Origin of the sequence: Kitasatospora sp. NPDC001603 (assembly GCF_040298365.1) — a bacterium.
Lineage (GTDB): Bacteria > Actinomycetota > Actinomycetes > Streptomycetales > Streptomycetaceae > Kitasatospora.
Genome location: NZ_JBEPAA010000004.1, coordinates 1 through 230686, shown reverse-complemented (window position 1 = coordinate 230686; position 230686 = coordinate 1). Strand labels below are relative to the sequence as shown.

Genomic DNA, 230686 nt, shown 5'->3' with positions numbered 1-230686 from the left:
CCGGGACCTTGTTGCCGCTGCCGTTGGTCACCGTAGTCGGCACCAGGTCGGGCGCCGGGCTCGAACCCTGGGCGTAGGCCACCGCCATCCGCGCGGCCGCGTCGGTCTCCGGCTTGAACGGCTTGTAGATCGACATGGTCTGGGTGTTGACCAGGATCCGCTGCACCGCGTCCAGCTGGGCGTCCTGGCCGGTCAGCGGCACGCTGAGGTTCGCCGCCTTCAGTGCGGTCGCGATACCGGCGGCCATGCCGTCGTTGGCCGAGTAGACGCCGACGACGTTGGGCGCGCCGATCGCGGTGATCGCGGCGGCGGCCTCCTGGTTGGCGTTGTTCGGGTCCCAGTTCGGCGTGTCGTACTCCTTGCCGATCTTGAGCTTCCCGTCGATCGCGCTGTGCGCGCCGGCCTTGAAGTCGGCCGCGTTGGGGTCGGTCGGCGAGCCGTTGATCATGATGATCGACCCGGCGTTCGCCTTGTCGCCGACGGCCGCCACCAGGGCCTGGCCCTGCAGCTCGCCGACCTTCTTGTTGTCGAAGGACACGTACGCGTCGACCGGACCCTGCGCCAGGCGGTCGTACGCGACGACCTTCACGCCCGCGTCGTGCGCCTTCTGGACGGAGGACTGGATCGACTTGGAGTCCACCGCGTCCAGGATCAGCACCTGGTCGCCCTTGGTCAGCGCGGTGTCCACCTGGGTCTGCTGGGTGGTCGCGTTCTCGTTGGCGTTGTAGTAGTCGATCTGCGCGTTCGGCGCGAGTTCCTTGATCTTCTGCTCGATCAGCGGGCGGTCGAACTGCTCGTACCGGGTCGTCTTGGTCTCCGGCAGCAGTAGCCCGATCTTGATCGCTCCTCCTGCGGTGCCGCTCGCGCTGCCCGAGGACGTGGTGCCGGTCGACTGCTTGGCGCTGCCGCACGACGCCAGGCCCATGCCGACGGTTACCACTGCGGTCACCGCGACGATGCGGCGAAGCCCGATGTACATGAGGATGCCTCTCCGGTTGAGTCCACCCCCGCCTCCGAGTCTGGGAACACCGGGGCGCCGGCACGATCCGGACTGCGCCGAACGAGTGCGACGCACCGCCGATCGGGGGAGGGGGCGGCCGCCCGGCCCGGGGGAGCGAGGGGTCGGGAGGGGGAGGAGTGGCGCCCGAGGTGACGGGCGGGTGGCCGGCGGTGGGCGATCAGGGGTCGCGACGGGGTCGGCGCGCAGTCGCGCAGGCGTCGGGGCGGGGGAGCGGCGAGGGCCCGGAGGCGTCCTGGCGGGGAGCGGACGGCTGCGTCCGACGGGCCCCCGGTGCGGGCGGGGCGCTGCCGTCACCGCTGTGACCTGCCGCTTTCCTGCGCATCCGGCCGGGGTGGCCGGGCGATCGCGGCCCGGGGCGGGCGCCGCCGGCGGGCGTCCCAGCTCTCGGACGGCTGCCCGAATGGTCTATACCAATGAGGTACTGTGACCGCGGAGCTGTCAGAAACGCGGCTGTGGGGGCCTCATGACTGTCCAACACCTTCCTCAACCTCCTTCCGATCAGGAGCTGTACTGGTATTTCGGACCACAACGCCGCTGGGTGCTGGTGCTGACCTCGCTGGCCTTCGTCTTCACCGCGGCGACCATGTTCACCTTCTCGCTGCGGACCCCGGCCCTCTGGGGCTTCCTCGCCGTCCTCGCGCTCAACGTCGTCGCGCTCGGGCTCTCCTCGGTCAACAGCCTCCGCCAGCGGCGGCTGACCAGGCAGTCGCACGAAGTCCTGGTGCACGCCTGGAACCCCGGTGAGCTGCCGACCGTCGACCTCTACCTGCCGACCTGCGGCGAACCGCTCGACGTCCTGGAGAACGCCTACCGCGCGGTGCGGCGGCTCGACTGGCCGGGTGCGCTGACCGTCTGGGTGCTCGACGACGCCGACCGCGCCGAGGTCGCCGACCTGGCGGCCGCGCACGGCTACGAGTACGTCGTGCGGCCCGACCGCGGGCACCTCAAGAAGGCCGGCAACCTCAACCACGCGCTCACCCTGAGCCGCGCCGAGTACATCGCCATCCTGGACGCCGACTTCGCGCCCAGGCCGGACTTCCTGCGCCACCTCGTGCCGTACTTCGCGGACGCACGGATCGGCATCGTGCAGAGCCCGCAGTGCTTCGACACCGACGAGACGATGGACTGGATCCAGCGTGCCGCCGGCTCGGCGCAGGAGTGGTTCTTCCGCTGGATCCAGCCCTCCCGGGACGCCAGCGACGCGGCGATCTGCTGCGGCAGCAACGCGGTCTACCGGCGCACGGCGATCGACGCGGCCGGCGGCTTCGCCCGGCTCGACCACAGCGAGGACCTCTTCACCGGCCTCGGCCTGTACGAGCAGGGGTACCGGACGCTGTACGTCCCGGTGCTGGTCGCCAAGGGCACCTCGCCCGACAACCTCGCCTCCTACGTCAACCAGCAGTACCGCTGGGCGATGGGCAACCTGCACCTGCTCGGCTCGCCCGTGCTCAAGCGGATCCGGGCGCCCTGGCGGATGCGGCTCTGCTTCTACGAGGGCGTCGTCGGCTACCTGGCCGCCGCCGTGAACCTCTTCGTGGCACCGCTGCCGCCGCTGGTGATGATGTTCTGGTACCCGGACCAGATCCGGCCCTGGCACGTCCTGCCGCTGCTCGCGCCGCTCTGGCTCTGGCACGTCCTGCTGCCCCGGATCAGCCGGACCCGCTGGCGGATCGAGGTGATCCGCTCCAACGTGCTGATGAGCGTGGCCGCCGGCGCCGCCTTCTGGCACACCCTGCGCGGCCGCAGCGCGGCCTGGGTGCCCACCGGCGCCGGCCGGGCGAAGCCGGGCGGCCTGGCCCGCCAGGTGGTCCTGGTCTCGCTCGGGTGGCTCTGCGCCTCCGTCGGCGCTGCCGCCGCGGGCCTCTCGCTCGCGGTCGCCCGCAACGGCTGGGAGCCCAACTGGGGCCTCGGCCTCTACCTGGCCGTGCAGTGCCAGATCGGCCTCCCGCTGATCCGCGACCTGGTCGGCGAGCTGCGTCCGGCCGGCGGGCAGCGCGCGGCCGGCCCGGACCGCCCCGGCGCCCCGCGCCGGCTGCTGTCCCGGCGCGCGGCCCGGACGGGCATGCTGCCGCGGCGCTGGCCCGAAGCGCTGGCCGCCACCGCCACCCTCGTGCTCACCGCCCTGCTCGCCTCCGGCTGGGTACGCCCGATGCTGCCCTGGCTGGGTTGAAAGGTCGTCACACCGATATCCCCGACCACACCGATGTCACCGACCCCGACCACACCGACCACACCGACCACACCGATGTCACCGACCCCGACCGCACCGACCACCTCAATGTCACCGGACACACCTGTGCCACCGACCGCGGACCCGGAGCTCCTGCCGGGTACCTACACCATCCCCGGCCCGCCGCGCGGCGGCTCCGGCTCCCGGGGCTCCGGCGCGCGGGCGTCCGGCAGCCCGGGGGCGGCGCCCCGCCCGGCCGGCTTCCGCCCCGACATCGAGGGCCTGCGCGCGGTGGCGGTCCTCGCGGTGCTCGCCTTCCACGCCTCCGTACCCGGCCTGGCCGGCGGGTTCGTCGGCGTCGACGTCTTCCTCGTCGTCTCCGGCTACCTGATCACCGGACTGCTGGTGCGCGAGGCCGTCACCACCGGCCGGGTCCGGCTGGGGGAGTTCTTCTCCCGCCGGGCGCGCCGGCTGCTGCCCTCGGCCGCCGTGGTGCTCGGCGCGGTCGCGCTGGCGGGCGCCTGGCTGACCGTCCCGCTGCGCCGTGCCGACCTGGAGCACGACGTGCTGGCCGCGGCGCTCTCCGTCGCCAACTGGCGCTTCGTCTCCCAGCAGACCGACTACCTCGCGGCCGGGCGCGACCAGAGCCCGCTGCTGCACTTCTGGTCGCTCGCGGTGGAGGAGCAGTTCTACCTGTTCTGGGCGCCACTGGTCGCGCTGATCGTGTTCCTGGCGGCCCGGGCGGTCCGCCGCGGCCGGGCCGTCCGCACGGTGGCGGCCGCGGTCGCGGGGGCGCTGACGCTGGGCTCCTTCGCGCTCTCGCTGCACTGGACGCAGAGCTCGGTCTCGCTCGCCTACCTCGGCACGCCCTCGCGGGTCTGGCAGTTCGGGGTCGGGGCGCTGCTCGCCCTGCTCCCCTGGCACCGGCTGCGCGGACCGCGCCCGCTGCGGCTGCTCACCGGCTGGGCCGGCCTGCTGGCCATCGGCTGGTGCGTCCTCGCCTACGACGCCGGCACCCCCTACCCGGGGTACGCCGCACTGGTCCCGACCCTCGCCACCGCCGCGATCATCCTGGCCGGGACGCCGGACCGGCGGGACGGCGGCGCCGCCGTCGCCACCGGGTACGGCGCGGACCGGCTGCTCGGCCTGCGGGCCCCGCGCGCGATCGGCCGGCTCTCCTACAACCTGTACCTGTGGCACTGGCCGGTCCTGGTGCTCACCGAGGCCCGGTTCGGGACGCTCGGCTGGCCGGTCAAGGTGGCGCTGAGCGCGGCGGCCGCGCTGCCCGCCATGGCGGTGCTGCGCTGGATCGAACAGCCGCTGCGCCGCAACCGCACCGTGGCCGAACTCCCCAGGCGCGGGCTCTCGTTGGGGCTCACCGCAGTGATCGTCCCGGTGGTGCTGGCGCTGGTCGTCGGCACCGGCACGCTGCGGCTGCTCGGACCGGCCGGGCCGGTGGACCTGCTCGGCCTGCCGCCGGGCTCGCCCGACGGCACCTCCCTGCTGGTGCGCACCGCCACCCCGCCGAAGACCGCGGCGGTCGTCCCGGCCGCCGCGCAGGCGCGCAAGGACTTCCCGCCGGACGGCGAGTGCGAGGTGGCGCCGAGCGCCGTCACCAGCCCCGCCTGCCTGTTCGGCGACACCAGCGGTGCGGACCGGATCGTCCTGCTCGGCGACTCGCACGCCGGCCAGTGGTTCTCCTCGCTGCTCGCCATCGCGGCGGCGCGCCACTGGGCCCTGGAGGAACTGGTCAAGCAGGGCTGCCCGCTGCCCGAACTCGACGTGGTCAACCCGCAGTTGGGGCGGGCGTACTGGGAGTGCGACAGCTGGCGGACGGCCAGCCTGGAGCGGTTGCGCAGCGGGCCGAAGCCCAAGCTGATCGTGGTCTCCGCGCTCAACCGCTACACCGACGACCGACGGCTGCTGCTCGACGGCTGGGAGCGGACGCTGGCGCCGCTGCGCGCGCTCGGGGTGCCGATCGTCTACATCCAGGACACCCCGATCCCCGGGACGGACGTTCCGGCCTGCGTCTCCGGGCACACCGAGGACCCGGCCGCCTGCGAGTTCCCGCGCGCCCGTGCGCAGTGGCCCGACCCGCTCGCCGAGGAGATCGCGGCCGGCCGGGTGCCGGGCGTCCGGTCGGTCGAGCTGAACTCCGTCCTCTGCCCGGGTGCGGGGCGCAGCTGCCCCGCCGTCCTGGAGCGCATCCTGCTCTACCGGGACGACGCGCACCTGACCAACGTCGCGGCCGTCGTCCTGACGCCCCGGCTCGAACGGCTGCTGACCGAGGCCGGGCTGGTGCCCGCCGCCGGCGCTGCCGGGGGTGTCGCCCCCGGACCGGGGAAGCCCGGCGCCGACGGCTGGACACCGGTGCTGCGGGACGACTTCGAGGGCCCGGCGGGCAGCCGCCCCTCCGCCGAGCACTGGCAGTACGACCTGGGGACCTGCTACCCGGGCTGCCCGGCTCCGCAGTGGGGCACCGGGGAGATCGAGACGATGACCGACTCGACCGCCAACGTCCGTCTCGACGGCCGGGGCGCGCTGGAGATCGTCCCCACCCTGGAGAACGGCCGGTGGAGCTCGGGCCGGATCGAGTCCCGCCGCTCCGACCTCGCCCCGCCGCCCGGCGGAGTGCTGCGGATCGAGGCCTCGATCGCGCTGCCCGACGTCACCGGACCGGCCGCCGCCGGGTACTGGCCGGCCTTCTGGACGCTCGGCGGTGAGCTGCGCGACGGCTTCACCGGCTGGCCCGCGATCGGTGAGCTCGATGTGATGGAGCAGGTCAACGGCCGCGGCTCGATCTTCGGCACGATGCACTGCGGCACCCTGGAGGGTGGCCCCTGCCAGGAGCCGAAGGGCCTCGGCTCGGGCGACCAGCCGTGCCCGGACTGCCGCACGGGCTTCCACGGCTACGCGGTGGAGGTCGACCTCACGCCCGGGGCCGAGCAGGTCCGCTGGTACCTCGACGGGCGCGAGCACCACCGGGTCACGGCCGCGGGGATGGACCGCGCGACCTGGGACCGGGCCGTCGGCCACGGGCTCTTCCTGATCCTGAACGTCGCGGTCGGCGGCAACCTGCCCGCCGCGCTCGGCGGCGTGCCCGGCCCGGCCACCGAGCCCGGGCACCCGATGCGGGTGGACTACGTCGCCGTCTCGACCCGGGGAGGCGCCCGCCCCTGATCCGGACCGGCCGAGGGCCGTCCCCGCCCCGCCGGCGAGGACGGCCCCCGGCGCGTTCCGGGCCCCGGCACGGTCGGCCGGCGGGGCGGTTCGGGCGACCGGCGGCGGTGGCCGCCGCGCGGAGGTGGCAGTCTGGGTACAGGTGGCAGCCGGGTCCGACCCCGCACCGACCGCTTCTCCGGGAGGACGGCCATGACATACGCGCACGCCAGGCCCGCGCGGAGCCTCGACGAGGTCGTCGGGCGGATGCGGGCGGTGGAGGCCCGGCTGGACCCGCGGGACGGTGTGGCCTGCTTCAACCGGATGTACCTGAGGGTCGCCGAACTGATCGGCGGCCACCTGGCCGCGGGCTCCTTCCAGGACGGGGCGTTCACCGAGGACCTGGAGGTGGTCCTCGCCGGTGCCTACCTCGACGCGGTCGAGGACGCCGAAGCGGGCCGCCCGGTCAACGAGGCCTGGCAGCCGCTGTTCGAGGCCCGGGGAGACCGGTCGGTCCGGCCGATCCAGTTCGCCTTCGCGGGGATGAGCGCGCACCTCAGCCACGACCTCCCGCTGGCCCTGGTGGAGACCTGCATCGAGCGCCGCACCACGCCGGACACCCCGCCCGTGCACGCCGACCACCTCCGGGCCGCCGCACTGCTGGGGCAGGCCGAGGCCGAGGCCCGGGCCTCCTTCGAGGCGCGGCTCGGCACGCCGGACGCCCAGGCCGCCGAGTCCCTGCGGCACCTCGTCGCCAGCTTCTCCGTCGCCCGCGCGCTGGACGCCGCCTGGGCCACCACCCAGACGCTCTGGCACGAGCGCAACCTGCGCCCCTTCCACGACGCCACGCTGGCCGCCGTCACCGGTGGCGCGATACTGGCCGCCCGGCTGCTGGTCACCCCGGTCCTGCCGCCGGCCGGCCCGCCCACCGACGAGGTCTGACACCGCCGCCGCTCCCGCGCCGGGCCGAGTCGAGCTCAGTGCCCGAGGGCGGCTTTGGCGGCCACGATGATCAGGCCCAGGACGAGGTTGACGAACCCCTCCAGCGCCGCCTGCCGCCGGCTCGCCCCGGCCCGGACGGCTCCCACGAACGCCCACCCGACCTGCTGGGCGACGGCGACGCCCAGCGCCAGCCAGGCCGTCCCGGGGAGGCCCAGCCCGAGCAGCGGGCTGATCAGCACCGCCACCGCGGGGGCCACCGCCGCCTCCACGATGGGCCGCTCGTGGCGGGCGATCCGGCGGGCCTGCCGCCAGGTGAGCCGCTGTCCGACCTGGCGCTCACCGGCGAGCCGGGCGTACACATGGGCGCCCCAGAACACCAGGCCGGTGACGATCAGCAGGACGCCTAGCTGGAAGCGCGGGTAGTCGCCGACGGCACCCGCGGTCGCCACCACCGAGGCGGCGAGCATGGAGCCGTAGACCGCTCCGGCGTAGTCCGTGCGCTCGGCCGCCGGACGGTCGCTGCGGTGCCCGCCCTCGGGCCGGCTGACTGGGCTGCTCATCCTTCGCACCCTACGAGGGGGCGGGCGGCCCGGCCCGGCGGCTACGCCGTACGGGCGCCGGCGTCTCCGGTACCGGCCCCCGGGGGCCCGGAGTGGCGGGCGGCGGCAGGCGTGGCACGCTGGAGATCGCCGACGGCGTGCTGCCCGCGGCGCCCCGCTGAGCGGGCCGGGCCCGTTCCCGGACCGGCGTCCGCCCGGCGTCCGCGCGGGCGGCCCAGTCCGACGGGCGGCGGCCCGGCAGTGCGGCTGGACTGGTGGGCGAACGCCTCCTCCGGAAAGGGCCCGCCGATGTCCACCTCGCCCCGCGGCTACGACGACCTGCGCGCGCTGGTCCTCAACTGCACCCTCAAGCGCTCGCCCGAGCGCAGCCACACCCAGGGCCTGATCGACCTCAGCACCGGCATCATGCAGCGCCAGGGCGTCCAGGTCGACGTGATCCGGGCGGTCGACCACGACATCGCCACCGGCGTCTGGCCGGACATGACCGAGCACGGCTGGGAGACCGACGACTGGCCGGTGCTCTACAGCCAGGTGATGGCCGCCGACATCCCCGTCCTGGCCGGTCCGGTCTGGCTGGGTGACAACTCCTCGGTGATGAAGCAGGTGATCGAGCGGCTCTACGCCTGCTCGTCGATCCTCAACTCCGAGGGCCAGTACGCCTACTACGGCCGGGTGGGCGGCTGTCTGATCACCGGGAACGAGGACGGCGCGAAGCACTGCGCGATGAACGTCCTCTACAGCCTGCAGCACCTGGGGTACGTGATCCCGCCGCAGGCCGACGCCGGCTGGGTGGGGGAGGCGGGGCCGGGGCCGTCCTACCTCGACCCGGGGTCGGGCGGGCCGGAGAACGACTTCACCAACCGCAACGCCACCTTCATGACCTGGAACCTGCTCCACCTCGCCCGGATGCTCAAGGACGCCGGCGGCGTCCCCGCCCACGGCAACCAACGCTCCGAGTGGGACGCCGGCTGCCGCTTCGACTTCGAGAACCCCGAGCACCGCTGAACCCAGCAAGCCTTCCACGGCCCGTCGGGCACGGCGGAACGATCACGGAGCGTGAGCGTCCAGGATCGAGAATGCGGACGGTAGGAATCCAAGGAGCAAGACGGCGGATACGGCCTGGCGGAAAAATGCCGGTGCGGTGTTAGAAATGAGCATGGTCGAACACGCCGACCGATCGCGGATCGTATTCAGAAAGCCACTGATCGCGAGAAACCGACGGAGCGTAGCCGCTCAGGTCTTCGCTCTGGAACTCGTGGTCGTGGTGCTCCTCGTGCTCGGGGCGATCCTGGCGCAGGTCCTCGAGTCACGGCGGAGCAGCGATTCCGAGGCGAAGAACAGGTCGGTCGCGGTCGCGGAAACCTTCGCGCATTCCCCTGGTTTGCTCGCCGCGCTCAAGTCGCCCAATCCGTCAGCGATTCTCCAGCCGATCACCGAGGCAACCCGCGAGGTGTCCGGCGTCGACTTCATCGTCGTCATGAACGACCAGGGAATCCGCTACACACACCCGATGCCGGACCGGATCGGCCAGCGGTTCGTCGGCACCATCGGCCCCTCCCTGGCCGGCCAGATCTATACCGAGAGTGTGCACGGTCCGCTCGGCCACGAGGTCCAGGCGATCGTGCCGGTCACCGCTCCGGACGGATCGGTCGCAGGGCTGGTGTCGGCCGGGCTCAAGGTCCAGAACGTCACCGCCGCCGACGACCGGCAACTGCCGCTGATCCTCGGCACCGGGGCAGCCGCCGTCATGGTCGCCACTGCCGGTACCGCGCTGATCGCCCGCCGGGTGAGGCGCCAGACCCGCGGCATGGACCCGGGCGAGCTGGCCCGGATGTACGAGCACCACGACGCCGTCCTGCACGCGGTCCGGGAGGGCGTGGTCATCGTCGGACACGGCGGGCAGCTGCTGCTGGCCAACGACGAGGCGCGCGAACTGCTGGGCCTGCCCGACCACGTCGAGGGTCGGCACCTGGGCGACATCGAAGGCCTCACCCCGGAGACTGCCGACTTGCTGTTGTCGGGCCGGGCGGTTACCGACGAACTGCTCCGCGTCGGGGGCCGGCTCGTCGTGGTCAACCAGCGGCCGACCGACCCGCACAGCCTCGCCATGGGGACGGTCGCGACCATCCGGGACTCCACGGAGCTGCTCGCCCTCTCCGGCAAGGCCGAGATGGCCGGCCGGCGTCTGGCCCTGCTGTACGAGGCCGGCGTCGGCATCGGGACCACGCTCGACGTCGAGCGCACCGCCGAGGAGCTGGCCCGGGTCGCGGTGCCCGGCTTCGCGGACTTCGTCACCGTGGACCTCGCGGACCCGGTGCTGCAGGGCGACGAGCCCACCGGTGGCGCCGTCAACCTGCGCCGGACCGCCGTCCACGGCATCCGCGACGACCACCCGTTCTACCCGTGCGGCCGGCTGACCGCCTTCATCCCGTCCTCCCCGATGGCCCGCGGCTTCGACAGCGGCCGCTCGCAGGTCGTCCCCGATCTGGCGGTCGCGCACGGCTGGCAGGCCCAGGACCCGGAGTGGACCGGGCACATCCTGGACTACGGCGTGCACACGCTGATCACCACCCCGTTGAAGGCCCGCGGCATCATCCTGGGCGTCGTCAACTTCTGGCGGTCGCGGAAGCCCGAGCCGTTCGACGACGACGACCGCTCATTGGCCGAGGAACTGGTCGCGCGGGCCGCCGTCAGCATCGACAACGCCCGCCGTTACACGCGCGAGCACGCCATGGCCGTGACCCTGCAGCGCAGTTTGCTGCCGCGCGTCCTGCCCGGCCAGAGCGCGCTGGAGGTCGCCCACCGTTACCTGCCCGCGCAGTCCGGCGTGAGCGGCGACTGGTTCGACGTGATCCCGCTGCCCGGCAGCCGGGTGGCCATGGTGGTGGGCGACGTGGTCGGCCACGGGCTGCACGCCGCCGCCACCATGGGCCGGCTACGCACCGCCGTGCACAACTTCTCCGCCCTCGACCTGGCGCCCGACGAGTTGCTCGGCCACCTCGACGAGCTGGTCAACCGGATTGACCAGGAGGAGGCCGACGCCGGCACCGGCACCGGCGTCACCGGTGCCACCTGCCTGTACGCGATCTACGACCCGACTTCCCGGCTCTGCACCATCGCGACCGCTGGCCATCTGCCGCCTGCGCTGGTCGATCCCGCCGGCGAGGTCGTCTTCCCGGACCTGCCGACCGGACCGCCGCTCGGCGCGGGCGGGATGCCCTACGAGACCGCCCAGGTGCGGCTGGCCGAGGGCACCCAGATCGTGCTGTACACCGACGGCCTGATCGAGGAGCGCACCCGGGACCTCGACGTCGGCATGGACCTGCTGCGCCTGGCGCTGTCGCAGCGCGACCGGGGGCCGGAGGAGAACTGCCGGGCGGTGCTGGAAGCGCTGCTACCGGAGCACCCGCAGGACGACGTGGCACTGCTGATCGCCAGGACCGGGGTGCTCGGCCCGGAGCGGGTCGTCGAGCGCGACGTGCTGTCCGATCCGGCCGCCGTTGCCGACATCCGGGAATGGAGCACGGCGACGCTGGAGGAATGGGGCCTGGGCGAGCTGTCCTTCGCCACCGAGCTCGCCCTGAGCGAGCTGGTCACCAACGCCATCCGCTACGGCTCGGAGCCGGTGCGGGTCCGACTGTTGCGCGACCGCAGCCTGATCCTGGAGGTCTCCGACGGGAGCAACACCTCTCCGCGCCTGACGTACGCGGCGAGCACCGACGAGGGCGGCCGGGGCCTGTTCCTGGTGGCCCAGCTCACCGAGCGCTGGGGTACCCGCTACACGCCTCACGGCAAGATCATCTGGGCCGAACAGGCCTTCCCCGCCTCCGTCCATGCCGTGACCCCGCAACGCCCCGACGAGACCCAGCACGTCGTCTCCAGAGCTTGACGGCCTGGCGGTCACACCCCGGTGAACCGGGATTATGGCGTCGCCGGTGCGGGACCCCCGGCCGCCTCCCGCGTGCGGTCACCCGCGTGGACGGTACGTCACACCGCCGCGGGTCCGGCCGCCGATCGTCGCTCCGGTTCTTGCTGACGAAGAGTCAGCAAGTTCGGTGCAGTGTCTTGACGGTGCACGGACACCGCTCTACAACGTAGTCAGCTCCCCGAATCCCCCACCGACGGGGGGCCACGAAAGTTCACCTTCTCGATTCCCCCTCACCGAGGAAGAGGCTTTCCCATGCGCCTTCACCGTCCTGTCCCGCTGGTCGCCGCCGCCCTCGCCGCCACCGCGGCGTTCGCGCTGGGGGCCGTCCCCGCGTCGGCGGCGCCCGGCTCCGTCACCGCCACCGCGGTGCTGACCGCCGGCGGCGGCGCCGTCGCGGCGGGCGACACGCTCGCCGCGCCGCTCGCCGCGAACACCCGCGCCACCTTCTACTCGACCGCGACCAGTACGACCGGGGTCACCTGCGCCACCTCCCAGCTCGCCGCCAGGGTGCTGAGCAACCCGGCGGCCCCCGGTACGGCCACGGAGTCCCTCACCGGGCTGACCTTCGGCTCGTGCACCAGCAACGTCACCGGGGTCACCTCGGTCCGGAGCCTGACCGTCGGCAACTTCCCGCACGTCATCGCCGTCGACGACGGCCCGGGGCTGCCGATCACCCTCACCCCGGGGACCGCCGGGCCGATCCAAGCCACCGCCGTGCTCAACAGCTGGTTCGGCACCCTCACCTGCAGCTACCAGCTCAGCGGTGCGTTCACCGGCGCCGCGGACAACGCCGGCCACAGCATGGTGTTCCGCACCGAGCACTTCGCCAAGAGCGGCGGCTCCTCGCTCTGCCCGGCCGACGGCTACTTCTCGGCCACCTACGGCCCGGTCACCGACACCAGCCAGGCCGGCAGCCCGGCGGTCGTCGTCAACTGATCCGGCGCGAAGCGAGCGGCCCCGCGGGCGTGCCCGCGGGGCCGCTGCCCTGCCGGTCGGCGTCGTGGCTGGTGGGCGGGGGTGAAGCCGGCCTGACGGGAGGTCAGGGGCGTTCCCCCGACCGCTGTCCGCTGGTCGGGAGGGGATTGACACTGGCGGGTAACAACGAGCAATCTGATCAGGCCCACCGGCGTGTGCGGGGGGTCGAGTGCGGTCTGTGCCGTTGCCGGATGCGGCGTGCGCGACGGATCGTGGCGTCGCGCGCTCGGCTCACATGCGGGGGGAACGCCAGTTCCGCGTGCCCGTACACGCTCCTGGGGTGTGCGGTGGGGCGTGCCGGTGAGGCGTGCCCCGTGGGGGAGAGACGCGGGCGGGGGCCGGCGGCTCGACGGCGGTGTGCGGACCGGTCCGGGAGGACGGGCCGCTGCGGCGCGGTGCCCCGACGGCGCACCGACCGCCCGATCCCGTCGCCCAGGAAGGACGCCCGCATGGCCGAATCGCCCGTCGCACCCGTCAAGGGCCCCGCCGTCGTGGCCGGCCCGGCCGCCGGGCCGCCGCTCGGGCCGGTGCTGCTCTGCTGCCTGGGAGCCTTCGTGGCCTTCCTGGACAGCACCATCGTGAACGTGGCGTTCCCCAACATCGCCAAGACCTTCTCCGGCTCCGACCTGCCGACCCTCTCCTGGGTGCTCAACGGCTACAACGTGGTGATCGCGGCCTTCCTGATGCCGGCCGGCCGGGCCGCCGACCGGCTCGGCTGCCGGCGGTCGTTCGCGGTCGGCCTCTCGCTCTTCACCCTGGCCTCGGTGGTCTGCGGGCTCGCCGGGTCGGCGACGGTGCTGATCGCGGCGCGGCTGGTGCAGGCGGTGGGCGCGGCGATCCTGGTGCCGACCTCGCTCGCGCTGCTGATGCCGATGTTCCCGATGGCCCGGCGGCTGATCGCGATCACCATCTGGGGCGCGGCGGCGGCGCTGGCCGCCGGCATCGGCCCCGGTCTCGGCGGGCTGCTGGCCGAGCACTGGTCGTGGCGGGCGGTCTTCCTGGTGAACATCCCGATCGGGGTGGCGGCCGTCTGGGCCTCCCGCTCGCTCACCGAGCAGCGCGAGCGCGGCGGTCCGACTCCGGACGTGCTGGGCGCGGCGCTGCTCGGCGGCGCGCTCGGCCTGCTCGCCCTGGGCCTGGTCAAGGGCCCGGACTGGGAGTGGACGAGCCCCGGCACCCTCGGAGCGCTGGCCGGTGGCGCGCTGCTGGCGGTGGCGGCGGTGCTGCGCAGCGCGCGCCACCCCGCGCCGGTCATCGCGTTGGACCTGCTCCGCTCGCGCAGCGCCATCGGCGGCAACCTCGGCTCGATGCTGTTCTCGGTGACCTTCTACATGGTCATCCTCAACAACATCCTGTTCCTGACCGGACACTGGCACTGGTCGCTGATCACGGCCGGACTCGCCACCACGCCGCCGCCGATCGCCACCGCGCTGGTCGCCCGCCCGGCGAGCCGGTTCGCGGAGCGGTTCGGGGACCGCCCGGTGGTGATCGCCGGCTGCCTGATCTACGCCTGCGGCACGCTGCTGCTGCTCTGGGGCGGCGGCCGGGGGCCCGACTTCCTCACCCACTGGCTGCCCGGGGCGGTGGTGATGGGCACCGGGGCCGGACTGGTCTGGCCGGTGCTGGGCGCGGTCGCGCTGGCCGGGGTCGAACCGGCCCGGCTGGCCACCGCGAGTGCGGCGAACGCGGCCTTCCGTCAGCTCGGCGCCGTCCTCGGGACGGCCCTCGCGGTCTCCGTGGTGACCGCCTCGGCGGCCGACGCGCTCGGCGCCGCGCGTGACACCTGGTACCTGGCGATCGGTTTCGCGCTCGCCGTCGCCCTGCTCGCCGCGGTGACGATCCGCCGGATCCCGGCGGTCGACGCGCCTGCCGATCTACCGGGCCTCCGGTGATTTCGGCCGAATTCGCCGACCAATACCGCGACTCGTCCCCCGGTTCCGACCGGGGGTCCAGCGGTGTTTGTGCGAAGCAGATCTGATGACGCATCAACTTCCGTGTAACAGGCATCACTTGGCCTGCACAATCGCCAACTTGTATGATTCTGAGCCATGGTGACGCCCGAAGTTGAGTCCTACATCCGGCAGAAATTCGGCGAGCACGCCGGCCTCGCCGACGAGGAAGTTTTCGCCGACGACGTGACGCTGGCCGATGTGATCGGCCGGAGTCCCAAAATGACCAACAGCATTGACCTGATGGAAGCCTTCGCCCGGACCGCCAACGGTCTCCGCAAGGACTACGGCGTGCGGGTGCGGCTGCCCGCGCTGCCCCTCGACACCGCGACCCCGGTGGTGCTGAAGGTGTTCCTGGAGGAGTTCGAGAAGCAGAAGGCCAAGGAGGCGGCCGCATGAGCGTCATCGAGACGGAGCCGGTGATCCGGAAGGCGGTCGTCCCCGCCGAGCCGCCGGCCATCATCACCGACCTCTGGGACGCGGTGACGGTGCGCGGGATGTCCCTCGTCGACGTGACCTGGGAGCAGCAGCGGCTGCACGAGTCGCGCCGGTGGAGCGTCGTCGAGATGCTGTCCGCCGTCGACCTGGACAGCCTCACCCCGCTCGACCGCAACCTGGTGTGGAACGCCGGCCGGGCCGAGCTGACCACCAAGCCGGGCGCCGACCGCCTGGAGCGGCAGGCCGAGGCCGAGGTGCGCCGCTGGGAGAAGACCAACCCGGCGCTCGCGGCGGTCATGGAGGCGTGCGGCACCTGGAGCCGCTACTGGAACGAGGAGGAGGCCCACCACGAGACGGTCTTCAACCGGCTGGCGGACGTCAGCGGGATGGAGCCGATCGACGACGAGACCTTCCTCGCGTTCCGCAAGGTCTTCCCGGACGACGACATGCTGCGCACCCTGGTGCTGCTCGCGATCTCCGAGATCACCGCCGCCGTCAACTACGGCCAGTGCCAGCACGTGATCCAGGACGAGGGCCTGCGCCGGATCTTCAAGCAGGTCGCGGCCGACGAGATCCAGCACCGCAACTACTTCGTGTCGTTCGCGAAGGCCCTGGTGGACAGCGGCGAGTACCACGCCAAGGACGCCTTCGCGGTGGCCCACCTCTTCCTCCGCGAGGACGGCGAACTCCTGGGCAGCGCCCGGGACCAGAAGGAGGACCGGGGGACCCACGTCAACTGGTGGGACCACCTGGACACCGCCGAGACCGGCTACCGGCCCGAGGCGATGGAGAAGAAGGAGCAGCTGGTCTGCGGCGCTCTGAAGAAGATCACCGGGATCGAGGTGCACTCCCGGGAGGAGGTCGAGGACACCTGGATGGACCTCCTCGACAGCTGACGCCGGGCTCCGCGGCCGCCCGGGCCGGCACCCCGCGCGTTCACCGCGGGGCGCCGGCCCGGCGGCCGCGCACCCGGGGACCCGGCCGCCCGGGCAGGACACCCCGCCCGGACGGCTCCCGGCACCACGGCTCCCGGGCACCACGGCTCCCGCTGCTACGGCTCCCGGTACACCGGCTCCCGGCTCCTCGGCCGGGGCCCTTCGGCACGATCGAAAACGGACGGTCCGACGTGTTCTTCGGCGAATCACGCCTCATGCTCCCGGTGCGCCCCAACGACCTCGACGCGCTGGGGCACGTCAACAACGCGGTCGCGCTGGAGTACCTGGAGGCCGGGCGGTGGGACTGGCTCGGCCTCCAGGGGCTCGTGCACGGTGACCGGCTGATCGCGGTGGTCGCCCGCACCGAGATCGACTACCTGGCCGAGATCCCGCGCGGCCGGGTCGAGGTGCGGACCGAGCTCGTCTCCCCCTCGGAGGAGGAGTGGGACGAGGAGGGCCTGACCTTCCGGGCCCGCTTCCGGCAGCGGATCCACCTTCCGGAGGCCGACCGGCCGGCGGTGGACGCGCTGGTGACGGTGGCCTTCCTGGACGCGGAGCAGCGCTGCCTGGTCTCCCTCCAGGACTTCCTGGCCGCCTCCACCCCGGCCTGACGGCCCGTCGGGACGCCGCCGATACGGAACGCGGCGACCGAACCATGAACGAGCGGTAACCGAACGAGTAGGAGGGGTCCGGTGCTCGAACACATCCAGCGCAACCAGGAGTGCCCGCCCGAGCGGGGGCTCCACCTGTACGAGAAGTACGGCGACCCGGCGGAGTTCACGCCGTACCGGGACTTCCCCGAGCGGATCGCCGCCAGTGCGGACTTCTTCCGGGAGCAGGGGATCGGACCGGGGACCAGGGTGGTCTTCCCGTTCGAGACCTCCGTTCCGGTGATCTTCGCGTTCCTGGCGCTGATGGAGATCGGCGCGGTGCCGCTCTCCGTCAAGCCCTTCGTGCTGAACACGCCGAGGGAGGGCTACCAGGAGTTCCTGGCCCGGGTCGCGGCGGACTTCGGCGCCGCCCGGATCCTCGGCGTCCCCACGCTGGCCGCCGTCGACCTGCCGGTCGAGGCGCTGCCGCTGCCGCCGGCGGGCCTGCGCCGGGCCGGCGCCCGGCTGCGGACGCCCGGGGACGACGAACTGGCCTTCGTGCAGTTCTCCTCCGGGTCGACCTCCTTCCCCAAGGGCGTCCCGGTGACCCACGGCCGGCTCCGGGCCAACCTGGCCATGATCACCCGGACCGACGGCCGCGAGCCCGGGGAGCGGGTCAGCAGCTGGCTGCCGCTCTACCACGACATGGGGCTGGTCGGCGGCATGCTGTCCTGCTTCACCGTCGGCTGCGACCTGCTGCTCGCCGAGCCGGTGACCTTCCTGTTCGACGCGCGCGGCTGGTGGGAGCACATGGGCCGGGAGCGGGCCATCGGCACCGTCATCCCGAACTTCGCCGTCGACTACTCGCTCAAGCTGATGCAGGACCTCGACCCGGAGGAGATCGCCGAACTCGACCTCTCCGGGATGCGGTCGATCTACCTCGGCAGCGAGCCGATCAACCTGCCGAACCTGGAGGCGTTCCTCGACCTGATGGCGCCCGCCGGTCTGCGGCGCGACGTCTTCATGCCCTGCTACGGCATGGCCGAGGCCGTCCTGCTGGTGGCCAGCCGCCCGGTGGGCGGCGAGATCCGGGTGGTGACCTCACCGTCCGGCGTCCCGGCGATCTCGGTCGGCCGGCCGATGGCGGAGTTCGCCGTCCGGCTGCGCGGCGAGGACGGGCGGGTCTGCGGCGAGCACGAGCTGGGCGAGATCGAGCTGGCCGGCGGCAGCCTCGCCGAGGCCTACTTCGACCGCCCCGGGTCGATCGAGGGGCCGGACGGCTACTACGCCACCGGGGACATCGGCTTCCTGGACGCCGGGGAGCTGTTCATCACCGGCCGGATCAGCGACCGGATCAAGGTGGGCGGGCGCAGCCTGTTCGCCGCCGACTTCGAGCAGGCGGTCGAGCAGCTCCCGTTCGTCCGCGAGGGCCGCACCGCGGTGGCGCAGATCGGCACCGACATCGTGGTCCTGACCGAGGTGGACCGCGAGGCCCGGGACGACGTGCCGGGCAGCCGGGCGCGGATCGTCGAGCACCTGGTGCGGGCGATCGGCGTCACCGTGCGGGCGGAGGACGTGCACTACCTGAAGCCCGGACAGCTGCCGCGCACCAGCAGCGGCAAGCTCCAGCGGCGCGCGATCGTGGCCGCGTACGAGCAGGGGCAGCTCGAAGGGCTGACGCTGGCCGGGCCCGGGAGCTGAGCGGGCGGCCGGACCGGGTGGCCGCCCGCCGGCGGCCACCCGGTCCGGCGCGGCCGTCGGAGCCCCGCCCGCACCCGCGGGCGGGGACGCCACTACGCGAAGGAGCGACGCATGCCGAAGCTGGAACAGGACGGCGAGGTCTTCGTCCTGCGGCTCGACCCCGACGACGAGAACCTCTTCCACCCCGACCGACTCGCCGCTCTGGAGGCGGCGTTCGACGAGGTGGAGGGCGCGGAGGGGCCGCGCGCGCTGGTCACGGTGGGCAGCGGCAAGTACTGGTCGAACGGTCTGGACCTGGCCTGGCTGCTCGACCACGGCGACCAGTACGCCGGCTACCTGGACCGGGTGCACGCGCTGCTCGCCCGGACGCTGGCCTCGCCGGTGGTCACCGTCGCGGCGCTCAACGGGCACACCTTCGCGGCCGGGGCGATGTGGGCGCTGGCCCACGACGTCCGGGTGATGCGGGCCGACCGGGGGTACTTCTGCCTGCCGGAGGTGGATCTCGACCTGCCCTTCCAGCGCGGCATGTCGGACCTGATCCGGGCCCGGCTGGCGCCGGGGACGGCCCACGAGGCGATGACCACCGGACGCCGCTACGGCGGCGGCGAGGCGCTCGCGGCCGGGATCGTCGACGAGGTCGCGGACCTCGACGCGCTGCTCGGGACCGCGGTCGAGCGGGCCCGCGCGCTGGCCGGCAAGACCCGGCCGGTCCGGGGGCAGATCAAGGAGATGCTGTACTCCGAGACGCTCGCCTCGCTCCGCACGCCGACGGTGGCCTGAGCGCCTGAGCGCCTGAGCGCGTGAGCGCGTGACAGGTGGCCGGGCGGCCGGCCCCCGTGTGCGCGGAGTGCCGGTGCCCCGGGCCCGGGCTCGGGTCCGGTCGGCCCGGGGCCCGGGCTCAGCGGTACGTCGGCTGCTCGTGCAGGCCGAGCGCCAGCCAGGAGTCGGCCTCGCAGTGCCGTAGCAGCCAGCCTGCCAACGGGCCCTGGGCATGGGACAGTTCCACGCAGGCGGCGCGCAGCCCGGCCTCGGCGGCCAGCAGGCCGGGGGCCGAGACGAACGCCACGGCGTCCAGGGCTCCCGGCGTCGTCCGGATCCGGGCGTGGTCGAGCCGGGCCGGCTCCCGGAGCACGCGCTCCAGTGCGTCCCGCACGGTCGCCGCCGCCACCGGTCGGGCGGGCGGGGGGCCACCCGCCGTCTCCAGCCGGACGCGAATCACGTACATCTACGACAGCGTGACTGATCGACGGTTCCCGTGGTCCGAAGCGCCGGTGGCACACTTCTGACTGGCAGCAACATGTCACCGTCGTGCGACGACAACTCCGGTGCGCCCGCGTTCCGTTGCCGTGGTCGCGCGGCCGGTCGGACCGACCCCCTTCGCCGTTCACGCACCGGACCGCCCTGTTCGTCCGCAGGAGCGGGTCCAACTCGCCCCGGCCACGCCATTGCCGAGGCGCCGGCCTTCGCCCCTGGCGGCCCGCCGCCCCCGCGGGTCATGGAGGCCGGCCGGGCCCTGGCGCAGGAGCCCCTGGAGCGCGGGGCGCGGATGCGCACCGTCGAGCAGCAGCGCGTCCGCACCAACCCGCCGGCCGTGCAGGACGCGCGCCGGCCGCACGCACCGTGCCACCGCGCCGGATCGCCGGTCCTCGAACGGTCCCGTCGGCCGGTACCCGGGCTCCGGGCACCGGCCGGCCCGCCGCGCCCCGCGCGCGATGCTGCGTCCCCATACCAGGCTGGGGTATGCCACCACGGTCGTGACCTGGGCTTCGAGGTCGGCCCGGCGGACGGGATGTCGTCCGCCCGTGATATGTACTGCGTCTGGGGCGGCCAGTGCGCAGCCGTACGAAAGAAGCCGATGCTGTTCGAGGGGGCCACACCATGTCGTTCTTCCGACGCCGTTCCGGCGAGGGCGCTGCCGGAGGCGGGGCCGACGGCCGTCGGGGGTTCGGCTTCGCCCGGCGCCCCGCCGCGCGCCCGGCGGCGGTGCCGGCGCTCGACCCGGCCCACGGTGACGAGGAGCTGCGGCTGATGCTGGCCCAGGCGGCCGCGGGGGACTGGGCGTCGCTGCGCCCGGCGCTGGCCGCCGTCACGGACGGGGCCGAACTCACCTGGCTGCTGGTCGCCCTCTCCGACGTCGCCGGGGTGGAGGAGTGGACGGCCCGGGCCGTCGCCGACCGGCCCGAGGACACGCCGGCGCTGCTGCTCTCCGGCGCCCGGCACGTCTCCTGGGCCTGGGAGGCGCGCACCGGTGCGCGAGCCCAGTACGTCACCGAGGAGCAGTGGCGGCTGTTCCACGAGCGGCTGGACACCGCCGAGGAGCAGCTGTTCGAGGTGGCCGAGCGGGAGCCCCGGTGGCTCGCCCCCTGGTACTTCCTGCAGATCAGCGGCCGCGGCGCCTCGCTCGGCCCGGACGTCGCCCGGTACCGGTTCGAGGCCGCGCTGCGCCGCGACCCCGGCCATCTCGGCTCGCACAAGCAGCGCCTCCAGCAGCTCTGCGCCAAGTGGGGCGGCTCGCACGAGGAGATGCACGCCTTCGCCCGCGCCGCGATGCTGGCCGCTCCCGAGGGCAGTCCGCTGGGTGAACTGGTCGCGCTCGCGCACCTGGAGCACTGGCTGGACCTCCCGGACGGCGAGGACCACGCCTACCTCACCGGGCCCGCCGTCCTGGCCTCGCTCCAGGAGGCGCTGCGGCGGTCCGTGCTGCACGCCGACTACCCGCGCCCGCGCGGCTGGCAGGCCGCCTTCAACACCTTCGCGATGGCCTTCTCGTTGGCCGACCAGCCGAGGACGGCGCACCTCCTGTTCGAGGCGCTCGACGGCGCCGTCACCGAGTCCCCGTGGAACTACCTGTCCGGCGACCCCGCCGAGATCTTCCGCGCCCACCGGGACCGCTGCGCCCGCTAGCCCACCGGTCCGGCCCGACGGCCCGGTCCGCCGGTCCCGCCCCACACCCGATGCGATCGAAAGAGCCTGCGGTGTCCCCTTCCGAGAACCCGACGAGCGCGCACACCTTCCAGGTGGACCTGCGCGGCCTGGTGGACCTGCTCTCCCACCACCTCTACTCCAGCCCCCGGGTCTACCTGCGCGAGCTGCTGCAGAACGCGGTCGACGCGATCTCCGCCCGCCAGGCGCTCGACCCGGCCTCGCCGGCCCGGATCACCGTCCACGCCGACCAGGACCTCACCGTCACCGACACCGGGATCGGGCTCACCGAGGCCGACGTCCACACCTTCCTCGCCACCATCGGCCGCAGCTCCAAGCGCGACGCCGACGGCCGCCTCGACGGCGCCGGCCTGGCCCGCGCCCGCGGGGACTTCATCGGCCAGTTCGGCATCGGGCTGCTGGCCTGCTTCGTGGTCGCCGACGAGATCACCGTCGTCACCCGCTCCGCCGCCACCCCGGACGCGCCGGTCATCGAGTGGCGCGGCGGCTCCGACGGCCGCTACACCATCCGCATCCTGCCGCCGGAGGCCAAGCCCGAGCCCGGTACCACCGTCCGGCTGGCGCCGCGCGCCGACGCCGCCGAGTGGACCCGCTCCGACCGCGTCCTGGCGCTCGCCCGGGACTTCGGCGGCCTGCTGCGCCACGAGGTGACGGTGGTCGACGGCCGCGGCACCGCCACCCGGGTCAACCGCACCCCGCCGTGGGCCGAGCGGCACGGCTCCCCGCTGGCCCGCCGCGAGGCGCTGGCCACCTACTGCCGCACCACCTTCGACTTCACCCCGCTGGACACCATCGAGCTGGACCTGCCGCTGGTCGGCCTGCGCGGCGTCGCCTACGTCCTGCCGGACGCGGTGCCGCCGTCCCGCCGCTCCGGCCACCGGGTCCACCTCAAGGGCATGCTGCTGTCCGAGCAGGCCGACGAACTCCTGCCCGACTGGGCGTTCTTCGTCCGCTGCGTGGTCGACACCGACAGCCTGCGCCCCACCGCCTCGCGCGAGGGCCTGTACGCGGACGAGACGCTCGCCGCCGTCCGGGACGCCCTCGGCGCGCGCATCCGGGACTGGCTCACCGGGCTCTCCGCCAGCGATCCGGCCCTGCTGCACCGCTTCATCTCGGTGCACCACCTCGCCGTCAAGGAACTCGCGCGCTACGACGACGAGTTGCTGCGCATGCTGCTGCCCTGGCTGCCGTTCGAGACGACCGACGGCAATGTCACCCTGGACGAGTTCGCCCGCGCCCACCCGGTCGTCCTGGTGACGCGCACGGTCGAGGAGTTCCGCCAGGTCGCCCCGATCGCGGCCGCGGCCGGCCTCGGCGTGGTCAACGGCGGCTACACCTACGACCGGGACCTCGTCCACCGGCTGCCCGAGATCCGCCCCGGCACGTCGGTGGCCGACCTCGACCCGGGCACCGTCACCGCCCACCTGGACACCGTCGACCCGGCGGCCGAGCTGGCCGCGGCGGCGTTCCTCACCGTCGCCCGCGAGGTGGTCGGCCGGTTCGACTGCGACGTCGCGCTGCGCAGCTTCCACCCGACCAGCGCGCCCGCGCTGCTGCTGGACAACCGGGAGGCGCGGCACGAGCGCACCCGCGCCCAGCTCGCGGACGAGGCCGACGGCCTGTGGGCCGACATCCTCGGCTCGCTGCGCGCCGAGGCGCCGCGCGCCCAACTGGTGCTCAACCACCTCAACCCGCTGGTGCGACGGGCCGCCTCGATCGGCGACCGCGAACTGACCGTCACCGCCGTCGAGGCGCTGTACGGGCAGGCCGTGCTGCTCACCCGCCGCCCGCTGAAGTCCAGCGAGAGCGCCCTGCTCAACCGGTCGTTCATCAGCCTGCTCGACCACGCGATGCTCGGCCACGAGTCGGCCGGTCGCGCCGCCGCCGACCGTGACGCCGCCGACCCGCAGAAGGAGTCCTGACCGTGGACGTACTGGACAGCGTCGACGCGGTGATGGCCGCGCTGCGCGAGAACGACGCCCGCCCGTACGGCCGGCTGCGGACCGTGACGGCGGAGGAACTGGTCGACGCCGCCGAGCAGTTCGACGACACCGCGGTCCGGGCGATGGCGCTGCTCGAACTGATGGAGGCCTACGAGTACGACGGCGAGCGGAGCAAGACCCCGGTGGTCTTCGCCCGGGTGCTGAAGCTCTGGGACACCGACCGCGACGGCTTCGGCGAGTGGGCCGGCCAGCAGGTGTTCTGGCGGTTCAAGTGGGTGGCCACCGCGCTGCTCGGCACCCCCGACGTCCCGCTGGACGCGGTGCGCCGCTGGCAGACCGAGATGCGCGACCGCTACCGCGCCGCCGGCCACGGCCTCCAGCCGTACTACGCGCAGCGGTACCACCTGGCCGCGCACACCGGGATCGACACCGAGCAGGCCTTCGAGCTGTGGGCGGCTCGGCCGCGCAGCGAACTGAGCGACTGCCGGGCCTGCGAGATCCGCGCCCAGGCGGGCCACCACGTGCGGTCCGGGGACGACCGGCGGGCGCTGGACGCCTGGCGGCCGGTCTTCGAGGGCGAGAGCACCTGCGCCGAGGAGCCCTACCTCAGCCACGCCTACGCGCTGCTGCCGCTGCTGCGCGAGGGCCGGCTGGACGACGCGCGCTCCAGCCACCTGGTCGGCTACCGGTTCGCCCGCGGCAAGTCCGGGATGGCCCGGGCGGTCGGCCTGCACGTGGAGTTCTGCGCGCTGTCCGGGAACGAGCCGCGCGGCCTGGAGATCCTGGCCGAGAACCGCGACCTGTTCGGCGTCACCGGGGACCAGGCTAGCCGGCTCGACTTCCTGACCGGCGTCGAGGTGCTGATCGCCGGGCTGGCCCGGGGCGGCCACGGCGGGCTCGCCGTCAGCGGACCGCCCGGCGCCGCCTGGACGGTGGACTCGCTCCTCGCTCACCTGCGCACCGAGGCGGACGCGCTGGCGGCCCGCTTCGACGCCCGCAACGGCACCGACGCGGTCGGCGCGCGCCGGCGGGCCCGGCTGGAGCGGCGCCCGCTGCTCGCCGAGCCGCTCGCGCTCGGGGTGCGGGCCGCGAGCGCCCCGGAGCTGTCGGCCGCGCCGGCCACCCCGGCGGCGCCGCCGCGGGCCGCCGAGCCGGAGCCGGCGGACTTCGCCGACCTGGTCGTCCGGGCCCGCGAGCTGCACCTGCTGGGCCACCCGGACGGGGACCGCCTCTGGGAGCGGGTCGCCGAGCGCTTCGGCGCCGCGGGCTACCGGCACACCGAGGGCACGGCGGCCGGCAGCGCCGCCCGGCTGCGGGCCGAACTCGCCGAGCAGCGGGCCCATACCGCGATCGAGCGGGACGACTGGACGGGCGGCCGGGCGGCGCTGCTGGAGGCGGCCGACCTCTTCGAGCGGGCGGGACTGGCCGGGCGGGCGCTGGTGGTCCGCACCCGGGCCCTGGTGGTCGAACTCGGCGACGTCGAGGGTGCGACCTCCGACTGGCCCGCCCTGGACGCGGCGCTGGCCGAGGCCGAGGCGCTGCTCGCCGCGCCGCCGGCTGCGGACGAGGCAGCCGCCGGGCCGGCGATCACGAGCGACGACTACCTGATCGTGCTGCAGTGCCGGGCCTTCGCGGCCCACCACGACCTCGTCCGGGCGCTGCCCGAGCCCCCGGCCGGGACGCTGGAGCGCTTCGAGGACGCCGTCGCCGCGTACCGGCGGGAGAGCACCGAGCGGGGCTCGCTCCGGCGCACGGCCACCGCCCGCCAGTACGGCGCCGATGTGGCCGCCCGGCAGGGCCGGATCGCCGAGGCGGTGGCCGAACTGCGCGGCGCCCTGGAGCAGTTGGACGCAGCCGAACTGCCCTGGCACACGCCGCGGGTGCTCGGCCTGCTCGGCCAGGTGCTGCTGCAGAACGGCGAGCGGGCCGAGGCGGTCGAGGTCTTCCACCGGGCGCTGGCCGAGGCCACCCGCTGGGCGGACGACTCGTACCCGTTCGGGGCGACGTACATGATGCTCGGCCACGCCTGCGCCCACCTCGGGGACAACGGCGCGGCCGTCCGGGCGCTCTCGCAGGCCGCCGCGCGCTTCGACCGCAAGGGTCCGGCGGGCGCCGAGGAGGCCGCCCAGGTGCGGCTCCAGCTCGCCGACCTGCTGCGGGACGCGGGCCGGGCGGCCGACGCGGTCGCCGTCCTGGAGTCGGTGCTGCTCGACCCGGCCGCGCCCGACCTGGACGAGCGGATGCTCGCGCAGGCCCGGCTGGACCTCGCGCGCGGACTGTTCGCGCTGGAGGAGTTCCGCGACTCGGCGGAGGAGTACCTGCGGCTCGCCGACGAGGTGGCCGGCTGGGAGGAGCAGCACACCCACACCGTGGTCGCCGGCGAGGCCGTCCTCGCGCTGGCCGAGGCGGGCCGCTGGGAGGCCGCCCGGACGGCCCGCGAGCGGGCCCTCGCCTCGCACGCGAAGGCGCCGAGGCCGGACCAGATCGCCGGCATGCTCCGGGACCTCGCCCGGATCACCATGCAGCGGCAGGGCCCCGAGGGGCTGGCCGAGGCGCTGGAGCGGCTGGCCGAGGCGGACGCCGTCCGGGAGGCCGCCGAGCGTGACGGCGAGCCGCACACCCCCTGGTACCTGCGCGGCGCCGTCCACTACGAGCGGGCCCGGGTGTACGCGGTGGCCGGGCGGCACGAGGAGGCACTGGCCGAGGCCGAGTCGGCGGTCACCGCCTACGAGGCGGGCGGCGAGCCGGCCGAGACGCCGCGCGCCGAGGCCGTCCGGCTGGCCGGGCTGATCGAGGGCACCGACCTCGGCCGGACGGAGCAGGCCCGGGCCCGTCTCGCCGCCGCCGCCGAGCGCTGCCGGGGCTTCGGACTGCACGAGGCGGCCGGCATCCTGACCGGCCTGCGCGAGCGGATCGGCGCGCAGGAGCGGTGAGGTGACGGTGGGCCCGCCACCGCGGGAGCGGCGGCGGGCCCACCGGGCGGCCCCGCGTCAGCAGGGGCCGTCGTCGGACCAGACGCCCCACTGTCCACTGGCCGACGGGTTCTCGTTCAGCGTCCACCACTTGGCGTGGTACTTGTGGCCGCTGTAGGACACCTTGCTGCCGTTGGTGTACGTCGTGGTGGCGCTCCAGGCCGGGTCGGCGCAGGCCCCCGGCGGGTTGCTGGTCGGGGGCGTGGTCGGCGGGGTGGTGGGCGGCGTGGTCGGGGGCGTCGAGGTCGGCGGGGTGGTGGGCGGCGTGGCGCCGGCGAACCGCACGGTGAACTTGGTGAAGTCCCAGTCGCTCTGCGCCACGCTGGAGCACGAGCCGGACAGCCCCGGGTCGACCGTGCCCGGGCACTGGCGGTCGCGGTTGACGGACCAGTAGGTGTACCGGGCCAGTTTGTGGGCGAGGGCGAAGTCCAGCACGGTCTGGAAGTCCGCCTGCCGGAAGTACTCGGCGGCGTCCGTGCGCCCGTTCATCAGCGAGACGCCCTCGTGCGCGTAGGCCTGGGCCTCGGTCCAGCCGAAGGTGGTCCGGAGGATCCCGTTAAAGGCGACCAGGGCGGCGGTCTGGGCGGCCGCGCCGTTGAAGCCGCCGTCGAACGGCATGATCGAGTAGTTGTCGGGGGTGAAGCCCTGCGCCTTCGCCTCGTTGAGCATCTGCTGCCCGAACCACCCGGTGCCCGCCCCGGTCCCGGCGGTGGTGATCGAGATGTAGAGCCCGGGGTTGTTCTGCTGGAGGATCCGGGCCGCGCCGATCTCGTTGTGGATGGCCGCCGTGTTCTCGTACTCCGGCTCCTCCAGGTCGAAGTCGATCGCCTTCAGCTGGTACTTGGTGATCACCTTCTGGTAGCCGGCGGCGGTGGCCTCCGGGGTTCCGCAGCCCTGGCCGAGCTTGTTGCCGCCGTAGCCGCCGACCGAGACCGAGACGTCCCCGCCCTTGGCCCGGACGGTCTGGATCACCGCCGGCATGGTGGTGTCGGTGTCGATCGAGGAGGTGCCGCCCCAGGCCGGGGAACAGCCGCCCTTGTCCAGGATGAACGCCAGCTGGAACGCCTTCTGGCCGGTCGCGTCCATCACCGCCGCGGCGTCCGGCGGGCTGTTGTCCTCGGGCATCAGATAGGGCGCCGAGGCGTACCAGTTGCTGCCGATCCCGGCGGCCGGGGCCGTGACGTCGGCCGCGGCGGCGCCGCCGCCGGCCAGCGCGGCCGCGGCGCCGGCCACCAGGCCGAGCACCCCGGCCACCGCCACCGCGGCCCGGCGGGCCCGGGGGGTGCGGTGCGAGGGCCGGGCCCGCGGTCCGGTCGGTGGGGTGAACTGCTGTGGGGGAAGAGCGCGTTCCATCGGGAACCTCTCCAGGAAACGGCGGGGGAAGGCCCGCCCGCGTCGACGTGGGGGAGACGCGGTGGGCGCGACAGCCGTGCCACGGGGGGAGCGTGCGGACGGCCTCCACTGGTATAGACCTGTCCGGAAACCGCCGTCAACCAATGGGACGGTCAAGCCTTCGGTCGGGCCCCGGGGGTGCTCTCCGGTGTGTCGGTCACGTTTCCCGACACGAGATCTCGTCCGTAAGCGCGAGGCCGCGCCGTCCGGCTATCGCAGCCTGGAGGAACGAACGCCCGCGGAGCACGCGCACGCGTCCGCGGCCGGCAGCACCGTCGTCCCCGGCGGTCAGGTGGCCCTGCTCGGCGACAACTCCGCCTTCAGCACCGACTTCCGCCTCCGGGGCGCCTCCCGGCCACCAGCATCGTCGGCGTGGTCCTGGACGGCGTCCCCCTGCGCGGCTGACGGGCCCCGGGGGCCGCGTCAGGTGGGCGGTTCGGGGGCCTGGCCGGGGGTGCGGGGGTGGACGGGCAGGTCGGGGCGGGTGCGGGGTGGTCGGTTAGGGTGGCCGGATGGGGGTGGACCGGGGGGTGGCGGAGGGGCGGCAGGCCGTCGCGGTCCTGGCGGCGCTGCGGGCGAGCCCGCTGCGTTTCCCGTTCACCTCCACCCCGTGGCGCTGCTGGGGGCACGTGCTCGGGGGTGCGGTGTTCGGGCCGCTGCTGCTGGCCCTGCTCGCCGCCCTGCTGCTGATCGGCACCGGGCTGTCCGTCGTCGGGGTCGGCCTGGTGGTCCTGCTGGGCGTCGCGCTCGCCGGGATCCCGGTCGGCGCGCTGGAGCGCCGCCGGCTGCGGCTGGTGGAGCCGGTGCCCGTGCCCGACCCGCACCGCGCGCTGCCCGGGGTCGGCGGGCGGGCCCGGCTGCGGACCAGGCTGCGTGAGCGCGCCACCTGGCGCGAACTCGGCTACACCGCCCTGTTCGCCCTGGTCCTGAGCGTCGTCGACCTGGCCTTCACGGCCCTGCTGGTGTTCTGCGGCGCGCTGGTCGTCAGCCCGCTGGTGGTCTGGGCGCTGGCCCCCGAGACCGTGATGCTGATCCCCGGCCGGGCCGTCCCCGGTCCCGGCGCCGCGCTCCCCGCGACCGCCGTCGGACTGGCCGGCCTGCTGTTCTGCGGGTACGCGGGCGCGCTGCTGACCGCCGGCCGGGTCCGGCTGGTCCGGTTCCTGCTCGGACCCCGGCCGGAGGGCCTCGGCCGGCAGGTCCTCGAACTCACCCGCTCGCGGGCCCGCCTGGTCGACGCCTTCGAGGCCGAACGCCGGCGGATCGAACGCGATCTGCACGACGGCGCCCAGCAACAGCTCGTCGCCCTCAGCATGACCCTCGGGCTGGCCGCGTACGAGCTGCGCGGGCGGGCGGACGACGACCCGGCGCTCGCGCTGGTCGACCGGGCGCGCGGCGAGGCCCGTCAGGCGCTCGAACAGCTGCGGGACCTCGTCCGGGGCATCCACCCGCAGGTGCTCACCGACCACGGGCTGGCCGCCGCCGTCGCCGAGGTCGCGCTGCGCCACCCGGTCCCGGTCGCGGTGGACATCGACCTGCCGGACCGGCTGCCCGGACCGGTCGAGACGACGGCCTACTTCACCGTCACCGAGGCGCTCACCAACGCGGCCAAGCACAGCGGGGCCACCGCGGTCACCGTCCACGGCCGGGTCGACGACGGCCGGTTGGTGCTCCAGGTGACGGACGACGGCCGCGGCGGGGCCGACCCGGCCGCCGGGGCGGGGCTGCAGGGCCTCGCCGACCGGATCGCGATTCTGAGAGGGAGGCTGATGGTGACCAGTCCGATCGGCGGGCCGACGCGGCTCCGGGTGGAGGTGCCGTGCTCCGGATCGTGATCGCCGAGGACGCGGTGCTGCTCCGGGCCGGGCTGGTCGAGCTGCTGGCCCGCGGCGGCCACCAGGTGGTGGCCGCCGTCGGCGACGCGGCCGCGCTGGCCGCCGCCGTGGACGCGGACCGCCCCGACCTCGTGCTCACCGACGTCCGGATGCCGCCGGACTTCCACGACGAGGGCCTGCGGGCCGCCCTGGAGCTGCGCGAACGCCACCCGGGCCTGCCCGTGCTGGTGCTCTCCCAGTACGTGGCCACCCCGTACGCCACCCGGTTGCTCGGCGCCGCTGGCGCGCAGCCCGCCGGGCTCGGATACCTGCTGAAGGATCGGGTCGGCGAGGTGGCGGACTTCCTGGACGCGCTGCGCCGGGTGGCGGCCGGTCAGACGGTGATCGATCCCGAGGTGGTCCGGGTCCTGCTCCGCCAGCAGGCGGCGGACCGGCCACTGGCCCGGCTGACCCCGCGCGAGCGGGAGGTGCTGGCGCTGATGGCGGAGGGGCTGAACAACCAGACCGTCGCCGGGCGGCTGGGCATCACCGAGGCCTCGGTGGTCAAGCACTGCGGGAACATCTTCATGAAGCTCGACCTCGACCCGGCGGAGGGCAACCGCCGGGTGCTGGCGGTGTTGGCGCACCTGCGGGGGGAGTAGGCCCGGGGCGGGCCCTTCCCGGAAGCGGGCGCGGAGCCGCCCGACCCGGCGGGCGGTGCCGCCTCACCCGTGGCGGACGGACCCCTCCGGGGCGGCGGCGTCCGTGCCCGCCGGGTCGGGGCCCGCCGGGTCGAGCAGCTCCGCGAGGCGGCGGGCGGAGGCCTCCCAGGACCACTGCGCCCGGACCCAGCGCCGTCCCGCCGCCCCCATCCGGGCGCGGTCGGCCGCCGGGGCGCCGAGGATCCGGCCGACCGCCTCCGCGACGGCGGCCGGACTCCGGCCGTCGACGACGGCGCCGGTGACCCCGTCGAGGACGGCGTCGGGCGCGCCGCCGGACCGGCCCGCGACCACCGGCAGCCCGGCGGCCGCCGCCTCCAGGAACACGATGCCCAGGCCCTCCGCCTCCAGACCGGCCCGCCGGGTGCGGCACGGCATCGCGAAGACGTCCGCCGCCGCGTAGTAGGCGGGTGTCGCGGCGTGCTCCCGGCCGCCGGCGAAGACCACCGAGCCGGGCTCGGTGTGGTGCCGGGCGAGGGCGCGCAGCCGCCGTTCGTCCGGGCCCCGGCCGACCAGGACCAGGACCGCTCCCGGCACCGTCCGCCGGATCAGCGGGAGGGCCCGGATCAGGGCGTCCTGACCCTTGCGGGGGACCAGTCGGGCCACGCAGAGGATCATCGGCGCGCCGGTGTCCGGGGCGCCCGCCGCGCCCGCGCCCGCCGGCCGGAAGCGCTCCGCGTCCACACCCGGTACGAGCCGTTCCAGCCGGGCCCGGCGCCCGAGCGCGGGGGCGATCCGCGCCCGGGTGTACTCGCCGAGGTAGGTGACCACGTCGACGTGGTCGCCGATCCGCCGGAGCAGTCGGCGGGCCCCGGGGGTGCGGGCCCACCAGATCTCGTGGCCGTGCGTGGTGGCGACCGTCCGGGCGATCCCGGGGGCCTGCCGCCGGAGCCCGGGCGTCATCGCGGCGAGCGGGGCGGCGGCGCCGAACCAGACGCGGTCGCACCCGTGCGCGCGGGCGATCTCGGCGGCCCGCCGGGTGACCCTGGCGGTCGGCAGCAGCGTCCGGGACCGGTCGCGGATCACCGGGAAGGGGAGGGCCGCGTCGTGCGCGGCGGCGCCGGGCTCGTCCGAGGTGAGGACGACGACCTCGTCGGCGGGCAGACGGGTGGCCAGGGCGTGGACGAAGGTTTCGATGCCGCCCTGCCGGGGCGGGAAGTCATTGGTGACGATGAGTGTGCCGGCCATGGGGTCGGTGCAACCTCGGTTCGGGGATCGGTGAGCGGATCGGTTCGGGGATCGGTGAGCGCGTCGGCGAGGGCGCCGGTGCGGGGAGCGGTGCGGGCCTGCGAGCGGGCCCAGAGGGTGAGCAGGAGCGGTAGCGCCAGGTAGCCGAACCGCCCGGCGGGTGCGAGCAGGAAGGCCACGCAGAGCCCGAGGGCGAGCCGGTCGGCGGCGCCGACGGCGTCCCGGGGCGGGCGCAGCACCAGCGAGGCGGCGACGGCCAGCCCGGCGAGCAGCAGCAGCGTCACCGCGGCGTACCAGCCGGCCGGGCCGAGGTCCGCGAGCAGCCGGCCGGGCAGCGGGCTGCCCGCCGGGGTGGGCAGCGGGCCGCGTCCGGTGGGGAAGGCGAACACCTGGTGGAACATCGGGCCGGGCGAGCGCAGCGCCCCCGGCAGGACGAGGACGGCCGTGCCCGCCAGCGCGACCGCCGTGGCGCGCAGCGCCGCCCGCCGGCCGGCCGTGGCGGCGAGCAGGGCCGCGACGACCGCGACCGCGGGCCAGGCCGTCCACTTGAGCGCGCAGGCCGCGGCGAGCGCCGCCCCGGCGGCGCCGGGGCGGCCCCGGGCGGCCAGGGCGAGGGCCAGGCAGCAGAGGCCGGTCATCGGCAGGTCCACGCCGCTCACACAGAGCGGCAGCGCGACCAGGGGCGAGGCGGTGAGCGCCGCGAGCGCGGGCCGGTGCCGGCGGCCGGCCGCGAACAGGCAGCCCAGGAACGCGGCGGCGCACCAGAGCCGGGCGTCCCCGAGTAGCCGGGCCGGCCACTCCTGTGCGCCCAGCACCGCGCGGGGCAGCCCGAACAGCGCCATGCCGGGCAGGTACGGCGTGTACTCGGAGACCGTGTGCGGATCGGCCAGGTAGGGGGTGCCGTGCCGGAGCAGCAGTTCCGCGGACCGCTCGATGACGGCGACCTCGCTCTGCCCCTGACCGGTCAGCACCAGCCGCAGCAGCGGCAGGGCCAGGGCCCCGAGCAGGGCCACCGCCACGGACCAGGATCGGGCCCGCCGCCACGGCAGCACGAGTACGGCAACGGCCGCCGCCAGATAGCCCGTTGCGGCGATGGCGCCCCAACTGCGGTGCGGCCCGAGCCCGGAGACGAGCGGGAAGGCCGCCGCCCAGCCGGCTGCGGTCAGCCAGCCGGCGCACCACGGTGCCCGCCGGTAGAACCACCCGGCCCGGTAGGTGAGTTGGGCTCTCCCGGGGCGATGGTGGTCCCGGTCGCGGTGGTCGCGTCTGCCTCGGTGATTCAGCACCCCTTCATTCCAGCGGCGCAGTACGGCCGGGTCATGACGGCCAGGTCGAGACCTGGGGTCGGGTTTCCCCTACCTTCGTCGCCCGCCCCCCTTCGTCCTGACGTTCGGTGACGACGGAAGCACGTTCGGTGGCGAAGCTCGCTATCGTGGTCCCGTGGTGAGGTCGTGGGATGCCGCGGTGGAGCGGGCGCAGGAGCGGTTGGCGGCGGTGCCCCGGCTGCGGACGGTGGACGGCGGGGACGGGCGGCGGTTCGAGCTCTGGGACGTGGCGTCCCGCGCCGAGGGCGAGCTGGGCGAGCGGGTGGACCCGGACGCCCTGACCCCGGAGGCCGAGCGCGGGCTGCGCGAGCGGCTCGGCGAGAGCGGCCGGGAGTGGCCCGACGGCGGGCTCTACCGCCGCCGCTACTGGGTGCACGGCCCGGACGGCCGGGGCGGTCCGCCGGTCGGCACGGTGGCGGTCGACAACTGGACCAGGGGGCCGGGCCAACTGGCCGTCTCCTCGCTCTACCTGCGCCCCGGCGCGCGCGGCCGCGGCCACGCCGCCGCCGTGCTCGACGAGGTGTACCGGGCGGCCGCGGCCGAGGGGATGCCCGGCTACCGCCTGGACGCGCACTGGACCTGGCAGCACGCCGTCCGCTACTACCTGCGGCGCGGACTCTGGGTGGTCTCCTGGAAGCACGCCCTCGGCCTCGCCCGGATGCCGCAGCTGCCGTCCTACCGGGTGCGCGAGGAGGACGACCGGCTGCTCCTGCTGGTCTCCGACGCCCGCCACGGCTGGGTGCCGCTGCTCGCCGCCGGGCGGGAGGGCCGGTGGCTGCGCCTGGACGAGACGGCCGCCTACCGGCAGAGCGACGGGTGGGTGCACGACTTCGCCCGCTCGACGCTCGCCCTGCACCTCGCGCTGGCGGGCCGGCCGCTGGTGCGCGGTCCGCAGTGGTGGGCGGAGGCCTGGCGCTGGTCCGACACCGGCGAGCCGGAGGGCCTCGCGTACAAGATCGAGCACTTCGAGCGGCTCGCGCGCGACGCCGGCCGGCGCGTCGTCTCCCCCCACCGGCCGGAGGGCGCCGGGCCGGAGCGGCCAGTCCTACGGGAGTCGGACCGGGCCCCGCAGGTGCCCGGCCCGGCCGGCCGGCTGCCGAGCACCGCCCCGCAAGGGCCGTGACGGCGCCGCCACCACCGTTCGCGGACAGCCGCGCACACCCGCGGCCGGACGGCTGGGAGACTCGGGGGATGGCTGAGATCGAGATCGACGGCGCGCCTGCCGACCCCGGGCAGCTCGCCGCCCTGGGGCTGCTGAACTACGGGCACTTCACCACCCTGCGGGTGGAGTCCGGCCGGGTGCGCGGACTGGCCCTGCACCTGGACCGCCTGGTCCGGGACTGCCGGACGGTGTTCGGCGCCGAGCTGGACCGGGAGCTGGTCCGGCAGCGGATCCGCCGGGTGCTCCCGGCGGATCGCGCTCCGGTGATCGTCCGGGTCACCGTGTTCGATCCGGCCCTCGGGCTGGAGCGCCCGGCCGCGCCCGCCCTGCCCCGGCTGCTGGTGACCACCCGCCCGGCCCCGGCCGCGGCCCCCGGGCCGCTGCGGGTGCGCACCGCCGCGTACCGGCGCGAGCTGCCCGAGGTGAAGCACGTCGGCCTGTTCGGTCTGGTCGGGCTGCGCCGGCAGGCCCAACTCGACGGCTACGACGATGCCTTGCTGACCGGGGAGGACGGCCGGATCACCGAGGGGGCCACCTGGAACGTCGGCTTCCACGACGGCCGGCAGGTGGTCTGGCCGGAGGGCCCCGCGCTGCCCGGCGTCACCGCCGCGCTGCTCGCCGCCGCGCACCCCGGCCCGCAGCGGCGCGAGCGCGTCGACCCGGCCGGCCTGGAACGGTTCGTGGCGGCCTTCGCGGTCAACGCGGGTGTCGGCGTCCGGCCGATCGCCGCGATCGACGGGACGGCGTTCGACCCCGCCCACCCCGTCCTCGCGCCGCTGTGCGCGGCGTACCGGCGGATCGAGGGCGACCTGCTCTGAGCCGGCCCCCACCGGTCCGGTCGAGGCGCTCCCCCGGTCCCGAGAGTTCCGTCGGTCCGTAGGACTCCGACGAGCCCCGAAAGAACTCCGGGGCTCCGGGCCGGGGGCAAGGCGGAGGAACGGGGTGGGGATAACCCCCCGGTCCGTCCGCCAGCGGCCTCCATGGTTCGGAACACCCGCCCTTCCTAGGCTGGAACACGTCGACGACCAGCGACGATTCCCGAAGGAAGGCCCCTCCATGGCACGCCGCCAGCACCCCCAGACCGAGCCGTACGGCCGCCCCGGCGCCCACGCAGCGATCGAGCTGCGGGCGGTACGGCGCAGCTACGGCCGCGGCGGCGACGTCGTGCACGCCCTGCGCGGGATCGACCTGTCGCTGGACCGGGGCAGCTTCACCGCGGTGATGGGGCCGTCCGGCTCCGGCAAGAGCACCTTCCTGCAGTGCGCGGCCGGCCTGGACCGCCCGGACGGCGGCGAGGTCTACCTCGGCGGCGAGGAGATCACCCGGCTGAGCGAGAACCGGCTCACCAAGCTGCGCCGCAGCCGGATCGGCTTCATCTTCCAGTCCTTCAACCTGCTGCCCTCGCTGACGGTCCAGCAGAACGTGCTGCTCCCGCAGCGCCTCGCCGGTGAGCGCCAGGACCGCGCCCGGGCGCGGGAGTTGCTCGCCCAGGTCGGTCTCGGTGAGCACGCCGGCCGGCGGCCCGGCCAGCTCTCCGGCGGCCAGCAGCAGCGGGTGGCGATCGCCCGCGCGCTGATCACCGACCCGGACGTGGTCTTCGCCGACGAGCCGACCGGCGCGCTGGACACCCGCACCGCGCACGAGGTGCTCGGCCTGCTGCGCCGCGCCGTGGACACCATGGGCGCGACCGTGGTCATGGTCACCCACGACCCGGTGGCGGCCTCCTTCGCGGACCGCGCCGTGTTCCTCGCCGACGGCGCGTTCGCCGGCGAGCTGTACCACCCGGACCCGAACGCCGTCGCCGACCGCATGGTCACGCTGGCGGCGCGCCCGGTCGGAGCGGCGGCATGAGCAACGGACTCGCGCGCGCCTCGGTGCGCTTCCGGCCGGCCTCCTTCGTCGGCACCTTCCTGGCCCTGCTGCTCGGCGCGGCCATCGTGACGGCCTGCGGCACGCTGCTGCAGACCGGCCTCACCGCGAGCGTGCCGCCGAGCCGCTACGCCGCCGCCCCGGTGCTGGTCGCGCCGGACGCGGCCGTCGAGATCACCGTCAAGACCGGCGGGGACGAGGACGTCGAGAGCCTGCCCGTCCCCGAGCGGGCCCGGGTCGACGCGGCGCTGGCCGGGCGGATCGCGGCCCAGCCCGGTGTCGCGGCCGCCCGGCCGGACACCGCCTTCCCGATCCCGGCCGGCTCCGCCCCCGGCGTGCCCGGTCTGACCGGCCGGGGCATCGCCGCCCTCGGCATCGCCGGAGCGGGCGAGAAGCTGGTCGAGGGCCGTGCGCCCGGCGCGGGCGAGGTCGTCCTGGACGTCGACACCGCGCACGCCGCCCACCTCGCGCCGGGCGCCACCCTCGCGCTGACCGGGCCCGGTGGCGCCGGCACCTACCGGATCTCCGGCCTCGCCGCCTCCCCGGGGGCGGGCCCGCAGCATCCGGCCGCCACCGCGTGGTTCGCCGACCAGGTCGCCGACCGGATCTCCGGCCACCCGGGCCGGGTCGACGCGATCGCCGTCGTCCCCCGCGACGGCGTCACCGTCAAGGCCCTCGCCGCCCAGGTCCGCCAGGCCGTCGGCGGCGACGCCGAGGTGCTCACCGGCGACGCCCGCGGCGCCGTCGAGCAGCCGCTGCTCGCCGAGAGCCGGACCATGCTCACCGCCCTCGGCGGCTCCTTCGGCGGCATCGCCACCATGACCGCGGTGTTCGTCGTGATGAGCACCGTCGCCCTGGCGACCGGCCAGCGGGCCCGGGAGTTCGCCCTGCTGCGCGCCATCGGCGCCACCCCGCGCCAGATCCGCCGCACCATCGCCACCGAGGCGGTGCTGGTGGCACCGATCGCCGGCGCCCTCGGCATCCTCCCCGGCCTCGCGCTGGCCCGCTGGTGGTTCGGCGAGCTGGCCGACCGCGGCGCCGTCCCGGCGGCCGTGCCGCTGGACGTCGGGCCGATCCCGATGCTCGCCGCCGTGGCGACCTGCACGATCGCCGCGCTGACCGCCGGCTTCTTCGCCTCCCGCCGCCCGTCCCGGCTGCGGCCCAGCCAGGCCCTCGGCGCGGCGGCGGTCGAGGCCGGCCGCCCCGGCACGGTCCGGACCGTGGTCGGGCTGCTCTTCGCCGCCGGGGGTGTCTCGCTCGCCGCCGTCGCGGCCGGCCTGGACGGCTCGAAGGCCGCCAACACCGCCCTGGGCGTGGTGATGTGCTTCCTGATGGCCGTCGCCCTGCTCGGTCCCTGGGTGGCCGGGGTCGCCGCCGGGGTGTTCGGTCTCCCGCTGCGGGCCGGGGCCGGCGCGCCAGGTTCCCTCGCCGTCGACAACACCCGGGCCAACGCCCGCCGGCTGGCCTCCGCGATCACGCCGATCGTGATGGTCACCGCCTTCTGCGGCACCCTGCTCTTCATGCAGAGCACCATCACCCACGTCACCGGCGAGCAGGTGCGCACCGGCATCACCGCCGACCACGTGGTCGGCTCGACCGGCCCCGGCCTGCCCGCCGGCAGCGCCGACCGCGCCGCCAAGGTGCCCGGCGTGGACGCCGCCGTCGGCGTGCTGCGCACCAGCACGGTGTACCGCGACGGCAGCATGCTCGGCACTGCCAACACGCTCGGCATCAGCGGCGACCCGGCGAAGCTCCCCGCGGTGCTCGACCTCGGGGTGAAGAGCGGCTCGCTGGCCGAGCTCGCCCGTTCGGCCGACACCGTCGCCCTGGACGCCGGTCTGGCCGACGCCCTCGGCGTCACGGTCGGCGACCGCGCCCCGCTCTGGCTCGGCGACGGCACCCCGGTCAAGCCCACCGTGGTCGCCACCTACGAGCGCGGCCTCGGCTTCGGCCAGGTGCTGCTGCCCCGGGCGGCCGTCGCGGAGCACGTCACCGCCGGCTACGACAGCCAGCTGCTGGTCGCGGACGCCCCCGGTGCCGACCGGGCCGCCGTGGCCGCCGCACTGGGCAACCTCTCCGGCGCCGGCGCGACCACCGTCGCCGACCGGGCCGGCTTCGTCGCCGAGGCCGACAAGGCGCAGGAGATCGGCGCCTGGGCGAACACGGTGATGGCCGGTGTGCTGGGCGGCTTCGCCGCCGTCACCGCCGCCAACACCCTGGCGATGACGGTGCTGGACCGCCGCCGGGAGGTGGCGCTGCTCCGCCTGGCCGGGACGACCCGCCGTCAGGTGCGCGGCATGATGCGCTGGGAGGCGCTGCTGGTCGCCGCGACCGGGCTGGCGGTCGGTGCGGTGATCGCCTGGGTCACCCTGCTGCCGATCACCCGGGGCATCACCGGCTCGGCGCCGCACATCCCGGTCGGCCTCGCGCTGCCGCTGGCCGCCGGAGCGGTGCTGCTCTGCCTCGGCTCGACCGGCCTGCCGGCCCGCCTCCTGCTGCGGGCCCACCCGGTCGCGGCGGGCGGCGGCCGGCAGTAGCGGGGACCCCTGGGGGCTCCTGACGGCGCGACGGGCGGTGCGCGAGGGCGGCGCACCGCCCGTTCGGGTGGGCCGGGGGGTGGGGGTGTGGGCCTCGGGGCGGCCTCGGGGTGGCGGGACGGGCGGTGCGCGCGGGTGGCGTACCGCCCGTTCGGGTGAGGGCTCCGGCCCAGGCGGGCGCAACGGGGTGGTGATCGACCTGCCCCCGGTTCGGCGCCACGGATCCGGGAGCCCGGTCGGTTACGGTGTCGGCCGCGCCGTCCGGGGCCGAGCCGCCTCCGGAGGCGTTTCCCGTTCCCCCTCCGTCCAGGCCCGCCGGGCCGCTTCCCGTACCGGTTCCGCAGCCGTTCCCTCCGCAGCCGTTCCCGCCGTCGTCTCCTTCCGCAGTCAATCCTCCCGCCGTCGTTCCGCAGCCCCTTCGCACCCTTCCGCACCGGTTCCCGCCTCACGGCCGAGCAGAGAGAAGCCCACCCATGAGCAGTCCTCCCGTGGCCCCCGCGCCCCGTCGGCCGCTGATCCTGCTGCGGGCGAGCGCCACCGCGCTGGCCGCGCTGGCCGTCCTGCAGACCGCGCTGGCCGGCAGCTACCTCAACGGCCACTACGAGTCGCTCGCGCTGCACGAGGCTGCCGCGCGGGCGGTGCTCGTCGCGGCGTGCTGCCAGCTCGTGGCCGGGGCGCTGGTCCGCCGGCCCGGCCGTGACCGGCGCGGCCCGCGCGGGCCGTTGTGGCTCGCGGTGCTCCTGGTGGCAACGGTGACCCTGCAGACCGCCGTCGGCTACAACCGCGCGATCGGGGTGCACGTGGTGCTCGGGGTGCTGCTGGTCGGCGGCATCCTGGCCGGCCTGGCCGGCGCCTGGCGGCTGCCGCTGCCGGCCCGCGCCGGCGCCACCGCGGCCGACCCCGAGGGCGCCGGCCGGCTGCCCCGCCCGGGCGGACCGGTGGAGGTCGCCCAGTGAACCGCCGCCGGTTCCTGGGCATCGGCGCGGCCGTGGTCGGCACCGGCGGGATCGGCGCGTTCGCCCTCCCCTCGGCCACCCGGCTGCTGGCCGAGGCCCGGCCGGGCCGGCTGCTGCTCAGCGCGATGGAGCCGCCCGCCCCGTTCCAGGTGCCGCTCCCGGTGCCGCCCGTACTGAAACCGGTCCGCACCGACGGCACCACCGACTACTACGAGATCACCCAGCGGAGCGCGCGGCTGGAGATCCTGCCCGGCCTGCGGACCGAGGCCTGGACGTACGGCGGCAGCTTCCCCGGCCCGACCTTCGCCGTGCGGGCCGGGCGGCAGAGCGTGGTCCGCCACCGCAACGAGCTGCCGGTGCCCTCGGTGGTCCACCTGCACGGCGGCCACACCCCGGCGGACAGCGACGGCTACCCGACCGACCTGCTGCTGCCGGTCGGGGGCGGCGGTGCCCGGGGCGCCCAGGACATGGCCGGGATGGCGGGCATGCCGGGGATGGCGCACCACCCGGCCGACCCGGCCGCCGCCCGGACCGCCGACGGAGAGCGCACCTACACCTATCCGAACCACCAGCGCGCGGCCACGCTCTGGTACCACGACCACCGGATGGGCTTCACCGGCCCCGCCGTCTGGCGCGGCCTGGCCGGCTTCCACCTCGTCCACGACGACGAGGAGGACGCGCTGCCGCTGCCGCGCGGCGAACGCGACGTGCCGCTGATGCTCGCCGACCGCTCCTTCGCCGAGGACGGCTCCTTCCAGTACCCGGCCACCGATGCCGCGCTGGCCGTCCCCGGCGTCACCGACGACTACATGAACGGTGTCCTCGGCGACGTCATCCTGGTCAACGGCGCCCCCTGGCCCCGGCTCGCGGTGGACCGCGCCCGCTACCGGCTGCGCGTGCTGAACGCCTCCAACGCCCGCCTCTACCGCCTCGAACTCGATCCGCAGCCTTCCGGCGGCGACGCGCTGGTGCAGATCGGCGGCGACGGCGGCCTGCTGGAGGCCCCGCTGGCGCACGACGCGCTGGAGATCGCCCCGGCCGAACGCTTCGACCTGGTGGTCGACTTCGCCCGCTACCCGCCGGGGACGTCGGTCCGCCTGATGAACCGGTTCGGCACCGACCGGGACGCCGAGGTGATGGTGTTCGACGTGTCCTCGCGGACCGTCACCGACGACTCGGCCGTGCCCGAGCGGCTCTGCACCCTCGAACGGCTCGATCCGGCCGCCGCCGTGACCACCCGGACCTTCGGCTTCCGCCGCAGCCGCAACGACGGCTGGACGATCAACAACCAGCCCTACCAGCCGGGCCGTTCGCTGGCCCGGCCCGCCCTCGGCACCGTCGAGAAGTGGCGCTTCTTCACCGACGTCCACCACCCCGTCCACCTGCACCTGGACCCCTTCCAGGTGCTCTCGCGCAACGGCGCCGAACCCGGCCGCTACGACGCCGGCTGGAAGGACACCGTGGACCTGCGGCCGGCCGAGTCGGTGGAGATCCTGGTCCGCTTCACGGACTACCCGGGGACGTACATGCTGCACTGCCACAACCTGGAGCACGAGGACATGGCGATGATGGCGGACTTCGTCGTGGAGTAGCGCGCCGGCCGGGCCGGTGGCCACCGCTCCGTCCCCTCACCCGTTCGGCCGCGCGCCGGCGGGCGGCCGTCCCGCCCGCCGGCGCCTCGACGTGCCGGGCCCCCGCGGTTGACCTAGCGTCGCGGGAGGGGCACCGGCCCTGCCGTCCGACCGAGGAGCGCGCGCATGACCAGTCCCGCCGAACGCCGCCGGCGCGGCCGGGCCGCCCGCGAACGGGTCTCGCGCTCGGCCCACGGCCGCTGGATCCCCGCGGCCGACCGGCCCGACCCGATCGCCGTGCTGGAGCGGCAGGGGGCGGACCGGGTCGCCGAGCTGCTGCCGATCCGCTACGGCCGGATGGCCGATTCGGCCTTCGCCTTCCTGCGCGGCGCGGCCGCCGTGCTGGCCGCCGACCTCGCGGCCGTCCCCGACACAGGCATCACCGTCCAGCTCTGCGGTGACGCCCACCTGGCGAACTTCGGCATGTACGCCTCGCCGGAGCGGGCGCTGCTCTTCGGCCTGAACGACTTCGACGAGACCTACCCCGGCCCGTTCGAGTGGGACGTCAAACGGCTCGCCGCGAGCGCCGCCGTCGCGGCCCGCGACAACGGCAACGACGAGGCGCACGTCCGCCGGGCCGCGCTGACCGCCGCGCTCGGCTACGCCACCGCGATGCGGCGGCTGGCGGCGATGGGCGAACTCGACGTCTGGTACGCCCGGATCGACACCGAGGACCTCCTCCCGCTGATCAGCAGGTCCAAGCGCCGCAAGCGGGTCGAGGCCGGTATGGCGCACGCCCGGCGCCGCACCAGCCTGCAGGCCTTCGGCAAGCTCACCGAGGAACGGGACGGCCAGCGCCACATCATCAGCGAGCCGCCCCTGATCCAGCCGCTGACGAAGAACGAGTTCGGTGCCGTCGGGCAGATCTTCAGCGACTACCGGGCCACCCTCAGCGAGGACCGCCGCGTCCTGCTCGACCGGTTCCAGTTCGTCGACGCGGCGCGCAAGGTGGTCGGCGTCGGCAGTGTCGGGACCCGCTGCTACATCATCCTGCTGGAGGGGCGCGACGCCCGGGACCCGCTCTTCCTCCAGGTCAAGGAGGCCACCCGGTCGGTCCTGGAGGACCACCTGCCCGCCGGCAGCCGGGTCGGCGCCGAGGTGACCGGTACCCACGGCGGCCGCCGGGTGGTGGTCGGCCAGCACCTGATGCAGGCCGTCAGCGACATCTTCCTCGGCTGGACCACCGGCCCGGCCGGCCGCCACTACTACGGGCGCCAACTGCGGGACATGAAGGGCTCGGTGGAGATCGCCGACATGACGAGGTCCGGTCTGCGGGACTACGCGGACCTCTGCGGCCGCGCGCTGGCCCGCGCCCACGCCCGCTCCGGCGACCGGCTCGCCATCGCGGGCTACCTGGGCTCGTCGGACACCTTCGCGGAGGCGATCGCCGACTTCGCCGTCAGCTACGCCGACCGGACCGAGGCCGACCACGCCGCCCTGCTGTCCGCGATCGACGACCGGGTGATCACCGCGAAGCGGGGGATCTGACCCGGGCCGCCCGGGCCTCCGGGCAGGACTGTCAGGCCAGTTCGGGCAGCAGTGCGGTGAGCCGTCGCAGCTGGTCGCGCTGGTCGCGCTGGTCGGCGACGTCGAGCGCGCCCGGGCGGACGACGACATGGCGGGCCCCCGCGTCCCGGTACCGGGCGAGGCCGGCCACGATGTCCTCCGGCGGGCCGGTCACGACCGCCGCAGTGGGCGCCGGCGGCCGGGCGACGGGCTCGGGCGCCACCCGGTCGGCGGGGGTGCGGACCCCGCCGGTCGACGGGTTGGCGGGGGGCCGAGGCCCGTCGAAGGTCGGGGTCGGCGTCTCTCCGTGGCATCAACTCGTTTCTCCAGCAGCTGAGTTGGTGGCCAATCCGGGCGCCGGTGGGGCATGTGCATGACTTCGACAAGGTGATTCCTCGTCAGTAACATGGCGGCGCGGCCGTGCGAGCCGCCTCCCTGCCTCCACTGATCACGGGCGGTCGTGTCCTCGTCCGCCGCTCCGAAAGAGTCCTGTTGAAGAGTTCCCTCGGCATGGCGGTCCGCCCTGCCCTCGTCTCACTGGTGCTGCTCGGTGTCGCCGCGTGCGGGCCGACCTCGGGTGACCGGCCGGGCTCCGCGACGGCCGCCGCGACCGGCGGTGCCCCGGTCGCCGCCCCGGCCTCCGGTGCCGGCCACCCGGTCGCCGCCGTCACCCCGACCGGTTCGCCGCAGGCCCGGGCCGCCACCCCGGCCAGCGCGCCCACCGCCTCCGGGCGTCCCGCCGCCACCACCCTGCCGGTGGCGGCGGCGCAACCGGGCGCGCAGCAGGCCGCCGTCGGTGTGCCCGGTGCGGACGGCGCGGCCGTCTCCCCGGCGGCCCGGAACCTCCAGCTCACCGCGTACGACCCGGCCGCCGGTACGGCGGTCCTGGCGGCCGCGGGGCCGTCGGCACCCTCGGCGGGTCCGTCGGCGAGCGCGTCCGCCGGTTCGTCCGCGAGCCCGTCGCCGGGGTCGACGGCCGCGGTCGAGGCCGTCCGGCCCGGTCAGCTGATCGCCAGCCCGCCGACCGCCGCCGCGCCGCAGGGCGCCCTTGTCGCCGTCACGGCCGTCCGTTCGGCGAGCGGCGGGTCGGTCTCCCTGGCGACCCGGCCCGCGACACTGACCGAACTGCTCGGTGGGGCCGAGGCGGACGGCAAGGTGGCCGTCGACCCCCAGGCGATCAAGGTGACGCCCCTGGTCAAGGACGTCAAGGCGACCGTCGGCCGGGAGAACGGCACCACCACGGCCGACGCGTCCGGCACGCTGGAGGTCGACGTCAAGGCGCCGATCCCGCTCCCGGAGGGGCTGAGCGCCGACGCCTCCGGCTCCCTCCAGCTCCACCCCGCCGTGCACTTCGCGTACCACGGTGCCGGCGTGGGCAGTCCGCGCACCGCGTCGATCGGCTTCGACCTGGGCGCCCACGCCCAGTGGAAGGTCACCGGTGACTTCGCCCGAGACACCGGCGCCGCTCCGATCCGGGTGCCCTTCGCCAAGCTCCAGGCCAGCCCGGTCATCACGGTGGCCGGCCTGCCGGTCGTGGTGAACCTCGGGCTCACCTGCTACCTGGAGGTCAGCGCCGACGGCCAGGTCCACCTGGAGGCCGAACAGGAGGTCACCGGTACCTGGGCGGTGCACGCCGACTACGCCGGCGGGCGCGGCTGGACCTCGTCCACCGACGCCGCCGACACCAAGGTCTCCCCGGTCCACGTGCGGCTGACCGGCAAGGCGGCCGCCCGGGCCGCGCTGGGCGCCGAGGTGAGCGTCGGCCTGTACGACACCGTCGGCGTCGAGGCCACCGTGGCCCCGTACCTGCGGGCCCGGGCCGACGGCTCGCTCACCGTGGACGTCCCGGGCGGCGCGCCCCAACTCCAGGGCAGCTGGGCCCTGCTGGGCGGGGTCGACCTGAACGGCGCGCTGCTCGCCCATCTGAAGGTCTTCGGCACCCCGATCATCGAGGGCAAGCTCCCGCTGCCGCCGTTCCACCGCGAGTGGCCGCTGGTGTCCGGTGCGCTCCCCTCGCCGGCCCCGAAGGGCTGACTCGTCGTCCGTACCGCGGACCCCGGGCCGAATCGGCCCGGGGTCCGCGGCGTGCGAGGGGTCAGGCGCCGTCGTCGTCCTCCGTCGCGGCCTCCTTCCCGGCGCCCGCGGGCGCGACGCCGCTGAAGTTGTTGGCGGGCAGGAGGTAGTCGAAGCTGCCCGAGGAGGTGTGCGCACCGCCGGCGGGGCAGACGCCGTTGGTCGGGTTCCCGTTGAACCAGAGGCCGAAGCACTTGCCGCAGTACCGCCAGTTGGACTGTCCGAGGATGGCCACGGAGCTTCCTTTCCGGACGACTTCCCCGGGTCGGGGGAGGAGCGTCCCGTGGGGGGCATGCGTCCATGGTTCGGTGCCCGGAGTCCCGGACACATGAGGCAGGTGTCCCCTGTGCGGCAGGGACCTCCCGGACGACGTGTCAGTGGGCTGTGCGACAGTGGCCCGCATGCTGGCGATCGAGGTGCAGACGGAGAACGGGGAGCGGCACCTTCGGGTGACCGCCGAGGCGCTGGCCGCGCTGGTGCGCCGGATCGGCGGGCCGGGCGACCGCTTCCTGGTGGTGGAGCGGATTGCCGGCCCCGCCGAGGTGTTCGTCCAGGTCTGGCACGAGGCCGGTGGCGACTACACCCTGGAGCACCGCGAGGGCTCGAACGACCGCCATTTCCGGGTGCTGCTCGACGACCCCGGTCCGGTGATCGCCGCGATGACGGGCTGGGCCCGCCGGGCGGACGGCTGGGACACCGGCCTGGCCTGGCGGCGGCTCGACCTGACACCGGCGCCCGAGACGCCGGCGCCGCCGCTGGAGCTGCCCGACGACGACCGCAGGCAGCTGGAGGACCGCCTCCGTCAGAGCCTGGCCGGCGGTTACGCGACCCGGGCCGAACTCGCCGAACTGGCGGAGGACTACCTGGTCAAGGGTGACCGGCGACCGGTCTCGCCCGCGCAGGCCCGGGCGCTGGTCGACCGGATGTGGCGCGAGCGGGCCGAGGAGCAGGCCGGCTGGGAGGGCGAGACGGACGCCGACCGGCTCACCCGTGCCTTCGCGGCACTGGAGGCGGCCGGCATCACGGCCCGCGAGAACTTCACCTGCTGCCACTCCTGCGGACAGGCCGAGATCGCCGGCGCGGGCTCGCCGGACGCCCGGGGCTTCGTCTACTTCCACTCCCAGAGCACCGACGCGGCCGCCGCCGGCCACGGGCTGTCGCTGTACTACGGGGGCTTCGACGACTCGGCGGAGACCACCGCCGCCGTCGGCCGTGAGGTGGTGGCCGCCCTGGCGGTGGCCGGCCTGCCGGCGGACTGGGACGGCGACCCGGCCAGTGCCGTCGAGGTGCGGCCGCTGGACTGGCGCCGGCGGCTCGTCGGCTGAGCGCGCGCACCCGTTCCTCGGGACCGGCCGGATGACGCCCGTCCCCGGGCCCGGCACGTGGACATCCGGGCGGGGTGACGGGAGGATCGGCGCATGACAGCTGACGGACCGTTGACCGAGGAAGACCTCAGCGCAATGGAACGGCGCGCCGCCGCGGCGGCGCCGGGCCCGTGGACCGCCTGGCTGGAGGGTCGCCACGGCGTCGGCGGCGACAGCTTCATCCAGGTCCGCCCCGAGGCGGAGCCGGACGACGAGATCTACGTCAGCCGCTTCGTCGAGGGCGCCCGACTGCCCGGACAGGACCCGAGGCTCGACGCGGACATCGACTTCATCGCGGCCGCCCGCCAGGACGTCCCCCGCCTGATCGCCGAGGTGAGGCGGCTGCGGGCGGCAGCGGCGGACCGGTCCCGCGGCTGGTGACCGCTGGGAGGTAGGGCCCCGGCATCCTCCGTCCGGCACCTCCGCACAGGAAGTCGGCCGGTCCGACTCCCTGCGCGGAGGCCGGGGAGGCTCAGCTCATCGACCTGAGGTGGCGGCGGGTTCCACTGACGTCGGGGCGTGCGGTGTCCGGAAAAGGGCCGGGACTCTTCGAGGACACCGGCCTGGGGGTCGAGGCCGCGACCGCCGCCGGTACGGCGTCCGTGCGGGTGCCCGGCCCCGGGGGTCGGTGACCGGGCAGCCCCGCCCGGCGGACGGGGCAGCCCGCGGCCGGTCCTCAGCCCGTCTCAGACCGGTCTCAGGCCGGTCTCAGGCCGGTCTTCAGGCCGGGGTGAGCAGGTGCAGGGCGTCGGGGACGGCCTCGACGTCGACCGGCAGGGCGGCCATGAACTCGCCGTCGGCGTAGGCGGTGATGCCGGGGGAGTCGATCCGCAGCGAGGGCGTGCGGTGGGTGGTGACCTCCGGGTGATCGACGTGGGTGCCCTTGAAGAGGGTGGGGAAGAAGCGGGCGATGCGGTGGCGGGGCATGGCGTCGACCAGGGTGATGTCGAGCAGGCCGTCGGTGGGGTCGGCGGTGGGGCAGATGAGCATGCCGCCGCCGTAGCTGCTGGTGTTGCCGACGGCCGCGAGGGTGAGGTCGCGCGCGATGACGGTGCCGTCGGCGAGGGTGAGGCGGAAGGGGAGCGGGCGGAGGTTGGCGAACTCGACCAGGATGGCGAGGTTGTAGCGCATCCTGCCGTGCGGCCAGCGCAGCCGGTTGGTGCGGTCGCTGACCAGCGAGTCGAAGCCGCTGGCGAGGACGGAGCCGAACCAGCGCCGCGTGCCGTCCGCCGAGGTGATCCGGCCGAGGTCCACCGTGCGGGTGTGGCCGGCGGCGATGACGTCGGCCGCCGCCTCCGGCTCGCCGCGCGGCAGCCCGTACGCGCGGGCGTGGTCGTTGCCGGTGCCCGCCGGGACGACGCCCAGGGGGACGTCCGTCCCCGCGGCGGCCTGGAGGCCGAGGTTGATCATGCCGTCGCCGCCGACGACCACCAGGGCGTCGCAGGAGCCGGCGGAGACGGCCGCGCGGGCCAGGTCGAGCGACTCCTGGGCCGACGAGCCCGACTGGGCGTCGACCTCGACGCCCAGGGCGCGCAGCCGGTCGGTGGCGCGGCGGGCCGCCGGCTCGGCGTGGCCGGCGGCCGCGGCCGGGTTGGTGAGGAGAACGACCCGGGTGATGGTTCTCCGGTCGGTCATGGGATCAGCTTGCCGGGGTTGAGGATGCCCGCCGGGTCCAGCTCGGCCTTGACCGCGCGCAGGATGCGGACGCCCAGCTCGCCGATCTCCTCGGCCATCCAGGGCCGGTGGTCGGCGCCGACGGCGTGGTGGTGGGTGATGGTGCCGCCGTTGGCGAGGATGGCGTCCCCGGCGGCGCGCTTGGCGACGGCCCAGCGGGCGAGCGGCTCCTCGCCGAGCGCGGCGACGACGGTGAAGTAGAGCGAGGCGCCGGTCGGGTAGACGTGCGAGATGTGGCAGAGCACGAGGGCGCCGGGCAGGGCGCCGGTCAGCGCGGTGGTGACCGCCAGGCGGAGGTCGGCGAGCCGGCGCCAGTCGGTCGCGGTCTCCAGGGTCTCGCAGAGCGCCCCCGCGCTCAGCAGCGAGTCCCGCAGGTACGGCGCGTTGAACCGGCCGTGCTCCCAGGCCCGGGCCGGTGCCTCGCCGAGCGAGGTGGCGCCGGCGGCGAGCAGGACGTCCCGGGTGAGCCGGTGACGGGTCGCGACCTGGTCGGCGGAGCCCTCGAAGACGGTGACCGCCAGGCAGCCGGTGACGGCGGGCTCGCCGCCGATCTTCTCCGTCATCGCGAGGTTGACCATGGTCTCGGCCTCGTCGGAGAGCCGGATCACCGTCGGACCGGTGTCCTGCTGCTCGACCGCGCGCAGTGCGGCCGCGCCGGTGGCGAAGTCCGGGAAGGACCACGCCTCGTAGGCCTTCACGGCGGGCACCGGGTGGATCCGGACGCGGACGGCGGTGATCACGCCCAGCGTGCCCTCCGAGCCGAGGAAGAGTTCACGCAGGTCGGGGCCGGCGGCGGAGGCGGGGGCGCGGCCGAGGTCCAGCACGCCCGCCGGGGTGACGACCCGCAGGCCGCGCACCATCTCGTCGAAGCGCCCGTACCCGGCGGAGTCCTGGCCGGAGGAGCGGGTGGCCGCGAAGCCGCCGATGGTGGCGAAGCGGAAGCTCTGCGGGTAGTGGCCGAGTTCGAAGCCGTGCTCGGCGAGCAGCGCCTCGGCCGCCGGGCCGGTCAGGCCCGCGCCCAGGACGGCCTCGCCGGAGGTGGCGTCCAGGTCGAGCAGCCCGTCGAGGCGGCGCAGGTCGAGCGAGACGACGGCGGTGAGGCCGCCGCGCTCCGGGTCGAGCCCGCCGACCACGCTGGTGCCGCCGCCGAACGGGACCACGGCGATCCGGCGCTCGGCGCAGAGCGCGAGCAGGGCGGCGATCTCGTCCTCGCCGCCCGGCAGCACGACGGCGTCCGGCGCGTCCTGCGGCTCGCGGCTGCGGCGGCGCAGCAGGTCGGGGGTGGACTTGCCGCCCGCGCGGGGGAGGCGGTCCGCGGAGGCCGCGCTGACGTGGGTCTCGCCGACCACGGCGGCCAGCGCCTTCAGGTCCGCCTCGGTCAGCCGCGAGGGCCGCAGGGTGACCTCCTCGGCGGCGGGCCCGGGGGCCGCGTCGCCGGTGACGCCGAGGGCGGCGGCCAGCAGGGCTTTGATGTCGGCCGACAGCTCCTTGGCGAGGGCCGGGTCGCCCCAGGCGTCCCACTTCATCGGGGGGAGCGGCAGCGCGGCGTGGGCCGGTCCCGCTTGCGTCTCAGGTGCCATGCGTTACAGTTTCACACATCATGTCAAGTAGTAACGATGATCACGACGGCCGTCCGGTCGGCCCCGGGGCGGGCACCGAGTCCCACGGCGCGGAGTCCCGTGGCGTGGAGTCCCATGGCGCGGAGGCCCGTGGCGCGGAGTCGCGCGGCCCTGCGCAGCGTGGAGCCGAGCCGCGTGCGGCCGAGCCGTCGGGAGCCGAGCCGCGTGCGGCCGAGCCGCGCAGTACCGATGACGCCATTCTCGACGCCGCCGCCGAACTGATCGTCCACCTCGGCGTGCGCCGCACGCAGTTGGCCGAGATCGCCCGGCGCGCGGGGGTCAGCCGGCCGACCGTCTACCGGCGCTGGCCGGACGTCCGGGCGGTGATCGGGGCCCTGCTCACCCGGGAGATCCTGGCGACCCAGGCCACCGTCCCGCTGGTGGGCGAGGACCGCGCCGCCTTCGTCGAGGGCGTCGTCGAGGTCGCCGTCCGGCTGCGCGACCACCCGGTGCTCGCCGCCCTGCTGCGCTCGGCCGACTCCGACGCGCTCTTCGAGTACGTCGTCGAGCGGCTCGGCACCAGCCAGCTCGGGCTGCTGGAGGCGTTGCGCACGGGCATCGAACAGGGCCAGGCGCACGGCTCGATCCGCGCCGGCGAGCCTGTCGAGCTGGCCGCGATGGTGCTGCTGATCGCCCAGTCCACCGTCCAGTCGCACCGCATGGTGGCGCAGCTGCTGCCGGAGGCGGCCTGGCGGCGCGAGCTGGCCCGGGCGCTGAACGGATACCTCGCGCCGTGACCGCTCGCGGGGTTCGGGCCGGGGCGGCGGCCCGTCGCGCGGCCGCCTGCCCTGCGGCCGCCCGCCCCGCGGTCGAACGCCCCCTGACCGCTCGCGTCCTACCCTGCACGCCGTGACGAACGGATACCTCGCGCCATGACGATCAACGCCGGGCCTTTCGCCGGAACCACTCGACTCAGCTCCCGCCGGCGGGAGGTGGAGCTGGACGCGCTCGCCGCCACCCCGGCCGTCGACCTGCTGGTCGTCGGTGGCGGAGTGACCGGCGTCGGCGTGGCGCTGGACGCGGCCGCGCGCGGGCTCCGCGTCGTCCTCGTCGAGGCCCGCGACCTGGCCTTCGGCACCAGCCGGTGGAGCTCCAAGCTGGTCCACGGCGGCCTGCGCTACCTCGCCTCCGGGCGGATCGGCGTGGCCCGGGAGAGCGCCGTCGAGCGCGGCGTGCTGATGACCCGCACCGCCCCGCACCTGGTTCGCCCGCTGCCGCAACTCGTCCCGCTGCTCCCGGGGTTGCTGCGCCCCGGGCAGGCGTCGCTGGTCCGGGCCGGTTTCCTCGCGGGCGACGCGCTGCGGGTGAGCGCGCGCACGCCCGGGGCGGTGCTGCCCCGGATGCGCCGGGTGGACGCCGCCCGGGCCCGCCAACTGGTGCCCGGCGTACGGTCGGTGGGCCTGGCGGGTGCGCTGGTCGCGCACGATGGCCAACTGGTCGACGACGCACGGCTGGTGGTGGCACTGGCCAGGACGGCCGCGCAGTACGGCGCCACCGTGCTGACCCGGGTCCGGGCGGAGGAGGTCACCGGCAGCTCGGTCCGGCTGGTCGACAGCCTGACCGGGCAGTCCCTGGTCGTCACCGCCGGCGCGGTCGTCAACGCCACCGGCGTCTGGGCGGGCGAGGTCGACCCGTCGATCCGGCTGCGGCCCAGCCGGGGCACCCATCTGCTGGTCGACGCGGCCGCGCTCGGCCACCCCGTCGCCGCGCTCACCGTGCCGGTGCCGGGCTCGACCAGCCGGTTCGTCTTCGCACTGCCGCAGCAGCTCGGCCGGGTGGCGATCGGGCTGACCGACGAGGACGCGCCGGGACCGGTCCCGGACGAGCCGCAGCCGACCGAGGCCGAGCTCGACTTCCTCCTCGACACCGTCAACGCGGCCCTGGCCACCGAGTTGACCAGGGCGGACGTGCGCGGCGCCTACGCCGGGCTGCGGCCGCTGATCGACACCGGCGGCGGCAGCACGGCGGACATCTCCCGCCGGCACGCGGTGCTGGAGTCCCCGTCCGGGGTGATCACGGTGGTCGGCGGCAAGCTCACCACCTACCGGCGGATGGCCGAGGACGCGGTGGCCACCGCCGTCCGCCTGCGCGGCCTGTCGGCCCGCGACTGCTGGACGGCCCGGCTGCCCCTGGTCGGCGCGCCCGGGCACCGGGACAGCCGGCCGGCGCCGGAGGGCGGCGTGCCCGCCTCGCTGCTCGCCCGGCACGGCGGCGCGGCCCGTGAGGTCCTGGCGGCGGGCGGCGCCGAGCCGATCGCCGAGGGCATCGACGTGACCCGTGCCGAGATCGCCTACGCGGTGACGCACGAGGGCGCCCTGGACGCCGGGGACGTGCTCGACCGGCGGACCCGGATCGGGCTGGTCGCGGCGGACGCCGCCCGGGCCCGGGCAGCGGTGGAGGAGATCGTGGAGCAGTCCCTGGCGGGGTAGCGGCTCGGCACGGGTCCTCATCGCCGGGCCCTCGCCGCTGGGCGGCGGAACGCCGGTCCTCACCGCCGGGCTCTCGCCGTTGGGCGCCGGACGCCCGACCCTCAACGCCGGGCTCTCGCCGCCCGGCCTGCAACGCCCGGTGCCGGAAACGCCTCACTGCTCGACGCGTTCCGGCACCGGGTGGACGGTGCCGTCCAGGTCGACCGTGCAGGTGAGCGGGTGCTCCGCCGAGCCGGTCCGTTCCAGTCGGACCGAGACCGGCAGAGGGGGCTCCTCGGGCAGCCGGACGGCCAGGGTGAGCGGGTAGAGGCCGTGGCCGTGGACGCGGTGGAAGGCACACTCCCGGCCGTCCACCAGCAGTTCGGTCTCGGTGATCCAGCCCGAGCGGACGTTCACGGTGACGGAACGGCCCGCCCGGTCGAGGTGGAAGCTGTACCGGCGGCGCATGGCACCTCCCGCGCGGGGGTCCTGGCCCGCACGGCCAGTCTAGGCCGGACCTCGCGGCGTGGCCGGGCTGCGTGCTCCGCCACCTGGGCGGGGCACGGGCCCCGCCCACGGCCTTCGCGGTCAGACCAGGCGGCCGCCGCCGTCGACGTGCAGGACCGTTCCGGTGACGAACGGGCTGGCCATCGAGAAGAGGACGGCGCGGACCAGGTCGTCCGGGCTGCCGACCCGGCGGGCGGGGTTGCGCTCGGCGACCGCGCGCAGGAACGGCTCCTTGTCGGTGCCCATCCGGTCCCAGGCGCCGCTGTCCACGATGCCGGGGGAGACGGCGTTGACCCGGACCGGGGCGATCTCCACCGCGAGGGCCTGCACCAGGAAGGCCAGCGCGCCGTTGGTGGCGGCCATCACCGTGCGGGCGGGCGCCGGGCGCCAGGCGGCGACGCCGGAGAAGAAGGTGAACGAGGCGCCGTCCGGCCCGTCGGTCGCGGCCTGGCCGGCCAGGTGCTTCGCGAGCAGCAGCGGGCCGACCACCTTGGCCGCGAACGCGCGCTGGACGTCGGCGAGTTCGAGATCGGCGAGCGGGCCGTTGGCGGGCATCGCGGCGGTCGAGACCAGGTGGTCGAACCGGCCGGTCGCGGCGGCGAGGGCGGCGATCGACGCCTCGTCGGTGAGGTCCACGGGGACGACCCGGGACGGGCCGGACAGCTCGCCGGCGGTCCACTCCAGCTTGCGCGGGTCGGGGCCGGCCAGGACCAGTTCGGCGCCGGCCGCGGAGGCGGTGCGGGCGAGCGCGCGACCGGTGTTCGAGCCGGCGCCGACGACCACGACGCGGCGCCCTTCGAGGGCGGCGGGGGCGAGGGCGGGCGCGGTGGCAGGGGAGGTGGCGGTCATGATCGATACTCCGGGAGCAGGGGGCGGTTTCGTGTTCCACCCTGCGCCGAGCTGCACCGATGCGTCCAAGGCTTGTCTTTTCGCCGAGCCATAAACTCTGTGCATGGCCACTCTCCGACAGCTCGAATACCTGGTGACCGTCGTCGACACCGGCTCGTTCACCCGGGCCGCCGAGCTGCTGCACGTCACCCAGCCCGCGCTCTCCCACCAGGTACGGGCACTGGAGCGGGCCGTCGGCGGGACGCTGCTGGAGCGCCTGCCGCGTGCCGTCCGGTTGACGCCGATGGGCCGGGCGGTGCTCCCGCACGCCCGCGCCGCGCTCGCCGACGCCGAGCGCCTGCGCACCGCGGCCCGTCTCGCGGCCGGTCTGGACACCGGTGAGCTCGAACTCGCCACCGTCTACTCGATCAGCCTCGGCATCCTGCCGCCGGTGCTGCGGGCCTGGCACCGGCTCCACCCGAAGGTGCGGATCCGGCTGCGCGAGTACGCCCACAACGACGAGCTGCGCGCGGCGATGGCGGCCGGTCAGGCCGACGTCGCGGTCGGTACGCCGCCGCCGGACTGGGAGGGGCCGATCCGGGAGCTGGGCGTCGAGGAGTTCGTGCTGGCGCTGCCGGCCGAACCGGACGCGGTGCCGGCGGGCCGGGTGGTCCGGCTGGCGGACCTGTCCGGGCGCGACTGGGTGCACTACGCGCCGGGCAACGGCCTCGCCGACCTGCTCGACGGGGCGTGCGCGGAGGCCGGGTTCCGGCCGAGGGCCGCGGTGCGGACCGAGCAGACGGCCGCCGCGCCGCTGCTGGCCGCGGCCGGGCTGGGGCCGGCCCTGGTGCCCGCCAACCTCGTCCCGCCGGGCTTCGACGGCCTGGTCCGCCTGCCCGAGCCGCCCGTGCGGCGCCCGCTCGCGGCGTACACCCGGACCCGGCCGGATCCGCTGACGGCGGCCTTCGTCGACCTGCTGGCGCGGCAGGCCTGCCTGCTGCCGCCGCACGTCGCCGAGCTGCTCGCGGGGGCGGGGGCGGTCGAGGCGGCGGCGGTCGAGGCGGGGGCGGCGGCGGAGCCCGGTGAGTAGGTCGGTGACGTGCGGGGAGCGGGTCGGACGGCCGGCGCGCGCGGGTGGGTGCTGCCGGGGGCGCACGACGGGGGCGCATCAGGTCGGATGGATTCTCGTGATCTCTACAGTGTTGTAGATTCTTTCGGAGGGAGAGCAACCGAGGAGGGCATCGTGGGAGTTTCGCTGGCCAAGGGTGGCAATGTCTCGCTGACCAAGGAGGCGCCGGGCCTGACCGCCGTCATCGTCGGTCTGGGCTGGGACGTGCGGACCACCACCGGGGCCGACTACGACCTGGACGCGAGCGCACTGCTCTGCAACGCGCTCGGCAAGGTGGTCTCGGACCAGCACTTCGTCTTCTTCAACAACCTGCGCAGCCCCGAGGGTTCGGTCGAGCACAGCGGCGACAACCTGACCGGTGGCGGCGACGGCGACGACGAGCAGATCAGGGTCGACCTCGACGCGGTGCCGGCCGGGGTGGCCAAGGTGGTCTTCCCCGTGTCGATCTACGACGCCGACGCCCGCCTGCAGAGCTTCGGCCAGGTCCGCAACGCGTTCATCCGGATCGTCAACCAGGCCAACGGCCAGGAGATCGCCCGGTACGACCTCTCCGAGGACGCCTCGACCGAGACCGCGATGGTCTTCGGTGAGCTGTACCGCAACGGCGCCGAGTGGAAGTTCCGCGCCATCGGCCAGGGGTACGCCTCCGGCCTGCGCGGCATCGCCACCGACTACGGCGTCAACGTCTGAGACGCCGGCGCCACCCCCGGACCGTCGACGCGGCGGTCCGGGGGTGAATCACCCTGACATTCAGGGGTTCTGACGCCCCGTCGGTGGACGGCCGAGCGCGTGGCCGCCGAACCCGCCCGTGCCGGCGACCTGTTGGCGCCACCAGGCGGTCATCGCGCCCTCGTCCATGGTCGCCCAGTCGGGCGCCCCGGTCACCTGGGCCCGCCCGAGCCGCCGGCCGACCTCGACCATCTCCCGCCCCACCGTGCCGCGTTCGCGGTCGTACGCGGGCAGCAGCTCCGCCCAGGAGTCCGCCGCCCGCCAGGCGTCCTCGAAGGCGCAGGCGTCCTGCACGGCCTTGACCGCGCCGCTGGTGTTGTGCGGGCGGACGACGGTGGCCGCGTCCCCGGCGAGCAGCAGGCGCCCGGCGGTCCGGCGCGGCGCCGCGAGGTCGTAGATCGGCTGGATGAAGGTCCGCTCGCGGGGGGAGAGCGCGACGACCCCCGCCCAGTAGGAGGGCAGGTGCCGCTCGGCCAGCTCGGCCAGTTCCTCGAACTGCCCGCCGGTGAGCGCGCCGGCCGGGACGCTGGTCGGGTCACCCGGCCGAAGCCAGGCCGGGGTCGGCGCGTAGAAGACGAAGTTGACCTGGGTGGAGCCCGGGATCAGGCCGGGTATGCGGTAGAGCACCACCTGGCCGCCGGGGTAGCAGACCGTGATCACCTCGTGCTCCGGCCAGAGTGCCGCGCCGCCGGGCAGCCCGTCCAGCAGCCGGGCGTCGAAGCTGCCGCGCCAGCAGACGTAGCCCGCGTACTCGGGCCGGGCCTCGGGGCAGACGGCCTCGCGGACCACCGAGCGGTACCCGTCGGCGCCGATCACCAGGTCGTACGGCTCGCGTCCGCCGGCCGCGCCGGTCACCCAGGCGTGGTCGGCGCCGGTGCCCGGGGCGCCGGCACCGGAGGTGCCGTTCCCGACGGCGGGGACGGCCTCGCCGAGCCGGAACTCCACACTGTCCGGGGTGCGTTCGCGCAGCGACTGCCAGAGCACGCCCCAGTGGTAGGAGCGGAACGGCATCCCCTGCGCCCAGAGCAGCCGCCCGCGCGGTCCGCCCCCGCCGTCGGGATCGCGCGCCAGCCAGTGCCGTTCGGTCAGCCGGTGCCACCGCATGCCGTCGTCGAGGTGGCCGGCGCCCGCCAGTTCGGCGAAGCGGTCCTCCAGGACGCAGAGGCCGACGCCGCGGTCCTCCAGCCGGCCCGGGCTGCGCTCCAGCACGACCACCCGCTCCGCCCCGCCCCGGGCGGCCGCCCGTGCGAACGCGCACCCCGCGATGCTGCCGCCGACCACGGCTATCGATCCGCCTCGCACAGTCGTCCCCTCCCCGGGGTTCCTCCGAACCCCCGCCGGTCCCGGGGTTCCTCCGAACCCCCGCCGAGGAGGAACCCTACGCACATCCCGCCCCGAGCTGACGGGCGGTCAGGCAATTTCGGACGCGGCCGGGCGGGCCGGCCGTCGTCCCGCGCAGGGTGCCTTTATGCAACTAGTTGCATACTCGGCTCCACGTCCCCTACCGTGTGGTAACAACGAGCCGCCGCACGCCGCACAGGAGACGCCGATGAGCACCGACCCCCACCGGGCCCGGAAGCCGTACCCGCACCTGCTGAGCCCGCTCGACCTCGGCTTCACCACCCTCCCCAACCGCGTGATCATGGGATCGATGCACGTCGGCCTGGAAGAGGCGCCGAACGGCTTCGAGCGGATGGCCGCGTTCTACGCCGAGCGCGCCTGCGGCGGCGTCGGCCTGATCGTCACCGGCGGCATCGCCCCCAACGAGGCCGGCCGGCCCTGGGGCGGCGGCGCCATGCTCACCACCGAGGCGGAGGCCGACCGGCACCGCGTCGTCACCGACGCCGTGCACGCCGCCGGCGGCCGCATCGCGATGCAGATCCTGCACTTCGGCCGTTACGCCTACCACCCCGACCTGGTCGCGCCCAGCGCCCTCCAGGCCCCGATCAGCCCGTACGTGCCGAACGCCCTCACCGCCGAGCAGGTCGAGCAGACGATCGAGGACTTCGTCCGCTGCGCCGCCCTCGCGCAGCGGGCCGGCTACGACGGCGTCGAGATCATGGGCTCCGAGGGCTACCTGATCAACGAGTTCACCGCCGCCGCCACCAACCACCGCGAGGACGAGTGGGGCGGCGCCTACGAGAACCGGATGCGCTTCCCGGTCGAGATCGTCCGCCGGGTCCGCGAGCGGGTCGGCCCCGACTTCATCCTGGTCTACCGCCTCTCCATGCTCGACCTCGTCCCCGGCGGCTCCACCCTCGCCGAGGTCGTCCGGCTCGCCCAGGCCGTCGAGGCGGCCGGCGCGACCATCATCAACTCCGGCATCGGCTGGCACGAGGCGCGGATCCCCACCATCGCCACCTCCGTCCCGCGCGGCGCCTACGCCTGGGTGACGAAGAAGGTGATGGGCTCGGTCGGCATCCCGCTCGTCACCAGCAACCGCATCAACACCCCCGAGATCGCCGAGCAGTTGCTCGCCGACGGCTGCGCCGACCTCGTCTCGCTGGCCCGCCCGCTGCTCGCCGACCCAGACTTCGTCGCCAAGGCGCAGGGCGACCGCTCCGCCGCCATCAACACCTGCATCGGCTGCAACCAGGCCTGCCTGGACCACACCTTCAGCGGGCAGATCACCTCCTGCCTGGTCAACCCGCGCGCCTGCCACGAGACCGAACTCGTCCTCGCACCCACCAAGCGGCGCAAGCGGATCGGCGTCGTCGGCGCCGGGCCGGCCGGGCTCGCCTTCGCCGTCTCCGCCGCCGAACGCGGCCACGGCGTCACCCTGTTCGACGCCGCCGACACCGTCGGCGGGCAGCTGAACGTGGCCCGGCGGATCCCCGGCAAGGAGGAGTTCGACGAGACGCTGCGCTACTACCGCACCCGGCTGACCGAGTTGGCGGTCGAGCTGCGCCTCGGCGCACTGGTCGACGCGGAGCAGCTCGCCGCCGAGGGCTTCGACGAGATCGTCCTCGCCACCGGCGTCACCCCGCGCACCCCGGCCGACCTCCCGGGCGTCGACCACCCCAGCGTGGTCGGCTACCTGGACGTGCTGCGCGACGGCGCGCCCGTCGGCGAGCGGGTCGCCGTCCTCGGCGCGGGCGGCATCGGCTTCGACGTCGCCGAGTACCTCACCGACCAGGGCGACGCCGCCAGCCTCAACCCGCCGGTGTTCCACCGCAAGTGGGGCATCGACCCGGAGTACCGCGAGCGCGGCGGCCTCACCCGCCCCGAGCCGCCCCGCCCCCCGCGCAGCGTCCACCTGATGCAGCGCAAGGCCACCAAGGTCGGCGCCGGCCTCGGCAAGACCACCGGCTGGATCCACCGCACCGAGCTCAAGCACCGCGGCGTCACCATGGTCGCCGGCGCGAGCTACGAACTGATCGACGACGCCGGCCTGCACTTCGTCGTGGACGGCGAACGGCAGCTCCTGCCCGTGGACACCGTCGTCCTCTGCACCGGCCAGGAACCCCGCCGCGACCTGGACGCCGCCCTGCGCGAACTCGGCATCACCCCCCACCTGATCGGCGGCGCCGACGTGGCCGCCGAACTCGACGCCAAACGCGCCGTGAAGCAGGGCACCGAACTGGCCGCCACGATCTGACGGGGGCGGTTGCTCCGGTGGGATCTAGGATCGGGGCATGTCCCTGCCGCACGCCATCCTGACCGCCCTGCTGGAGAAGCCGTCCTCGGGGCTGGAGCTGACCAGGCGGTTCGACAGGTCGATCGGGTTCTTCTGGTCCGCCACCCATCAGCAGATCTACCGGGAGCTGGGCCGGCTGGAGACCGCCGGACTGATCCGGGCGCTCCCGCAGGACGGGCCGGTGCGGGGGCAGAAGAAGGAGTACGACGTCCTGCCCGCCGGCCGCGCCGAGCTCGAACGGTGGACGGCCGGCGGGGACGACCCGAAGGCCGTCCGCGAGCCGCTGTTGCTGCGGCTGCGCGCGGCGGCGGTGGTCGGCACGACCGGGCTCGACGCCGAGCTGGCCCGCCACCTCGCGCTGCACCGTGCGCAGTTGGCCGACTACCGGGAGATCGAGCGCCGCGACTTCCCGTCGGGCCGGGCGGCGGAGGGTGGCCGGCCCGCCGAGGGCAGCGAGCCGGCCGACGGGGACCGGCTGCGGCACGCCGTACTGCGGGCCGGAATCGGGCTGGAGTCCTTCTGGGTGGAGTGGCTCACCGAGACCCGGGCCGCCCTGCCCGCCGACCCCTCCCGACCTGACCTCCCTACAGCCTGACCTGCGACGATGCCGCGTGGCGGGCGCGGCCGCAGGCCCGGTGGGACACTGAGTGCCTGTCCCTGCCCGACTCCCGATCGGGGGCCGTATGTCTCACCCGAGGCCTCTCCTCGCCCTCACCGCCGCAGCCGTGGTCACCGTGCTCACCCTCGGGGCGGCCGGTATCGCCACCGGCTCCGCGGCCCCGTCGACCGTGACGATCCGGGCGGCCGCGCCGGTCGGCCAGCTCCCCACGGCCGACCAGCTGAAGGCGGCCCTGCTGAGCAACACCGAACTCGGCCCGAACTTCTCCGAAGTCCCGGTCGCCGACAGCCCGACGGCGGCGGGCGGCGCCTCCCCGGTCGCCGGCTGCGACGCGCTCCGCGCGCTGCTGAACGGGAACGAATCCGGGCCGTCCTCTCAACTGCCGCACCAGGAGATCGAGTTCGACGGCCCCGACGGCAACCCGATGCTGACCGAGTCGCTCACCGCCGAGGACGCCACCCAACTCACCAGCGACCTCACCGTGGTGTCCGACGCGTTCACCGACTGCCACAGCCTCACCTTCAACGACGGGACCGACGCCTCCGTGACCTTCACCGTCACCCCCGTCACCCTGGGCGACCGCAAGGACGCCCCCGCCGTCCGCCTCGACGGCACCCTCGCCGGCGTCCCGCTCAGCGGCTACCTCGCGGTCGAACGCTTCGGCACCGTCGCCCTCTCCTACGGCTTCTACCAGCGCGACGACCCCTCCTCCCAACTCGCCTCCCTCTACTACCGCGCCGCCGTCGCCAAGGCCGAACGCACCCTCGGCACCCCCGCCGGCACCGCCACGGCCCCACCCGCCTCCGTCTGACCCCCTCGACAACGCCGCACGGCCCCCTCCCGAGCACCACTCGGAAGGGGGCCGCAGGCGTGCGCAGCGGCGCTCAGCGCGTCTGGGCCTCGAAGTACCAGCGCTGGTTCGGAGCGCCGTTGCACTGCCAGACCCCGAGCGCGCTCCAGAAATGTTTGCGGAGCTCGCCGACCGGCCGTTGACCCTCAACCGGAGAACAGCCGCCACGCGGCATTCACCAGGTCCACCTGTGGTCGGCGTTGTCGGCGCACGGCCATTGGACGGCCTTCTGGCCCTGGTCCGTGCTGGCCTGCCAGATGGCGAGGCATTGGCCTGATCCGCGGTTGACGAGTGTGTAGACGGCCTCACCGTCCTGGTAACGATCCACCTGCTTGGTCCAGTGCTGGTCCGTGTTGCCGTTGCATTCCCACTGGATTGCCGACTCGCCGGCGACCTGGCTTCCGCCGTTGATGCTGAGGCAGAGATGGGAGTTGGCATTGACGATCTCTACATACGGAGTGCCCGGCACCGGGCGAGCGGACCACCGCTGGTCGGCCAGACCGAGGCAGCCCCACTGAATGGACGTCTCGCCGGGAACCGTGCTCCCGGCCGGAATGGCGAGACATTGCCGGGAATTCTGGTTGACGATCGGGATGGCGGGCTGGCGGACATCCGTGGACAAGGAGTAGGCATTGGTCTTCGTGAAGAGGGTGTACTGGCCGGGCTCGCCGCATCCAACGCCGTACGAGGTGATGCCGATCAGCATGTTCTTCGCAACGAGCGGGGCGCCCGTATCGCCGAAGCACGCGTCTACCCCACCCTTGGCGTCGCCGGCGCAGAAGTTCTTGCCGGCGACGTAACCGGCCTGGCCCTCGCACACCGTGCTCGAGACGACCGGCAGGATCGCGCTGTTGAGTTTGGAGGAGTACGTGGAGCCCTCACGGGTGGTGCTTCCCCATCCTGCGAGAGTCGCGGGGTTGCCTGCGGTGTAGGGCGAGCCTCCAATGAAGATGGACGGGGCGAGCTTGATCGGGGTTTGTGGCAGATCGCGGGCGAGCGTCAGCACGGCGATGTCGTTCTTCGGGATGACGTCGTCGTCGGAGTAGCCGGGGTGAACCCAAACTGTTCGGATTTTGGCCTCGGTACCCCCGCCGGCGCCCCGGTCGCCCTGGCCGGCGACAACACGAATGGTGGCGAGGTCGAAGCCCGAGACGCACCGGGCGGCTGTCATGACCTGCGCCGGCGCGATGAGCGCACCGGCGCAGTTCCACTCGAAGCCGTCCTGGTCGATTCGAATGCTCACCACCCACGGGGTCTCACCGATATCGGCGACAGAACCACCCACAACGGAACTGGCCGGGGTGGCGGTGAGGAGAAGCGTCGCAGCGGCTGTGCTGACGATGAGAGCACGGTTTCGATATCTGCGCCACGAATTGAACAGACGCTTCACGTTGGATCCTCATTTGTCGGTTGAGTCAGACTGTGTTCGCTGTGGCTCTAGGTGTTCATCGATCGCTGTGCGACGGTCCGGTCCTTGGACGGAGAGGATCCGGCGACAAAGACTGCCCCGAGCAGCAGAAGGGCGGTGGCGGCCGGCCAGAATCCGCGAACGGCGGCCACCACCGTGCCCAAGGCATGAGCCGCCGCGATGGCTGCCAGGAGACGATCGGGCCTCGGGCTCGGGCTCTGGACGTCGGAACGGACCCGGCGTACGACCGAGGTGACGGCCCATCCGCAGAGCGCCGACCAGGCTAGGGCGAGAAGCACCCCGGCGTATCGCGCGAAGCTCGTTTCGGAGTCGTCGGCAGGGCCGACGCTTCCCAGAGTGGCGAGGGCGAAGGCGATCCAGAGGCCGGCCATGAACTCGGCAGCCAGAACGGCCAGGGACACGATCAGGATGCTACGGGCGGCGCGGTGCCGGGGGGGATTCATCTGGCGATTCTCCGTCTGCCTGACTGCTACTTCTCGATGGTGTGTAGGTCGCCCACGCCGGCGCTGACCGCACAGTCGTGGTTGGCGGCCTGGTACCGCTCTTCCTTGGGAAGGTGGCTGTAGCCATTGTTGTAGTACGCGCCGAACCATCGGCCTTCGGCATTGTTGTAGAGATCCATCCGCTTCTCGTTCTCCGGTCCGTCGCCATCCTCATGGCGGTCCCCGAAGCCCTTTGCGGTGTTGACGCCCATGTCTATGGCCATTCGGGCGTTCCAGTAGCAATGGCGGAATGCATCGCCCTTGCCGTTGTGCAACGAGTCGGCGAAGTCGCGCTTTGCTGCGTTCTCCGCGACGGTCGCATGATCACTGGCCTTGTCGCAGATGTTGTAGTGCGACGGCTGAAGAACACAGAACGTGAACTCGCTTCCATTCATCCCGCCGTAGTAGCCCGAGGAACCCGAGGAAGAGGGTGCGGCTCGGCCGTCGCGGGCGAGAGGCGATGCCGCAGCCTTCGTTGTCGGCGGCGTCCAGTCGTCGAGGGCGGAGCTGAGCTGGAGCTGGGCGACGAGCTCGGCCGCATTGGCCGGATCCTGGTCGAGGGTCGGTGCCTTGTCCGTCTCGTTTCCGGTCGCCGCCTGTGCCATCTGCTGGGCGACCGTGTCGCTCACGGTGGTCGTTCCACCGACAACCTTGACCTCTGTCACCGACCGCTGGGTGTCGCTCGCATGCCACTGCGCGGGAACGGGCAACGAGGCCGCCTCGCTCACCACTAGCGAACCGCCCCGAGAGGACGCGTCGGCGGCACCAAGCAGGCCCTCTGTCACGTTGGACTGGCTGGCCAGTGTGATCCGCGTCGGATTGCGGGTGAACTCGGCTGCCGCCAGGGCGCTGGTCTCGAAGTCATCGCGGCCCACGACCGGGCCGTAGGTGTTGGCATAGACGTTCTGGACCGAGATGCCCACGGTTGTCTTGACGACAGTGGGAGGAAGTCCGTCCAGGTACTCCTTGACTTCCGGGGACAGCGACTGGTCGCGGGTCAGCACAAGGGCACCGTGAACGTTCCCAGCTCCGGCGGCGGCGCTGATCAGGTCCGTCGGGTTGAATCCGTTGGCGATTACCACTTCCCGGGTGTTCTGGATGCCGTCTCGAGCGACGGCCACGGACGTCTGCTCGAACGTCGCGCCGCGCAGCACCTTGGGTGTGAAACCCGCCCGCGCCACCAGGTCCACTGCGAGGTTGTTGAACCCGCCGACCAGGTACACCGTGCCCCGCTTGGGCAGGATGCGCCGGATCTCGGCGATGGTGTCCGATGCGAGCACGCCAGATGGGGCGGCGTAGAGCAGGGGACCCTTGTTCGCGGCGGCCAGCGGAACCGCCAACGCGGCTTCCTGGTCCTGGCCCTGCCGTACCAGGACGACGCTCTGGGCAACCTGCGTCTCCGCCAACGAAGGTGACGCTGCTTTAGCTGCAGTGGTGAGGGTCGGCCAGCGCTCCTGAGACGCCCTGACCGCCGTCTCGGCTGGGCTGGTACCCGCGACTCGGCCGACCGTCACCGGTTGTTGAGTAGAGTCGGCGGCGTGGGCGACGCCGGCTGGGCCTAGGAGGCCGCCGAACAGCGTCGCGCCGACGGCCAGCGTCGCGCCGACCAGAAGCTCGTTTTGACGTGCAGAAATCATGAGATGTCGCCCCCCAATACGGCATGAAATGCCGAACTGATCACTGTCGAAATTCCCCTTAAGCTTTCGACGCGTACGACCATATCCGATGTCCAAGCGCAGGCAAAGAGCCCACAAAATTCACTAGGTGCTATATTTCGTATAATATGCGGACCAAGTGGACAGGAGTTCTGTGAGAGCAAGGTCATCCGTGGGGGGATTCTCGGTGGTGCCCTTATCGGGCGATCTGCGTTTCGGAGCACGTCTAGTGCCTCATGGGGTGGCTCCGCCCACCCTGTGGGTGAACAGCTCCGAGAATGGCACTGTGTTTGGCTCAAGGCTGGTTTGAGTCGAAGCCCAGGAAGGGGAGTGTATTTCTCTTGAAAAGCATCGAAAGCTTGGAGCGATTGCAGTGTCGATAGCAGATATTCTTCGCTCGAAGAGCCCCGAAATGCCGAGGATCGACCGGCTGAGGTGTCTCGGCCCCTTGATCGGTGACGAAGAAGGGGTGGGGCTTCAGGGCTGTTCGATGCCGAGGGGTGCTGCTCCGGAGAAGTCGCTTGAGCGGGTCGGACAGTGGTACCGGCAGTGCGGTCCCTCCCGGCCTTGCGTTGCTGGTCGATCCGGGTGCCGCCGGGCTGCACAGTGACGGATCACGCGCGGCCAGTACTCCGGCAGCTTCCTCTTCGAGAAGGGCCGGGAGTCGGTGTACTTCTGTGCCGGCAATCCGGCGGTCAGGGAGGGCTGACGCGCGGGTGATCTGAGTGTCGGTCACATGGGGCTGACGTAGGCGGTGGTTCGGTGGTCATCCTGATGTTTCTGGTTCCGCTGGCGCTGGGCATAGCCGTCGTCACGGACTTCCGGGGATGAGCAGGTTCTTCATGCAGCCGCCCAAGCGGGCCCCCGCGGTGAAGGGGCCGGCCGGGCCGCATCTGTTGGCGGGGTGGTTCTTCATCGTGCTGTCGGCGTACGCGCTGGTGTTCTCGCTGGTCAAGGCTGTCGTGCGGTGACAGGTCGTCCACCGCCCCCGTGCCTCGCGAGGCGGGTGGATACCGCTTCGAGGAGGAGGTCGAGGGCGAAGGGGTAGCCGCTGCGGTCCATGTCGGTGATGAGGAGGGGGGCGGTGGCGGCGATGTTGGGGTGGGTGGCGGGGGTGAGGCGGCCGTAGCGGACGCGCCAGACGGCGAGGTCGGCGGCGCGGGCCGGGGGTGGGAGGGCGAGGGCGGCGGCGTCCTGGGCGGCGAAGGCGAGGGCCTGGTCGATGAAGGCGTGGTAGATCGGGACGGCCTCGTGGTCGGGGAAGCCGGCTGAGCGGAGCACGCCGAGGATGGTCTCGACGGCCCGGGTCTCGTGGTCGCGCCCGGTGGTGCGGTGGGCGGCGAGCTGGGCGGCCTGGGGGTGGGCCAGGTAGGCGGCGTGGACGCGCATGCCGATCGCGTGGAGGTCGGTGCGCCAGTCGCCGGTGAGGGCGAGGCCGTGCTGGGCGCGGCCGATGAGTTCGTCGGCGACGGCCAGCAGCAGGTCGTCGGTGTTGTGGAAGTACCGGTAGACCGCGCTGGGGTCGGCGCCGAGTGCGGCGCCGAGGCGGCGGACGGTGAGGGCGGCCGCGCCGTGCTGGCCGATCAGCCGCAGGGCGGTGGCCACGATGACCTGTTCGGACAGCACCGTGCCCTGCTTGGTCGGTTTCCGGCGCCGCCGTTGCGGTTCGGGGACCACGCGTTCCGTCATGGCGGGGAGCCTAGGGCATCGCGCCTTATGACAACAGCATTGACGTGTGACCGGGGCGAGGCTTTCATGGCCGCCACGGCCAGGACAGCTACCGGCCGCCACCCCTTCCCCCCACGATCAAGGCGGTGATCCGTTGGCAACGACGGTCAAGGACTCCGGCGACACCCCGAGAGCCGGCGCGCCCACCCCCGAGGGCCCGCTGCCCAAGTCCGTCGGCGTGGTCGGCGGCATCGTCCTCGCCGCCTCCAGTACCGCGGCGACCAGCAGCATCGGCATCGGGCTCGGTCTGATGGCGGGCGTCGTCGGCCTGCACCTGCCGGCGATCATGCTGCTGGCCTTCCTCCCGGTGCTCGGCATCGCCGGCGCGTACGGGCGGCTCAACCGCGTCGACCCGGACTCCGGCAGCAGTTACACCTGGGTCGGCCGGGTGCTCAACCCCTGGCTCGGTTTCCTCACGGGCTGGGTGAACACCGTCGGTACCGTGGTGTTCATGGCCTACACCACGACGGTGACCGGCTCGGCACTGATCCAGCTGCTCGGCCAGGCGCGGGTCCGCTCGGTCGCCGGCCTGCGGCTGGACGCGGACTCCACCCTCCAGGCCACCCTGCTGGGCATGGTCGTCCTGGTGGCCGCCGCGCTGGTCGCGGTGCGCGGCCTGGAGCTCGCCGCCCGGCTGCAGAAGTACCTGCTGGTCTTCGAGTACGTCGTGCTGCTGGCCTTCTGCGGCTACGGCCTGTTCGCCGGGGACCAGCCGTTCTCGCTCGACTGGTACAACCCCTTCGCGATCCCGTCCGTGGACGCCCTCGCGCAGGGCATGGTGCTGGCGGTGTTCTGCTACTGGGGCTTCGAGTCGGTGTTCAGCATCGGCGAGGAGGTCCGCGAACCGGGTGACGCCTCCCGCGGCGGCTTCATCGCGCTGGCGGTGATGCTGCTGCTCTTCCTGCTCGCCGGGACGGCCTTCCAACGAGTTCTGCCGATGGAGGAGTTGGCGGACAACGGCGCACACGGGCTGACGTACCTCGGCGAGAAGCTGGCCCGCCAGCCGCTGGCCGCGCTGCCGCTGATCGCGCTCACCTTCTCCGCCGTGGCCTCGTTGCAGGCCTCCGTCATCCCCACCGCCCGGGGCATGTACGCGATGGGCCGGGACGGCACGCTCGGCCCGGTCTGGACCCGGATCCACCCCCGCTACGGCACCCCCGCCGCCGGCACCCTGCTGATCTCGGGCGCCGCCATCCTGCTCGCGGTGCTCTCGCTGGTCATCCCGACCGTGAACGACCTGATCTCGGCGACGGTCAACGCGATCGGCATCGTGGTGGCGCTCTACTACGCGCTGACCGCGGTGGCGGCGGCGGTCCGGTTCCGGCACCTGCTGCGCACCTCACCGCTGGAGGGCCTGCGCGCGGTCGTCGCCCCACTGCTCGGCGCGGCGGTGCTGCTGGCGGTGGGCGGGTATCTCTGCTGGATGCTGTACGACTCCGCGGACCACTTCGAACTCTCGGCCGACAACGGCTGGTTCGGCCTGTCCGTACCGGTGCTGATGATCGGCTCCGGGCTGGTGGCCGCCGCGTGGTCCCGCTTCCACCGCAAGTCCGCCTACTTCGACCGGCCGGAACCGGCCGACCCGGCCCCCGCCGATCCGACGGCCGCCGACCCGGCCCCCGCCGATCCGACGGCCGCCCCCGCAGCCTGACCCCCGACTACTGGCCCGACCCCGGCCGCGCCCCGGCCGCCGAACTCCCAGGAGCACCACCGATGTCCAAGGCCGACCTGGTCTTCACCAACGGTCCCGTCCACACCGGCGACCCGGCCCGCACCCGCGCCACCTCGCTCGCCGTCACCGGCGAGCGGATCACCGCCGTCGGCCACGACGAGGTCCGCGAGCTGATCGGCCCCGGCACCGAAGTCGTCGACCTCGAAGGCCGGTTGCTGATCCCCGGCTTCCAGGACTCGCACATCCACGCCGTCTTCGGCGGGACCGAACTCGCCGAGTGCGACCTCACCGGGACGGTCGGCGCCGACGAGTACCTGCGCCGCGTCGCCGCGTTCGCCGCCGCCCACCCCGACCGGACGTGGATCACCGGCGGCGGCTGGTCGATGGAGAGCTTCGCGGGCGGACTGCCCACCCGGCAGCTGCTCGACTCCGTCGTGCCCGACCGCCCGGTCTACCTGGTCAACCGCGACCACCACGGCGCCTGGGCCAACACCCGGGCGCTGGAGCTCGCCGGGCTCTCCCGGGACACCCCCGACCCGGCCGACGGCCGGATCGAGCGCGAGCCGGACGGCACCCCGAGCGGGATGCTCCAGGAGGGCGCCACCGGCCTGGTCGCCCGGCTCGTCCCGCCGACCGACGCGGCGGGGCGGGTGGCCGGACTGCACCGGGCGCAGGAACTCCTGCACTCGCTCGGCATCACCGGCTGGCAGGACGCCCTGCTCGGCATCTTCAACGGCCAGCCGGACCCGTCCGACGCCTACGCGGCCGCCGCCGAGGCCGGCACGCTGACCGCGCGGGTCACCGGCGCGCTCTGGTGGGACCGCAACCGGGGCGCCGACCAGATCCCCGAACTGGTCGCCCGCCGTGAGCAGTTGACCGTAGGCCGGTTCCGGGCCGGCTCGGTGAAGATCATGCAGGACGGCATCGCCGAGAACTTCACGGCCGCGCTCTCCACCCCCTACCTGGACGGCTGCGGCTGCGCCACCGCCAACTCCGGTCTCAGCTTCGTCGACCCCGCCGCCCTGTGCGGCTACGTCACCGCCCTGGACGCGCTCGACTTCCAGGTGCACTTCCACGCCCTCGGCGACCGCGCGGTCCGCGAGGCGCTCGACGCCATCGAGGTCGCCCGGGCCGCCAACGGCCGGCGCGGCACCCGGCACCACCTCGCCCACCTCCAGGTGGTCCACCCGAGCGACCTCCCGCGCTTCGCCGCACTCGGCGCGATCGCGAACATCCAGCCGCTCTGGGCCGCCCACGAGCCCCAGATGGACGAGCTCACCATCCCGTTCCTCGGCCCCGAACGGGCCGCCTGGCAGTACCCGTTCGGCGGACTGCTGCGGGCCGGTGCCACCCTCGCCGCCGGCAGCGACTGGCCGGTCAGCAGCCCGGACCCGATCGCCGGCATCCACGTCGCCGTCAACCGGATGGAACCCGACGCGACCGACGGCCGGGTCTTCCTCCCCGAGCAGCGGCTGGACCTCGCCACCGCCCTCGCCGCCTACACGGCCGGATCCGCCCATGTGAACGGCCACGACGACGCGGGCAGCCTGCGGACCGGCCACCTCGCGGACCTGGTGGTGCTCGACCGCGACTTCTTCGCCGCCCCGCCCGAGGAGATCGCCGCCACCCGGGTCGAGCGGACGTACGTGGGCGGTCGGCTGGTCTACGCGAAGGGCTGATGAGACGCGCGAATCGGTGCCGCACAGGAAGTCGGCCGGTCCGACTTCCTGTGCGGCACCGGTCTCAGGGGCGGGTGGGGGCAGCGGTCGGGGCGCTCGGGGCCGGGCGCGGCCGGGCCGGGTGATGATGCCGCGCAGTGGCAGTGAGGGGGAGCAACCACACGAGGAGGGCGAGCAGCAGGGCCAGAGGGAGCACGGTCAGGACCGTGGCCTGGGCGGTGCCGGGGCGTTCAGGCGGCATGGGGGAGGTCGAGTTCGGCCCAGACGGTCTTGGCGTTGGGGTGGCGGGGGATGCTGCCCCAACGGTCGGCGAGCGCGCCGACGAGGGTGAGCCCGCGCCCGGACTGCGCGTGGGCGGCGCAGGCGGCGGGGACGGTGGGGTGACGGTCCCCCCGGCAGTCCGACACCTCGATGCGGAGGGTGGCGCCGCCCGGGGACCTCTCGACGAGGCGGAGCGCGAGCTCGAACCCGCGGCCCGGCACGCGTCCATGGGTGCTGGCGTTGGCCGCCAGCTCGGCGATCACGAGCAGCGCGGAGTGGAAGGTCTCGGTGGCGATGGAGTTGAGCCCCCAGGCCGTGAGTTGTTGTCTCGCGATCCGGCGCCCGATCGAGGCTCCCTTGGGGGAGGCGGTGAGCTGCGCGGTGTGGGTGCGGGGGGTCGCTGTGTCGAGGGGAATTTCGGACTTCATGTGACAAAGCCTGGTCCCTCGAAAGTACCCTGACCATGGATCGGGCGAGTACGGAGAGTGCTTGTCCGGGCGCGGTGTGTCGGCTTGTCGGTTGGCTGAGGATTAACCGATCGAAACGACGGGGTGGTTGCTGTGGGCGGCGATGAGCGCGTGGTGTTCGAGGACGGCGAACTGCCGGAGGGTTCCGAGGGGGTCGCGGAGTTCTTCAGCGCGGTGGGGAAGCAGATCAAGATCTTCAGGGAGCGGGCCGGCCTGACGCAGCGCGAGATGGCCGAAAGGATCGGCTACGGCGAGGACATGGTCGGTGCGGTCGAGCGGGGGCGGCGGACTCCGAGGATCGAGTACCTGACGGCGGCTGACGAACTTCTCGGAGCAGGAGGAGTGTTGAAGGCGGTCGCGGACGATGTCATGAAGGCGAAGATCAGGGTGAGCACGAGGCACCCTGCCTGGTCCAAGGCATTCACCACCGAGGAAGCACAGGCCGTAGAGATCCATGGCTACAGCACGCTCGACATCCCTGGCTTGTTGCAGACCGAGGCGCACGCGCGGGCACTGTACGAGATGCGAAAGCCGGTGCTGCCGGATGACATGGTCGAGAAGTGGGTAGCGGCACGATTGGCGCGACAGGAAGTTCTGGCCCGTACACCGCTGCCGATGATGAGTTGGGTGCTTGACGAGAGCGTTCTTCGGCGGCCGATGGGTGGCTGGGAGGTTCACGAGGAGCAGCTTCGGCACCTGCTCAAGATCGGGCGGATCCGAGGTCCTGAGATCCAGGTGATGCCGTTGGACCGGACCGAGCATGCCGGTATGGGGGGATCCTTCAGCCTCCTGATGCCGAAAGGCAAGGCGCAGATCGCCTTCGTAGAGGTGCAGCATGTCAATCGGCTGATCACGGATCCGGAGGAAGTCCGTATCATGGCCGCACGGTACAGCAGCATCAGGGCTCAGGCGCTGGGCCTGAGAGAATCCCTGGCCTTGATCGAGAAGATGCTGGGAGAGCGGTGAGCATGGCCGAACTGGAGTGGTTCAAGAGCAGCTACAGCGGCAACGAGGGCGCGAACTGCGTAGAGATCGCCTGGCGTAAGAGTAGCTATAGCGGCAATGAGGGCACCGAGTGCATCGAGGTGGCCTGGTACAAGAGCAGCCACAGCACCAACGAGGGCGCGGCCTGCGTGGAGGTCGCCTCCATGCCCGGCACCGTCCACGTCCGTGACTCCAAGGACAAGAGCGGCCCGCAGCTGGCCTTCGAGCCCGCCGCCTGGCAGGCGTTCGTCGAGTTCGCCGCCGCCTCCTCCCTCTGACTCCGTAGCTCCGACGTCCCTCTCCGACTACCCGTCACAGACCCCCGGTCGTCCGCCAATCGGCGGACGGCCGTCTTCTGTACGGGTGGCCTCCCCCTTCTGTACGGGTGCCGCTGGTAGCAACGGAGCCGACAGCCAGGGGGGAACGCAGAGACGAGGTAGCGCAGCCATGTCCCACCACCTCAGCGGTCCCGACCTGCGGTCGCCCCGGGGCGACGCCCGGCTGGACCTCACCGACCTGTTCGCGTTCCCGGCGGCCGACGCCTCGGGGCGGACGGTGCTCATCATGGACGTGAACCCGTACGCGCCGACCCGGGCCAACGCCTTCCACCCGGACGCGGTCTACCGGATCAACATCGACAACGACGGGGACGACCAGGCGGACGTCGCCTACTCCTTCACCTTCTCCGACCCCGAGGCCGGCGCCCAGACCGTCACCGTCCACCGGGCCACCGGTGACGCCGCGCGCCAGCACGAGGCAACCGGCGACGTCCTCTTCGCCGGCGTCCCGGTCGCCTTCGGCGACGCCCCCGATGTGGTCGAGGCGCACGGCTACAAGCTCTCCGTCGGCCTGCGCAGCGATCCCTTCTTCGCCGACCTCGAAGGGATCGTCAACAACTTCACCTGGACCGGCAAGGACGCGATGGCCGAGGCGAACGTCTTCGGCATCGCCCTCGAAGCGCCGGACGCCGAGCTGGGGCCGGAGGCGACGATCGGCGTCTGGGCGCGGGTCAGCCTCCACGAGGACGGCCGGCTGGTCTCCGTCGACCGGGGCGCGCACCCCTCCCTGACCGCCTACTTCAACGCCGAGGACGTGAAGGACGCGTACAACGCGGGCGAACCGGCCGACGACTGGGCGAAGTACCGCGAGCCCTGGACGGCGGTCCTCCAGCACACCGGTGACTACACCACGGACGCGGCCACCGAGACGCTGAAGCTCGTCCTCCCCGACATCCTTCGCTACGACCGCTCGCGCCCGGCGATCTACCCCAACGGGCGGACCCTGGTCGACGACGTGACCTCGGCCCGGCTGTCCATGGTCTCCGGCGGCAAGATCACCGGCGACCACATCCCCCCGCACGTCGACCTGCTCCCCGTCTTCCCCCACCTGGGCCACCCGCACCCGGCCGTCTGACGCCCGGGCCGCCCGCCCGTCCCACCGCTCGCCCGCACGCGTGTCCGACGGTCTGCCGGGCAGACGCCCCGGCAGACCGGGCGCGCACGGCGCCCGCTGCCGAGAGGGGGCCGTCGTGGCCGCAGGAGCGCACGGAAGACCGGCCGGCCGGGGAGCGGCCGCCGACGACACGGCGGACAGCGCGCTGCGCTGGGCCGGACGCGCCGGGTTCACGGCCCGGGGCGTCGTCTACGTCCTGGTCGGCTACCTCGCCCTGCGGATCGCCTTCGGCAAGGGCTCGGACGAGGCCGACCGCCAGGGCGCGCTGCGCACGGTGGCCGACCAGCCGCTGGGCCGGGCGGTGCTCTGGCTGCTGGTGGCCGGCTTCGCGGGCATGGCGCTGTGGCGGGCCGCCACGGCCGCCTTCGGCCGTGGCAAGGACGGCAAGCCGGGCAAGCGCGCCCTCAACGCCGGCCGCGCGCTCTTCTACGCTGCGGTCTGCTGGGGAACGGCCGCCTTCGCGCTGGGCAGCGGCGGACGGTCGAGCAGCGACGACACCTCCAAGGACTGGACGGCCTCCGCCCTCGACCTGCCGGCCGGGCGGTACCTGGTCGGCGCGGCGGGCCTGGTGCTGGCCGGGGTCGGGGTCGGCACCGCCGTCCGGGCCCTGCGGCGCCGCTTCCTCGAACGGTTGGACACGGCGGCGATGGGACCGCGCGTCCGAACGGCCGTCACCGCCTGCGGGGTCGCGGGCAACACCGCGCGCGGCATCGTCTTCGCTGCGGCCGGCGCCTTCGCCGTCACCGCCGCGGTCCGCTTCGACCCGCAGCGGGCCAAGGGCCTCGACGACACCCTCCGCAGCCTCGCCACCACCCCGGTCGGCCCCTGGCTGCTGGTGCTCACCGCCGTCGGTCTGCTGCTCTTCGGCGCCTTCTCCTTCGCCTCCGCGCGCTGGCGCCGCCTCTCCTGAGGGCGCCTGGCGGTGCCACCGGTCCGACCCTACGGTCGGACCGGTGGTTCTTCGGGCCGTGCGGGTCGAGTCCGGCGCCGGGCGGCGTGAGCCGGATCCTGCCCTCAGGCCGGGGGAGAAGCGGACGGGCAGCCACCGCGAGCCCTGGTCGTGATGGTCACGTGCCCGGCCCCGTCAGGGCCGGGCACCTCCGCACCCCGCGGTCGCGCGACCTCCCGACCGGTCACCCGGACCGTGCGGGCGCCCGATGCCTGGCTAGCTCGTACGATCGGGTGCTTTCCGATCGTACGAGGAGTCCTTCTTTGGAGATGTTCCGCTTCGACCGCGCCGAGAAGGTCGTCGACCGCTACGACAGCCTCGGTGCCACCGCGACACCGGTCGCCGCAGGCGGGGAAACCGTCAACCTGACCTGCCTGGTCATCGAACCGGGCGGGACCATCGGCGCCCATCCGGCTCCGGTGGGTCAGCTCTTCCTGGTGATCGCGGGCGATGGCTGGGTGGCGGGCGCCGACGGGCAACGGGTGCCGGTGTCGGCCGGTGACGGCGTCCGCTGGGAGCCGGGCGAGGAGCACGCCTCCGGCACGGCCACCGGCCTCACGGCCCTTGCCGTGGAGGGCCCGTCGCTGCTCCTCCTCGCCACTCCCGGCCCGCGCGCGGCCTCCTGAGGCGGCTCCGGCTCCGGCCTTCGCCGCGAACGCCCTTCCGCCGCCGGCCCGTAGAGGACGGGCCGGCGGCGGAAGGGCGTTCGTGAAGGTCTGCGGACGGTGCCGGTTCAGGCGCCGTCGTAGTAGCGGCGCTCCTCCACCACCGGGTCGACCCCGCCGACGACCGGTCGGCGGCGGCGCAGGGCGCGGGCGTAGACGACCAGGCCGAGCAGGCCGGCCACCATCAGGACGATGCCGACGACATCGACGTTGACGCCTGAGAGGTGCCAGTCGACGGCGAAGGTGAGGATGGCGCCCAAGGCGAAGACGATGATGCAACCGCCGATACCCATGGCGGTCTCCTTCCCGTTCTCGGAAGGGCCGGCCGGGGCCGGCGGGGCGGGTGTGGGGTCAGGCGAGCAGTCGGTCGAGGACGGCGCGGTAGTCGCGCATCGCCAGTCGTAGCTGCTCGGTGCGGGCGCCGGGCTCCTCGTCGGGGGTCCGGCAGCCTTCGCGCAGGTCCTCCAGGCGTCGGCGGGCGGCCTCGGCGACCAGGTCGGCGGTTCGGCTGACCAGGCTGTCGGCGGCGGCCGCCGAACCGGCGGGGTCGTCCACGAAGGCGATCTGGGCGCGTTCCCACTCGGCCCGTGCCTCCTGGACGGCGGTGGTGTCCAGCCAGGGGCCCAGGCCGGCGGCCGGTCGGCCGGGGGCGGCGGGCGCGGTCGGAGCGACCGTCTCGCCGGTGGGCGCGGTCGGGGCGGCCGCGCCCGGCGCCGGCGGTGCGGTCGGGGCGGCGGGGACGGCGTCCGGGGCGGGCGCCGCGTCCGGCTCCGCGGGCCGGACCGCCGGGAACTTCTGGAGCGAGGCGACGTCCGGCCGGTCCTCGGACCGCTCGGCCGTGCCGTCGGTGGCCGGTGCGGGGCCGTGCCCGGCGGCGTGCCGGGGGTGGCCGGACCGGCCGCCGGCGTGGGTGCCGGCGTGGCGCGGGTCGGCGGCGTGGTGGACCCGGCCGTGACCGGTCCGGTCGTCGTTGCCCTGGCCGTTCTCGCTGCGGTGCTGCTCGATGCGGGTCATCGTCTCCTCCTCGGACTGACGTCGTACGGATGCGTCCGGACCGGCCCGGATACGTACGGCGGCCGTACGGGCCGGTGGCGTACGGGCCGGTGGTGTACAGGTCGGCGCTGTACAAGTGCTGTGCGGATGCGGATGCGGGTGCGCTGTGCGGGTGGGGTACGGACGGGGCGGGTCAGTGGCGGGCGAGCGCGCCGGTGCGCTCCTCGTGGAGCAGTTCCACGATCAGGTCGCGGACGGCGATCACGGAGCAGCGCAGTTCCTCGCTGTCCGCGCCCGGGTTGTCCAGGGCCCGGCGGGCGTCGCGGTAGGCGGGCAGCCGCGCCGCGTGGTCGACGGAGAGGACCTCCGGCCGGCCCTCGCCCGGGTAGCCCATGTCGGTCAGCAGGGAGTCCAGCAGTCGCGCCGTACGGACGGCGGACTGGCGCGGGTCCTCGACGAACAGGGCTTGCAGGCCGCGCAGTTCGGCCAGGTACCGGTCGCGGTCGGCGGCCTCGACCGGGACGGTCTTCACCCGGCGGCGCAGCGCCAGCCGGTCGGTGAGGTCGTGCTCGGCCGCCCGGACATTGCCCTCGTGGACCAGGACGGTGCGGTCGTACTCCGGCCCGAACCGTGCGCGCAGTCGGTGCGAGCGCAGCCGGGGGGCCAGGACGGCGAAGAGTGCGGCCGCCGCGATGACCGCGACAATGACGATCTGAAGAGGATCCATCTCCGCTCCTTTCGGCGGCGGGCCGCCGGTGCGGCCGCCGGGCCCTCGCTTTGCCCGTCCGGCGCCCGGCAAACCCCCCTGGGTGAAGGGCGGCTGTCCCGCCGTCGCCCGAGCGACCGTCAGATGCCCGTCCAAGCGCGGTGCCGGTACGGTTCCCGGGTACACGACCGACCGCGCCCCGGCGGCAGCCAGAAAGGCTACGGACCCATGCGCTTCCTCGTGGAGGAGACCTCTGACGGCGTCTCGGAACGCCGCTTCACCGTCGGCGACGTCCCCGGTGTGCTCTGGACGCCCACCGGTGCCGTCGGTGGCCGCCCGCTGGTGTTGCTGGGCCACGGCGGTGGCGGGCACAGCCGGACGCCGGTCCTGGCGGCCCGCGCCCGCCGCCTGGTGACGGAGTACGGCTTCGCGGTCGTGGCCGTGGACACGCCCGGCCACGGGGACCGGCCGCGATCCGCGCGGGACGCCTGGTTCGAGGCGGAGATCGGCGCGCTGCTGGCGGCGGGCGAGCCGCTGAGCCGGGGGATCGCCGAGCACACGGCGGCCCTCGCGGAGCGGGCGGTGCCCGAGTGGCGGGCGGTGCTGGACGCGCTGGGCGGGCTCGACGAGGTCGGCGCGGAGCACCCGGTGGGCTACTGGGGCCTGTCGCTGGCCAGCGTGGTCGGCCTCCCGCTGGTGGCGGCGGAGCCGCGGATCACCGCCGCCGTCCTGGGCCTGGCCGGCCACGAGTCGCTGACCGGGGCGGCGGCCCGGGTCACCGTCCCGGTCCGGTTCGTGCTGCAGTGGGACGACGAACTGGTCGACCGCACGGCGGGGTTCGCGCTGTTCGACGCCCTGGGCTCGGCGGAGAAGACCCTGCACGCCAACCCCGGCGGCCACGCTGGTGTGCCCGCGGCGGAGCTGGAGAGCGCGGCGCGGTTCCTGGAACGGCACCTGCGCGCACCCGTGGCGCCGGGGCTCCCGGCCGGCTCCGTATTCTGAAGCGCCGCCGGGCAGGCCGGAGCCGTACGAGAGGGATGACGATGGAACAGCAGCAGTCCGAGCGCGGGCTCGTCGTGGTGAGCGAGAGCGGCGTCGGCCGCTACGGCCAGCAGGTCCGGGCCGGCCGCCACGAGCTGGCGGCCGACGAGCCGGGGCCGGTGGGCGCCGACAGCGGGCCGAACCCCTACGACCTGCTGCTGGCCGCGCTCGGCAGCTGCACCTCGATGACGGTGCGGATGTACGCGGAGCGCAAGGGCTGGCCGCTGGAGAAGGTGACCGTCGCGCTGCGGCACGAGCGGGTGCACGCCGAGGACTGCGCGGAGTGCGAGAGCGGGCACGGGCTGGTCGACCGGATCACCCGGGAGATCCGGCTGGACGGCGCCCTCGACGCCGAGCAGCGCCGGCGGCTGCTGGACATCGCGGAGAAGTGCCCGGTGCACCGGACGCTGACCGCCGGCGTCGTGGTCAGCACCACGGAGGTGCCGCCGGAGGCCGCCGCCCGGGGCTGAGGGCCGTCACGACCGCCGCTGGCCGGCCAGGTCGACCTCGCCCCGGACCAGGGCGCCGGCCTGGTCCGGCGTCAGCGGGCGGGCGAAGAGGTAGCCCTGGCCGAGCGGGCAGCCCATGGCGGCGAGCAGGTCGCGTTGCTCGGTGTTCTCGATGCCCTCGGCGATGACCTGGACGCCCAGCGTGTCGGCGATCCGGGTGATGCCCTCGACCAGCGCGTACTGCTGCTGCGACATCCCGAGCCCGTCGATGAAGGACTTGTCGATCTTCAGGATCGAGATCGGGAACTCCCGCAGGTAGGAGAGCGAGGAGTAGCCGGTGCCGAAGTCGTCGATCGCGATGCCGACGCCCAGCTCCTCGCTCAGCGTGCGCATGTCGGTGTGCACCCGCTCGTCGCGCCGCATCAGCACCGACTCGGTCAGCTCCAGCACCAGCGCCTCGGGGGCGATCCCGGAGGCCCGTACCGCGGCGCGCACGACGTCGACGAAGCCGGCGTCCCGGAACTGCCGGGCGGACACGTTGACGTTGACCCGCAGGGGTGGCCGGCCGGTGGCGCGGCGGCGGTCGGCGGTCAGCCGCTGCCAGCCGGCGGCCTCGTGCGCGGCGCGCTCCAGGACCCAGGCGCCGAGCGGCACGATCTGGCCGCTCTCCTCGGCGAGCGCGATGAACTCGTCGGGCAGGACCATCCCGCGCCGGTCGTGCGGCCAGCGGACCAGTGCCTCGAAGGCGACCAGCTCGCCCGTCGCCAGGTCGACGATCGGCTGGTAGTAGAGCTTGAACGCGGACTCGGCGATCGCGACGTCCAGGTTCTCGTTCAGCTCGTGCCGCTCCACCAGCCCGGCCTGCAGGGCGGGCTGGTAGTGGCACCACTGGCGCTTGCCGGCCGACTTCGCCGAGTACAGCGCCAGGTCGGCGTGGGTGAGCAGCTCCGCCGAGTCCACGCTGTCCTCGGTGGTCGCCACCCCGATGCTCGCCGTCACCCGGACGGCGCCCGCGCTCAGCTTGAACGGTTCGACGAAGGCGGCCAGCACGCTGTCCGCGATCGCGCCGACGTCCGCGGGGCGCACCGCGTCCTCCACCAGCACCGCGAACTCGTCGCCGCCGAGTCGGGCCGCCGTGTCGGAGGTGCGCAGCGCGGTGGAGACCCGCAGCGACACGGCGACCAGCAGCTCGTCGCCGACCGCGTGGCCCTGGGTGTCGTTGACCACCTTGAAGTCGTCCAGGTCGATGAAGAGCACCCCGGTGACCGCCCCGCTGCGCTCGCCCCGGGAGAGCGCGTGGCCGACCCGGTCCTGGAAGAGCACCCGGTTGGCCAGGCCGGTCAGGGAGTCGTGGAAGGCCCGGTGGGTGAGCTCGCGCTCCATCTGCCGCTGCTCGGTGACGTCGCGCAGGGTGAGCACCAGGCCGCCGACGGTCGGATCCCCGCGCAGGTCGTTGCAGCGCACCTCGGCCTCGATCGGGGTGCGGTCCTGGCGCAGCAGGCGCCAGTGCTCGCGCTGCTGCTCGCGGCTGTCGCCGGTGCGGACCCCGCCGTCCGGGCCGCGCATCCGGGCCAGCGCGCTGCCGACGGCACGGCTGTCCTCGGGCGGGACGAGGTCCGTGATCAGGACGCCGTCCAGGTCGGCGTAGCCGAGGACGCGTTCGGCGGAGGACGAGGCGTAGCGAACGCCGTCGTCGGCGTTGAGGATCAGGATGACGTCGCTGGCGCTCTGCACCAGGGTGCGGAAGTAGGCCTCGCTGTTGCGGCGGTTGATCTCCTGGCTCAGCATGACGCGCTCGACGGCCAGCGCGGCCTGGGCGGCCAGGATCTCCAGCGAGCTCCAGAGGCTGGTCAGCTCCTGCTCGGTGCCGGTCACGATGAGGGCGCCGATCAGCGGGTCGCCGGAGGGGCGCTCGGCCAGGGTGAGCGGGCAGAGCAGTGCGCAGGGCATGCCGTCGAAGCGGACGGCGAGGTCGGTGCCGATGTCCTCGACGGGGAGTAAACGGGTATTCCGGACGGCTGCCAGGGCGAGCACCTCGTCCGAGTCGGAGCCGTCGTGCAGGTGGTGCTGGGCGGGGCCGCGCTCGGCGTGCCGGATGTGCAGGACACCGGCCTCGCTGACCGCGAGCAGGGCGACGTGCCCGCGCTCGGTGGGCATCAGGGTGGAGGCGGCCCCCTGGACGGCGTCGGCCACCTCCTCGACGGTGACGGCGGCGGTGAGCGAGGCGCCGGCCTCGCGCAGCACGCGCTCGCGGGCGATGGCCTCGCGCCGGGCGCTCACCACGAGCGCGAGGCGTGCCAGCACGAGCAGGAAGAGCAGCGCGGAGAAGGCGCCGATCACCCCGGCGTTGTGGGTGTTGCCGTTGATCGACTCGACGATCAGGATGGTCGGCGCGACCAGCGAGGCGGCGGCGAGCAGGGCGAGCCGGCCCCGCCCGAGGTCGACCTGCTGGGTGGGGACCGGTTTGGTGAGCTCGACCATCGAGGGATGCAGGGCGGCCGCGCCCCAGGCGGTGTAGAAGGCCGCCCAGCCGAGGTCGACCGGACTCCCGATGCGCCAGTTGCCGTGCAGCACGATGAGCCCGTACAGGATGTCGGAGATCAGCAGGCCGACCGTGCCGACGGTGAGCAGTTGGAGCGCGCGGCTGCCGCCGCCGCGGGGCACCAGCAGGCGCAGAAGCAGCGCGAGGACCACCACGTCGCCCAGCGGGTAGGCGATCGAGACGGCCTTCTGGAACCAGCTGAGGTCCGGGTTGCGGGCGTACGGGAGGATCAGGTAGATCCAGGCGAGCAGGGCCAGGCCCATGGTCAGGATGAGGGCGTCCAGCAGGCTGGCGCGGTCCTGGTGGGCCGTGCGCCAGCGGATGAAGCCCAGCACGCCGGCCGCGTAGAGCAGGTACTCGGCGAGGTAGAAGCCGTCGGCGACGGAGGGGAAGGGGCTGCCCAGGTGCAGGAACTGCATCTGGATGACCTGGACGACCTCGCCGGCGGTGAAACTGAGGTTGGCGAGGGCGAGCAGATACCAGAACAGCCGGTGCGCCGGGCGGTTGAGGTGGACACCCACCACGATGGCCGCTACGCCGCCGAGGCCGATGCCGGTCCACCAGATGATCCGCTGGGTCGGGTTGCTGTAGTAGATGCAGGTGAACAGCACCATCCACGACAGGTAACAGACCATCAGGCGTTGTCGCCGACGTGTCAAGGACGCTACCTCCTCCGCGACATCACTGCGCCGGTCCGGCGGTGACTTCGGGTGAGGACGGGACCTGCCGCGGCAGGTCCGGGGGTTGTGCTCGGGGTTGTGCTCGGGTTCCTCGAAAGGTGTACTCGGGTACGACCGTAGGCCCTGTCGGGGGAGTCCGCTCGGGGGTGCCCGCGGTTTCCGGGCAGCGGCCCCGTCCGTCCGGTGGCTTTCGGCCGGACGTTCGGAACGGTCCTTCGGTGCGTATAGTCGGAAATGTCGCACCTCCCAGCATTCTGCCGCCACACCACGAGGTCAAGCCGGTGGACGATGCAGTCGACAGCGCACAGGGCGCGCGCCCGGATGTGAATTCCGGGCGCCACGCCGTGGTGCGGAACGAAGACGGTCAGTACGCGATCTGGCCCGGTGACTTCACCGTGCCGGGTGGCTGGCGCACGGTGTTCGGGCCGGCCGGCCTCGCGGACTGCCGGGCCCATGTCGAGCGCGAATGGCGCTGGGCCGGGCTCGGGCTCCCCGGGCCCGGCGGCGCCGGCCGGGGCCCGGCCCGGGCCGGGTTCTCGGACACCGTGCACGGACTGTTCCGGGCCCGGGCCGCCCACGACCCGGACGCGGTCGCCCTGCTCGCCGAGGACGGCGAGCTGAGCTACCGCGAGCTCGACCTGCGCAGTGACCGGCTGGCCGCCGTCCTGCGGGCCCGGGGCGTCGGGCCGGAGCGGGTGGTGCCGGTCTGCCTGGAGCGCGGGGCGGCCCTGATCACGGCCTGGCTCGGCGTGCTCAAGGCCGGTGGGGCCTTCCTGCCGCTGGACCCGGCGCACCCGCAGCGGCGGCTCGCGCAGCTCGTGGTGGACTGCCGGGCGGTGGTGGTCGTCGGGGAGCACGGGCGGCACTTCGCCGGGGTCCCGGTGGTCGGCGCCGACGCGGCCGGACCGGACGGCGATCCCGGCCCGGGCACCGCGGGGACGCCCCCGGGCCCCGCCGCGGATCCGGTGGAGGACCCGGTCGAGGACGGCGTCCCGGTGCCGGACCCGGCCGTGCCGGACGACCTGGCGTACCTGATCTACACCTCCGGCACCACCGGCACCCCCAAGGGCGTACCCGTCACCCACCGCTCACTGGTCTTCACGCTCGACCGGGTGATCAGCGCCTACGAGCTCACTCCGCGTGACCGGGTGCTGCAACTCGCCGCGCTGGGCTTCGACACCTCGCTGGAGCAGGTCTTCGCCGCGCTGCTCAGCGGCGCGACTCTCGTCCTCGGCGGCGCCCGGACCTGGGCGCCCACCGAGCTGGTGCACCGGATGCGCGAGCTCGGGCTGACCGTCGCCGACCTCACGCCCGCCTACTGGCACCACGTGCTCGCGCTGCTCCCCGAGGGCGGTCCGGCCCCCGAGGGCCTGCGGCTCGTCGTGGTCGGCGGGGACACCGTGCACACCGACGACAGCCGCGACTGCCTGGTCAGGCTGCCCGGCGTCCGGCTGGTCAACGCCTACGGGGTGACCGAGGCGGCCGTCACCTCCACGCTCTGCGAGGTCACCCCGGCGGTGCTGGGGCCGGCCGGCGGGACCGGGCTCGGCGCGGCACCCGTCCCGATCGGCAGGCCGCTGCCCGGGGTGCGGCTGCACCTGCTGGACGCCCGGCTCAGCCCGGTGCGGCCCGGCGAGAAGGGCGAGATCTACCTGGGCGGCCCCGGCCTGGCCCGCGGCTACTGGCGGGCCCCCGGGCTCACGGCGGAGGCCTTCCTGCCCGACCCCTACGCGCCCGTCCCCGGCGAGCGGATGTACCGCACCGGCGACGCCGGCCGCTGGCGGTCCGACGGACAGCTGGAGATCCTCGGCCGCTTCGACGACCAGGTGAAGGTCCGCGGCTACCGGGTGGACCCGGCCGAGGTGGAGTCGGTGCTCGCCGCCCACCCGGACGTGCGGCAGGCCCGGGTCGCCGCCGACGGCGCCGCGGACGGCACGCACGTGCTGACCGCCTACTACACGCTCGCCGACCGGGACGGCTCCGGCGCCCGGGCCCGGCGGTCCCAGATCCGCGACTACCTCGCCGAGCGGCTGCCGGACTTCATGGTCCCGGCCGACTTCGTCCTCCTCGACAGCATGCCGCTCACCGCCGCCGGCAAGATCGACCGGCGCCGGCTGCCGCGCACCGCGCCGCAGCTCCAGCGGCGCGCGGGGCGCGACGGCGAGGGCACCGTGGAGGCCCGCGGCGCCGACACCCGGGCCGACGCGCCCGACGGTGCCCGCCGCGACGCGGGGCCGCTCGCCGACGGCTCCGGGAGCGCGATCGAACCCGCTGTCGCGCACCTCTGGTCCGAGCTGCTCGGCGTCGAGGAGGTCGGACCCGCCGACGACTTCTTCGCCCTCGGCGGCAACTCGCTGCTCGCCATGGAGATGCTGGCCCGGGCCCGGATCATGTTCGGCATCGACGTCACCAGGATCCGCTTCCTCACCCGCTCGCTGCTGCGCGACGCCACCCTGCGGGCCTTCGCGACCGCCACCCAGTCGGCCCGCGCCGGCGGCAACGGCTTCGGCGAGGCGGCCGTCGACTGGACGGCCGAGGCCGAACTCGGCACCCCCGTACGCCAGTCCTGGCGCCCCGCGCCCTCGCGCGCCGAACCGGCCGAGATCCTGCTCACCGGCGCCACCGGCTTCTGCGGCGCCCACCTGCTCGCCGCCCTGCTGGACACCACCGGGGCACGTGTCCACTGCCTGGTCCGCGCCCCCGACGAGGAGCACGCGCTGGAGCGCATCCGGGCCGCCCAGCAGCGGTACCTGCGCAAGGACGTGCTGGACGGCCGGGTGGTCCCGCTGGTCGGGGACCTCGCGGAACCGCTGCTCGGGCTCTCCCAGCACCGCTTCGAGGCGCTCGCCGACAGCCTGGACGCGATCCACCACCTCGGCGGGCAGGTCAACTTCATCTACCCGTACCACCAGCTGCGCGGCCCCAACGTCGGCGGCACCCGGGAGGTCGTCCGGCTGGCCGGGCACTCGCGGGGCATCCCGGTGCACTACCTCTCCACGCTCGCCGTGCTCGCCGGCTTCGGACCGGCGGGCGTCGGCGAGGTGACCGAACGGACGCCGCTGGCCCACCCGGACCGGCTCGCGGTCGGCTACGTGGAGAGCAAGTGGGTCGCCGAGCAGCTGCTGCACAACGCGGCGGCGGCCGGGCTGCCGGTCACCGTGCTGCGGACCAACGACGTCACCGGCGACCTCGCCACCGGGGTGATGAACACCGGGACGGAGATCTGCGCGCTGATCAAGTACATGGCCGACAGCGGGAGTTGCCCGGACGTCCGGCTGCTGCTCGACTTCGTCCCGGCCGACCGGTTCAGCCGTGCCGTCGCGCACATCGCCCGGCACGCCCCCGCGATCGGCGAGGTCTACCACATCACCTCGCCGCGCCCCGCCGTGCTCTCCGACCTCGCCGAACGGCTGCGGGCGCGCGGCCACCCGGTGGAGCAAGTCCCCTACAAGGCCTGGGTCGAGGACCTCGTCCGGTTCGCCGCCGGGCACCCCACCCACCCGATGACCCCGTTCGTGCCGCTCTTCGTGGACCGCAGCCCGGGCACCGAACTGTCCATCAGCGAGATGTACTTCCGGCCGACGTTCCCGCTCTTCGACCGGGCCAACACCGACCAGGCGCTGGTGGGCAGCGGGATCGAGCTCCCGGCGGTGGACGACGCCTTACTCGACCGCTACCTGGAGCAGTTGACCGCGGAGGGCTTCCTGACACCCCCGGCGGGGGTGGTCCGGCGGTGAGCGGGGGCGGCGGCGACGCGGTGTTCGGTGACGGGGTGTTCGGGGACCGGTCGTTCGGCGACGGGGTGTTCGGGGGCCTGGACGTGCGGGGCGCGCCGGGGGACGGGCCGGTGGCGTTCGGGGGGCAGCTCGGGCCGGACGTGCTGCTGGCGGCCTACCGGCACGGGCTCTTCCCGATGCCCGCCGCCGACGACTACGCGAGCGCCTTCAACGAAGTCCGGTTCGAGGAGGCGGTGGCGGCGGGGGAGGTGGCGCTGCTGCCCGGCGCCGCGGACGACCCCTACGCGCTCGCCTGGTGGTCGCCCGACCCCCGCCCGGTTCTCGCCCCGGACGCGGTGCACGTCGGGAGCCGGCTCGCCCGGCGGCTGCGGAACGGCCGGCGGTGGTGGACCAGCGCCGACCGGGCCTTCCCACGCGTGCTCGAAGCCTGCGCGCGGGCACGCCAACCCTCCTGGCTCGTACCGGAGCTGTGCGCCGCGCTGGTCGAACTCCAGCGGCGCGGCGCCGCCCACAGCGCCGAGGTCTGGGAGGGCGAGGAGCTGATCGGCGGGGTCTTCGGGGTGGCCGTCGGCCCGGTGCTCAGCCTGGACTCGATGTTCCACCGCCGCTCCGACGCCGGCCGGGTCGCCGTGGCCGACCTCGCCGCGCGGTTCGCCGACGCGGGCGGGCGCCTGCTGGACGCCCAGTGGGACTCGCCCCACGTCCGCGCGCTCGGCGCCGCCGCCGTCCCCCGCGAGCGCTACCTGGCCGAACTGGCCGCACCGGCCGAGGTCGGTCCGCTGGCCACCGCGATGCTCCCGGCCGCCCGGCTGGGCCGGTGACCGCGGCCGCCGGTCCCGCGGTGGAGGAGGCGGAGGCGGCGCGGCGGCCGACGACGCGGCCCCGCCCGGGAGGTTCCGGGCGGGGCCGGTCGGGCCGTTCGGTGCCGTCGGCCGGGCGAACGCCCCGGTGTCAGTACGGCTGGACGAGGACGTGCGCGGCGCCCGGGATGCCGACCTTCAGCAGCTCGTCCTCCTCCGGGGTGGTCGGCGTGCCGGTCTCCTGCTTCAGGACCGCCCGCGAGAGCGCCTGCACCCACATCGCGCGCGGCCGGCGGCGCTCCTCCCAGGCGGCGAGCGCGGCCGCGACGTCCGTGGCCGGGTCCTCGACCGCGTCCAGGCTCTGGGCCAGCACCAGCGCGTCCTCGACCGCCATCGCCGCGCCCTGCGCCAGGTGCGGGGTGCTCGCGTGCGCGGCGTCGCCGGCCAGCACCACCCGGCCGACGTGCCACGGCTCCTCGACACTGACCTGGGAGATCCGCGAGTAGACCACCGCGGCCGGGTCGGTGACCAGCGCCAGCGCCTCGGCGACCGGGCCGCCGAAGCCGGTCAGCCGCTCGGCCAGCTGCACGTGGGCGCGCTCCTCGTCCGGGCGGAAGTCCGCCGGCTCGGCGAACACCGATCCCAGGTACATCAGCTCGTCGGTGATCGGGGTCAGCAGCGCCTTCGCCCGCTGGTTCCCGGCGGACATCACCACGCCCTGCACCTCGGGCGAACGCGGCAGCGTCACCCGCCAGTTGGCGAAACCGGTGTACTCGGGCAGGTACTTCTCGCCGTAGAGCCGGCGGCGCAGCGGCGAACCGATCCCGTCGAAGCCGACCACCAGGTCGTAGCGGCCGTGGTGGCCGTCGGTCAGGGTGACGTCGACACCCGCGCCGTCGTCGGTCAGCTCGGCGATCGTGGTGCCGAAGCGGAGGGTGGCACCGGCGGCGGTGGCGGCGTCGCCCAGCACCCCGGCCAGGGCGGGGCGCGGTATGCCGTTGTTGGACGGGGCGTCACCCATCCGGGGCTGCGGGATCTTGGCGAGGGTGGCCCCGGACGGGTCGCAGATGGTCAGCACCTCCCACTCGAAGCCGGCCGCCAGGCAGGCCTCCAGCACGCCGATCTCGCGCATCACGTGCAGGGCGTTGGACGGCTGGATGATGCCGACGCCGAGCGCCTCCAGGCCGTCGCGCAGCTCGGCCACGTCGACCCGGTGGCCGCGCCGGGCGAGCGCGGTGGCCAGGGTCAGGCCGCCGATGCCGCCGCCGTGGATCAGTACGCGCAGGGGTGAGGTCATGACGGGGGTCTCCCAAGGGGGTCGGGGCGGGCGGTGCGGTGGGGTCGGGTGCGGGGTGGTCGGGGAAGGGCGGGCCGGGGTCAGCCGACCGGCGCGGGCCGGGCGGCGGAGAGGTCCATCAGGTGGTCGACCAGGGCCAGCAGGAGGTCCCGGCCGAAGCCGCGGTCGCGCACGTCGCCGAGCAGCATCGGGACCTGCGGGTCCAGGTCCAGGGCGGCCCGGATCTCGTCCGGCGTCCGGGTGTTCTGCCCGTGGAAGCAGTTGATCGCCACCACGAAGGGGATGCCCCGGCTCTCGAAGAAGTCGATCGAGGCGAAGCTGGTCTCCAGCCGGCGGGTGTCGGCGATGACGACGCCGCCGAGCGCGCCGTTCACCAGGTCGTTCCACATGAACCAGAAGCGCTCCTGGCCGGGGGTGCCGAACAGGTAGACCACCAGGTCGGGGCTGACCGTGATCCGGCCGAAGTCCAGGGCGACGGTGGTGGTGTCCTTGCTGTCCACGCCGGACAGGTCGTCGACGCCCACGCTGGCACGGGTCAGGTACTCCTCGGTGCGCAGCGGGGCGACCTCGCTGACCGAGCCGACCAGGGTGGTCTTGCCGACGCCGAAGCCGCCCGCGATGAGGATCTTCACGGCGGACGGCGCGGTGGCGCCGGAGGCGGAGGAGGAGGGAAGGGGTGCGGTCGGTGCCATGGTTCAGAGTCTCCGGAGTCCTTCGCGAACGGCCGTCAGCAGGCCGAGGTCCAGGCCCCCGCCGGCCCGGGCCACCGAGAGCGGCGCCCGGGCCAGCAGCAGGCCCTGGGAGATCAGGTCGCCTAGGAGGATCTTGGTGACCGAGATCGGCAGGTCCAGCTCCGCCGCCACCTCGGCGACGGCGGCCGGACGCCGGCAGCGGTCCAGGATCATCCGGTGCTCGGGCTGGAGCCCGCGCGGCCCCGAGCGGGAGGAGCCCCGCGCCAGGACGGTGCGGGCCTCCTCCGACACGGTGGTCAGCACGGTGATCAGGGTGAGGTCGTCGCGCTCGGGCGCGGTGCGGCCGCGGGTGATGGTGTACGGGCGCACCATCGTGCCGGCACCGTCGTCCTCGTCCTCGTCGGGCACCTCGCTCCAGTGCGGGATCACCGGGGCATCAACCCCGGTTCCTGGCCGCGAAGGCGTCGAAGTCGCTGCGCACCGGCGTGCTCAGCTTCTGGCCGACCTGCTGGACCAGGGTGTGCATGGCCACCGACATCACCTCGGCGTCCACCTCCTGGGAGGCGACCACGGCCAGGTGGGTGCCCTGCGCCGCGGCGATGATGAACAGCCAGACCTCGGACAGCTCGACGATCACCTGGTGCACCGGCCCGCCGTCGAACAGCTGGCCGACGCCCCGGGCGAGGCTCTGCTGGCCGGTCGCGACGGCGGCCAGCCGCTCGGCGTCGGCCCGCTCGATGGTGCGGGAGTGGCTGACGACCAGGCCGTCGTCGGAGAGCAGCACGGCGTTTCTGGTCCCGGCCACCGAGTCGACGAGTCCGTCCAGCAGCCAGTCCAGGTCCTGGTGGGTGGCGATCGTACGGTTCATGACTGGTCATCCGTCCTAGTGGTTCGGGGATCCGCGGCGGGCAGGGCCCAGGGGGCCGGGTCCGGTGCGGGTGCCGGGGAGCCGGCGGATCCGGTGGGGGGCGCCGGGCGGGAGCCGCGGGTGAAGACGTCGGGCCCGGGGAGGTGGACCTCGCCGGAGTCCTGGCCGCGGGCCACCCGGGACTGTCGCTGGAAGGCGCCGATGGCCGCGCCCGAGCGGCGCGGGGGGCGCTGGAACGCGCCGACCGAGCCGATCGGCGTGCCGAAGGAGCCCGGCATGCCCGGCGCTCCGGTGACGCGCTCGCCGGGCGCCGGAGCCGGCGGCGGGACGCGCAGCTCGGCGGCCAGGCTGGCCTGGCGCACCCGCTGCGGCAGCGGCGCCTGGCCGTCGGCCGGCTCGCTGAGCGGCACCGTCGAGGCGTACTCGCGCCGCTCGGCGAGGCGGTAGTGGTCGGCCGGGCGGTACTGCTCGTCGGCGTAGGGGGCCTCCGCGGGCGTCACCTTGGCGTAGGCGATGTCCGGGTAGGCGGGGGCGTCCTGGGCGGGGGTGTCCCGGGCGGAGGCGTCCTGGGCGGGCGGCTGGGCGAGCGGCTCCTGGGCGGGCGCGGCGTACTCCTGGCCCCCGTAGGCGTCCGTGCCGTACCCGTTCGTCCCGTAGCCGTCGGTGCGGTACCCGTCGGTGCCGTACTCGGCGCCGCCGTGGCCGGCCGTGCCGTACCCGCCGGCGCCGTACCCCGCGCTGCCGTAGCCGGCCGAGGCGTCGACCGGGGAGCTGTGCTCGACCGGCTGCTCGGGCGCGGGCGGCTGGATGTACTCGACGTGCGCGAACGCCTCGGCCGAGTTCTCCGCGGCCGCCGTCGCGACCAGGACGGTCTCCGGCGGCTCGATCGCCGGCGGGGCCGTCGCGACCGCCGTCGCCACGGTGGCCTCCGGGTCCGCCGGCCGGGCGTGGGCCGGGGTCCCGGCGAGGGCGGCCGACGCGGTCCCGCGGGTGCGCCGGGCGAGCGGGATCGGCTCGACCGGGGTGGCGTCCGGCAGCCCGGCGTCACCGTCGATGACCAGCTCGTCGGGGACGAGCACGACCACCCGGGTGCCGCCGAAGGCCGACGGGCGGAACTCGATCCTCAGGTTGGAGTTGGCGGCCAGCCGGGCGACCACGTAGAAGCCGAGGCGGATGTCGTCCGCCCGGGCCAGCACGTCCATCCGGGGCGGACGGCTCATCAGCTCGTTGGCCGCGTCGTACTGCTCCGGGTCCATGCCGAGGCCGCGGTCCTCGATCTCCACCGCGAGTCCGCGGCCGACCATCGCGGCACGGACCTCGACCGGCGTCGGCGGCTTGGAGAAGCTCGCGGCGTTCTCCATCAGCTCGGCGATCACGTGCGCGACCGGGCCGACGGCGCGCTCGGAGAGCCACGGGTGGCCCTCGACGTCCAGCATGATCCGCCGGTAGTCCTGCACCTCGCTCTGGGCGGCCCGCAGCACGTCCAGCAGCGGGACCGGCTTGCGCCAGCGCCGCTGCGGCTGGCCGCCGGCCAGGATGACCAGGTTCTCCTCGTAGCGCCGCAGGCGGGCGGTGAGGTGGTCGAGGTCGAACAGGCCCTCCAGCACCTCCGGGTCCTCGTGCTTGCGCTCCAGCTCGTCCAGCTTGCGCAGCTGCTGACCGATCAGCAGCTGGGTGCGGCGGGCGATGCGCTGCAGCAGCCGCTCGAAGCCGCGGTGCTGGTCGGCCTGCCGGACGGAGGTCTCCAGCGCGGAGGTGCGGGCCAGGTTGAGCGCCTGGCCGAGCTGGGCCAGTTCGTCGGTGCCGTTGCCGTGCGGGTCGGCGGTGATGGCGCGGCTCTCGGCCTCGACGTCGACCTGCTCGCCCCGCGAGAGGCGCTCGACGACCTCGGGCAGCGTCCGCTCCAGCTCCTCGGCCTGGGTGTGCAGCGCCTTGATCCGGCGGCGCAGCGAGCGGGTCAGCCGCCAGCTGGTGAGGATCACCGCGACGACCGCGATCAGGCCGATGACGGTGGTCAGCACGAAGGCGGTGAGCAGCGAGAGGAAGGAGCCCTTGCCGACCTCGACGATGCCGTCGGTGCGGGTCTCGATCGCCTTCACCAGCTCCGGGTTGAGCTGGTCGAGCGCCTGGCGCCACTGGTCCTGGGCGGCCGGGAGCTTGACGGCGCCGCTCGGATCGGCCGGGGTGGCCCTGATCAGCGACTGCTCCACGGAGGCCTTGGCCTGCCAGGCGGGGCTGGTCATGACGTCCTGCCAGGCGGCGGCCTCGGCGGCCGGCACGTACGGCACGACCTGCACGGTGAACAGGTGGTCCTGCGCGCCGATCGCCTGCTGGACCTGCTGGTAGTCGCCGGCGGTGAGCTTGCCGGACGGCCAGCCGCGGGCCAGCAGGGCGTCCTCGCGGGCCAGCATCTCCTTGGCCCAGAAGGCGTTCACCAGGGTCTTGGAGATCCAGGTGACCTCACCGTTGTCGACGTGGCTCAGCGCGGTGAACAGCCGCAGGTCCACGGCGATCAGGTCGGTGTAGTAGGTGAAGGCGGTCTGCTGGTCGACGGCTGCGCGGTCGACCGCCGCCCGCTGCTCGGCCAGCTTGCCCATCGCCTGCCGGGCCTCGGTGACCGCGGTGCGCACCTCGGTGGGCGCGCTGTCGGCGGTCTCGTCGGAGAGCGACTGGAACTGGCGCACCGCGTCGTCGGTGAGCTGGCGCTGGCGGCGCAGCGCGTCGGTGACGCTGCCGGGCCGGGCGAGTGCCTCGGCGCTGAGCCGGCGCTCCTCCTGGAGGTTGTAGTAGACGTGGTTGGACGGCTGCCCGGCCTTCTGGGCCAGCAGGCCCTGGGCCGCCTGGCGCTGGAAGTCGAGGAAGGTCTGGCCGCTGGTGACCGCCCAGAGGGCGGCGAGGGCGAGACTGGGGACGACGGCCAGGACGAGCAGCGCCGTCCGCAGGGACAGGCGCGGACGCCTGCGGGGGGACTTCGGCGTCGGGGGCCGCCGATTCGCACGCGCGCGCAGAGCTGACTCCTTGGGACTGGCGGCCGGCCTGGTGGGGCCGAACCGTCCGGGGGCACGAGCTTTTGACGAAGTGATACTAGTCATACGGTGTGATAGGAGTGAAAACTCGTTCGCTGCCTGGACGGTGTGCGCACACAGTCTTAACACACCGTCATCGGGCCGTTAATGATCGGTGAACGAAGGAGCCTTGCGGGGCGCGGCGCTCCGGGGCTCCGGCGGCCGGCCGCCGATGCGCCGTGATCGTGTGCGGAGCGTGCCTCCCGATTGCCCGCGCGGCCGGGGGGCGGCTGCCCGCCGGCGCGGCCGCGACTGCCCGAACGGGCGCTCGTGGAGGCGGGCTGACGGGGGCTCGGGGTGGCGGCCGGCCCGGCCCGTCGGGCCGCCCCGGCGGCTCGGTGGCTCGGACGGCTGGGGGCTCGGGCGGCTCAGGGGCTCGGCTGGCTCAGGCGGCGAGCAGGCGGGTCAGGGTCGAGGCCAGTTCGTCCGCCAGGACCTGCCCGGCCGCCTCCGCGTCGCGCCGGCGGACGGCCTCCACCAGCTCCGCGTGGGTCGCGTAGCCGTGGTGCGGATCGCCCTCGCGCAGCCCCAGCAGTCCGACCAGCTCGACCAGGCGCTCCCGGAGCACCGGGACGAACTCGGCGAACAGATCGGAGAGCACCGGATTGTGGGCGGCCGCCACCACCGTCGCGTGCAGGGCGATGTCCGCGTCCACGAAGGCGGCGTCGTCCGCCGCGCCCGCCGCGTGGCGGGCGGTCAGCGCCCGGTCGAGCGCCGCCTCGTCGGCCTCGTCGTGCCGGACGGCGGCCAGCCGGGCCGCCTGGACCTCGATCATCGCCCGCACCTCGTACACGTGCGCCAGCTCGGCCCGGCGCAGCCGCGCCGACCAGTCCTCGCCCGGCCGGTCCGCCGTCACGAACACCCCCGAGCCCTGGCGGCTCTGCACCATGCCGGCGCCCGCCAGCGCGCGCAGCGCCTCCCGGACGGTTGACCGGCCGACGCCCAGCTCCTTGGCCAGGGCCACCTCGCCGGGGAGCTTGCCGCCGACCGGCCACTGCCCGGCCGCGATCTGCTCGGCGATCCGCCGGGTCGCCTGGTCGACCAGGGGGGAGGGGCGCAGTGGGTCGAGCGGAGACATCGCGTTCACCTGTCAGGTTGTCTGAGGACTTGGTTCACGGTTACGGTACCCCGCATGAAGTCGTGGAGTCTCCTTCCCGGCTGCCTTCCCGGCTGCCTTCGCGGTGGCCTTCTTGGTGGCCGCAGCGGGGTCTGACCGGACCGGCACCCCGCTGCGGGGCGCCGTGCTGCCGGTTCGTCCTCCGGTGCAGAACCCGAGACCAAGGACCTCCCCCATGCCATTCCCCACGCTACGCACCCCCGCCGGGCCCGTACCGGCCGCCGCCCCCGCCTGGAACCCGCAGCGCGGCAGCGCGATGCCGTTCCAGCGCTACCGCCCCGCCCACGAGCGGGTCGAGCTGCCCGCCGGCGACCGGCGGCAGTGGCCCTCCCGGCGGATCGAGCGGGCCCCGCTCTGGGTGCCCGTCGACCTGCGCGACGGCAACCAGGCGCTGGCCGAGCCGATGGACCCGGCGCGCAAGCAGCGGATGTTCGACCTCTTCCTGGCCATGGGCTTCAAGGAGATCGAGGTCGGTTACCCCTCCGCCAGCCGGACCGACTTCGACTTCGTCCGCCGGCTGGCCGACACGCCCGGGGCCGTCCCCGAGGACGTCACCGTGGTGGTCTTCACCGCCGCCCGCGCCGACCTGGTCGAGCGGACCTTCCGCTCCGTCGAGGGGCTGCCCCGGGTGGTCGTGCACCTCTACACCGCCACCGCGCCGATCTGGCGCGACGTGGTGCTCGGCCGCGGCCGGGCGGAGGTGCGCGCCCTGGTCACCGAGGCCGCCGAACTGATGGCCCGGCTGGCCGAAGGCCGCCCCGGCGTCCGCTTCGAGTTCTCGCCGGAGGTGTTCAACCTGACCGAGCCGGACTACGTCCTGGAGGTCTGCAACGGCCTCACCGAGCTGTGGGACGCGAGCCCCGACCGGCCGGTGATCCACAACCTGCCCGCCACCGTCGAGATCGCCACCCCCAACGTCTACGCCGACCAGATCGAGTACGTGCACCGCCACCTGGCCCGGCGGGAGTCGGTGATCCTCTCCGTCCACCCGCACAACGACCGCGGCACCGGGGTCGCCTGCGCCGAACTCGCCCTGCTGGCGGGCGCGCAGCGGGTCGAGGGCTGCCTGTTCGGCAACGGCGAGCGGACCGGCAACGTCGACCTCGTCACGCTGGCGCTCAACCTGCACACCCAGGGCGTCGACCCGATGATCGACTTCTCGGACATCGACGAGATCCGGCGCACCGTCGAACACGTCAACCGGCTGCCCGTGCACGAACGCCACCCCTACGCCGGCGACCTCGTGCACACCGCCTTCTCCGGCACCCACCAGGACGCCATCCGGAAGGGCTTCGCGCACCACGCCAAGGCGGCGGCCGACCTCGGCCTGCCACCGGGCCGGGCCCCGTGGGCCGTCCCCTACCTGCCGATCGACCCGGCCGACCTCGGGCGGGACTACGAGGCGGTGATCCGGGTCAACAGCCAGTCCGGCAAGGGCGGGATCGCCTACCTGCTGCAGACCGGGCACGGGCTGGAGCTGCCCCGGCGGCTCCAGATCGAGTTCGCCCGGGTGGTCCAGGAGTCGGCCGACGACAGCGGCCGCGAGGTCGGGGCCGACGAGCTGTACGCGCTGTTCCGCTCCCACTACCTGGACGCGGCCCCGGCCGTCGACTGGCGCACCGGGGAGGAGGACGGCCGCCACTGGGCCGAGGTCGGCGGGCACCGGGGCGAGGGCAACGGCCCGCTGGACGCCGTCACCGCCGCACTGCGCGCCGCCGGGACGGCCGTCGACATCCTCCGCTTCACCGAGCACGCCGTGCGCACCGGGCCCGACAGCGACGCCGTCGCCTACGTCGAGGCACGGGTGGCGGGACAGGTGGTCTGGGGCGCCGGCCGGGACTCCTCCGTCCTCGCGGCCGGGGTCCGGGCCGTGCTGAGCGCCGTCGGCCGGGCGGCCGCGGGGCACGGGAGGATGCCGGTATGACACCCTCCCTCCCCGCCCGGAGCCAGGCGGTCGCCGACGCCCTCGCGGCGGCCGGCCTGCCCGGCGAGATCCGCGTCCTGCCCGACTCCGCGCGCACCGCCGCCGAGGCGGCCGCCGCCCTCGGCTGCGAGGCCGGGGCCATCGCCAACAGCCTGGTGTTCAGCTGCGACGGCGCTCCGCTGCTGGTCATGACCAGCGGGGCGCACCGCGTCGACACGGCCTACCTGGCCGGGCGGCTGGGCACCGGCCCGATCGTCCGGGCGAGCGCCGCCGAGGTCCGCGAGGCCACCGGCCAGGCCATCGGCGGCGTCGCCCCGGTGGGCCACCCGGCGCCGCTGCGCACCGTGGTGGACGAGGCGCTGGCCGGGTACGAGCTGCTCTGGGCGGCCGCCGGACACCCGCACACCGTGGTGCCGATGACCTACGACGAACTGCTCCGGCTCACCGGCGGCACGCCGTCGGCGGTGGTCGCGCCCTAGCCTCCGGCCCCCTGGCGCCACGCGCGCGTGGCGCCAGGGGGCGGGCGACGGGGTCGATTTCACCTTTGGATCATCCCTTGGTAGTTTCTTCCTCGTCGGCGGGACGAGATCGCGGAAGTGATCGGAAGCCCGGCGGTCACGCGTCGGTGGTGCAGTGGTAGCACGCCCGCTTTCAGCGGGAAGGGTTCGTTCGATTCGGGCCCGGCGCTCGGACACGCAGGGCGGGAGTCGTCATCGGCTCCCGCCCTCGCTGCTTTCCCGGGGGCCTTCGCTCCGGGGCCCTTCCGTCATCGGCTCCCCGCGTCCGGATTCTTCGGTCCCGGGCTCTTCGGTCCCGGGGCCGAGGCGCGGGCGACCAGGAGCAGGAACAGCCCGCACAGCGCCACGAGCAGCCAGCCGGGCCGCGACGCGACGGCCAGGCCGTCCGGACCGACCCCCACCACCAGGCCGCCCGCGGCCGCGATGCCGATCGCCGCGCCGACCTGACGCGCGGTGGAGGTGATCGCCCCGGCCACCCCGGCCCGGGACGGCGGCAGACCGCCGACCGCGGTGTTGGTGATCGGCGCGTTGGCGAAACCGAAGCCGACACCGATGAGCAGATAGGCCGCCAGGAGCAGCGGGATACCGGTGTCCGGGCCGAGATCCACCAGACAGAGACCGCCCGCGGCGACGAACCCGCCCGCCAGCAGGAGCGGCCGCCTCGGCCCGAACCGCGCCACCAGGGAGCCGGACCACGGCGCGCACACCGTCGCCCCGAGCGCCATCGGCAGGGTCGCCGCCCCGGTGGCCAGCGCCGTCCAGCCCCGGGCGTGCTGGAGGTACAGCGTGTTGAGCAGCAGGCTCACGTTCAGGGCGACGAACAGGGCCACGGCGCCCAGGGCCGCCATGGCGAACGGCATCCGGCGGAAGAGCGCGAGGTCCATCAGCGGCTCGGGCCGGCGCAGCTCGACCCGGGCGAACCCGGCGGTGGCGAGCGCCGCCACCGCGCAACCGGCCACCGCCGCAGGAGAGGTCCAGCCGATCCGGGGGCCCTCGATGAGCACGGCCACCGCACTGCCCAGGGCCAGCACCAGCAGCGACTGGCCGGGGAGGTCGAGCCGCCGGGCGCGCTGCCCGTGCGACTCCGGCACGAACACCGCCACCAGGACGAGGGCGGCGAGGATGACCGGCGCGTTGATCCAGAACACCGAGCGCCAGCCGAAGGCCGCGATGAGCGCCCCGCCGGTGACCGGCCCGGCCGCCATGCTGAGCCCGAAGACGGACGCCCAGACGCCGATCGCCCGGGCCCGCTCCCGGGGGTCGGGCATCGTGTTCACCACGATCGCCAGGGCGACCGGGCTGAGCATCGAGGCGCCGACCCCCTGGGCGGCCCGGGCCGCGACGAGGAAGCCGAGCGAGGGCGCCACCGCGCAGGCGAGCGAGGCGAGCCCGAAGACGACCAGCCCGGTCCGGAACACGCGCCGGCGGCCGAAGCGGTCCGCGAGGGCGCCGGCCGAGATCAGCAGACCGGCCAGGACGACGGTGTAGGCGTCCACGACCCATTCCAGCCCGCTGGTGCCCGCCGCCAGCCCGCGCCCGATCTCGGGCAGGCCGACGTTGACGATGGTGGTGTCCAGCCCGACCAGGAACATGCTCAGCGCGCACACGGCGAGCACTGTCCACCGTCGGCGGGTGCTCAGTGCGGGTCGATCAGCCAGGATTGTCGTGGTCACGGGCCCACCTTCGGTTCGGTAACGTCTGCGGCCCCATGCTCGGACCGGGCGGCAGCGCCGGCCCAGCATCTTTGCGAAGACCGCAAAATCGCGCTCCGGCCCGCCCGAGGGGCCGGACGGACCGGAGGCACCCCATGAACGGCGACCGCACCGACCCCGTGAAGTCCGTGAAGCCCGGGGAGCCTGTGACGCCCGGGGAGCCCGGGGAGTCACCGGAGTCCGGGGAGCCCGTCGCGCCGGAGGCCGGCGGCGACGACGTCGACGAGATCCTCGCCGGCATCGGGCCGCGGCTGCGGGCCCTGCGCCGCGACCGCGGGCTCACCCTGGAGGCCCTCGCGGAGACCACCGGGATCTCGGTGAGCACGCTGTCGCGCCTGGAGTCGGGCAAGCGGCGCCCGACCCTCGAACTGCTCATCCCGCTCGCGCGCACGCACCGGGTCGCCCTGGACCAGCTGGTCGCGGCCCCGGCCACCGGGGATCCGCGCCTGCACCTGAAGCCGCAGCACCGGGAGCGCGGCAACGTCCTGGTGCCGCTGACGCAGTACCCGGGCCGGGTCCAGGTGTTCAAGCAGGTGCTCGCCCACCGCGAGCCGAAGCTGGTGACCCACGCCGGTTACGAATGGCTGTACGTGCTCGCCGGCGGGCTCCGGCTCATCCTCGGCGAGCGCGAATTCACCCTCCGCCCGGGCGAGGTGGCCGAGTTCGACACCGGTGAGCCGCACTGGTTCGGCCCCGTCGACGCGAACGCGGTGGAGATCCTGCACCTGTTCGGCCCGCACGGCGACCAGGCCGTGGTGCGTACCGGGCCTTCCAAGCAGGCGCCTTGACGGTTCGTCCGTTGGAGCCCGGCCGTCGCGCGGGTGGCCGCGCCACCGCCGGGCGGCGCCATCTCGGGGGCGCCGCCCGGCGGTTCGGGGCGCGGGTCGGCGGCTAGATGCCGAAGGCGTCGGCCCAGCGGACCGTCCCGGACGGCAGCGGGTGCCGGTCGTCCAGGCTCAGCGCCATCCACGCCTCGTCGGGCGCGTCGACGGCGAGGACCAGCCCGTGCCCCGAGGCGCGGACGAAGCCGAACCGCGGGTAGTACGACGGGTGTCCGAGCAGCACGACGAAGCGCTCGCCGAGGCCCCGGGCGGCGTCGAGCGCCGCCCGGACCGCGGCCGAACCGGCGCCGGAGCGCTGGTGGTCCGGGTGCACGGAGACCGGGCCGAGGGCGAGCGCCGGGACGTCACCGATGAACGCGCGGCTCAGCACCGCATGGCCGACGGGGGCGCCGGCCGGACCGGTGGCGACGACGGAGAGGCCGTCGATCCAGCCCTCGTCGGTGCGCAGCACGGCGAGCAGGTCGGCCTCCGCGGGCCGGCCGAACGCCGCGAGGGTGAGGGCCTGGACGGCCGGGACATCGGCGTCCGACTCGACGCGGGTCGGCCAGGAGGAAGCGGACGAAGACGGAGAGGACATGGTGGAAACCCTTGGCTGGAGGGCCCGTCGCGGCGGCGCCGCGCACCCGCGGTGCGGGGGCGGAAGCCGTCAGACCAGGGCCCGGGGAGTGTGAACCGTCGCCTGGGCGCTGCGCGGTACGGGCGCAGCCGTCGTCACCGTGGCCACTGGTCCACCTCCTTCGCCGAGCTCGTCGTCCTGTCGTCCGGTCCGGACCAGTCGAAGGTAACACGGACAGCGGAACGGACGCCCCCGGTTTTCCGGCCGGCCGCCGGGCGGCGCGGACGGAGTCCGTGATCGGGCGCGCGTCAATGGCGCTCGACCGGCAAATAATTTCCGGTGCACCCGTCGGATGGTGGTCTGTCCAGTTTTGCGAGGCGGCAAAAATCTTCCGGTTGACAGTCGTCGCAGCGTATTGAATTCTTTCAATCGCCGGGGAGCCGCGCAGCTCTTCGGACCAAATAGCGATCGACTCCGGGGGCCGGCAGAGCGAGCGGTGCAGGAATCACTGGATCATGCGAGCGGCCGGACGGTCGGCGCCGGCCAGTCCGGACGGATGTCCGGACGCGGTTTCCACGAGTACGCCTGATCACCCGGAATTTGCGATGCCGAAAAGGCCCCGGGGAGGGCCCGGCATTTCCGTACCGAAATTCAACAAGGAATCTGGCGTGCACTCATACATGAACATCAAGAAGTCCGCGCGAATCAGCCACGACTTCTGGGAGGTCACCGCCGCGGCCGGGATGTTCGACATCGTGGTGTCCGGCCTCGGCGACGGGCGGCACCGGACGCTGGCCGACGGCCACGAGTTCGTGAACATGTCGTCGTACTCCTACCTCGGCCTCGACACCCACCCGCGGATCGTGCGGGCGGCCGCCGACGCGGTGCTCGCCGAAGGGGCGCTCAACAGCTCGACCTCGCGGATGCGGATCCGGTTCGGATCGCTGCGGGACGCCGAGACGGCGCTCTCCGAGCTGTTCGACGTCGAGGCGCTGACCGTCGCCTCCTGCGCGGCCGCCGCCTGGGCGAGCCTGCCGCTGCTGGCCTCCGGGCTGCTGACGGACGGCGTCGCGCCGCTCATGGTCTTCGACAAGAACGCGCACTTCTGTCTCAACGCGATGAAGCCCGCGGTGGCCGACGAGGCGGAGATCGCCACCATCGCCCACAACGACGTGGACGCGTTGGAGGACCTCTGCCGCAAGCACCCGCAGGTCGCCTACGTCGCCGACGGCGTCTACAGCACCGGCGGCGCCGCGCCGATCCCCGAACTGCTGCGCCTGCAGGAGAAGTACGGGCTGTTCCTGTTCTTCGACGAGGCGCACGGCGTCTCCACCGTCGGCGAGCGCGGCCGGGGCGCCGTGCTGGAGGCGATGGCGGCGAACGGCGGGATGAACGACCGCACGCTGATCATCACCTCGCTCAACAAGGGCTTCGGCGCCTCCGGCGGCGCGATCTTCCTCGGCCCGGGCGGCTCGCAACAGCGCCGCGACACCGCGCTGCGCAACGGCGGCCCGCTGATGTGGTCGCAGCGCATCAACACCGCCGGACTGGGCGCCATCATGGCCTCCGCGGAGCTGCACGGCTCCCCGGAGCTCAAGGAGCTCCAGCTCAGGCTCCAGGACAACATCGCGCTCTTCGACTCGCTGGTGGAGACCTCCTTCAACGGCGACGGCCTGCCGATCCGCTTCGTGGACATCGGCTCCGAGGACGCCACCATCCGCCTCGCCGGATCGCTGCTGGAGCGCGGCTACTACACCTCGCCGATCTTCTTCCCGGTGATCGGCCGGGGCAAGGCGGGGCTGCGGCTGATGCTGCGCGCCAACATGGCCGAGGCCGAGATCCGCGACTTCTGCGGCGCGCTGAACGACGGCCTGCGGGCCGAGGCGGCCCGCGAGCCGGGGCAGGACCAGCGATGACGGCCCTGCGCTCGCACAACGACTCCTCCACCGAGGTCTTCCGCCGCAACACCGCGGCCTTCGACGAGAAGCGCCAGGTCATCGCCCGGGCCCGGGCCGCCGCGATCGCCGGCGGGGACGAGCGCTCGCGCCGGCGCCACACCGAGCGCGGCAAGCTGACGGCCCGCCAGCGGGTCTACCAACTGCTGGACCCGGGAACGCCGTTCATGGAGCTGGGCCAGCTGGCCGGGCACGAGGTGTACGACGAGCACGTGCCCTCGGCCGCGCTGGTCACCGGCATCGGCATGGTGAGCGGCCGCCCGGTGGTGGTCTTCGCCAACGACGCCACGGTCAAGGGCGGCAGCTACTTCCCGCTCACCGTGGAGAAGCAGCTCCGGGCCCAGCTGGTGGCCCGGGAGAACGGCCTGCCCTGCATCTACCTGGTGGACTCCGGCGGGGTCTACCTGCCGCTCCAGGAGCAGCTGTTCCCCGGCGAGTACCACCTGGGCCGGATGTTCCGGAACATCGCCGAGATGTCGGCGCTCGGCCTGCCGCAGATCGCCGCGGTGATGGGCAACTGCACCGCCGGCGGCGCCTACATCCCGTCGATGTGCGACGAGACGGTGATCGTCCGCGGCACCGGCACGGTCTTCCTGGGCGGCCCGCAGCTGGTGCGCGCGGCCACCGGCGAGGTGGTGGACGCCGAGACGCTGGGCGGCGCCGACCTGCACACCCGGGTCAGCGGGGTGGCCGACCACCTCGCCGAGAGCGACGAGCACGCCCTGTCGATCGTCCGGGAGATCATGGCCCGGGACGGCCGGCCGGCCCTCAGTCCGCCGCCGCAGCCCCCGCGCGCGCCGCTGTACGACCCGGCGGAGCTGCCCGGCATCGTCAGCGCCAGCCTGCGCGAGCACATCCCGGCCCGGGAGATCCTGGCCCGGCTGCTCGACGGCAGCGAACTCGCCGAGTACCGGGCCCGGTACGGGCCGACCATCGTGTGCGGCACCGGCCACATCGGCGGCTACCCGGTGGGCGTGGTGATCAACGACGGGGTGCTGTTCCCGGAGAGCGCCCAGAAGGCCGCGAACTTCATCGAGCTCTGCACCCAGCGGGACATCCCGCTGCTGTTCCTGCACAACATCAACGGCTTCATGGTCGGCGCCGAGTACGAGGCCGACGGCATCGCCAAACACGGCGCCAAGCTGGTCAACGCGGTCTCCACGGCCAAGGTCCCCAAGTTCAGCCTGGTGATCGGCGGCAGCTACGGCGCCGGCAACCTCGCGATGTGCGGGCGCTCGATGGGCCCCCGGCTGATGGCCATGTGGCCGAGCGCCAAGTCCACCGTCGTCGGCGCCGAGCAGACCGCGACGGTGATGGCGCTGATCCGCAGCGACCAGCTCGCCAAGGAGGGCAAGGTCCTCTCCCCCGAGGAGGAGGAGTCGATCCGGCGCCCCATCATCGAGACGTACGAGCGCCAGTCCCACCCGCTCTACTACGCCGCCCGGATGTGGGTGGACGCCGTGGTGGACCCGACCGAGACCCGTGAGTGGCTGGCGCTCTGCCTCGCCATGTCCGCCGACGCCCCCAAGCAGGAAACGCGCTTCGGCGTGTTCAGGATGTGATGACGGAAATGATCAAGCGTCTCCTGATCGCCAACCGCGGCGAGATCGCCCGGCGGATCGCCCGCACCTGCCGCCGGCTCGGCATCGAGTACGTGGCGGTCCACTCCGACGCCGACCGCTCCTCGGCCCACCTGGCGGGCGCCGTCGAGCGGGTCCGGATCGGCCCCGCCGCGGCCGCCGAGAGCTACCTGGACGTCGACGCGCTGGTCGACGCCGCCGTCCGGACCGGCTGCGACGCCGTCCACCCCGGCTACGGCTTCCTCTCCGAGCACCCCGGCTTCGCGGCGGCGGTCGCCGGGGCCGGGCTGGTCTGGGTCGGCCCGGACGCCGCCACGATCACCGCGATGGGCGACAAGTCGACCGCCCGCGCGCTGATGGCCGCCGCCGGGGTCCCGGTGCTGCCCGGCTCCGGGACGGCCACCGAGTCGGCCGAGGAGATCCTGGCCGACGCCGAGCGGATCGGCTACCCGGTGATCCTGAAGCCCGTCGCGGGCGGCGGCGGCAAGGGCATGCAGGTGGTCCGCGCGGCCGCCGAGCTGCCCGAGGCGGTGGCCGAGGCCGTCCGGCTGGGCCGCAGCAACTTCGGCGACGGCCGGCTGCTGGTCGAGCGGTACGTGGAGCGGCCCCGCCACATCGAGGTCCAGGTCTTCGGCGACGACCACGGGAACGTGGTGCACCTCTTCGAGCGCGAGTGCTCGCTGCAGCGCCGCCACCAGAAGGTCGTCGAGGAGGCCCCGGCCGCCAACCTGGCGCCCGCCGTCCGGGCGGAGCTGCTGGAGGCGGCCGTCCGCGGCGCCCGGTCGCTCGGCTACGTCAACGCCGGCACCTTCGAGTTCATCCTGGACGCCACCGACCGCTGCTACTTCCTGGAGGTCAACACCCGGCTCCAGGTGGAGCACCCGGTCACCGAGGAGATCACCGGCGTCGACCTGGTGGAATGGCAGCTGAGAGTCGCCGACGGGCAGCGGCTGCCGCTCGACCAGCACGAGATCACCGCGACCGGCCACGCCGTCGAGGTCCGCGTCTACGCCGAGGACCCGGCCGACGGGTTCCGGCCCGCGCCGGGCCGCGCGGCGGCGGTCCGCTGGCCGGCCGGCATCCGGGTGGAGGCGGCGTTCGACGACACCGGATCGGGCACCGACGGGGCCGCGTCCGGCTCCGCCGCGCCGGAACCGGCCTTCGCGGGCGGTCCGGGCGGTGACGCGGCCTTCGGCGGCGCCGTCTTCGGCGGCGGCGCCGAGGTCCCGGCCTTCTACGACCCGATGTTCGCCAAGCTGATCGCGCACGGCCCGGACCGCCCGAGCGCCCTGCGCCGGCTGCTCCCGGCCGTCCGCGACACCGCCCTGCCCGGGCTGACCACCAACCTCGGCTTCCTCGCCGAACTCCTCCAGGCCCCCGCCGTGGTCGCCGGGCGGATGGACACCCACCTGGTGGACGCCCTGGTCTCGACCGGGACCGGGCAGCCGGCGCAGGGCGAGCCGGCCGGCCCCGCCGGCCGCACCGACCGGGTCCTGGCCGCCGCGGCCTGCGCGGCCGCGATGCAGCTGCCGCCCGTCGACGACGCCCCCGCCTCGCCGTGGCACGGCGCGGTCGGCCCGTTCGACCGCCACCGGCTGGACCCGGTCGCGCCGTTCGGCCGGGTCGTGCTGCGGCACGGCCGGCGGACGCTGCAGGCCGGACTCACCGGACGGCGCGGCGCCGCCGTGGACGTCCAGGTCGAGTCCGCCCCGTTCACCGTCACGGTCGCCGCCGTACCGGGCCACCCCGGCCTGTACCGGGGCACCGTCGGCGACCGGCGCTGGACCGGTCTGCGCAGCCCCGCCGGCTGGGAGCTCTCCGTCGACGGGCACCGGGTGGCGCTGGCCGCCCAGAGCTTCGCCGAGGGCGGCTCCGGGGCCGCCGACAACGCCGTCAAGTCGCTGATGCCGGGCACGGTGGTCGGACTGCTCTGCGAGGTCGGCGACCGGGTCGAGGAGGGGGACGCCCTCGTCATCGTCGAGGCGATGAAGATGGAGAACCGCATCCTCGCCCCGTTCTCGGGCGTCGTCACCGCGATCCGCTGCGCCGTGCGCGACCTGGTGGCGACCGAACAGGTCCTGGTCGAACTCGACGCCGACGCCGAAGCCTGAGCGCCCGACCCGCCCGACCCGCCCGATCCGCCCCACCCCCCGGTCAGTTGAAGTAGCACCCCCCCGCACCACGCACGCAAGGAGCCCTCTCATGCCCGCTGAACCAACCCCCCGGAAGCTGCTGCTGGTCGGCGGGGTACGGGCGGTGCCGCTCGGCCTCGACATGGCGCGGCTCGCCCTGGACCAGGCCCACGCGCGCGGGCTGCGGACCCACCTGACGAACCAGGAGGCCGTCCTCGCCGCCACCCCCGGGGTGGCCGAACAGGCCGGCGCCGTCTCGGCGGTGGACTTCGCCAACCCCGGCGAGTCCGCCGCCTGGGCGCGCGACCGGGCCGCCGCGGGCGAGCGCTTCGACGCCGTCCTCGCCCTCCAGGAGATGGCCCAGGTGGCCGCAGCCGAGACCGCCGAGGCACTGGGCCTGCCGGGCAACCCGGCCGAGGCCGTCCGACGGGTCCGCACCAAGGACGCCTGCCGGACCGCCCTGGCCGCCGCCGGCTTCCGGCAGCCCGCCGTCCGGCTCTGCGTGGACGAGGCGGAGGCGGCGGAGTTCCTGCGCGGCTCCACCGGGCCGTGGATCGTCAAGCCCCGTGACGCGATGGGCAGTACGGGCGTCAGCCGGATCACCGGACCGGACGGACTGCCCGCCGCGATCGCGCTGCTGCCCGGTCGCAACCCCTTCCTGGTCGAGGAGTTCGTCCAGGGCGCCGAGTACAGCGTCGAGGGCCTCTTCCTCGGCGGCGAGCCGGTCGTCCTCGCGGTCACCGAGAAGGAGAAGGTGGAGCCGCCGTTCTTCGTCGAGGTCGGCCACATCCTCCCGGCCGAACTCCCGGACCCGCAGCGTGAGGAGATCGAGCGTCAGGTCAAGGCGGCGCTCGCCGTGCTGGGCCTGCGCGTCGGCGGTTTCCACGTCGAACTCTGGCTGAGCCCGGACGGCATCGTGCTCGGCGAGGTGCACGGGCGGTTCGGCGGCGACTGGATCCACCGGATGCTCGCCCACGTCGTCCCCGGCCTGGAGCTGTTCGGCCTCCTCTACGACGACCTGCTGGGCCTGCCGCGCGACGAGGCCGCGCCGACGCCGGTCCGGGCCGCCGCCGCCCGCTACCTCACCCCGCCGCCCGGCCTGGTGACCGCGGTCGAGGGGTGGACGGAGGCGGCGAACCACCCGGACGTGCTCTACGCCGACCTCGCGGTCGGACCCGGCGGCACCGTCCGCCCGCTGCGCACCTCCGGGGACCGGGCGGGCGTGATCGTGGTCGGGGCCGACACCCCGGACCAGGCCCGCAAGCTCGCCCGCGAGCTGGCCGACTCGGTCCGCTTCACGGTGGAGCCGGCCCGGACGGCGGAGCCGGCATGACGCACACGGACGCCCCGCCCCGGGCGGCCGGCCTGCTGAGCCGGCTGACCGCCACCCTGCTGCCCGCCTCCCGGCAGGGCCGGATCATGGCCGCCGGGACCACCGTGGACGCGGTCGCCAACGGCCTCTACCTGGCCACCGCCACGCTCTACTTCGTCCGCTACCTCGACATCACGGCGGTCGCGGTCGGCACCGCGATCGCCGCGGCCAACATCGCCGGCCTGCTCAGCCCCCTGGTCTTCGGCCCGCTCGCGGACCGGCTCGGTGCCCGGCCGGTCTACGTGGCGCTGACGCTGGTCCGCGCGCTCGGCTTCATCGGGTACGCCCTGGTCGGCAGTTACGCCGGCTACCTGGTCGTCACCTGTCTGACCATCGCCGCCGCGCGGGCCTGCTCGCCGCTGCTCCAGGTGATCGTCGGCGAGTTCGAGGGGGCCGCCGAGCGGACCAAGACGATGGCCTCGCTGCGCGCCATCACCAACATCGGCCTCACCGCCGGCTTCCTGCTGGCCGCCCTGGTGCAGGCCGCGCACTCCCGGGCCGCCTTCGTGGCGCTCTTCCTGTTCAACGCGGCCGCCTTCGCCGCCGTCGCGCTCGCCGTGGTGCGGGCCGGCCGGGTGGCCGGATCGTCGGCCGCGCCGGCCGCCGCGCCCGCCGAGGCCGGGGCGGAGGGCGGCTCCGGCTCGCCGTACCGGGACCGGCGGTTCCTGCTGGTCACGGCCGCCAACGCGGTGCTGATGCTGCACGACTGCGTGCTGTTCATCCTGCTGCCGCTCTGGGTGGTGGACCGAGCCGGGCTGCCGGCCAGTGCCAGCTCGGCCCTGCTGGCGATCAACACCGTGCTGACCGTGGTGCTCCAGCTCTCGGTGGCCCGGTTCGCCCAGGGGCTGGCCAAGGCGCTGCGGATGCTCCGGGTCGCCTGCCTCTTCCTGGTGCTGGCCTGCGCGTTCTTCGCGTTCGCCGACGGCCGGGGCAAGTACCTGGCGCTGGCCGCCGCGGTGGTCGCCGTCGCGCTGCTGACAGTGGGGGAGAACCTGCACGCCGTCTCGCGCTGGGAGATCTCCTACGAGCTGTCGCCGCCGGTGGGCCGCTCCCGCTACCTGTCGCTGTTCAGCACGGGCATGAGCGCGCAGCTGATCGTCGGCCCGTTCCTGGCCACCGGTCTGCTGCTGCCGGCCGGCGCGATCGGCTGGGTGCTGCTCGCCGCGCTGTTCGCGGGCGCGACCACCGTGACGGTGCTCGCCGGCCGCACCGGCATCCAGAAGTCACCGGCCGTTTCCCAGGAGGCGCTGACCGGCTGATGTCACTCTGCGTTGCTTGAACGATCACAACCGAGCAAGTACAGTCCCCCTAGAGCGTGTCAAGGGCCACGCGGGCACACCGGGGGGTGGACTTCATGCTGCGACGCTCGGTCGCGACGTTCCCCGGTCTGCCTTTCCGATGTCGGTCCAGCCACTGAACCAGCCGTTCAGCAAGGGGACTTGTCATCACCGACCGGGCTGACGAACCATCAGCCGCGCCGGTACTTCGGGCTGTCCGAATTCGACACGTCCCCCCTCGGGGCCGTCATCGTCGAATGCAGGAACAGACCGGAGTGAGCCATGGTGCTGCGCGAGGCACTGAGCATCCCCATCCCCCTCGACCACGAAGCGTCGACCACCGCCGAACTCCCCGGCCTCGCCAGTCTGCTACGCGACTGGCGAGGCCGGGCCGGCCTGCGAATGGGGCTGGCCAAGCCGCTTCCCCAGATGGTCGTCGCCACCAGACTCGGCATGAGCGAGCGCTGGTACCGCGACCTGGAGCGAGGCGGCACCGCCCGCTTCGACCCCAGACTGCTGGCGCTGCTCGCCGACGTGCTGCTGCTCGACGCCGACGAGCGCGCCACCCTCTACCTCTACGCGATGGGCGGCACCCCGGCCGCCGGCCCGGCCCGGCCGGAGGACCTCACCGCCCTCCAGGAGCTGGTCGACCGGCAGATGCCGAGACCGGCCTTCATCGCCGACCGCGCCTGGACCGTCGTCGGCCACAACCGGGCCGCCGCCGAGTGGTTCCCCTGGATGAGCAGGCCCGGGGCCAACTTCGCCCGCTGGGTGCTGACCGCCCCGGAGGCCCGCGAACAGGTCGCCGACTGGACGTGGCAGGCCCGGATGACCCTCGCCATGATCCGCTTCGCGCTGGCCCGCTACCCCGGGGACGAGTCGGTGGTCGCCCTGCTCACCGACGTGCTGCGCGACCCGCTCTGCCGCCGGCTCTGGGCCGGCCGGGCCTGCGTGGTCGCCAACCGGGACGGCGACCGCTTCGGCCTGCGGCTGCCGCACCTCTCGCCCGAACCGATCGAGACGGTCGCCCAGGTCCTCACCCCCGGTGGCCGACCGGACCTCAGCTTCGTCGTCCTGGGGCCGCCGCCCGGGGTCTGACCGCGGGGTGCCCCGGGGCCGCCGGCCCCGGGGTCCGCGCGGGGGCGGGGCGGCCGGGCGCGGCGTCAGTGGAACCGCGTCACGAACCGGCGCTGCCAGGGGGTCTCGACGGCGCGCCGGTCGTAGTGCTCCCGCACGAAGGCGACCGCCTCGCCGGCCGGGACGCCGTCCAGCACGGCCAGGCAGGCCAGCGCGGTGCCCGTCCGGCCGAGCCCGCCGGCGCAGGCCAGCTCGACCCGCTCGGACGCCGCCCGCTCCCAGGCCTCCCGGAGGGCGGCCGCCGCCTCGGCCCGGTCGGCGGGCAGCCGGAAGTCCGGCCAGCGGAGCCAGCGGCTCGCCCAGGGGACGGCCGGCGGCCGGTGCCCCAGCAGGTAGAGGCCGAACGCGGGTTGCGGCCCGGGCGGCAGCGGCCGCCGCAGACCGCGCCCCCGGACGAGTCGGCCGGACGGCAGGCGCAGCACCCCGGCGGCGGTGGGGTCCCAGGTGGCGGAGGCGGTCATCCGGCGAGCCTACGGCTCGTCCGGCCGGTCGCGGGCGCGGTCCGTACCCACCCGGCCCTTCCGTGCCGCGGGTCCGCGCGAGTCAGGAGGCCGCGTACAGGCCGGTCGGGGCGGGCAGACCGGCGCGGTGCGCCAGAGCGGCGGCCTCCCCGCGCGAGGTCACGCCCAGCTTGCCCAGGATGTTGGCGACGTGGAACTTCACCGTGGACTCGCTGATCAGCAGGGCGCCGGCGATCTCCCGGTTGCGCCGGCCCCGGGCGAGCTGGTCGAGCACCTCCAGCTCCCGGGGCTGCAAGCCCTCCAGGGGGTCCGGCCCGCCGGTCGCCGCCGGGGCGCTCAGCGGCAGGTCGACGGTGACGGTGGTGCCCCAGCCGGGAACGGCGTCCACCGCGAGCCGGCCGCCCACGGCGGTGATCCGGTCCGCCGTCCGGTGCACGGCCAGGGTGTCGGCGCCGAGCAGGCCCGGGCCGTCGTCGCGCACCACGACCCGCAGGACGTCCGCGACGAACTGCCAACTCACGTGCAGGCGCGTCAGACCGTCCTGTTCGATCATGGTGAGCACGGCCGACCGGACGGCCGCCCGGGCGGTGTGCGCGATCTCGGCGGGGAGGGAGCGCCCGCCCGCCGCCGGGGCCGGCAGGTCGAGCCGGACGGGGCTGTGCCGCAGCAGCGGGCGGATCTCGTCCGCGAGCCGGGCGAAGGCGGTGGCGGCGGGCTCCTCGCTCAGCTCCCGGTCGAGGTCGGCGCCCGCGCGCAGGTCCAGCAGCGCGCCGACGGCCAGCTCGGTGGCGCTGCGGCGGGCGGTGGCGTCGTCCAGGGCGGCGGAGCGCAGCGGCGCGAGGATCGCGGAGAGCGCCGAGGCGTGCGCGCCGCTCAGCTCGGCGATGGCCCGGGCCCGGGCACCGGCGGAGGCCCGTGACGTGGCGGCGTACGCGGGGGCGGCGTCGACGGCCCGGTGGTGGGAGTGGGTGACCAGCAGCTCCCAGAGCTGCTGCAGGACGGCGAGCGGCTGGTCGGGCAGCCGCTCGCCGCCCGTCCGGACCAGCACCAGCAGCGCGCCGTTGCTGCCGGGCGGGGCGGCGGAGACCGCGACGGCCGACCGCGGCCGGTCCGCCAGGACCGCCTCGCCCTGCCAGGGCAGACCGGGTGCCACCGCCTCGGCCAGCCGGGCCAGTTCCCGGGTGGTGATCCGCCCGGTGAGCTCGGTCGGACCGTGGGCGAGGGCGGGGGAGTAGGTGCAGACGCCGCTCAGCTGGGCGAGGGCGGTGTGCGGGACGAGATCGGCGAGGACGCCGGAGAGGCGCGGGAGGAGCTGTGGCCTCGGCGCCCCCAGCACCGCCACCACCTGGGCGAGCACGTCCTCGGGGCGCTCCCAGCCGCGCTGCCGGTGCCCGGGGTGCCCGGCTCCGTCCGGGGCCTGCGCCGCGTTCCCGGCCCTCGCGTGTCCAGTCGCCGCGCTTCCCGCCCCGTCGCCTGCCCCGTGGTTCGCCATGGGTTCCAGCCTAGTGACCCGGTCCGCGCGGGTGCCTGGCCGTTCGGCCAGGCGGAACCGGCCGAACGGCGGGCCGGGGGCCGCCCCTCCCGCGACCAGGCTGGAGACCGTCAGACCGACGAACTCTCCGACCAGTGAAGGACAGTGGGACTCCCATGACCAAGGCCATCGCCTTCTCCGCATTCGGCGGCGCGGACGTGCTGCACCCGATCGAGATCGACCTGCCCGCTCCCGGCCCCGGCCGGATCCGGATCGCCGTCCGGGCGGCGGGCGTGAACCCGGTGGACCACAAGCTGCGCAGCGGCGCGATGGAGGGCCTGTTCCCGGTGACCTTCCCGCACGTCGCCGGTTTCGAGGTGGCGGGCGTGGTGGAGGCCGTCGGCGAGGGGGTGGACGAGTGGGCGCCCGGGGACGAGGTGTTCGGCTCGGTCCGCGGCGGCGGCTACGCCGAACACGCCGTGGTGGGCGCCGGCGACGTGGTCCGCAAGCCGGCCGGGCTGAGCTGGGAGCAGGCCGCGGGGCTCCCGGTCGCGGCCGAGACGTCCTGGCGGGCGCTCCACCTGCTGGGCGTGGAGCGCGGCCAGACGCTGCTGGTGCACGGCGCGGCGGGCGGGGTGGGCACGATCCTGCTGCAGTTCGCCCGCTCGCGCGGGATCCGGGTGATCGGCACCGCGAGCGAGGCCAACCACCCGTACCTGCGCGAGCTGGGCGCGATCCCCGTGACGTACGGCGACGGTCTGGCCGAGCGGGTCCGGGCGGTGGCGCCGGAGGGGGTGGACCGGGTGCTGGACGCGGCCGGCCAGGGTGACGTCCTGCCGCTCTCGATCGAGCTGGCCGGCGGACCGGAGCAGGTGCTGACCATCGCCGACCACGAGGGCTCGGCCAAGTACGGCGTGCGGTTCAGCGCCGGCTCGGACACCGTCCACCACCACGGCCCCGCGCTCGCTGCCGTGCTCGCGCTGCACGAGGAGGGCACGCTGCACCTCCCGCTGCACCAGGTGTTCCCGCTGGCGGAGGTGGACCGGGCGCACCGGGTGAGCGAGCAGGGGCACGTCCGGGGCAAGCTCGTCCTCACCGTCGGCTGACGCCGGCGCCGGGGAGGTCCGCCGGGTGCCGCGGTCTGCGGCGGGGGGTGGAGCCGCCCCGATCGCGGCCTGACCCAACTGCGCGGTGTGCCGGTTCATCTGACGGCCGATCGGTAGAGTCCGATGTCATGGCTGATGCGATCGAATCCCCGGGTGCCGGGCGGCTGGCGGGCAAGTCGTGCGTGGTGACGGGTGCGGCGAGCGGGATCGGCCGTGCGGTGGCCGAACGCTTCGCCCGGGAGGGCGCGCGGGTGGTCGCGACGGACCTCGACGCCGAGGGTCTGCGGCGGCTGGCGGACGAGCTGCCGCGGGCGGTCAGTACGGTGGTCGGCGACGTCTCCCGCGAGGACGACGCCCGCCGGATGATCACCGCCGCCGTCGAGCGGCACGGCCGGATCGACGTCCTGGTCGCCAACGCGGGGGTGCTCCCGCTGTCGGAGATCACCGAGGCCGACGCCGCGGAGTGGGACCGGGTGATGGCCGTCGACGGCCGGGGGATGTTCCTCACCTGCAAGTACGCGATCGAGGCGATGGCCGGGCCCGGCGGCGCCGGCGGCGCGATCGTCTGCCTCTCCTCGATCTCCGGCGAGGCCGGCCAGCGCGGCCAGGCCGTCTACGGGCCCGCCAAGTTCGTGGCGTCCGGCCTGACCAAGCACCTGGCCGTCGAGTGGGCCGACCGCGGCATCCGGGTCAACGCCGTCGCCCCGGGCACCATCACCACCGAGCGCGTCCGCCGCCTCCAGGACGAGCCGGGCGGCTCCGACTACCTGACGGCGATCGAGAAGCTGCACCCGATGGGCCGGCTCGGCACCCCCGCCGAGGTGGCGGCGGCGGTCCTCTTCCTGGCCTCCGACGACGCCTCCTTCATCACCGGCGCGGTCCTCCCGGTGGACGGCGGGTACCTGGCGCAGTAGGGCTCGCCGGGCCTGGGGCGTGCGTGCGGGTGGTTCCCCGGACCGCGGTCACCGTGCGCCGGCCGGTCGGCCGACGAGCTCGGCGGGCTCCCCGGAGAAGCCGACCTCGCCCCGGTGCAGCACATGGACGACGGCCGCGCCGGTGAGGCTGCGCGGGAGCGACCGCGCGGTCAGCACGACCGCCCGGCCCTCGGCGGCGGCCGTGTCGAGCAGGTGCGCGTGCAGCCGTTCGGCCACGGCCGGGGCCAGCCCCCGGTCCGGCTCGTCCAGCAGGAGCAGGCTCGGCCGGCCCGCCAACGCACGTGCCAGGGCGACCAGTTGCTGCTGCCCGCCGGAGAGCGTCCCGGCCGGCCGGGGCAGCAGGGCGGTCAGTTCGGGCAGGAGCGCGAGCACGTCCTCGGCGGGGGCGCCGCCGAGGACGAGGTGCTCGGCCACCGTGAGCGAGGCGAACACCGCCCGCTCCGCCGGTACCAGCGTCAGCCCCAGCCGGACCCGCTGGTGGACACCGAGCGCCGTGACGTCCCGCCCCCGCCAGACCACCCGGCCGGCGGCGGGCCGGACCAGCCCGGCCAGGGCGTGCAGCACGGTGGTCCGCCCGGACCCGTTGCGGCCGAGTAGGACGGTGACCGCACCGGCGGGGAAGGCGAGATCCACCCCGTGCAGGGCCTCCAGCGGTCCGTAGCGGACGCGGGCGCCGTGGAGTGCGGCTTCGACGGTCATCGGGTGCCCGCCCGGGTCGCTCGGGCGGTGCGGTCGGCGGGGGAGGCGGGGGCCGGCTCGTGCGGGGCTTCCGGTGGTCCCCGGCGGACACGGGCGGCTTCGACGGTCACGGCGCGCCCACCCCGGCCCCCGGCGCGGCCCCGCCCCAGGCCCGGGCCACCCGGGCGTCGGCGAGCACGGCGGCCGCCGGTCCGCAGGCCACCACCCGGCCGCCGGCCATCGCGTACACGGTGTCGGCCAACTCACCGACCAGGTCGGGGTCGTGCTCGACCAGCAGCAGCGCCGTACCCCGGTCGGCCAGGCCACGCAGGGCGGCGGCCAGCCGGGCGGTCTGGGCGGTGTCCAGGCCGGCCGCCGGCTCGTCCAGCAGCAGCACCTGCGGGTCGCCCGCCAGTGCGCGGGCCAGCTCCAGCAGGCGCAGCACCCCGGTCGGCTGCTCACCGGCCGGCTCCGCCGCGAGGTCCTGGAGGCCGAACAGGGCGAGCGCCCGCGCCGTCGCCGTGTCGACGGCACGCGCGTCCGGACGGCGGCGGTGCCGCCGCTCGGCGCCGATCCGGACGTTGTCCGCCACCGAGAGGGTCGGGAAGACGGCGATCTGCTGGAAGGTCCGGGCCAGGCCGAGCCGTACCCGGGCGTACGCGGGCAGCCGGGTGACGTCCCGGCCGCCGAGCAGCACCCGGCCGGCGTCCGGGCGGACCGTCCCGGCCAGGCAGTCGAACAGGGTGCTCTTGCCGGCGCCGTTCGGCCCGATCAGTGCGGTGATCCGCCCCGGTGGCGCGGTGAGGTCGACCCCGGCGACGGCCTCGATGCCGCCGTACCGGCGGATCACACCCCGGGCCGTCAGCCGGGCCCGGCCACCGCCCGGCGGGCTCACGGTCGGGCCTCCCCGGCCCGGGTGGCGGTCCGGCTGCGGTCCGGGGGTCCGGGCGGCGTCGGGCGGCCCGGCGGCAGCGTGGTGGTCCGGATGCCGTTCCGCGGGCGGATCAGGCTCCGGGCCCGGTCGTTGTCGGGCCGGCTCATGGCCGCACCCGTTCGGTCCGGGGGGCGGACCTGGACCGCGCTGCGGGCGGTCCGCCGGGCCTGGGTGTCGTCGGGCCGGCTCATGGCCGTACCCGCTCGGGCCGGGTGGCGGTCCTGGACCACGCTCCGGTCCGTCAGCCTGCCCCGGCCACCGCCCGGCGGGCTCACGGTCGGGCCTCCTCGCCCCGGGCGGCGGCCTGCCGGGCCGTGATCAGGGTGCGGATCCGGCGGCCGGTCGCGGTCAGGCGGCCCGGCGGCAGGGTGGCGGGCGGGTGCGCCGGGTGGCGGGGGGAGAGGCGGGCGGCGGCGCCGGCGAGACCGCCCGGCAGGCGGCCGATCCCCGCCGCCAGCAGACCGACCGCGACGGCCGACACCCCGGCCACCGTGCCCGCGTCCAGGCCGATCAGCAGCGCGGCGGCCAGCACCGCGCCGAGCGCGCTGTCCGCACCGGCCACCACCACCGCGGCGAACCAGAGCAGCCCGCGCACCGGATCGAACGAGGCCGGGTCGAAGGCGCGCCCGGCCAGGCCCATCAGCCCGCCGCCGAGCGCGGCCAGCGCCGCCCCGGCCACGAAGGCGAACAGCTTCAGCCCGGGCACGTTGACGCCTGCCGCGACCGCGCCCGGCTCGTGGTCGCGCATCGCGGTCAGGGCCCGTCCCGGCCGGCCCCGGTGCAGACCCCGCACCGCCAGCAGGCCCAGCCCGAGCAGCACCAGCTCGGCCAGGTAGAAGGCGCGGTCGCCGGCCAGGAAGGCGGGCCGGTCCAGGGTGAGCCCGGTGGTCGCGTACGGCTGCTGGAAGACGAAGCGGCTCATCGCCGTCCCGACCGCGAAGGTGACCAGGGCCAGCGCCGGACCGCGCCGCCGGATCGCCGGCCAGCCGGTGAGCAGCCCGAGCGGGGCGGTGGCCAGCACCGCGAACAGCAGCGCGGGGACGGCGGGCAGCGGCGGGACGGCCGGGATCCGCCCGGACATCAGCAGCGCGGTGCCCAGCGCGCCGAGCCCGGCGTACCCGGCCTGGCCGAGCGAGATCTGCCCGCCGTACCCGGTCACCACCACGATCGAGAGCAGGACCAGGGCGAGCGCGGGCACCAGCAGCGCGCTGCGCAGGTCGTTGTCACGGAAGCCCAGCGGCAGCAGGAGCAGCACCAGGCAGACCGCCCGGGCCGCCCGGCCCCCGCCGGCCGGTCCGGGCACCGCGAGCGGGGCGCGGTCACCCGCGCCGCCGGTGATCCGCGGCCCGGCCAGCAGCGCGGCGGCCAGTAGCGCCACCACGAACAGGTTGGCCTGCACCGCCTGTACCAGCGGCAGCAGTTGGCCGGACGGCCGCAGCCTGGTCAGCTCGGCCTGCGCGATCCCGAGGCCGAGGCCGGTCGCCACCGCCACCGGGATGCTGCGCAGCCGCGCCGCCACCGCGACCGCCATCGTCTCCATCACCAGCAGCGGCAGCCCGTACGGGTCGAGCAGCAGGTACGGCGCGAGGGCGACGCCGACCAGCCCGGCGGTGAAGGAGCCGAACGCCCAGCCCGCCGCCGAGACCCGGTCCGCGTCCACCCCGGCCAGCCGGGCCAGCCGGCGGTCGTCGACGACGGCCCGCACCTGGAGGCCGAACCGGGTGAAACGGGTGGTGGCGGCCACCGTCAGGGCGAGCACCAGGATGGCGGCGAGCTGCGCCACGGTGTCGGGGCGCAGGGTGTGCCCGCCGGGGAGGGCGATCGGCTCGGCGCCGAACGGGGAGGGCGCGCCGCTCAGCGGGGCGGTGCCCCAGACCAGCACCGCCACCCCGATGAGCAGCACGAACACGCCGAGACCGGCCACCATCGTCTCGGCCGTCCCGGCGCCGCGTCGTTGCAGGGGCCGGTAGACCAGGACGTCCAGCAGGACGCCGAGCGCGGGGGCGGCGAGCAGCAGGCAGAAGGCGAGCGCCGGCCAGACCGGCCAGTGCCGGACCACCACCAGGTCGCGCAGCAGATAGGCGATGAGCATCGCCTGGGCACCCTGGGCGAGGTTGAGCACCCCGGTCGCGCGGTGGCAGACGACCAGGCCGATGCCGCTGAGGGCGGCCGCGCTGCCGACGGTGAGACCGGCCAGGGCGAGGTCGCCGGTCAGGCCGAGGGAGTCGAGGGGAGGGGTGTCTGGCACGGGTGGCACCCCCTCAGCCGGCCGGGCCGGCGGCCGCGTCCGGGGTGGCCGGTGCGCAGATCCGGCAGGGGGTGAGCCCGCGTGCCCGTACGGCGGCGGCGTCGACCGGCCGTGCGTCGTGCTTGCCGGTCACCAGCGGACAGTCGGGCCGGTGGTAGAGCGTGCCCTCGGCGACGGCGAGCAGACCGGTACGGGGGGCGGCGGGCTCCTCCGGCACCGTGGCTTCCTCCGGCCGCTCCGGTTCGACCAGGAGGGTGTAGAGCCGTTCGACCCGTCGGCCGGTCAGGTCGTCCGCGGTGGGCGGGGCCGACGGGGCCGGGGGCCGACCGGGTGAACGCAGGGCGACCAGCACGATGCCCGCCACGATCAGCGCCGCACCCGGGACGGTGGAGGAGGCCAGATAGGGGATCTGCTGTTCGACGAAGGCCTCGCCGGAGACGCCGTACCAGCCCAGGACGCACAGGGCCGCCCCGGCGGCCGCGAGGATCCAGCCCGGCCACTCGCGGGCGCCCGGGGCCGTGCGGGCCGCGCGGGCGGCCGAGCGCAGCAGCCCCCGGCCGGGCCGCCCGGCCGCCCCGTTCGGAGTGGTCTGCGGCTTCTCGCGCTCGGATTGCGATTCGTCCATGGATCCGCCTTCATGGTGTCACGTGCGACATTTCCAGGATCGGCCTGGGACAGCATCCGGAGAGCGGCGGACCGGACCGCGCGGCGCCCCCGAGCGGTCGGCGCCGACCCGGGCGGCGCAGCCGAGTTCGTCGAGAGGAACACCATGCGAGTAAGGCAGAGCGGCACCCGTCGGGGCGGCGGCCCGGTCCCGCGACCGGCGGTGGCGCTGTGCGCGCTGCTGCTGGTGGGCGCGGTGGCCGGGTGCAGCAGCAGCAGCTCGTCCGGCTCCTCGCCCTCGGCCTCGGTGTCGATCTCCGCCCCGGCGTCGGGGTCCGTCACGGTGACCGCGACCACCAGCGCGAGCGCCGGTGCCACCGTGAGCGCGGGCGCCACCGCCCCCGCCGATCCGGCGACCGCGACGAACCAGGTCACCGCCACCTGGGAGAAGTTCTTCGACCCCACCACCCCCATCCCCGAGAAGGCCGCGCTGCTCCAGAACGGTGACGTGCTGCTCCCGGCGCTCCAGGGCTTCTCGCAGGATCCGCGGGTCGGTCAGGTCAAGGCCAAGGTCACGAACGTGACGTTCACTTCGCCGACCGAGGCCACCGTCACCTACGAACTCTCGCTCCAGGGCACGGTGGTCGCGCCGGACGCCACCGGTCAGGCCGTCCTCGACAACGGCACCTGGAAGGTCTCCCGCTCGTCGCTCTGCGGCCTGCTCGCCCAGGCCGGCGGTGGGAGCGGCGCCGCCGTCCCCGGATGCGGCTGACGGCCCCGCCGTCCCGCCGGGCCGCCGACGCGCACTGCCGTCGGCGGCCCGGCCCTCGCGTCCCCCGGCGCCGCGTCCGCCGCCGCTGCGGGGGCGCCGCCCTCCTCGCGCTGCTGCTCACCGCCGTCACCGCCTGCGGCACCCGGCTGCCGGGGAGCGCCTTCACCCACCGCCCCACGCCCGCCGCCGCGAGCACCGCCGCCGGGACCAACCCCGCCTCCGACACCGGCGTCACGGCGACCGAGATCCGGATCGGTGTGGTCACCTCGCTCACCAGTCCGGTCGGCAGTGAGGTGTTCAGCGGCCCGCGCTACGGCGCGCAGGCCTTCGTCCAGGCCCTCAACGACCGGGGCGGCCTGCACGGGCGCACCGTCAAGCTGGTGACCTGCGACGACGGCGGCAGCGGCATCGGCAACCAGGACTGCGTGCACCGCCTGATCGACCAGCAGCACGTCTTCGCCTTCGTCTCCGGCAGCGTGCTCGACTACGCGGGTGCGCCGTACGTGAGCGGGAAGGGCGTGCCGGACGTCGGCGGCCAGCCGATCGGCACGGCCTACGACCGCTGGCCGCACCTCTACGGCATCTACGGCAGCGGCGCGCCGCGCGACGGGCAGGCCGTCGGCTGGAACGGGACGCTCTACCAGACCCCCGAGGTGTTCCGCTTCTTCACCGAACGGCTTGGCACCACCAGCGCCGCCGTGGTCGCCTACAACCAGGCCGACTCGGCCCGCTACGCCGCCCAGCTGAAGGCCGGCCTGGAGGCGGAGGGCTACCGCGTCCTGATGCAGACGGTCGACTTCGCGCTGCCGAACTTCCAGGCGGTGGCCGCCGCCGTGCGTGCCGACGGCTCGCAGCTGCTCCTCGACGCCATGGACACCCGGGGCAACGCGGCGCTCTGCCGGGCGCTCGACGAGGCCGGGGTGCGGGTCGCGGCGAAGGCGACCAACGTGCAGAACTGGTCGCAGACCGTCGGCACCGACTACGGCGCCTCACCCGGCTGCCGCAACGCGCTCTGGGCGACGTCGGCCAGCCTCAACTACGAGGACGTGCAGGACCAGGCGGTGCGGGACTTCCGCGCCGCGATGTCCCGCTACTACCCCGACCGCGAACCGCTGCTCTCCGCCTGGGAGCTGGAGGGCTGGGCGGGCGCCCAGTGGCTCACCGACGCGATGGACTCCTGCGGCGCCGACCTCACCCGGGCCTGCGTCGAGCGGTTCATGAACCGCGCCGAGCCCTACGACGCGCACGGACTGATCCTGCCCGCCTCGTTCGTCCCGCAGCCCCCGCCGACCGGGCCGACCCGGGCCTGTCTGAACGCCGCCCGCTGGCAGGACACCGCTTACGGGGGCCGGGGCGGCTGGGTCACCCAGGTGGCCTCGATGACCACCACCTGCTTCGAGGTGCCGCAACTGCCCTACCGGCCGTGACGGCGCCGACGAGGCCCCGGAGCGGTACGGCGGGACCACCGCCGCCGGCGACCCGCGCGCCGCTCCGCCCCCCCCGGAGCGCCCTCAGCCGAGGCGCTCCACCGCGACGATCGCCGCGTCGTCGTCCAGCCGTCCGCCCGCGTGGGCCAGCAGGTCGTGGCGCAACTGCTGCACCAGGGCCTCCGGGGGGTCGGCGGACCAGGCCCTGACGCGCTCGGTGAGCGGGTAGAACCGCCGCCGGGCGTCGCGGGCCTCGATCACGCCGTCGGTGTAGATCAGCAGGCGGTCGCCGGGAAGGAAGGCGAACTCGTCCACCTCGTAGCCGCCCGGGGCGAGTTCGCCCAGGCCGAGCGGCGGCGCCGGCCGACGGGCGTCCAGGGCGGTGACGCCGTCGGCCCGCAGCCGCAGCGGCGGCGGGTGGCCGCAGTCGATCAGCCGGACCACCGAGCCGTCGTCCGGGATGTCCAGGATGACCGCGGTGATGAACGACTCCTCGCAGTCGTCCGCCGCCGCCCCGGCGGAGGCACGGTCCGAACCCGACCGGTGGCCGCGACCGGTCCCGTCACCCGGCCGCTCCTCGCAGGGCTGCTCGCCGAGCCGGGCCAGGCCCCAGCGGACGCTGCCGTCCAGATAGCCGGCGAGGTCGGTGAGGTCGGCGTGCAGGTGGGCGGCCGCCCGGAAGGCGCCCAGCAGGAGGGCGGCGTCGCCGAGCGAGGAGAGGCCCTTGCCGCGAACGTCGCCGACCAGCAGCCGGGTGCCGCCGGGAGTGCGGGCCGCCGCGTAGAGGTCGCCGCCGACCTGCGCCTCGGCCTCGGCGGCGAGGTAGACGGAGGCGAGGCGCAGGGGCCCGATCCGGTCCGGCAGCGGGCGCAGCAGGACGCGCTGGGCGGCCTCGGAGACGGAGCGGACCTGGGCCAGCTCCCGTTCGTGCCGGTCGCGCAGCACCCGCAGCGCGACGATCAGCACCGAGACGGCGATCTGCGCGCCGAGCTGGGTCTCGTGGTTGGGGGTGGTGAGCCCGTCGCGCGTGATGCCGATGACGGTGAGGCCGGCGAGCGCGAGCAGGGCGACGGCCGCGGTGGTCCGCGCCCCCGCGAAGGACGCGGTGATCGCGGGGGCCACGATCAGCAGCGGTCCGAGGTGGATCGTCGGCGGCGACAGCACGTCGACCACGGTGATCACGACGATCAGCGCGAGCGGGAGCGCCGTCAGCGCGTGGCGGCCGAACCGCCACGACCGGCGGCGGTCGCGGGGACCCTGCCGAAGGGGCACCTCTCCTCTGTACACCGTCGGAGCGGTACCCCGCACCCCGGCGCCGGCCCGTTGCCGCCAGCCCGCTGTCGGCGGGACGGGACCGGCGGGGCGGGACGGGCGGGACGGGACGGGCGCCCCTCGGTCCTCGGCCCGGTCCCCGGCTCAGTCCTCGGCGCCGTAGCGGGCCAGGTAGCCGGCGAAGCGGGCGACGTCCTCGTCGGACCACTCGGTGAAGCGGGCGGTGAAGGCGACCCGGCGCTGCTCGCTGGCCTCGCGCAGCAGGGTCAGGCCGGCCTCGGTGGCGCGCAGGATCTGGCCGCGCTGGTCGTCCGGATCGGTCTCGCGGCGCAACAGGTCGAGCTTCTCGAGCGCGGTGACCTGGCGGCTCACGGTGGACTTGTCGAGCATGAAGTACGAGGCGACGTCGGCGGCCCGGCAGCCGCCGCGCTCGTTGATCAGGTCGAGGATGCTGTAGGTGACCAGGGAGAGGTCCGGGTGCAGCTGGGATGCCTTGTGCCGGGCACGCCGGGCGAAGGCGGTCAGCTCGCGCTGGATGGTGTCGATCGATGTCTCGCGGCCGGGCACGGCGGTCCTACCTCCTCGGTAATTTGTTGCACTGTACAACGTTTTTGGGTTCCGCTGTGCTCCGCCGTGTGCTGTCGGGCCACGCCGTCCTCCGCCGCGTTCCGCCGGCCGGCGGCACCCGGCCAGGGGCGCGGGCTCAGCCGGTCGTGACGCCGTCCGGGGTGCCGGTGGCTCCCGCGGCCCGCCAGGCGCGGGCGGCCGCGATCCGGCGGGTGGCACTCGGATGAGTGGCGAACAGTAGCTCAAGCACCCGGGGCGGGTCGACATCGGACACGTTGGCCACTGCCAGTCTGCGCTGCATGGCGATGAACTGCTCGGCGTCCGAGGTCAGTTCCAGGGCGTGCCGGTCCGCCCGGGCCTCGACCCGGCGGCTCACCGCGCACTGCACCGGCCCCGACAGGGCGCCCAGCAGGGCCGCGCAGGCCGCCATCAGCGGCAGGACGCGCGGATCCGCCGCGTCCGTCGCCCCCGCCGCCGACAGCAGCGGGCCCCAGCCGGTCAGCAGGCCGATCAGGCAGACCACCACGGCCGCCCCCACCGCGCCCAGCACCGTGCCGGTCAGCACGTCCCGGTGCTTCACGTGCCCGAGTTCGTGCGCCACCACCAGCTCCACCTCGCGCGGCTCGGCGGTGGACAGCAGCGTGTCGTAGGCGACGATCCGGCGGGTCGCGCCCAGGCCGGACACGTACGCGTTGAGGGCCGTGGTCCGCCGGGAGGCGTCCGCCACCAGGACGTCCCGCACCCGGACGTCGTCCTGGTCGGCGAGCGCGAGCAGGGCGGTCCGCAGCGGGCCGGGCGCCATCGGGGTGAAGCGGTTGAAGACCGGCTCCACCAGCAGCGGGTAGAGGAAGGAGAGCGCCGCCGTGAGCAGCGCCGCCGCGCCGGCGGCCGGGAGCCACCAGCGGTCCGGCCGGCGGTCGGTGAGCGCGAACAGTCCGAACGCCAGGGGCAGCACCAGGGCCAGGCCCAGCGCCAGTCCGCGCACGGCGTCCACCGCCCAGCCGCCCCAGCCCTGGGTGACCAGGCCGAACCGGGCCCGCACCGTCCGGGCGCCGGCGGCGAACGGCAGCTGGGCCGCCCGGCCGAGGAGGACCAGGGCGGCCGCCCCCGCCAGCACCTCGGCCGTCCGCGAGCCGCCGAACAGGTCGCCGGCGGCCGTCACCAGAGCGGCTCCGGCCGGGGTCAGCCCGAGCAGCAGCGTCAGGAGAAGGCCGGCCAGCCGCCCGCCCAGGGCCCACGGCAGCTGGGCACGCCGCAGCGCGCGGCCCCGGGCGCGCTGGGCGGGGGTGAAGTCGGGCGCGCCGGTACCGGCGCCGGGGGCGGGGGTCGCTGAGCCCGGAGGCGGGCTGACCGGATCTGTCATCTGTCGGCTGTCATCCGTAGTCCGTGAGCTGTCGGCCACCCGTTGCCGGGCGCCGTCCGTCGGGCGCTGTCCGGCCGGCCCGCGCCCACCGGTTGCCCGCCGGGCGCGGGCCGGCCGGCGGCTGCCGGGATCAGCATGTCACTCCCGCGCCGGCCCGGTGGCGGACTCGGTGCCGGTGCGGAGCAGCCGGTGCCCCAGCTCGACCAGGGCCCTCCCCACGGCGAACGCGTCGCCGACCGCCTCGGCGGGCTCGTCCTGCGGGCTGAGGCGGGCGCGGGTGTCGGCGTGCAGCACGCTGCCGTCGGCGTCGAGCACGGCGTGCACCCGGGTGGTGTCCCGGCCCTCGACGAGGTGCAGGCTCACCTGCCACTCCTTGGTGCGGACGGCCGATCCCGCGTCCTCGGTGAGGGGAGCCGCGGTCGCCGCAGGGGCGGCGTGCACCGGTGCGGCGGCGCCGTCCGCGCGGACGATCACCACCGGGCAGCTGCCGTGCACCGCGCAGTGGGAGCTCACCGAACCCAGCAGCGTGCGGGCGAAGGTGCCGCGCCCCCGGCTGCCGAGCACCAGGAAGTCGGCGTCCGCGGACAGTTCCAGCAGCACCTCGGCCGCGTGGCCGAGGACGAGGCTCTCCTCGATCTCCACCGGCCGGTCCCGGCCGACCACCTCGTCCACCTCGGCGGTCAGCGTGCGCCGGGCCGCCCGCTCGAAGCCGTCGTCCAGCAGCGGCGTGAGCCACCCGTAGAGCGACGGGTACTCCCAGGCCGCCACCGCGTGGACCGCGGCCCCGGTCAGGCCCGCCTGACCGACCGCCCAGCGCAGCGCCGCCTTCGAGGGCGCGGAGCCGTCGATCCCGACCACGATCCGCCGCCGGCCGCCGTTCACCGTGCCGATTCCCACGCCGTCCATGCGCCGTCCACCTCGCCACCTCGGCCCGGGAGCGGGCAGCCCCGGGAGCGTGCACCCCCTCCACGCTGCGCGTCCGGACGGCCGGTGCGCCAGGGACACGACGGCCCGGTGCGGCGGTTGTGGGGGCCGGGGTGTCCTGGTGGGGGTGGTGCCGGCGGTGGCGGGTCGTGGTGGTGGAGCCGGGTGCGGGGGCGCTGCGGGGGCCGGGGCGTCCCGGTGCGGCGGTTGTTCGGGCCGGTCCGTCCCCTGCGGGGGAGCCGGGGGGGACATCGAGGCGGGCCCGCCGGGCCCGCCGATACGATCGGTCGGGGCTGTCCGGCCCGGTGGGCGCGGGCAGTGGCCGTGAGCTGTGGCGCCGGTCCCGCCGGCGCCACCTGGGGAGAGGGGATCCGGTATGGCAGTCGAACCGTCCGGCGCGCAGGAGGTCCGTCGCGTCGAGGGCCTGGTGTCGGCGCAGGAGAAGGCGATCGCCCTGTTCGCCGAGGCCGAGGCGCGCGAACTGGTGGCGCCCGGGGTGGGCGAGCGCGAGGCGAGCGACCGGATCCGGGATCTCGCCAACGAGATGTTCGGCGCCACCCGGCACTGGCACAAGCGGATCATCCGCTCCGGCCCGAACACCCTGGCCCCGTACCGGGACAACCCGCCGGACCGGGTCATCGGGGCCGACGACGTGGCCTTCGCCGACTTCGGCCCCGTCTTCGAGGAGTACGAGGCGGACTTCGGCCGCACCTACGTCTTCGGCGGCGATCCGCACAAGCGGCGGCTGCTCGCCGACCTGCCGCGGATCTTCGACGCCGGCCGCGCGTTCTTCGCGGCCGACCCGGAGATCACCGGGCGGCAGCTGCACGCCGAGGTCGAGCGGCTGGCCGCCGAGGCGGGCTGGGAGGTCGGCATCTGGCACGCCGGCCACCTCGTGGGCGAGTTCCCGCACGAGGTGAACGACGGGGCCAAGGCCGACTCCTACATCACCCCCGAGAACGAGACCCCGCTGCGCCGAACCGACCGGTCGGGGCGGGTCTGCCACTGGATCCTGGAGCTGCACCTGGTCGACCGGGAGCGCGGCTTCGGCGGCTTCTACGAGCAGTTGCTCGACCTGGCCTGACCGCGGTCCCCGGCCCGCGCTCCGACCGCCGGGCCCGTCCTGCGCCCCGGGCGCGGGGCGGGTCCGGGGCGGGCGGGCCGTGGAGGCAGACCGAAGGCGATGTGGGGGAATGGCGTAGTCTGACCGCTCTCGAATCGACCCCCGGGGGGACTTCACATGCGCCGAGTCGCGGCCGCCGTCGCACTGCTGCTCGGGCTGATACCCGTGGCCGCCTGCGGGCCGGACGACCCGGCGCCGGCCAAGGCCGCGCCGGCGGGCGACGCGGCGAAGCCCTCGGCGGCCGGGACGACGGGCGCCGCGGCGTCCGCCTCGCCGTCCGCGAGCGCCTCGGCGCCCCGCCCGGACGGTTCGATCACGGTGGCGTTCGCCGGGGACGTCCACTTCGAGGGCCGCACCGAGGCCCGGCTCGCGGTGAAGGCGTCCGAGCAGGCGCTCGGCCCGATCGCCACGACCCTCTCCGACGCGGACCTCGCCGTCCTCAACCTGGAGACCGCGATCACCGACCGGGGTGCCCCCGAGCCGAAGACGTACACCTTCCGCACCTCCCCCAAGGCGCTCACCGCCCTCAAGGACTCCGGCGTCGACGTCGTCTCGATGGCCAACAACCACGCCGTGGACTTCGGCGCGGACGGGCTCACCGACACGCTCGCCGCCAAGGACTCCGCGCCGATCCCGGTCGTCGGCGTCGGCCGCAACGCCAAGGAGGCGTACGCCCCGTACGTCACCACCGTGCGCGGGGTGAAGGTCGCGGTGCTCGCGGCCAGCCAGGTCGAGGACCTGACGAACCAGAAGTGGCGCGCCGGCGCCACCAAGCCGGGCATCGCCTCGGCGCTGGACGCCGCCGCGCTGGTCAAGGCGGTGGAGGAGGCGAAGAAGCAGGCGCCCGTCGTGCTCGTGTACCTGCACTGGGGCGACGAGGGCAAGGCCTGTCCGACCGGCGCCCAGAGCGCCATCGCCAAGAAGCTCGCCACCGCCGGGGCCACCGCGGTGGTCGGCACCCACGCCCACACCATGCTGGGCTCGGGCATGCTCGGCTCCACCTACATCGGCTACGGCTTCGGCAACTTCCTCTGGTACGGCACCTCCGACTACGCCAACTCCAACGAGACCGGCGTGACGACGCTGACCCTGACCGCGGCCGGCAAGGTCACCGGCGAGGTGTTCACGCCCGCCACCGTCGACGGCCAGGGCCTGCCCGTCCCGCAGACCGGCGCCGCCGCGACGGCCGCGCTCAAGCGCCGCGACGGCCTGCGGGGCTGCACCGGGCTGGCCCCGGTGGCGGGCGCGACGCGCTGAGGCCGTGGACGTGGCCGCGCTCAGGCGCGGCGACGGTCCGCCGGGCCGAGGTCGTGCGGGTCGCGGGTGGTGAGCGCCTCGGCCACCGGCCGCCCACCGCCCGCCGACCGGGCGAGCCGCTCGCGGACCTCCCCCGGGGTGCGCGGCCGCCACCCCGGGCCGTAGCAGCAGCGCGAGTGGAAGGTCACCCCCGCGGCGAGCAGGGCCGTCAGGGCCCGCCACCCCGCGGTGTCCCGGCGTCGCGGTACCGCCAGGTCCTGGCCCGCGTCGACCAGTTCGCCGCCGCAGCGCGCGCAGACGTCCCGCCCCGGGGCGCCGTGCCGCTTCACGGACCGCCGGCACGGCGGGCAGACGAAGTGTCGTCGCGAGGTCCGGCTCCGGGTGCACATGCCGCTCACGGTAGGCGCGCGCCATGCCGTCGGCACCCGGATTTCCGGGCCGGCGGCCGCCGGGGGCGGCCCGGGGGCCCGGCGGCGGCGTGAGAGGGTCGAAGTGGAAGACGTGGTGGTCACGGGTGCGGAGGAGAGCCGGCCGATGACGGAGTGGACGACGTACGGCCGGCGGCCGGTCTATGAGTCGCCCTGGGTGGAGCTGTGGCTGGACGACGTGGAGATCCCCGGGGTCGGGCGGGTCGACCACCATGTGGTGCGGATGCCGAAGGCCTGCACCACGGCGGTCGTGACCGATGACGCGGGCCGGTTCCTGCTGCTGTACCGGCACCGGTTCATCACCGGGCAGTGGGGGTGGGAGGTGCCGGCCGGGTGGGCGGAGCCGGGCGAGGAGCCGGCGGCGGCCGCCGCCCGGGAGGTGGAGGAGGAGACCGGGTGGCGACCGGGCCGGGTGGAGCCGCTGCTCGGGTTCAACGCGATGTCCGGCATCTCGACGATGCGCTTCCACGCGTTCCACATGACCGGCTGCACCCGGATCGGCGAGCCGACCGACCGGAGCGAGGCGACCCGGGTCGAGTGGGTGGCGGAGGAGGACGTGGTCGAGCTGCTGGCCGCCGGGGAGGTGCCCGAGGGGGCGTCGCTCGCGGCGCTCTCCTACTTCCTCGGGCCGTACCGCCTGGCGCGGCGGCGGCGGTCGGCCGACTGACCGCCGTCGGTCGCGCCGGCCGCTGCGCTCACTCCCGGTGGTTGGCCTCGCCGTGCTTCCAGTAGCCCTTCGCGTGGACGCGGTCGCGGGGGAGGCCCAGGTCGCCGAGGAGGTGGCGGCGGAGGGTTCCGACGGCGACGGCCTCCCCGGCGATCCAGGCGGCGGAGCCGGTGGTTCCCGCAGGGGCGGCAGGGTCAGGGCCGGTCAGGACGTCGGCGGCGAGTACGGCGTCGGTGAGGAGCCGGCCCTTGGGGTGGGCGCCGTCGCGGGGGAGCCAGGTGGTGGTGAGCTCGGCGGCGGTGCCGAGCGGCAGCGCGTCGGCGCCGGTGGCGATCTCGAAGTAGGCGAAAGCCCTTACCGTGCTGGGTAGTTGATCGAGAATGGTGAGCGCGGCGGGCAGCGCGCTCTCGTCGGCGGCGAGGAGCAGCCGGGTGACGCCGTCCAGGTCGGGCCGGCGGCCGCGCGGGCCGGCGAGGACGGCCCGGTCGCCGGGTCGGGCGATGGACGCCCAGCGGGCCAGGGGTCCGTTGCCGTGCAGGACGATGTCGATGTCCACCTCGCGCTCGGCGGGTCGGTGCCGGCGGATGGTGTAGGCCCGGGACGGGCCCTCGGGGATGGCCAACTTGACCCACTGGGTGGGGTGTTCGATCCCGAGGTCGGGCAGCGTCGGGCCGCTGAAGGTGATCCGGGTGAGGGTGGAGGTCAGCGGGGTGGTGGCGATGACCTCGACGTCGTGGGCCGGGCGGGGGCGTCGGAACATGATGACTCCTGAGCGGGCCCGGAGGTGGACTCGGGCCGGGTGAAGGGGAGTTCGGTGACGGAGGGGCCGGGGCGCGCCACGGCGAACTGCCGCACGGCGGTACGGTGCGGGAGCCGCGCGGGGGCGGGTGATGGCGGGTGGTGCCCGGAGTGGGCGCCCGGATCAGTGCGTGAAGCGGGCGAGCTGCCGGTCGAGCAGGGTGTCGACGAAGGCCCGGTCGAGCGGGCGGCGCAGCACCAGGGCGCGGTGGTAGAGCGGGGCGAGCAGGGCGTCCAGGAGCGCGGCGGCCTCGTCCTCGGAGGTGCCGAGGCAGGCCCGGGTGTGCGCGACGTCCCGCTCGCGGAGCGGGTCGAGGAAGCCGGTGTGCAGCAACTCCGCTGTCCGGGAGTCGAGTTGGGCGTGCCCGAGGAGGGCTTGCAGGACTCGGCCGGCCGGTTCCTCGCCGAGGAAGGCGGCGAAGCGGTGCAGGTAGACGCGCAGGTCGGCCGGGGTGGCCGGGGAGTCGGGCCAGGCCAGGGCGGGACCGGAGTCCAGCGCCAGGTTGTCGAAGAGGATGTCGACCTTGGACTTCCACCAGCGGTAGATGGTCTGCTTGGCGACGCCCGCCGCCGCGGCGATGCCCTCGATGGTGAGGCCCTCGAAGCCGTGCTCGACCAGGAGGTCGTCGGCGGCGTTCAGCACGGCCAGGCGCGCGGCCTCGCTGCGGCGACCGCCGGTACTCGCGCTGCTGCTGCCGGTGGCGGGGCGGGGCTGGGCGGCGATGGCGCTGCGGTCCTCACGGGCGGGCCGCTGCGGGAGCCGGCCGGGGTGCTGGGTCGGGCCCATCCTCTCACGCCTCCTCCGCCGCGAGGGGCGTCGGCCGTGCGCGACGGCCGGTCAGGCCGCCCGCGACGCCGACGGCCAGGACCGCGACCAGCGCGCTGAAGACGACCCCTGCCGTGCACAGGTCGGTGGCCCGGATCAGGAGGCCGGCGCCCACGACCGGTACCGAGAGCATCGTGTACAGGACGGCGAAGTAGGCCGAGATCGCCTCGCCACGCCGCCGCGGTTCGACGCCCCCGTTGATGGTGGCGAGCCCGGTGGCGACGGCGGTACCGGTGGCGAGGCCGTTGAGCACCGCGCCGAGGAGCAGCGGCGGCAGCGTCCCGGTGAGCAGCGCGGTGGCGACCAGGGCCGCCGCCACGACGAGCCCGGCGCAGGCGGCGGGCAGGGCGCGGGGGCCGGGCAGCACGCGGGCGAGCAACTGGCCGGCCCCGGTGGCGACGAAGGCGAGGCAGGCGACCAGACCGGTGAGCGCGTGGTGGTGGATGCCGAGGACGGTGGCGAGGAACAGCCCGCTGACGGAGGTGAGGACGCCGAGGGCGGCGAAGCCGGACCCGGCGGTCAGGGCGGCGCGCAGCAGGGCGGGCCGGATGGCGGTCGGGACGAGCGGCGGCACGAAGGGCGGGGGGTTCCCGGGGGTCTCGCGAGGGGTCTCGCGGCGGGCGGTGCGGCGGGCCTCGCGGGGGCCGCCGCCGGGCGCGCTCTCCGGGACGGCGAAGAGGCCGAGCAGGGCGACCGCGGTGAGGGCGAGCATCACCATCCAGGGCAGCCGCAGCGGGGAGCCGGCCCATTCGGCGAGGATCCCGGAGAGCAGCGTGCCGCCGGCCAGTCCGCCCATGTTGGCGGCGAGCGCGAGGGTCTGCGCCCGCAGCCGGCGCTCCGGCGGAGCGAGGTCGAGCAGGGCCGCGGTGGCGGCGCCGGTGACCAGGGCGGCGGCGAGGCCGGACACCACCCGGGCGACGAGCAGCCAGGGCAGGGCGGAGGCGGCCTCGAAGAGTCCGGCGGCGACCGCGGCGAGGAGCAGGGCGCCGGCCATGACGGGGCGACGGCCGATCCGGTCAGAGAGGCGGCCGAGCGTGAGCAGGCCCACGACGACTCCGGCGGCGTAGACGGCGAAGGTCACCGTGACCATCAACGGTGAGAAGCCGAAGGCCTGTTGGTAGAGCGGATAGAGCGGGGTCGGGACGGTGGTGCCGGCCATGGTGACCCAGAAGGCGAGGGCGACGGCGGACCGGGCGAGCGGAGTCGCCGGGGTGGGCGGGGCGGAGGGGGCGGTGGCCACCGCCGGGGGGCTGTCGGGGGGCGCGGAAGGCACGGGTGTGCTCCTCGGGTGAGGTGAGGGGGTGAGGCCTGGTGGGGCGGGAGCTCCGCGCGGGGCGGATTCGGCGCAGCGCGGGGCAGGCCCCGGAGGCAAAAGTAGACGCAACGTTGCGTTGCGATTTGAACGTAGCACTGGACGCAACGTTGCGTCTAGGCTCGATGGTGCAGCCCGGTCGGCGCTGGTGCGGAACGGCCGCGAGTTGACGGACTCGCAGCTCCTCGGCGCACCCGGACGGGTGTGTTAGGTTAGCCTTGCCTAATGTTGCTGTTCGGGGGGGGTCGGGGAGGGGGTGTCCAGGTGCGACTGCCCGAATCAGCGGGCCTGGTCGCGAACCTGCGGCCCGGAACCCCGCCCGCCCCGGTGCTCCGCCCCTGACCGGACGGAACCGGTGTCCGACCGGCGGCGCGCCACCGGCGACGCCCGACCGGCTGGCACGCGGCCGCCGAGGGCCGGCTGCCCCGCGTCGACCGGGGGCCGAGGCCCCGGACCACCAGCGACCCTCGCGCCACCCGGGCGACCCGTTCACCCGGCCCCGAACCGCCCCACCCGCCGACCACCCCGACCGGGGCACCCGGCGGCCACTCGCAGACTGGGAGAATCCAGGTGACCACCGTGCACCACGCCTCCGCCGGGACGGACCACACCGTCATCGGCGCGGCCAGCGGGCTGCTGGGCCAGTACCGGGCCGCGCCCGACGAGGCGTTCTTCGCCTCGCCGACCCGCACGCTGCTCGCCGAGGGCGTGCACGCCAGGGTGGTGCAGGACGAGCGCCCGCTGCCGGTGCGGGTCGCCGAGACGCTGGCCCGGGCGCGCCGTGACGGGGCCCGGCGGCCGCTGGTGATGGGCGCGGTGGCGTTCGACCACGACAGCAGGGCCGAACTGGCCGTGCCCGCCGGGCTGCGCGTCTGCGGCGCGCTGCGGGACGACCCGCTGATCGCCCTCCCCGCCCCGGCCGCCGAGCCGGTGGACTGGCGGGTCCGTCCGGTGCCCGAGCCCGAGGTGTACGGGGCGGGCGTCGCCGAGGCCGTCCGGCGTGTGCGGGCGGCCGAGTTGAGCAAGGTCGTGCTCGCGCGGACACTCGAACTGAGTGCCGGTCGCCCGCTCGACCTGCCCGCGATCCTCCAGCGGCTGGCCCGCCGCGACCCGAGCGGCTACACCTTCGCGGTGCCCGCCGGGGCGGGCCGCACCCTGATCGGCGCCAGCCCCGAACTGCTGCTCTCGCGCCGCGGCAGCACAGTGGTGGCGAACCCGCTGGCCGGTTCGGTGCCGCGCGCCACCGACCTGGGCGAGGACGTCCGCCGGGCCGCCGCATTGCTGGAGTCCCCGAAGGACCTGGGCGAGCACGCCTTCGTGGTGGACGCCATCCGCGAGGCGCTGGCCCCGTACTGCCGGACGCTGCTGGTGCCGGCCGCCCCGACCCTGGTCCGGACCGCCGCCATGTGGCACCTGGCGACCACGATCACCGCCGAACTGGCCGAACTGGCCGACCCGGCCGTGTCGGCGCTGGAGCTGGCCACCGCCCTGCACCCGACCCCGGCGGTCTGCGGGTCGCCGACGCCGCCGGCGCGGCGGGCGATCGGCGAGATCGAGCCGTTCGACCGCGGACTGTACGCCGGGATGGTCGGCTGGGGCGACGCGGACGGTGACGGCGAGTGGGTGGTGACCCTGCGCTGCGCGGAGGCGGACGGGCGCACGCTGCGGGTGTTCGCCGGGGCGGGCGTCGTCGCCGAGTCCCGGCCGGAGGCCGAACTGGCCGAGACCAGCGCCAAGTTCCGCACCTTCCTGGACGCCGCGGGGGTGCCGCGGTGAGCGGCCCGGGCGGCGGCCGAAGCTCGCTGTGCGGTACTCGGGTGCGGGGCCGGCCGTCGCGGTCGGCCCCGGCTGACGACCCGGGCCCTACGGCAGGTCGATCCGCTCGGTCCGGTACGCCCCGATCACCTCGATCCCCTTGCTCCCCGTGATGCCGTCCAGCGGCAGCGACTCCGTGTACGGGGCGGTGGCGGGGAGCCCGATACCGGACAGCGAGCCGACCACTTCGATGCCCCAGTACTCCGGCTGCGCGATGTAGACCCGGGGCGACAGCCGGACGGTCATGTTCAGGTAGGGCTTGGTCCCGTTCACCACGAGGATGAAGGTGCCCGGGACGATCCCCGGGACGGCCTTCGCCTCCTCGAAGTCGATCAGGCGCACGGACTCCGGCGCCGGCCGCTCTGCAAAGTTCTCCGCCATGGTGAACCCTTTCGTCACCGCGATGCCCTCAGGCCTTCCGACGACGCAGGCTAGCTGACGGTCGCTCACGAACGATGCCTGCCGCGCGCACGAAGGTGCCGGCCTGCCCGACACCCGCCCGGCGGAGCCGATCGCTCAGGAGAGCGGCGCGTCCGCGGCTGCCACGAAGGCGACGAAGTCGGCCCAGGCGGCGGGTGAGAAGGCGAGCTGCGGCCCGCCCCGGTCCTTGGAGTCCCGGACGCGCACGGCGCTCGTCACGGCGACCTCGATGCAGGCGCCGCCCTCGGTGCCGCTGTAGCTGGACTTGAACCATGCGAGCTCAGTACTCATTGCCCCTCCGCCAACGCGCCGATGAACCGCGCTGAGGCCTTTGAGCCGAAGCCCCCTGGTCCTCGACCGGCTCGGGCTCCGAGGGTAGGGCGGGTGTGGGTCGGGGTGGGGGCGAACCGTTCGAAACCGCACGTCCGGGTGAAGCCGGCCGGGGTGGTGGTGTGCGTCGGGGCTGCGGCCCGGTCGGGGCGGGTGGCGTGAGTGTCGGGCGGGGGAGCGCGGGGTCGCTGTGATGAGCTGAGGGCTGCCGTGCTGTCCGCTCCCGCGCGGCAGCCGTTCCGGTCCTGCTGGACCGTCCTCCTGAGGGGAGACGCTCGTGCGCAGTCGTGTCGGAGCCGGGGTGCTGGCTCTGCTCCTGGGGTCCGGTGCCGTCGCGGGCTGTTCGTCGGCGCCGGCGCCCGCGGCCACGTCGGCCGCCCCGACCTCGGCCGCCGCCTCGGCGGTCGCCTCCTCCACCGGGTCCGCCCCGGCCACGCCCGGTGCCGCGCCGTCGGTGGCCGTCCGGGCGACGGTCACCGAGGAGTTGGCGGTGCCGTGGGGCCTGGTGGTGCTGCCCGACGGGGATCTGCTGGTGTCCGAGCGGGACGACGGCCGGATCGTCCGGGTCGCGGCGAAGGACGGTGCCCGCACCGAGACCGGGACCGTCCCCGGGGTGGTCTCCGGCGGCGAGGGCGGGTTGCTGGGCCTCGCGCTGTCGCCCGGCTACGCCACCGACCACCTGGTGTACGCCTACTTCAGCACCGCCGCGGACAACCGCGTCGTGCGCCTGACGTACGACCCGACGCGGCCGGCGAAGCAGCAACTCGGCACGCCCGAGGTCCTCCTGACGGGCATCCCGCACGGGCCCCGGCACAACGGCGGGCGGATCGCCTTCGGCCCCGACGGCCTGCTCTACGTGGGCACCGGGGACAGCAGCGACACCGGGCTCGCCCAGGACAAGGGCTCGCTCGGTGGCAAGATCCTGCGGCTCGCCCCGGACGGCACCCCCGCTCCCGGCAACCCCTTCCCCGGCTCGCCCGTGTACTCCTACGGCCACCGCAATGTGCAGGGGCTCACCTGGGATCCCCAAGGGCGGCTCTGGGCCTCGGAGTTCGGCCAGGACACCTGGGACGAGCTGAACCTGATCAAGGCCGGCGGCAACTACGGCTGGCCGGTGGTCGAGGGCACCGGGAACCGCCCCGGCTTCATCGACCCGGTGGCCCAGTGGCACACCGCCGACGCGTCCCCGAGCGGTATCGCCTACGCCGACGGCGCCGTCTGGATCGCCGCGCTGCGGGGCACCCGGCTCTGGCGCGTCCCGCTCGACGGTGACCGCGCGGCGGGCGCTCCGGAGGCGTTCCTCGACGACGCCTACGGGCGGCTGCGCACGGTGGTCGCGGACCGGGACGGCACGCTGCTGCTGGTCACCAACAACACCGACGGGCGCGGGGACTCGCGCTCCGGCGACGACCGGATCCTGCGCCTGACCGTCTCCTAGCGGCGCGGCCGGTCCCCGGGGTCCCGGGCCGGTTCTGGCATGCCCGGATCGAGTGCGCGGTCTGCCGACCGGTCGGCCTGGTTCGCCCGCAGATCGCTTGCGCTGGAGGGGAGTTGGGCCGCCTCCGGGTCGTCGGCCGGGCTGGCGGCCGCGTCGTCCTCCCCGCTGATCGTTCACTCGTTCGATGGGTTTGAAGCGGCCGGCCCGCAGGAGCGGCCCCCCCGGCGGCCGCGTTGTCAGTGTGTCCCGTTACGTTCCTCCCATCGCAGACCAGCAGCTGGGAGGAGAGCGGCCGTGACGTGGGTGGAAGCGGGGACGGGCGGCTATCAAGTCGCGCTCGACGCGGAGGGCAGGGTGGTGTGCCGCAACGCGGCCGGCCGCCCGTTGAAGTCCCTTCCGTCGAAGCTGAACGACGATCCGGTGGTCACCGGGCTCAAGCAGCTCACCGAGTGGCTCGCCGCGCACCGGCGCGGCTGCCTGGAGGACGTCGAGCGGTGGATGGTCCGCTCGCTGCCCGTCCCCGCCGCGGTCCTGGTCGCGGTCTGGCCGGACGAGGCCTGGCAGGAGGTCCTGCGCGACCTGGTGGTCACGGGCTCGGACGGCGAGGTCGCCGGGTTCCTGCGCGGCGCCGACGCCGAACGCGGCCTCGGGCTCGTCGACCTCGACGGGGACACCGTGCGCCTCACCGACGGCGAGATCCTGATACCCCACCCCGTCCTCCTGGAGGACTTGGACGAGCTGCGCGAGTTCGCCGTCGAACTCGGGGTCTCCCAGCAGGTGCAGCAGCTGTACCGGGAGGTCTGGCACCGCCCGGCGGAGGCCGCGTCCGGTACCGAGGTCACCAGCTACGCCGGCGGCCGCTACAACGCCCTGCGCGACCTGCTCGGCCGCTGCGCCCGGCTCGGCTACCGGGTGCGCGGCGGCTACGCCGTGCTGCCCGTGGTCGAGGGCGGCCGCGCGCTGGAGGCCCGCGTCTGGGTCGGGGACTACTACGAGTACGACGAGTGCGAGACCGGCGCGCTCAGCTGGGCCGGCCCGGACGGCACGATCCTGCCGGCGGCCGAGGTCGGGCCGGTCGCCTGGTCCGAGGGCATGCGGATGGCCGCCGCGCTGTACGCCGGCCGCACGATCGAAGGGGAGGAGCCCGCATGAGCACCACCGAACTGCACGAGCGCCTGCTGGATGCCGGAGCGGTCCTCCCGGCGGGCACGCTGCCCGGCGCCGGGCAGCCCGACAGCGCCGCCGACGTCCTCACCGCCCGCAGCTACGCCCACCCGGCGCTCGACGGGCGCCGGATCGTCCGGCTCGTCCCGGGCGCGCTCGGGCCCGCCGAGGACCTGGCGGTCGACTTCCTCGGCCTGAAGCCGGCGGCCGAGCCGGCCGAGGTCGGCCAGGTCCGCCAGGAGGCGCTGGGCTTCCCCGCCTGGGCGCTGGTCCACGACCCGGCGAACGGCCACCACGCGCTCGCCCTGGTCAAGGAGATGGAGCGGCTCGCCCGGCAGGCGAAGTCCAAGCCCGGCCACGCCAAGGACGGCTTCGACGAGCTCGCCGTGCGCCTCGGCCGCGCGGTGCCGCACTTCCTGCCGACCTACTGCGAGGAGGTCGGCAGGATCTTCGTCGAACAGGGCAACCAGACCTACGCCGGCACCTTCTTCGGCAAGGCCCGCGAGGCCGAGCGCACCCACAGCCTCGCCGTGGACGAGGAGCGGCTGCGCGCCGTCTTCCTGGAGTTCGCGCTGGCCGGCGCGCTCACCGTCAAGGCGCTGCGCCAGTACGTGAAGGAGCTGAGCGGCCGGCTCGACCCGCTGACCGCCTGGCAGCGCTTCCGCCAGCTCTGCACCGAGCGCTCGGCCGCCGGCATGGCCCCCTACGCGGGGATCGCCGAGGACGCCCGCGCCCTGATCCGGGCCGCCGGGCTCGACCGCACCGAGCACGAGCAGGCCCTGCTCGCCGAGCTGCTCGCCTCCCCCGCCGTCAACCGCGCGCCCGGCGCCTTCTGGAAGTCCTGGCACGGCGCCGTCATCGAGCTGGCCCGGCGTGACGAGGGCGTCCGCGCCCGGCTGCTGGAGATCATGCCCGACCCGGCCGGGGTCTCCGACCAGAGCGCTCAGGACGCCTCCTGGCTCGCCGTGCTCGCCGAGAGCGGCGCCGAGCAGCTGCTGACCGGCCTGCCCGTCCAGGGCGCGGCGGGCCAGGCCGGGACCACCCCGGCCGCCGCCGTCTGGCTGCAGCGCTGGGTGGGCCACATCGGCCGGGGCTGGCGCACCAACGGGCTCAACGCCGAGACCGTCGCGCTGGCCGCCCGGATGACCGGGCGGCTGCGCGCCGACGGCATCCCGGTCGACCTCTTCACCGGGACGCGGCGCAGCCCCCACCAGATCGAGCTGCTCGACCTGCTGCTCGCCGAGGGCGTCCCGGTCGCCGACCCGGCCGACGGGCAGAGCCTCGGCCTCGGCGACTGGGTGCGCGAGTCCGGGCCCGGCGGCCGCACCCTCGCCGCGGTCGCCGCCGACCCGCGGTTCCGCGCCCTGCTGCGCTCCGGCGTGCCCAACAGCTGGACGGCAGCCGCACACAAGCAGCTGGCCGCCCTCCCGGTGCTGCGCGAGCTGTTCGTCGAGTGGTCCGACGCCCGGGCCGACGAACTCCTCGCCGCGCGCGGCCTGGCGAGCGCGGCCGAACTGCTGAAGGACCTGCGGAGCAGCCGCGGCGCGATCCGCACCGAGAACCCGGCCGCCGCCGAGCGGATCGCCGGCCTCGACGTCACCGGACTGCTCGCCCGCACGCTGCGCACCGGCATCCTCGACGAGCTCGGCTGGCCCGCGCTGGAGGAGGCACTCGTCCGGCTCGGCATCGAGGCGGGCGAGGCACCGGGCGGCCCCGAGGGCAGGGAACTGCCCGACGGCCTCTGCGTCGAGGAGGCCTGGCCGCAGCTGGTCCTGGAGCTCGGGAACCGCGTCGTGGTGGTCGGTCCGCAGGGCATCCTGCTGGAGCACACCCTGCGCATCCCCGACAAGCTGGAGCGCTGGCAGCGGCCCCGGCTGCGCTTCGTCGACGGCGAGCTGCTGGTCGCCTGGTACCGGGAGAACAAGCAGTACGCCTACTGGTCCGGCCGCCCCGCCGAGACCTTCGAACTGGGCGGGGAGACCATCGTCCGCTACTACGGCGGCCAGGACGACCCGGAGATCCCGTCCATCCCGCTGTCCGGCGGGGGCCGGACCGCCGGCGAGCGCCCGCTGCACGTCGGTGACACCCGGATGCCCGCCGAGGCGCGGGTGATCGGCGACGGCACCGGTCACTGGACGGTCCGCCCGAGCCGGACCGGTGACGTCCTCACCGAACTGGACGCGACCACCGGCGCGCTGGGCCGCACCGCCGAACCGCCCAGGATCGCCGCCACCGCGGCGGCCGGCCGGCTCGACCTCGACCGCACGTCGCTGCTGCCGATGCAGCCCGGCCTGGAGGCCACCCCGCTGGGCACCGACGGCGTCGTGCTCGGCAGCTGGGTCCGGGTCGACGGGGCCAAGGTCACCACCGGCACCGCCGACGGCACCACCCTCACCCTGGCCGGAAGGGGCCGGCGCCCCGATCGGTTCCCGCTCGGGCGGCTCGGCCTGCCCGGTGACGCCCACCCGCTGGTCGTCGAGGAGCGCGGCGGCGATCTCGGCCTCGCCCTGCCGGACGCCGACGGCAGCGGCGCCGACACCAGCACCGACCTGCAGACCTGCCGGCCCGGCGGTCTGGCGGCCGCCGGTACCGCGTTCGTCCCTCCGCTCGCCCACTGGCACGCCCTGCGGCCGCGCGACGAGGCGGGCTCGCTGGTCCTGCGCGGTCTGACCGACGAGCAGGCCGCCCGGCTGATCGACGCCGCCTGGCCGACGGACGCCGAACCGCCCGCGGAGGCCGAGCAGCGCTGGCTCACCGTCCAGGGCGTGCGGCGCCCGCTCGCGGCGGGCAAGGCCGCCCGGCAGTCCGTGCCGGTCGAGGCCGTCGGCGCCGTGCTGCCCGGCGTCGGCCACCCGCTGCTGCGTGCCGGCGTCGCGGGCCTCGCCCGGTCCGCCGCCGAACTGCTCGACCTCGCCGCCCGGTTCGTCCCGCAGCCCGAGGCCGAGGCCCGCCCCAAGCCCGGCACCGCCCGGGCGGGCGCCGCCTACCGGCCCGAGCACGGGCGTGACCAGGACCTGCGCGAGGCGGTGGAGATCCTGCTGCCCGACACCCCGGGCTTCGGCCGCTCCTGGGAGCACGGGGACCACTGGCGGGTGCTCGGCAACCTGCGCACCGTCCTCGGCGTCCTCACCGGGCCACCGGCCGTGGCGCCCGGCACCGAGGGCTGGTCCACCCCGCTCCGGGTCGAGCTGGAGGGGGACGACAACCACCACGGCTGGCTGAGCCTCCTCGGCCACCTCGGCACCCTCGCCTACGCCGCGGCCGCCCCGCTCACCGGCGCGGCCGAGCGGTCGGCGCTCGCCCTGCTGCTGACCGAGCTCACCCGCGGCCTGCTCGCCGACCGCGGCGCCACCCTGCGCGAGGTCGTGCTGACCGAGCCGCTCGCCGACTTCGTCGACCCGGACGGCACCACCCGCAAGCACCCGTCCCGGGCCGGCCAGGTGTTCCGGCACGGGGAGCGGACGGTCGTCGTCCTCGGCTGCCGCCACCACCGCGAGGACCGGGTGAACTGGCTCGCCGTCGACCACGACCCGAGCGGCGCCTTCGGGCCGGTCGCCCACTTCGGCACCGCCGGGGAGCGCAACACCGAGGAGGTCGTCACCGCCGACTGGACGGCGCGGTTCACCGCCCTGCTCGCCCTGCACGGCGGGTTCGTCCGGGAGCCCGGGCAGGCCGCCGCCTTCGGTGCGGCGACCGGCATCGGCGCCACCCGGGCCGCCCTGCTGCTCAGCCCCACCAACACCCTGTTCGGGTGGTACGGCACCGTGCTCCCCGCCGACCGGCTCAAGGAGTACGGCCTCAAGTCGGCCGAGGCCAAGGCCGCCCGGGACTGGCTGCGCGGTCGCGACCGGGCCGGCCTCCGCGCCGTCTGGACGGCGCTCCTGCCCGCCGACCCGAAGGCGCTCTGGACGGACGGCCCCGACACCGCGGCCGGAGCCGAGCGGTGGACGGAGCGGTTCGGACAGCTCGTCACCCTGCCCGAGGAGGCCCAGGCCACCGTCAACGGTGCCGGGATCAACCACATCGAAGAGGTCCTCAACCCCACCCGGACGCCCTGGCTCAACCGCACCACCGGCTACCGGGTGCGGGCCACCCAGGACGGCGGGCCGGTCCAGCTGGTCGCCGACGACCCGCACGCCCTGCCCGGCGACACCGGTCTGGGCGGAGCCGTCGACGCCCTGCGCTGGCTCGCCTACCACCTGCCCGCCGACAGCCCGCTGCGCCCGCTGCTGCCGCAGGCCGCCGCCGCGCTGCGGGCCCGGCTGGCCGACCCGGAGCTGCTGCTGAACTACGACCTGCACCGCACCGCCAAGGGCGAGAAGCTGTCGCCGGTGCTGCGCACCCGCTTCGGACTGCCGGCCGAGGGCGGCGCCGACGCCGACGGCCTGGTCCGCTGCGGGGAGGCCCTCGTACTCGCCCCTGGCCGTACCGAGGACGAGCAGGTCTGGCTGCGCCCGGCCGGGCTCACCGGCGGGGACGATCCGGTGCTGGAGCTGCTGGCCGGGCTCGTCGACGGCTACTGGTTCACCAGTCAGCGGCCCGCCCTGGCGGCCATCCTGGACGGCGAGCTGGAGCGCCTGGTGGCCCCGCCGGAGCTCGCGCCCGACCCGGCGCCGACCGGTGCCGGGGAGGAGGCCCGCTGGGCGCAGAACCCGCAGCTCAGCGTCGGCCCGCTGGTCGCGGAGGTGGCCGCCGCCTACGGCCTCGGCGCGGACGCCGCCGCGCTCTACCTCCAACTGCTCGCGCTGCCCGACCCGACCGACCGCAACGTCGCGCGCTGGACGGGCTGGAAGCCCGCCCGGCTGAAGCGGGCCCGGGCCGAACTCGCCGCCACCGACCTGGTGCTGGAGGCCAAGCGGGCCCGGGCCGGCCGCGGCCTCTTCCTGCCCGGCGGCTGGCAGGAGGCCAAGGCCCCCGGCCTCCCGGCGGAGACCTGGAAGGCCGGCCTGTACGAACTGCCCACCCACCACGCAGTCCTGCCGCGGCTGTCCGTCCCGGAGCTGTTCGCCCGGGCCTGGCAGCGGATCGGCGACGGGGACGTCCCCGGATACGAAGAGCTCCGTACCGGCAAGCGCAGGAAGGCCCGCCGATGACCACCGCACCGAAGGACCAGTCCGCCGACCCGAAGACCCAGTCCGCCGATCCGACGGCTCGGCAGATCGTCCCGCCCGAGGAGAGGTACGCCGCTGAACTGGAGTTCCTGGCGGCCCACGACACCGGCCCGCGCCCGCCCGGCTGGCGGCTCACCCCGCGCGCCGTGGTCACCTTCGTGATGGGCAGCGGCGGCGAGAAGCTCAAGGCCGGGCGGAAGAGCCTGGCCGTCGAGCAGAAGTTCGTCGGCGAGCGGGCGCTGGTCGAGCGCTGCGTGGTCACCCTCGCCGGGGAGCGCGGTCTGCTGCTCGTCGGCGAACCGGGCACCGCGAAGTCGATGCTCTCCGAACTGCTCGCCGCCGCGGTCTGCGGCACCAGCGCGCTCACCGTCCAGGGCACCGCCGGTACCACCGAGGACCAGCTGAAGTACGGGTGGAACTACGCCCTGCTGCTGGCCAAGGGCCCCAGCAGGGACGCCCTGGTGCCCTCGCCGGTGCTCACCGCGATGACCACCGGAGCCGTCGCCCGGGTCGAGGAGGTCACCCGCTGCCTGCCCGAGGTGCAGGACGCCCTGGTCTCGCTGCTCTCCGAACGGCGCATCGCGGTGCCCGAGCTGGCGGGCAGCCCGGACGGCCAGCTGCACGCCGCGGCCGGCTTCACCCTGATCGCCACCGCGAACCTGCGGGACAAGGGCGTCAGCGAGATGTCCGCCGCCCTCAAGCGGCGGTTCAACTTCGAGACGGTCGGCCCGATCGGCAGCCTCGCGGCGGAGGTCGAGCTGGTCCGCCGGCAGTCCACCGCCGCGGTCGCCCGGGCCGGTGCCGCGTACGCGGTGGACGACGCCGTGCTGGAGGCACTCGTCACCGCCTTCCGGGACCTGCGCACCGGCCGCTCCACCGAGGGCTGGGACGTCGAGCGCCCGTCCACCGTGATGAGCACCGCCGAGGCCGTCTCGGTGGCCACCGCGCTGGGCGTCTGCGCCGCCTACCTGCCCGACGGCGGAGACCTCCTCGGCCGGCTGCCGGGGCAGCTGATCGGCGTCGTCCGCAAGGACGACCCGGCCGACGCCGCCCGGCTGCTCGGCTACTGGGACGGACCGGTCCGGCGCCGTGCCGAACAGGGCGCGGCCACCTGGCGGATGCTCTGGGACCTGCGTTCGGCCCTGGAGGCGTGAGGCGATGACGACGAGCAGCGCGGTGACCGGACTCTCCGGAGCCGGAGGAGCGGGCCTTCGCGGCCCCGGCACGCCCGGGGACCACGACGACCCGCGCGGGGTGGTCGAGGCGGAGGCGGCGCGATTGGCCGCCTCGGGAGCAGGCCGCCCGGGGCCGTTCCTGATCGGGGTGCGGCACCACGCCCCCTCGCTCAGCGCGGTGGTGCCCGCGCTGCTCGACGCGGCCCGGCCCGAGGTGGTCCTGGTCGAGCTGCCCGCCGAGTTCCAGCCCTGGCTGGACTGGCTGGCCGACGAGTCCACCCGGGCGCCGGTCGCCCTCGCGGCCGCCCCGGACGGCTCCGGGGACGGTCCGGGCGAGGGGCCCGCCGGGCTCGCCTTCTACCCGTTCGCGGACTTCTCCCCGGAGCTGGCCGCGCTGCGGTGGGCCCGTCGCAACGGCGTCCCGTCCCTCACCTGCGACCTGCCGCTCGCCCGGCGGGCCGAGGCCCGCCGGGCGAGCGGGGGCACCGCGCACGACGGCCGCCCCGGCGTCGCCGCCGCGCTGCGGCACCGGCTCACCGGGCGGGACGACGACGATGACCTCTGGGACCGCCTGGTCGAGACCACCGCCCCCGGGTCCACCCCGGAGGCCGTCCGCCGCGCCGCGCTGCTGGTCGGCTGGGCGATGCGCCGCGACGCGGCGGACGGCGCCGGGGTCGACCCGTACGACCTGCGACGCGAGGCCTGGATGCGCGCGCGGATCCGGGCCGCCGGGGCCGACGGGCGCCGGGTCGCCGCCGTCATCGGGGCGTTCCACGCCCCCGCGCTGCTCGACGACGCGGCGGCCGCCGGGCCCGACCCCGACGGCGGCGGGGACGACGGCCACGCGGAGAACGGCGGCCACGTCGTCTCGCTGATCCCTTACACCTACCCCCTGCTCGACGCCCGGTCCGGGTATCCGGCAGGCATCCGTGACCCCGAGTGGCAGCACACGGTGCTCGACGCGGGCGGCGATCCGGAGCGGCTCGCCGACGCCCTGACCGGCACCGCGGTGCGGATCTGCCAGGCCCTGCGGACCCAGGACCACCCGTCGGGGCCGGCCGACGCCCGCGAGATCGTCCGGCTCGCCGGGGACCTCGCCCGGCTGCGCGGGCTGGCCGCCCCCGGCCGGGGCGAACTGGTCGAAGCCGTGCAGACCGTCCTCGCCCAGGGGGAGCCGCTCGGCCGCGGCCGGGCCGTCGCCCGCGCGCTGGAGCGCGTCCTGGTCGGCACCCGGACCGGCCGGGCCGCGCCCGGCGCCCCGCGGAGCGGCCTGGCACCCGCCGTCGAAGCGGCGCTCACCGAACTCGGCCTCCCCGGGCCGGGCGACTCCGCCGAGACCGCCCCGCGGGAACTCCGGCTGGACCCGCTGCGCTCGGCCCTCGACCGCCGCCGCGACCTGCTCCTGCACCGCCTCACCGCTTGCGGCGTCCCCTACGGCGAACCGGTGGCCGGGGTGGGCGCGGGCGGCACCGAGACCCTCGGCGCCCGCTGGCGCGTGCAGTGGAGCCCGACCGTCGCCGCGATGCTGACGGTCGCCGGCACCCGTGGCGTCACCCCGGCCCAGGCGGCCGAGGGGGCGCTGCGGGAGCGGCTGCGCCGCGAGCAGCAGGCCGACGGCCCGACCGCCCGCGAGGTGGTCCAGGGCCTCGCCGACGCCGCCGCCTGCGGACTGCCGGCGCTCGCCGACACCCGCCTCGCCCAGCTCACCGCCGTCCTCCCGCAGAGCGGGACGCTCCCCGAACTCCTGGACGCACTGGCCCTGCTGGACCGCCTCGCCGCCGGTCACATCCCCGGCCTCGCCCCCGAGGCGCGGCGGGACTCCTCCGCACCGGGGACCGCGGACCGGACGGAGCCGGCCGCGCCGCCCGGGGAGCGGGCCGGGCCGATCGAGCCCGGCGGCCGGGCCGTCGCGCTCGCTTCGGCCGCGGAGCTGCTGACCGACGCGGCGGTGCGCCAACTGGAGGGGCTGGGCGGGTCCGACGACCCCGCCGATGCCCGGGCCCTGGTGGAGCTGGCCCGCCGGGCCGACCTGTCCGGCGGCATGCGGCTCGCCCACACGCTGACCGAACTCGCCGACGGCGGGAGCCCGTTGGTCCGGGGAGCGGCCGGGGCCGTGCGGGTCCTGCTCGGGCAGGACGGCCCGAGCGCGTTCGGCGGCCGCGCGGCCTCCTGGGTCGACGGAGCCACTGACACCGGGACTCGTCATGCCCTCGGCCGATCGCTGGTCGGTCTGCTGACGGCGGCGGAGGGGCTCTTCTCCACCGCGCCCGAGGCGCTCGAACCGGTGCTGGAGCGGGTCACCGCCCTGTCCGACACGGCGTTCCTGGACCGGCTGCCCGCACTGCGCGGCGGCTTCGACACCCTCGCCCCGGCCGCCCGGGACCGGTTGCTGACACTGGTCGAGGAGCGGCTGGGCAGCCGTCTGCAGGCCCTGCCGGACGCCGTTCCGCCGGCGCTGCTCGCCGCCTGGGCCCGCGCGGACCTCGCCGCTCGGGCCGCCCTGGAACGACGCGGGCTGCTCCCGGAGCGACCCACCGCGCCGATGGCCGAGCCGACTGCCGGACCGCTCGCCGCACCGGGGCGCTCCGACCGGCCGGCGGACCAGCTCGTCGGCGGGCCGGCCGGCGATGTCCCCGCGACGGCCGGTGGCCTGGCGGTCGAGCCGACACCCGGGCGGCTCGCGGCAGCCGATCATCGCGGCCGGACGGCTCACCTCGCCGGGCCCGCCGACGACGGACACCCCGCCCGTGGGCAGGCCGTCCAGCCCTGCCACGGCCCGGGGCCGGAGGCCGGGCCCCTTGCGGGGCCCGCTGCGCGGCCCGTTGCGCGGGTCCCCGCTCCTGCGTCCGCTCCTGCGTCCGCCGGGCAGGGGCTCGCGCCGGCCGAGCGGTGGCGGCTGCTGCTCGGGCGGCCGGGGGGCGGAGGCCTCGGGGGGCGTGCGGCCAGGCTCGCGACCGCGCTCGACGAGCTGTACGGCACCGGGCACGGGGAGGGGTCCGGGCCCGGGCTGGACGGTCGGGGCGGGGCGGGCGGCAACCGGGGCGGCCGTGAGGCCCCGTACCCGGGCGTGCGCGAGTGGTCCGAGGAGCTGACAGCGCTGTTCGGGCCGGGCATCCGCGAAGAGGTGCTCGCCGCCGCCGTGGGGCAGGGCCGGGCCGACGCACTGGACGCGATCGACCCTGGTGCCGTCCGCCCCTCCGTCGACCTGCTCCGGACCGTGCTGGAGCACGCCGGTGGCCTGCCGGAGGCGCGGATCGCCGGGCTGCGTCCGCTGGTGCGGCGCCTGGTGTCCGAGCTCACCCGGGAGCTGGCGACCAGGCTCCGACCGGCGCTCACCGGGATCAGCGTGCCGCGGCCGAGCCGGCGGCCCGGCGGCGGGCTCGATCTCCACCGGACGATCCGGGCGAACCTCGCCACCGCACGCCCGGCCCGGCCGGGGGATCCGGACTCGGGCACGGTGATCGTCCCGGAACGGCCGGTCTTCCGGACCAGGGCCCGACTGGCGGCCGACTGGCGGCTGATCCTGGTGGTGGACGTGTCCGGGTCGATGGAGGCGTCCACGGTCTGGGCGGCGCTGACCGCCTCGATCCTGGCCGGGGTGCCCTCGCTGAGCACCCACTTCGTCGCCTTCTCCACCGAGGTCGTCGACCTGACCGAGCGGGTGGAGGACCCGCTCGGCCTGCTCCTGGAGGTGCGGATCGGCGGCGGCACCCACATCGCCACCGGGCTGAAGTACGCACGCGAGCTGGTGACCGTGCCGTCCCGGACGCTGGTCGCGGTGATCAGCGACTTCGAGGAGGGCGGACCGATCGGCGGGCTGCTGACGCAGACCCGCGCGCTGGTCGACTCCGGCTGTCACGTGCTCGGCTGCGCCGCGCTCGACGACACCGGGACGGCGCGTTACTCGAAGGCGGTCGCGAGCCAGCTGGTCGCGGCCGGAATGCCGGTGGCGGCGCTGAGCCCGCTCGAACTGGCCCGCTGGGTGGGGGAGAAGGTCCGATGACAGAGCAGCAGAGCGCGCCGGCCGGCGGGGCCTGGCCGGCCGTCCGGCCGGAGGTGGTCGCCGAAGTGGTGGCGGGGCTGTCGGCCCGCCTGCAGAAGCGGCTGGACGGCGCGGCCGCCAAGCTGGCGGAGCGCCCGGTGCGCCGGGACGGCGACGAGTGGCTGATCGAGGTGGACGAGGAGACCTCCCTCGTCCTGCACGCGCCGGGCGGGGTGGTCCGGGGGCAGGCCGATGTGCGCTGCGGCTGCCTGCTGGCACCGGCCTGCGTGCACCGGGCGGCGGCGGTCACGGTCTGCCGGATCGCCGACGCGGACACCGAACCGGAACCGGACACCGAACCGGGCCCGGACACCGAACCGGAACCGGCCTCGGAGTCGGGCGCGGGGTCGGGGCCGGGCACCGCACCGGACCCGGTCGGCGGCACGCCCGGCGGCCCCCGCACCGCTTCCGATGCCGCTCCGGACGACGCCTCCGGCGGTTCGCTCACGGCGGCCGAGCAGGCCGCCGTCCACCACCTGCACCGCGCCGCCGCGGCCGTGCTGGCGGCCGGTGTGGGCGGAGCCGGCGCCGTGCTCCAGGCGGAGCTGCTGCGGGCGGCCCACCGGGCGCGGCTGAACGGGTTCCACCGGCCGGCCGCGGCAGCGGTCGCGGTGGTGAGCCGGCTCCGGGCCGCCCGCTCGGGCGAGCCGGACCACCGGCTCGCGCTCCTGGTCGCCGGCCTGCGCGAGCTGCTCGACCTGACCACGACCCTGACCACGACCCTGACCACGACCGTGGCCACGGCCCTGACCCCTGCGCGAACCGCGGCCCCGGGTACGGGGCACGGCGATCTCGCCGCCCTGCGCGGCACCGCCCGTCAGGCCTACCGGGAGGCGGGCGGGCTGCGGCTGTACGGGCTGTTCACCGAACCGGTCCTGACCGCCACCCACGCGGGCGTACTCACCTGGGCGGTGGATGCCACCGGCGTGCTGAGCACCGTCGCCGAGGTGATGCCGCACGCCGACCCGACGACGGCCGCCCCGCAGGCGGTCGGCGCGGGGAACCGGGCGGTCCGGTTGGGTGACGCCCTGCTCAGCCACCGCGAGTTCAGCCGGGCGGGGCTGGCCGTCCAGGGGGCGACGCGGTCCGCCAACGGTCGGCTCGGCGCGGGCAGTTCGGTCCGAGCGGTGCGGGCCGGGGGAGTGGCGTGGACGGCGGACCCGGTCGCCGGGCTCTGGACGGAGCCCCCGCCCGTCCAGGTGGAGCGGGCCCTGGCAGCGGCGGCGCTGCCGTACGAGGGCCGGCCGGCCGGGAGCGACCTGCTGTTCCTGGACGTCACGCTGCTCGGCGCCGCCCCGCACGGGTCGGGCGGCGTGCCCGAGCTGCTGGCCGACTGCGGTGGGCTGGTGGTCGCGCTGCGCGCGGCGCACGACCACCCCGGGCTGGCGTTCCGGGGCAACCTGGCATTGCTCGCCACCACGCCGGGCCTGCGGCTGCGGGTGATCGGCCGGCTGGAGCGGGCCGAGCACCCGCAGCTGCGGCTGCTCGCGGTGGGTACGCCACCGGCCGGACCCGAGCCGGGGGAGCCGGCCCTCGCGCTGCCCGCCGATCGGGCGGCGCGGGTCAATCTGGGCCTGGAGCGGTTGCAGACCACCGATCTCACCCTCGGCGCCGCGACCAGCACCTCCGCCCCCGTCGAGGTCCCGAGCAGCGCGGCCGGACCGGTCGGGCCCGCGGCTCCGGCCCATCTGCTGGCGCGCCGGGTGGAGCAGGCGGTGACCGGCGGGCGCCAGGGGCTCGCGCTCGGCGCCGGGGCGGCGGACACCGGCCGGTCGGAGCTGCGCGCGGCCGGTCTGGCCACGGGCGCGGCCCTGCTCGACGCGCTCCGCGCGGCGGCGGCGGACCAGCCCCGCGACGTGTTCGGCAGGGTGGTGGCGGACGACCATGCCGCGTTCACCTCCGCCTGGCTGGCGGCGGCCTGCTACGGCGAGGAGTTGGCCTCGGCGCTCTGCGCGGGCGGCTGGCAAGGGCAGGATCCGGTCAAGGCCGGGTCATAAGAAAGTATTTGCACAGGCAGGTAAAGCGCGTCGAATGGCATACTGGGGGGCGGGAAGACGTTCGACCGGTCGTACTACCGTCGACCGGGGCCGGACAAGTGACCGGCCGGTGGGCCGACCGGGCCACGGGGCCGGTCCGGGTTCGAGCCCGGGTTCGTGCACGAGCTCGGGGTGTCCGGGCCGGAACAGGGAAAGCGAAGGGCGAGCCATGGGTATCCACGACGATGCTGCCGAGATCCGCGCCTGCGGCTGGCGTACGCTCGCCGCTCTGCACGGCCTCATCGACGCCGCGCTGGAGAAGGCGCTCCAGAGCGAGCACCAGCTCTCGGTGGTCGAGTACACGGTGCTGGACGCGCTCTCGCGGCAGGACGGCTGGCACATGCGGATGCAGCAGCTGGCCCGGGCCGCGGCCCTGAGCAGCAGCGCGACCACCCGCCTGGTGACCCGACTGGAGGACCGCGGCCTGCTCAGCCGCTTCCTCTGCGTGGACGATCGGCGCGGCATCTACACCGAGCTGACCCCACAGGGCCGCCAGCTGCTCGAAGCCGCCAGGCCGGTGCACGACGCCACCCTGGAGGCGACGCTCGCCAAGGCCACCGACGCGCCGGAGCTGGCCCCGTTGGTGCGGGCCCTGGAGGAGCTCAAGCTCACCCCGGCGGCGGCCGCTGTCCCGGCCGCTGTCCCGGCCGCCGTCTGACCGCGACCGGTACGGCTGACGTCGGCGCCGGTACCGGTACCGGTACCGGTACCGGTACCGGTACCGGCGCGCGGCCGAGAACCCGACCCGGCTGCCGCCGGAGCGGTGGCCGGGGCGCCGGGTCACACCTCGTCCGGCCTCTGTTGGGCGGGGCCGGTCTTGCGGACCCGCCGGGGGAGGACGGGCGGGACGCGGGGGTGCCCTTCGAGTCCGTGGTCCGACGGGACCTCCTGGACGCCCTCGTGCGTACGCGTGGCGGGGTCGGCCGGGTGGCTCTCCACCACGCCGTCCCACAGGGCGTCCCGAGGGTTCGCGTACCGCGGTCCGGCGGACGCCTCCCCGGCTACCGCGCCAACGTCCGAAGGCGCGCGGTCGGAAGGCGCGCGGTCGGAAGGGGCGCCGTCCGAAGGCGCGTCGTTCGGGCGGACACCCTCCGGAGGAGCGCCCTCCGGAACACCGGCGGCCGCACCCCCGCCCGAGGGTGCGCCGAACGGGTTGTCGTCCTGCCAAGGCGACGAAGCCCGCGACGGTGAGGCCTGCGGCGCCGACGGCTGCCACGACGAGGCCCGGGGGACGACCACCGCGTCGGGCAGCCCGGGGATCGGCGAGCCGGCCGCCGGGGGAGCCGGGGGCGCGCCGGCGGTCAGCTCCTCCTGGGCCTCCGGCTCCTCGCCCGACCCGCCGTCCCCGTTCCCGCCGTCCCCGTTCCCGCCGTCCCCGTTCCCGCCGTCCCCGCTCCGGTCGGCCTCCGACACCACCGGCGGCCGGGTCACCCGGGCGCCGGGCGGCAGGCCGGCCACGGACGGGGTCTGCTCCATCCGCTCCAGCAGCGCCGACGGCAGCAGCACCACGGCCCGCGTCCCCCCGAAGGGGGAGGAGCGCAGGGTGACCTGGATGTGGTGCCGGGAGGCCAGCCTGGCCACCACGAAGAGGCCGAGCCGCAGGTCGTCCCCGAGCGCGGAGACGTCCAGCTCGGGCGGGTCGGCCAGGTAGGCGTTGAGCTGCTCGTACTCGTCCCGGCACATCCCGAGGCCGCGGTCCTCGACCTCGACGGCCAGCCCCCGGGGGACTTCCTGCGCGGAGACCTGCACCTTGGTGTAGGGCGGGGAGAAGGTGGTGCCGTTCTCGATCAGCTCGGCGATCAGATGGATGACGTCGGCGACGGCCTGGCCGCCGAGCGCGACGCGCGGGATGCCCTGCACGACCACCCGGGAGTAGTTCTCCGTCTCCGAGACGGCGCTGCGCAGCACGTTGACGACCGGGACGGCGTTGCGCCAGCGCCGGGCGGGCAGCGCGCCGCCGAGGATGACCAGGTTCTCGGCGTTGCGCCGCATCCGGGTGGCGAGGTGGTCGACCGCGAACAGCTCGCGCAGCAGCCCGGGGTCCTCGTGCTCGCGCTCCAGCGCGTCCAGCATGCTGATCTGGCGGTGGAGCAGGATCTGGGTGCGGCGGGCGATGTTGAGGAAGACCTTCTTGGTGCCCTCCCGCCCCTGGGCCTGGTGCACGATGGCGGTGAGCGCGGCGGTGCGGACGGCGGAGAGCCCCTCGGCGGTCTGGTGGAGTTCGTCGCCGAGGCGCCGGGCGGGGATCCAGGCGGGCGGTGGCGGGACGGATTCGCCGGCCCGGAGCCGGCCGACCACCTGGGGGATCTCGTGCCGGGCGATCGAGAGGGTGTCGGCCCGCAGGTCGCGCAGCCGGGCGGACACCGACCGGGCCAGCCGGATGCCGCGGGTCAGGCTCCAGAGCAGTACGACGGCGACGGCCGCGCTGGCGACCGCCAGGGCGGTCCGGTGGCCGGTGCCGCGCAGCAGGGAGAGGGCGTAGCCCCAGGTGGCGGCGAGGCCGAGGCAGGGGACCAGCACGAGGGCGAGGAGAGAGCGGCGGAGCGAGCCGGACCGGCCGGCGCGGTGGCCCGTGCGCGGGGCCGATATGCCTGGCATCTGATTCCTTGGTGCAGGGCCAACGGCGGGTCTGCCCGTGTGCGGTCCGGCCGGGGTCTCGGAGCCGCCACGGCCGGCGGGCCCGGAGGGGGCCGGACGAGGTGGCGTGGTACCACCGTCCGAGCGGGTGCAGCACGGCCGCCGACTTCGGGCACGCTATCAGCCCCGGGAGGCCCTGTCGCAACATGAACTGACGATATGTAAGCGGATGGTGACGCGTCTTTACATCGGTCGATCGGCCGCTTTTCGGCGGATCTCCGCAGGTCAGCACGGTGGTCCTGGTCGTCGACGACTTCCCGGGAGCCTGAGGGGAGGTCTCCGGAAAGCCGTCAGGAACAGGTCAAGTACGGGAAGTCCGAGGTGGGCCGGAAGCCGGGCGTGGGCCGGTTCCGGGTGGCTCGGATGCCTCCGTGTGGGGGTGGGGGCTTCAGCCGGCGAGCGGCATGTGCAGCAGGGCGGCGCCGGCCGGGCGGGCGGCCTCGGCCTCCAGTCGGGCCTCCCGCTGGGCCAGTTCGGTCCAGGCCCAGCTCGTGAGGTCGGACAGCTCCGCCGACCACTGCTTGCCGTACGTGCCCGAGGCCACCTGGCCGAGCCGCAGCCGCTGGACGTCGGAGGTGCCGGCGGGCGGGTAGATGTGGGTGGCGTCCCGCAGGTAGCGCTCGATGTGGAACTCGGCCTGCAGGCCCCGGGCGGCGTGGATCTCCATCGCGTTCCGCGCCGAGTCCAGCACGTACTCGGTGTTGATCAGCTTGGCGTTCATCAACTCGGCGTCGCAGGGCCGGCCGTGGTCCAGCTGGTGCGAGGCGTGGTAGGCGGCCAGCTTGGCGGTCATCAGGCGGGACTGCATCTCGCCCAGCTTGAGCGCTATGTTCGGCAGCTGGGAGAGCGGCTTCCCGTAGAGCACCCGCCCCTCGGCGAACCGCACGGTGTCCTCCACGATCGCCCGGTGGATGCCGAGTGCGACGGCGGCCAGGTTCAGCCGTCCGTACAGGGTCGAGGAGGAGTAGGCGATGTCCAGGCCCTGGCTCTCCTCGCCCAGCCGGTTGGCGGCGGGGACGCGGCAGTCCTCGAAGACGATCTCGCCGAAGCTGAAGCCGTGCAGGCCGCTCTGCGAGCCGGGGCTGCCGGTGCGAAAGCCCGGGCGGTCGCTCTCCACCAGGAAGGCGGACAGGCCCCGGCTGCCCTCGCCGGTGCGGAGCACCACGCCGTGCACGTCGCCGATGTGGGAGTTGCCGACGAACCACTTGCGGCCGTTGAGGACGTACTCGTCCCCCTCGCGCCGCGCGGTGCCGGTCATGCCGAGCACGTGGCCGCCCGAATCGGGTTCGGTGACGGCGATCGTCGGCAGCACCTCGCCGGAGGCGAACCGCGGCAGCCAGTAGCGGCGCTGGGTGTCGGAGCCGAAGTGGATCACCTTGGCGACGCCGAGCTGCGAGGCCTGCGCCATCGCGCCCATCGCGCCGCTGACCCGGGCCAGCTCCTCGACGATGACCGTCTTGGCGAGGTGGCCGAGACCGAGCCCGCCGAAGGTCCGCGGAATGGTCGCGCCGATCCAGCCGCGCTGGGCGATCTCGCGGGAGAGTTCGACCTCGACCGTCCGGTCGGCCTCCATTCTGGCCACCTGCGGGCGCACCTCCTTCTCCGCGAACTCACGTACCTCCGCGCGGAGGCTCTCGTGCCGTTCGTCGGTGAAGTAGTCCATCGCCATGCTGGGTCCTCTCGATTCCGGGGTGGTGGTGCCTCCGTCCGTGCAGCCGAACCGCTCCGGCCGCCCAAGGGTGGGGGTGATGAGGTGGCGGCCGGTTGCCCTGGTGCAGCCGGTACGCGCGGATGTGCGGGGCGGGATCCTGGCGGAAACCCGTCCCTGTTTTCGGCAGGGCTCATTGTCGTATGGCGATCCGGCCCTCTCCATAGTCGATCTTGGAATGGCGCGAAACGGATCGCCCGAAGTCGGAGGAGGATTGAAAGCCGCCGCGGCGGGGGAATGATCATTCCCGCTTTTCGGCCCTGCTGGAGCGTCGTCCACGTGCGGGTTTGACCGCCCGTCAGTCGTGGGAGTCGGGTGGGCCGAGAGCGTCCATCGCGCCGATGGTCTGATTACATGTGCGCCATGACTGATGTGATGAGCACTCAAGGCCAGTTCCCGGGTGCCGCCGGCGAGTCCGAGCGGACCCGCCGGCTGCGCATCCTGGGTCTCAACGAACCCACCGTGGACGAGGCCTTCGACCGCTTCGCCCACCTGGCCGCCAGCCTCACCCGCGCCCCCATCGCCATGGTCAACTTCATCAACGACGAGCGGCAGATGTTCCGGGGGCTCTTCATTCCGCCAAACTCCGCCGCCCCGGGCGACACCGGCTGCTCCTGGGCCGACCGGGGGATCGTCTTCGACCTCCCGAGCCGGGAGATGCCGCTGAGCCACGGCTTCTGCCCGCACGTGGTCGCCCAGCGCTCCCCGCTGGCGCTCGACGACGTCCTCGCCTACCCCCGGTTCGCCGGGAACCCGGTCGTCGACGAGCTGGGGGTGCGCGCCTACCTCGGCGCCCCGCTGGTCGACGACACCGACACCGTCATCGGCACCGTCTGCGTCCTCGACCGCGAACCCCGCCAGTGGGGGCGCGAGCGGCTGCGCGACATCCAGCACCTCGCCGAGGCGCTGCTCTCCGAGATCCGGCTGCGCGACAACCTGATCGCCCAGCAGCAGGAGATGTTCGCCGCCTTCGACGGTTCGCCGTTCCCGATCATGCTGACCCGCGGGCCCGAGCAGGAGCTCCGCTACGTCAACCCCGGGCACGCCGAGGCCTTCGGTGCGCCGGTGGCCCACGGCTCGATCGGGCAGGCCTATCCGCAGCTGGCCGCCGCCGGGCTGGAGCAGACGGTCGCCGAGGCGTACCACACCGGTCGGACCGCCGTCCTGAACGACGTCCGTTTCCAGTCCACCCGGCCGGACGCCCAGCGGATCCACCAGATCTTCAGCTTCACCTGCACCCCGCAGCGGGCCGCGCGGACCGGCCAGGTGAACGGCGTGCTCGTGGTCGGCATGGACGTCACCGCGCAGTCCCGCACCGAGGAGGAGCTGGGCACGCTGGCCGCGCTGCTGGTCGACCGGCTCCAGCAGAGCGGTGGTGGCGCCACCGGTCGGCCGGGCATCGGCGGCGGGGAGACCGGGCTGGTCCTCCCGGGCTGACCCCGGACGCCACCGCACCCGTCCCCCACCACGATGAACACGGACCCTGCCACGACCCCCGCCACGACCACGACCACGACCACGACCACGACCACGACCACGACCACGACCACGACCACGACCACGACTTACGCCGTCGGCACCACCACCACCGGTGCCGCCGACACGACCGCCGCCGTCGCAGCCGCCGGACCGGCCACCGCCGCCGGCCCGACCACGACCGGCGCCACGTCCCGGACCGGCGCCACGTCCCGGACGGACCCCGCACCCACCGGCCCCGCCATCGTGCCGGGGCGCCTCTCACCCCCGAGGAGAGGCGCCCCACCACGGTGACCACCGGGAGCCCGCCGCCGTAGTCGCGGCCGCAGCCCCGCCGAAGCGCGTCGCGGGGAGCCCGCCGCCGTCGTCGGCCTCCGCCGTCCGCCGCAGCGCTGCCGCCGCTCGTTGCGAGCCGCCCGGCCGCCGCGCGGGTGAACCGGACGCCCCGTCCCCCGGACGGGCGCCCGCGGCACGGCCACCGATGGTAGGCATGGGCCGCATGGAGTGGTTCGCCGACTGGTTCGCCGCACCCGAGTACGGGCCGAGCCGGGTCCTCGTGCAACGGCTGCTGGCCGCCGTCTACCTGACCGGATTCGTGGCCGCCGCCGCGCAGTTCCGGGCCCTGATCGGCGCCGAGGGCATGCTTCCGGTGCCCGCTTTCACCGCCCGGGTAGCGTTCCGCCGCGCGCCGAGCCTCTTCCACCTCCACTACAGCGACCGCTTCTTCGCCGCCGTCGCCGGCACGGGCGCCCTGCTCTCGGCGGGCCTGGTCGCCGGCCTGGGCGACGCCGTCCCGCTCTGGGCGTCGATGCTGCTGTGGGCGGTGCTCTGGCTGCTCTACCTGTCGATCGTCAACGTCGGCCAGACCTGGTACTCCTTCGGCTGGGAGTCCCTGCTGCTGGAGGCCGGCTTCCTCGCCGTCTTCCTGGGCAACCAGGACGTCGCCCCGCCGCTCCCGGTGCTCTGGCTGCTGCGCTGGCTGGCGTTCCGGGTCGAGTTCGGCGCCGGGCTGATCAAACTGCGCGGCGACAGCTGCTGGCGGGACCTGACCTGTCTGCGCTACCACCACGAGACCCAGCCGATGCCGGGACCGCTCAGCTGGTTCTTCCACCACCTGCCCGGGCCGCTGCACCGGGCCGAGGTCGCCGCCAACCACGTCACCCAGCTCCTGGTACCGGTCGGCCTGCTCCTCCCGCAGCCGGTCGCCGGCTACGCGGCCGTGATCGTCGTGGTGACCCAGCTCTGGCTGGTGGCCTCCGGCAACTTCGCCTGGCTGAACTGGCTCACCATCACCCTCGCCCTCGCCGCCGTGGACCCCGCCCGCTTCGGGCTGTCCTTCCGGACCCGCTCCTACGGCGGTACCCCCGGCTGGTTCGAGGGCCTGGTGATCGCGCTGACCGTCGCCGTCGCGGTGCTCAGCTACTGGCCGGTCCGGAACATGGTCTCCCGTGAACAGGTGATGAACCGATCCTTCAACCGGCTTCATCTGGTCAACACCTACGGCGCCTTCGGCAGCGTCAACCGGATCCGCGTGGAGGTGGTGGTCGAGGGCACCGACGAGGCCACCGTCACCGGGCGGACGGTCTGGCGCGAGTACGGCTTCAAGGGCAAGCCCGGCGACGTGCGCCGCCTGCCGCGCCAGTACGCCCCCTACCATCTGCGGCTGGACTGGCTGATGTGGTTCGCCGCCATCTCGCCCGCGTACGCCCGGCCCTGGTTCCTGCCGTTCGTCGCCCGATTGCTGACGAACGACCCGGCCACGCTAAGGCTCCTGCGTCACAACCCGTTCCCGGACGCCCCGCCGACCCACGTCCGGGCGACGCTCCACCGCTACCGCTTCACCGACTGGCACGAACTGCGGGCCACCGGCGCGTGGTGGCACCGGACCGCGCTGCACGAGTACCTCGCGCCGGTCAGCCTTGACACCCTCACTCGTTCCGGTCACCGGCCGCCGCTCGGCCGCCGGAGCCGTTCGGTACCGCTGGACGGTCTGCGACGGCGGTCCGGTCACCCGCCCGGCCCCGCACCGCACCACCCGCCCGGCCCTCCCGAGTAGCGGCCGGGCGGGCGGTGTGGCACGCCACACCGGCCCGTCGGACGGTGGGTGCGTGCAAGGCTCGAACGGGCACCCGTATTCTTGGCCTCCACAACCGGCGGCCCGAACGCGCGCCCCCAGCCCCTCCCGCCGGGGCCTCCGTGCGCACCCGGTCCGCCGCCCCCTCGCCGCCCGCCCCGCCGCAGTCGCCCAGAACCGGACCTCACATGACAGTGCTTCACTCGCGCAACGCCGACGCCGCAGACGCCAAGGCCGCCGCAGACGCCAAGGACGCCACGGACCCGGATCAGAACCGCGGCCAGGCGGCCACGGTGGAGACCGGCCTCCGGGACGAGCTCGGCCGCTACGCCGAGCTCGGTGCCTTCACCCTCACCGCCGGGACCCACGCGTGGTACGCCGCCGTCGACACCGTCGCCACCCCCGAGGACGCCCGCGCCGCCTCCACCGCCCTCGCCGAACTCCGTGGCAGCGACCTCCAGCAGACCTGGGAGGCCGTCACCGCCCTGGCCGCCGACGCCAGGATCGAGGTGCCCGGCAGCGTCGCCGTCGCGGCGCTGTTCGCCGAGACGCTCCAGCGTGTCCACCAGACCTCCGCGACCCTGATCGGCGCCGCGTACGACGCCGACCTGGACGCGCTCGTCGCCGCCACGGCCGACCGCGCCTGGCGGCGCGAGAACGGCGTCAAGCTGTCGTTCCTGCGCGTGCGCGGGCTGCGCAAGCAGGCCGCCGCGCTGGTCGCCGGCGGCCGCAAGGTCCGCCCCGAGGAGCTGCACGAGGCGCTCGCCTCGGCCAAGATCGAACGTCGGGCCTGGGCCGTCCTCGCCCCCTCGGGCGCGCTGCCCGTCCCGCCGGCCGACGGCCCGCTGGCGGAGCGGACCGCGGCGGCCTTCGAAGCGATCGGTGCCGCGCTGCGCGACCTGGGCCGGCTGCTGCCCGAGCACGACCTGGAAGCACAGCCGTTCCCCGAGCTCATCGACCTGGTGGAGCGTCTGGCGGCGGACGAGGGCACGCTCTACCGCCTCCCCACCATCCGCTCCCTGCGGACCTCGCTCGAAGAGGCCGGTCTGGCCGACCTGCTCGCCGAGCTCGCCGCCGCCGGCGCCGACCGCCGCGCTGCCGAGGCCGCCTACGGTGCCCGCCAGGCCCTGGCCGGGGGTCAGCGCGACGGTCTGACGGCGACGGAGGCGACGCCCGTCGAGGAGCTCGCCGCCGTGGAGCCGGTCGCGGAGGAGCCGGTCGCCGAGGAGGAGGGCGCCGCCGAGGCGCTCGTTGAGGAGACGGTCGTCGAAGAGGCGGCCGTTGAAGAGGCGGTTGTCGAAGAGGCGGCTGTCGAGACCGAGGCCGAGCCGGTGGCGGCCGACAGCTCGACCGAGGCGGAGGCCGAGCAGGTCGTGGCCGAGGCGGCGACCGGAGCGGACGAGCCCACGGCCGAGGAGCCCGTCGAGGCCCGGCCGCTCGTCGTCTCGCTCCCGGCGCCCTCGCCCGCGGCGGACGACCTGGTGGACGCGGCTCCGGCTGTCCCGGCGCAGGCCGAGGCCGAGCCGGAGGTCGCGGCGGTCGAGGTGGTCGAGGCCGAGGTTGCCGAGGTCGTGGAGCCCAAGGCCGAGGCTGTGCCCGCGGTTGAGGCCGAGGCCGTTGCGCCGGAGGTCGTCGAGCCCGAGGCGGCTCCGGCCGAGTCCGTAGCCGAGGCTGCGCAGGTCGTCGAGGTTGCCGAGGTCGTCGAGCCGACTGCCGAGGTCGAGCCGGAGGTCACCGAGTCGACTGCCGAGGTCGCCGAGCCGGTCGCCGAGGTCGTCGTGGTCGTGGAGTCCGAGACCGAAGCCGTGCCGGCTGCCGAAGGTGTGCCCGCGGTTGAGGACGAGGCCGTCGAGCCCGAGGCGGCTCCGGCCGAGTCCGTAGCCGAGGCTGCGCAGGTCGTCGAGGTTGCCGAGGTCGTCGAGCCGACTGCCGAGGTCGAGCCGGAGGTCACCGAGCCGGTCGCTGAGGTCGTCGTGGTCGTGGAGCCCGAGCCCGAGACCGAAGCCGTGCCGGCAGCCGAGGGTGTGCCCGCGGTCGAGGCCGAGGCCGTCGAGCCGGAGGCTGCGGAGGCCGAAGCGGTTGTGGAGCCGGTTGCCGAGGTCGCCGAGGTCGGGTCCGCCGAGGCGGAGCCGGCCGTCAAGCCCGAGCCCGCCCCCAGGACCCCCAAGGCTGCCAAGGCCCCCAAGGCCGCCCCTGCCGCCGGGCCCGGGAAGCCGGACTTCACGCCGGGGCGTCCGGTGACCGCCTACTCGGCCGACGAGCTGCTCGCCGTCGTGCGCTGGGTGGACGGTGACGGTGTCGACCGCAGCGACGAGGAGCTGCTGCGGGCGGCGATGAAGGAGCTGGGCTTCGGCCGCCTCGGCCCGCGCATCAAGGAGGCGCTGGGCGCCGCCGTGGCGGCCGCGCGCGGCTGACCCGAAGCGACGCCGAAGGGCCCGGTGCGGGAGGTACGCCTCCCGCACCGGGCCCTTCGCCGTGGTCAGCTCCGTGGTCAGCCGGCCTTGTTCCAGGGGGCGCCGGCCATCAGCGCCTTGACGTTGGCGACGTAGCCCGGGTTCGGGACGGCCACGCTCCCGCCGGTCGCGCCCGTGACGGGGTCGGTGACGGTGTTGTAGTGCACGTTGCCCGCGCCCGCGTTGTAGGCGGCGATCACCAGGTCGAGCAGCGGTGTCCGGCCGGTGGCCGGGTCGGGGGAGAGGTCGTACGTCCCGCCGAAGGAGGAGTCGCCGTAGTAGGCGACCAGCCAGTCGAGCAGCTGGGTGCCGAGCTGGACGTTGCCGGCCAGCGTCTTCGGGTCGGAGGTGGTGCCGAACTTGCTGTTCATCCAGCTGACGGTGGCGGGCATGATCTGCATGGTGCCGATGCCGCCGTCGCAGGCGAGGATGCCGGACTGCCAGCCGCTCTCCTGCCAGGCGATCGCCTTGACCAGGTTGACCGGCAGCGCCGGGAGCCGGTCCGTGCCGCCGTTGCTGAGGAACAGCGTCCGGGACTGCCCGGCGGCCGAGCCGAGCGCCGCCGCGACGGCCTCCTTCGGCTCGTCGGGCTGGGGCTTGGTCGGGGTGCAGCCGCTCTGCAGCGGCGGGACGTGCGGGGTGGCGGGCGCGGGCGGCGGCGGGGGCGCGACCGGGCCGGGCTTCGCGGTCGGTGCGGGCGCCGCGGCGACGGCTGCCGGGGCCGGGGCCGCCTGGGCCGCCGGGGGCGCGCTGGTGGCCTTGGCGGCCGGGTCCGCGGGCTTGGTGGTGCCGGGTTTGGCCGTGCTCGCCGACGCGGTCGGGCTCGGCTTGGCCGACTTGCCCGCCGTCGCGCTCGGCGAGGCGCTGGGGCCGGGCGAGGTGCTCGTGCCGGGCGAAGGGCTCGCCGTCGCCGGGGCGTCGGCCGTCGGGGTCCCGGAGGGCGAGACCCCGGCGGTGGCGGCCGCCGCCGCCGGGCCCGCCGCGGCGTCGCTGCTGCCGTCCGCCTTCTTGCTGCCGCAGCCCGTCAGCAGCGCCGTCGACACGGCCGCCGCCGACACGAGAACCAGCGCCTGCCGTGAAGCACGCACCTTCATGGATTTCCGCCCCCCGTTTTCGCCGGCCGTCCCGGCGAGAGGCGGTCATCCTACGACGGTGTGATCGTCCTACCGACGCGGGCCCCGGGGTGACGTTCGGTACGCGGCTCCGGCGTCCCGGCGCCCGCGTGGCGGTCCGGCTCGGGGTGGCCCGGTCAGTCCGGCGCCGCTCCCGGCCGGGCGCGGGCCAGCTGCGCGGCGAGTACCCGGGGCGCCTGCGCCAACGACGGTCCGTACCAGGTCAGATGGCGTCCGCTGAGCAGGGCCGCCGGGATGCCGGGGAACGCCTCGGGGCCGTCCTCGGCGGTGAAGCGGTACGGCTCGTCCGGGAGGACGACCACCTCGGGCCCGCTCGCGAGGAGTTCGGGCAGGGGGACGGCGGGGTAGCGGTCCGGGTGGCCGGCGTGCAGCGTCACCTGGACGCCGAGGCGCCGGAGCAGGTCGCCGGCGAAGGTGTCGCGGCCGAGCACCATCCAGGGGCGGCGCCAGACCGGGACGACGGCCCGCCGGAGCACCGGTCCGGGCGGGGCGACGTCCGCCCAGGCGGCCTCGGCGGCGTCCAGCCAGGCGGGGCGGGGGAGTCCGCAGCCGAGGGTGAGCAGGCGGTGGAGGGAGTCGAAGGCCTGCTCCAGGGTGCGGATGTCGGTGACCCAGACGGCCAGGCCGGCGGCGCGCAGCGCGTCGAGGTCGGGGCGGCGGTTCTCCTCGCCGTTGGCGAGGACGAGGTCCGGCGCGAGGGCCGCGATCCGGCGGACGTCGGGGTTCTTGGTGCCGCCGATCCTGGCCACGGCGAGGTCGGCGGGGTGGCTGCACCAGTCGGTGGCGCCGACCAGCAGGCCGGGAGCGGTGGCGGCGACGGCCTCGGTCAGCGAGGGGACCAGCGACACGATCCGCCGGACCGGGCCGGGCCCGACCGGCACCCCCAGCCCGAGGTCGTCCACCCGGAGCTGCGGCCCGCCGACGGTCACCCCGCCGGGCCCGCCCGGCCGGGACCCCGCTCGCGGACCGGACCCTGACGGCGGGTCGGACGGCGGCCCGGGAGGCTCGGGCGGCTGGGCGAGGTGGGAGGCCATGCGGCAAACCCTAGGCCGAACGGGCCCGTCCGGCGGGGGAAAGTCGTGGGAACCGGGCGGGTGCGGCGGCCGACTACCTGGTCCGGGCTCCCAGGAAGGGCCCGAGCACGATCATTGACCAGGAGAGTTCCATGCGCCCTCGCGTGTTCTGCGGCATCGCGGCCGCCATCGCCCTGTTCGCCACGGCCTGCGGGAGCGGCGGTGGGGGGAGCAGCGCCGGCGGTGACGGGACCGGTGGGGCGGGGCAGTCCGCCGCTTCCGGGTTCCCGGTGAGGGTGGCGGACTGCCAGGGCAAGGAGACCACCGTCCAGCAGGCCCCGAAGCGGATCGTCACCAGCAACGCCGCCGCCCTGGAGATGCTGCTCCAGCTCGGTGCGGGCGACCGGGTCATCGGCACCGGGTTCCCGCCGGGCAAGGGCAGCCTGCCGGCGGCGCTGGCCGAGCAGGGCGCGAGGGTGCCCGTCCTGGGCGCCAAGGTGATCGCCAAGGAGAAGCTGCTCGGCTCGGGCGCCGACCTCTACGTGGACACCTTCGGCTCGATGCCGATGATGGGCGGGGCGGGCGCGGTGCCGAGCGAGCAGGAGTTCGCGGCCGCGGGGATCCAGCACGTCATGCTGCTCTCCACCGCCTGCGCCGGTACGCCGAAGGCCGCCCCCGCGCCGCGCACCGACCTCTCCCAGGTGGAGGAGGACATCCGCCGGCTCGGCGCGGTGACCGGTACGGCGGCCAGGGCCGAGGAACTGGTCACCGGGATGGAGCGGCAGATCGCCGAGGTCCGCACCGCGACCGCCGCGGTGCCCGCCGACCAGCGGCCGAGCTACTTCCTGTTCGACTTCGACGCCGGGACCAAGCAGCCGATATCGGTCTGCGGCCGGCAGGTCGCCAACGCGGTCATCACCCTGGCGGGCGCCCGCAACGTGTTCGCCGACTGCGACGCCGACTTCAAGCCGGCGTCCTGGGAGGACGTGGTCGCCAAGAACCCGGACTGGATCCAGCTCGCCGTGCGCAACCGGGGCACCGAGGAGGAGAACCGCAAGGCGTTCGAGGACGCCGAAGCCTTCCTGCGCGGCTTCCCCGCGACCCAGGGCCTGAAGGCCGTCCAGGAGGGCCGCTTCCTGCGGATCGGCTCCGAGGTCACCACCATCGCCGGGGTGCGCAACGCCGACACGGTGCGGCAGATCGCCGCCACCGTGTACCCGGCGCTCGTCGAGAAGGGCCGGTAGGCCGGTGGCCTCGGCCGCCGTCGCCGCCAGGCGGAGCCGGACGGGGACGCTGCGCGCCGGGCCGCTGGCCGTCGTGCTCGCCCTCGCCCTGGTCGCCGCGCTGACCGCCGCCGTCTCGCTCGGCTCGGTGGACATCGCCCCGGGCGAGGTCTGGTCGGTGGTCGCCCACCGCCTCACCGGCCGCGCTCCCGAGCCCGGCACCCGGGACCTCATCGTCTGGCAACTGCGCGTCCCGCGCGCCCTGCTGGCGGCGATGGTCGGGGCCGGGCTCGGCCTGGTCGGCACCGCCGTCCAGGCACTGGTCCGCAACCCGCTCGCCGACCCCTACCTGCTCGGGATCTCCTCCGGTGCCGCGCTCGGCGCGGTCGCGGTGATCGTCCTCGGCGGCGGCCTCGGCCTGCAGCTGGCCTTCGGCAGCGCGATCGGGCTGACCATCTCGCTGGCCGCCTTCCTCGGCGCGCTGGCGGCGTTCTCCCTGGTCTGGCTGCTGGCCCGGCGCGGCGGCGGGTTCTCGCCGCTGCGGCTCGTGCTGGCCGGCATCGGCATCGGCCAGTTCCTCGCCGGCTTCACCAGCTACCTCGTCCTGCAGACCAGCGACGAACAGCAGACCAGGGGCGTGCTGTTCTGGCTGATGGGCAGCCTCAGCGGTGCGGTCTGGGGTCAACTGGCCGTCCCGGCCGTCGCCGTGGCCCTCGGGCTGGCGCTGCTCCAGGCCCGCGCGCGGAGCCTGAACGCGCTGCTGATGGGCGACGAGACGGCGGCCGGGCTCGGGGTGGACGTCACCCGGCTGCGCCGCGAGATCTTCGTCGTCACCAGCGTGCTGACCGGGGTGCTGGTCGCCGTCTCGGGCGCGATCGGCTTCGTCGGGCTGATGGTGCCGCACGTCTGCCGGCTGCTGGTCGGCGGCGACCACCGCCGGCTGCTGCCGCTGTCCGCGCTCACCGGGGCGGTGCTGCTGGTGGTGGTCGACACCCTCGCCCGGACCGCCCTGGACACCCAGGAGCTGCCCATCGGGGTGGTCACCGCGCTGCTCGGCGCGCCCACCCTGCTCTTCCTGCTGGACCGACGACTGGAGCGGAATTGAGGATCGCGGTCGAGGATCTGAGTGTCACCCTGTCCGGACGGACGGTGGTGGCCGGCGTCCACCTGGTCGCCGAGGAGGGGGAGATCGCCGGGCTGGTCGGCCCGAACGGCAGCGGCAAGTCCAGCCTGCTGCGCACCGTCTACCGGCATCTTCGGCCGAGTGCCGGGCGGGTTCTGCTGGCCGGCCGGGAGCTGGCCGGGCTGACCGCCGCGCAGTCCGCGCGGCACATCGCGGCGCTGCCCCAGGAGCGCGGCGGAGACTTCGAGTTGACCGTCCGCGAGGTCGTGGCGATGGGCCGCACCCCGTACAAGCGGGCCTTCGCGGCGGACGACGCGGAGGACCACCGGCTGGTCGCGGACGCCCTGGAGCGGGTCGAGATGGCCGGCGCGGCGGACCGCCGGTTCGCCCAGCTGTCCGGCGGTGAACGCCAGCGCGTGCTGCTGGCCAGGGCGCTGGCCCAGCAGCCGGACGTCCTGGTGCTGGACGAGCCGACCAACCACCTGGACGTCCGGCACCAGGTCGAGCTGCTCGCGCTGCTGCGCGAACAGCGCCGCACCACGCTGATCGCGCTGCACGACCTCAACGCGGCGGCCTCGGTCTGCGACCGCCTGCACGTCCTGCACGAAGGCGCCCTGGTGGCGTCCGGGCCGCCGCGCGAGGTGCTGACCGCCGAGCTGTTGGCCAAGGTCTTCGGGGTGCGGGCGGCGGTGGTCGAACACCCGCTCACGGGTGACCCGTTGATCGCGTTCGACCACCGCACGCCCGCCTCGATGGCGGGATCGCCGAAGCGTCAGGAGGTCTCGTAGTGGCTCGGGCGGCCGTCGCGCTCCACCAGCCGGCCGATCCGCCCGGCCTCCTCGCTGCGTAGCAACTCCCAGCGCCCGTCGGGGCGGTGGAGCACCGCGGAGTGCCACGGCGTCATCCAGACGTCGGCGGCCTCCAGCAGCCGGATGCCGAACTTGGCCACGCCGACCCGCTGGGGGTGGATGGAGAGCCGGAAGGACCGGGGGTGCTGCTCGGCGATCAGGTCGCCCCAGGCGCGGCTGCGCTGGATGACGCCGTACGCGCGCTGCCGGCAGTCGCGCTGCAGGGCGGACCTGGTACCGGTGAAGCCGGCGGTGTCCTCGGTGAGGAACCGGGTGATGCCGCGGTAGAGGCGCAGGGTCTCCTCGTCGGTGAGGACCTGCTCGCGCAACTCCTCCTTGCTGGGCGCGTACTGGGCGTGCACCCGGGCCCGCTTCTCGTCGAACGGCAGGTCGCCGAGGACGGCCCGCAGGTCGAAGGTGGCGAGGTGGCTCAGGCCCTCCCGCGCGATCATCGCGGAGAGGGCGTCGGAGTACTCGTCGATGTGGTCGTCGGGGACGTGGATGAGGTCGCCGAAGATGTGGCCGTCGGAGCAGATGAGGATCTCTGCGCCGGGTTCGTAGAGCGTGCCGATCTCCTCGCAGAGACGGTCGAGGAAGGTGAGCGAGAGGCGTTCGCCCTCGTCGGGCAGGTGGCCGAGGACCTTGGCGGGGTTGGGCGACTTGCAGGGGAAGCCGGGCAGGGTGAACACGATCGGGTCACCGGCGGCGACGAAGTCGGCCAACTGCTCCAGCTGGAGCGGGAAGTCGGCGGTCGTGGCGTCGACCTCGGGGTCGGAGGCCCGGCGGTGCGGGAGCAGCAGCTCCAGGATCGCGGCGCAGATCCGCGGCACGGACTCCGGCGCCGGGGCGCCGGGGCGGCGGGCGGCGCCGGGCGGGGCGGCGCCCGGCCGGGGCTCGGCGGTTCGGTGGTCGGTGGGCCCGTGTTCGGCGGGTCGGGCGGTGGTGCCGGCCGCGGTGGCGGCCGGGGAACGGGTGTCGGTCGGGGAGTCGGTCGCGACGCCGGTAGGTGGCATGGTGGTCCTCCACGGGACGAGCGGTGTGCGGGCTTCGGGGCAGGCGGGAGCCACGCCCGGCGGTGGCCGCCGGGACGACGGGAGGGAGCGCGGGGGCTTCGGGGCGGTCAGACCCGCCGGTCGTAGGCGACCGGGAGGCGGTTCACGCCCCGGGCGAGCACGGCGGGCACCCAGGTGAGCGCGTCGATGCCCGCGCCGTCCTCGGTGGACGGCCGCAGTCCGGGCAGCCGGGTGAGCAGGGTGGCGAGGGCGATCTGGAGTTCGAGCCGGGCCAGGGCCGCGCCGGGGCAGTAGTGGATGCCGTGGCCGAAGGCCAGGTGGGCGTTGGGGGTGCGGTCGAAGTCGAGGACGTCGGCCTCGGGGAACTGCTCGTCGTCGCGGTTGGCGGCGCAGAGCGAGACGATCACGGAGTCGCCGGCGGGGACGGTCGTGCCGTACAGGTCGCTGTCCTCGGCGAAGAAGCGCCAGGTGGTGAGCTCGAACGCGGCGTCGTGGCGCAGCAGTTCCTCCACCGCGCGGGTGAGCAGGACCGGGTCGGCGGCGATGCCGTCGCGCAGCCGGGCGAGCTGCTCGGGGTGGCGCAGCAGGGTGATCAGCATGGTGGTGATCTGGTTGGTGACGGGCTCCTGGCCGGCCACCAGCAGCTGGAACACGATCGAGTCGCGCTCCTCGGGGGTCAACTCGCCCGCGTCGCAGGCGGCGACGAGCCGGCCGAGCAGGTCGACGTCGGACCCGGCGGGGTCGTGGTGGGCGCGCTTGTGGGCCACCACGTCGGCGATGTACCCCTGGAGGCCGCGCAGCCGGCCCTCGTAGGCCGGCCGGCCCGGGTCCTGCGGGCCGACCGGCTGGACGACCTTGCCCCAGTCCCGGTCGAATCGGGCGGCCAACTCCGGCGGGAGTCCGATGACTTCGGCGAGCACCCGGAAGGGGTAGTGGGCCGCGAAGCCGGCCACCAGGTCGGCGCCGCCGGTCCCGGGCAGCTCGTCGACCAGGGCGTCGGCGAGCTCCTGGACGCGCGGCCGCAGGGACTCCACCCGGCGCGGCGCGAAGGCGTCCAGGACGAGCCGGCGCATCTGCGTGTGCTTCGGCGGGTCCTGGTGCAGCAGGTGGACCTGGAGCTGGGAGTGCTGCGGCTCGGGCATGATCGAGGCGAGCCGGCGCCAGCCCTCGTTGCCCAGGGCGTGGTTCTTGCCGAGCCGCGGGTCGTTGAGGGTCTCGTGGGCGGCCCGGTAGCCGGTCACCAGCCAGGCGGCGATCCCGCTGGGGAACCGGACCCGGTGGACCGGCCCGGCCTCCCGCATCCGCCGGTAGAGCGGATAGGGGTCGCTCTTGTACGCGGACCCGTACAGCGGTACCGGGTCCGGGAGTTCGTCGTAGCCGAACGGGCAGCGCGGGGTGTCCGCCGGGCTGCCGGCGGTCGGGTCGTGGACGGTGTCGGTCATGCGGGGTCCTCCGGTCGGGATCGGTGGTGCGCGCGAGGGCGCTTCGTCAGGCTCTGGAGCGCGTCGTGCTGTCGGCGCCGCTCGCCCCGTCGGTGCTCCCGGCCTGCTCGGGGAGCGGGGGGAGCGCGGCGCGGGCGGCGCGGTGGGCGCGGTGGGCGCGGTGGTGCAGGGCGAGGAGGGCCACGGCCGTGGTGGCGGCCAGCGTGGCGAGGACGAGTCCGGCGCGGCCGGCCGTGGGGCCACTGCCGCCGACCAGGGCGGCGGAGGTGCCGAGGGCCGGGCCGAGGGCGAACCCGAGGCTGCGGGAGAGCTGGACGACGGAGCCGGCGGTGGCCAGTTGCCCGGTGCGGGCGGCGCTCATCACCAGGGCCTGCACCGGGCCGCCGTTGAGGCCCATGCCGGCCCCGGCGAGCGCGAGCCGCCAGGAGATGTCGGCCGGCGTCCAACCGGAGTCCAGCGGGACGAGCAGCAGCAGACCGGTGGCGGTGACGACGGCGCCGGTCAGCGCGGTGGGCCGGGCGCCCCAGCGGTCGGCCAGCCGCCCGCCGAAGCGACCGGCCAGCACCATGCCCAGCGGGAACGCCAGCATGGTCAGGGCGGTGGTGGTGGCGCTGATCCCGTCGTCCCGGCGCAGGTGCTGGGCGAGCAGGTAGTGGGTGGCGGCGAAGCCGGCGGCCAGGGCCAGCACCGAGCCGTTCACGCCCGCGGTGCCGGAGGCGCGCAGCACGGCGGTGACCGGCCGCCCGCCGGGCCGGCGCAGCCAGAGCGCCACCAGCGGGGCGGCGGGCAGGGCGAGCAGCAGCAGGCCGGGCCGGTCGGGGGCGAGGGTGAGCCCGAGCATGACGGCGGCCACGGCCGAGCCGATCAGCGCGGCGTCGCCGAGGGAGCCCCGGTCGGGCAGGCGCAGCCGGCCGCCCCGCGGGGCGTGCCGGTGGGCGATCGCCAGGGCGACCAGACAGACCGGCAGCTTGACCAGGAAGATGGCCCGCCAGCCGACGTGGTCGAGCAGCAGGCCGCCGATCACCGGCCCGGTGACGGCGCCGAGCGGGCCGAGGGTGGCGGGGACGCTCATCGCCCGGCCGCGCAGCTGGGGCCGGACGGCGGTGGCGGCCAGCACCGGCATCAGCACGAACAGCACCGCGCCGAAGGCGCCCTGGGCGAGCCGCGCCGCGATCAGCCAGCCCGCCCACGGGGCGACGGCGGCGAGCACGCTGCAGAGCGCGAAGCAGCTGACGGCCAGCAGCAGGGCGGACCTGGCGCCGACCTGGCCGAGCCAGCGCCCGGCCGGCAGCAGCAGCGCCACCAGCGGGAGCTGGTAGCCGAGGACGGCCCACTGGGCGGTGGTCGACGAGACGTGCAGTCCGGCGGCTATGTCGGTGAGTGCCAGGTTGACGACGTTCATGTCGAGCATCGCCACGAACGAGAGCAGCCCGGCCGCCACGACCAGGATCCACCGGTCCGGCTGCTCTGCCGGACCGTCACCCGGCCCGCCGGTGGCCGGCGCCTGTCGCGCTGCCATGGGTCCTCCTCCGCTTGCCGTGCCGTGCGACACCGCCTCGTCGGCGGCGTCCGGTACAGCAGTCGGGGGCGGGGGAGCTCCGGTTCCGAACACCTGAGGGAATTTCCCGGTTGGCCGGAATGCGGCGACCGGATGGCTGGTCTAGACCACTAGTGATCTAGGAAGCCCCCGGTTCAGCGCCTGTTCGGCCCTGGTTCGGCCCCGGTTCTCCCGGCACGATCGACCCCGTCGGCCCGGTGCCGGTCCGGCAGGGACGCGAGTCGGTCGGACGGCGGCGCGGGGGTCGCGCCGATGGCGGCACGGGGAAATAGCCCGGTCCGTTCCGGGGTTGCAGCCAGGCACGACGCATGATCGCGGCAGGACCGGAAGGATCATCATGAAGATCGGCATCATCGGCGCGGGCAACATCGGCGGCAACCTCACCCGTCGGCTCACCGCCCTCGGGCACGAGGTGTCCGTGGCCAACTCGCGCGGCCCGCAGACGCTGGCCGCGCTGGCCGAGGAGACCGGCGCCACACCGGTCGCCGCGACGGAGGCGGCGCGCGGCGCCGAGATCGTGGTGGTGACGGTGCCGCTGAAGAACGTGCCGGACCTGCCGTCCGGCCTGTTCGACGGCGCGGCCGAGGGCTTCGTCGTGATCGACACCGGCAACTACTACCCGCAGCAGCGGGACGGCCGGATCGCGGCCATCGAGGAGGGGCAGACCGAGAGCCGGTGGACGGAGGGCCACCTCGGGCACCCGGTGGTGAAGGCCTTCAACGGCACCTACGCCGAGGACCTGCTGGAGCGGCCGCGCCCGCAGGGCGACCCGGACCGGCTGGCGCTCCCGGTGGCCGGTGACGACGAGGCCGCCAAGCGCGTCGTCCGGGCCCTGATCGACGAGCTGGGCTTCGACAGCGTGGACGCGGGCGGTCTGGACGACTCCTGGCGCCAGCAGCCCGACACCCCCGTCTACGGTCTGCGGGCGGGCGTGGACGCGGTCGTCAAGGCGCTGGCCGAGGCCTCGCCCGAGCGCCCCGCCGCCTTCCGCGCCCGGGCCTGACGCGCCCGGGCCCGACGCGCCAGGCACGACGCGCCAGCCCTGACGCTCCGGGCCCGGGCCCGGGCGGCGCGCCCGCCCGGTTCCTCTCCCCGATGAGGGAGGAACCGGGCCCGGACGCGCCGACCGGGCCGGTGGCGCGGCGTCAGCAGGCGGCGGCCAGCGGGGTGGCCGGTCCCGGGGACGCCGGGTCGCCGGTCTCGGCCGCCCGCAGGCGGGCGATCAGTTCCTCGCGGGCCCGGGCGACCCGGGAGCGGACGGTGCCGACCGGGCAGCCGGCCACCGCGGCGGCCTCGGCGTAGCTCAGGCCGACCACCTGGGTGAGTACGAAGGCCTCCCGGCGCTGCGCGGGCACCCGGTCGAGCAGGTCGCCGAGCGCGACGCCGTCCTCGAACCCGGCGGCGGGCGGGGCGCTCTGCCGTTCGGCGGCCTCCTCCCAGTCCGGCAGGGCGGCGCAGCGCGGGCGGGCGGCGGCGGTGCGGTAGCGGTCGATGACGGTCCGCCGGGCGATCGACAGCAGCCAGGTGCGGGCGGAGGAGCGGCCGGCGAAACCGGGCAGGCTCCGCAGCGCGCGCAGGAAGGTCTCCTGGGCGAGGTCGTCGGCGGACTGCACGTCGGTCAGATGGGCGACGAACCGCCACACGTCCCGCTGGGTGGCCATGACGAAGGCCTCGACGTCGGCCGGCCGGCCCGCGCGGGCGGCGAGGGCCAGCGCGGTCAGCTGCTCGTCATCCATGCCGGACCCCCACCCGGTCGGTCCGGCCCGGGGCCCGGTGCGGGACGATGGTCACATGAGATGCGCCCAGTTCCGTACTGCTCTGTCCGCCCGTCTCGACGGTGAGCCGACCGGTCTGCCGGACCGGCGGCTGGACAAGCACCTCGCGCGCTGCGAGGCCTGCCGCGGCTGGCAGGAGCAGGCGGAACGGCTGCGCGGTCGCACGGCGGGGGTCGACCCGGACGGCCCCTCGGCGGCATGGTCGACGAACCTGCTCGCGAGCCTGGGCGGGCGCGGGTCGGGTGCGGGCGGTCCCGGCGTGACGGGCGGTCCCGGGCAGGGGGACGACGGGTCGGGGCCGGAGCGGTAGGACGGTGGCGCCGGGCGAGGCCGGTGCGCCGTCGTAGTCAGGCATGAAGAGGTCCTGAGGAGAGTGCTCGGGAGCGGCGGCCGCTGCGGGCGGCGCGCTCGGCGTCGGTGGACGCGCACGGATCGCCGTGTCCCGGCAGGGGGCGGCGGGGCGTGCGGGCCCGGGCCCCGGCGGCGCGGCCTAGCCACGGCGCGGGGCGACCTGCCCGCCGCGGCGCGGACACCGGAACGGCGTCGGGCGGCGGGCGCGTCAGCAGGCGGCAGCGAAGGACGGTGGCCCGCGCCGGACGAGGGCGTGCGAGAGCAACACCGGTCGGGGCGGGCGGGCCCGACGGGCGGCGGGCCGGGGCGGGACCGGCGGCTCGAAGCCGCGCGGTCGGGTGAGCAGGGCGAGCACCGGGAGCAGCAGGACCCCGGCCAGCACGGTGCCGAGTGCTCCGAGCAGTTCGAACAGCCGGGTCAGCGCCGTCTCGCCGCGCCGGAGCAGCAGCGCGCAGGCGAGTGCGGCGAGCAGGTGGGCGGTGAGCATCCCGGCCGACATGGAGTGGGCCGCCATGTCGTGGCCGGACATCCCCGGCATCCCGGAGGCTCCGGACAGCCCGGCCGCGTCGCCGGACAGCCCGGACCCGCCGGTCAGGCCCGCCAGCCCGTGGTCCGCGGCGGCCGTGGCCGGAGGCGGGCCCACCGCGGCCGCGGTGCCGTGGTGGTGCGTCCCGGTCAGGACGCGGACGCCCGTGGCGGGCGGCAGGTCGGGGTCGATCCCGGCCATCCGGGCCAGGTCGGCGGGGGAGAGCCCGGTGGGCGTCTGGTCCGGATTGCAGAGCAGCAGGCCGGCCCAGTCCGTCGTGGCGACGCGGCCGAACCCGCCGCGGTCGGCGGCCAGGGCCCCGGCCTGTTCGAACATCAGGTGCAGCGCGCTCTGCGCGGCGACCATCCAGACACTGATCGGACCGAGCCCCCGCCGCTTGCCGGCCAGCAGCCAGCCGAAGCCGAGGGTGAGACCGAAGGCGCCCGCCAGGACCGGCGGGGAGACCCCGGCGCCGGCCATGGTGACGTGCGCCGCGGCGGCCAGCGCCACGCAGAGCGCGGCGAAGACCACGGCGCGCAGTGCGCGGATTCGGTCGGTCATCACGATGACACTCATCGTCGCATTCGCCCCGGCGGGCCAGGACCGCGCCCTCGGGTATTGGCCGGTTCGGCCCCGTGAGAACATGCCCGGCCGCCCGGTCCCGGCTGCCCGGACGGGCAGTCGGCCAAGCGATCGGACGGGCGATCGGAGGGGCAGTCGACCGGGGCGGTCGACCGGGGGCGACCGGGGTCGGCCGGACCGCCGCCGCCCGGCCGGTGCACGGCCGTCGCGGGCCCCCGAGGGCGGCGCGCCAGAGGCGGTTCGTACGGTTGCCCGGCCCCGGCTTGTCCGTTCCGGCACGGGACCGCCGCCCGCGCCCGCCCGTACCGTCTGGGCACCGCGCGGCGCCGCGCCGCCGGTCGACGACGGCACGGGCCGGTGAGCACGGAGAGGCGGGCGGGCCGATGTACTGGCTGGTTCACGACTATCGCGAGGACGACCTCGCGGCGGTGGTCCACTTGATCGACACCACGGCGGAGCTCGGCCAGGAGTCGGTGTTCTCCCTGGCGGAGTGCATCAGCGCGCTGACCTCGCGCCAGCCGGCCGTGGTCGCCGTGCACCAGGGGGCGCCGATCGGTGCCGCGCTCGCCTGCGTGGCGGGCGAGCGCGCCTGGGTGATGCGGATCGCGATCGCGCCGGCCTGGCGCGGCCGGGGCCTGGCGAGTTCGCTGCTGCGCGAGCTGGAGCGCCGGCTGGTGGCCTGCCGGGTGCGCCGCGTCGCCTACGTGCTGCCCGAGGAGGAACTGCTCGGCGAGGGCCTGCACAACGCCGGCTACACCCGCCGCCCCGCGGCCGCCTACTTCGAGAAGGACGAGCCGCAGGCGGGTGCGGCGAGCGGACTCCTGGAGGAACTCGGCGGCCGGCTGCTGCCGGGCGACCTCTGGGCCAAGGTGGCCGGGATGGAGACCGAGAAGAACCTGATCGAGCGCCGGGTGGTGGCGCCGCTCGCCGAGCCCGAGCGGGCCGCCCGGCACGGTGTGCGCCCGCCGCGCGCGATCGCCCTGTTCGGACCGCCCGGTACCGGCAAGACCACCTTCGCCCGGGCGATCGCCTCCCGGCTCGGCTGGCCGTTCGTCGAACTGCTGCCGTCCCGGCTGGCCGACGAGGGCAACCTGGCGGCCGCGCTGCGCGACGCCTTCGCCCGGATCGGCCGGCTGGAGCGCGCGCTGGTCTTCATCGACGAGGTGGAGGAGATCGCGCCGCTGCGCACCGAGGGCGTCCAGGGCGGCATGCACGGCGTCACCAACGAGCTGCTCAAGCTCATCCCGGGGTTCCGGGAGGGCGAGGAACGGCTGCTGGTCTGCGCCACCAACTCGATCCGCTCGCTGGACCCGGCGTTCCTGCGCCCGGGCCGCTTCGACTACCTGATCCCGATCGGCACTCCGGACCCGGCCGCGCGCTCCGCCATCTGGTCCCGGTACGCGGCCGGCCGGGCGGACGTGGACCTCGACGCGCTGGTGGGGGCGAGCGAGCTGTTCACCCCGGCGGACATCGAGCACGCCGCCCGGGTCGCCGCCCAGGCGGCCTTCGAACGGGACCTCGCCGGAGCGGACCCTGCCGGAGCGGGCCCCCTCGGGGACGCCGTGACGGGGACGGACCCCGCCGCGACGGGGCCGGACGCCGCCGACGGGGCGAGCACCGAGGACTACCTGGCAGCCATCGCCCGGGCCCGGCCGACCGTCACCCCGGCGATGATCGAGGAGTTCGGCGCGGACATCACCTCGCATGCGCGCGTCTGAATATCGTTTCATCGCATGGTAGTTGCGGTTTGACACCCTGCCGGTCGGTGCTGACTAAATGTGGGCACCGACAGGACAGGAGGCCCGGCATGGGCACAGTGGCCGCGACGGACACCCCCGCCGTCGACCTCGCCGACCCCGGGTTCTGGCAGCTGCCCGCGCCGGCCCGGGCCGCCGCCTTCGCCGAGCTGCGCCGACTCCCCGGCCCGGTCTTCGTCGGCGAACGGGCCGGGGAGCGGGCCGGCGGCGCCAAGGGCGCCAGGAGCGGCAGGAGCGGCAGGAGTGCCAAGGGCGCCAAGGGCTACCACGCCCTGGTCCGGCACGCCGACGTGGTCGAGGCCAGCCGCACCCCCGCGGTGTTCCTCAGCGGTCCCGGGGTCACCACCCCCGAACCCGCCCGCTGGGTCCGGGCGCTGTTCGGCGACTCGATGGTCAACCTGGACGACCCCCGCCACGCCCAGCTGCGCCGGATCGTCTCCCGGGCGTTCACGCCGCGCCTGATCGCCCGGGTCGAGGACGACATCCGCCTGGTCGCCGCCCGCCTGATCGACCGGGTGGCACGGGACCGGCCCGAGGACTTCGTCACCTCGGTCGCCGCCGAGCTCCCCTTCCAGGTCATCTGCAACATGATGGGCATCCCGGAGGAGCCCCGCCGCGCGATCCTCGACCAGGTCAACCACGCCTCCGAGAACACCGGGGTGGCCCGGCCGCTGCGCAGCCGGATCCGGGTGCCCGGGCGCGGCCTGCGGGCGCTCGCCCGGATGCAGGGCATGGTCGCCGAACTCGGCCGGGAGCGGCGCCGCCGGCCCACCGACGACCTGATCTCCGCCCTGGTCACCGCCGACGTCGACGGCCGCCGGCTGACCGGCCGGGAGCTCGGCGCGTTCTTCTCCCTGCTGCTGGTCGCCGGTGTCGAGACCACCCGCAACGCACTGGCCCACGGCCTGCACCTGCTCACCGTCCACCCCGAGCAGCGGGCCCTGCTGCTCGGCGACCCGGACCGCCACCTCGGCGGCGCGGTGGACGAGATCGTCCGCCACGCGACGCCGATCATCCAGTTCCGCCGCACCCTGGCCGTCGACCACCGGCTGGGCGGCCCCGAGGGCCCCCTGCTGCGGGCGGGGGAGAAGGCGGTGCTCTTCTTCGGCTCCGCCAACCGCGACGAGAGCGTCTTCACCGACCCGGACGCCTTCGACATCACCCGCACCCCCAACCCCCACCTCGGCTTCGGCGGCGGCGGGCCGCACTACTGCCTGGGCGCGCACCTCGCCCGGCAGGAGATGAAGGTGCTCTACCGGGAGCTCTTCACCCGGCTGCCGCAGGCCCGCTCGGTGGGCGAGCCGGACCTGATCCCGTCCAACTTCGACCACCGGGTGCGGGCGCTGCGCTTCACGTTCTGACGCGGCTCCGCCCCCGTGGGCGGCTACCCGCCGGTCGGGATGCCGCGGTCGGCCTTCACCTGCTTCATGGTCAGGTGCGAGTTCACCTGGGCGATCCCGGGCAGCCCGGAGAGCACGTCGGTGATGAACCGCTCGTAGGCCGCGATGTCCGCCACCGCGATCCGCAGCAGGTAGTCCGGTTCGCCGAAGAGCCGGTGCGCCTCCACCACCTCGGGCAGCTCCGCCACCCGGTGTTCGAACTCGGCCACCGTCCCCCGGTCCTCGTGCCGCATGGTGATCGTCACGAAGGGCTGGAAGCCGCGGCCCACCGCCGCGCCGTCCAGCAGCGCCCGGTAGCCGCGGATCACGCCGTCCTGCTCCAGCTGCCGGACCCGGCGCAGGCACGGCGAGGGGGTGAGGTCCACCCGGGCGGCCAGTTCGGCGTTGGTGAGGCGGCCCTCCTGCTGGAGCTCGCGGAGGATTCTGCGGTCGATACGGTCCATAGCGCAATATTCTGCCAAACCACGGGCCGAACGGGCATGAAGTGGCCATCGTGTGCCGAGCCGTTCCGGCTACCTTCAGTGACCGTAGCGCCGGAACGAACACGACAGGTCACGACCATGGACACGCACGCCCTCCTCCTCTTCCTGGGGGTCGACCTGCTCCTGGTCTGCACCCCCGGCCCCGACTGGCTCTACATCGCCGCCCGCGGCCTCGGCCAGGGCCGCCGCGCCGCGCTGGTCGCCGTCGCCGGCGTCTGCGCCGGATACGCCGTGCACACCCTGCTCTCCAGCGCCGGCCTCGCCGCCGCGCTGCGGGCGGTGCCCGCCGCCCTGCCCGTGCTCCGGCTGGTCGGCGCCGGGTACCTGCTGGTGCTGGCGGCCGGCATGCTCCTCGCGCTGCGCCGGGGCGGGGCCACCGCCTTCGCGCAGGCACCGCCGCAGCCCACCGCCACCGTGCTGCGCCAGAGCATGCTCACCGCCCTGCTCAACCCCAAGGGCCTGCTGCTCTACCTCTCCCTGGTGCCGCAGTTCGTCGACCCGGCCGCCGCGCTGCCGGTCGGCGGCCAGGTGCTCGCGCTCGGCTCGCTCAACGTGCTGGCCTGCGCGGTCGTCTACGCCCTGGTCGCGCACGCCAGTGGCCGGCTGGGCGGCCGGTTCGGCGCCACCCCGCAGGCCGCCCGGCGGATGACGATGGTCTCCGCGGTGCTGCTGATGCTGGTGGCGGGCGTCACGGCGAGCGCCTGAGAACCGGAGCAGAATGCGGGCATGACAGAGCGTCCGCTACCCGCCACCCCGCCCGCCGCCGCCCCCGACGGCCCCACCGCGCACGCCTGGGCCGCCCTGGGCGGGCCCGCCGACCTGCTGGAGCGGGTCTCCTTCCACGGGCCCGAGGGCGTGCTGCCCGCCCGGCTGCCGGTCCGGCAGCTGGCCCGGGCCACCGTCGCCGCCTGCTCGCTGGCCGCCGGGGAGCTGTCCGCGCTGCGGTCGGGCGGCCCGGTGCCGGCGGTCCGGATCGACCAGGGCGCGGTGGCCACCGCCTTCGTCAGCGAACGCCACCTGCGGATCGACGGCCGCGCCCCCGTCAGCTTCGCCCCGCTCTCCGGCTTCTGGCAGACCGCCGACGGCTGGGTCCGCACCCACGCCAACTACCCGCACCACCGGGCCCGGCTGCTCACCGCGCTCGGACTGCCCGCCGACACCGGCCCCGAACCGCTGGCCGCGACGCTGCGCGAGCACCCGGCCGAGTGGATCCAGGAGAGCGCCTACCGGGCGGGAGCGCTCGCGGTGGCCGTCGCGCCGGCCGGCGGCCCCGCGGTCCCGCTGGTCGAGACCCGGGTCACGGACGGGGCCGCCGCCCGCCCGCTCGGCCCCGCCGGTCTGCCCGCCGAGGGCGTCCGCGTGCTCGACCTCACCCGGGTGATCGCCGGCCCCGTCGCCACCCGCACGCTCGCCCTGCTGGGCGCCGACGTCCTGCGGGTCGACTCGCCCCGGCTGCCCGAGGCCGAGGACGCCCACGCCGACACCGGCTCCGGCAAGCGCTCCACCCGGCTGGACCTCGCCGCCCCCGGCGACCGCGCGGTCTTCGAGGAGCTGCTGGCCACCGCCGACATCGTCGTCACCGGCTACCGCCCCGGCGCCCTGGACGCCTTCGGCCTGGCGCCCGACGCCCTGCTCGCACGGCGCCCCGGCCTGGTCGTCGCCCAGCTCCACGCCTGGGGCCGGACCGGCCCCTGGGCCGGGCGCCGCGGCTTCGACAGCCTGGTCCAGGCCGGTGTCGGCATCGCCGTCACGGAGGCCGGCGCCGACGGCCGCCCCGGCGCGCTGCCCGCCCAGGCGCTCGACCACGGGACGGGCTACCTGATCGCCGCCGGCGTCCTGCGCGCCCTCACCGAGCAGCGCACCGGCCGCCCCGGCGGCCGCCACCTGCGCTTCTCGCTGGCCGGTACCGCCTCCTGGCTGCAGCACGGCATCGGGCCCGCCGCCCCCGGCCCGGCGGCCGCGCAGCCCTACGACCCGCAGCGGTGGCTGACCGAGGCGGACTCCCCGTACGGGCGGCTGCGGTACGCGCTCCCGCCGATCGGCTACCAGGGCGGCCCCGCCGACTGGTCCCGCCCGCCGGGCCGCTGGGGCACGGACGCGCCGGCCTGGAGCTGACGGGCGGCCGCCGCCGGGGAGCTGTCGGCGGCGGGTGGCAGGATCCCGGTATGACCGCGCACGCGAGCGACTACGCCTGGCTCGGCTCCGGGGAGTTCGCCACCCTAGCGCCCGCTGCCGGGCGTCCGCCGGGGCGCGGGGCCGCGGCCGTCAGACGCCGGAGGGGATCTCCTTGGCCCGGCTGCGGACCTGGAAGGCGGTGATGATCTCGATCAGGCCGAGGAACAGCAGCCAGCACCCGGCGAGCACCGTCAGGGCGGTGATCGAGCCGACCGGCCAGACCATCAGCAGCACACCGGCCACGGTGTTGGCCGCCCCGGCGAAGGCCTGCCAGCCGCGCGCCGGCATGTCGGCGTCCGAGATCGCGGCGACGAGCTGGGTGATGCCCCGGAACAGCCAGCCGATGCCGATCCAGAGCGCCAGCAGCAGGAGCGACTGCACCGCGCTGCGGAAGCACAGCAGGCCGAGCAGGACGCAGAGCGCGCCGCTGATGAAGGCCAGCACCCGCATCGCGGTGGTGACATGGGTGCCGAAGGCGGCGACCAGCTGCACGATGCCGATGACCAGCAGGTAGAGGCCGAACAGCACGCCCACGACCATCAGCGTCTGCTTCGGCCAGGCGAAGACGATGATCCCGAGGGCGAGCGAGACGAGCCCGGCGAGCAGCAGCACCTGCCAGGCGGCCTTGGCGAGCATTCCGAGCGGGCCCCGGACCGGCGAACCGTCGGGGGTGATGATCGGGGAGACCACGGTGGTGTACTCCTGGCGGCTTGGGAGGGGCGGAGGACACTCCTGACGATCGTCGCGGGGGCGGCGCACCGCCCGTCGGGTTCGCCCGTCCGGGGGACGGAACTGATGTCCCCCTGATCGGGATGAACCGGCACGACCCGGAGGACCCGGGCGGCGTCCGGGTGGTCGCCGTCCGGCTCGCCGCCAGGCCGCACCTCTGCACCTGGAACCACGCCGACCGCACCTGCCGCCCCGAAGCGGGTGACCGGATCGTGGCCGCCGCCGGCCGCAGCGGGCTCGCCGGGCGCAACACCCGTGTGGTGGCCGAGGACTGACGGACGGGCGGGGGCGGCGGGTGCCGACCGGCCGCCGCCCCCGCCCGTGCCGGATCAGCGGTGGGTGAACTCCGGCGGGCGCTTCTCGGCGAAGGCCGCCATGCCCTCCTTCTGGTCCGCGGTGGCGAAGGTCGCGTGGAACAGCCGGCGCTCGAAGCGGACGCCCTCGGCCAGGGTGGTCTCGAACGCCCGGTTGACGCTCTCCTTCATCATGATCGCGGCGGGGGCGGACATCTGCGCGACCGTCTCCGCGGTGGCCAGCGCCTCGGCGAGCAGCTCGCCGGCCGGGACGATCCGGGAGACCAGGCCGGCCCGCTCGGCCTCCTCGGCACCCATCATCCGGCCGGTCAGGCAGAGTTCCATCGCCTTGGCCTTGCCGACCGCGCGGGTCAGCCGCTGCGAGCCGCCGATCCCCGGGATGACCCCGAGCTTGATCTCCGGCTGGCCGAACTTCGCGGTGTCGGCGGCCAGCAGGATGTCACAGAGCATCGCCAGCTCGCAGCCGCCGCCGAGGGCGAAGCCGGCCACCGCCGCGACGACCGGCTTGCGCAGCTCGCCGAGCCGGTCCCACGGGCCCAGCCAGTCGTCCAGGTAGACGTCGGGGAACGCGTTGCCCTGCATCTCCTTGATGTCGGCGCCGGCCGCGAAGGCCTTCTCCGAGCCGGTGATCACCATGGCGCCGATCTCCGGGTCCCGGTCGAACGCGGTGGCGGCCGCGACCACCTCGTTCATCAGCTGGGTGTTGAGCGCGTTCAGCGCCTTCGGCCGGTTGAGCGTGATCAGCCCGACCCGCCCCTTGCGCTCGACCAGGATCGTCTCGTAGGTCTCGGTCATCGCCGTTGACTCCCATTCCGCTGCTCGGCACCACACCGGGTGCGTCCTGACCACCCAACGATCTACGACGGGCCCCGCCTCGCGCCAGTCTTGCCATGCGAGACGGTGGTCACGGGCTCCGGCGTCCGGCGGGTCGGCTCCGGCCGGGGCCGGTCCGCCGCCCCGGCCGGTCCGACGGCGGTCAGGCCAGGCCGAGTTCGTCGCCCTCGCGCGGGGCGAAGAAGCGGTCGACCTCGGCCGCGGTGACCCCGGCCGGCTCGGCCGGGGACCAGCGCGGGGCACGGTCCTTGTCGACCACCTGGGCGCGGATGCCCTCGACGAGGTCCGGCGTGGTCAGCGCGTGGCAGGAGATCCGGTACTCCTGGTCGAGCACCGCCTCCAGGGAGGGCAGCGTGCGGGCCCGGCGCAGCGCGGCCAGGGTGACCTTGACGGCGGTGGGGGCGTTGCCGAGCAGCTGTTCGGCGGCCTCCTTGGCCTCCGGGACGCCGCAGCCGAGCAGCCGCTCGACAATCTCCTCGACGGTGTCGGCCGCGTAGCAGGCGTCGATCCACTGCCGCCGGTCGGCCAGGGCGGCGGGCGGTGCCGGGGCGGCGTGGGCGGTCACGGCGGCGGTGAGGCCGGCGCCGGTCAACCCGGCGCTGCCCGCCAGGGCGGCGAGCAGCGCGGGGATCCGTGCGGTGGGCACGAAGTGGTCGGCGAAGCCGCAGTACAGGGCGTCGCCGGGGCCCATCGAGCCCGAGGTGAGCCCGAGGTGGAGGCCCGACTCGCCCGGGGCGCGGGCCAGCAGCAGGCTGCCGCCGACGTCCGGGACGAGGCCGATCCTGGTCTCCGGCATCGCCACGACGGACCGCTCGGTGACGATCCGCACGGCGCCGTGGGCGGAGAGGCCGACCCCGCCGCCCATGGTGATGCCGTCCATCACCGCCAGGTACGGCTTCGGGTAGCGGGCGATCAGCGCGTTCAGCCGGTACTCGTCGCGGAAGAACGCCCGGGCGCCGGCGCCGCCCGCTTTGGCATCGTCGTGCAGGGCCCGGATGTCCGCCCCCGCGCAGAGGCCGCGCTCACCGGCGCCGGTCAGCACCACGGCGCGCACCGCGTCGTCCGCCGCCCAGCCGTCCAGGGCGGCCCGCACGGCCCGGATCATGTCGTGGGTCAGGGAGTTGATCGCCCTCGGCCGGTCGAGCACGATCCGCCCGACGCCGCCGTCCCGGTAGGCCTGTACCTCTGCGCTCATCGGGCCCGCTCCCGTTCGTCGTCGCTGTCCGTCGTGGAGAACTCCGCCGTCACCGTACCCCCGGCGGGTGGCCGCCCCGGCGGCCGGGGACGCGGCGCTGCGTGCCGGAGGCGGCGCCGGGTGTCCGGCGCCGCCTCCGGGGCGTTCCGGCGGCCGTGGTGCCGGCCGCGGTGGGGTTACGCCACGACCCGGCCGGTCACCTCGCCGAAGCCGACCACGGCGCCGTCGCGGCCCGGGGCGGTGGCGGTGATGACGACCTCGTCGCCGTCCTCCAGGAAGGTCCGGACGGTGCCGTCCGGGAGCTTCAGCGGCTCCTCGCCGTTCCAGGTCAGCTCGATCAGGGCGCCCCGGGTCCGCGGCTCGGGGCCGCTGACGGTGCCCGAGGCGAAGAAGTCCCCGGTGCGCAGCGAGGCGCCGTTGGCCGTCAGATGGGCGAGCTGCTGCGCGGCGGTCCAGTACATCGAGGCGAACGGCGGGTGGGAGACCGGGTGCCCGTTCAGCCGGACCTCCATCGCGAGGTCCAGGCCCCACGGCTCGCCGCCGCGGTCGTCCAGGTAGGGCAGCGGCTCGACGTCCCGGGCGGGCGGGGCGACCCGGGCGTGCTCCAGGGCGTCCAGCGGCACGATCCACGGCGAGACCGAGGTGCCGAAGGACTTGCCGAGGAACGGGCCGAGCGGCACGTACTCCCAGGCCTGGATGTCGCGCGCGGACCAGTCGTTGACCAGGCAGACGCCGAACACGTGCTCGCGGAAGGCGTCCAGCGGGACGGGCGTGCCGAGCGCGGACGGCGTGCCGACCACGAAGCCGACCTCCGCCTCGATGTCCAGCCGGCGGGTCGGTCCGAAGGACGGCGCCGGGTCGGCCGGGGCCTTGCGCTGCCCGTGCGGGCGGACCACCTCCGTCCCCGAGACCACCACCGTGCCGGCCCGGCCGTGGTAACCGATCGGCAGGTGCTTCCAGTTGGGGGTGAGCGGCTCCGAGCCGGGGCGGAAGATCCGGCCCAGGTTGGTGGCGTGGTGCTCGGAGGCGTAGAAGTCGACGTAGTCGGCGACCTCGAACGGCAGGTGCAGCTCCACCTCGGCCAGGGGCAGCAGCAGCGGCGAGAGCGCCGCCCGGTGGGACTCGTCGGTGAGCCAGCGGGTCAGCGCCGCGCGCACCTCGGTCCAGACCGGACGCCCCGCGCCCAGCAGCGGATTGAGGCTCTCGGCGTCCAGCAGGACGGACGGCTCCCGGGCCGCGCGGGCGGCGGCCCCGGCGTCGAGGACGAACTCCCCGACGCGTACGCCGATCCGCCGCCGGCCCGGCCGGTCGGCGGCGGTGAAGACGCCGTACGGCAGGTTGTGCACGCCGAACGGCGAGTCCTGGGCGCTGGCGAGCCAGCTGCGGGGGGTGCTCAACGGTCCTCCTGGGGCATGGGACTGGGCGACAGCAGGCCGAGCCCGGCCAGGTCGTCCAGGGGTTCGGCGACGCTGCAGGTGCCGAACGCGGTGAACGAGTTCCTGATCACCGTAACCTGACGGTCGGTCAGTTCGCCGACCGCCTTGGCCAGCACGGCGCCGGAGCGCTCGGCCAGCACCTCGGCGGCGGCCGACCGGTCGGTCTCCTGTGCGGCCAGCAGGACGTTCAGGAAGCCGTGGTGCTCGAAGCCGGTGACCGGATCGGTGTGCCGGACGGCGTGGTGCAGCCCGGCGGTGCACTTGTACGGCAGGCCGCGCTGCGCGCAGCCGGTGAGGAAGCGGGCCAGCTCCTCCTCGTCGGGGAAGGCGCCGGCCACCACCCCGCCGGTGCGGAACTTCGCCCGGTACGGGCTGTCGACCAGGACGTCCAGGGCGTCGCCCAGCGCGTCGCCGCGCAGCAGTTCGCGCGGCAGCTCCACGGCGGCCGGGACGTCCGGCGGCAGCAGCAGGTCCAGCGCGGCGACCGCCTCGCCGGCGTCCCGGGTGGCCAGCTCGACGCCGGCCACCTCGAACGGCGCGGCGGCCTCCAGGGCCGGGCCGAGCTCCGCACTGCCCCCCGGCAGTACGAGCCCGACCCGCAGCGGCCCGGTGTGCCGGGCCGGGTCCGCGGCGGCCGCCAGCTCGCCGAGCCGGCCCGCCCCGCAGAGCAGCGGGCCGACCGCGGCGGCGTACCAGGCGCTGCGGTGCGCCCGGTGGGCCGGCACCGCGTCGGCGAGCGGCAGGTTCCCGGGCGGGAACACGGCCGCGTCGTCGAAGAGGTCCCGGAACAGCTCGGGGATCGCGCTCATCGCGCGGGCCCCCGACCGGCCCAGGTCCACGCGTAGTTGCCGTCCTCGGAGGCCCGGCCGCCCTCACCCAGCTCCAGTGGCCGGAAGGTGTCCACCATCACCGCGAGCTCGTCGAAGAACTCCGCGCCGATGCTGCGCTCGTACGCCCCCGGCTGCGGGCCGTGGGTGTGGCCGCCGGGGTGCAGCGAGATCGAGCCCTGGGCGATGCCCGAGCCCTTGCGGGCCGCGTAGTCGCCGCCGCAGTAGAACATCACCTCGTCGCTGTCCACGTTGGAGTGGTAGTAGGGGACGGGGATCGAGAGCGGGTGGTAGTCCACCTTGCGGGGCACGAAGTTGCAGATCACGAAGCCGTTGCCCTCGAACACCTGGTGCGCGGGCGGCGGCTGGTGGATCCGGCCCGTGATCGGCTCGTAGTCCCGCACGTTGAGGACGTACGGGTACAGGCAGCCGTCCCAGCCGACCACGTCGAACGGGTGGTGCGGCACGGTGTACCGGGTGCCCGCGACGCCGTTCGGGCCGCGGTGCTTGACCAGCACGTCGACGTCCGTGCCCTCGACGAGCAGCGGGCCGGCCGGACCGCGCAGGTCCCGCTCGCAGTACGGCGCGTGCTCCAGCAGCTGGCCGTACTTGGAGAGGTAGCGCTTCACCGGGGAGATGTGGCTGTTCGCCTCGATGCAGTAGGCGCGCAGCGGCTCGTCGCCGGCCGGCACCCAGCGGTGCGTGGTCGCCCGGGGGATGACCACGTAGTCGCCCTGGCCGACCTCCAGCGTGCCGAAGACCGTCTCGACCGTGCCGCCGCCGGACTCCACGTACACGCACTCGTCGCCGAGCGCGTTGCGGTACAGCTCGCTCGGGGCCCCGGCGGCGACGTACGAGATCCGCACGTCGCCGTTGCCGAGGACGAGCCGGCGGCCGCCCACCACGTCGGCGGACTTCCACTCCTGGCCCGCGAACAGCTCGTGCAGCTTGAGGTGCCGGGGGAGCAGGGGGTGGTTGGGCACCGTCGACTGGTCCGGCAGCTCCCACGGCACGGCGTCCACGACGGCCGAGGGGATGCCCCGGTGGTAGAGCAGCGAGGAGTCCGAGGAGAACCCCTCCTCGCCCATCAACTCCTCGTAGTACAGCCCGCCTTCGGGGGTGCGGTGCTGGGTGTGCCGCTTGGGCGGGATGCTGCCCAGCTGCCGGTAGTACGCCATCGTCCTGCTCCTCCTGGCCCGTTCGCCGACTGGCCCGTTCGCCGTTCTCGCTCCGATCGGGGGTGCTGATCAGAGGTTGCCGCGGCGGTCCTGCTCGCGCTCCAGGGATTCGAAGAGCGCCTTGAAGTTGCCCTTCCCGAAGCCGAGCGAGCCATGCCGCTCGATGAACTCGAAGAACACGGTCGGGCGGTCGCCCTGCGGCTTGGTGAAGATCTGCAGCAGGTAGCCGTCCTCGTCGCGGTCGACCAGGATGCCGCGCTTCTTCAGCTCCTCGACCTCGACCCGGACCTTGCCGATCCGGGCGCGCAGCTCCGGGTCGTCGTAGTACGAGTCGGGGGTGGAGAGGAACTCCACGCCGTTGGCGCGCAGGATGTCGACGGTGGAGAGGATGTCGTTGGTGGCGAGCGCCAGGTGCTGGCAGCCGGGGCCGCCGTAGAACTCCAGGTACTCGTCGATCTGCGACTTCTTCTTGGCGATGGCCGGCTCGTTGAGCGGGAACTTCACCCGGTGGTTGCCGCTGGCGACGACCTTGGACATCAGCGCGGAGTACTCGGTGGCGATGTCGTCGCCGACGAACTCGGCCATGTTCACGAAGCCCATGACGCGGTTGTAGAAGCCGACCCACTCGTCCATCCGGCCGAGCTCGACGTTGCCCACCGCGTGGTCCAGGGCCTGGAAGAGCCGCTTCGGGTGGCCGGCGGTGCGGGCCACCCTGGTCTCGGCGGCCACGAAGCCCGGCAGGTAGGGGCCGTGGTAGCGGGAGCGGTCGATCAGGGTGTGCCGGGTCTCGCCGTAGGTGGCGATGGCGGCGCGGCGCACGGTGCCGTTCTCGTCGGAGACGTCGTTCGGCTCCTCCAGCACGGTGGCGCCCTGGGCGCGGGCGTGCGCGATGCACTTGTCGACGTCCGGCACCTCCAGGGCCAGGTCGACGACGCCGTCGCCGTGCCGGCGGTGGTGGTCCAGCAGCGGGCTGTCCGGGGCGACACCGCCCTTGATCACGAAGCGGCAGGAGCCGGAGCGCAGCACGAAGGCCTTGCGGTCGCGGCGGCCGGTCTCCGGGCCGGAGTAGGCGACCAGCTCCATGCCGAAGACGGACTGGTAGAAGTGGGCCGTCTGGGTGGCGTTGCCCACCACGAACACGATGGCGTCCTGCGCGGTGACAGGGAACGGGTCCGTGGCGGGGTCGTGCTCGACGAGGCCGACGAGGCGGCGGAGCTGCTCGGCGTCGAGACCGGCCTCGCGTTCCTCGGGGGTCAGCTCAAGGGCGTGGGACTGCGGGGTCATCGGTCGTTCCTCCACATTGAGGCCTCGGCATTGAGGCATCCGCTTGAGGCGGCCGCACCGCTGGGTGGGTGGTGCGGCTGAGCGGAGAGCTTGCTCCTGTCGGGGTGGTTGGGCAACAGGTCGGGATTTCACTGTTCAATGTGTACAAGCTGGTCAGGAAATGGCCGGTCCGGCTGCACAAAATGCCTGGTCGTCCGGGATGGTTCGCGAGAGGTCTGTACGGCGGTCGATCGGGGCCGGTCGGGCCGGTCGGGGCTGTTCCGGGGGTTCGGTTCGGGTCGGTGGGGTTGCTCACGGGGTGGCCGGCGGGCCGGCCGGCAGGTACCGCAGGAACCAGTCGCGGGCCAGCTCGGCGACCCGGTCGAGCGTGCCCGGCTCCTCGAAGAGGTGGCCCGCTTGCGGCACCACCGCCAGTTCACTCTCGCAGCGCAGCCGCGCCCGCGCCTGCCGGTTCAGGTCGATCACCCGGCCGTCCAGGCCGCCCACCACCAGCAGGGTCGGCGCGGTGACCTCGGCCAGCCGGCCGGGACCGGTGAGGTCGGGCCGCCCGCCCCGGGACACCACGGCGCGGACCCCCTCGCCCAGCGCGGCGGCCGTCGTGAGCGCGGCGGCCGCGCCGGTGCTGGCCCCGAACAGCCCGAGCGGGAGAGCCCGCTCCCGGCCCTCCAGCAGCTCGGGCAGGAGCCCGGCCACGGCGGTCAGCCGGGCCCCGAGCAGCTCGACGTCGAACACCTTCCGCCGGTCCGGCTCCTCGTCCTCGGTGAGCAGGTCGAACAGCAGGGTGGCCAGGCCGGCCCGGTTCAGGGCGGCGGCCACCCGGCGGTTGCGCGGGCTGTGCCGGCCGCTCCCGCTGCCGTGGGCGAACACCACCACGCCGGCCGCGTCCGCCGGGACGGTCAGCCGGCCGGCCAGCCGGACACCCGCGACCGGCAGGACCAGCTCACGGTCCACCCCGCTGCCGGGCGCCCCGGCGCCGTCCTGGGCGGGCGCGGCCCGCGCCTCGGCGAGGTGGCGCAGCACCTCCTCGTCACCGGTCTGCGAGAAGTCGCCGTAGAACTCGCCGATCGCGAAGAACGGCGACGGCGTGCCGACGCAGACCAGCTCGTCCGCGATCCCGGCCAGCCGGTCCGTCCAGTCGTCGGGCGCCACCGGAACGGCCAGCACCACCCGGGCCGCCCCCCGGGCCCGGACGATCACGCAGGCGGCCCGGGCCGTGGAGCCGGTGGCGATGCCGTCGTCCACCACGACCACGGTGCGGCCGCGCAGTTCCTCGGGCGGGCGCCCGCCCCGGTAGCGGCGGGCCCGCCGCTCCAGCTCCGCGCGCTCGCGCAGCTCGACGTCGGCGAGCTGCCCGGGCGTGACGCCGACCAGCCGGATCACCTCGTCGTTGAGCACCCGGACGCCGTCCTCGCCGATCGCGCCCATGCCCAGCTCGGGCTGGCGGGGCACCCCGAGCTTGCGGATCACGCAGATGTCCAGCGGGGCGCCGAGCGCGGCCGCGACCTCGGCGGCCACCGGGACCCCGCCGCGCGGGAGGGCGACGACGACGGTGCCGGGGCCGCGCAGGTGGCCGAGCAGTGCGGCCAGCCGGCGGCCCGCGTCGGTGCGGTCGGTGAAGTGGGTCCGGGTGCGGTGCATGACGCGGCCTCCGGTTCCACCGTACGTCGGCGGGTGGCGCCGGGGGCGGGCCGTTCCCGCCTCCGGTGGCCGGTGGGTGCCCCGCGCCGCACGCCGTCGCCCCGGCGGCCGGGATCCCCGGGGCGACCGGCACGAAGGACGGGACGCTCGGCAGGGATCCGGTGCACTACCTGCTCCCCTACCTGCGGGCCCGGAGCCGGGAGCGGTCATAGCGCCCGCGCGCCCTGAGCTGCCCGTTCCGCGCCCGGCCCTTCGCGGTCCCGCCCCTTCGCGGTCCTGCCCGCGCCCGGCCTGTCCCGGTCCTGCCCCGGCCCGTCCCGGTGCCGCCCCGGCCCGTCCCGTGTGCCGACCGGGCCGGGACGGGCAGGGCGGCTCAGGCGCCCGGGGCGTCGGGCGGGCCATCGTCGAGATCGGAGAACCCGGGAGGCCGGAGCAGTCGCAGCAGGAGCGGGAGGTGGATCGCGATGGGCGGCACCACCGTATTCGACCGTCGGATCCAGGCCGGACCGGCCGGCATCCCGCTGGCGGTGCGCCGGGGCGACGGTTCCTGGGCCGAACTCGCCGAGCGGACGGCCGCGTTCGGGGCCGATCGGTTCCTGCTCGTGACCGACGGCGCGGCACCCGCCGACCACCTCGCCAGGGTCCGCGCCATGGCCGCCGCGCAGGGGCCGTGCACCGTCATCGACCTGCGGTCCGCGCCGCTGCCGGACCGGCCTGCCCCGGACGAGGGCACCGGTGGCCGCACCGTCGTGATCGCCCTCGGCGGTGAGCGGGCCTGCGCCGTCGCGGCCGACCTACGGCTGCCGACCACCCTGGCGGCTGCCGTCGGGCCCGCGCTCGCGCTGCGGTGCCCGCCTCCCGAGGCCCGCGAGCTGCCCGACCGGACGGCGCCCGGCCTGGTCTGGGTCCGCGGCGATGTGCTGGCCGACCGGCCCGCCGCGGAGACCAGGGCGGGCGTGATCGGCGTGATCCGGCACGTGCTCGCCGTCTGCCCGGCGCAGTACGAGGCGCTCGCCGAGGCCCTCGGCCCCGAGGCGAGCTACTCCGAGCGCACCGTCGCCGGCTTCCTCGCCGTCTGCGCGGACGCCCGGGCCGCCCTGGTCTGCTTCGACCCGTTCGAGACCGGCCCGGCCCTCGCCCTGGGCTACGGGCGGCGCCTCGGCACACTGGTTCGCCGCCTGGCCGGCCACCCCTTCGCGCCCGGCGACGCCGAGGCCCTGGGACTCCTGCTCGCCGCCCGCCTCGCGGTCCGGCTCGGCCTGCTGGACGCCGCCGGAGCCTGGGCTCACCGCGAACTGGTCGCCCGCAACGGCTCGGTGACCGGCCTGCCCGGCGGTACCGACGTGGCGGCCCTCGCCGACGCGCTCGGCGCGGCCCTCGCTCCCGGGCCCGGCCTGCTGCTGCTCGCCGGTCTCGGGCGGCCGTCCTGCGTGGACGGCCGGCTGCTCACGCCGGTGGAGGCCGCGCCGGTGCGGGCGGCGGTGGAGGGGCTCGGTCCGGTCGGGGTGCCGTCCGGTCGGGTCGCGGAGCTCCTGCCGGTCACCGGCTGAGCGCGGGGTCCCGGTGCGCCGCACCTCCGGACCGGGCGGGGCCCGGGCAGCGGGCGGGAGCAGGACGGGACACGGTCACCGTGCGACCGGGACGACGGGCGGCACACCGTGGAACGGCAGGGCGGACCGGACCGGGCCGCCGCCGACCAGAAGGAGTCACCGCCATGACGGGCACCGTCATCACCGACCTCCGCCGACGCGGCGCCGTCGACCCCAGCCGCGTGCTGACCGGGCCGCTGCGCGCGGTCGGACTGCGGTGGCTCGACCCGGGCCGCACGACCGAGGTCATCGCGGAGGGCGTCGAGCACGCCCTCTACGTCACCGCCGGTTCGGGGACGGCCACCGGCCCGGCCGACGACGCCGAGGAGGCGCCCGACGCCGGGTTCCCGCTGGTCGAGGGCACCGCGCTGACCTTGCCGCTGGGCGGGCGGACGGTGCTCACCGCCGGCACGGCGGGGCTGGAGTTCTTCCAGGCCGTCCTGGCCGTCGCCGGCCGCCCGGCCGGGCCCGAGGCCCCCGGGCCGTCCGGCGGACGGCGGCGCGCCGACGGCCACGCCGGGGACCGCCGCGCAGCTGACGGTCCGGGAACAGCCCGTCCGGACCGGCCCCCGCGCCCCCGGCGGTCCGCCGATCCGGAGCACCCCGAGCAGCCACAGCACCCCGAGCAGCCACAGCACCCCGAACAGGCACAGCACCCCGAGCACCCCGAACATCCCGAGCGCCCCGAACGTCCCGAGCGCCCCGAACGTCCGAAGGGAGGCGAGTCACGGTGATCGTCACCACCGCCGCAGGCTCCGCCGCCGTCATCCTGGGTCCGAACGGCGAACGGATCCGCCTCCGCTGCCTGGCCCGCCGCTCCATGCTCGCCAGTGCCTGCGAGTCCTTCGACCACCTGCGGCTGAGCCCCGGCGCCCACCACACGCTGCCGGGGCAGGCCGGGACCGAGGTCGCCCTCCATGTGCTGCGCGGCTCCCTCCTCGTGGGGCAGTCGCCCGGCGAACCGAACCACCTGGCGGTCGACGGCGACCTCCTGCTGGCCCGCCGGGGCACCCCGCTCCAGCTGGAGGCCGGACCACTGGGTGCCGAACTGCTCTGCCTCACCCTGGCCGCGGCCCCCCGCGCCACCGCCCGCCCGGCCCCGGCCCGGCGGCGCACCGAGTGGCGTACCCGCCCCTGACCCGCCCCGAACCCGCCGGCCCTCCCGGCCCGGGTGCTCCGCTCCGGAGCGCCCGGGCCGGACGGCTGTCCCGGCCCCACGCCCGCAGGTGCACCCCCGGCCCGCGCCGGGGCCGCCCCACGTGCGCGGGGCCGTACCGCGTCCGGTCCTGCGTGGGCCGCCGCCCCGTTCGCCGCCCTGTCCGCCGTCCCGTCCGAAGTCCCGGAGTGGGACCGGAACGGGACGGCGGGCCCATGCGCCCGGGGCGGCGGCCCGCGCAGGGTGGAGGAAGAACGGCCGACCGGCCCGAACCGGTCGGAAGTCGAAGGATCTGGAGCATTTCCCATGGCAACGAACACGGCAACGAAGACGTTCTGCGTCGCGTCCGTACTCGTCGGCCTGGCCGCGGCAGCCGTCGTGTGTCGGAACGTCGTCGACGGCGCGGCAACCACCCCCGCCCCTTCGCCCAAGCGCGGTGGGACCACGAACAGGTGCAAGCCCGGGGAGAAGGACTGCAAGGGCTGAGGCGGCGTCCGTCCCCGTCCCCCTGAACCCGTCGCCGCCCCCGGTGCAGCCCGCACCGGGGGCGGCGGCCGTTCCTCATGCCGTGCCCGCGCCGCCCTTGGACGGGAAGCGGGGGAGCACGGCCCGCACCCGGGTTCCGTGTTTCCGGGGCAGCGGGGCGACCGTGCAGCTGCCGCCGATCTCGGCGGCCCGGTCGGCCATCGACCGGACCCCGACCCCGCTCCCCTCGCCGTCCGCGGGCTCGGGCCCGGCGTCGCCGTCCGCCTCCCGCCGGTAGCCGACCCCGTCGTCCTGCACGGTCAGCGTCAGCGTCTCGTCGTCCACCCGGACCACCACCTCGGCGCGTTCGGCGCGGGCGTGCCGCAGGACGTTGTTCAGCGCCTCGGCGGTGATCCGGTAGACGGCCACCTCGACGGCGGCCGGCAGGGGCGGCAGGGGGTCGGGGGTCACGGTGGCGTCGACGGCGAGTCCGGCGCCGCTGAAGGTGAGCGCGAGGTGCTGGACGGCCCGGGCCAGCCCGAACTCGCCCAGCGGGGCGGGCCCGAGGCGGTCGGTGATCCGCCGGACCTCCTTGATCGCCAGCGCGAGGTCGCCCGAGATTCCGGTCAGCGTCCGCGCCATCTCCCCGCCGGTGTCCCCGGCCCGAGCCTCCTCCCCGGAGGCCCCGGAGGCCCCGGCGGCCCCGGAGACCCCGGTGGCCCCGGAGGCCCCGGCGGCCCCGGCGGCCGCCGCCGAGGCGACGTTGTCCACCCGCAGGCGGAGCCCGGCCAGCACGGGGCCGAGCCCGTCGTGGATGTCCCGGCGCAGCCAGCGCCGCTCCTCCTCCCGCGCCGCGACGATCTGCGCCCGGCTCGCCTGGAGGTCCTCCTGCAACCGCAGCGAGGCGACGGCGGGCGAGACCTGGTCGGCGAGCGAGCGCAGGATGTCGATGTCGCCGGCCTCCAGCCGCTCCTCGCCCTCGCGCAGCCCGACCGTCAACTCCCCGATCGTCGTGCCGTGGTGGACCAGGGCGAAGGCCTGGTCCGGTCCGTCCGTCCGGCCCACGGCGGCCAGCGGGCGGCGGCCGGCCCGGGTGGTGACGCTCAGCGCGACCCCGGGCAGCCGCAGCTCCTCCGCGACGGTCCCGCACAGGACGGCCGGCAGCCGCTCGGGGTCCACCACCTGCCGGACGCGTCCGGCCAGGGTGCGCAGGACCTGGTAGGGCTGGGCGCGGTCGCCGTAGTAGAGCCGGTCGATCACCCCGACCGCCCATCGGGCGGCCCGGGGCAGGGCGGCGCCGAGCCCGAACACCAGGGCGATCAGCGTCAGCCCGGCCGCACCCCGGCCCGGGACCAGCCAGCCGGAGAGCACGGCGGCCACCACCACGAACAGCGTGGTCAGCCCGGTGGCCAGGAGCAGTCCGGTCAGTACCGACCGGGCCGCCCGGTCGAGCCGCCAGCCGCCGTCGCGGATCACCAGGTGGGCGACGGCGACCGCCCAGACCGCGCCGGCGGCCGTGAACAGCCCGTAGCTGAGCCAGTAGTCGTTCTGGAAGCTGCGGTTGTAGTAGTCCTCCAGCCCGGCCCAGAGCAGGTAGGCGCCCAGCATGCCCGCCACGTGCGCCCGGTGGGCCGGGTGCTGCGGCCGGGGCGCGCCGTCGCGGCCGCGCTCCGGACGGGGGGAGGGGCGGAGCAGCCGGACCAGCAGGACGGCGGCGGCGAAGCCGACGAACAGGAAGTTCGCCGGTTCGTAGAGGCTGTCCAGGTGGTCGGCGATCGAGTCGAAGAACCGGGCGGGCGCGCCGTCGGCGAGCGGGTTCGGCCGGCCGTACGAGGTCGCGTGGCCCAGGAACGACAGGCCGTCCGGGATCTCCCAGAGCGCGACGGCACCGATGTAGAGCCACCACCGGCGGTCGGTGAGCCGTCCGTACGGGAGCCAGAGCGGCAGGACGTAGAACAGGGTCTGGCTGATCGTGTTGCAGACCGACCGCAGCACCGCCATCGCCCCCGCGAGGCGCGGATCGGAGAGTTCCACCCAGACGGGCGCCCCGGCGGCGCTGGGCAGCATCGAGGTCAGGGCGTAGACCAGCATCACCCAGCCGAGCGGGCTGCCCGGGCGGTGGGCGTGCAGCAGCATCCCGGCACCGGCGGTGGGCAGTGCGTAGAGCAGGATGGCGAGTTGGTCCCGGGGGCGGTCGACCCCGGGCGTACCGAGGTGGACGAGCACGTAGCAGGTCCAGAGGGTGGCGACGGCCAGGCAGAGGGCCGTGCAGGCCGCTGCGGCGGCGAGCTGCCGTTGGGCGGGCGTCCGGCGGGCGGAGGGCCCGGTGGCAGTCCGCGGCCGGGTCGGGATCACCGTGATCATGGCACCGCCTCGCAACGGGCTCGGGAGAGGTCCGGCGGCAGCCGCGCACCGGGCACCATTTCAGTCTCGACCGCCCGCCGTCCCGGGCGCATGGGGCAGCGGTCTCGTCCGCGGCACGGTGGTCCGTCGCCGCACGGCGATCCGCGCATGTCACGGAAAGTCACTCCCTCATCGCTGGTAGTGTCGGCCAGGTGGACCAACAGCACCCCGTCGAACCGCCCGCCCCGCAGCCGGACGATCGGCCCCGGGCCGCGCCGCCGGGCGCGGGCGACGGCTCCGGCGCACCGGGAGCGCCGTCCGGCCCGGGCGGCGGGCAGGTCCCGGAGGCCCCCGGGCCTTCGGGCGAGGAGCGGGAGGACTCCTCCGTCCGGGTCCTGATCGTCGACGACCACCCGCTGTTCCGGGAGGGCCTGAGGGCGGCGCTGGAGAGCGCCGAGGGGATCGCCGTGGTGGCCGAGGCGGAGCGGGTCGGCGAGGTCGCGGCGGCCGTCGCCCGCAGCCGCCCGGACGTGGTCGTGATGGACCTCTCGCTGCCGGACGGCTCCGGGCTGGAGGCCGCGCGCCGGCTCGCCGAGCGGCAGCCGTCCCCGCCGGTGCTGATGCTGACCATGTCGGACGACGACGGCAGCCTGCTCGCCGCGCTCCAGGCGGGCGCGCGCGGCTACCTGGTCAAGGGGGCCGGCCGGGAGGAGGTGCTGCACGCGGTGCGGACGGTCGCGGCGGGCGGGGCGGTGTTCGGCGCGGACGTGGCCGGGCGGATCACGGCGCTGCTGGCGGGCGCCCGGCTGCGCGAGGCCGGGCAGCTGTTCCCCGCGCTCACCGCGCGCGAGGCGGAGGTGCTCGACCTGGTGGCGCGCGGGCTGGACAACCGGCGGATCGCCCGGGAGCTGGTGGTGGCGGAGAAGACGGTCCGCAACCACGTGACGCACATCTTCGAGAAGCTGCACGTCGCCACCCGGGCCGAGGCGGTGGCCCGGGCACGCGACATGGGCCTCGGCGACGGCTGAGGCGGCCGGCACCGGGGCGGGCGCGGGGGCGGGGCACGGAGCGGACCGCCGCCCCGCGCGCCCGGGACGCCAGGAAGCCGAGGATGCGGGGGAGGAGGCCCACATGAGCGAACCGGTTCCGGCCACCGGCGCCCGGCAGGCCGGTCCGACCCGGGCGTACTGGGTCTGCGCGGCGACGCTGCTCTCCGGCCTCGGCTGGGTGCTGCTGGCCCTCGTCCACCAGGACGCCCCGTGGACCGACGCGTTCCTGCTCCACGACGGCCAGACGGTGCTGCTCGGCTTCGGCTTCGCGCTCTCCGGGGTGCTCGTCCTGGCCCACCGGGCCGGACCGGACGCCTCCGCGCCGGGCGCCGTCGGCGGTCCCGGCCCCACCGACCCCGGCCGCACCGACCCCGGCCGGACCGCCCCGGCCGCCGCCGTTGCCCCCGGACTCGGCCTCGGAGTGGTCCTGCTGGCCGCCGGCTTCGGCGGCTGCCTCTCCCGCTTCGTGCTGTTCGCGGCCAGGACGGCCGGGGCCGGCCCGGTGGCGGAGGCCGTCGGGGCGGCCCTGCTGCTCGCCTCCGTCACCCTGTTCGTCTTCCTGGCCATCGCCCTGCCGCTCTGGCTCCCGGAGGGGCGGCTGCCCGGCGGCCCCGCGGGCCGGGCCTTCGTGGTCGTGGTGGCGCTCTGGAGCGCCTGCCACGCCTGCGTGGTCCGGCTCGGGGCGCCGCTGCCCTACTTCGGCGACGTCCTCGTGCCGCAGGGCGAGGGGCTGCCGCTGGACGAATGGCGGGTCACGCCGGTCTCCTGGGCGCTCGTCGCGGTCAGCCTGACGGTGGCCGCGGTGCGCTGGCGCCGCTCGGACCGGCCGCACCGGGCGGTCGCGGCGGTGCTCGTCCCCTACCTGATCTGGCTGGTCACCACCAACATCGCGCTCAGGCTGGGGGGCTCCGAGAGCATCGCGGCGGTCGCCTACTTCACCGGCTCGGCGCTGTGGATGCTCGGCGCGGTCGGGTACGGCTTCACCCGGGACCGCTCGCGCTACCTGGACCGGGCGACCCGGCGGATGCTCAGCGTCCTCGCCCTGACCGCCGTGCTGATCTCCGGCTACCTCGGCATCGCGCTGCTGCTGCGCCGCGCGCTGCCGCAGGCCAGTACCGCCGGCGCCCAGCTCCTCGCGGCCGGGGCGCTCGCCATCGGGGGGTTGATCGGCCCGACCACCCGCTGGGTGGTCCGCGCCGTCGACCGGTTCTACTACGGCGAGCGGGCCCGCCCGTACCAGGTGGTGCGCGCGCTCGCCGAGCGGCTCAGCCGGGCCGTCAGCCCCGCCGACGCGCCGCCGCTGCTCTGCGAGACCGTGGTCGGCGCCCTCGGCCTGCCCGGGGCCCGGGTGGTCCTGCACACCAGCAGCGGTCCGCACGAACTCGCCTCGGTGGGCACCGTCGGTCCCGACAGCCAGGTGTTCCCGCTCAGTTACGAGGGCATGGTGATCGGCGACCTCTGCGCGCCGCCGCGCGCCGGGCAGCCCGTGCTGGACGCCCAGGACCACGAGGTGCTGCGGTTCCTCGCCGACCAGGCCGCGCCCGCCATCGCCTCGCTGCGGATGTACGAGGAGGTCCAGTCCGGCCGGCGGCAGATCGTGCTGGCCCGGGAGGAGGAGCGGCGCCGGCTGCGGCACGACCTGCACGACGGGCTCGGGCCGACCCTGTCCGGACTGCGGCTCGGCATCGACACCGCGCGGGCCGCCGTCCCCGAGGACTCCCCGGCCGCCCGCTCGCTGCGCGCGGTGTCGGCCGGGATCGGCCAGGCGATCGTCGAACTACGCCGGATCACCGAGGGGTTGGCGCCCGCCGCGCTGGCCGGCCAGGGCCTGGCGGAGGCGCTGCGGCGGCTGGTCGCCGGACTGGACGGGGAGCGGGTCCGGCTCAGCCTGGAGCTCGACCCGGACCCGCCGCCGGCGCTGCCGGCCGCCGTCGAGGTGGCGGTGCTGCGGATCGGCGGCGAGGCGCTGAACAACGTGCTGCGCCACGCGGGCGCCACCGAGGCCCGGTTGACGCTGCGGGTCCGCCCGCACGAGGTGGTGGTCGAGGCCCGGGACGACGGCCGGGGCTTCCCGGCGGCCCCCGCGGACGGCGGCGAACCCGGCGCCGCCGAGCAGGACGCCGCCGGCCGCCCCGGTGTCCACCGGGCCGGCTCCGGGCTCGGGCTGCGCTCGATGGCCGAGCGCGCCGAGGAGTTGGGCGGCGCCTTCACGGCCGTGAACCACCCCGGCGGCGCCCTCGTCCGGGCGGTGCTGCCCCGGATGCCGGTCGTGTCCGAAACGACGGCCCCGACCACGGACGGAGCCGACCGCCCGCGGCGGGCCCCTTGACGGAAGCCGGGGTTGGCCCAATCATCATGGTCGCGTCAACTTCGCGGCTGTGCCCCCGCTGTCACCGCTCCCCGACCGGGCTGTCCCGGCCGGTAGCCCCGTTCCCGGCCGGACCCCAACCCGGCCGCCCCTACGACCCGATGGCCCTCCGCGAGGCTGTGCGCTTCCGTTCTGCCCCATCAGAATCTGGAGCCTCCATTGACCGAGCGCGCCTCGCGGCGATCCCGCCTGCGCCGATCCGCCCTGTCGACCGGGGCGGTCGTCACACTCGCCGCCGCCCTGTTCGCCCCCGCCGCCGTCGCGGCCCCCGCCACCCCGGTGGCACCCGAGGCCCCCCGGGCCGTCGCCGCCGCCCCCGACATCCCGGTCGCCAACGTCAAGGCGCACCTGGCCCAGCTGCAGTCGATAGCCACCGCCAACGGCGGCAACCGTGCCCACGGCCGTACCGGCTACAAGGCGTCGATCGACTACGTGAAGGGCAAGTTGGACGCGGCGGGCTTCACCACCGCGCTGAAGACCTTCACCTACAACGGCTCGACCGGCTACAACCTCATCGCCGACTGGCCGGGCGGCGACACCTCGCACGTCGTGATGGCCGGCGCCCACCTGGACTCCGTCACCGGCGGTCCGGGCATCAACGACAACGGCTCCGGCTCGGCCGGCATCCTGGAGACCGCGCTGGCCGTCTCCCGGGCCGGCCTCCAGCCCACCAAGCACCTGCGGTTCGGCTGGTGGGGCGCCGAGGAGTACGGCATGGTCGGCTCCAAGAACTACGTCAACAGCCTTCCCGCCGCCGAGCGTTCGAAGATCGACACGTATCTGAACTTCGACATGATCGGCTCGCCGAACCCGGGCTACTTCACCTACCGCTACGACTCCGCGCTGGACGCGCTGTTCCGCGACTACTTCGCGGGCATCGGGATCAGCACCGAGCAGGACTTCGAGGGCGACGGCCGCTCCGACCACGCCCCGTTCCAGGACGCGGGCATCCGGGTCGGCGGCCTGTTCAGCGGCGCCGACTACACCAAGACCGCCGCCCAGGCGGCCAAGTGGGGCGGGACGGCCGGCCAGGCCTTCGACCGCTGCTACCACTCCTCCTGCGACACCAGCGCCAACATCAACGACACCGCGCTGGACCGGATGACCGACGCCATCGCGTACGCCGTCTGGGCGCTCTCGGCCGGCACCACCACGCCGCCCACCGGCACCGTCTTCGAGACCACCACCGACGTCCAGATCCCGGACTACGGCGCCGCGGTGACCTCCGACCTCGCCGTCACCGGCCGGACCGGCAACGCGCCCGCCGCGCTCCAGGTCGCGGTGGACATCAAGCACACCTACCGCGGTGACCTGGTGGTCGACCTGGTCGCGCCGAACGGCACGACGTTCCGGCTGAAGAACTCCAGCGGCAACGACTCCGCGGCCAACGTCCAGGCCACCTACACCGTCGACGCCTCCGCGGTGCCGGCCAACGGCACCTGGAAGCTCAAGGTGCAGGACATCGCGCGCCAGGACACCGGCTACGTCGACAGCTGGAAGCTCACCTTCTGACGAAGGCGCGCGAGGACGTGGGCGCGCGAGGACGTAGGCGCGCGAAAGGGGGGGTGCCGGCCGCCGCCGGCACCCCCGTGCGGCGCAGGTTACGGCTGCATCTCGTACGCGCCGGACAGCGCCTCGACCATGGACCACACCTTGGCGGCCCGCTCGCCGTCCGCGACCGGGCGGCGGACGTTGGCCAGCGCCCACGCCGCCTGCGCCTCGGTGGTCGAGGCCTTCCCGTGCAGCTCGGTGGCGTGCTTCGAGAAGTCCCGCACCAGCGCGTCGAAGACCTGGTCCAGCAGCCCGGCGTCCAGCCCGGTCAGCTCGGCCTGCTCCAGCACCAGCTGGCCGTAGACGATCAGTGCGAAGAGCTGGCCGATCTCCAGCAGGAAGTCCAGGTCGGCCTGCTGCGCCTCGCTCGGCGCGTCGGTCAGCAGCAGGTCGCAGAACCCGTCGGCCTGCTCGCGGAAGCGGGCCACGTTCGGCAGGTGCGCGAAGGCGTCGTAGGCCTTGCGCCAGTCGTGGAAGCGGATCGCGCCGAGGCCGCGGGCCGGGCCCTGGCGGAACAGGAACTCGTCGTCGGCCGCGTCCAGCCGGGTGGGCACCGGCGCGTAGTCGGCCGGGTTGAAGAGGTAGTTGCCCATGAACTTGAGGATCAGCGCCAGGTTGACGTGGACGGTGCCCTCCAGCTTCGGCAGGCCGCGGATGTCCTTCGCGGCCTTGTCGAAGTAGGTGTCCGCCTCGAAGCCCTTGGCCGCGATGACGTCCCACATCAGGTCGATGACCTTCTCGCCCTCGGTGGTGACCTTCATCTTGGTCATCGGGTTGAAGAGCAGGTAGCGGCGGTCCTCGGGCGAGGCGGTGCGGAAGTAGTCCACCGCACGGTCGGAGAACAGCTTCATCGCCACCAGGCGGGCGTACGCGTCGGTCAGCTCGCGCCGCACGTGCGGGAAGTCGGTGACCTTCTTCCCGTACAGCACCCGGTTCTGGGCGTGCGTGACGGCCTCGTACATCGCGTGCTCGCAGATGCCGACCGAGGCCGTGCAGAGGTTGAACTTGCCGACGTTGACGGTGTTCAGCGCGGCGTCGAAGGCGGCCTTGCCGGTGTGCAGCACGTCCTCGGCGCGCACCGGGTAGTCCTCCAGCCGGAACTCGCTGACGTACATCTGCGCGTTCACGACGTTCTTGACCAGGTGGTACGCCTCGTGGCGGCTGTCGGCGGCGAAGAAGACGTAGCCCTCCGGGCCGTCGACGTCCGAGCGGCGGCCGAAGACCGAGACCAGGCCGGCGACGTTGCCGTTGCCGATGTAGTACTTGGACCCGGTGGCGGTGAAGCCGCCCTCGCCGTCCGGGGTGAGGATCATGTCGGTGGAGTAGATGTCGGCGCCGTGGCTGCGCTCGGAGAGCCCGAACGCCATCACGTGACCCTCCGCCAGGAGCTGGGCGGCGCGGGCCCGGACGGCCTCGTTCCCGCTCTGCCAGACCGGCCCCAGGCCGAGCACGGTGACCTGCCAGGTGTACCAGTAGCCCAGCCCGTAGAAGCCGAGGATCTCGTTCAGCTCGGCGATCCGGGCGGTGTCCCAGCGCTTCTCCGGGTCGGCCGAGGAGGGCGTCAGGAACTCGGCGAACAGGCCCTCCTTCGCCGCGAATTCGAGGAAGTCGGCGTACCAGCTGCGGTCGATGTAGGTGTCGATCAGCGCCTTCTTGCCGCGGGACTCGAACCAGTCCACGGTCGCGCGCAGCAGTCGGCGGGTCGGCTCGTCGAACTGCGCGGGGTCGTACGTACGCGGGTTGAAGAGCATCACGGGCTCCCGGGGGTCGAGGGTGGTGATCGGATGGGGCGTGGAGTTCTCGTCCGTCGGCGGAGCCGGGGGGTTCAGGCCCCGGTCCGGTCGGCGGCGAGGCGGTGCAGGGTGGCGAGCACGTCGTCCAGCCAGGCGAGGGTCATCCGCTCGTACTCGATCCCGCCGCGCAGCACCACGTGCTGCAGCTGCTGCCGGGCGTCGAGGGCGGCCGGGTCGGGGAAGTCCCGCTGCTCGCCGTGCAGGTAGCGGGCGAGCAGGGCGGCATGGCTCTCGCGGTGCCGCTCGACCTCGGAGAGCAGGGCGGCCGGGTCGTCGAAGGCGGCCGCGCGGATCTTGACCGCCAGCTCGTGCCGGACGGTCTCCGGCTCGACCGGTTCGCGCAGCCAGCCGGCCAGCGCCGCCCGGCCGGGACCGGCCGCGGAGTAGACCTTCTTGTCCGGCCGGCCGTCCTGGGCGACCTCCTCGGCGGAGATCCAGCCGTCCGCCTCCATCCGCCGCAGCACCCGGTAGATCTGCTGGTGGGTGGCGGTCCAGAAACGTCCGATGGAGCGGTCGAACCGCCGGGCCAGCTCGTAGCCGGAGCCGGGCTGCTCCAGCAGCGAGACGAGGATCGCGTGCTCCAGTGCCATGGCGGCATCCTGCTATGCAACGAGTTGCATAGGCAAGGGCGCTCCGGCCGGGTGAGACGCAGCTCACCGCGGTGCGCGCCGGGTGTGGGCGGGGAGGTTAGCTTCTCGGGCGAAATGGTGCAAAGCGGTAGATCGGCGCCAGAATGGTACTGGGCTTGCGCCCTCCGTGTACCGGACCTAGGAGGTGGTATCGGTGTCTACCCAGATTCCGATGGGCATGGAGCACCATCCGGACATCGTCGAACTGCGTGAACACTACGAGCGGGTCACCCTGACTCCGCGCGCCCAGGCCGTCGAGGCCCTGGCTGTCCTCGCAGGTCTGTTCCTGGCGGCCTCGCCATGGATCGTCGGCTTCACCGCCTTCAGCACGCTGACCGTCACCTGCCTGATCGTGGGTCTCGCCTACTGCGTGCTGATGGCCGGGTACGGCTCAGCGTACGAGCGCACCCACGCACGGGCCTGGGCGGCGACCCTGCTCGGTGCCTGGACGATCATCTCGCCCTGGGTGGTGTCCGGAGCGGTCGACCGCGGGAAGAACATCGTGACCTGCATGATCGCGGGTGCCGTGATGTTCCTGCTGGGTCTCGCGGCGATCTCGATGGCCACCATCACGTCGAACGGTGCGTCGATGCGACGTGGCCGGGCCGGCCGGGCCGGCCGGGCCGGGGGCTGACGCCACCCGGTAGTCCGGAGCCGGGGTGCGGGCGGTGAGGCCGCCGCCCGCACCCCGGCGCACGCCGTTCGGCCGCTACGGCCGGGGGCCGGCCAGGGACGGGCGCCCCCGCCGCGTGGTCACGGGCGGGTCATCCGCAGCACGTCGAGGGCCTCGTCCAGCTGCTCGCGGGTGAGCTTGCCCTGCTCCAGGTAGCCGCGCTCCAGCACCACCTGTCGGATCGTCTTGCGCTCGGCCAGCGCCTGCTTGGCGACCTTGGCGGCCTCCTCGTAGCCGAGGTAGCGGTTGAGCGGGGTGACCACCGAGGGCGAGGACTCGGCGTACTCGCGGGCCCGTTCGACGTTGGCGGTGATGCCGTCCACCGTGCGGTCGGCGAGCAGCCGGGCGCTGTTGGCGAGCAGCCGGACCGACTCCAGCACGTTGCGGGCGATCACCGGGAGCATCACGTTGAGCTCGAAGTTGCCGCTCGCGCCGGCCACCGTGACGGTGGTGTCGTTGCCGATCACCTGGGCCGAGACCATCAGCACCACCTCCGGCAGCACCGGGTTCACCTTGCCCGGCATGATCGACGAACCGGGCTGGAGGTCCGGCAGGTTGATCTCCCCGAGGCCGGTGCGCGGGCCCGAGCCCATCCACCGCAGATCATTGGCGATCTTGGTGAAGCCGACCGCGACGGTGCGGAGCTGACCGCTCAGCTCGACCAGGCCGTCCCGCGCGCCCTGCGCCTCGAAGTGGTCCCGCGCCTCGGTCAGCGGCAGGTCGGTGGCCCGGGCGACCTCCTCGATCACGGCGGCGGCGAAACCGGGCGGGGTGTTGATGCCGGTGCCCACCGCCGTCCCGCCGAGGGGCAGTTCGGCGACCCGGGGGAGCGTCGCCAGCAGCCGCTCCCGCCCGTGCCGGACCTGCGCCGCGTACCCGGCGAACTCCTGGCCGAGGGTCACCGGGGTGGCGTCCATCAGGTGCGTCCGGCCGGACTTCACCACCTCGGAGAACGCCGCGGCCCGCCGCTCCAGGGCCTCCGCCAGGTGCTCCAGGGCCGGGATCAGGTCGTGGGTGACGGCCGCGGTGGCCGCGATGTGGATCGAGGACGGGAACACGTCGTTGGAGGACTGGCTGGCGTTGACGTGGTCGTTCGGGTGGACGGGGCGGCCGAGCCGCTCGCCGGCCAGGGTGGCGATCACCTCGTTGGCGTTCATGTTGGAGGAGGTGCCCGAGCCGGTCTGGAAGACGTCCACCGGGAACTCGTCGTCCCAGCGCCCCTGGGCGACCTCCTCGGCGGCGGCCGCCACGGCCTGCGCCGTCTCCTCGTCCAGCACCCCGAGCCGGGCGTTCACCCGGGCCGCGGCGGCCTTGATCCGGGCCAGCGCGGCGATGTGGGCCCGCTCCAGCCGCTGGCCCGACACCGGGAAGTTCTCCACCGCCCGCTGGGTCTGCGCCTGCCACTTGGCGGCGGCCGGCACCCGGACCTCGCCCATCGAGTCGTGCTCGGTCCGGAACTCCTGCTGCTCACCCATGACGCGCTGCACCTCCTGGTCGGCCCCGGCCGGGTCTGCTCCCCGACCGGCTGCGGTCTGCGCAGACGACAGCCGCGCAGGGGCCCCCGGTATTTCCGCGCCAGGTGGGGGAACCGGCCGACCTTCACTCGAAGGAGTGAAGATCGCGACCGGCCGGCCCGAGCGCACCGGTCCGCTTCGTACGCTCGTGCACGCACCGGCTTCACACACCCGTGCAGGCACCGGGGGAGACGATCACCGAGCAGGGGGCGGACATGGCGGCAACACGGCGCGACCGGGACGGGCTGAGCAGGCGGGAGCTGCTCGGCGCCTCGGCGGCCCTCGGCACGGCCGGCTGGCTGCTGCGCGGCACGATCGGGCCGGACAGCGCGCGGGCCGCCGTCCCGGTGCCGCCCGAACTGCCCGTCGGCACCGAGCTGTACCAGCGCGTCTACCAGAACTGGTCCGGCGAGGTCCGCACCGACCAGCTCTGGACCTGTGCCCCGCGGACCCCCGAGGAGGTCCCGCCGCTCGCCGACTGGGCACGCGCCCACGGCTGGCGGCTGCGCGCCCAGGGCTACCGGCACACCTGGGCGCCGCTCACCGTCGCCGACGACACCCCCGGCTCCGCCCGCGTCCTGCTGCTGGACACCACCCGCCACCTCACCGCGCTCACCGCCGACTCGCCGACCACCGTCCGGGCGCAGACCGGCGCCACCATGGAGAGCCTGCTCGCCCACCTGGCCGGCCGCGGCCTCGGCGTCGCCAACTGCCCCGCGCCCGGCGAACTCACCGTCGGCGGCGTGCTCGCCATCGGCGGTCACGGCACCGCCGTCCCGGCCGCCGGCGAGCTCCGCCCGGACGGCCACGGCTACGGCTCGGTCAGCAACCAGGTCGTCCGGCTCACCGCCGTCGTCCACGACCCGGCCACCGACCGCTACGCGCTGCGCACCTTCGAGCGCTCCGAGGCCGACAGCGCCGCGTTCCTGGTCCACCTGGGCCGGGCCTTCGTCACCGAGGTGGTGCTCCGGGCCGGCCCGGACGTGCCGCTGCGCTGCGTCAGCCGGCTGGACATCCCGGCGACCGAGCTGTTCGCCCGCCCGGGCACCCCGGGCGGCATCTTCGGCCGCCCGCGCACCCTCGCCGACTTCGTCGACCGCGCGGGGCGCGCCGAGGTGATCTGGTTCGCCTGCACCGAGTTCCCCTGGCTGAAGACCTGGAGCGTCGCGCCGCAGCGCCCGCTCGGCTCCCGCACCGTCGACGAGCCCTACAACTACCCGTTCTCCGACAGCATCCCGGAGCCGGTCGCCCGCCTCGCCGGCCAACTCGTCGCCGGAGCCTGGGGGTCGGCCCCGCTCTTCGGCCAGCTCCAGTACCTGGTCGCCAAGGTGGCCCTCACCGGGGACCTCACCGACGTGCTGCTCTCCGGCGGGGTGCTCCGCGAGCTGCTCTCCGGCGAACTCCTCACCCACCTGCTCGCCGGCGGCCTGCGCTCCGACCTCTGGGGCCCCTCCCGCACCCTGCTGCAGTACGTCCGCCCGACCACCCTGCGGGTCACCGCCAACGGCTACGCCGTGCTCGCCCGGCGGGCCGACCTCCAGTGGGTGGTGTCCGAGTTCGCCGCCTACTACCGGCAGTTGCTCGCCGAGTACCAGGCGCGCGGGGAGTTCCCGGTCAACGGCGCGGTGGAGATCCGGGTCACCGGCCTGGACGACCCGGCCGCCAGCGGCGTCCCCGGCGCCCGGCCGCCGCTGCTCTCCGCCCTGCGCCCGCGCCCCGACCGCCCCGACTGGGACACCGCCGTCTGGCTGGACGTCCTCAGCCTCCCCGGCACCCCCGGCCTGCACCGCTTCGCCCGCGACCTCGAACGGTTCCTGCTCCGGACCTTCGACGGCACCCGGGCCGGTCTGCGGGTCGAGTGGTCCAAGGGCTGGGCGTACACCGAGGACGCCGCCTGGGCCGACCCGGACGTGCTCGGCCGGGTCGTCCCGGCCAGCCTGCGCGACGGCGGCGGCCCCGGCTGGGACGAGGCGGTCGCCGTACTGGACCGCCACGACCCGCACCGGGTCTTCGGGAACGCCTTCCTGGACACCCTGCTGACGGTCTGACGCCCGGGCCCCGGTCCTCCGCCGACCGGGTCCTACACGTGCTCCATGACCATGACCGCGACGGTGTCCGGCGCGAGGGCGCGGAAGATGTGCGGGGCGTCCCCGGGGTAGCTGACGTAGTCGCCCGGGTGGAGTTCGACCGGCTCCGCCGGCGGGCCGACCAGGGCCCGCCCGGCGCTGAGCACCACGTGCTCCACCGTGCCGGGCATGTGCGGGTCGGAGGCCCGGGCCTCGCCCGGCTGCGCCTCGATCCGGTAGACGTCCCGGCGGGCGTTGGGCGGGCAGGAGGCCAGCAGGGTGGCGGCGTAGTCGGCCCGCTCGGAGTGGGTGACCGGCCCCTCGCCGGCCCGGATCACCCGCACCACCGGTCGCGGCGGGTCGACCAGCCGGCTGAACGGCACGTCCAGCGCGACGCCGAGCGCCCAGAGCGTCTCCACGCTCGGATTGCCCGCGGCCGATTCCAGCTGGGAGAGCGTCGACTTGGCGATCCCGGCCCGGCGGGCCAGCTCGGCCATGGAGAGACCGGCCCGCTCGCGTTCGCGCCGGATGGACGCGGCGATCAGCCCGATCAGCTCCGAGCCGGCCGCGCCCGGCCCCCCGGCTCCGTCGCCCGCGCCGCGGGACCCGGTGTTCGCACTCATCCGCGTTCGCTCCACACGTCCGGGCGTTCGCCTTGACGAACGACAGCCTTCGGGTTCACTCTACTGGACATGCGTTCGCTCCTCCGAACACTCGACCGTGCCACGCTGCGGGACATCGCCCTGGTCTGCGTCGCCGACGCCCTGGTCGGCGCCTCCTTCGGTGCCATCAGTGTCTCCGGCGGCCTGCCGCTCTGGCTGCCGATCGCCATGTCGGTGTTCGTCTTCGCCGGCGGTGCCCAGTTCGCCGCCGTCGGCGTGGTGCTCTCCGGCGGCGGCGCGCTCGCCGCCGTCGCCACCGGCCTGGTGCTCAACGCCCGACTGCTGCCCTTCGGCTTCACCGTCTCCGACGTGCTCGACGGCCCGTGGTGGCGGCGGCTGCTCGGCGCCCAACTGCTCACCGACGAGTCGGCGGCCTTCGCCCTGCTCCAGTCCGACCGGCGCCGGCGTCGCGCCGCGTTCTGGGTCTGCGGCGTGGCGCTGTTCGTGGTCTGGAACGCCTCCGTGGTAGTCGGCGCGCTGGCCGGCGGCCTCATCGGCGACACCGGCGCCCTCGGCCTCGACGCCGCCTTCCCGGCCGTCCTGCTCGCCCTGGTGCTGCCCTCGCTCACCGACCGGCGGACCCGGGCCGCCGCGCTGGCCGGAGCCGTGGTCGCGGTCGCCGCCACCCCGTACCTGCCGGCCGGCCTGCCGGTGCTGCTGGCCCTGCTCGGCCTGCTGTTCGCCGGGCCGGGGGCCGGCCGGCCGAACGCTCCGGAGCCGGCCGCCCCGAGCACGGCTGCCCAGGGCCCCGCCGCGCCGCGCCCCGCACCCGCCGCCGAGGGAGTCCACTGATGCCACTGCTCGCCGTCCTCCTGCTCGCCGCCGGCACCTACGCGTTCCGCCTCGCCGGCCCGGCCCTCGGCGACCGCTTCACCCTCTCCGACCGGCTGCGCCACCTGCTCGCGGTGGCCGCCGCCGTCCTGCTGGTCGCGCTGGTCGCCACCGGCGCCCTCACCCAGGGCCACGGCTTCGCCGGCTGGGCCCGGCCGTCCGGCGTCCTGGTGGCCGGGCTGCTCGCGCTGCGCCGTGCGCCGTTCCCGCTCGTCGTGGTGGCGGGGGCCGCTACCACCGCGCTGCTGCGGCTCTGCGGAGTCGCCTGAGACGGGCGTCCGGACCGGCCGGCTCAGCCCTGCGCGGCGTTGCCCAGGCGCTCCTGCTGGATCTCGGGCCGCTCGCTGTCCCAGAGCAGCTCCCACACCCGGAACACGCAGTGGTAGTCCCGCATGCTGCCCTGGGAGATCAGCAGATAGGTGTCACCGTCCCGGAGCAGGGTGCGCCGGCGGCTGTTGAACGGGTGCTGCGGGGTGTACGACGGGACGAGCCGCCGGAGTTCGGCGAGCGCCTCCTCGCGGCTGCCCTCGGTCTCTGCCAGCACCTTGGTGCCCCAGATCCGGTCGTTGCCGACCCCTTCGGTCTCCTGGACGACCAGTGCCCAGCGCGTCATGCCCCACCCCTCGTTCGGATTCCCGTCCGCCCCGCTGAAACGATCATCCTAGGGGGTGGCGGTCGGGAGGAGTCCGCCGGACGGGGAGGGCCCGTCAGGTGGCGGCGGCCGGGAGGGCCTTGAAGAAGACGGTGGTCGGGTGGAGTTCACCCGCCGGGTCGGTCGCGTAGCCGGGAATGGTCCCCACCCTGGTCCAGCCCGCCGCCCCGTACATCCGCTCGGCGGGGCTGCCCGTCTCGGTGTCCAGCACCAGCAGCCGCAGGCCGTGCCCGGTGCCCGCCGCCTCCAGCGCCGCCAGCAGCCGCCCGGCCAGCCGCTGGCCGCGGTCCGCCCGGCGGACCATCAACTTGGCGACCTCGCCGCGGTGCCGGCCGTTCGCGGTGACCGCCGGCCGCAGCTGGACCGTCCCGGCGATCCGGCCGTCCGCGTCGGCGCGGGCCACCCAGAGCAGCAGTCGCCCGGCCTCGACCTCGGGAGCCAGCGCCCGCCACCAGGCGGTCGCCTCGGCGGGGTCGAGCGGGGCGAGGAAGCCCAGCGAGGAGCCGTCCGCGACGGTGTCCGCCAGCAGCGCGGCCAGCTGCTCCGCCGAGTCGAGCAGCGCGTCCGCCGTCAGCCGTTCAATTGTGTACATGCTCACTCCCTCGCCCTCGTCCGGAGGCCCGCTCCGTACGGAATACTCGCCGGTACCCGCCGCGGCCGACACCCCTTCTCCGGCCCGGCCCGGTGCCCGCCGAGACTACAAGGAGCTGCCATGGCGAAGCCGACCCGGATCGACCCGGCCGACCTGCTCGCCGTCGGTGACCTGCTGACCGACGAGGAGCGGCTGATCCGCGACACCGTGCGGAAGTTCGCCGACGAGCGGATCCGCCCGCACATCGGCGACTGGTTCGAGCGCGGGGTCTTCCCGGCCCGCGAACTCGCCCCCGAACTGGGCGCCCTCGGCGTGCTCGGCATGCACCTCGACGGCTACGGCTGCACCGGCTCCACGGCCGTCGCCTACGGGGTCGCCTGCATGGAGCTGGAGGCCGCCGACTCCGGCCTGCGCAGCTTCGTCTCCGTCCAGGGCTCGCTCGCGATGCGCTCGATCCACGCCTACGGCTCCGAGGAGCAGAAGCGGCGCTGGCTGCCGGGCATGGCCGCCGGCGAACTCATCGGCTGCTTCGGCCTCACCGAACCGGACTTCGGCTCCGACCCGGCCAACATGCGCACCCGGGCCCGCCGCAGGGGCGGCGACTGGGTGCTCTCCGGCTCCAAGATGTGGATCACCAACGGCAGCGTCTCGGACGTCGCGGTGGTCTGGGCGCAGACCGAGGACGGCGTCCGGGGCTTCCTGGTCGAGCCCGGCACCCCCGGGTTCACCGCCACCGACGTGCACGGCAAGCTGTCGCTGCGCGCCTCGGTCACCAGCGAGCTGGTCTTCGACGAGGTCGTGCTGCCCGCCGACGCCGTGCTGCCCGGCGTCACCGGACTGCGCGGGCCGCTCTCCTCGCTGGGCGAGGCCCGCTACGGGATCCTCTGGGGCACCGTCGGCGCCGCCCGCGACTGCTACACCACCGCCCTCGACTACGCCGGGAGCCGGGTGCAGTTCGAGCGCCCGATCGCCGGCTTCCAGCTCACCCAGCAGAAGCTGGTCGAGATGATGCTGGAGGTGGAGAAGGCGTACCTGGTCGCCCTGCGGATCGGCCGGCTCAAGGACGAGGGGGCCGCCCGCCCGGCGCACATCAGCTTCGGCAAGCTCAACAACGTGCGCGCCGCGCTGGAGATCGCCCGCAGCGCCCGGACGGTCCTCGGCGCCAACGGCATCACCACCGAGTACCCGGTGCTGCGGCACGCCAACAACCTGGAGTCGGTGCTCACCTACGAGGGGACGAGCGAGATCCACACCCTGGTCCTCGGCGAGGCCATCACCGGGGAGTCGGCGTACCGCTGACGGCCGCCCAGGGGCCGCCGCCCCGGCCCGCCGCCCGGAATCCGGTGGCCGGGCCGGCGGCGGCCCGGCTACCGTCGGCTCCCATGAACGGACCGACCCCCACCCCCGCGACCACCACCCTCTGGCGGCCCACCGGGCCCGAGGAGCTGGCCCTGGTCGAGGCGGCGGACCGGCGGGCCTGGCCGCCCCGGCTGCCGGACCAGCCGATCTTCTACCCGGTGCTGAACGAGGACTACGCGATCCGGATCGCCCGGGACTGGAACGTGCCCGCGTCCGGCGTCGGCTACGTCACCCGCTTCGAGGTCGACACCGCCTTCCTGGCCCGCTACCCCGTCCGGCAGGCCGGCGGCCGGACCATCCTCGAACTCTGGGTGCCCGCCGACGAGCTGGCGGAGTTCAACCGGCACATCGTCGGCCGCATCGAGGTCGTCCACGAGTTCCGGCCGCGGCCGTGACGGCCGTACCGGGCGCGTCCGTGCTGCTCACCCCGGCCCGGCAGACCGGGACGACCGTCCTGCTCGCCGAGGCCGCCGCCGCGCGCGGCCTGCCGACCGTCCGGCTCACCGGTCCCGATGTCCTCGACCGGCTCGCCGGGTGCCCGGTCCACTGGTTCGGCGGCCCGCTCGCCGGCGCCCGGATCGCCGACCGGCTCGGCCTCGCCCTGCTGGAACCGGCGGACGACTGGCTGGCCCGGCTGCCCGAGGAGTTCACCGGCCGGCGGATCGAGCTGACCACCCTCGCCGAGGCCTGGACGCTGCGCGGCCCGGCCTTCGTGAAGCCGCCCGCCGACAAGTCCCTCCCGCCGGCCGTCTACGCCGACGGCTCCCGGCTGCCCCGGCACGGCGAGCGGATCGGACCGGACACGCCCGTCCTGGTCAGCGACCCGGTGACGTTCGGGTCCGAGTACCGGCTCTTCGTCCTGGACGGCGAGGTGGTCGCCGGCAGCCGCTACGCCCGCTTCGGCCGGCTGGACCCGGGGCCGGTGTCCGAGGAGGCCGTCGGCTTCGGCCACCGCCTGCTGGCCGCCGCCGGGGACGGCCTGCCCAGCGCGGTGGCGCTGGACGTCGGCCCGCTGCTCGACCCGTACGGCCCGGCCGAGCGCTGGGCCGTCGTCGAGGCGAACATGCCGTGGTTCGCGCACTCCTACACGGCCGACCCGGCCCGGATGCTGGACGTGGTGCTGCGGGCGGCCGGACCGGTCGCGGCGCTGCGGTCCGCCGACCGGCGGTTCGTCCGGGCTGGCGCCGGGCCGGACTGAGGCCCGCGGTCCGGTCCCGCGGTCCGGTCCCCGCCGCCCCGCCCACCGGGGAGATCCGGCACCCGGACGTCCCCGTCCAGGTGTACGCCTCCCCCGGCCGGCCGATCGACCCGCACGGGACTCTGGACGGCCGGCCGTTCCCGGTCGCCGTGCCCGCGCCGGCGGGGAGCCGCCCCCCGGCGGCCTCTGAACGGCCCGTCCGCACCGCCCTGTCGGGGGTGAACCCCGAGACGACGGGGCCGCGTGTACCCCTGAAGGTGGAGACGGTACCCCCAGGTCGGAGGGACGGTCGCGACCTGGTGGTGACGCCACGGCAGCCCATGGCGGGTCAGGATGGAGACACCCCGGTGGACCGGGCACCGACGCGGAGCGCCGGGCACCGGGTACCGGACCGAACAGGGAGAGGGCAGGGCGGGCATGAACGGCATCGTGAGCAAGGTCGCGCTCGGAGTCGCAGGTACGGGCATGGCCGTCGCCGTCGCCACCGTGGCGGTCGGCCCGCGGGTCTCCGACTGGTACGACGGCCGCCACCAGGAGCAGGCCAGCTACAGCTCCGGCAGCGCGGCCAAGGCCGACCGGCAGTCGGTACCGTCCTGGCTGCCCGACAACGCCTCCACCGTCCAGTACCTGATGTCGACCACCGGCGACGACCGCCTGCTGCGCGCCACCCTGCCCGACGGGCGGCTGCCGGCCGGCTGTGTCACGGCCCAGCCGGGCAGGGCCGTCCACCCGGTGCCGGCCGCGCTGAAGGCCGGCTGGTTCCCGCAGGGCGTCTCCTCGAAGATCACCGGCTCGTGCGGGCAGTACAACGTCACCCTGACCGGCAACCAGCTCTACGCCTGGCAGGACGGGGCCGCCGTGCAGGCCGCCCTGCGCGCGCAGTCGGCCGCCAAGCACTGAGGAGCCGGGCGCCAGGCGGGCGGGCACCGGGGGCGGGAGTGGGCCGCGCGGCCCACCCCGGGTGTCGCCCCGCCGGGCCGCTGGGGTAGGACGGAGCGAGGACAATCCAGCGCCCGCCCCCGAGGAGCCCCATGCCTGGTCCGACCGTCGGTCCCGCCGGCCCCACCGGCGAGACGTCGACCGCCCCCGCGGCCCGGGCCACCGGGCGCGGCCGGACCGCCGCCGCCCCGGGGCGCGGCACCGTCGCCGTGCTCGGCGGTCTGGTCGCCCTCGGCCCGCTCACCACCGACCTCTACCTGCCCGGCCTCCCGGCGATCGCCGACGACTTCGCCGCCGAGCCGGCCGCCGTCCAGCTCACCCTGACCTTCTCGATGTTCGGGGTCGCCGCCGGCCAGCTGATCTTCGGACCGCTCAGCGACCGCTTCGGCCGCCGCCCGCCGCTGCTCGTCGGCCTGGTGGTCTACACCCTGGCCAGCGTGCTGTGCGTGCTCGCGCCCACCCTGCCGGTGCTGATCGCGGCCCGCTTCGTGCAGGGCGCGGCCGGTGCGGCCGGCCTGGTCATCGGCCGCGCCGTCGCCCGGGACCGCTTCGAGGGCGTCGCGATGCTCCGCTTCCTCGCCTCGATCAGCCTGATATCCGGCCTCGCCCCGATCCTCGCCCCGGTCGTCGGCGCCCAGCTGCTCCGCGTCACCTCCTGGCGCGGCACCTTCGGCGCCCTCACCGCACTCGGCCTGCTGCTCACCCTGATCGCCTTCGCGGCCCTGCGCGAGACCCTGCCGCCCGCCGACCGGCACGGCGGCGGGCTCGTGGCCACGCTGCGCACCATGAAGGGGCTGCTGCGGAACCTGCCCTTCCTGGGCCTCGTCCTGACCAGCACCTTCGCCTTCGGCTCGCTGTTCGGCTACATCAGCGGCTCCTCGGTGGTGCTCCAGCACGTGTACCACGTCTCGCCGCAGACCTACAGCCTGCTGTTCGGCCTCAACTCGCTCGCCATCGTGGGCGTCACCCAGCTGAACGGGCGGGTGCTCGCCCGCCGGTTCACTCCCGGCGCGCTGATGCTGGCCGGCCTCGGCACGGCGGTCGCCGCGGGGGTGGCGCTCGTCCTGCTCACCGCGGTCTGGGACCTCGGCCTGGCCGGGATCTGCCCGGCGCTCTTCGTCCTGATGGGCAGTCTCGGCGTGATCCTCCCGAACTCGGCCGCCCAGGCGCTCAGCCTGGTCCCCCCGCAGTCCGCCGGCTCGGCCTCCGCCCTCATCGGCACCGGCACGTTCCTCTGCGGCGCCCTGGTCGCGCCGCTCAGCAGCCTCGGTGGTACGCCGTCGGCGGTGCTCCTCGCGGCGGTCGTCCTCGGCTGTGCCGCCCTCTCCGCCGTCGCCTACCTCGCGCTCTGCCGCCCCCGCCGCCCTGCGGTGGCCGGGTAGCGGGGGCGCGTCGGACCTCGACGCCGGCCCGGGCCGCCGCCGGCCCGCCGCGCCGTCGGGTCAGACGCCGACGGCGGCCTGGCCGCGGGCGAGCAGGCGGGTGCGGGCGTAGGCGGCCAGCTCGGGGCCGGCCGCGGTCGCGGCGGCGTCCTGGGTGGTGCCGCCGGGGCGGTAGGTGCCCGAGACGGTGTAGTAGCCGTAACGGCCGATCGTGGTGTGGGTGTTGGCGCAGCCCGTGGTCACGCACCAGGCGATGCCGTCGGGTGTGGTCAGCCCCTGGATCTGGCCCTTGTGGGCCTGGCCGACGGCGTCCGCCTGCGGCTTGTGGTCGAAGACGGCGACCCCGACGGTGACCGCGCTGTCGCCGGAGGTGTACGTGGCGCGCAGCAGCTTGCGGCAGGACTGGCCGCTCGCCACGTCGCCGAGGCCGCCGGTGGTGGCCTGCCAGCAGGTGTCCGTGCTGCTGGTGGCGATCCGGGTCCAGGTGCGGCCGCCCGCGGTGAGGCTCGGGGCGGCGAACAGGGAGGCCGGGTCGAGCGGGGCGGTGTCCGTCGCGGCCTCGGAGATGACCGTCAGCGGGTCGCGCGGGGCGCCGCTCGTCGGGGCGGGCGCACCGGCGGGGGGTACGGCCGGGGGCGCGGCGGGTGGGGGAGCGCCCTGGGTGGCGCTCGCCCCGGGCTTGCCGGGGGTGGCGGTGCCGCTCGGCCTGCCGCCGGACTTGCCGGGCGAGGGGGTCGGGCTCCCGGAGGCGGTGCCGGTGGGGTCGGGCGCGCCGGTCGGCGCGGTGGCCGGCGCGGTCGGTGGCGCCCCGGTGGTGGGGCCCGTGTCCGCGCCGGTCGGGCCGGCGGTGGGGCCGGGCCGGAGCGTGGCGGTGCCGGTCGGGTGGTCGTTCCGGGACCTGCCGGAGACCGTGATCGCCGTCGCCGTCATCCCGCCGATCAGGGCGGTCGCGAGCACGCTGGCAGCGATCACCCGCAGCCGCTTCCGGCGCCGGATCTCCTCCTCGTGCTGTTCGGCCATGGCCGCCCAGTCGGGCTGCCGCGGGGCGGCGGGGCCGGCGAGGTACGGCGAGCCACCGGCGTACGGCGCCCGGGTGGTGGGCGCGGCCTGCGAGGGACCGGCCTGCGAGGGATCGGTCCGGGGTGGGCCGGGCTGCGACGGATCGGCCTGCGGTGGGCCGGCGGGTGCTCCGGCCGGTGGCGGGAGGGAAGCCCCGCCGGGTGTTCGCGTGCTGTCCGTCGTCCCCACCCCGTCCGTCATGGTCGGTGATCCTATGACATGACTGATGGGCCGGGAGCGGGCGGTGGGACGGCCGTGTCCCGCTCGTGGAACGGACGCCCGCCGGGGGCGGCGCGACGGGAGGTCGCGCCGCCCCCGACGGGACGGTGGGGTGTCGCGGGCGGGATCAGGCGATGGCGAAGTCGTCGCCGAAGACGTTGCCCTGGCCGTACCAGCCGTGCAGGTACACCGTCACGGTGCCGGAGGCGCCGGTGGTGAACGGGACGGTCAGCTTGGTCCAGCCGGAGGCGTTCGTCCAGGTGCTGGCGGTGGCGCCGCCGCTCACGCCGAGGTAGGCGTAGCTGCCCTGGACCCAACCGCTCAGCGTGTAGGAGGTGTTGGGCGACAGCGTCACGGTCTGCTGGCACTGGCCGGTCTGGCCGGCGGTGGCCGCGGCCTGCAGGGCGTGGGTGCCCGAGTGGGCCGGGGTGGCGACCACCGCGCCGCCGGTCTGGCAGGTCCACGGGGCGAGGCTGCCCGTCTCCAGGCCGCCGTTCACCAGGCCGCCGGGCGGGGTGACCCCGGTGACGGTCAGGTTGTAGGTGCCGGTGTGGCTGCCGGAGGTGGCGTTGCCGGTGATCGTCAGCGGGTAGGTCCCGGCGGCGGTCGCGGCGGTGGTGGTGATGTTCAGGGTGGCGGTGCCACCGGCGGTGACGCTGCCGGGGGTGACGGTGGCGGTGACGCCGGCCGGGGCGCCGGTGACGGTGAGGTTGACGCTCTGGGCGGAGCCGGCCGTCACGGCGGTGGAGACGGTCGCGCTGGTGGCGGAACCGGCCGCCACGGTGCCGGAGTTCGGGTTCACCGCGACCGAGAAGTCGTTGCCGGGCTGGGTGCTCGTCACCTTCAGCGAGTAACTGCTGGTGTGGCTGCCGGAGGTGGCGTTGCCGGTGATCGTCAGCGGGTAGGTCCCGGCGGCGGTCGCGGCGGTGGTGGTGATGTTCAGGGTGGCGGTGCCACCGGCGGTGACGCTGCCGGGGGTGACGGTGGCGGTGACGCCGGCCGGGGCGCCGGTGACGGTGAGGTTGACGCTCTGGGCGGACCCGGCCGTCACGGCGGTGGAGATCGTCGCGCTGGTGGCGGAACCGGCCGCCACGGTGCCGGAGTTCGGGTTCACCGCGACCGAGAAGTCGTTGCCCACCGGGGTGCTGCTGGTGTACTGGGAGAAGATGTGGCTGAAGTCCCACTTGCCCTGGCTGATCCCGGAGCAGTCGTCCCGCCCGCCGGTGCCCGGGCAGCCGCCGTTGTCGCGCTGGAGGGCCCAGAACGACAGCGTGTTGATGCCCTTCGAGACCGCCCAGTTGTACACCGCGGTCGCGTTGGCGACGGTGAAGGTCTCCGCCGGGCCGAAGTCGTCGATGCCGACCATCTCGGTGACGCCGATGGAACCCCACAGCTGCGCCGGGGTCCTGGTCGGGTAGAGCTTGGCCAGCTGGTTGTAGAGGCCGGTCGCCGCGGTCTGGGTGTCGGCGGCCATGTCGTGCGCGGCGTTGTCGTAGTAGTCGAAGGTCATCAGGTTGACGACGTCGATCCGGGCGTTGTTCGTGACGGCGTTCTTCAGCACCGCGAGGCCGCTGGAGGCGAGGCCGCTGGTCGTCGTCGGCAGCGTGTAGGAGAACTGGATCGAGCGGCCGTTGGCGGCGGCCCAGTCCTGCACCAGCTTGATCGCCTTGTTGCGGCGGTCGATGCCGGCCGTGTTGGTCAGCGAGTTGTCCTCGATGTCCAGGTCGATCCGGCTGATGTCGTACGTGGTGATGACGTTCTCGAAGGCGGCCGCGATCTGGTTGACATCCGTGCAGCTGTCGGCCAGTTCGGTACCGGTGTTGTCGGCGGTGTAGCCGCCGAACGACGGGATCACGTCGCCGCCGTTGGCCCGGATGGTGGCGATGTCCGCGCCGAAGGTGGCCTGCGAGACCGGCATCGAGCTGTCGCCGTTCCAGTACGGCGTGCAGGAGCCCTTGGTGGCGGCCTGGAGGAACGCCATCGTCAGGTGCTTGGCGCCGGACTGGGCGGCGAGCGCGGCCGGGCTCTCGCCCGTCCAGGCCTCGAAGTACGGGGCGAAGACCCGGGTCGGCAGCGGGGTGGCGGCTTCGGCCGAGGCCGTCCCGACGGCGACCAGGCCGGCCGACGCGGCCAGTGTGACACAGGCCGTCAGGGCGGCCTGGAGTGTTCTGCGTAGACGCATGGAATTCTCCAACAGACTTGGTGGGGCGGGACGTTGGTGAAGAGCGGGGCTGCGCGGCGAAACCGTGGGACCGCGCAGGTGTCAGCGCTGCGGAGCGGATGCTGCGGAATGTGGTGGGGGCGTGCGGCGGGTGGGCGTACGGAGCCCCCGTGCCACCCGGACGGGCGGACGACAGTGCGTGGGCAGGCGTGCGCCGTGCGGGTCGGGGGTGGAGCGGAGCAGGGCAGGGCAATGCCTCAGCCGCCGGTGGTCACACCCCCACAGTGCATCCCGGTCGGATCGACATGCTTATGGTTGGACTAGACCACTCGTCTGTCAAGAGTCCTAACTGTTCGTCGGCGGACGGGTCGGGCGGTCACCGGACGCACCGTCAGGTCGGCGTGGGCGGCGCCGCCGGAGCCCCACCGGCCCCAGGGGCGCGGCTCGGCGGGAGGGCCGCCGCCGTGGTCGGGAGGGTCTCAGGACGCCTGTGCGAGTAGCTCGTCGACGAGCTCGGCGACCCCGTCCGGCCGGCGCCACCGGACGGCGGGGCGGTGCGCCGCCAGCCCGCGGACGGCGGTGGTCAGCCAGGCGTCGTCACCCAGCAGCTCGGCCCGCTTCCGGTCGACGACGAGGCCGAGCAGCGACTCCAGGAGCACGATCTCGCGGGAGGGGTAGAACGCGCGGTGGTGGCTGAACCCGGCCGACCACATGTCGTAGGGGTGCCGGACCATGGCCCGCAGGCACGAGCCGTGGGTGGTGATGCCCGGGGTCCTGCTCAGCAGGCCGCGCCGACCCTGGAGCTGGAGAACCGGTCGGCGGTGACCGCCACGCCCAGCTACATCAGCCGGTCCCAGGCCACCAGGTGCGGCTCCCGGCCCACGACGCGGTGCACCAGGCCCTCGGGCTCGAAGGTGAGGTGGGCCCGCTGCCGGTGGTCGCCCAGGATCCAGCGGCCGTCGACCCGGACCAGCGGGCCGAGGCGGTCCGCGGCGGGCTCGGCGCGCCCGGCGGCGGCCGCGGCGGACGGGGTGGCGGCGTTCGGCTCGGTGGCCACGGTGCTCCTCGGGCAGGCGTCGGCATCATGCCGACCAGTCTTCCCGGCTCACCTGGTGGCGACGGTACACCGTCGCACCGCTGCCCCGTACGGCAGTTCGGGAATCGCCGCCGCACGGCGGGCGGTCCGGGCGGTGCCGCGCCGCCTTGGTGCCGTGGCCGCGCGCCGGTCGTTGCGCGCGGCCACGGCGGGCCCGGTGCTCAGGACACCGGGCGGCTCGGGGCGGTCCGCCCGTGGTGCGGGGCCGTCAGGCCGGCGGGCAGAGAGTGGCGCGCAGGGCGTCGATGATCTTCTCGGCCTTCTCGGCGCCGAAGCCCTGCGGGTGGTCGGGCGCGGTGAAGCGCTGGTTGACCAGCTCGACCAGCTTGGCCCGGTCCTTGGGGAACTGGTACATCGCCTGGCACTGGTTGCGGGCCCGGTCGACGGCCTCGTCGGGCTTGCCGCCGACGATCGCCGGGTCGATCGCGTCGAGCGCGGCGACCAGCTTGGCGGCGTCGGCCGAGCCCGGCTTGGCGGGCAGCCCGGCATCGGCCGGAGGCGCGGGCTTGGGCGGCGCCGACGCGGCAGGGGCGTCCGGGGCGTCGGGGGTGGCGGGCGGGGTCGATCCCGGCGCGGGCCCGTCGGGGCTGCCCGTGGCGGGCGCGCCGGGTGCGGTCGGGGTGGCCGGCGCGCCGGTGCCCGAGGGGTCGGCGGTACCGCCGGGGGCGGGGGTGCCCGGTGCGGACGCGGTGGCGGCGGCCGGGGTGGTGGGGGAGCCGGCCGCGGATCCGCCCGAACCCGAGCCGGACGAACAGGCAGCCAGGCTCACCGCGGCGAACGCCGTGAGGGTGGCGGCGAGGAGACGAGTGCGCATTCCGCCACACTGTCATGTTCGCGCCGCTCAAGGGAAGATCCCCCGACGGCGAAGCGGCGGCGGCCCGGGGGTCGCCCCCCGGACCGCCGCCGCGTGCCGTCACCGGCCGTACGGTCGGCCGGCTCGTACCGTCGGCCCGGCGCGTACGGTCCGCCGGCTGCCGTGGCCGCCGTGGCCGCCGTGGCCGCTGTGGCTGCCGGTCGGGCCGTCCGGCCGCCCGGCTCAGCTCAGGCCGTTGGCCTTCAGCCACTCCTTGGCCACGGCGGACGGGTCCTCCTTGTCCACCGCGACCTTCTTCATCAGCGTCGCCAGGCCGTCGGTGCTGAGCTTGGCCGACACGGCGTTCAGCGCGGCGACGGCGGGGGCGTCGACGGCCGTCTTGTTCACCAGCGGGGTGATGTTCTGCGCGCCGAACAGGTGCTTCGGGTCGGTCAGCGGGACGAGCTTCAGCTGGGCGATCTTCGGGTCGGTGGAGAAGACGTTGCCGACCTGGATCGAGCCGTCCTTGATCGCGTTGGCGGTGGTCTCGCCGGTCGGCTTCCACTCCTTGAAGGTCAGCCCGTAGACGTCCTTGAGCGGCTGCTCCTGGCGGGTCTTGAACTCCGGCGGGCCGCCGATGGTGAACTCGCCCGCCTTGGCGGCCAGGTCCTCGATGCTCTTCAGCTGGTACTTGTCGGCGCTCTCCTGGCTGATGCTCAGGGTGTCGTTGTCCTCGGCGGGCGAGGAGTCCAGGATGGCCAGCGAGGCGGGCAGCGTCTTCGCCAGTTCGGCGTTGACCTCGTCCTTGGTCGCGGCCGGCTTGCCGCCGAGGTAGGAGAGCAGCGCGCCGTTGTACTCGGGCAGCACGGTCAGGCTGCCGTTCTGGAGCTGCCCGTAGAGCACCTCGCGGCTGCCGATGTTGAACTTCTCCTCGACCTTGACGCCCTTGGCCTTCAGCGCCTGCGAGTAGATCGAGCCGAGCAGCACGTTCTCGGGGAAGTTGGCCGAGCCGACCACCACGGTCGAGCCCGAGCCACCGGTCGTCGCGCCGGCCGGGGCCGAGGCGCCGCCGCCGAGCGGGTCGCCGCCGGAGGAGGAGCAGGCGGTGGCGCCGAGGGCGAGCGCGGTGACCGTACCGAGGAGCAGGGCCCGGCGGCCGCTTCGGCGGCGTGCGGATGTCGACATGGTGATTGGTGTCCTTTCGGGACGGCAGATGCTCGGTGGGACGAGCGGGACAAGCCTGCGGAGCCGGATCAGGGCGACTCGCGCGAGGAGCGGGCGCGGCGCTGGGCGCGCAGCCCGGGCGGGAGCGCGTAGCGGGCGAGCAGCGCGAAGAACAGCTGGGCGCCGACCGCGAGCAGCACCACGAGCAGCGCGCCGCCCACCGTCACGGCGTAGTTCCGGGTGGCCAGCCCGTCCATCACGTACCGGCCGAGCCCGCCGAGGCCGACGTAGGCGGCGACCGTGGCCGTCGCGACCACCTGGACGGTCGCGGTCCGGAAGCCGGCCAGCAGGGTGGGCAGCGCGGACGGCAGGCAGACCTGCCGCAGCACCTGCGGGTGGGTCAGCCCGACGCCGCGCGCCGCGTCCCGGACGTCCGGATCGGTCCCGCGCACCCCCTCCACGGCGGCGACCAGCAGCGGCGGCGCGGCGAGCGCGACCAGTGGGACCAGCACGGCCGTGTCGCCGACCCCGGCGAGCAGCACCGCGAGCGTCACCAGGCCGAGCGTCGGCAGCGCACGGGCGGCGCCGGCCAGCGAGGTGACGGCGGTGGCGCCGCGGCCGGTGTAGCCGATCAGCAGGCCGAGCGGCACGGCCAGCAGGGCCGCGAGGAGCAGGGCCTCGCCGGAGAGCACCAGGTGCTCGGTCACGCGGTGCACGATCGAGTCCGGGCCGCTGCGGCGGTCCGGGGAGGAGAAGAAGTCCCCCAGCCAGGAGAGCCAGTTCATCGGCCGGCCCCCTTCTCCCGGACGGCCCAGGGCGCGAGCACCCGCCGGGCGCCGACCAGGAGTAGGTCCACCGCCAGCGCCAGCGCGGCGATCAGCACGATGCCGGCCACGATCGGGGTCGGGAAGGTGCGCTGGAAGCCGTCGATGAAGAGGTAGCCCAGCCCGCCGCGTCCGACCAGGGCGCCGACGCTCGCCAGCGAGATGCTGGAGACCGCGGCGACCCGCAGGCCGGCGACCAGGTACGGCACGGAGGCGGGCAGTTCGACGGCCGTCAGCCGGTGCCACGGCCCGTAGCCCATCGCGGTGGCCGCCTGGCGGACCGAGTCGGGGACGGCGTGCAGGCCGTCCACGGTGGTGGGCAGCAGGACGGCGACCGCGTAGAAGGTCAGCGGGATCATCACGGTGGCCTGGGTGGCCAGCCCGGTGTAGGGGATGAGCACCACGAAGACCGCCAGCGAGGGCAGCGCGTAGACGACGTTGAAGACGGCGGCCAGCGGCTGGTAGAGCCGGGGGTGGCGGGCGCAGGCCAGGCCGAGCGGGACGGCCAGCAACAGGCCGATCAGGACCGGGAGCAGCGCGATCACCGCGTGGTCGGCGAGCAGGTCGCCCAGGTAGCCGAGGTGGTCGCCGATCCAGTACCACCGGACGATCGGTTCATCGTCCACCGGTGGCTCCGTCGGTCGCGTCCTCGTCCACTTCGTCCGCCCCGGGCGTGTCGTAGGCCTTGGCCATCGCTATCTCCTCGGCCCTGGGAGCGGGCGCGGCCGCCAGGGCGGTCAGGACGGCCTCCCGGCTCGCCGTGCCGGTGGCCCGGCCCTCGGCGTCCAGGGCGACCGCGACCCCGGCGGGGGAGAGGACGGCGGCGTCCAGCGCGGAGCGCAGGGTGTCCGCCTGCGGGTGGTACCCGGCGACCGGGTGCAGCGCGGCGGCCGGGGCGTCCCGGTCGATCCAGCCGATCGGGCGGCGCTCGTCGTCCAGCGTCAACTCCCACCGGCCGTAGCGCAGTCCGTCGGCCACCGGGCGGACGGTGACGGCGGTGGCCGGGCGCAGGCCGAGCCCGCGCAGCCCGCGGTCGCGGCCGAGGAAGGCGGCGACCTCGGCGTCGGCGGGCGCGGTGAGCAGCGTGTGCGGGTCGGCGAGCTGGGCGATCCGGCCCTGCTCGCGCAGCACCACGACCTGGTCGCCGAGCCGGATGGCCTCCTCGATGTCGTGCGTGACGAAGAGGACCGTCTTGTGCAGTTCGGACTGCAGCCGCAGCAGCTCGTCCTGGAGCCCGGCCCGCACCACCGGGTCGACGGCGCTGAACGGCTCGTCCATCAGCAGCACCGGCGGATCGGCGGCCAGCGCCCGGGCCACGCCGACCCGCTGCTGCTGGCCGCCGGAGAGCTGGAACGGGTACCGCTTGCCGGTCTCGGGCGCGAGCCCGACCAGCTCCAGCAGCTCGGCGGCCCGGGCCCGGGCCCGCTTCTTGTCCCAGCCGAGCAGGTAGGGGACGGTGGCGATGTTGTCGATCACCTTGCGGTGCGGGAAGAGGCCGGCCTGCTGGATCACGTAGCCGATGCCGCGGCGCAGCTTGGCCGGCTCCAGCTCGGCGACGTCCGTGCCGTCCAGGAGCACCCGGCCCGAGGTCGGCTCCACCATCCGGTTGACCATGCGCAGCAGGGTCGTCTTGCCGCAGCCGGACGGGCCGACCAGCACCGTCGTCCGGCCGGTGGGCACATCGAGGTCCAGGCCCCCGACGGCGATGGTGCCGTCGGGATGGCGCTTGCCGGCGCCGTCGAATCTGATCACGGGGAGTTTCCTCTGTCTCGGCGCCGCCCGGTGGTGGCGCCGATGGTGTCGGTCTGTCGGTCGTGGCGGTTTGTCGACAAGTGACGGCCCGTGAAGCGGCCGCCCTTCGTCGGATCAACTGCCCGGGCGTTCTTCCGCCCGCGTGGCTGCCCTGCATCGGACCGGCGGAAACTCCGATCAGACTATGACCTGAATCATCTCCTGTCCGTGATTTACCCTCCGCGTGGGGCGGCCGCCCCCGGGAGACCGGGCCGGGCCCGGGTCCGTCGGGCCGGCCGCCGAGGGGCCGCGTCGGCGCTGCCACCGGGCCGGACGCGCCCCGGACCCGGTCGGTGGGAGCGTCCTGCGGGCGCCCCGTTCAGCCGCTCTGCTCAGCCGTCCTGCCGTCCTGCCGTTCAGCCGCCCTGACGCGTCGGCAGTCCGGCAGCCGCCCAGCCGACGAAACCGCCGTCCAGGTCCGTCGCCCGGTGCAGCCCCAGCTCGCGCAGCGAGGCGGCGGCCAGGCTGGAGGCGTAGCCCTCCGAGCAGACCACGACCACCTCGACGTCGTAGCCCTCGGCCTCCGGGATCCGGTGACTGCCCGTCGGATCGAGCCGCCACTCCAGCACGTTGCGCTCGATGATCAGCGAGCCGGGGATCTCGCCCTCGGCCGCCCGCTGCGCCGCCGGCCGGATGTCCACCAGCAGCGCGCCGTCCAGCTGGGCCTGGTACGCCTCCCGGGCGCGGGGCCGGTGGACCCCTTCGCGGGCGCGCTCCACCAGGTCGTCGATCGTGGTCACCATTGCTCCGGTCCTTCCTGCGAGGTGCGGACCAGTCCGCCGGCCCGCAGTTCGTAGTGCGCCATCGAGTCCAACGGCGGTGAGTAGGCGTGCAGCGTGACCGCGGGGCCGGCGCCCGTGTTGCGGACGTCGTGCACGTATTCCGGGCCGAAGGCCCGGGCGGTCCCGGCCGTGATCCGGCGGATCAGCAGGCCCTGCTCCGGCCCGCCGAGCGAGAGCTCCTCCAGCTCGCCGAGGGCGACGGCGAACGCGCCGCGCGAGCCGCCGTGGTCGTGGAAGCCGGTGGACTGGCCGGGCAGCCAGCTGATCAGCCAGACCTCGTGGTCCTCGTCGGCCACCAGGCGCCGGTACCAGCGTTCCTCGGTGGAGAGCCGGACGTGGTGGATCCACTGGTCGGGCTGCTCGGCGAGGTCGCGGACGATCGCGCGCAGGGACTTCGGGGTGAGCGGGGTACCGGTCCGCGCGGGCGCGGTGGCGGCGGAGTCGGCGGCGGTCGGGGCGTCGGGGGCGGCTTCGGTGCGGGCCGGGCCGGCCGGGGTGCCGGGGGCGAGGTCCAGGCTCATGTGGGCGTCCTCGGGGAAGGCGGAGCGAGCGGAGGTACGGCCGTACCCGGCGGGGGATGCAGGCCTGCCGGGTGCGGGTGCGCCGGGAAACGGGGCGCGTCAGGAAGACGGGTACGGCTGCGCGGCGCGGGCCCTGGCGGACGTCACAGGGCGGGACCGGCGAGGAGGGTCAAGGTCAACAGGCACAGATGGAGCTCGCCTGGCGTCGCAGATCGACGTGCAGGCGGCAAACCAGAGTGGTGCCGGAGTCCATGCGCCGGATCTTTCCCGACCCGCGGGGCGTGAGTCAAGCGGGCCCGGTCACTCGTGCGTGGCGCGCCGGGGTGCGGGAGGCGCCGCGGCCGGGCGCGCTGCCGTGCTGGTCGGAGCCACCGGGGCGGTCGGCGCGGGGGCCGGCGCCGGGGTCGGTGCGGGGTCGGCCAGCGTCGCGCCGAGCACCGGGGCGGCCTGCTCGCCCAGATGGCGGCCGAGCGTCTGGTAGGCGTCGAACTGCCGGTGGTCGAACCACTGGTCGCTGGTGCTGTCGTTGGGGAACGCCGCGTTGGCCGCCGCGTAGGCGTGCAGCTCGTACGGCATGCCGACGGTGAGGACGGCCTGGACGACGATCAGCGTGCCGTGGTGCCGCCACTCGTCGCCGTGGGGGCCGTGGGAGCCGTGGTCGCCGTGGTCGCCGTGGTGGTCGTGGTGCCGGTCGCCGACGGCCGGGCCGACGCGGGTGTCGTCGCCGGGGGCGTCGAACGGGTCCGGGTAGCGGATGTCCCCGGTGATCACGGCCCGGGCGGAGAGTCGGCCCGCCAGGCGTGCCGCCAGACCGCGCAGCGACGTGTCGTCGCTGCCGGGGATCAGCAGCTCCGGCCGGTGCAGGGTGATGACGATGCCGAGCTCCTCGCGGGCGAGGGTGATCGCCGCCGCCAGACTCGCCGCGACCGGGGCGTCCCCGCTGGCGTCGACGCAGACCGCCGTCCGCACGCGGTGCCGGAGCAGCTCGACCAGGCCGAGGTTCTCGTAGTGCCCGCCGTCGGTGGTGAGCAGGAAGCGGTCGTCCATCGGGAAGCGGCCGCTCAGCTCGCGCAGCTGGTAGGGGAGCCGGCGGACGGCGGGCTGGGAGGGGAGCCGCCAGTCCCGCCCCGGTGCCCAGAGCGGCCCGAGCGCGGCCGGGTTGGGCAGCCAGGTGCCCAACCGGGCGTTGGTGACGGCGAACAGGCCCTGGTAGGCGCGGGACTGACGGCCCATCGCGGAGGAGAACGCGGCGCCCGAGACGGCCATCGCGGACTGCACGGTGAGGTCCCTGGCGATGTGCCGCCGGGTGCGCCGCTCCAGCAGGTCGGTGCGGGCGTAGCCGACGTCCGGCCCGCCCACGTAGTCGTGCGAGAAGGTGAAGGAGACGGCCCGGCGCCCGGGCGGCGTGCGGGAGCTGCCGGACAGGTTGGCCGCCGCCGCGAAGATCATCTGAGGGACGTCGGGGTGCCGGGCGCCGTAGTGGCTGAGCCAGGTCTGCTCCCGGTAGAAGTGGTACGGCCGGGCCAGTGCCTCACCGTCCTCGGTGGCGCGCCGGACGGCGAAGGCGGAAGCCAGCCGGCGCCGGTAGAACGGGTGCAGGCTCATCCACGTCTGGTCGAGGTTGAGCCCCACCGTGCCGAGCACGAGCGGCAGCAGCACCTGCGCGGTGGCGGGCCAGGCGTGGCCGGTGGCGACCGCCCAGCCGAGCGCGAGCAGCGCGCCCGACGACAGCGTGGCGAGCGCCGCCCACACCAGCAGGTACTGGACCAGCCCGTCTGTCACCCCGCCGCCGAGCCGCCGGGTGCTGTGCAGCAGCCCGCCGAGCGCCGCCGCGCCCTGCTCGACGACCCGGCGCCCGCGCCACAGTATGCCGAGCAGCAGGGTGAGGTAGCTGAGGAGGACGGTCAGGCTGAGCCCGGCGCCGGTCTGCCGGGCGCCGACCGCCAGCTCCTGCTGCAGCCAGACCGCGCCCCAGGCCAGTCCGGGCACCACCAGCACCCCGGCGGCCACCAGCGCGGCCAGGGCGAGGGCGCCGTGCGAGAGCCGCCGCAGGGTGCGCGGCAGCGGGGTGTCCCAGCCGAGCTGCGAGAAGGCGAGCAGCCAGAGCAGCCAGCAGAGCGCGGCCGCCGCGAGCAGCCCGAGCAGCGCGAGGACGGCCGGCTCGCGGACGGCGAGCGCGCCGAGCCGGCCGGCCCCGCCGGTGCGCAGGCCGACGGCGGCCAGCGCGTCCAGGTCGGTCAGCGGGACGAGGTGGTAGAAGCGGCTGAGCCCCAGGCCGAGCACCAGGACGGCGGCGAGCAGCAGGGCCAGCGCCGCGACCAGGCCGCGGAGCAGCGTGCCGAGGGCGACCAGCCACTGGCCGGCCCCGTCCGCGAGGTACTTGGCGTGCCGGCGGAGGTGGTCCTCCTCCGGCGAGCCGGGCTCCAGGACGTCGTCCGCCGTCAGGCCGGAGACGGCGTGCTCCGGGCCGCCGGGCGCGGAGTCGCTGAGGGCGAGCTGCAGCGCGCCCGTGGTGTAGCCGCCGCCGGAGACGGAGACCAGGTAGCGGGCCTGCTTCAGCCAGGGCCGCAGCGCCTGGAGGACGCCGAGGGTGACGCAGGCGGAGCGGATGCCGCCGCCGGAGACGCAGAAGCCGAGCCGGGCGGGTTCCCGGCCGGGCGGCACCCGGGTGCCGTTGCGCCAGCGGGCGTGGCGGTCGAGCGGCCCGTGCGGGCGCGGCCCGGGCGGCCAGCGCCCGCCGTGCCGGGTGGCCACCGGCCACGGCGGGATCAGCTCGGGGCCGGCGTCGGCCGGTCCGGCGCCCCCGGCTCGGGCCGGCGCGGGCGGCCGCCGCAGGATGCCGCGCGCCGCGCGGTGGACGGTGATCGCGAGCACGGCCAGGGCCATCGCGCCGGCCGGCAGCAGGAGCAGCCACTTGACGGTGGCGAGCGCGGTGGCGGCGGCGAAGGGCGCGTCGGAGCCGGCGTGCGGGCCGGGGCCGGTGCCGAGCCCGTCCAGCCCGATGCCGAGCAGCGCGTTCTCCGCGATGTCCAGGGCGCCCGCGAGCAGGCCGGCGGCCCCGGCGGCGAGCGCGGTGAGCCGCCAGTGCGGACGGGTGAGCACGTACCGGCCGAGCAGCCCGGCCGCCGCGAGGGTCAGGGTCCAGCCGCCGAGCAGCCAGGGCTCGGCCCGCAGCGCCGCGAGGTGGTCGGCGGCCCGCCCGGCGACCACGGCTCCGGCGGAGGCGGCGGAACCGGCCAGTTGCAGCCGCACGCTCCGCACCGCGGGCGCCCACCGGGCGAAGAGCAGGCTCCCCAGCACGAGGGGCAGCGGCACCGCCAGGGCGAGCAGCAGCCCGGCCCACGGCGGTACCGGACCCGGCGGAGGGTCGGGGGGCGCGCCACCCGGCCCGGGCGCGGCGGATGCGGCCTTCACCTCGACCTCCCCCCGTGGGCCCGGCCCGGACGACCGCCGGGAACTCACCGTCCGGAGCGCCCCGGTGACGGACCGGAGCAGCGTCCACCGGCGTCTTACCCCGGCGCGCGGTACTTCGCACCCGGAATCACCCGAATGGGTAAGGAGTGCGGCAGTGGGGTAGTTGAGCGTTTCATCCCGTCCAGAAGCACCCGCGTGTCCGCGTAACAGGATCGCCCCGGCCGCGTTACGTCCGACGTATTGTCAGGCCACCGAGGCCGGGCCTACGGTCTACAGACCACGTTCTACGCACGTAGATGTGTGCGTCGCCGCATGCCGACGCGTGCCGGAACCCGAGGCAGATCCGCCCCGTCAACCCTCAGACCGCAGGCCCGACCCCCCGGCCGGGCCACGGAGTTGCGGAGGTACCCATGTCGCAGATCGTCCGTGCCGCCCTCGTGCAGACCCGGTGGACCGGTGATCAGGAGACGATGATCGCCCTCCACGAGCGCCACGCCCGCGAGGCCGCCGCCCAGGGTGCGAAGATCATCGGTTTCCAGGAGGTCTTCAACGCCCCGTACTTCTGTCAGGTCCAGGACCCGGAGCACTACCGCTGGGCCGAGGCCGTCCCGGACGGGCCCACCGTCCGCCGGATGCGGGACCTCGCCCGCGAACTCGGCCTGGTCGTCGTCGTCCCCGTCTACGAGGAGGAGCAGCCCGGCGTCTACTACAACACCGCCGCCGTGATCGACGCCGACGGCAGCTACCTCGGCAAGTACCGCAAGCACCACATCCCCCAGGTCAAGGGCTTCTGGGAGAAGTACTACTTCAAGCCCGGCAACCTCGGCTGGCCCGTCTTCGACACCGCCGTCGGCAAGGTCGGCGTCTACATCTGCTACGACCGCCACTTCCCCGAGGGCTGGCGCGCCCTCGGCCTGGCCGGGGCCCAGATCGTCTACAACCCCTCCGCCACCAGCCGCGGCCTCTCCGGCTACCTCTGGCAGCTCGAACAGCCCGCCGCCGCCGTCGCCAACGAGTACTTCGTCGCCGCGATCAACCGGGTCGGCACCGAGGAGTACGGCGACAACGACTTCTACGGCACCTCCTACTTCGTGGACCCGCGCGGCCAGTTCGTCGGCGACGTCGCCTCCGACAAGGAGGAGGAACTCGTGGTCCGCGACCTCGACCTCGGCCTCATCGAGGAGGTCCGGCAGCAGTGGGCGTTCTACCGGGACCGCCGGCCCGAGGCCTACGGCCCGCTCACCGAGGCGTGAGGGAGGCACCCACCGTGACCTGCACCGTCATCCGCGGCGGCCTCGTCATCACCGCCGCCGACGAGATCCACGCCGACGTCCTGATCGAGGGCGAGCGCATCGCCGCCCTCGCCGCCACCGACAGCGACGCCGCCCGGGCCTGGACCGCCGACACCGTCATCGACGCCACCGGCCACTACGTCGTCCCCGGCGGCGTCGACGCCCACACCCACATGGAGCTGCCCTTCGGCGGCACCGCCGCCTCCGACACCTTCGAGACCGGCACCCGCGCCGCCGCCTGGGGCGGCACCACCACCATCGTCGACTTCGCCGTCCAGCCGGTCGGCGGCTCGCTGCGCGAAGGCCTCGACACCTGGCACGCCAAGGCCGACGGCAACTGCGCCGTCGACTACGCGTTCCACACCATCGTCTCGGACGTCAACGACGCGGTCCTCAAGGAGATGGACGCCCTCGTCGACTCCGGCGAGTCCACCTCCTTCAAGCTCTTCATGGCCTACCCCGGCGTCTTCTACAGCGACGACGGCCGCATCCTGCGCGCCATGCAGCGCGGTGCCGCCAACGGCGGGCTGATCATGATGCACGCCGAGAACGGCATCGCCATCGACGTCCTCGTCGAGCAGGCGCTGGCGGCCGGCCGCACCGACCCCCGGTACCACGGCGAGGTCCGCCGCGAACTCCTGGAGGCCGAGGCCACCCACCGCGCCATCAAGCTCGCCCAGGTCGCCGGCAGCCCGCTCTACGTCGTCCACGTCTCCGCCGCCGCCGCCCTCGCCGAGCTCGCCCGGGCCCGTGACGAGGGCCTGAACGTCTTCGGCGAGACCTGCCCGCAGTACCTCTTCCTCTCCACCGACAACCTCGCCGAGACCGGGGCCGACGGCTTCGAGGGCGCCAAGTACGTCTGCAGCACGCCGCTGCGCCCCCGCGAGCACCAGGAGGCGCTCTGGCGCGGGCTGCGCACCAACGACCTCCAGGTGGTCTCCACCGACCACTGCCCGTTCTGCTTCGCCGGCCAGAAGGAGCTCGGCCGCGGTGACTTCTCCAAGATCCCGAACGGGCTGCCCGGCGTGGAGAACCGGATGGACCTCCTCCACCAGGCCGTCGTCGACGGCCACCTGACCCGCCGCCGCTGGATCGAGGTGGCCTGCACGACCCCCGCCCGGATGTTCGGCCTGCACCCGCGCAAGGGCACCATCGCCCCCGGCGCCGACGCCGACGTGGTCGTCTACGACCCCACCGCCGTGCAGACCGTCTCCGCCGCCACCCACCACATGAACGTCGACTACTCGGCCTACGAGGGGCGCCGGCTCACCGGCCGGGCCCGCACGGTGCTCTCCCGCGGCACCGTGATCCTCGACGACGGCACCTGGCTGGGCCGCGCCGGACACGGCGCCTTCCTGCGCCGCGACACCTGCCAGTACCTCACCTGACCGTCTCCCCGCACCGCCGTTGCCCGGGGCCGTGCGTCGGCCCCGGGCGGCCCCACCCTTCCCTGGAGCTCCCCGATGGACATCGGCCTCGTCCTGCAGACCGACCCGCCCGCCCGCCTGCTCGTCGACCGCATGGTCCGCGCCGAACGGGCCGGGTTCAGCCACGGCTGGACCTTCGACTCCTGCGTCCTGTGGCAGGAACCCTTCGTGATCTACAGCCGGATCCTCGCCGAGACCACGACGCTGACCGTCGGCCCGATGGTCACCAACCCCTCCACCCGCACCTGGGAGGTGACCGCCTCCCTGTTCGCCACCCTCAACGACATGTACGGCAACCGCACCGTCTGCGGCATCGGCCGCGGCGACTCCGCGATGCGGGTGGCCGGCCGCCGCCCCGCCACCCTCGCCCGGCTCTCCGAGGCCATGCACGCCATCAAGGAGCTGGCCGAGGGCCGCACCGTCGAGGTGGACGGCACCGAGATGCACCTGCCGTGGGTCCGCGAAGGCGCCCTGCCGGTCTGGATGGGCGCCTACGGGCCCAAGGCGCTCGCCCTCACCGGACGCCAGGCCGACGGCTTCATCCTCCAACTCGCCGACCCCTACCTCACCGAGTACATGATCAAGGCCGTCCGCGCCGCCGCCGCCGAGGCGGGCCGCGACCCCGACACCGTCACCATCTGCGTCGCCGCCCCCGCCTACGTCACCGCCGACGACTCCCCGGCCGCGCTCGCCCACGCCCGCGAGCAGTGCCGCTGGTTCGGCGGCATGGTCGGCAACCACGTCGCCGACCTGGTCACCCACTACGGCGAGCACTCCAGCCTCGTCCCCGAGGCCCTCACCGCCTACATCAAGGACCGCCAGGGCTACGACTACAGCCACCACGGCCGGGCAGGGAACCCCGACACCGCGTTCGTGCCCGACGAGATCGTCGACCGCTTCTGCCTGATCGGCCCGCCCGCCGCCCACCGGGACCGCCTCGAACACCTCCGCTCCCTGGGCGTCGACCAGTTCGCCGTCTACGCCATGCACGACGCGGTCGAGGCCACCATCGACGCCTACGGCAACGACGTCATCCCCCGGCTCCGGCAGGAGGCGCCCCGGTGAAGGGTGACCCGCCGCCGGCCGACCGCGCCGCGGCCACCGGCCAGTACGAGCACGGGGACGGCCGGGTCGAATCCGACCCCGCCGCCCCCGTGCTGCCCGCCAACGGCTTCACCAACGACGACCTGCGGCCCGTCCCGGTCGCCCGCCGCACCTGGACCACCTACAACTTCCTCGCGCTCTGGGTCGGCATGGCCCACAACATCCCGTCCTGGACGCTCGCCTCCGGCCTGGTCGCGCTCGGCATGGACTGGAAGCAGGCCGTCCTCACCATCGCCCTGGCCAACCTCGTCGTGCTCATACCGATGCTGCTCACCGGCCACGCGGGGACCAAGTACGGCATCCCGTTCCCGGTCTTCGCCCGCGCCTCCTTCGGCCTGCGCGGCGCCAACCTGCCGGCGCTGCTGCGGGCCGCCGTCGCCTGCGCCTGGTTCGGCATCCAGACCTGGATCGGCGGCGAGGGCATCTTCCTGCTCGCCGGCAAGCTCCTCGGCGAATCCTGGCGCACCGCGGCCGAGTTGGGCGGCCACCCGTGGACGCAGTGGCTCTCCTTCCTGCTGTTCTGGCTGATCGAGATGGCCGTGATCGCCCGCGGCATGGAGACCCTGCGCCGGTTCGAGAACTGGGCGGCCCCGTTCGTCATCGTCGGGGCGCTGGCCCTGCTGGCCTGGATCACCGTCAAGGCGGGCGGCTTCGGGCCGCTGCTCGACCAGCCGTCCCGGCTCGGCTGGGGCGGCGACTTCTGGAAGGTCTTCTTCCCGGCGCTGATGGGCATGATCGGGTTCTGGTCGACCCTCGCGCTCAACATCCCCGACTTCACCCGCTTCGGCGGCAGCCAGCGCGCCCAGATCCGCGGCCAGGCGCTCGGGCTGCCCACCACGATGACCCTCTTCGCGCTGCTCTCGGTGCTGGTCACCTCCGGCTCCCAGGCCGTCTACGGCGAACCGGTCTGGGACCCGATCGCGCTCGCCGCGAAGTTGGAGAGCCCGGTGGGCATCCTGTTCGCCCTGCTGACCGTGCTGGTCGCCACGCTCTCCGTCAACATCGCGGCCAACGTCGTCTCGCCCGCGTACGACCTCGCCAACCTGCTGCCCCGGCTGATCACCTTCCGGACCGGGGCGCTGATCACGGGTGTGATCGGGATCGCGCTCTTCCCCTGGAAGCTGATCTCCGACCCGCACGTCTACATCTTCACCTGGCTCGGCCTGGTCGGCGGCCTGCTCGGCACGGTGGCCGGCGTGCTGATCGCCGACTACTGGGCGCTGCGGCGCACCCGGCTGCTGCCGGCCGAGCTCTACCGGCCGCACGGCGCCTACTGGTACACCGCCGGCTGGAACTGGCGGGCCGTCGCCGCCCTGGCCACCGGCGGCGTGCTGGCCGTCGGGGGCTCCTACGGCGGCCCGTTCCCGGCCGACGGCCTGCTGCCCGTCCTCAAACCGCTGGCCGACTACGGGTGGGCCGTCGGCTTCGCCACCTCGTTCGCCCTCTACCTCGTGCTGAGCCGGGGGACGGGCCGGCGCCGGCGGTAGGGGCGGGCCGCCGGGGCCGTGCCGGGGCCGTTCGGGGGCCGTTCCGGGGGCGGGTGGGGGCGCGCGGGGGCCGGTGGGGCCGTTCGGGGTCAGGAGGCGAGGCGGTCGACGGCGGCCAGGACCCCGGCGGTGCCGTCCTCGGCGGCCAGCGCGGCGGCGACGGCCCGGGCGCGCTCCCGGTAGTGCGGCGTGTCCAGCGTGCGGCGGACGGCGGCGGCCAGGCGGGCGGACGTGAGCGCGGGGAGCGGGACCGGCCCGGGGGAGGTGCCCAGGCGGGTGAGGCGCGCGGACCAGAACGGCGCGTCGAGCTGGGCGGGCACGGGGACGGCGGGCGTGCCGGCCCGCAGGGTGGCGGCGGTGGTGCCGGCCCCGGCGTGGTGGACGACGGCGGCCATCCGCGGGAACAGCCAAGCGTGCGGGGTGTCGTCGATGGTGAGGACGTCGTCGGAGTCGGCCGCGCCGAGGCCGCTCCAGCCGGCCTGGAGGACGGCCCGCACCCCGGCGGCACGCAGTCCGGCGAGGACGGTGGCGCTCAGCGCCGCCGGATCGGGGACGACCAGGCTGCCGAAGCCGACGAAGACCGGCGGTGGCCCGGCGGCGAGGAAGTCGACGAGGCGGTCCGGCGGTCGCCACCCGGGCTCGGGGTGCGGCCACCAGTACCCGGCGACCTCCAGGCCGGGGCGCCAGTCGGCGGGGCGCGGCACGACGGTGGGGGAGAAGCCGTGCAGCACGGGGTGGGCGCGCCGGGTCCGGGCGATGCCGCGCGGCGGCAGGCCGAGCCGGTGGCGCAACCCGCGTACGGCGGGGGCGAAGAGGCGGTCGGCGGCGGCCTCCACGGCGTGGCCGGCGAGCAGGTTCCCGGTCCGGCCCAACGACCGGGTGCCGGTCACGGAGGGCGCGAACTCCCGGGTGGGGGCGATCGGTTGGAGGTAGAGGCCGATGCTGGGGATGCCGGCGGCCTCGGCGGCGACCTGGCCGAGCGGGGTGGTGGCGCTGGTGGTGAGCAGCAGGTCGGTGCCCTGGGCGGTGGCCGCCACGATGGCGTCGCCGAGGGCGGGCATGAAAGAGCGGCCGAGGCGCAGGAGTTGGAGGAGGGACAGCGGTCCGGAGCCGGACCGCAGGACCCGCTGGCCGCGGTCGGAGGCGAGTTCGGCTCGCGGATCGACCGGGAGCGGGCGGAACTCCAGGCCCGCGGCGCGCACCTGGCCGGCGAAGGTGGTGTGGGTGGCGACGGCCACCTGGTGGCCGGCCGCGCGGAGCCGGGCGCCCAGACCGGTGAAGGGCGCCACATCGCCCCGGGACCCGGCGGTGGCGATCAGGATGCGCATGGCCGCAGTATCGCGGCGCGGCCGGTCGCGCCGCCGGGTGCCACGCCCGGCGCACTGCAACCGAGGGGGCGCACGGCGGCGTCCTCGCCGGTGAGACGGCCCGCTGGGAGTGCCGTGACGGAGGGCGGGAGGACGCATGAGCATCATCGCGTGGATCGTGCTGGGTCTGGTAGCCGGGGCGCTGGCGAAGCTGCTGCTGCCGGGCAGGGACCCGGGCGGTCTGGTGGTGACCACCTTGATCGGCATCGCCGGGTCGTTCGTCGGCGGCTGGATCTCCTCGCGCGTCCTGGACAAGCCGGTCGCGGCGCACTTCTTCGACCTGGCCACCTGGGGCTCGGCGATCGGCGGCGCGCTGGTCCTCCTGATCCTCTACCGGATCTTCTTCGGCAACTCCCGCAGCTGAGCGCCGTAGGTGACCGCCCGCGGTGGCCCCTGCCGGTGACCGGCAGGCCGGGTCGGGCGTCGGAACCGCCCGACCCGGCCGACCCGGCCGGCTACGGCTCGGCCACCCACCCGGGCAGGTCCTCGCGGGCGTCCAGCCAGGCGGCGGGCACCCCGGCGAGGCCGGGCCGGGCGGCGACCACGCCGCCCGCGATCGCGCACGTGGTGTCCATGTCGCCCCAGCCCTCCAGGGTGTGCCAGAGCGCGTCCGGCAGGGAGTCGAGGTGCGTGGCGGCGGACCAGAGGGCGAACGGCACGGTGTCCGGGGCGGAGATCAGGAGCCCGGACCCGAGGACCTGAGCGGCGTGCCGGACGCTGGTGTGCCCCGGCAGCCGGGCGGCGATCCGCAGTCCGGAGCGGACGTCGCTGTCGGGCAGCCGGGCGGCGACCTCGGTGAGCAACTCGGCCCGACCGGGCGGGCGCTGCCCCCGGGTGCGGGCGGCGAGCGCCGCCGCCAGCGCGACCGCGACGGCCCCCGCCACCGCCTCCGGGTGGAAGTGCGTGGTGAGCGCCTGCAGTTCGGCCTGCCGGGCCACGGTGTCCAGGTCTTCGGCGAACCAGGCGCTCAGCGGGGCGGCCCGCATGGCGGCGCCGTTCCCGTAGGAGCCCTGCCCGCCGAACTGCTCCGCGGTGACGCTCCGCCAGTCGGCGCCCGCACCCACCGCCCGCAGCACGCCGTGCATCGACGGCCCGTACTTGCGCCCGTACTCGGTGGCGTACTCCTCGGCGAACCCGGCCGCCAGCTCGTCCTGGTGGACCGTGCCGCGGCGACGGAGATGACGGACCAGGACGAGCGCCATCGCGGTGTCGTCCGTCCAGTGCCAGGGCGCCGGGCGGGGCAGCCGGGCGGCGAGTGCGGCGGGAGCCTCGTCGAGCGGGGCGGAGAACCAGCGGTCGCCGAAGGCGTCGCCGAGGGCGAGTCCTTGCAGGCTGTCCAGCGCCGGTCCGGTGGCACGCAGGCCGTCCTCCCGAGGGGAATCGATCATGCGTGGGAGTCTGCCGGGTGCCGCCACGGTGGGGCGAACGCCTTTCGGCGGTGGGGCCGGGCGCGAGCCGGGCCAGGTGTGCGGGCCCGGGTGTGCGGGCCGGGATGTGCGGGCCGGGATGTGCGGCCCCGGGTGTGCGGGGCCGGGCGGGTGTGGTCGGTCAGCGGGTGAGGAGGCCGCCGAGGAGGAGCTTCCAGAGGGCGGCGAAGCGCTCCGGTGCCTGGGGGTCGGACCACTCGGCGGCGTACGCGGGGTCGTGGAAGTGTGCGGTCGCCTCGAACAGGGCCCGGGCGGTCGGGCCGACCGGAGCCGGCCCGAACTCCCCGCTGTTCACCCCGGCCTGGACGATCCGGCCGATCTGTTCGACCAGGGTGTCGATGTGGGCCTCGACGGTGCTGCTGGTCTCCGCGACCAGCACCAGGTAGGTCGCGAACAGCTGGGGGTCGTCGAGCGCCTTCTTCCGCTTGGCGGCGAACAGCGTCTCCAGCCAGCGGTGCAGGCGTTCCACCGCCGGGCCGGACTCGGCGGTGATAGACGCCAGGCTGTCGTGCGCCTGGTCGAGCCAGCGCTGGGTGACGGCCTCGCGCAGCGCCGCCTTGCTGGGGAAGTGGCGGTAGACGCTGCCGTGGCTGACGCCGAGGGTGCGGGCGACGTCCACCACGGTGGCCTTGGCAGGGCCGAACCGCCGGAGGACCTCCTCCGTCGCGCCCAGGATCTGCTCGGGAGTGAGTGCGCTGTCCGTGGTCACGGGGAGGTACGTCCTAACGGGGTGGTGCGTCCGTCGCCGGGGCGGCGGACGGTGCTGCGGCTGACGGGCGGGCCGGGGGGGGGGCCCGCCCCCCCCCCCCCCCCCCCGGCCCCGGGCGGGCGGGGGCCGGGGCCGGTGCATGTGTGGGGCCGCATCGACCAGGAAGCCCAGGACCGC

Annotated in this window: 192 protein-coding genes and 1 tRNA gene (1 of these 193 cut by a window edge); 105 read left to right on the top strand and 88 right to left on the bottom strand. The window is 75.0% G+C overall.

Annotated elements, in window-relative coordinates; translation table 11 throughout:
• On the bottom strand, positions 1-979 hold the 5' portion of the coding sequence (locus tag ABT263_RS05010) for a sugar ABC transporter substrate-binding protein (protein ID WP_502885754.1). It extends 134 nt beyond the left edge of the window; 979 of the gene's 1113 nt are visible here — the first part of the coding sequence; its start codon is at positions 977-979; its stop codon lies beyond the left edge, outside the window.
• Between the two features lie 505 nt (positions 980-1484).
• On the opposite strand from ABT263_RS05010, the gene ABT263_RS05005 reads away from it, so the two are divergent.
• The 3 genes from ABT263_RS05005 (at position 1485) to ABT263_RS04995 (ending at position 7292) form a co-directional block, all read left to right on the top strand.
• Entirely contained in the window at positions 1485-3191 is a 1707-nt protein-coding gene (locus ABT263_RS05005; protein WP_352287644.1) for a glycosyltransferase family 2 protein, read from the top strand.
• Between the two features lie 108 nt (positions 3192-3299).
• Positions 3300-6371: an acyltransferase family protein gene (locus ABT263_RS05000; protein ID WP_502885753.1), complete on the top strand. Its 3072-nt coding sequence runs from the start codon at positions 3300-3302 to the stop codon at positions 6369-6371.
• Between the two features lie 192 nt (positions 6372-6563).
• On the top strand, positions 6564-7292 hold the full coding sequence (locus tag ABT263_RS04995; protein ID WP_352287639.1) for a DUF5995 family protein: 729 nt from the start codon (positions 6564-6566) through the stop codon (positions 7290-7292).
• Between the two features lie 35 nt (positions 7293-7327).
• Here ABT263_RS04995 and ABT263_RS04990 read toward each other — a convergent pair whose 3' ends face one another.
• Positions 7328-7852, bottom strand: a complete 525-nt coding sequence (locus ABT263_RS04990) for a hypothetical protein (protein WP_352287636.1) — start codon at positions 7850-7852, stop codon at positions 7328-7330.
• 288 nt (positions 7853-8140) lie between these two features.
• On the opposite strand from ABT263_RS04990, the gene ABT263_RS04985 reads away from it, so the two are divergent.
• From ABT263_RS04985 to ABT263_RS04945, 9 genes are all read left to right on the top strand, one after another.
• Positions 8141-8857, top strand: a complete 717-nt coding sequence (locus tag ABT263_RS04985) for a flavodoxin family protein (protein WP_352287634.1) — start codon at positions 8141-8143, stop codon at positions 8855-8857.
• A 151-nt stretch (positions 8858-9008) separates the two neighbouring features.
• Positions 9009-11741 carry a SpoIIE family protein phosphatase gene (locus tag ABT263_RS04980; RefSeq protein ID WP_352287669.1) on the top strand — a complete coding sequence of 911 codons (2733 nt, stop codon included), beginning with the start codon at positions 9009-9011 and terminating at the stop codon, positions 11739-11741.
• Positions 11742-12032: 291 nt separating this feature from the next.
• A complete protein-coding gene (locus ABT263_RS04975) occupies positions 12033-12716 on the top strand; it encodes a Tat pathway signal sequence domain protein (RefSeq protein WP_352287632.1) in 684 nt (227 codons plus the stop codon).
• A 488-nt stretch (positions 12717-13204) separates the two neighbouring features.
• Entirely contained in the window at positions 13205-14647 is a 1443-nt protein-coding gene (locus ABT263_RS04970; RefSeq protein ID WP_329490306.1) for an MFS transporter, read from the top strand.
• Between the two features lie 156 nt (positions 14648-14803).
• The gene (locus ABT263_RS04965) at positions 14804-15103 is read left to right on the top strand and encodes a hypothetical protein (protein ID WP_329490307.1); all 300 of its coding nucleotides are present in this window, start codon (positions 14804-14806) and stop codon (positions 15101-15103) included.
• Positions 15100-16038: an acyl-ACP desaturase gene (locus ABT263_RS04960; RefSeq protein ID WP_329490308.1), complete on the top strand. Its 939-nt coding sequence runs from the start codon at positions 15100-15102 to the stop codon at positions 16036-16038. Before ABT263_RS04965 ends, ABT263_RS04960 begins: the two co-directional genes overlap by 4 nt.
• Before the next feature lie 254 nt (positions 16039-16292).
• A complete protein-coding gene (locus ABT263_RS04955) occupies positions 16293-16688 on the top strand; it encodes an acyl-CoA thioesterase (RefSeq protein ID WP_352287630.1) in 396 nt (131 codons plus the stop codon).
• An 81-nt stretch (positions 16689-16769) separates the two neighbouring features.
• The gene (locus ABT263_RS04950) at positions 16770-18368 is read left to right on the top strand and encodes an AMP-binding protein (protein ID WP_352287629.1); all 1599 of its coding nucleotides are present in this window, start codon (positions 16770-16772) and stop codon (positions 18366-18368) included.
• A gap of 111 nt (positions 18369-18479) precedes the next feature.
• The gene (locus tag ABT263_RS04945) at positions 18480-19148 is read left to right on the top strand and encodes an enoyl-CoA hydratase/isomerase family protein (protein ID WP_352287627.1); all 669 of its coding nucleotides are present in this window, start codon (positions 18480-18482) and stop codon (positions 19146-19148) included.
• A gap of 118 nt (positions 19149-19266) precedes the next feature.
• On the opposite strand, the gene ABT263_RS04940 is transcribed toward ABT263_RS04945, so the two are convergent.
• The gene (locus tag ABT263_RS04940; RefSeq protein WP_352287625.1) at positions 19267-19593 is read right to left on the bottom strand and encodes a hypothetical protein; all 327 of its coding nucleotides are present in this window, start codon (positions 19591-19593) and stop codon (positions 19267-19269) included.
• Positions 19594-20246: 653 nt separating this feature from the next.
• Between ABT263_RS04940 and ABT263_RS04935 the strand changes: the two genes are divergently transcribed.
• The 3 genes from ABT263_RS04935 to ABT263_RS04925 are packed head-to-tail and all read left to right on the top strand — an operon-like array spanning position 20247 to position 26187.
• On the top strand, positions 20247-21272 hold the full coding sequence (locus ABT263_RS04935; RefSeq protein ID WP_352287621.1) for a hypothetical protein: 1026 nt from the start codon (positions 20247-20249) through the stop codon (positions 21270-21272).
• 50 nt (positions 21273-21322) lie between these two features.
• A complete protein-coding gene (locus ABT263_RS04930) occupies positions 21323-23233 on the top strand; it encodes an HSP90 family protein (RefSeq protein WP_502885752.1) in 1911 nt (636 codons plus the stop codon).
• A 2-nt stretch (positions 23234-23235) separates the two neighbouring features.
• On the top strand, positions 23236-26187 hold the full coding sequence (locus ABT263_RS04925; RefSeq protein WP_352287616.1) for a hypothetical protein: 2952 nt from the start codon (positions 23236-23238) through the stop codon (positions 26185-26187).
• Positions 26188-26244: 57 nt separating this feature from the next.
• Here ABT263_RS04925 and ABT263_RS04920 read toward each other — a convergent pair whose 3' ends face one another.
• Positions 26245-27459: a carbohydrate-binding protein gene (locus tag ABT263_RS04920; protein ID WP_502885758.1), complete on the bottom strand. Its 1215-nt coding sequence runs from the start codon at positions 27457-27459 to the stop codon at positions 26245-26247.
• A gap of 671 nt (positions 27460-28130) precedes the next feature.
• Between ABT263_RS04920 and ABT263_RS04915 the strand changes: the two genes are divergently transcribed.
• Positions 28131-29450: a sensor histidine kinase gene (locus tag ABT263_RS04915; RefSeq protein ID WP_352287612.1), complete on the top strand. Its 1320-nt coding sequence runs from the start codon at positions 28131-28133 to the stop codon at positions 29448-29450.
• Positions 29435-30091: a response regulator gene (locus ABT263_RS04910; RefSeq protein WP_329490319.1), complete on the top strand. Its 657-nt coding sequence runs from the start codon at positions 29435-29437 to the stop codon at positions 30089-30091. The genes ABT263_RS04915 and ABT263_RS04910 overlap by 16 nt, the downstream gene beginning before the upstream one ends.
• Before the next feature lie 63 nt (positions 30092-30154).
• Here ABT263_RS04910 and ABT263_RS04905 read toward each other — a convergent pair whose 3' ends face one another.
• Both ABT263_RS04905 and ABT263_RS04900 read right to left on the bottom strand, forming a co-directional pair.
• The gene (locus ABT263_RS04905; protein ID WP_352287667.1) at positions 30155-31264 is read right to left on the bottom strand and encodes a glycosyltransferase family 4 protein; all 1110 of its coding nucleotides are present in this window, start codon (positions 31262-31264) and stop codon (positions 30155-30157) included.
• On the bottom strand, positions 31171-32502 hold the full coding sequence (locus ABT263_RS04900) for a glycosyltransferase 87 family protein (RefSeq protein ID WP_502885757.1): 1332 nt from the start codon (positions 32500-32502) through the stop codon (positions 31171-31173). The genes ABT263_RS04905 and ABT263_RS04900 overlap by 94 nt, the downstream gene beginning before the upstream one ends.
• 274 nt (positions 32503-32776) lie before the next feature.
• Here ABT263_RS04900 and ABT263_RS04895 point away from each other — a divergent pair, with 274 nt between their 5' ends.
• From ABT263_RS04895 to ABT263_RS04865, 7 genes are all read left to right on the top strand, one after another.
• On the top strand, positions 32777-33784 hold the full coding sequence (locus ABT263_RS04895) for a GNAT family N-acetyltransferase (protein ID WP_352287607.1): 1008 nt from the start codon (positions 32777-32779) through the stop codon (positions 33782-33784).
• A 68-nt stretch (positions 33785-33852) separates the two neighbouring features.
• On the top strand, positions 33853-34641 hold the full coding sequence (locus ABT263_RS04890; protein WP_352287604.1) for an aminotransferase class IV: 789 nt from the start codon (positions 33853-33855) through the stop codon (positions 34639-34641).
• Positions 34642-34879: 238 nt separating this feature from the next.
• Positions 34880-35674 carry an ABC transporter ATP-binding protein gene (locus ABT263_RS04885; RefSeq protein ID WP_329490323.1) on the top strand — a complete coding sequence of 265 codons (795 nt, stop codon included), beginning with the start codon at positions 34880-34882 and terminating at the stop codon, positions 35672-35674.
• The gene (locus tag ABT263_RS04880) at positions 35671-38229 is read left to right on the top strand and encodes an ABC transporter permease (RefSeq protein WP_352287601.1); all 2559 of its coding nucleotides are present in this window, start codon (positions 35671-35673) and stop codon (positions 38227-38229) included. Before ABT263_RS04885 ends, ABT263_RS04880 begins: the two co-directional genes overlap by 4 nt.
• Positions 38230-38702: 473 nt before the next feature.
• Positions 38703-39185 (top strand): hypothetical protein, encoded by a 483-nt coding sequence (locus ABT263_RS04875; protein WP_352287598.1) that lies wholly within the window; start codon positions 38703-38705, stop codon positions 39183-39185.
• The gene (locus ABT263_RS04870; RefSeq protein ID WP_352287595.1) at positions 39182-40777 is read left to right on the top strand and encodes a multicopper oxidase family protein; all 1596 of its coding nucleotides are present in this window, start codon (positions 39182-39184) and stop codon (positions 40775-40777) included. The genes ABT263_RS04875 and ABT263_RS04870 overlap by 4 nt, the downstream gene beginning before the upstream one ends.
• 165 nt (positions 40778-40942) lie before the next feature.
• Positions 40943-42304, top strand: a complete 1362-nt coding sequence (locus ABT263_RS04865; RefSeq protein WP_352287592.1) for a DUF2252 domain-containing protein — start codon at positions 40943-40945, stop codon at positions 42302-42304.
• Positions 42305-42335: 31 nt separating this feature from the next.
• Here ABT263_RS04865 and ABT263_RS04860 read toward each other — a convergent pair whose 3' ends face one another.
• Positions 42336-42497: a hypothetical protein gene (locus ABT263_RS04860; RefSeq protein ID WP_352287590.1), complete on the bottom strand. Its 162-nt coding sequence runs from the start codon at positions 42495-42497 to the stop codon at positions 42336-42338.
• 317 nt (positions 42498-42814) lie between these two features.
• On the opposite strand from ABT263_RS04860, the gene ABT263_RS04855 reads away from it, so the two are divergent.
• Complete coding sequence (locus ABT263_RS04855) at positions 42815-44356, top strand: hypothetical protein (RefSeq protein WP_352287588.1); 1542 nt, start codon at positions 42815-42817, stop codon at positions 44354-44356.
• Between the two features lie 61 nt (positions 44357-44417).
• Here ABT263_RS04855 and ABT263_RS04850 read toward each other — a convergent pair whose 3' ends face one another.
• Positions 44418-44630, bottom strand: coding sequence for a hypothetical protein (locus ABT263_RS04850; protein WP_329490330.1), 213 nt, complete (start codon positions 44628-44630; stop codon positions 44418-44420).
• Between the two features lie 166 nt (positions 44631-44796).
• Here ABT263_RS04850 and ABT263_RS04845 point away from each other — a divergent pair, with 166 nt between their 5' ends.
• Together ABT263_RS04845 and ABT263_RS04840 are read left to right on the top strand one after the other, a co-directional pair.
• The gene (locus tag ABT263_RS04845; protein WP_329490331.1) at positions 44797-45720 is read left to right on the top strand and encodes a DUF6891 domain-containing protein; all 924 of its coding nucleotides are present in this window, start codon (positions 44797-44799) and stop codon (positions 45718-45720) included.
• A gap of 93 nt (positions 45721-45813) precedes the next feature.
• Positions 45814-46140: a hypothetical protein gene (locus ABT263_RS04840; protein WP_352287586.1), complete on the top strand. Its 327-nt coding sequence runs from the start codon at positions 45814-45816 to the stop codon at positions 46138-46140.
• A gap of 339 nt (positions 46141-46479) precedes the next feature.
• Here the strand turns inward: ABT263_RS04840 and ABT263_RS04835 are convergent, their stop codons facing one another.
• Positions 46480-47394 (bottom strand): diacylglycerol kinase, encoded by a 915-nt coding sequence (locus ABT263_RS04835; RefSeq protein WP_352287584.1) that lies wholly within the window; start codon positions 47392-47394, stop codon positions 46480-46482.
• Positions 47391-49013: an FAD-binding oxidoreductase gene (locus ABT263_RS04830; protein ID WP_352287582.1), complete on the bottom strand. Its 1623-nt coding sequence runs from the start codon at positions 49011-49013 to the stop codon at positions 47391-47393. Before ABT263_RS04830 ends, ABT263_RS04835 begins: the two co-directional genes overlap by 4 nt.
• A gap of 104 nt (positions 49014-49117) precedes the next feature.
• Between ABT263_RS04830 and ABT263_RS04825 the strand changes: the two genes are divergently transcribed.
• A complete protein-coding gene (locus tag ABT263_RS04825) occupies positions 49118-49789 on the top strand; it encodes a TetR/AcrR family transcriptional regulator (protein WP_352287579.1) in 672 nt (223 codons plus the stop codon).
• A 135-nt stretch (positions 49790-49924) separates the two neighbouring features.
• Positions 49925-51481 carry a glycerol-3-phosphate dehydrogenase/oxidase gene (locus ABT263_RS04820; protein WP_352287577.1) on the top strand — a complete coding sequence of 519 codons (1557 nt, stop codon included), beginning with the start codon at positions 49925-49927 and terminating at the stop codon, positions 51479-51481.
• Positions 51482-51634: 153 nt separating this feature from the next.
• Here the strand turns inward: ABT263_RS04820 and ABT263_RS04815 are convergent, their stop codons facing one another.
• Positions 51635-51928: a hypothetical protein gene (locus ABT263_RS04815; RefSeq protein ID WP_352287575.1), complete on the bottom strand. Its 294-nt coding sequence runs from the start codon at positions 51926-51928 to the stop codon at positions 51635-51637.
• Positions 51929-52048: 120 nt separating this feature from the next.
• The gene (locus tag ABT263_RS04810; RefSeq protein WP_352287573.1) at positions 52049-52816 is read right to left on the bottom strand and encodes an SDR family oxidoreductase; all 768 of its coding nucleotides are present in this window, start codon (positions 52814-52816) and stop codon (positions 52049-52051) included.
• Positions 52817-52919: 103 nt separating this feature from the next.
• On the opposite strand from ABT263_RS04810, the gene ABT263_RS04805 reads away from it, so the two are divergent.
• Together ABT263_RS04805 and ABT263_RS04800 are read left to right on the top strand one after the other, a co-directional pair.
• Complete coding sequence (locus ABT263_RS04805) at positions 52920-53885, top strand: LysR family transcriptional regulator (protein WP_352287570.1); 966 nt, start codon at positions 52920-52922, stop codon at positions 53883-53885.
• A 153-nt stretch (positions 53886-54038) separates the two neighbouring features.
• Positions 54039-54614: a TerD family protein gene (locus tag ABT263_RS04800; protein WP_329490340.1), complete on the top strand. Its 576-nt coding sequence runs from the start codon at positions 54039-54041 to the stop codon at positions 54612-54614.
• 60 nt (positions 54615-54674) lie between these two features.
• On the opposite strand, the gene ABT263_RS04795 is transcribed toward ABT263_RS04800, so the two are convergent.
• On the bottom strand, positions 54675-55955 hold the full coding sequence (locus ABT263_RS04795) for an FAD-dependent monooxygenase (RefSeq protein WP_352287566.1): 1281 nt from the start codon (positions 55953-55955) through the stop codon (positions 54675-54677).
• A 247-nt stretch (positions 55956-56202) separates the two neighbouring features.
• Between ABT263_RS04795 and ABT263_RS04790 the strand changes: the two genes are divergently transcribed.
• From ABT263_RS04790 to ABT263_RS04780, 3 genes are all read left to right on the top strand, one after another.
• Entirely contained in the window at positions 56203-58251 is a 2049-nt protein-coding gene (locus tag ABT263_RS04790; protein WP_352287564.1) for an oxidoreductase, read from the top strand.
• A 37-nt stretch (positions 58252-58288) separates the two neighbouring features.
• Positions 58289-58885, top strand: a complete 597-nt coding sequence (locus tag ABT263_RS04785; RefSeq protein WP_352287561.1) for a PadR family transcriptional regulator — start codon at positions 58289-58291, stop codon at positions 58883-58885.
• 88 nt (positions 58886-58973) lie between these two features.
• Positions 58974-59720, top strand: coding sequence for a hypothetical protein (locus ABT263_RS04780; protein ID WP_352287558.1), 747 nt, complete (start codon positions 58974-58976; stop codon positions 59718-59720).
• A 214-nt stretch (positions 59721-59934) separates the two neighbouring features.
• Here the strand turns inward: ABT263_RS04780 and ABT263_RS04775 are convergent, their stop codons facing one another.
• The 3 genes from ABT263_RS04775 to ABT263_RS04765 form a co-directional block, all read right to left on the bottom strand.
• Positions 59935-61149: a trypsin-like serine protease gene (locus tag ABT263_RS04775; RefSeq protein WP_352287556.1), complete on the bottom strand. Its 1215-nt coding sequence runs from the start codon at positions 61147-61149 to the stop codon at positions 59935-59937.
• Between the two features lie 47 nt (positions 61150-61196).
• On the bottom strand, positions 61197-61589 hold the full coding sequence (locus ABT263_RS04770) for a hypothetical protein (RefSeq protein ID WP_352287553.1): 393 nt from the start codon (positions 61587-61589) through the stop codon (positions 61197-61199).
• A gap of 68 nt (positions 61590-61657) precedes the next feature.
• Positions 61658-63307 carry a DUF6973 domain-containing protein gene (locus ABT263_RS04765; RefSeq protein WP_352287551.1) on the bottom strand — a complete coding sequence of 550 codons (1650 nt, stop codon included), beginning with the start codon at positions 63305-63307 and terminating at the stop codon, positions 61658-61660.
• Positions 63308-64152: 845 nt separating this feature from the next.
• Between ABT263_RS04765 and ABT263_RS04760 the strand changes: the two genes are divergently transcribed.
• Positions 64153-64296 (top strand): hypothetical protein, encoded by a 144-nt coding sequence (locus ABT263_RS04760; RefSeq protein ID WP_352287548.1) that lies wholly within the window; start codon positions 64153-64155, stop codon positions 64294-64296.
• Here ABT263_RS04760 and ABT263_RS04755 read toward each other — a convergent pair.
• Positions 64277-65014 (bottom strand): TetR/AcrR family transcriptional regulator, encoded by a 738-nt coding sequence (locus tag ABT263_RS04755; protein ID WP_352287545.1) that lies wholly within the window; start codon positions 65012-65014, stop codon positions 64277-64279. The genes ABT263_RS04760 and ABT263_RS04755 overlap by 20 nt on opposite strands.
• A 133-nt stretch (positions 65015-65147) precedes the next feature.
• On the opposite strand from ABT263_RS04755, the gene ABT263_RS04750 reads away from it, so the two are divergent.
• Together ABT263_RS04750 and ABT263_RS04745 are read left to right on the top strand one after the other, a co-directional pair.
• Positions 65148-66704 (top strand): APC family permease, encoded by a 1557-nt coding sequence (locus ABT263_RS04750; RefSeq protein ID WP_352287543.1) that lies wholly within the window; start codon positions 65148-65150, stop codon positions 66702-66704.
• A 62-nt stretch (positions 66705-66766) separates the two neighbouring features.
• The gene (locus ABT263_RS04745) at positions 66767-68404 is read left to right on the top strand and encodes an amidohydrolase (protein WP_352287541.1); all 1638 of its coding nucleotides are present in this window, start codon (positions 66767-66769) and stop codon (positions 68402-68404) included.
• A gap of 230 nt (positions 68405-68634) precedes the next feature.
• Here ABT263_RS04745 and ABT263_RS04740 read toward each other — a convergent pair whose 3' ends face one another.
• Positions 68635-69093 (bottom strand): ATP-binding protein, encoded by a 459-nt coding sequence (locus tag ABT263_RS04740; RefSeq protein WP_352287539.1) that lies wholly within the window; start codon positions 69091-69093, stop codon positions 68635-68637.
• 132 nt (positions 69094-69225) lie between these two features.
• Between ABT263_RS04740 and ABT263_RS04735 the strand changes: the two genes are divergently transcribed.
• The 5 genes from ABT263_RS04735 (at position 69226) to ABT263_RS04715 (ending at position 73143) form a co-directional block, all read left to right on the top strand.
• Complete coding sequence (locus ABT263_RS04735) at positions 69226-70098, top strand: helix-turn-helix domain-containing protein (RefSeq protein ID WP_352287537.1); 873 nt, start codon at positions 69226-69228, stop codon at positions 70096-70098.
• A gap of 2 nt (positions 70099-70100) precedes the next feature.
• Complete coding sequence (locus ABT263_RS04730) at positions 70101-70394, top strand: DUF397 domain-containing protein (protein ID WP_352287535.1); 294 nt, start codon at positions 70101-70103, stop codon at positions 70392-70394.
• Positions 70395-70563: 169 nt separating this feature from the next.
• Entirely contained in the window at positions 70564-71529 is a 966-nt protein-coding gene (locus ABT263_RS04725; protein ID WP_352287532.1) for a DUF4331 family protein, read from the top strand.
• A 115-nt stretch (positions 71530-71644) separates the two neighbouring features.
• Positions 71645-72478 (top strand): DUF1206 domain-containing protein, encoded by an 834-nt coding sequence (locus tag ABT263_RS04720; RefSeq protein WP_352287530.1) that lies wholly within the window; start codon positions 71645-71647, stop codon positions 72476-72478.
• 308 nt (positions 72479-72786) lie between these two features.
• Positions 72787-73143, top strand: coding sequence for a cupin domain-containing protein (locus tag ABT263_RS04715; protein ID WP_352287528.1), 357 nt, complete (start codon positions 72787-72789; stop codon positions 73141-73143).
• Between the two features lie 107 nt (positions 73144-73250).
• On the opposite strand, the gene ABT263_RS04710 is transcribed toward ABT263_RS04715, so the two are convergent.
• The 3 genes from ABT263_RS04710 to ABT263_RS04700 form a co-directional block, all read right to left on the bottom strand.
• Entirely contained in the window at positions 73251-73475 is a 225-nt protein-coding gene (locus tag ABT263_RS04710; RefSeq protein WP_329490362.1) for a DUF6458 family protein, read from the bottom strand.
• A 58-nt stretch (positions 73476-73533) separates the two neighbouring features.
• Positions 73534-74196, bottom strand: a complete 663-nt coding sequence (locus tag ABT263_RS04705) for a hypothetical protein (RefSeq protein ID WP_352287526.1) — start codon at positions 74194-74196, stop codon at positions 73534-73536.
• A 172-nt stretch (positions 74197-74368) separates the two neighbouring features.
• Entirely contained in the window at positions 74369-74902 is a 534-nt protein-coding gene (locus tag ABT263_RS04700; protein WP_352287524.1) for a hypothetical protein, read from the bottom strand.
• 207 nt (positions 74903-75109) lie between these two features.
• On the opposite strand from ABT263_RS04700, the gene ABT263_RS04695 reads away from it, so the two are divergent.
• Positions 75110-75883, top strand: coding sequence for a dienelactone hydrolase family protein (locus tag ABT263_RS04695; protein WP_352287522.1), 774 nt, complete (start codon positions 75110-75112; stop codon positions 75881-75883).
• A 41-nt stretch (positions 75884-75924) separates the two neighbouring features.
• Complete coding sequence (locus ABT263_RS04690; RefSeq protein WP_352287520.1) at positions 75925-76392, top strand: OsmC family protein; 468 nt, start codon at positions 75925-75927, stop codon at positions 76390-76392.
• A 6-nt stretch (positions 76393-76398) separates the two neighbouring features.
• Here ABT263_RS04690 and ABT263_RS04685 read toward each other — a convergent pair whose 3' ends face one another.
• On the bottom strand, positions 76399-79572 hold the full coding sequence (locus ABT263_RS04685) for a putative bifunctional diguanylate cyclase/phosphodiesterase (RefSeq protein ID WP_352287518.1): 3174 nt from the start codon (positions 79570-79572) through the stop codon (positions 76399-76401).
• Here ABT263_RS04685 and ABT263_RS04680 point away from each other — a divergent pair.
• Entirely contained in the window at positions 79566-83330 is a 3765-nt protein-coding gene (locus ABT263_RS04680) for an amino acid adenylation domain-containing protein (RefSeq protein WP_352287516.1), read from the top strand. The genes ABT263_RS04685 and ABT263_RS04680 overlap by 7 nt on opposite strands.
• On the top strand, positions 83327-84151 hold the full coding sequence (locus ABT263_RS04675; protein ID WP_352287514.1) for a leucyl/phenylalanyl-tRNA--protein transferase: 825 nt from the start codon (positions 83327-83329) through the stop codon (positions 84149-84151). Before ABT263_RS04680 ends, ABT263_RS04675 begins: the two co-directional genes overlap by 4 nt.
• A 130-nt stretch (positions 84152-84281) precedes the next feature.
• Here ABT263_RS04675 and ABT263_RS04670 read toward each other — a convergent pair whose 3' ends face one another.
• From ABT263_RS04670 to ABT263_RS04645, 6 genes are all read right to left on the bottom strand, one after another.
• Positions 84282-85427 (bottom strand): FAD-dependent monooxygenase, encoded by a 1146-nt coding sequence (locus ABT263_RS04670; RefSeq protein ID WP_352287511.1) that lies wholly within the window; start codon positions 85425-85427, stop codon positions 84282-84284.
• An 80-nt stretch (positions 85428-85507) separates the two neighbouring features.
• On the bottom strand, positions 85508-86119 hold the full coding sequence (locus tag ABT263_RS04665; RefSeq protein WP_329490370.1) for a GTP-binding protein: 612 nt from the start codon (positions 86117-86119) through the stop codon (positions 85508-85510).
• 3 nt (positions 86120-86122) lie between these two features.
• On the bottom strand, positions 86123-86548 hold the full coding sequence (locus ABT263_RS04660; RefSeq protein WP_380386868.1) for a DUF742 domain-containing protein: 426 nt from the start codon (positions 86546-86548) through the stop codon (positions 86123-86125).
• 7 nt (positions 86549-86555) lie between these two features.
• Positions 86556-86987 (bottom strand): roadblock/LC7 domain-containing protein, encoded by a 432-nt coding sequence (locus tag ABT263_RS04655; protein WP_329490371.1) that lies wholly within the window; start codon positions 86985-86987, stop codon positions 86556-86558.
• Entirely contained in the window at positions 86984-90079 is a 3096-nt protein-coding gene (locus ABT263_RS04650) for a nitrate- and nitrite sensing domain-containing protein (RefSeq protein WP_352287508.1), read from the bottom strand. Before ABT263_RS04650 ends, ABT263_RS04655 begins: the two co-directional genes overlap by 4 nt.
• A gap of 358 nt (positions 90080-90437) precedes the next feature.
• Positions 90438-91130, bottom strand: coding sequence for a FadR/GntR family transcriptional regulator (locus tag ABT263_RS04645; RefSeq protein WP_352287505.1), 693 nt, complete (start codon positions 91128-91130; stop codon positions 90438-90440).
• Between the two features lie 214 nt (positions 91131-91344).
• Here ABT263_RS04645 and ABT263_RS04640 point away from each other — a divergent pair, with 214 nt between their 5' ends.
• The 3 genes from ABT263_RS04640 (at position 91345) to ABT263_RS04630 (ending at position 93781) form a co-directional block, all read left to right on the top strand.
• The gene (locus ABT263_RS04640; RefSeq protein WP_352287502.1) at positions 91345-93093 is read left to right on the top strand and encodes a 2-isopropylmalate synthase; all 1749 of its coding nucleotides are present in this window, start codon (positions 91345-91347) and stop codon (positions 93091-93093) included.
• Positions 93090-93572 (top strand): YbaK/EbsC family protein, encoded by a 483-nt coding sequence (locus ABT263_RS04635; RefSeq protein WP_352287500.1) that lies wholly within the window; start codon positions 93090-93092, stop codon positions 93570-93572. The genes ABT263_RS04640 and ABT263_RS04635 overlap by 4 nt, the downstream gene beginning before the upstream one ends.
• 140 nt (positions 93573-93712) lie before the next feature.
• A tRNA-Glu gene (locus ABT263_RS04630) sits at positions 93713-93781 on the top strand.
• Positions 93782-93859: 78 nt separating this feature from the next.
• Here the strand turns inward: ABT263_RS04630 and ABT263_RS04625 are convergent.
• Entirely contained in the window at positions 93860-95284 is a 1425-nt protein-coding gene (locus ABT263_RS04625; RefSeq protein WP_352287497.1) for an MFS transporter, read from the bottom strand.
• 134 nt (positions 95285-95418) lie between these two features.
• Between ABT263_RS04625 and ABT263_RS04620 the strand changes: the two genes are divergently transcribed.
• The gene (locus ABT263_RS04620) at positions 95419-96111 is read left to right on the top strand and encodes a helix-turn-helix domain-containing protein (protein ID WP_352287495.1); all 693 of its coding nucleotides are present in this window, start codon (positions 95419-95421) and stop codon (positions 96109-96111) included.
• Between the two features lie 103 nt (positions 96112-96214).
• Here ABT263_RS04620 and ABT263_RS04615 read toward each other — a convergent pair whose 3' ends face one another.
• Complete coding sequence (locus ABT263_RS04615) at positions 96215-96742, bottom strand: GNAT family N-acetyltransferase (protein WP_352287493.1); 528 nt, start codon at positions 96740-96742, stop codon at positions 96215-96217.
• A gap of 647 nt (positions 96743-97389) precedes the next feature.
• Between ABT263_RS04615 and ABT263_RS04610 the strand changes: the two genes are divergently transcribed.
• From ABT263_RS04610 to ABT263_RS04585, 6 genes are all read left to right on the top strand, one after another.
• Positions 97390-98637 (top strand): 8-amino-7-oxononanoate synthase family protein, encoded by a 1248-nt coding sequence (locus ABT263_RS04610; RefSeq protein WP_352287491.1) that lies wholly within the window; start codon positions 97390-97392, stop codon positions 98635-98637.
• Complete coding sequence (locus tag ABT263_RS04605) at positions 98634-100238, top strand: carboxyl transferase domain-containing protein (RefSeq protein WP_352287489.1); 1605 nt, start codon at positions 98634-98636, stop codon at positions 100236-100238. Before ABT263_RS04610 ends, ABT263_RS04605 begins: the two co-directional genes overlap by 4 nt.
• Positions 100239-100246: 8 nt before the next feature.
• The gene (locus ABT263_RS04600) at positions 100247-102367 is read left to right on the top strand and encodes an acetyl/propionyl/methylcrotonyl-CoA carboxylase subunit alpha (RefSeq protein ID WP_352287486.1); all 2121 of its coding nucleotides are present in this window, start codon (positions 100247-100249) and stop codon (positions 102365-102367) included.
• Between the two features lie 91 nt (positions 102368-102458).
• A complete protein-coding gene (locus tag ABT263_RS04595) occupies positions 102459-103721 on the top strand; it encodes an ATP-grasp domain-containing protein (RefSeq protein ID WP_352287483.1) in 1263 nt (420 codons plus the stop codon).
• The gene (locus tag ABT263_RS04590) at positions 103718-105019 is read left to right on the top strand and encodes an MFS transporter (protein ID WP_352287480.1); all 1302 of its coding nucleotides are present in this window, start codon (positions 103718-103720) and stop codon (positions 105017-105019) included. The genes ABT263_RS04595 and ABT263_RS04590 overlap by 4 nt, the downstream gene beginning before the upstream one ends.
• Positions 105020-105319: 300 nt before the next feature.
• Positions 105320-106135, top strand: coding sequence for a helix-turn-helix transcriptional regulator (locus ABT263_RS04585; RefSeq protein WP_352287477.1), 816 nt, complete (start codon positions 105320-105322; stop codon positions 106133-106135).
• Positions 106136-106200: 65 nt separating this feature from the next.
• On the opposite strand, the gene ABT263_RS04580 is transcribed toward ABT263_RS04585, so the two are convergent.
• Together ABT263_RS04580 and ABT263_RS04575 are read right to left on the bottom strand one after the other, a co-directional pair.
• Positions 106201-106635: a protein-tyrosine phosphatase family protein gene (locus tag ABT263_RS04580; RefSeq protein WP_352287475.1), complete on the bottom strand. Its 435-nt coding sequence runs from the start codon at positions 106633-106635 to the stop codon at positions 106201-106203.
• Between the two features lie 82 nt (positions 106636-106717).
• Entirely contained in the window at positions 106718-108127 is a 1410-nt protein-coding gene (locus ABT263_RS04575; protein ID WP_352287473.1) for a helix-turn-helix transcriptional regulator, read from the bottom strand.
• A gap of 155 nt (positions 108128-108282) precedes the next feature.
• Between ABT263_RS04575 and ABT263_RS04570 the strand changes: the two genes are divergently transcribed.
• Together ABT263_RS04570 and ABT263_RS04565 are read left to right on the top strand one after the other, a co-directional pair.
• Positions 108283-109212 carry an NADP-dependent oxidoreductase gene (locus ABT263_RS04570; protein WP_352287470.1) on the top strand — a complete coding sequence of 310 codons (930 nt, stop codon included), beginning with the start codon at positions 108283-108285 and terminating at the stop codon, positions 109210-109212.
• A gap of 128 nt (positions 109213-109340) precedes the next feature.
• Positions 109341-110126 (top strand): SDR family NAD(P)-dependent oxidoreductase, encoded by a 786-nt coding sequence (locus ABT263_RS04565; protein WP_352287468.1) that lies wholly within the window; start codon positions 109341-109343, stop codon positions 110124-110126.
• Positions 110127-110174: 48 nt separating this feature from the next.
• On the opposite strand, the gene ABT263_RS04560 is transcribed toward ABT263_RS04565, so the two are convergent.
• From ABT263_RS04560 to ABT263_RS04550, 5 genes are all read right to left on the bottom strand, one after another.
• Entirely contained in the window at positions 110175-110846 is a 672-nt protein-coding gene (locus ABT263_RS04560) for an ABC transporter ATP-binding protein (protein ID WP_352287464.1), read from the bottom strand.
• A 106-nt stretch (positions 110847-110952) separates the two neighbouring features.
• Positions 110953-111720, bottom strand: coding sequence for an ABC transporter ATP-binding protein (locus tag ABT263_RS38860; protein ID WP_502885751.1), 768 nt, complete (start codon positions 111718-111720; stop codon positions 110953-110955).
• Positions 111717-112034, bottom strand: a complete 318-nt coding sequence (locus ABT263_RS38855) for a hypothetical protein (protein WP_502885750.1) — start codon at positions 112032-112034, stop codon at positions 111717-111719. Before ABT263_RS38855 ends, ABT263_RS38860 begins: the two co-directional genes overlap by 4 nt.
• Positions 112031-114007, bottom strand: a complete 1977-nt coding sequence (locus ABT263_RS38850) for a branched-chain amino acid ABC transporter permease (RefSeq protein WP_502885749.1) — start codon at positions 114005-114007, stop codon at positions 112031-112033. The genes ABT263_RS38855 and ABT263_RS38850 overlap by 4 nt, the downstream gene beginning before the upstream one ends.
• A gap of 13 nt (positions 114008-114020) precedes the next feature.
• On the bottom strand, positions 114021-114632 hold the full coding sequence (locus ABT263_RS04550; RefSeq protein WP_352287462.1) for a hypothetical protein: 612 nt from the start codon (positions 114630-114632) through the stop codon (positions 114021-114023).
• A gap of 144 nt (positions 114633-114776) precedes the next feature.
• Between ABT263_RS04550 and ABT263_RS04545 the strand changes: the two genes are divergently transcribed.
• Both ABT263_RS04545 and ABT263_RS04540 read left to right on the top strand, forming a co-directional pair.
• Positions 114777-115382 carry an MTB12 C-terminal domain-containing protein gene (locus ABT263_RS04545; RefSeq protein ID WP_352287460.1) on the top strand — a complete coding sequence of 202 codons (606 nt, stop codon included), beginning with the start codon at positions 114777-114779 and terminating at the stop codon, positions 115380-115382.
• On the top strand, positions 115373-116809 hold the full coding sequence (locus ABT263_RS04540) for an ABC transporter substrate-binding protein (RefSeq protein WP_352287457.1): 1437 nt from the start codon (positions 115373-115375) through the stop codon (positions 116807-116809). Before ABT263_RS04545 ends, ABT263_RS04540 begins: the two co-directional genes overlap by 10 nt.
• Positions 116810-116893: 84 nt before the next feature.
• Here ABT263_RS04540 and ABT263_RS04535 read toward each other — a convergent pair whose 3' ends face one another.
• The 4 genes from ABT263_RS04535 to ABT263_RS04520 form a co-directional block, all read right to left on the bottom strand.
• On the bottom strand, positions 116894-118081 hold the full coding sequence (locus ABT263_RS04535) for a PP2C family protein-serine/threonine phosphatase (protein ID WP_352287454.1): 1188 nt from the start codon (positions 118079-118081) through the stop codon (positions 116894-116896).
• A 144-nt stretch (positions 118082-118225) separates the two neighbouring features.
• Complete coding sequence (locus ABT263_RS04530) at positions 118226-118648, bottom strand: MarR family winged helix-turn-helix transcriptional regulator (protein WP_329490397.1); 423 nt, start codon at positions 118646-118648, stop codon at positions 118226-118228.
• A 136-nt stretch (positions 118649-118784) separates the two neighbouring features.
• Positions 118785-120011, bottom strand: coding sequence for a M48 family metalloprotease (locus ABT263_RS04525; RefSeq protein WP_352287451.1), 1227 nt, complete (start codon positions 120009-120011; stop codon positions 118785-118787).
• Between the two features lie 138 nt (positions 120012-120149).
• Positions 120150-120917 carry a universal stress protein gene (locus ABT263_RS04520; RefSeq protein ID WP_352287448.1) on the bottom strand — a complete coding sequence of 256 codons (768 nt, stop codon included), beginning with the start codon at positions 120915-120917 and terminating at the stop codon, positions 120150-120152.
• Positions 120918-121311: 394 nt separating this feature from the next.
• On the opposite strand from ABT263_RS04520, the gene ABT263_RS04515 reads away from it, so the two are divergent.
• The gene (locus tag ABT263_RS04515; protein ID WP_352287446.1) at positions 121312-122019 is read left to right on the top strand and encodes a M24 family metallopeptidase; all 708 of its coding nucleotides are present in this window, start codon (positions 121312-121314) and stop codon (positions 122017-122019) included.
• Between the two features lie 156 nt (positions 122020-122175).
• The gene (locus ABT263_RS04510) at positions 122176-123315 is read left to right on the top strand and encodes a CapA family protein (protein WP_352287443.1); all 1140 of its coding nucleotides are present in this window, start codon (positions 122176-122178) and stop codon (positions 123313-123315) included.
• 20 nt (positions 123316-123335) lie between these two features.
• Here ABT263_RS04510 and ABT263_RS04505 read toward each other — a convergent pair whose 3' ends face one another.
• Positions 123336-123704 (bottom strand): hypothetical protein, encoded by a 369-nt coding sequence (locus tag ABT263_RS04505; RefSeq protein ID WP_352287441.1) that lies wholly within the window; start codon positions 123702-123704, stop codon positions 123336-123338.
• Between the two features lie 145 nt (positions 123705-123849).
• On the opposite strand from ABT263_RS04505, the gene ABT263_RS04500 reads away from it, so the two are divergent.
• A complete protein-coding gene (locus tag ABT263_RS04500) occupies positions 123850-124410 on the top strand; it encodes an NUDIX domain-containing protein (RefSeq protein ID WP_352287439.1) in 561 nt (186 codons plus the stop codon).
• Between the two features lie 28 nt (positions 124411-124438).
• Here the strand turns inward: ABT263_RS04500 and ABT263_RS04495 are convergent, their stop codons facing one another.
• From ABT263_RS04495 to ABT263_RS04485, 3 genes are all read right to left on the bottom strand, one after another.
• Positions 124439-125170, bottom strand: a complete 732-nt coding sequence (locus tag ABT263_RS04495; protein WP_352287436.1) for a siderophore-interacting protein — start codon at positions 125168-125170, stop codon at positions 124439-124441.
• A gap of 162 nt (positions 125171-125332) precedes the next feature.
• Positions 125333-125995 carry a TetR/AcrR family transcriptional regulator gene (locus ABT263_RS04490; RefSeq protein ID WP_352287433.1) on the bottom strand — a complete coding sequence of 221 codons (663 nt, stop codon included), beginning with the start codon at positions 125993-125995 and terminating at the stop codon, positions 125333-125335.
• Positions 125996-125999: 4 nt separating this feature from the next.
• Entirely contained in the window at positions 126000-127307 is a 1308-nt protein-coding gene (locus ABT263_RS04485; RefSeq protein ID WP_352287430.1) for an MFS transporter, read from the bottom strand.
• A 603-nt stretch (positions 127308-127910) separates the two neighbouring features.
• On the opposite strand from ABT263_RS04485, the gene ABT263_RS04480 reads away from it, so the two are divergent.
• The gene (locus tag ABT263_RS04480) at positions 127911-129122 is read left to right on the top strand and encodes an isochorismate synthase (RefSeq protein ID WP_502885756.1); all 1212 of its coding nucleotides are present in this window, start codon (positions 127911-127913) and stop codon (positions 129120-129122) included.
• 87 nt (positions 129123-129209) lie between these two features.
• On the opposite strand, the gene ABT263_RS04475 is transcribed toward ABT263_RS04480, so the two are convergent.
• Both ABT263_RS04475 and ABT263_RS04470 read right to left on the bottom strand, forming a co-directional pair.
• On the bottom strand, positions 129210-129542 hold the full coding sequence (locus tag ABT263_RS04475; RefSeq protein WP_329490407.1) for a hypothetical protein: 333 nt from the start codon (positions 129540-129542) through the stop codon (positions 129210-129212).
• Between the two features lie 135 nt (positions 129543-129677).
• Positions 129678-129872 carry a DUF397 domain-containing protein gene (locus ABT263_RS04470; RefSeq protein WP_352287426.1) on the bottom strand — a complete coding sequence of 65 codons (195 nt, stop codon included), beginning with the start codon at positions 129870-129872 and terminating at the stop codon, positions 129678-129680.
• Between the two features lie 316 nt (positions 129873-130188).
• On the opposite strand from ABT263_RS04470, the gene ABT263_RS04465 reads away from it, so the two are divergent.
• The 7 genes from ABT263_RS04465 (at position 130189) to ABT263_RS04435 (ending at position 145535) form a co-directional block, all read left to right on the top strand.
• Complete coding sequence (locus ABT263_RS04465; RefSeq protein ID WP_352287424.1) at positions 130189-131349, top strand: PQQ-dependent sugar dehydrogenase; 1161 nt, start codon at positions 130189-130191, stop codon at positions 131347-131349.
• Between the two features lie 294 nt (positions 131350-131643).
• Positions 131644-132501, top strand: coding sequence for a DUF4132 domain-containing protein (locus ABT263_RS04460; RefSeq protein WP_352287422.1), 858 nt, complete (start codon positions 131644-131646; stop codon positions 132499-132501).
• On the top strand, positions 132498-137606 hold the full coding sequence (locus tag ABT263_RS04455) for a hypothetical protein (RefSeq protein WP_352287419.1): 5109 nt from the start codon (positions 132498-132500) through the stop codon (positions 137604-137606). Before ABT263_RS04460 ends, ABT263_RS04455 begins: the two co-directional genes overlap by 4 nt.
• The gene (locus ABT263_RS04450) at positions 137603-138778 is read left to right on the top strand and encodes an ATP-binding protein (RefSeq protein ID WP_352287417.1); all 1176 of its coding nucleotides are present in this window, start codon (positions 137603-137605) and stop codon (positions 138776-138778) included. The genes ABT263_RS04455 and ABT263_RS04450 overlap by 4 nt, the downstream gene beginning before the upstream one ends.
• 4 nt (positions 138779-138782) lie before the next feature.
• Positions 138783-142802: a vWA domain-containing protein gene (locus ABT263_RS04445; RefSeq protein WP_352287415.1), complete on the top strand. Its 4020-nt coding sequence runs from the start codon at positions 138783-138785 to the stop codon at positions 142800-142802.
• The gene (locus tag ABT263_RS04440) at positions 142799-144838 is read left to right on the top strand and encodes a hypothetical protein (RefSeq protein WP_352287412.1); all 2040 of its coding nucleotides are present in this window, start codon (positions 142799-142801) and stop codon (positions 144836-144838) included. The genes ABT263_RS04445 and ABT263_RS04440 overlap by 4 nt, the downstream gene beginning before the upstream one ends.
• Before the next feature lie 208 nt (positions 144839-145046).
• Positions 145047-145535, top strand: a complete 489-nt coding sequence (locus ABT263_RS04435; protein WP_352287409.1) for a MarR family winged helix-turn-helix transcriptional regulator — start codon at positions 145047-145049, stop codon at positions 145533-145535.
• A 122-nt stretch (positions 145536-145657) separates the two neighbouring features.
• Here ABT263_RS04435 and ABT263_RS04430 read toward each other — a convergent pair whose 3' ends face one another.
• Positions 145658-147475 (bottom strand): sensor histidine kinase, encoded by a 1818-nt coding sequence (locus tag ABT263_RS04430; protein ID WP_352287407.1) that lies wholly within the window; start codon positions 147473-147475, stop codon positions 145658-145660.
• A 427-nt stretch (positions 147476-147902) separates the two neighbouring features.
• On the bottom strand, positions 147903-149177 hold the full coding sequence (locus ABT263_RS04425; RefSeq protein ID WP_352287664.1) for an acyl-CoA dehydrogenase family protein: 1275 nt from the start codon (positions 149175-149177) through the stop codon (positions 147903-147905).
• Positions 149178-149585: 408 nt separating this feature from the next.
• On the opposite strand from ABT263_RS04425, the gene ABT263_RS04420 reads away from it, so the two are divergent.
• The 4 genes from ABT263_RS04420 (at position 149586) to ABT263_RS04405 (ending at position 155186) form a co-directional block, all read left to right on the top strand.
• On the top strand, positions 149586-150659 hold the full coding sequence (locus ABT263_RS04420) for a GAF domain-containing protein (protein ID WP_329490418.1): 1074 nt from the start codon (positions 149586-149588) through the stop codon (positions 150657-150659).
• Positions 150660-150692: 33 nt separating this feature from the next.
• Positions 150693-150992, top strand: coding sequence for a hypothetical protein (locus tag ABT263_RS04415; protein WP_352287404.1), 300 nt, complete (start codon positions 150693-150695; stop codon positions 150990-150992).
• A 196-nt stretch (positions 150993-151188) separates the two neighbouring features.
• The gene (locus ABT263_RS04410) at positions 151189-152754 is read left to right on the top strand and encodes a lipase maturation factor family protein (RefSeq protein WP_352287402.1); all 1566 of its coding nucleotides are present in this window, start codon (positions 151189-151191) and stop codon (positions 152752-152754) included.
• Positions 152755-152960: 206 nt separating this feature from the next.
• Positions 152961-155186, top strand: a complete 2226-nt coding sequence (locus ABT263_RS04405) for a hypothetical protein (protein ID WP_352287400.1) — start codon at positions 152961-152963, stop codon at positions 155184-155186.
• Between the two features lie 77 nt (positions 155187-155263).
• On the opposite strand, the gene ABT263_RS04400 is transcribed toward ABT263_RS04405, so the two are convergent.
• Positions 155264-156313: a transglycosylase SLT domain-containing protein gene (locus ABT263_RS04400; RefSeq protein WP_352287398.1), complete on the bottom strand. Its 1050-nt coding sequence runs from the start codon at positions 156311-156313 to the stop codon at positions 155264-155266.
• Between the two features lie 161 nt (positions 156314-156474).
• Positions 156475-157392 (bottom strand): helical backbone metal receptor, encoded by a 918-nt coding sequence (locus tag ABT263_RS04395; protein WP_352287395.1) that lies wholly within the window; start codon positions 157390-157392, stop codon positions 156475-156477.
• A 131-nt stretch (positions 157393-157523) separates the two neighbouring features.
• Here ABT263_RS04395 and ABT263_RS04390 point away from each other — a divergent pair, with 131 nt between their 5' ends.
• The 3 genes from ABT263_RS04390 to ABT263_RS04380 are packed head-to-tail and all read left to right on the top strand — an operon-like array spanning position 157524 to position 160505.
• Positions 157524-158615 carry an ABC transporter substrate-binding protein gene (locus tag ABT263_RS04390; RefSeq protein ID WP_352287392.1) on the top strand — a complete coding sequence of 364 codons (1092 nt, stop codon included), beginning with the start codon at positions 157524-157526 and terminating at the stop codon, positions 158613-158615.
• 4 nt (positions 158616-158619) lie between these two features.
• A complete protein-coding gene (locus tag ABT263_RS04385; protein ID WP_352287390.1) occupies positions 158620-159699 on the top strand; it encodes a FecCD family ABC transporter permease in 1080 nt (359 codons plus the stop codon).
• Positions 159696-160505 (top strand): ABC transporter ATP-binding protein, encoded by an 810-nt coding sequence (locus ABT263_RS04380; RefSeq protein WP_352287387.1) that lies wholly within the window; start codon positions 159696-159698, stop codon positions 160503-160505. Before ABT263_RS04385 ends, ABT263_RS04380 begins: the two co-directional genes overlap by 4 nt.
• On the opposite strand, the gene ABT263_RS04375 is transcribed toward ABT263_RS04380, so the two are convergent.
• From ABT263_RS04375 to ABT263_RS04365, 3 genes are all read right to left on the bottom strand, one after another.
• The gene (locus ABT263_RS04375) at positions 160490-161578 is read right to left on the bottom strand and encodes an L-tyrosine/L-tryptophan isonitrile synthase family protein (protein WP_352287384.1); all 1089 of its coding nucleotides are present in this window, start codon (positions 161576-161578) and stop codon (positions 160490-160492) included. The genes ABT263_RS04380 and ABT263_RS04375 overlap by 16 nt on opposite strands.
• Before the next feature lie 107 nt (positions 161579-161685).
• Positions 161686-163020, bottom strand: coding sequence for a cytochrome P450 family protein (locus tag ABT263_RS04370; protein ID WP_352287382.1), 1335 nt, complete (start codon positions 163018-163020; stop codon positions 161686-161688).
• Between the two features lie 46 nt (positions 163021-163066).
• On the bottom strand, positions 163067-164539 hold the full coding sequence (locus ABT263_RS04365) for an MFS transporter (protein ID WP_352287380.1): 1473 nt from the start codon (positions 164537-164539) through the stop codon (positions 163067-163069).
• Between the two features lie 376 nt (positions 164540-164915).
• On the opposite strand from ABT263_RS04365, the gene ABT263_RS04360 reads away from it, so the two are divergent.
• The gene (locus tag ABT263_RS04360) at positions 164916-165581 is read left to right on the top strand and encodes an NADPH-dependent F420 reductase (protein ID WP_352287377.1); all 666 of its coding nucleotides are present in this window, start codon (positions 164916-164918) and stop codon (positions 165579-165581) included.
• A 142-nt stretch (positions 165582-165723) separates the two neighbouring features.
• On the opposite strand, the gene ABT263_RS04355 is transcribed toward ABT263_RS04360, so the two are convergent.
• A complete protein-coding gene (locus ABT263_RS04355; RefSeq protein WP_352287374.1) occupies positions 165724-166314 on the bottom strand; it encodes a sigma-70 family RNA polymerase sigma factor in 591 nt (196 codons plus the stop codon).
• A 55-nt stretch (positions 166315-166369) separates the two neighbouring features.
• On the opposite strand from ABT263_RS04355, the gene ABT263_RS04350 reads away from it, so the two are divergent.
• Positions 166370-166663: a zf-HC2 domain-containing protein gene (locus tag ABT263_RS04350; RefSeq protein ID WP_352287371.1), complete on the top strand. Its 294-nt coding sequence runs from the start codon at positions 166370-166372 to the stop codon at positions 166661-166663.
• Positions 166664-166912: 249 nt separating this feature from the next.
• Here ABT263_RS04350 and ABT263_RS04345 read toward each other — a convergent pair whose 3' ends face one another.
• Positions 166913-167791 carry a hypothetical protein gene (locus ABT263_RS04345; protein WP_352287368.1) on the bottom strand — a complete coding sequence of 293 codons (879 nt, stop codon included), beginning with the start codon at positions 167789-167791 and terminating at the stop codon, positions 166913-166915.
• Positions 167792-168195: 404 nt separating this feature from the next.
• On the opposite strand from ABT263_RS04345, the gene ABT263_RS04340 reads away from it, so the two are divergent.
• Positions 168196-169530 carry an ATP-binding protein gene (locus ABT263_RS04340; protein WP_352287365.1) on the top strand — a complete coding sequence of 445 codons (1335 nt, stop codon included), beginning with the start codon at positions 168196-168198 and terminating at the stop codon, positions 169528-169530.
• 89 nt (positions 169531-169619) lie between these two features.
• The gene (locus tag ABT263_RS04335) at positions 169620-170930 is read left to right on the top strand and encodes a cytochrome P450 (RefSeq protein WP_352287362.1); all 1311 of its coding nucleotides are present in this window, start codon (positions 169620-169622) and stop codon (positions 170928-170930) included.
• A 23-nt stretch (positions 170931-170953) separates the two neighbouring features.
• On the opposite strand, the gene ABT263_RS04330 is transcribed toward ABT263_RS04335, so the two are convergent.
• On the bottom strand, positions 170954-171412 hold the full coding sequence (locus ABT263_RS04330) for an Lrp/AsnC family transcriptional regulator (RefSeq protein ID WP_352287359.1): 459 nt from the start codon (positions 171410-171412) through the stop codon (positions 170954-170956).
• 117 nt (positions 171413-171529) lie between these two features.
• On the opposite strand from ABT263_RS04330, the gene ABT263_RS04325 reads away from it, so the two are divergent.
• Together ABT263_RS04325 and ABT263_RS04320 are read left to right on the top strand one after the other, a co-directional pair.
• Entirely contained in the window at positions 171530-172156 is a 627-nt protein-coding gene (locus ABT263_RS04325; RefSeq protein ID WP_329490435.1) for a LysE family translocator, read from the top strand.
• Positions 172157-172177: 21 nt separating this feature from the next.
• Positions 172178-173566, top strand: a complete 1389-nt coding sequence (locus ABT263_RS04320; RefSeq protein ID WP_352287356.1) for a CoA transferase — start codon at positions 172178-172180, stop codon at positions 173564-173566.
• Between the two features lie 150 nt (positions 173567-173716).
• Here ABT263_RS04320 and ABT263_RS04315 read toward each other — a convergent pair whose 3' ends face one another.
• Entirely contained in the window at positions 173717-174316 is a 600-nt protein-coding gene (locus tag ABT263_RS04315; RefSeq protein ID WP_329490438.1) for an HdeD family acid-resistance protein, read from the bottom strand.
• A 122-nt stretch (positions 174317-174438) separates the two neighbouring features.
• Between ABT263_RS04315 and ABT263_RS04310 the strand changes: the two genes are divergently transcribed.
• Positions 174439-174630 (top strand): hypothetical protein, encoded by a 192-nt coding sequence (locus ABT263_RS04310; protein WP_352287353.1) that lies wholly within the window; start codon positions 174439-174441, stop codon positions 174628-174630.
• Positions 174631-174684: 54 nt separating this feature from the next.
• Here ABT263_RS04310 and ABT263_RS04305 read toward each other — a convergent pair whose 3' ends face one another.
• The 7 genes from ABT263_RS04305 to ABT263_RS04275 all read right to left on the bottom strand — a co-directional run bounded on the left by ABT263_RS04305 (position 174685) and on the right by ABT263_RS04275 (position 183061).
• A complete protein-coding gene (locus ABT263_RS04305; protein ID WP_352287350.1) occupies positions 174685-175464 on the bottom strand; it encodes an enoyl-CoA hydratase in 780 nt (259 codons plus the stop codon).
• 181 nt (positions 175465-175645) lie between these two features.
• Positions 175646-176698 (bottom strand): enoyl-CoA hydratase/isomerase family protein, encoded by a 1053-nt coding sequence (locus tag ABT263_RS04300; RefSeq protein ID WP_352287347.1) that lies wholly within the window; start codon positions 176696-176698, stop codon positions 175646-175648.
• Positions 176699-176874: 176 nt separating this feature from the next.
• On the bottom strand, positions 176875-178095 hold the full coding sequence (fahA, locus tag ABT263_RS04295; RefSeq protein ID WP_352287344.1) for a fumarylacetoacetase: 1221 nt from the start codon (positions 178093-178095) through the stop codon (positions 176875-176877).
• The gene (locus ABT263_RS04290) at positions 178092-178943 is read right to left on the bottom strand and encodes a hypothetical protein (RefSeq protein WP_352287341.1); all 852 of its coding nucleotides are present in this window, start codon (positions 178941-178943) and stop codon (positions 178092-178094) included. The genes fahA and ABT263_RS04290 overlap by 4 nt, the downstream gene beginning before the upstream one ends.
• On the bottom strand, positions 178940-180139 hold the full coding sequence (locus ABT263_RS04285) for a homogentisate 1,2-dioxygenase (protein WP_352287338.1): 1200 nt from the start codon (positions 180137-180139) through the stop codon (positions 178940-178942). Before ABT263_RS04285 ends, ABT263_RS04290 begins: the two co-directional genes overlap by 4 nt.
• A gap of 69 nt (positions 180140-180208) precedes the next feature.
• Positions 180209-181423 (bottom strand): 4-hydroxyphenylpyruvate dioxygenase, encoded by a 1215-nt coding sequence (gene hppD / locus ABT263_RS04280; RefSeq protein ID WP_329490446.1) that lies wholly within the window; start codon positions 181421-181423, stop codon positions 180209-180211.
• A 291-nt stretch (positions 181424-181714) separates the two neighbouring features.
• A complete protein-coding gene (locus ABT263_RS04275; RefSeq protein ID WP_352287335.1) occupies positions 181715-183061 on the bottom strand; it encodes a phosphoribosyltransferase family protein in 1347 nt (448 codons plus the stop codon).
• A 464-nt stretch (positions 183062-183525) separates the two neighbouring features.
• Between ABT263_RS04275 and ABT263_RS04270 the strand changes: the two genes are divergently transcribed.
• The 3 genes from ABT263_RS04270 (at position 183526) to ABT263_RS04260 (ending at position 185788) form a co-directional block, all read left to right on the top strand.
• Entirely contained in the window at positions 183526-184611 is a 1086-nt protein-coding gene (locus ABT263_RS04270) for a dehydroquinate synthase/iron-containing alcohol dehydrogenase family protein (RefSeq protein ID WP_352287332.1), read from the top strand.
• A 164-nt stretch (positions 184612-184775) separates the two neighbouring features.
• On the top strand, positions 184776-185384 hold the full coding sequence (locus ABT263_RS04265; RefSeq protein WP_352287329.1) for a hypothetical protein: 609 nt from the start codon (positions 184776-184778) through the stop codon (positions 185382-185384).
• A complete protein-coding gene (locus ABT263_RS04260; RefSeq protein WP_352287327.1) occupies positions 185381-185788 on the top strand; it encodes a pirin family protein in 408 nt (135 codons plus the stop codon). The genes ABT263_RS04265 and ABT263_RS04260 overlap by 4 nt, the downstream gene beginning before the upstream one ends.
• 579 nt (positions 185789-186367) lie before the next feature.
• On the opposite strand, the gene ABT263_RS04255 is transcribed toward ABT263_RS04260, so the two are convergent.
• Positions 186368-188635: a GAF domain-containing sensor histidine kinase gene (locus ABT263_RS04255; protein WP_352287324.1), complete on the bottom strand. Its 2268-nt coding sequence runs from the start codon at positions 188633-188635 to the stop codon at positions 186368-186370.
• Positions 188636-189009: 374 nt separating this feature from the next.
• Here ABT263_RS04255 and ABT263_RS04250 point away from each other — a divergent pair, with 374 nt between their 5' ends.
• From ABT263_RS04250 to ABT263_RS04240, 3 genes are all read left to right on the top strand, one after another.
• On the top strand, positions 189010-189642 hold the full coding sequence (locus ABT263_RS04250) for a response regulator (RefSeq protein WP_329492323.1): 633 nt from the start codon (positions 189010-189012) through the stop codon (positions 189640-189642).
• A gap of 103 nt (positions 189643-189745) precedes the next feature.
• The gene (locus ABT263_RS04245) at positions 189746-191992 is read left to right on the top strand and encodes a sensor histidine kinase (protein ID WP_352287322.1); all 2247 of its coding nucleotides are present in this window, start codon (positions 189746-189748) and stop codon (positions 191990-191992) included.
• Between the two features lie 243 nt (positions 191993-192235).
• On the top strand, positions 192236-193543 hold the full coding sequence (locus ABT263_RS04240; RefSeq protein ID WP_502885755.1) for a M28 family metallopeptidase: 1308 nt from the start codon (positions 192236-192238) through the stop codon (positions 193541-193543).
• An 89-nt stretch (positions 193544-193632) separates the two neighbouring features.
• Here the strand turns inward: ABT263_RS04240 and ABT263_RS04235 are convergent, their stop codons facing one another.
• Positions 193633-195333 (bottom strand): acyl-CoA dehydrogenase family protein, encoded by a 1701-nt coding sequence (locus ABT263_RS04235; protein WP_352287320.1) that lies wholly within the window; start codon positions 195331-195333, stop codon positions 193633-193635.
• A gap of 74 nt (positions 195334-195407) precedes the next feature.
• Positions 195408-195965 (bottom strand): PadR family transcriptional regulator, encoded by a 558-nt coding sequence (locus ABT263_RS04230; protein ID WP_329490454.1) that lies wholly within the window; start codon positions 195963-195965, stop codon positions 195408-195410.
• Between the two features lie 193 nt (positions 195966-196158).
• Between ABT263_RS04230 and ABT263_RS04225 the strand changes: the two genes are divergently transcribed.
• Positions 196159-196638, top strand: coding sequence for an SPW repeat protein (locus ABT263_RS04225; RefSeq protein WP_352287318.1), 480 nt, complete (start codon positions 196159-196161; stop codon positions 196636-196638).
• 119 nt (positions 196639-196757) lie between these two features.
• On the opposite strand, the gene ABT263_RS04220 is transcribed toward ABT263_RS04225, so the two are convergent.
• Positions 196758-198152: a class II fumarate hydratase gene (locus tag ABT263_RS04220; protein WP_329490456.1), complete on the bottom strand. Its 1395-nt coding sequence runs from the start codon at positions 198150-198152 to the stop codon at positions 196758-196760.
• A gap of 254 nt (positions 198153-198406) precedes the next feature.
• Here ABT263_RS04220 and ABT263_RS04215 point away from each other — a divergent pair, with 254 nt between their 5' ends.
• Positions 198407-200239: a cholesterol oxidase substrate-binding domain-containing protein gene (locus ABT263_RS04215; RefSeq protein ID WP_352287316.1), complete on the top strand. Its 1833-nt coding sequence runs from the start codon at positions 198407-198409 to the stop codon at positions 200237-200239.
• 32 nt (positions 200240-200271) lie between these two features.
• On the opposite strand, the gene ABT263_RS04210 is transcribed toward ABT263_RS04215, so the two are convergent.
• Entirely contained in the window at positions 200272-200880 is a 609-nt protein-coding gene (locus tag ABT263_RS04210) for a helix-turn-helix domain-containing protein (RefSeq protein WP_352287314.1), read from the bottom strand.
• Between the two features lie 69 nt (positions 200881-200949).
• Here ABT263_RS04210 and ABT263_RS04205 point away from each other — a divergent pair, with 69 nt between their 5' ends.
• Both ABT263_RS04205 and ABT263_RS04200 read left to right on the top strand, forming a co-directional pair.
• Positions 200950-201711, top strand: a complete 762-nt coding sequence (locus ABT263_RS04205; RefSeq protein WP_352287311.1) for an AzlC family ABC transporter permease — start codon at positions 200950-200952, stop codon at positions 201709-201711.
• Complete coding sequence (locus tag ABT263_RS04200; RefSeq protein WP_329490460.1) at positions 201711-202019, top strand: AzlD domain-containing protein; 309 nt, start codon at positions 201711-201713, stop codon at positions 202017-202019. Before ABT263_RS04205 ends, ABT263_RS04200 begins: the two co-directional genes overlap by 1 nt.
• A 23-nt stretch (positions 202020-202042) precedes the next feature.
• Here ABT263_RS04200 and ABT263_RS04195 read toward each other — a convergent pair whose 3' ends face one another.
• Positions 202043-202363: a hypothetical protein gene (locus ABT263_RS04195; protein WP_352287308.1), complete on the bottom strand. Its 321-nt coding sequence runs from the start codon at positions 202361-202363 to the stop codon at positions 202043-202045.
• Positions 202364-202457: 94 nt separating this feature from the next.
• Complete coding sequence (locus tag ABT263_RS04190) at positions 202458-202994, bottom strand: GNAT family N-acetyltransferase (RefSeq protein WP_352287306.1); 537 nt, start codon at positions 202992-202994, stop codon at positions 202458-202460.
• 120 nt (positions 202995-203114) lie between these two features.
• Here ABT263_RS04190 and ABT263_RS04185 point away from each other — a divergent pair, with 120 nt between their 5' ends.
• The 5 genes from ABT263_RS04185 (at position 203115) to ABT263_RS04165 (ending at position 207872) form a co-directional block, all read left to right on the top strand.
• Complete coding sequence (locus ABT263_RS04185; protein WP_352287304.1) at positions 203115-204293, top strand: acyl-CoA dehydrogenase family protein; 1179 nt, start codon at positions 203115-203117, stop codon at positions 204291-204293.
• Between the two features lie 83 nt (positions 204294-204376).
• Positions 204377-204748, top strand: a complete 372-nt coding sequence (locus tag ABT263_RS04180; protein ID WP_352287301.1) for an ADP-ribosylation/crystallin J1 — start codon at positions 204377-204379, stop codon at positions 204746-204748.
• Entirely contained in the window at positions 204745-205551 is an 807-nt protein-coding gene (locus ABT263_RS04175) for an ATP-grasp domain-containing protein (protein WP_352287298.1), read from the top strand. Before ABT263_RS04180 ends, ABT263_RS04175 begins: the two co-directional genes overlap by 4 nt.
• Before the next feature lie 417 nt (positions 205552-205968).
• Entirely contained in the window at positions 205969-206451 is a 483-nt protein-coding gene (locus tag ABT263_RS04170; protein WP_352287296.1) for a hypothetical protein, read from the top strand.
• A gap of 131 nt (positions 206452-206582) precedes the next feature.
• The gene (locus ABT263_RS04165) at positions 206583-207872 is read left to right on the top strand and encodes a multidrug effflux MFS transporter (protein ID WP_352287293.1); all 1290 of its coding nucleotides are present in this window, start codon (positions 206583-206585) and stop codon (positions 207870-207872) included.
• Positions 207873-207932: 60 nt separating this feature from the next.
• Here ABT263_RS04165 and ABT263_RS04160 read toward each other — a convergent pair whose 3' ends face one another.
• The 13 genes from ABT263_RS04160 to ABT263_RS04100 all read right to left on the bottom strand — a co-directional run bounded on the left by ABT263_RS04160 (position 207933) and on the right by ABT263_RS04100 (position 221696).
• Positions 207933-209132 carry a hypothetical protein gene (locus ABT263_RS04160; protein WP_352287290.1) on the bottom strand — a complete coding sequence of 400 codons (1200 nt, stop codon included), beginning with the start codon at positions 209130-209132 and terminating at the stop codon, positions 207933-207935.
• 145 nt (positions 209133-209277) lie between these two features.
• The gene (locus ABT263_RS04155) at positions 209278-211332 is read right to left on the bottom strand and encodes a glycosyl hydrolase family 18 protein (protein WP_352287288.1); all 2055 of its coding nucleotides are present in this window, start codon (positions 211330-211332) and stop codon (positions 209278-209280) included.
• 458 nt (positions 211333-211790) lie between these two features.
• Positions 211791-212045: a hypothetical protein gene (locus ABT263_RS04150; protein WP_352287285.1), complete on the bottom strand. Its 255-nt coding sequence runs from the start codon at positions 212043-212045 to the stop codon at positions 211791-211793.
• Positions 212046-212149: 104 nt separating this feature from the next.
• Complete coding sequence (locus ABT263_RS04145; protein ID WP_352287283.1) at positions 212150-212368, bottom strand: hypothetical protein; 219 nt, start codon at positions 212366-212368, stop codon at positions 212150-212152.
• 247 nt (positions 212369-212615) lie between these two features.
• Positions 212616-213221 carry a hypothetical protein gene (locus ABT263_RS04140; RefSeq protein ID WP_352287280.1) on the bottom strand — a complete coding sequence of 202 codons (606 nt, stop codon included), beginning with the start codon at positions 213219-213221 and terminating at the stop codon, positions 212616-212618.
• A 222-nt stretch (positions 213222-213443) separates the two neighbouring features.
• Positions 213444-214385, bottom strand: coding sequence for an ABC transporter substrate-binding protein (locus tag ABT263_RS04135; RefSeq protein WP_352287277.1), 942 nt, complete (start codon positions 214383-214385; stop codon positions 213444-213446).
• 68 nt (positions 214386-214453) lie between these two features.
• On the bottom strand, positions 214454-215149 hold the full coding sequence (locus tag ABT263_RS04130; RefSeq protein ID WP_352287275.1) for an ABC transporter permease: 696 nt from the start codon (positions 215147-215149) through the stop codon (positions 214454-214456).
• Entirely contained in the window at positions 215146-215814 is a 669-nt protein-coding gene (locus ABT263_RS04125) for an ABC transporter permease (protein WP_352287272.1), read from the bottom strand. The genes ABT263_RS04130 and ABT263_RS04125 overlap by 4 nt, the downstream gene beginning before the upstream one ends.
• The gene (locus ABT263_RS04120) at positions 215804-216940 is read right to left on the bottom strand and encodes an ABC transporter ATP-binding protein (protein ID WP_352287269.1); all 1137 of its coding nucleotides are present in this window, start codon (positions 216938-216940) and stop codon (positions 215804-215806) included. Before ABT263_RS04120 ends, ABT263_RS04125 begins: the two co-directional genes overlap by 11 nt.
• Positions 216941-217335: 395 nt before the next feature.
• Positions 217336-217722, bottom strand: coding sequence for a rhodanese-like domain-containing protein (locus ABT263_RS04115; protein ID WP_329490478.1), 387 nt, complete (start codon positions 217720-217722; stop codon positions 217336-217338).
• Complete coding sequence (locus tag ABT263_RS04110; RefSeq protein WP_352287266.1) at positions 217716-218282, bottom strand: cysteine dioxygenase; 567 nt, start codon at positions 218280-218282, stop codon at positions 217716-217718. Before ABT263_RS04110 ends, ABT263_RS04115 begins: the two co-directional genes overlap by 7 nt.
• Before the next feature lie 175 nt (positions 218283-218457).
• Positions 218458-218535 carry a putative leader peptide gene (locus ABT263_RS04105; RefSeq protein ID WP_101948289.1) on the bottom strand — a complete coding sequence of 26 codons (78 nt, stop codon included), beginning with the start codon at positions 218533-218535 and terminating at the stop codon, positions 218458-218460.
• 47 nt (positions 218536-218582) lie between these two features.
• Positions 218583-221696 (bottom strand): patatin-like phospholipase domain-containing protein, encoded by a 3114-nt coding sequence (locus ABT263_RS04100; protein ID WP_352287264.1) that lies wholly within the window; start codon positions 221694-221696, stop codon positions 218583-218585.
• A 410-nt stretch (positions 221697-222106) separates the two neighbouring features.
• On the opposite strand from ABT263_RS04100, the gene ABT263_RS04095 reads away from it, so the two are divergent.
• From ABT263_RS04095 to ABT263_RS04080, 4 genes are all read left to right on the top strand, one after another.
• Positions 222107-222949, top strand: coding sequence for a nitrilase-related carbon-nitrogen hydrolase (locus ABT263_RS04095; RefSeq protein ID WP_329490481.1), 843 nt, complete (start codon positions 222107-222109; stop codon positions 222947-222949).
• 14 nt (positions 222950-222963) lie between these two features.
• Positions 222964-224376 (top strand): dihydropyrimidinase, encoded by a 1413-nt coding sequence (gene hydA, locus ABT263_RS04090; protein ID WP_352287261.1) that lies wholly within the window; start codon positions 222964-222966, stop codon positions 224374-224376.
• Between the two features lie 75 nt (positions 224377-224451).
• Complete coding sequence (locus tag ABT263_RS04085) at positions 224452-225480, top strand: TIGR03842 family LLM class F420-dependent oxidoreductase (RefSeq protein ID WP_352287259.1); 1029 nt, start codon at positions 224452-224454, stop codon at positions 225478-225480.
• A complete protein-coding gene (locus tag ABT263_RS04080; protein WP_352287257.1) occupies positions 225477-227006 on the top strand; it encodes an NCS1 family nucleobase:cation symporter-1 in 1530 nt (509 codons plus the stop codon). The genes ABT263_RS04085 and ABT263_RS04080 overlap by 4 nt, the downstream gene beginning before the upstream one ends.
• Before the next feature lie 89 nt (positions 227007-227095).
• Here ABT263_RS04080 and ABT263_RS04075 read toward each other — a convergent pair whose 3' ends face one another.
• A complete protein-coding gene (locus ABT263_RS04075; RefSeq protein ID WP_352287255.1) occupies positions 227096-228334 on the bottom strand; it encodes a glycosyltransferase in 1239 nt (412 codons plus the stop codon).
• Positions 228335-228470: 136 nt separating this feature from the next.
• Between ABT263_RS04075 and ABT263_RS04070 the strand changes: the two genes are divergently transcribed.
• Positions 228471-228737 (top strand): GlsB/YeaQ/YmgE family stress response membrane protein, encoded by a 267-nt coding sequence (locus ABT263_RS04070; protein ID WP_352287253.1) that lies wholly within the window; start codon positions 228471-228473, stop codon positions 228735-228737.
• Positions 228738-228828: 91 nt separating this feature from the next.
• Here ABT263_RS04070 and ABT263_RS04065 read toward each other — a convergent pair whose 3' ends face one another.
• Positions 228829-229761, bottom strand: a complete 933-nt coding sequence (locus ABT263_RS04065) for an ADP-ribosylglycohydrolase family protein (protein WP_352287251.1) — start codon at positions 229759-229761, stop codon at positions 228829-228831.
• A 160-nt stretch (positions 229762-229921) separates the two neighbouring features.
• Positions 229922-230509 carry a TetR/AcrR family transcriptional regulator gene (locus ABT263_RS04060; RefSeq protein WP_329490489.1) on the bottom strand — a complete coding sequence of 196 codons (588 nt, stop codon included), beginning with the start codon at positions 230507-230509 and terminating at the stop codon, positions 229922-229924.
• Positions 230510-230686 lie beyond the last annotated feature (177 nt).

Coding starts and splice junctions, on each gene's coding strand:
- ABT263_RS04805 (WP_352287570.1), top strand. CDS start 52,920: ATGGCCACTCTCCGACAGCTCGAATACCTGGTGACCGTCGTCGACACC.
- ABT263_RS04165 (WP_352287293.1), top strand. CDS start 206,583: ATGCCTGGTCCGACCGTCGGTCCCGCCGGCCCCACCGGCGAGACGTCG.
- ABT263_RS04730 (WP_352287535.1), top strand. CDS start 70,101: ATGGCCGAACTGGAGTGGTTCAAGAGCAGCTACAGCGGCAACGAGGGC.
- ABT263_RS04270 (WP_352287332.1), top strand. CDS start 183,526: ATGGGCGGCACCACCGTATTCGACCGTCGGATCCAGGCCGGACCGGCC.
- ABT263_RS04345 (WP_352287368.1), bottom strand. CDS start 167,791: ATGACCGACCGAATCCGCGCACTGCGCGCCGTGGTCTTCGCCGCGCTC.
- ABT263_RS04975 (WP_352287632.1), top strand. CDS start 12,033: ATGCGCCTTCACCGTCCTGTCCCGCTGGTCGCCGCCGCCCTCGCCGCC.
- ABT263_RS04595 (WP_352287483.1), top strand. CDS start 102,459: ATGCCCGCTGAACCAACCCCCCGGAAGCTGCTGCTGGTCGGCGGGGTA.
- ABT263_RS04760 (WP_352287548.1), top strand. CDS start 64,153: ATGAGCAGGTTCTTCATGCAGCCGCCCAAGCGGGCCCCCGCGGTGAAG.
- ABT263_RS04195 (WP_352287308.1), bottom strand. CDS start 202,363: ATGACGCGCTGGGCACTGGTCGTCCAGGAGACCGAAGGGGTCGGCAAC.
- ABT263_RS04785 (WP_352287561.1), top strand. CDS start 58,289: ATGTCCCTGCCGCACGCCATCCTGACCGCCCTGCTGGAGAAGCCGTCC.
- ABT263_RS04965 (WP_329490307.1), top strand. CDS start 14,804: ATGGTGACGCCCGAAGTTGAGTCCTACATCCGGCAGAAATTCGGCGAG.
- ABT263_RS04200 (WP_329490460.1), top strand. CDS start 201,711: ATGCCACTGCTCGCCGTCCTCCTGCTCGCCGCCGGCACCTACGCGTTC.
- ABT263_RS04210 (WP_352287314.1), bottom strand. CDS start 200,880: ATGAGTGCGAACACCGGGTCCCGCGGCGCGGGCGACGGAGCCGGGGGG.
- ABT263_RS04520 (WP_352287448.1), bottom strand. CDS start 120,917: ATGGACGGCGTGGGAATCGGCACGGTGAACGGCGGCCGGCGGCGGATC.
- ABT263_RS04510 (WP_352287443.1), top strand. CDS start 122,176: ATGCGCCGAGTCGCGGCCGCCGTCGCACTGCTGCTCGGGCTGATACCC.
- ABT263_RS04265 (WP_352287329.1), top strand. CDS start 184,776: ATGACGGGCACCGTCATCACCGACCTCCGCCGACGCGGCGCCGTCGAC.
- ABT263_RS04095 (WP_329490481.1), top strand. CDS start 222,107: ATGTCGCAGATCGTCCGTGCCGCCCTCGTGCAGACCCGGTGGACCGGT.
- ABT263_RS04840 (WP_352287586.1), top strand. CDS start 45,814: ATGACAGCTGACGGACCGTTGACCGAGGAAGACCTCAGCGCAATGGAA.
- ABT263_RS04370 (WP_352287382.1), bottom strand. CDS start 163,020: ATGACCGACACCGTCCACGACCCGACCGCCGGCAGCCCGGCGGACACC.
- ABT263_RS04865 (WP_352287592.1), top strand. CDS start 40,943: ATGACCAGTCCCGCCGAACGCCGCCGGCGCGGCCGGGCCGCCCGCGAA.
- ABT263_RS04395 (WP_352287395.1), bottom strand. CDS start 157,392: ATGGCCTCCCACCTCGCCCAGCCGCCCGAGCCTCCCGGGCCGCCGTCC.
- ABT263_RS04255 (WP_352287324.1), bottom strand. CDS start 188,635: ATGATCACGGTGATCCCGACCCGGCCGCGGACTGCCACCGGGCCCTCC.
- ABT263_RS04430 (WP_352287407.1), bottom strand. CDS start 147,475: ATGCCAGGCATATCGGCCCCGCGCACGGGCCACCGCGCCGGCCGGTCC.
- ABT263_RS04130 (WP_352287275.1), bottom strand. CDS start 215,149: ATGAACTGGCTCTCCTGGCTGGGGGACTTCTTCTCCTCCCCGGACCGC.
- ABT263_RS04505 (WP_352287441.1), bottom strand. CDS start 123,704: ATGTGCACCCGGAGCCGGACCTCGCGACGACACTTCGTCTGCCCGCCG.
- ABT263_RS05005 (WP_352287644.1), top strand. CDS start 1,485: ATGACTGTCCAACACCTTCCTCAACCTCCTTCCGATCAGGAGCTGTAC.
- ABT263_RS04155 (WP_352287288.1), bottom strand. CDS start 211,332: ATGCGTCTACGCAGAACACTCCAGGCCGCCCTGACGGCCTGTGTCACA.
- ABT263_RS04615 (WP_352287493.1), bottom strand. CDS start 96,742: ATGTCCTCTCCGTCTTCGTCCGCTTCCTCCTGGCCGACCCGCGTCGAG.
- ABT263_RS04390 (WP_352287392.1), top strand. CDS start 157,524: ATGCGCCCTCGCGTGTTCTGCGGCATCGCGGCCGCCATCGCCCTGTTC.
- ABT263_RS04960 (WP_329490308.1), top strand. CDS start 15,100: ATGAGCGTCATCGAGACGGAGCCGGTGATCCGGAAGGCGGTCGTCCCC.
- ABT263_RS04845 (WP_329490331.1), top strand. CDS start 44,797: ATGCTGGCGATCGAGGTGCAGACGGAGAACGGGGAGCGGCACCTTCGG.
- ABT263_RS04075 (WP_352287255.1), bottom strand. CDS start 228,334: ATGCGCATCCTGATCGCCACCGCCGGGTCCCGGGGCGATGTGGCGCCC.
- ABT263_RS04945 (WP_352287627.1), top strand. CDS start 18,480: ATGCCGAAGCTGGAACAGGACGGCGAGGTCTTCGTCCTGCGGCTCGAC.
- ABT263_RS04780 (WP_352287558.1), top strand. CDS start 58,974: ATGTCTCACCCGAGGCCTCTCCTCGCCCTCACCGCCGCAGCCGTGGTC.
- ABT263_RS04360 (WP_352287377.1), top strand. CDS start 164,916: ATGAAGATCGGCATCATCGGCGCGGGCAACATCGGCGGCAACCTCACC.
- ABT263_RS04955 (WP_352287630.1), top strand. CDS start 16,293: ATGCTCCCGGTGCGCCCCAACGACCTCGACGCGCTGGGGCACGTCAAC.
- ABT263_RS04135 (WP_352287277.1), bottom strand. CDS start 214,385: ATGTCGACATCCGCACGCCGCCGAAGCGGCCGCCGGGCCCTGCTCCTC.
- ABT263_RS04570 (WP_352287470.1), top strand. CDS start 108,283: ATGACCAAGGCCATCGCCTTCTCCGCATTCGGCGGCGCGGACGTGCTG.
- ABT263_RS04940 (WP_352287625.1), bottom strand. CDS start 19,593: ATGTACGTGATTCGCGTCCGGCTGGAGACGGCGGGTGGCCCCCCGCCC.
- ABT263_RS04410 (WP_352287402.1), top strand. CDS start 151,189: ATGGGCCGCATGGAGTGGTTCGCCGACTGGTTCGCCGCACCCGAGTAC.
- ABT263_RS04890 (WP_352287604.1), top strand. CDS start 33,853: ATGGCTGAGATCGAGATCGACGGCGCGCCTGCCGACCCCGGGCAGCTC.
- ABT263_RS04450 (WP_352287417.1), top strand. CDS start 137,603: ATGACCACCGCACCGAAGGACCAGTCCGCCGACCCGAAGACCCAGTCC.
- ABT263_RS04725 (WP_352287532.1), top strand. CDS start 70,564: ATGTCCCACCACCTCAGCGGTCCCGACCTGCGGTCGCCCCGGGGCGAC.
- ABT263_RS04140 (WP_352287280.1), bottom strand. CDS start 213,221: ATGCGCACTCGTCTCCTCGCCGCCACCCTCACGGCGTTCGCCGCGGTG.
- ABT263_RS04455 (WP_352287419.1), top strand. CDS start 132,498: ATGAGCACCACCGAACTGCACGAGCGCCTGCTGGATGCCGGAGCGGTC.
- ABT263_RS04190 (WP_352287306.1), bottom strand. CDS start 202,994: ATGTACACAATTGAACGGCTGACGGCGGACGCGCTGCTCGACTCGGCG.
- ABT263_RS04590 (WP_352287480.1), top strand. CDS start 103,718: ATGACGCACACGGACGCCCCGCCCCGGGCGGCCGGCCTGCTGAGCCGG.
- ABT263_RS04235 (WP_352287320.1), bottom strand. CDS start 195,333: ATGCTCTTCAACCCGCGTACGTACGACCCCGCGCAGTTCGACGAGCCG.
- ABT263_RS04930 (WP_502885752.1), top strand. CDS start 21,323: ATGCGATCGAAAGAGCCTGCGGTGTCCCCTTCCGAGAACCCGACGAGC.
- ABT263_RS04710 (WP_329490362.1), bottom strand. CDS start 73,475: ATGGGTATCGGCGGTTGCATCATCGTCTTCGCCTTGGGCGCCATCCTC.
- ABT263_RS04670 (WP_352287511.1), bottom strand. CDS start 85,427: ATGACCTCACCCCTGCGCGTACTGATCCACGGCGGCGGCATCGGCGGC.
- ABT263_RS04150 (WP_352287285.1), bottom strand. CDS start 212,045: ATGGTCCGGCACCCCTACGACATGTGGTCGGCCGGGTTCAGCCACCAC.
- ABT263_RS04980 (WP_352287669.1), top strand. CDS start 9,009: ATGGTCGAACACGCCGACCGATCGCGGATCGTATTCAGAAAGCCACTG.
- ABT263_RS04405 (WP_352287400.1), top strand. CDS start 152,961: ATGACAGTGCTTCACTCGCGCAACGCCGACGCCGCAGACGCCAAGGCC.
- ABT263_RS04575 (WP_352287473.1), bottom strand. CDS start 108,127: ATGGCGAACCACGGGGCAGGCGACGGGGCGGGAAGCGCGGCGACTGGA.
- ABT263_RS04215 (WP_352287316.1), top strand. CDS start 198,407: ATGGCGGCAACACGGCGCGACCGGGACGGGCTGAGCAGGCGGGAGCTG.
- ABT263_RS04180 (WP_352287301.1), top strand. CDS start 204,377: ATGAACGGACCGACCCCCACCCCCGCGACCACCACCCTCTGGCGGCCC.
- ABT263_RS04935 (WP_352287621.1), top strand. CDS start 20,247: ATGTCGTTCTTCCGACGCCGTTCCGGCGAGGGCGCTGCCGGAGGCGGG.
- ABT263_RS04330 (WP_352287359.1), bottom strand. CDS start 171,412: ATGGACCGTATCGACCGCAGAATCCTCCGCGAGCTCCAGCAGGAGGGC.
- ABT263_RS05000 (WP_502885753.1), top strand. CDS start 3,300: ATGTCACCGGACACACCTGTGCCACCGACCGCGGACCCGGAGCTCCTG.
- ABT263_RS04560 (WP_352287464.1), bottom strand. CDS start 110,846: ATGACCGTCGAAGCCGCACTCCACGGCGCCCGCGTCCGCTACGGACCG.
- ABT263_RS04420 (WP_329490418.1), top strand. CDS start 149,586: ATGACTGATGTGATGAGCACTCAAGGCCAGTTCCCGGGTGCCGCCGGC.
- ABT263_RS04605 (WP_352287489.1), top strand. CDS start 98,634: ATGACGGCCCTGCGCTCGCACAACGACTCCTCCACCGAGGTCTTCCGC.
- ABT263_RS04810 (WP_352287573.1), bottom strand. CDS start 52,816: ATGACCGCCACCTCCCCTGCCACCGCGCCCGCCCTCGCCCCCGCCGCC.
- ABT263_RS04765 (WP_352287551.1), bottom strand. CDS start 63,307: ATGATTTCTGCACGTCAAAACGAGCTTCTGGTCGGCGCGACGCTGGCC.
- ABT263_RS04655 (WP_329490371.1), bottom strand. CDS start 86,987: ATGAACCGTACGATCGCCACCCACCAGGACCTGGACTGGCTGCTGGAC.
- ABT263_RS04540 (WP_352287457.1), top strand. CDS start 115,373: ATGCGGCTGACGGCCCCGCCGTCCCGCCGGGCCGCCGACGCGCACTGC.
- ABT263_RS04875 (WP_352287598.1), top strand. CDS start 38,703: ATGAGCAGTCCTCCCGTGGCCCCCGCGCCCCGTCGGCCGCTGATCCTG.
- ABT263_RS04415 (WP_352287404.1), top strand. CDS start 150,693: ATGAACACGGACCCTGCCACGACCCCCGCCACGACCACGACCACGACC.
- ABT263_RS04220 (WP_329490456.1), bottom strand. CDS start 198,152: ATGGGTGAGCAGCAGGAGTTCCGGACCGAGCACGACTCGATGGGCGAG.
- ABT263_RS04645 (WP_352287505.1), bottom strand. CDS start 91,130: ATGTCTCCGCTCGACCCACTGCGCCCCTCCCCCCTGGTCGACCAGGCG.
- ABT263_RS04365 (WP_352287380.1), bottom strand. CDS start 164,539: ATGGCAGCGCGACAGGCGCCGGCCACCGGCGGGCCGGGTGACGGTCCG.
- ABT263_RS04700 (WP_352287524.1), bottom strand. CDS start 74,902: ATGGATCCTCTTCAGATCGTCATTGTCGCGGTCATCGCGGCGGCCGCA.
- ABT263_RS04690 (WP_352287520.1), top strand. CDS start 75,925: ATGGAACAGCAGCAGTCCGAGCGCGGGCTCGTCGTGGTGAGCGAGAGC.
- ABT263_RS04245 (WP_352287322.1), top strand. CDS start 189,746: ATGAGCGAACCGGTTCCGGCCACCGGCGCCCGGCAGGCCGGTCCGACC.
- ABT263_RS04585 (WP_352287477.1), top strand. CDS start 105,320: ATGGTGCTGCGCGAGGCACTGAGCATCCCCATCCCCCTCGACCACGAA.
- ABT263_RS04830 (WP_352287582.1), bottom strand. CDS start 49,013: ATGGCACCTGAGACGCAAGCGGGACCGGCCCACGCCGCGCTGCCGCTC.
- ABT263_RS04565 (WP_352287468.1), top strand. CDS start 109,341: ATGGCTGATGCGATCGAATCCCCGGGTGCCGGGCGGCTGGCGGGCAAG.
- ABT263_RS04835 (WP_352287584.1), bottom strand. CDS start 47,394: ATGACCGACCGGAGAACCATCACCCGGGTCGTTCTCCTCACCAACCCG.
- ABT263_RS04205 (WP_352287311.1), top strand. CDS start 200,950: ATGCGTTCGCTCCTCCGAACACTCGACCGTGCCACGCTGCGGGACATC.
- ABT263_RS04350 (WP_352287371.1), top strand. CDS start 166,370: ATGAGATGCGCCCAGTTCCGTACTGCTCTGTCCGCCCGTCTCGACGGT.
- ABT263_RS04160 (WP_352287290.1), bottom strand. CDS start 209,132: ATGACGGACGGGGTGGGGACGACGGACAGCACGCGAACACCCGGCGGG.
- ABT263_RS04745 (WP_352287541.1), top strand. CDS start 66,767: ATGTCCAAGGCCGACCTGGTCTTCACCAACGGTCCCGTCCACACCGGC.
- ABT263_RS04470 (WP_352287426.1), bottom strand. CDS start 129,872: ATGAGTACTGAGCTCGCATGGTTCAAGTCCAGCTACAGCGGCACCGAG.
- ABT263_RS04665 (WP_329490370.1), bottom strand. CDS start 86,119: ATGGCACCGACCGCACCCCTTCCCTCCTCCTCCGCCTCCGGCGCCACC.
- ABT263_RS04305 (WP_352287350.1), bottom strand. CDS start 175,464: ATGACCGAGACCTACGAGACGATCCTGGTCGAGCGCAAGGGGCGGGTC.
- ABT263_RS04425 (WP_352287664.1), bottom strand. CDS start 149,177: ATGGACTACTTCACCGACGAACGGCACGAGAGCCTCCGCGCGGAGGTA.
- ABT263_RS04445 (WP_352287415.1), top strand. CDS start 138,783: ATGACGACGAGCAGCGCGGTGACCGGACTCTCCGGAGCCGGAGGAGCG.
- ABT263_RS04230 (WP_329490454.1), bottom strand. CDS start 195,965: ATGGCACTGGAGCACGCGATCCTCGTCTCGCTGCTGGAGCAGCCCGGC.
- ABT263_RS04325 (WP_329490435.1), top strand. CDS start 171,530: ATGGACACGCACGCCCTCCTCCTCTTCCTGGGGGTCGACCTGCTCCTG.
- ABT263_RS04335 (WP_352287362.1), top strand. CDS start 169,620: ATGGGCACAGTGGCCGCGACGGACACCCCCGCCGTCGACCTCGCCGAC.
- ABT263_RS04500 (WP_352287439.1), top strand. CDS start 123,850: ATGACGGAGTGGACGACGTACGGCCGGCGGCCGGTCTATGAGTCGCCC.
- ABT263_RS04515 (WP_352287446.1), top strand. CDS start 121,312: ATGGCAGTCGAACCGTCCGGCGCGCAGGAGGTCCGTCGCGTCGAGGGC.
- ABT263_RS04115 (WP_329490478.1), bottom strand. CDS start 217,722: ATGGTGACCACGATCGACGACCTGGTGGAGCGCGCCCGCGAAGGGGTC.
- ABT263_RS04475 (WP_329490407.1), bottom strand. CDS start 129,542: ATGGCGGAGAACTTTGCAGAGCGGCCGGCGCCGGAGTCCGTGCGCCTG.
- ABT263_RS04355 (WP_352287374.1), bottom strand. CDS start 166,314: ATGGATGACGAGCAGCTGACCGCGCTGGCCCTCGCCGCCCGCGCGGGC.
- ABT263_RS04085 (WP_352287259.1), top strand. CDS start 224,452: ATGGACATCGGCCTCGTCCTGCAGACCGACCCGCCCGCCCGCCTGCTC.
- ABT263_RS04580 (WP_352287475.1), bottom strand. CDS start 106,635: ATGACCGCCTCCGCCACCTGGGACCCCACCGCCGCCGGGGTGCTGCGC.
- ABT263_RS04320 (WP_352287356.1), top strand. CDS start 172,178: ATGACAGAGCGTCCGCTACCCGCCACCCCGCCCGCCGCCGCCCCCGAC.
- ABT263_RS04435 (WP_352287409.1), top strand. CDS start 145,047: ATGGGTATCCACGACGATGCTGCCGAGATCCGCGCCTGCGGCTGGCGT.
- ABT263_RS04375 (WP_352287384.1), bottom strand. CDS start 161,578: ATGCCACCTACCGGCGTCGCGACCGACTCCCCGACCGACACCCGTTCC.
- ABT263_RS04275 (WP_352287335.1), bottom strand. CDS start 183,061: ATGCACCGCACCCGGACCCACTTCACCGACCGCACCGACGCGGGCCGC.
- ABT263_RS04705 (WP_352287526.1), bottom strand. CDS start 74,196: ATGACCCGCATCGAGCAGCACCGCAGCGAGAACGGCCAGGGCAACGAC.
- ABT263_RS04915 (WP_352287612.1), top strand. CDS start 28,131: ATGGGGGTGGACCGGGGGGTGGCGGAGGGGCGGCAGGCCGTCGCGGTC.
- ABT263_RS04885 (WP_329490323.1), top strand. CDS start 34,880: ATGGCACGCCGCCAGCACCCCCAGACCGAGCCGTACGGCCGCCCCGGC.
- ABT263_RS04970 (WP_329490306.1), top strand. CDS start 13,205: ATGGCCGAATCGCCCGTCGCACCCGTCAAGGGCCCCGCCGTCGTGGCC.
- ABT263_RS04640 (WP_352287502.1), top strand. CDS start 91,345: ATGCCATTCCCCACGCTACGCACCCCCGCCGGGCCCGTACCGGCCGCC.
- ABT263_RS04790 (WP_352287564.1), top strand. CDS start 56,203: ATGAGCACCGACCCCCACCGGGCCCGGAAGCCGTACCCGCACCTGCTG.
- ABT263_RS04695 (WP_352287522.1), top strand. CDS start 75,110: ATGCGCTTCCTCGTGGAGGAGACCTCTGACGGCGTCTCGGAACGCCGC.
- ABT263_RS04880 (WP_352287601.1), top strand. CDS start 35,671: ATGAGCAACGGACTCGCGCGCGCCTCGGTGCGCTTCCGGCCGGCCTCC.
- ABT263_RS04650 (WP_352287508.1), bottom strand. CDS start 90,079: ATGACTAGTATCACTTCGTCAAAAGCTCGTGCCCCCGGACGGTTCGGC.
- ABT263_RS04105 (WP_101948289.1), bottom strand. CDS start 218,535: ATGGACTCCGGCACCACTCTGGTTTGCCGCCTGCACGTCGATCTGCGA.
- ABT263_RS04340 (WP_352287365.1), top strand. CDS start 168,196: ATGTACTGGCTGGTTCACGACTATCGCGAGGACGACCTCGCGGCGGTG.
- ABT263_RS04495 (WP_352287436.1), bottom strand. CDS start 125,170: ATGTTCCGACGCCCCCGCCCGGCCCACGACGTCGAGGTCATCGCCACC.
- ABT263_RS04620 (WP_352287495.1), top strand. CDS start 95,419: ATGAACGGCGACCGCACCGACCCCGTGAAGTCCGTGAAGCCCGGGGAG.
- ABT263_RS04740 (WP_352287539.1), bottom strand. CDS start 69,093: ATGAAGTCCGAAATTCCCCTCGACACAGCGACCCCCCGCACCCACACC.
- ABT263_RS04600 (WP_352287486.1), top strand. CDS start 100,247: ATGATCAAGCGTCTCCTGATCGCCAACCGCGGCGAGATCGCCCGGCGG.
- hppD (WP_329490446.1), bottom strand. CDS start 181,423: ATGACCCCGCAGTCCCACGCCCTTGAGCTGACCCCCGAGGAACGCGAG.
- ABT263_RS04310 (WP_352287353.1), top strand. CDS start 174,439: ATGAACCGGCACGACCCGGAGGACCCGGGCGGCGTCCGGGTGGTCGCC.
- ABT263_RS04545 (WP_352287460.1), top strand. CDS start 114,777: ATGCGAGTAAGGCAGAGCGGCACCCGTCGGGGCGGCGGCCCGGTCCCG.
- ABT263_RS04290 (WP_352287341.1), bottom strand. CDS start 178,943: ATGAGCGCGATCCCCGAGCTGTTCCGGGACCTCTTCGACGACGCGGCC.
- ABT263_RS04065 (WP_352287251.1), bottom strand. CDS start 229,761: ATGATCGATTCCCCTCGGGAGGACGGCCTGCGTGCCACCGGACCGGCG.
- ABT263_RS04820 (WP_352287577.1), top strand. CDS start 49,925: ATGACGATCAACGCCGGGCCTTTCGCCGGAACCACTCGACTCAGCTCC.
- ABT263_RS04300 (WP_352287347.1), bottom strand. CDS start 176,698: ATGAGCGCAGAGGTACAGGCCTACCGGGACGGCGGCGTCGGGCGGATC.
- ABT263_RS04550 (WP_352287462.1), bottom strand. CDS start 114,632: ATGGACGAATCGCAATCCGAGCGCGAGAAGCCGCAGACCACTCCGAAC.
- ABT263_RS04990 (WP_352287636.1), bottom strand. CDS start 7,852: ATGAGCAGCCCAGTCAGCCGGCCCGAGGGCGGGCACCGCAGCGACCGT.
- ABT263_RS04070 (WP_352287253.1), top strand. CDS start 228,471: ATGAGCATCATCGCGTGGATCGTGCTGGGTCTGGTAGCCGGGGCGCTG.
- ABT263_RS04635 (WP_352287500.1), top strand. CDS start 93,090: ATGACACCCTCCCTCCCCGCCCGGAGCCAGGCGGTCGCCGACGCCCTC.
- ABT263_RS04440 (WP_352287412.1), top strand. CDS start 142,799: ATGACAGAGCAGCAGAGCGCGCCGGCCGGCGGGGCCTGGCCGGCCGTC.
- ABT263_RS04525 (WP_352287451.1), bottom strand. CDS start 120,011: ATGACAGATCCGGTCAGCCCGCCTCCGGGCTCAGCGACCCCCGCCCCC.
- ABT263_RS04285 (WP_352287338.1), bottom strand. CDS start 180,139: ATGGCGTACTACCGGCAGCTGGGCAGCATCCCGCCCAAGCGGCACACC.
- ABT263_RS04170 (WP_352287296.1), top strand. CDS start 205,969: ATGAACGGCATCGTGAGCAAGGTCGCGCTCGGAGTCGCAGGTACGGGC.
- ABT263_RS04110 (WP_352287266.1), bottom strand. CDS start 218,282: ATGAGCCTGGACCTCGCCCCCGGCACCCCGGCCGGCCCGGCCCGCACC.
- ABT263_RS04755 (WP_352287545.1), bottom strand. CDS start 65,014: ATGACGGAACGCGTGGTCCCCGAACCGCAACGGCGGCGCCGGAAACCG.
- ABT263_RS04815 (WP_352287575.1), bottom strand. CDS start 51,928: ATGCGCCGCCGGTACAGCTTCCACCTCGACCGGGCGGGCCGTTCCGTC.
- ABT263_RS04985 (WP_352287634.1), top strand. CDS start 8,141: ATGTCCACCTCGCCCCGCGGCTACGACGACCTGCGCGCGCTGGTCCTC.
- ABT263_RS04995 (WP_352287639.1), top strand. CDS start 6,564: ATGACATACGCGCACGCCAGGCCCGCGCGGAGCCTCGACGAGGTCGTC.
- ABT263_RS04185 (WP_352287304.1), top strand. CDS start 203,115: ATGGCGAAGCCGACCCGGATCGACCCGGCCGACCTGCTCGCCGTCGGT.
- ABT263_RS04715 (WP_352287528.1), top strand. CDS start 72,787: ATGTTCCGCTTCGACCGCGCCGAGAAGGTCGTCGACCGCTACGACAGC.
- ABT263_RS04490 (WP_352287433.1), bottom strand. CDS start 125,995: ATGGGCCCGACCCAGCACCCCGGCCGGCTCCCGCAGCGGCCCGCCCGT.